This window comes from Streptomyces sp. MJM8645, assembly GCF_001625365.1.
Lineage (GTDB): Bacteria > Actinomycetota > Actinomycetes > Streptomycetales > Streptomycetaceae > Kitasatospora.
Window position 1 is genome coordinate 2,670,172 of the sequence record NZ_LJJF01000001.1, and the last position, 230,686, is coordinate 2,900,857.

At 72.6% G+C, this 230,686-nt stretch carries 183 protein-coding genes, 6 tRNA genes and 1 riboswitch (1 of these 190 cut by a window edge); of the genes, 57 read left to right on the top strand and 132 right to left on the bottom strand.

All coding sequences use genetic code 11. The annotated features are described in order from the left end of the window. Positions 1 to 522 precede the first annotated feature (522 nt). Positions 523 to 1,200, top strand: coding sequence for a bifunctional DNA primase/polymerase (locus A6F73_RS11360; RefSeq protein ID WP_063347686.1), 678 nt, complete (start codon positions 523 to 525; stop codon positions 1,198 to 1,200). A 140-nt stretch (positions 1,201 to 1,340) separates the two neighbouring features. Here A6F73_RS11360 and ftsY read toward each other — a convergent pair whose 3' ends face one another. The 5 genes from ftsY to A6F73_RS11385 form a co-directional block, all read right to left on the bottom strand. After that, on the bottom strand, positions 1,341 to 2,591 hold the full coding sequence (gene ftsY, locus A6F73_RS11365) for a signal recognition particle-docking protein FtsY (protein WP_063347687.1): 1,251 nt from the start codon (positions 2,589 to 2,591) through the stop codon (positions 1,341 to 1,343). 47 nt (positions 2,592 to 2,638) lie between these two features. Beyond that, a complete protein-coding gene (locus A6F73_RS11370; RefSeq protein ID WP_063347688.1) occupies positions 2,639 to 6,346 on the bottom strand; it encodes an AAA family ATPase in 3,708 nt (1,235 codons plus the stop codon). 190 nt (positions 6,347 to 6,536) lie between these two features. Next, entirely contained in the window at positions 6,537 to 6,740 is a 204-nt protein-coding gene (locus tag A6F73_RS11375) for a hypothetical protein (protein WP_063347689.1), read from the bottom strand. A gap of 402 nt (positions 6,741 to 7,142) precedes the next feature. After that, on the bottom strand, positions 7,143 to 7,442 hold the full coding sequence (locus A6F73_RS11380; protein WP_063347690.1) for an acylphosphatase: 300 nt from the start codon (positions 7,440 to 7,442) through the stop codon (positions 7,143 to 7,145). A gap of 119 nt (positions 7,443 to 7,561) precedes the next feature. After that, positions 7,562 to 8,920: a hypothetical protein gene (locus tag A6F73_RS11385; protein WP_063347691.1), complete on the bottom strand. Its 1,359-nt coding sequence runs from the start codon at positions 8,918 to 8,920 to the stop codon at positions 7,562 to 7,564. Positions 8,921 to 9,213: 293 nt separating this feature from the next. On the opposite strand from A6F73_RS11385, the gene A6F73_RS11390 reads away from it, so the two are divergent. Then, positions 9,214 to 10,134: a hypothetical protein gene (locus A6F73_RS11390; RefSeq protein WP_063347692.1), complete on the top strand. Its 921-nt coding sequence runs from the start codon at positions 9,214 to 9,216 to the stop codon at positions 10,132 to 10,134. Positions 10,135 to 10,165: 31 nt separating this feature from the next. Here A6F73_RS11390 and mutM read toward each other — a convergent pair whose 3' ends face one another. The 10 genes from mutM to A6F73_RS11435 form a co-directional block, all read right to left on the bottom strand. Next, positions 10,166 to 11,044, bottom strand: coding sequence for a bifunctional DNA-formamidopyrimidine glycosylase/DNA-(apurinic or apyrimidinic site) lyase (gene mutM / locus A6F73_RS11395; protein ID WP_063347693.1), 879 nt, complete (start codon positions 11,042 to 11,044; stop codon positions 10,166 to 10,168). 51 nt (positions 11,045 to 11,095) lie between these two features. Further along, entirely contained in the window at positions 11,096 to 11,887 is a 792-nt protein-coding gene (gene rnc, locus A6F73_RS11400; RefSeq protein ID WP_079135603.1) for a ribonuclease III, read from the bottom strand. Positions 11,888 to 11,907: 20 nt separating this feature from the next. Further along, positions 11,908 to 12,081 (bottom strand): 50S ribosomal protein L32, encoded by a 174-nt coding sequence (gene rpmF / locus A6F73_RS39260; RefSeq protein ID WP_030056747.1) that lies wholly within the window; start codon positions 12,079 to 12,081, stop codon positions 11,908 to 11,910. A gap of 2 nt (positions 12,082 to 12,083) precedes the next feature. After that, positions 12,084 to 12,728 carry a DUF177 domain-containing protein gene (locus A6F73_RS11405; RefSeq protein ID WP_063347695.1) on the bottom strand — a complete coding sequence of 215 codons (645 nt, stop codon included), beginning with the start codon at positions 12,726 to 12,728 and terminating at the stop codon, positions 12,084 to 12,086. A gap of 172 nt (positions 12,729 to 12,900) precedes the next feature. Beyond that, complete coding sequence (locus A6F73_RS11410) at positions 12,901 to 14,109, bottom strand: ATP synthase F0 subunit B (protein WP_063347696.1); 1,209 nt, start codon at positions 14,107 to 14,109, stop codon at positions 12,901 to 12,903. Positions 14,110 to 14,316: 207 nt separating this feature from the next. Continuing rightward, positions 14,317 to 14,808 carry a pantetheine-phosphate adenylyltransferase gene (gene coaD / locus A6F73_RS11415; RefSeq protein WP_063347697.1) on the bottom strand — a complete coding sequence of 164 codons (492 nt, stop codon included), beginning with the start codon at positions 14,806 to 14,808 and terminating at the stop codon, positions 14,317 to 14,319. Between the two features lie 49 nt (positions 14,809 to 14,857). Beyond that, positions 14,858 to 15,442, bottom strand: coding sequence for a 16S rRNA (guanine(966)-N(2))-methyltransferase RsmD (gene rsmD, locus A6F73_RS11420; RefSeq protein WP_063347698.1), 585 nt, complete (start codon positions 15,440 to 15,442; stop codon positions 14,858 to 14,860). A gap of 100 nt (positions 15,443 to 15,542) precedes the next feature. Beyond that, on the bottom strand, positions 15,543 to 16,076 hold the full coding sequence (locus A6F73_RS11425) for a hypothetical protein (protein ID WP_063347699.1): 534 nt from the start codon (positions 16,074 to 16,076) through the stop codon (positions 15,543 to 15,545). A gap of 105 nt (positions 16,077 to 16,181) precedes the next feature. Next, complete coding sequence (gene recG, locus A6F73_RS11430) at positions 16,182 to 18,398, bottom strand: ATP-dependent DNA helicase RecG (protein WP_063347700.1); 2,217 nt, start codon at positions 18,396 to 18,398, stop codon at positions 16,182 to 16,184. A gap of 51 nt (positions 18,399 to 18,449) precedes the next feature. Further along, the gene (locus tag A6F73_RS11435) at positions 18,450 to 20,081 is read right to left on the bottom strand and encodes a DAK2 domain-containing protein (RefSeq protein ID WP_063347701.1); all 1,632 of its coding nucleotides are present in this window, start codon (positions 20,079 to 20,081) and stop codon (positions 18,450 to 18,452) included. A gap of 299 nt (positions 20,082 to 20,380) precedes the next feature. On the opposite strand from A6F73_RS11435, the gene rpmB reads away from it, so the two are divergent. After that, positions 20,381 to 20,566: a 50S ribosomal protein L28 gene (gene rpmB, locus A6F73_RS39265; protein ID WP_014138233.1), complete on the top strand. Its 186-nt coding sequence runs from the start codon at positions 20,381 to 20,383 to the stop codon at positions 20,564 to 20,566. A 181-nt stretch (positions 20,567 to 20,747) separates the two neighbouring features. Here the strand turns inward: rpmB and thiD are convergent, their stop codons facing one another. The 3 genes from thiD to A6F73_RS11450 form a co-directional block, all read right to left on the bottom strand. After that, positions 20,748 to 21,545, bottom strand: a complete 798-nt coding sequence (gene thiD / locus A6F73_RS11440; RefSeq protein ID WP_063347702.1) for a bifunctional hydroxymethylpyrimidine kinase/phosphomethylpyrimidine kinase — start codon at positions 21,543 to 21,545, stop codon at positions 20,748 to 20,750. 23 nt (positions 21,546 to 21,568) lie between these two features. After that, positions 21,569 to 22,594 (bottom strand): 6-phosphofructokinase, encoded by a 1,026-nt coding sequence (locus A6F73_RS11445; RefSeq protein WP_063347703.1) that lies wholly within the window; start codon positions 22,592 to 22,594, stop codon positions 21,569 to 21,571. Between the two features lie 196 nt (positions 22,595 to 22,790). Beyond that, the gene (locus tag A6F73_RS11450; protein ID WP_063347704.1) at positions 22,791 to 23,756 is read right to left on the bottom strand and encodes a thiamine-phosphate kinase; all 966 of its coding nucleotides are present in this window, start codon (positions 23,754 to 23,756) and stop codon (positions 22,791 to 22,793) included. 206 nt (positions 23,757 to 23,962) lie between these two features. Between A6F73_RS11450 and A6F73_RS11455 the strand changes: the two genes are divergently transcribed. Together A6F73_RS11455 and A6F73_RS11460 are read left to right on the top strand one after the other, a co-directional pair. Beyond that, the gene (locus tag A6F73_RS11455; RefSeq protein WP_063347705.1) at positions 23,963 to 24,196 is read left to right on the top strand and encodes an Lrp/AsnC ligand binding domain-containing protein; all 234 of its coding nucleotides are present in this window, start codon (positions 23,963 to 23,965) and stop codon (positions 24,194 to 24,196) included. 20 nt (positions 24,197 to 24,216) lie between these two features. After that, positions 24,217 to 24,735: a DUF3515 domain-containing protein gene (locus A6F73_RS11460; protein ID WP_159398430.1), complete on the top strand. Its 519-nt coding sequence runs from the start codon at positions 24,217 to 24,219 to the stop codon at positions 24,733 to 24,735. A 66-nt stretch (positions 24,736 to 24,801) separates the two neighbouring features. Here A6F73_RS11460 and A6F73_RS11465 read toward each other — a convergent pair whose 3' ends face one another. From A6F73_RS11465 to A6F73_RS11475, 3 genes are all read right to left on the bottom strand, one after another. Further along, positions 24,802 to 25,947 carry a D-alanine--D-alanine ligase family protein gene (locus A6F73_RS11465; RefSeq protein ID WP_063347706.1) on the bottom strand — a complete coding sequence of 382 codons (1,146 nt, stop codon included), beginning with the start codon at positions 25,945 to 25,947 and terminating at the stop codon, positions 24,802 to 24,804. A gap of 81 nt (positions 25,948 to 26,028) precedes the next feature. Next, on the bottom strand, positions 26,029 to 27,012 hold the full coding sequence (locus A6F73_RS11470) for an NAD(P)H-dependent glycerol-3-phosphate dehydrogenase (RefSeq protein ID WP_079135606.1): 984 nt from the start codon (positions 27,010 to 27,012) through the stop codon (positions 26,029 to 26,031). Between the two features lie 14 nt (positions 27,013 to 27,026). Continuing rightward, the gene (locus tag A6F73_RS11475; protein WP_063347708.1) at positions 27,027 to 27,851 is read right to left on the bottom strand and encodes a lysophospholipid acyltransferase family protein; all 825 of its coding nucleotides are present in this window, start codon (positions 27,849 to 27,851) and stop codon (positions 27,027 to 27,029) included. Between the two features lie 232 nt (positions 27,852 to 28,083). Here A6F73_RS11475 and cofC point away from each other — a divergent pair, with 232 nt between their 5' ends. Both cofC and A6F73_RS42180 read left to right on the top strand, forming a co-directional pair. Further along, positions 28,084 to 28,767 (top strand): 2-phospho-L-lactate guanylyltransferase, encoded by a 684-nt coding sequence (gene cofC, locus A6F73_RS11480; protein WP_063347709.1) that lies wholly within the window; start codon positions 28,084 to 28,086, stop codon positions 28,765 to 28,767. Between the two features lie 56 nt (positions 28,768 to 28,823). Further along, the gene (locus tag A6F73_RS42180; protein WP_063347710.1) at positions 28,824 to 29,045 is read left to right on the top strand and encodes a hypothetical protein; all 222 of its coding nucleotides are present in this window, start codon (positions 28,824 to 28,826) and stop codon (positions 29,043 to 29,045) included. A gap of 207 nt (positions 29,046 to 29,252) precedes the next feature. On the opposite strand, the gene A6F73_RS11490 is transcribed toward A6F73_RS42180, so the two are convergent. The 4 genes from A6F73_RS11490 to leuC all read right to left on the bottom strand — a co-directional run bounded on the left by A6F73_RS11490 (position 29,253) and on the right by leuC (position 32,670). Next, positions 29,253 to 29,969, bottom strand: a complete 717-nt coding sequence (locus A6F73_RS11490) for an HU family DNA-binding protein (RefSeq protein WP_063347711.1) — start codon at positions 29,967 to 29,969, stop codon at positions 29,253 to 29,255. A 133-nt stretch (positions 29,970 to 30,102) separates the two neighbouring features. Beyond that, positions 30,103 to 30,291 carry a hypothetical protein gene (locus A6F73_RS39270; RefSeq protein ID WP_079135607.1) on the bottom strand — a complete coding sequence of 63 codons (189 nt, stop codon included), beginning with the start codon at positions 30,289 to 30,291 and terminating at the stop codon, positions 30,103 to 30,105. A gap of 340 nt (positions 30,292 to 30,631) precedes the next feature. Continuing rightward, a complete protein-coding gene (leuD, locus tag A6F73_RS11495; protein ID WP_063347712.1) occupies positions 30,632 to 31,228 on the bottom strand; it encodes a 3-isopropylmalate dehydratase small subunit in 597 nt (198 codons plus the stop codon). A gap of 5 nt (positions 31,229 to 31,233) precedes the next feature. Then, entirely contained in the window at positions 31,234 to 32,670 is a 1,437-nt protein-coding gene (leuC, locus tag A6F73_RS11500; RefSeq protein WP_063347713.1) for a 3-isopropylmalate dehydratase large subunit, read from the bottom strand. A gap of 232 nt (positions 32,671 to 32,902) precedes the next feature. Between leuC and A6F73_RS11505 the strand changes: the two genes are divergently transcribed. Beyond that, positions 32,903 to 33,616, top strand: coding sequence for an IclR family transcriptional regulator (locus A6F73_RS11505; RefSeq protein ID WP_063347714.1), 714 nt, complete (start codon positions 32,903 to 32,905; stop codon positions 33,614 to 33,616). A gap of 105 nt (positions 33,617 to 33,721) precedes the next feature. Here A6F73_RS11505 and A6F73_RS11510 read toward each other — a convergent pair. The 8 genes from A6F73_RS11510 to A6F73_RS11545 all read right to left on the bottom strand — a co-directional run bounded on the left by A6F73_RS11510 (position 33,722) and on the right by A6F73_RS11545 (position 37,313). After that, a tRNA-Gln gene (locus A6F73_RS11510) sits at positions 33,722 to 33,796 on the bottom strand. A gap of 49 nt (positions 33,797 to 33,845) precedes the next feature. Then, a tRNA-Glu gene (locus A6F73_RS11515) sits at positions 33,846 to 33,918 on the bottom strand. A 26-nt stretch (positions 33,919 to 33,944) separates the two neighbouring features. Beyond that, positions 33,945 to 34,017: transfer RNA gene (locus A6F73_RS11520), tRNA-Glu, on the bottom strand. Between the two features lie 27 nt (positions 34,018 to 34,044). Continuing rightward, positions 34,045 to 34,117, bottom strand: a tRNA-Glu gene (locus tag A6F73_RS11525). Between the two features lie 37 nt (positions 34,118 to 34,154). Continuing rightward, positions 34,155 to 34,226: transfer RNA gene (locus A6F73_RS11530), tRNA-Gln, on the bottom strand. A 252-nt stretch (positions 34,227 to 34,478) separates the two neighbouring features. Further along, positions 34,479 to 36,002 (bottom strand): glutamate--tRNA ligase, encoded by a 1,524-nt coding sequence (gltX, locus tag A6F73_RS11535; RefSeq protein WP_063347715.1) that lies wholly within the window; start codon positions 36,000 to 36,002, stop codon positions 34,479 to 34,481. After that, the gene (locus A6F73_RS11540; RefSeq protein ID WP_063347716.1) at positions 35,995 to 36,795 is read right to left on the bottom strand and encodes a fumarylacetoacetate hydrolase family protein; all 801 of its coding nucleotides are present in this window, start codon (positions 36,793 to 36,795) and stop codon (positions 35,995 to 35,997) included. The genes gltX and A6F73_RS11540 overlap by 8 nt, the downstream gene beginning before the upstream one ends. A gap of 245 nt (positions 36,796 to 37,040) precedes the next feature. Beyond that, positions 37,041 to 37,313, bottom strand: coding sequence for a hypothetical protein (locus A6F73_RS11545; RefSeq protein WP_347878533.1), 273 nt, complete (start codon positions 37,311 to 37,313; stop codon positions 37,041 to 37,043). Positions 37,314 to 37,903: 590 nt separating this feature from the next. Here A6F73_RS11545 and A6F73_RS43975 point away from each other — a divergent pair. From A6F73_RS43975 to A6F73_RS11585, 8 genes are all read left to right on the top strand, one after another. Further along, complete coding sequence (locus A6F73_RS43975; protein WP_063347717.1) at positions 37,904 to 41,767, top strand: nitrate- and nitrite sensing domain-containing protein; 3,864 nt, start codon at positions 37,904 to 37,906, stop codon at positions 41,765 to 41,767. Between the two features lie 10 nt (positions 41,768 to 41,777). Beyond that, positions 41,778 to 42,191: a roadblock/LC7 domain-containing protein gene (locus A6F73_RS11555; protein ID WP_030057391.1), complete on the top strand. Its 414-nt coding sequence runs from the start codon at positions 41,778 to 41,780 to the stop codon at positions 42,189 to 42,191. A gap of 165 nt (positions 42,192 to 42,356) precedes the next feature. Next, positions 42,357 to 42,782 (top strand): DUF742 domain-containing protein, encoded by a 426-nt coding sequence (locus A6F73_RS11560; RefSeq protein WP_063347718.1) that lies wholly within the window; start codon positions 42,357 to 42,359, stop codon positions 42,780 to 42,782. Next, complete coding sequence (locus tag A6F73_RS11565) at positions 42,763 to 43,347, top strand: ATP/GTP-binding protein (protein ID WP_063347719.1); 585 nt, start codon at positions 42,763 to 42,765, stop codon at positions 43,345 to 43,347. The genes A6F73_RS11560 and A6F73_RS11565 overlap by 20 nt, the downstream gene beginning before the upstream one ends. Before the next feature lie 393 nt (positions 43,348 to 43,740). After that, positions 43,741 to 47,094, top strand: coding sequence for a nitrate- and nitrite sensing domain-containing protein (locus tag A6F73_RS43980; protein ID WP_063347720.1), 3,354 nt, complete (start codon positions 43,741 to 43,743; stop codon positions 47,092 to 47,094). 10 nt (positions 47,095 to 47,104) lie between these two features. Beyond that, on the top strand, positions 47,105 to 47,518 hold the full coding sequence (locus A6F73_RS11575; protein WP_030057391.1) for a roadblock/LC7 domain-containing protein: 414 nt from the start codon (positions 47,105 to 47,107) through the stop codon (positions 47,516 to 47,518). Between the two features lie 161 nt (positions 47,519 to 47,679). Next, entirely contained in the window at positions 47,680 to 48,363 is a 684-nt protein-coding gene (locus A6F73_RS39275) for a DUF742 domain-containing protein (RefSeq protein WP_079135609.1), read from the top strand. Continuing rightward, positions 48,344 to 48,928 (top strand): ATP/GTP-binding protein, encoded by a 585-nt coding sequence (locus A6F73_RS11585; protein ID WP_063347719.1) that lies wholly within the window; start codon positions 48,344 to 48,346, stop codon positions 48,926 to 48,928. Before A6F73_RS39275 ends, A6F73_RS11585 begins: the two co-directional genes overlap by 20 nt. A 103-nt stretch (positions 48,929 to 49,031) precedes the next feature. Here A6F73_RS11585 and cimA read toward each other — a convergent pair whose 3' ends face one another. From cimA to A6F73_RS11600, 3 genes are all read right to left on the bottom strand, one after another. Further along, positions 49,032 to 50,636 (bottom strand): citramalate synthase, encoded by a 1,605-nt coding sequence (cimA, locus tag A6F73_RS11590; protein ID WP_063347721.1) that lies wholly within the window; start codon positions 50,634 to 50,636, stop codon positions 49,032 to 49,034. A gap of 378 nt (positions 50,637 to 51,014) precedes the next feature. Continuing rightward, the gene (locus A6F73_RS11595) at positions 51,015 to 52,127 is read right to left on the bottom strand and encodes a branched-chain amino acid aminotransferase (protein WP_063347722.1); all 1,113 of its coding nucleotides are present in this window, start codon (positions 52,125 to 52,127) and stop codon (positions 51,015 to 51,017) included. A 246-nt stretch (positions 52,128 to 52,373) separates the two neighbouring features. Then, positions 52,374 to 53,411: a 3-isopropylmalate dehydrogenase gene (locus A6F73_RS11600; protein ID WP_063347723.1), complete on the bottom strand. Its 1,038-nt coding sequence runs from the start codon at positions 53,409 to 53,411 to the stop codon at positions 52,374 to 52,376. A gap of 271 nt (positions 53,412 to 53,682) precedes the next feature. Here A6F73_RS11600 and A6F73_RS11605 point away from each other — a divergent pair, with 271 nt between their 5' ends. Next, positions 53,683 to 56,166 (top strand): YfhO family protein, encoded by a 2,484-nt coding sequence (locus A6F73_RS11605; RefSeq protein WP_063347724.1) that lies wholly within the window; start codon positions 53,683 to 53,685, stop codon positions 56,164 to 56,166. 139 nt (positions 56,167 to 56,305) lie between these two features. Here the strand turns inward: A6F73_RS11605 and A6F73_RS43985 are convergent, their stop codons facing one another. From A6F73_RS43985 to A6F73_RS11695, 20 genes are all read right to left on the bottom strand, one after another. Further along, positions 56,306 to 59,641 carry a S8 family serine peptidase gene (locus A6F73_RS43985; protein ID WP_063347725.1) on the bottom strand — a complete coding sequence of 1,112 codons (3,336 nt, stop codon included), beginning with the start codon at positions 59,639 to 59,641 and terminating at the stop codon, positions 56,306 to 56,308. A 274-nt stretch (positions 59,642 to 59,915) separates the two neighbouring features. Then, entirely contained in the window at positions 59,916 to 60,077 is a 162-nt protein-coding gene (locus A6F73_RS42185) for a hypothetical protein (RefSeq protein ID WP_167745858.1), read from the bottom strand. Between the two features lie 282 nt (positions 60,078 to 60,359). Next, complete coding sequence (gene serA / locus A6F73_RS11615; RefSeq protein ID WP_063347726.1) at positions 60,360 to 61,949, bottom strand: phosphoglycerate dehydrogenase; 1,590 nt, start codon at positions 61,947 to 61,949, stop codon at positions 60,360 to 60,362. A gap of 237 nt (positions 61,950 to 62,186) precedes the next feature. After that, the gene (ilvC, locus tag A6F73_RS11620; RefSeq protein WP_063347727.1) at positions 62,187 to 63,185 is read right to left on the bottom strand and encodes a ketol-acid reductoisomerase; all 999 of its coding nucleotides are present in this window, start codon (positions 63,183 to 63,185) and stop codon (positions 62,187 to 62,189) included. Between the two features lie 115 nt (positions 63,186 to 63,300). Further along, positions 63,301 to 63,825 carry an acetolactate synthase small subunit gene (ilvN, locus tag A6F73_RS11625; protein ID WP_030302941.1) on the bottom strand — a complete coding sequence of 175 codons (525 nt, stop codon included), beginning with the start codon at positions 63,823 to 63,825 and terminating at the stop codon, positions 63,301 to 63,303. Positions 63,826 to 63,861: 36 nt separating this feature from the next. Further along, positions 63,862 to 65,715, bottom strand: a complete 1,854-nt coding sequence (locus A6F73_RS11630; RefSeq protein WP_063347728.1) for an acetolactate synthase large subunit — start codon at positions 65,713 to 65,715, stop codon at positions 63,862 to 63,864. 333 nt (positions 65,716 to 66,048) lie between these two features. After that, the gene (locus A6F73_RS11635) at positions 66,049 to 68,982 is read right to left on the bottom strand and encodes an EAL domain-containing protein (RefSeq protein WP_063351123.1); all 2,934 of its coding nucleotides are present in this window, start codon (positions 68,980 to 68,982) and stop codon (positions 66,049 to 66,051) included. Positions 68,983 to 69,515: 533 nt separating this feature from the next. Then, a complete protein-coding gene (locus tag A6F73_RS11640; protein WP_244293360.1) occupies positions 69,516 to 72,557 on the bottom strand; it encodes a helix-turn-helix transcriptional regulator in 3,042 nt (1,013 codons plus the stop codon). Positions 72,558 to 72,691: 134 nt separating this feature from the next. Beyond that, on the bottom strand, positions 72,692 to 72,850 hold the full coding sequence (locus tag A6F73_RS41400) for a hypothetical protein (protein WP_159398431.1): 159 nt from the start codon (positions 72,848 to 72,850) through the stop codon (positions 72,692 to 72,694). Between the two features lie 257 nt (positions 72,851 to 73,107). Further along, positions 73,108 to 74,619: an Asp-tRNA(Asn)/Glu-tRNA(Gln) amidotransferase subunit GatB gene (gene gatB, locus A6F73_RS11645; RefSeq protein ID WP_063347730.1), complete on the bottom strand. Its 1,512-nt coding sequence runs from the start codon at positions 74,617 to 74,619 to the stop codon at positions 73,108 to 73,110. Between the two features lie 77 nt (positions 74,620 to 74,696). Continuing rightward, positions 74,697 to 74,972 (bottom strand): hypothetical protein, encoded by a 276-nt coding sequence (locus A6F73_RS11650; RefSeq protein WP_244293361.1) that lies wholly within the window; start codon positions 74,970 to 74,972, stop codon positions 74,697 to 74,699. Next, a complete protein-coding gene (gatA, locus tag A6F73_RS11655) occupies positions 74,969 to 76,462 on the bottom strand; it encodes an Asp-tRNA(Asn)/Glu-tRNA(Gln) amidotransferase subunit GatA (protein ID WP_063347731.1) in 1,494 nt (497 codons plus the stop codon). The genes A6F73_RS11650 and gatA overlap by 4 nt, the downstream gene beginning before the upstream one ends. Before the next feature lie 5 nt (positions 76,463 to 76,467). Beyond that, positions 76,468 to 76,764, bottom strand: a complete 297-nt coding sequence (gene gatC, locus A6F73_RS11660) for an Asp-tRNA(Asn)/Glu-tRNA(Gln) amidotransferase subunit GatC (RefSeq protein ID WP_030057414.1) — start codon at positions 76,762 to 76,764, stop codon at positions 76,468 to 76,470. Positions 76,765 to 76,927: 163 nt separating this feature from the next. Continuing rightward, positions 76,928 to 78,811, bottom strand: coding sequence for a bifunctional diguanylate cyclase/phosphodiesterase (locus A6F73_RS11665; protein WP_079135612.1), 1,884 nt, complete (start codon positions 78,809 to 78,811; stop codon positions 76,928 to 76,930). Between the two features lie 295 nt (positions 78,812 to 79,106). Continuing rightward, complete coding sequence (ligA, locus tag A6F73_RS11670; protein ID WP_063351125.1) at positions 79,107 to 81,401, bottom strand: NAD-dependent DNA ligase LigA; 2,295 nt, start codon at positions 81,399 to 81,401, stop codon at positions 79,107 to 79,109. Between the two features lie 22 nt (positions 81,402 to 81,423). Continuing rightward, positions 81,424 to 82,434, bottom strand: a complete 1,011-nt coding sequence (locus tag A6F73_RS11675) for a methionine synthase (protein ID WP_244293362.1) — start codon at positions 82,432 to 82,434, stop codon at positions 81,424 to 81,426. A gap of 35 nt (positions 82,435 to 82,469) precedes the next feature. Continuing rightward, positions 82,470 to 83,159, bottom strand: a complete 690-nt coding sequence (locus A6F73_RS11680) for an SDR family oxidoreductase (RefSeq protein WP_063347733.1) — start codon at positions 83,157 to 83,159, stop codon at positions 82,470 to 82,472. A 13-nt stretch (positions 83,160 to 83,172) separates the two neighbouring features. Next, on the bottom strand, positions 83,173 to 83,697 hold the full coding sequence (locus tag A6F73_RS11685) for a TIGR00730 family Rossman fold protein (protein WP_063347734.1): 525 nt from the start codon (positions 83,695 to 83,697) through the stop codon (positions 83,173 to 83,175). 47 nt (positions 83,698 to 83,744) lie between these two features. Next, complete coding sequence (gene mnmA, locus A6F73_RS11690) at positions 83,745 to 84,881, bottom strand: tRNA 2-thiouridine(34) synthase MnmA (protein WP_063347735.1); 1,137 nt, start codon at positions 84,879 to 84,881, stop codon at positions 83,745 to 83,747. A gap of 51 nt (positions 84,882 to 84,932) precedes the next feature. Then, on the bottom strand, positions 84,933 to 86,114 hold the full coding sequence (locus tag A6F73_RS11695) for a cysteine desulfurase family protein (protein ID WP_063347736.1): 1,182 nt from the start codon (positions 86,112 to 86,114) through the stop codon (positions 84,933 to 84,935). 258 nt (positions 86,115 to 86,372) lie between these two features. Between A6F73_RS11695 and A6F73_RS11700 the strand changes: the two genes are divergently transcribed. Then, the gene (locus A6F73_RS11700) at positions 86,373 to 87,161 is read left to right on the top strand and encodes an IclR family transcriptional regulator (RefSeq protein WP_063347737.1); all 789 of its coding nucleotides are present in this window, start codon (positions 86,373 to 86,375) and stop codon (positions 87,159 to 87,161) included. Here A6F73_RS11700 and A6F73_RS11705 read toward each other — a convergent pair. After that, the gene (locus tag A6F73_RS11705; RefSeq protein WP_063347738.1) at positions 87,067 to 87,726 is read right to left on the bottom strand and encodes a trimeric intracellular cation channel family protein; all 660 of its coding nucleotides are present in this window, start codon (positions 87,724 to 87,726) and stop codon (positions 87,067 to 87,069) included. The genes A6F73_RS11700 and A6F73_RS11705 overlap by 95 nt on opposite strands. A gap of 601 nt (positions 87,727 to 88,327) precedes the next feature. Here A6F73_RS11705 and A6F73_RS11710 point away from each other — a divergent pair. Together A6F73_RS11710 and A6F73_RS11715 are read left to right on the top strand one after the other, a co-directional pair. Further along, on the top strand, positions 88,328 to 89,533 hold the full coding sequence (locus A6F73_RS11710) for a cytochrome P450 (RefSeq protein WP_063347739.1): 1,206 nt from the start codon (positions 88,328 to 88,330) through the stop codon (positions 89,531 to 89,533). After that, positions 89,530 to 90,801, top strand: a complete 1,272-nt coding sequence (locus tag A6F73_RS11715; protein WP_159398432.1) for an MFS transporter — start codon at positions 89,530 to 89,532, stop codon at positions 90,799 to 90,801. Before A6F73_RS11710 ends, A6F73_RS11715 begins: the two co-directional genes overlap by 4 nt. A gap of 145 nt (positions 90,802 to 90,946) precedes the next feature. Here A6F73_RS11715 and A6F73_RS11720 read toward each other — a convergent pair whose 3' ends face one another. The 7 genes from A6F73_RS11720 to A6F73_RS11750 form a co-directional block, all read right to left on the bottom strand. Then, on the bottom strand, positions 90,947 to 91,993 hold the full coding sequence (locus A6F73_RS11720) for a dipeptide ABC transporter ATP-binding protein (RefSeq protein ID WP_063347740.1): 1,047 nt from the start codon (positions 91,991 to 91,993) through the stop codon (positions 90,947 to 90,949). Positions 91,994 to 92,027: 34 nt separating this feature from the next. Beyond that, on the bottom strand, positions 92,028 to 93,098 hold the full coding sequence (locus A6F73_RS11725) for an ABC transporter ATP-binding protein (protein ID WP_063347741.1): 1,071 nt from the start codon (positions 93,096 to 93,098) through the stop codon (positions 92,028 to 92,030). Continuing rightward, complete coding sequence (locus A6F73_RS11730) at positions 93,095 to 94,105, bottom strand: ABC transporter permease (protein WP_063347742.1); 1,011 nt, start codon at positions 94,103 to 94,105, stop codon at positions 93,095 to 93,097. The genes A6F73_RS11725 and A6F73_RS11730 overlap by 4 nt, the downstream gene beginning before the upstream one ends. A 100-nt stretch (positions 94,106 to 94,205) precedes the next feature. Continuing rightward, positions 94,206 to 95,981: an ABC transporter substrate-binding protein gene (locus A6F73_RS11735; RefSeq protein ID WP_063347743.1), complete on the bottom strand. Its 1,776-nt coding sequence runs from the start codon at positions 95,979 to 95,981 to the stop codon at positions 94,206 to 94,208. Between the two features lie 51 nt (positions 95,982 to 96,032). Further along, on the bottom strand, positions 96,033 to 97,022 hold the full coding sequence (locus A6F73_RS11740; protein WP_063347744.1) for an ABC transporter permease: 990 nt from the start codon (positions 97,020 to 97,022) through the stop codon (positions 96,033 to 96,035). A gap of 442 nt (positions 97,023 to 97,464) precedes the next feature. After that, positions 97,465 to 98,388: an enhanced serine sensitivity protein SseB C-terminal domain-containing protein gene (locus tag A6F73_RS11745; protein ID WP_079135614.1), complete on the bottom strand. Its 924-nt coding sequence runs from the start codon at positions 98,386 to 98,388 to the stop codon at positions 97,465 to 97,467. A gap of 117 nt (positions 98,389 to 98,505) precedes the next feature. Beyond that, positions 98,506 to 99,348, bottom strand: coding sequence for an enhanced serine sensitivity protein SseB C-terminal domain-containing protein (locus A6F73_RS11750; RefSeq protein ID WP_063347745.1), 843 nt, complete (start codon positions 99,346 to 99,348; stop codon positions 98,506 to 98,508). A 348-nt stretch (positions 99,349 to 99,696) separates the two neighbouring features. Next, positions 99,697 to 99,802: riboswitch (glycine riboswitch) on the top strand. Positions 99,803 to 100,033: 231 nt separating this feature from the next. Between A6F73_RS11750 and gcvT the strand changes: the two genes are divergently transcribed. From gcvT to A6F73_RS11770, 4 genes are all read left to right on the top strand, one after another. Next, on the top strand, positions 100,034 to 101,155 hold the full coding sequence (gene gcvT, locus A6F73_RS11755; RefSeq protein ID WP_063347746.1) for a glycine cleavage system aminomethyltransferase GcvT: 1,122 nt from the start codon (positions 100,034 to 100,036) through the stop codon (positions 101,153 to 101,155). A gap of 222 nt (positions 101,156 to 101,377) precedes the next feature. Next, positions 101,378 to 101,752: a glycine cleavage system protein GcvH gene (gene gcvH / locus A6F73_RS11760; RefSeq protein WP_063347747.1), complete on the top strand. Its 375-nt coding sequence runs from the start codon at positions 101,378 to 101,380 to the stop codon at positions 101,750 to 101,752. 93 nt (positions 101,753 to 101,845) lie between these two features. Beyond that, positions 101,846 to 103,114 carry a serine hydroxymethyltransferase gene (gene glyA, locus A6F73_RS11765; protein ID WP_063347748.1) on the top strand — a complete coding sequence of 423 codons (1,269 nt, stop codon included), beginning with the start codon at positions 101,846 to 101,848 and terminating at the stop codon, positions 103,112 to 103,114. 158 nt (positions 103,115 to 103,272) lie between these two features. Then, complete coding sequence (locus A6F73_RS11770; protein ID WP_063347749.1) at positions 103,273 to 104,640, top strand: L-serine ammonia-lyase; 1,368 nt, start codon at positions 103,273 to 103,275, stop codon at positions 104,638 to 104,640. Between the two features lie 182 nt (positions 104,641 to 104,822). On the opposite strand, the gene A6F73_RS11775 is transcribed toward A6F73_RS11770, so the two are convergent. Further along, positions 104,823 to 105,425 carry an NAD(P)H-dependent oxidoreductase gene (locus A6F73_RS11775; RefSeq protein WP_063347750.1) on the bottom strand — a complete coding sequence of 201 codons (603 nt, stop codon included), beginning with the start codon at positions 105,423 to 105,425 and terminating at the stop codon, positions 104,823 to 104,825. 140 nt (positions 105,426 to 105,565) lie between these two features. Here A6F73_RS11775 and A6F73_RS11780 point away from each other — a divergent pair, with 140 nt between their 5' ends. Beyond that, the gene (locus A6F73_RS11780) at positions 105,566 to 106,309 is read left to right on the top strand and encodes a TetR/AcrR family transcriptional regulator C-terminal domain-containing protein (protein WP_063347751.1); all 744 of its coding nucleotides are present in this window, start codon (positions 105,566 to 105,568) and stop codon (positions 106,307 to 106,309) included. A 259-nt stretch (positions 106,310 to 106,568) separates the two neighbouring features. Here A6F73_RS11780 and A6F73_RS11785 read toward each other — a convergent pair whose 3' ends face one another. The 6 genes from A6F73_RS11785 to A6F73_RS11810 all read right to left on the bottom strand — a co-directional run bounded on the left by A6F73_RS11785 (position 106,569) and on the right by A6F73_RS11810 (position 114,217). After that, positions 106,569 to 107,342 (bottom strand): class I SAM-dependent methyltransferase, encoded by a 774-nt coding sequence (locus tag A6F73_RS11785; RefSeq protein WP_063347752.1) that lies wholly within the window; start codon positions 107,340 to 107,342, stop codon positions 106,569 to 106,571. Positions 107,343 to 107,561: 219 nt separating this feature from the next. Continuing rightward, a complete protein-coding gene (locus tag A6F73_RS11790; protein ID WP_063347753.1) occupies positions 107,562 to 108,515 on the bottom strand; it encodes an EamA family transporter in 954 nt (317 codons plus the stop codon). Positions 108,516 to 109,153: 638 nt separating this feature from the next. Beyond that, the gene (locus A6F73_RS11795; RefSeq protein ID WP_244293363.1) at positions 109,154 to 109,651 is read right to left on the bottom strand and encodes an ATP-binding protein; all 498 of its coding nucleotides are present in this window, start codon (positions 109,649 to 109,651) and stop codon (positions 109,154 to 109,156) included. A gap of 278 nt (positions 109,652 to 109,929) precedes the next feature. After that, positions 109,930 to 111,153 (bottom strand): Ig-like domain-containing protein, encoded by a 1,224-nt coding sequence (locus tag A6F73_RS11800; protein ID WP_107452866.1) that lies wholly within the window; start codon positions 111,151 to 111,153, stop codon positions 109,930 to 109,932. A gap of 316 nt (positions 111,154 to 111,469) precedes the next feature. Continuing rightward, on the bottom strand, positions 111,470 to 112,744 hold the full coding sequence (locus tag A6F73_RS11805; RefSeq protein ID WP_244293364.1) for an Ig-like domain-containing protein: 1,275 nt from the start codon (positions 112,742 to 112,744) through the stop codon (positions 111,470 to 111,472). A 174-nt stretch (positions 112,745 to 112,918) separates the two neighbouring features. Then, positions 112,919 to 114,217 (bottom strand): Ig-like domain-containing protein, encoded by a 1,299-nt coding sequence (locus A6F73_RS11810; RefSeq protein ID WP_079135616.1) that lies wholly within the window; start codon positions 114,215 to 114,217, stop codon positions 112,919 to 112,921. Positions 114,218 to 114,546: 329 nt separating this feature from the next. Here A6F73_RS11810 and glgX point away from each other — a divergent pair, with 329 nt between their 5' ends. From glgX to A6F73_RS11825, 3 genes are all read left to right on the top strand, one after another. Further along, entirely contained in the window at positions 114,547 to 116,754 is a 2,208-nt protein-coding gene (gene glgX, locus A6F73_RS11815; RefSeq protein WP_063347757.1) for a glycogen debranching protein GlgX, read from the top strand. 168 nt (positions 116,755 to 116,922) lie between these two features. Then, positions 116,923 to 118,743, top strand: coding sequence for an ABC transporter ATP-binding protein (locus A6F73_RS11820; RefSeq protein WP_063347758.1), 1,821 nt, complete (start codon positions 116,923 to 116,925; stop codon positions 118,741 to 118,743). Then, positions 118,740 to 120,599: an ABC transporter ATP-binding protein gene (locus A6F73_RS11825; RefSeq protein ID WP_063347759.1), complete on the top strand. Its 1,860-nt coding sequence runs from the start codon at positions 118,740 to 118,742 to the stop codon at positions 120,597 to 120,599. Before A6F73_RS11820 ends, A6F73_RS11825 begins: the two co-directional genes overlap by 4 nt. Before the next feature lie 35 nt (positions 120,600 to 120,634). On the opposite strand, the gene glgP is transcribed toward A6F73_RS11825, so the two are convergent. Beyond that, positions 120,635 to 123,316, bottom strand: coding sequence for an alpha-glucan family phosphorylase (gene glgP / locus A6F73_RS11830; protein WP_063351130.1), 2,682 nt, complete (start codon positions 123,314 to 123,316; stop codon positions 120,635 to 120,637). 1,008 nt (positions 123,317 to 124,324) lie between these two features. On the opposite strand from glgP, the gene A6F73_RS11835 reads away from it, so the two are divergent. From A6F73_RS11835 to glgB, 4 genes are all read left to right on the top strand, one after another. Next, positions 124,325 to 126,280, top strand: coding sequence for an alpha-1,4-glucan--maltose-1-phosphate maltosyltransferase (locus tag A6F73_RS11835; RefSeq protein WP_063351131.1), 1,956 nt, complete (start codon positions 124,325 to 124,327; stop codon positions 126,278 to 126,280). Next, entirely contained in the window at positions 126,277 to 128,001 is a 1,725-nt protein-coding gene (gene treS / locus A6F73_RS11840) for a maltose alpha-D-glucosyltransferase (protein ID WP_063347760.1), read from the top strand. The genes A6F73_RS11835 and treS overlap by 4 nt, the downstream gene beginning before the upstream one ends. A 271-nt stretch (positions 128,002 to 128,272) precedes the next feature. Continuing rightward, positions 128,273 to 129,733 carry a phosphotransferase gene (locus A6F73_RS11845; RefSeq protein WP_244293365.1) on the top strand — a complete coding sequence of 487 codons (1,461 nt, stop codon included), beginning with the start codon at positions 128,273 to 128,275 and terminating at the stop codon, positions 129,731 to 129,733. A gap of 112 nt (positions 129,734 to 129,845) precedes the next feature. Next, on the top strand, positions 129,846 to 132,212 hold the full coding sequence (gene glgB, locus A6F73_RS11850; RefSeq protein ID WP_079135617.1) for a 1,4-alpha-glucan branching enzyme: 2,367 nt from the start codon (positions 129,846 to 129,848) through the stop codon (positions 132,210 to 132,212). Positions 132,213 to 132,292: 80 nt separating this feature from the next. On the opposite strand, the gene A6F73_RS11855 is transcribed toward glgB, so the two are convergent. After that, entirely contained in the window at positions 132,293 to 132,697 is a 405-nt protein-coding gene (locus A6F73_RS11855) for a type II toxin-antitoxin system VapC family toxin (protein WP_063347762.1), read from the bottom strand. Then, entirely contained in the window at positions 132,694 to 132,975 is a 282-nt protein-coding gene (locus A6F73_RS11860; protein WP_063347763.1) for a type II toxin-antitoxin system prevent-host-death family antitoxin, read from the bottom strand. Before A6F73_RS11860 ends, A6F73_RS11855 begins: the two co-directional genes overlap by 4 nt. 178 nt (positions 132,976 to 133,153) lie before the next feature. Here A6F73_RS11860 and pta point away from each other — a divergent pair, with 178 nt between their 5' ends. The 3 genes from pta (at position 133,154) to pyk (ending at position 138,040) form a co-directional block, all read left to right on the top strand. Then, positions 133,154 to 135,307, top strand: coding sequence for a phosphate acetyltransferase (gene pta, locus A6F73_RS11865; RefSeq protein ID WP_063347764.1), 2,154 nt, complete (start codon positions 133,154 to 133,156; stop codon positions 135,305 to 135,307). Then, entirely contained in the window at positions 135,304 to 136,518 is a 1,215-nt protein-coding gene (locus A6F73_RS11870; RefSeq protein WP_063347765.1) for an acetate kinase, read from the top strand. The genes pta and A6F73_RS11870 overlap by 4 nt, the downstream gene beginning before the upstream one ends. 94 nt (positions 136,519 to 136,612) lie before the next feature. Further along, a complete protein-coding gene (gene pyk / locus A6F73_RS11875) occupies positions 136,613 to 138,040 on the top strand; it encodes a pyruvate kinase (protein ID WP_063347766.1) in 1,428 nt (475 codons plus the stop codon). Positions 138,041 to 138,164: 124 nt separating this feature from the next. On the opposite strand, the gene A6F73_RS11880 is transcribed toward pyk, so the two are convergent. The 4 genes from A6F73_RS11880 to A6F73_RS11895 all read right to left on the bottom strand — a co-directional run bounded on the left by A6F73_RS11880 (position 138,165) and on the right by A6F73_RS11895 (position 142,758). Further along, on the bottom strand, positions 138,165 to 139,613 hold the full coding sequence (locus tag A6F73_RS11880; RefSeq protein ID WP_063347767.1) for a hypothetical protein: 1,449 nt from the start codon (positions 139,611 to 139,613) through the stop codon (positions 138,165 to 138,167). Continuing rightward, positions 139,610 to 140,251, bottom strand: coding sequence for a DUF6114 domain-containing protein (locus A6F73_RS39280; RefSeq protein ID WP_079135618.1), 642 nt, complete (start codon positions 140,249 to 140,251; stop codon positions 139,610 to 139,612). Before A6F73_RS39280 ends, A6F73_RS11880 begins: the two co-directional genes overlap by 4 nt. 132 nt (positions 140,252 to 140,383) lie before the next feature. Beyond that, positions 140,384 to 141,046 (bottom strand): DUF6230 family protein, encoded by a 663-nt coding sequence (locus A6F73_RS11890; protein ID WP_063347768.1) that lies wholly within the window; start codon positions 141,044 to 141,046, stop codon positions 140,384 to 140,386. 719 nt (positions 141,047 to 141,765) lie between these two features. Further along, entirely contained in the window at positions 141,766 to 142,758 is a 993-nt protein-coding gene (locus A6F73_RS11895; protein WP_063347769.1) for a tetratricopeptide repeat protein, read from the bottom strand. A 365-nt stretch (positions 142,759 to 143,123) separates the two neighbouring features. On the opposite strand from A6F73_RS11895, the gene A6F73_RS11900 reads away from it, so the two are divergent. After that, entirely contained in the window at positions 143,124 to 143,813 is a 690-nt protein-coding gene (locus tag A6F73_RS11900) for a TetR/AcrR family transcriptional regulator (protein WP_079135619.1), read from the top strand. Positions 143,814 to 143,873: 60 nt separating this feature from the next. Here the strand turns inward: A6F73_RS11900 and A6F73_RS11905 are convergent, their stop codons facing one another. The 3 genes from A6F73_RS11905 to A6F73_RS11915 form a co-directional block, all read right to left on the bottom strand. Continuing rightward, complete coding sequence (locus tag A6F73_RS11905; RefSeq protein WP_063347770.1) at positions 143,874 to 145,559, bottom strand: methylmalonyl-CoA mutase family protein; 1,686 nt, start codon at positions 145,557 to 145,559, stop codon at positions 143,874 to 143,876. Between the two features lie 183 nt (positions 145,560 to 145,742). Next, the gene (locus A6F73_RS11910; protein WP_063347771.1) at positions 145,743 to 146,084 is read right to left on the bottom strand and encodes a DUF3817 domain-containing protein; all 342 of its coding nucleotides are present in this window, start codon (positions 146,082 to 146,084) and stop codon (positions 145,743 to 145,745) included. 77 nt (positions 146,085 to 146,161) lie between these two features. Then, positions 146,162 to 146,701 carry a MarR family transcriptional regulator gene (locus A6F73_RS11915; protein ID WP_063347772.1) on the bottom strand — a complete coding sequence of 180 codons (540 nt, stop codon included), beginning with the start codon at positions 146,699 to 146,701 and terminating at the stop codon, positions 146,162 to 146,164. Between the two features lie 493 nt (positions 146,702 to 147,194). Here A6F73_RS11915 and A6F73_RS11920 point away from each other — a divergent pair, with 493 nt between their 5' ends. Further along, the gene (locus tag A6F73_RS11920; protein WP_063347773.1) at positions 147,195 to 148,832 is read left to right on the top strand and encodes a M4 family metallopeptidase; all 1,638 of its coding nucleotides are present in this window, start codon (positions 147,195 to 147,197) and stop codon (positions 148,830 to 148,832) included. Between the two features lie 416 nt (positions 148,833 to 149,248). Continuing rightward, positions 149,249 to 150,877, top strand: a complete 1,629-nt coding sequence (locus A6F73_RS11925) for a M4 family metallopeptidase (protein WP_063347774.1) — start codon at positions 149,249 to 149,251, stop codon at positions 150,875 to 150,877. Positions 150,878 to 150,981: 104 nt separating this feature from the next. On the opposite strand, the gene A6F73_RS11930 is transcribed toward A6F73_RS11925, so the two are convergent. Then, positions 150,982 to 151,362: a DUF3817 domain-containing protein gene (locus tag A6F73_RS11930; protein ID WP_063347775.1), complete on the bottom strand. Its 381-nt coding sequence runs from the start codon at positions 151,360 to 151,362 to the stop codon at positions 150,982 to 150,984. A gap of 242 nt (positions 151,363 to 151,604) precedes the next feature. Here A6F73_RS11930 and A6F73_RS11935 point away from each other — a divergent pair, with 242 nt between their 5' ends. From A6F73_RS11935 to A6F73_RS11955, 5 genes are all read left to right on the top strand, one after another. After that, the gene (locus A6F73_RS11935; protein ID WP_063347776.1) at positions 151,605 to 152,402 is read left to right on the top strand and encodes a DUF2127 domain-containing protein; all 798 of its coding nucleotides are present in this window, start codon (positions 151,605 to 151,607) and stop codon (positions 152,400 to 152,402) included. An 80-nt stretch (positions 152,403 to 152,482) separates the two neighbouring features. Next, positions 152,483 to 153,121, top strand: coding sequence for an AIM24 family protein (locus A6F73_RS11940; protein ID WP_079135621.1), 639 nt, complete (start codon positions 152,483 to 152,485; stop codon positions 153,119 to 153,121). Beyond that, positions 153,121 to 153,771, top strand: coding sequence for an AIM24 family protein (locus tag A6F73_RS11945; RefSeq protein WP_063347778.1), 651 nt, complete (start codon positions 153,121 to 153,123; stop codon positions 153,769 to 153,771). The genes A6F73_RS11940 and A6F73_RS11945 overlap by 1 nt, the downstream gene beginning before the upstream one ends. A 221-nt stretch (positions 153,772 to 153,992) precedes the next feature. After that, positions 153,993 to 154,802 carry an AIM24 family protein gene (locus A6F73_RS11950; RefSeq protein WP_063351133.1) on the top strand — a complete coding sequence of 270 codons (810 nt, stop codon included), beginning with the start codon at positions 153,993 to 153,995 and terminating at the stop codon, positions 154,800 to 154,802. Between the two features lie 39 nt (positions 154,803 to 154,841). Next, the gene (locus A6F73_RS11955) at positions 154,842 to 155,357 is read left to right on the top strand and encodes a MarR family transcriptional regulator (RefSeq protein ID WP_079135623.1); all 516 of its coding nucleotides are present in this window, start codon (positions 154,842 to 154,844) and stop codon (positions 155,355 to 155,357) included. Between the two features lie 61 nt (positions 155,358 to 155,418). Here the strand turns inward: A6F73_RS11955 and meaB are convergent, their stop codons facing one another. Next, positions 155,419 to 156,375, bottom strand: coding sequence for a methylmalonyl Co-A mutase-associated GTPase MeaB (gene meaB, locus A6F73_RS11960; RefSeq protein WP_063347780.1), 957 nt, complete (start codon positions 156,373 to 156,375; stop codon positions 155,419 to 155,421). Positions 156,376 to 156,454: 79 nt separating this feature from the next. Beyond that, positions 156,455 to 157,663, bottom strand: coding sequence for an acetyl-CoA C-acetyltransferase (locus A6F73_RS11965; protein WP_063347781.1), 1,209 nt, complete (start codon positions 157,661 to 157,663; stop codon positions 156,455 to 156,457). A 301-nt stretch (positions 157,664 to 157,964) separates the two neighbouring features. On the opposite strand from A6F73_RS11965, the gene mce reads away from it, so the two are divergent. From mce to A6F73_RS11980, 3 genes are all read left to right on the top strand, one after another. Continuing rightward, the gene (mce, locus tag A6F73_RS11970) at positions 157,965 to 158,408 is read left to right on the top strand and encodes a methylmalonyl-CoA epimerase (RefSeq protein WP_063347782.1); all 444 of its coding nucleotides are present in this window, start codon (positions 157,965 to 157,967) and stop codon (positions 158,406 to 158,408) included. Between the two features lie 498 nt (positions 158,409 to 158,906). Continuing rightward, positions 158,907 to 163,646, top strand: coding sequence for a hypothetical protein (locus A6F73_RS43990; protein WP_063347783.1), 4,740 nt, complete (start codon positions 158,907 to 158,909; stop codon positions 163,644 to 163,646). A gap of 107 nt (positions 163,647 to 163,753) precedes the next feature. Next, a complete protein-coding gene (locus A6F73_RS11980) occupies positions 163,754 to 164,683 on the top strand; it encodes a hypothetical protein (RefSeq protein WP_063347784.1) in 930 nt (309 codons plus the stop codon). A gap of 141 nt (positions 164,684 to 164,824) precedes the next feature. Here A6F73_RS11980 and A6F73_RS11985 read toward each other — a convergent pair whose 3' ends face one another. Next, positions 164,825 to 165,136 carry a hypothetical protein gene (locus A6F73_RS11985; protein WP_063347785.1) on the bottom strand — a complete coding sequence of 104 codons (312 nt, stop codon included), beginning with the start codon at positions 165,134 to 165,136 and terminating at the stop codon, positions 164,825 to 164,827. Next, entirely contained in the window at positions 165,133 to 165,930 is a 798-nt protein-coding gene (locus tag A6F73_RS11990) for an alpha/beta hydrolase (RefSeq protein WP_107452867.1), read from the bottom strand. Before A6F73_RS11990 ends, A6F73_RS11985 begins: the two co-directional genes overlap by 4 nt. A 92-nt stretch (positions 165,931 to 166,022) precedes the next feature. Between A6F73_RS11990 and A6F73_RS11995 the strand changes: the two genes are divergently transcribed. Both A6F73_RS11995 and A6F73_RS12000 read left to right on the top strand, forming a co-directional pair. After that, positions 166,023 to 167,027 (top strand): ABC transporter ATP-binding protein, encoded by a 1,005-nt coding sequence (locus A6F73_RS11995; protein WP_063347787.1) that lies wholly within the window; start codon positions 166,023 to 166,025, stop codon positions 167,025 to 167,027. 1 nt (position 167,028) lies between these two features. Then, positions 167,029 to 167,796 (top strand): ABC transporter permease subunit, encoded by a 768-nt coding sequence (locus A6F73_RS12000; protein ID WP_063347788.1) that lies wholly within the window; start codon positions 167,029 to 167,031, stop codon positions 167,794 to 167,796. Between the two features lie 18 nt (positions 167,797 to 167,814). Here the strand turns inward: A6F73_RS12000 and A6F73_RS12005 are convergent, their stop codons facing one another. Further along, positions 167,815 to 168,138, bottom strand: coding sequence for a hypothetical protein (locus A6F73_RS12005; RefSeq protein WP_063347789.1), 324 nt, complete (start codon positions 168,136 to 168,138; stop codon positions 167,815 to 167,817). Positions 168,139 to 168,529: 391 nt separating this feature from the next. Between A6F73_RS12005 and A6F73_RS12010 the strand changes: the two genes are divergently transcribed. Continuing rightward, positions 168,530 to 169,678: an LLM class flavin-dependent oxidoreductase gene (locus tag A6F73_RS12010; RefSeq protein ID WP_063351134.1), complete on the top strand. Its 1,149-nt coding sequence runs from the start codon at positions 168,530 to 168,532 to the stop codon at positions 169,676 to 169,678. Between the two features lie 137 nt (positions 169,679 to 169,815). On the opposite strand, the gene A6F73_RS12015 is transcribed toward A6F73_RS12010, so the two are convergent. After that, complete coding sequence (locus tag A6F73_RS12015; protein ID WP_063347790.1) at positions 169,816 to 170,208, bottom strand: SCO5389 family protein; 393 nt, start codon at positions 170,206 to 170,208, stop codon at positions 169,816 to 169,818. A gap of 480 nt (positions 170,209 to 170,688) precedes the next feature. On the opposite strand from A6F73_RS12015, the gene nucS reads away from it, so the two are divergent. Then, a complete protein-coding gene (gene nucS, locus A6F73_RS12020) occupies positions 170,689 to 171,348 on the top strand; it encodes an endonuclease NucS (protein WP_063347791.1) in 660 nt (219 codons plus the stop codon). A gap of 4 nt (positions 171,349 to 171,352) precedes the next feature. Here the strand turns inward: nucS and A6F73_RS12025 are convergent, their stop codons facing one another. The 5 genes from A6F73_RS12025 to A6F73_RS12045 all read right to left on the bottom strand — a co-directional run bounded on the left by A6F73_RS12025 (position 171,353) and on the right by A6F73_RS12045 (position 177,706). Beyond that, positions 171,353 to 173,737, bottom strand: coding sequence for a hypothetical protein (locus A6F73_RS12025; protein WP_063347792.1), 2,385 nt, complete (start codon positions 173,735 to 173,737; stop codon positions 171,353 to 171,355). 280 nt (positions 173,738 to 174,017) lie between these two features. Next, on the bottom strand, positions 174,018 to 174,338 hold the full coding sequence (locus A6F73_RS12030; protein WP_063347793.1) for an STAS domain-containing protein: 321 nt from the start codon (positions 174,336 to 174,338) through the stop codon (positions 174,018 to 174,020). 387 nt (positions 174,339 to 174,725) lie between these two features. After that, positions 174,726 to 175,595, bottom strand: coding sequence for a 3-hydroxyacyl-CoA dehydrogenase family protein (locus A6F73_RS12035; RefSeq protein WP_063347794.1), 870 nt, complete (start codon positions 175,593 to 175,595; stop codon positions 174,726 to 174,728). A 261-nt stretch (positions 175,596 to 175,856) separates the two neighbouring features. Next, complete coding sequence (locus tag A6F73_RS12040) at positions 175,857 to 176,507, bottom strand: response regulator transcription factor (RefSeq protein ID WP_063347795.1); 651 nt, start codon at positions 176,505 to 176,507, stop codon at positions 175,857 to 175,859. Further along, positions 176,504 to 177,706: a histidine kinase gene (locus tag A6F73_RS12045; RefSeq protein WP_244293366.1), complete on the bottom strand. Its 1,203-nt coding sequence runs from the start codon at positions 177,704 to 177,706 to the stop codon at positions 176,504 to 176,506. The genes A6F73_RS12040 and A6F73_RS12045 overlap by 4 nt, the downstream gene beginning before the upstream one ends. A 156-nt stretch (positions 177,707 to 177,862) precedes the next feature. On the opposite strand from A6F73_RS12045, the gene A6F73_RS12050 reads away from it, so the two are divergent. Beyond that, positions 177,863 to 178,465 (top strand): hypothetical protein, encoded by a 603-nt coding sequence (locus A6F73_RS12050; RefSeq protein WP_063347796.1) that lies wholly within the window; start codon positions 177,863 to 177,865, stop codon positions 178,463 to 178,465. A gap of 10 nt (positions 178,466 to 178,475) precedes the next feature. On the opposite strand, the gene A6F73_RS12055 is transcribed toward A6F73_RS12050, so the two are convergent. From A6F73_RS12055 to A6F73_RS12180, 26 genes are all read right to left on the bottom strand, one after another. Continuing rightward, positions 178,476 to 179,048, bottom strand: coding sequence for a cob(I)yrinic acid a,c-diamide adenosyltransferase (locus tag A6F73_RS12055; protein ID WP_063347797.1), 573 nt, complete (start codon positions 179,046 to 179,048; stop codon positions 178,476 to 178,478). A gap of 154 nt (positions 179,049 to 179,202) precedes the next feature. Beyond that, positions 179,203 to 179,703 (bottom strand): DUF2550 domain-containing protein, encoded by a 501-nt coding sequence (locus tag A6F73_RS12060; protein WP_063347798.1) that lies wholly within the window; start codon positions 179,701 to 179,703, stop codon positions 179,203 to 179,205. A gap of 149 nt (positions 179,704 to 179,852) precedes the next feature. Further along, positions 179,853 to 180,236, bottom strand: a complete 384-nt coding sequence (locus A6F73_RS12065; RefSeq protein WP_063347799.1) for a F0F1 ATP synthase subunit epsilon — start codon at positions 180,234 to 180,236, stop codon at positions 179,853 to 179,855. A 182-nt stretch (positions 180,237 to 180,418) separates the two neighbouring features. Then, the gene (atpD, locus tag A6F73_RS12070) at positions 180,419 to 181,864 is read right to left on the bottom strand and encodes a F0F1 ATP synthase subunit beta (protein WP_063347800.1); all 1,446 of its coding nucleotides are present in this window, start codon (positions 181,862 to 181,864) and stop codon (positions 180,419 to 180,421) included. A 2-nt stretch (positions 181,865 to 181,866) separates the two neighbouring features. After that, positions 181,867 to 182,781, bottom strand: a complete 915-nt coding sequence (locus A6F73_RS12075) for a F0F1 ATP synthase subunit gamma (RefSeq protein ID WP_063347801.1) — start codon at positions 182,779 to 182,781, stop codon at positions 181,867 to 181,869. Between the two features lie 32 nt (positions 182,782 to 182,813). Further along, entirely contained in the window at positions 182,814 to 184,388 is a 1,575-nt protein-coding gene (gene atpA, locus A6F73_RS12080) for a F0F1 ATP synthase subunit alpha (protein ID WP_063347802.1), read from the bottom strand. Positions 184,389 to 184,547: 159 nt separating this feature from the next. Next, positions 184,548 to 185,363, bottom strand: a complete 816-nt coding sequence (locus A6F73_RS12085; RefSeq protein ID WP_063347803.1) for a F0F1 ATP synthase subunit delta — start codon at positions 185,361 to 185,363, stop codon at positions 184,548 to 184,550. Continuing rightward, a complete protein-coding gene (locus A6F73_RS12090) occupies positions 185,360 to 185,920 on the bottom strand; it encodes a F0F1 ATP synthase subunit B (RefSeq protein ID WP_063347804.1) in 561 nt (186 codons plus the stop codon). Before A6F73_RS12090 ends, A6F73_RS12085 begins: the two co-directional genes overlap by 4 nt. A 34-nt stretch (positions 185,921 to 185,954) precedes the next feature. Continuing rightward, complete coding sequence (gene atpE / locus A6F73_RS12095) at positions 185,955 to 186,197, bottom strand: ATP synthase F0 subunit C (protein ID WP_030302757.1); 243 nt, start codon at positions 186,195 to 186,197, stop codon at positions 185,955 to 185,957. A 90-nt stretch (positions 186,198 to 186,287) separates the two neighbouring features. Beyond that, complete coding sequence (gene atpB / locus A6F73_RS12100; RefSeq protein WP_063347805.1) at positions 186,288 to 187,103, bottom strand: F0F1 ATP synthase subunit A; 816 nt, start codon at positions 187,101 to 187,103, stop codon at positions 186,288 to 186,290. A 285-nt stretch (positions 187,104 to 187,388) separates the two neighbouring features. Beyond that, positions 187,389 to 187,832, bottom strand: coding sequence for a hypothetical protein (locus A6F73_RS12105; RefSeq protein ID WP_063347806.1), 444 nt, complete (start codon positions 187,830 to 187,832; stop codon positions 187,389 to 187,391). Positions 187,833 to 188,134: 302 nt separating this feature from the next. Next, entirely contained in the window at positions 188,135 to 189,412 is a 1,278-nt protein-coding gene (locus A6F73_RS12110) for an MraY family glycosyltransferase (protein WP_063347807.1), read from the bottom strand. Between the two features lie 174 nt (positions 189,413 to 189,586). Continuing rightward, positions 189,587 to 190,867, bottom strand: a complete 1,281-nt coding sequence (locus tag A6F73_RS12115; protein WP_063347808.1) for a serine hydroxymethyltransferase — start codon at positions 190,865 to 190,867, stop codon at positions 189,587 to 189,589. A gap of 193 nt (positions 190,868 to 191,060) precedes the next feature. Continuing rightward, entirely contained in the window at positions 191,061 to 191,702 is a 642-nt protein-coding gene (locus A6F73_RS12120) for a protein-tyrosine-phosphatase (protein WP_063351136.1), read from the bottom strand. 32 nt (positions 191,703 to 191,734) lie between these two features. Further along, positions 191,735 to 192,382 carry an L-threonylcarbamoyladenylate synthase gene (locus A6F73_RS12125; RefSeq protein WP_063347809.1) on the bottom strand — a complete coding sequence of 216 codons (648 nt, stop codon included), beginning with the start codon at positions 192,380 to 192,382 and terminating at the stop codon, positions 191,735 to 191,737. A gap of 94 nt (positions 192,383 to 192,476) precedes the next feature. Further along, complete coding sequence (gene prmC / locus A6F73_RS12130; RefSeq protein WP_063347810.1) at positions 192,477 to 193,343, bottom strand: peptide chain release factor N(5)-glutamine methyltransferase; 867 nt, start codon at positions 193,341 to 193,343, stop codon at positions 192,477 to 192,479. A 63-nt stretch (positions 193,344 to 193,406) separates the two neighbouring features. Next, positions 193,407 to 194,483 carry a peptide chain release factor 1 gene (gene prfA / locus A6F73_RS12135; protein WP_063347811.1) on the bottom strand — a complete coding sequence of 359 codons (1,077 nt, stop codon included), beginning with the start codon at positions 194,481 to 194,483 and terminating at the stop codon, positions 193,407 to 193,409. Between the two features lie 157 nt (positions 194,484 to 194,640). Then, positions 194,641 to 194,862 (bottom strand): 50S ribosomal protein L31, encoded by a 222-nt coding sequence (gene rpmE, locus A6F73_RS12140; protein ID WP_063347812.1) that lies wholly within the window; start codon positions 194,860 to 194,862, stop codon positions 194,641 to 194,643. A 137-nt stretch (positions 194,863 to 194,999) separates the two neighbouring features. Continuing rightward, the gene (locus A6F73_RS12145; protein WP_063347813.1) at positions 195,000 to 196,100 is read right to left on the bottom strand and encodes an LCP family protein; all 1,101 of its coding nucleotides are present in this window, start codon (positions 196,098 to 196,100) and stop codon (positions 195,000 to 195,002) included. A gap of 138 nt (positions 196,101 to 196,238) precedes the next feature. Next, on the bottom strand, positions 196,239 to 198,353 hold the full coding sequence (rho, locus tag A6F73_RS12150) for a transcription termination factor Rho (RefSeq protein ID WP_063347814.1): 2,115 nt from the start codon (positions 198,351 to 198,353) through the stop codon (positions 196,239 to 196,241). Positions 198,354 to 198,950: 597 nt separating this feature from the next. Further along, positions 198,951 to 199,889, bottom strand: a complete 939-nt coding sequence (gene thrB / locus A6F73_RS12155) for a homoserine kinase (protein WP_063347815.1) — start codon at positions 199,887 to 199,889, stop codon at positions 198,951 to 198,953. Positions 199,890 to 200,250: 361 nt separating this feature from the next. After that, positions 200,251 to 201,348 carry a threonine synthase gene (thrC, locus tag A6F73_RS12160; RefSeq protein WP_063347816.1) on the bottom strand — a complete coding sequence of 366 codons (1,098 nt, stop codon included), beginning with the start codon at positions 201,346 to 201,348 and terminating at the stop codon, positions 200,251 to 200,253. 9 nt (positions 201,349 to 201,357) lie between these two features. Next, on the bottom strand, positions 201,358 to 202,650 hold the full coding sequence (locus tag A6F73_RS12165; RefSeq protein ID WP_063347817.1) for a homoserine dehydrogenase: 1,293 nt from the start codon (positions 202,648 to 202,650) through the stop codon (positions 201,358 to 201,360). A 138-nt stretch (positions 202,651 to 202,788) separates the two neighbouring features. Then, positions 202,789 to 204,180 (bottom strand): diaminopimelate decarboxylase, encoded by a 1,392-nt coding sequence (gene lysA, locus A6F73_RS12170; RefSeq protein WP_063347818.1) that lies wholly within the window; start codon positions 204,178 to 204,180, stop codon positions 202,789 to 202,791. An 85-nt stretch (positions 204,181 to 204,265) separates the two neighbouring features. Continuing rightward, positions 204,266 to 205,927 (bottom strand): arginine--tRNA ligase, encoded by a 1,662-nt coding sequence (argS, locus tag A6F73_RS12175; protein ID WP_063347819.1) that lies wholly within the window; start codon positions 205,925 to 205,927, stop codon positions 204,266 to 204,268. 84 nt (positions 205,928 to 206,011) lie between these two features. Beyond that, positions 206,012 to 206,431, bottom strand: coding sequence for a response regulator (locus tag A6F73_RS12180; RefSeq protein WP_063347820.1), 420 nt, complete (start codon positions 206,429 to 206,431; stop codon positions 206,012 to 206,014). A gap of 197 nt (positions 206,432 to 206,628) precedes the next feature. Between A6F73_RS12180 and A6F73_RS12185 the strand changes: the two genes are divergently transcribed. Next, positions 206,629 to 206,700 (top strand) — tRNA-Arg (locus A6F73_RS12185). Between the two features lie 109 nt (positions 206,701 to 206,809). On the opposite strand, the gene A6F73_RS12190 is transcribed toward A6F73_RS12185, so the two are convergent. From A6F73_RS12190 to A6F73_RS12205, 4 genes are all read right to left on the bottom strand, one after another. Then, on the bottom strand, positions 206,810 to 207,850 hold the full coding sequence (locus A6F73_RS12190; RefSeq protein WP_107452868.1) for a serine protease: 1,041 nt from the start codon (positions 207,848 to 207,850) through the stop codon (positions 206,810 to 206,812). Positions 207,851 to 207,966: 116 nt separating this feature from the next. Continuing rightward, on the bottom strand, positions 207,967 to 208,881 hold the full coding sequence (locus A6F73_RS12195; protein WP_063351137.1) for a carbohydrate kinase family protein: 915 nt from the start codon (positions 208,879 to 208,881) through the stop codon (positions 207,967 to 207,969). 84 nt (positions 208,882 to 208,965) lie between these two features. Next, positions 208,966 to 210,492, bottom strand: coding sequence for an MFS transporter (locus A6F73_RS12200; protein ID WP_063347821.1), 1,527 nt, complete (start codon positions 210,490 to 210,492; stop codon positions 208,966 to 208,968). Positions 210,493 to 210,685: 193 nt separating this feature from the next. Next, positions 210,686 to 212,392: a DUF885 domain-containing protein gene (locus A6F73_RS12205; protein ID WP_063347822.1), complete on the bottom strand. Its 1,707-nt coding sequence runs from the start codon at positions 212,390 to 212,392 to the stop codon at positions 210,686 to 210,688. 162 nt (positions 212,393 to 212,554) lie between these two features. Here A6F73_RS12205 and A6F73_RS12210 point away from each other — a divergent pair, with 162 nt between their 5' ends. After that, the gene (locus A6F73_RS12210; RefSeq protein ID WP_079135626.1) at positions 212,555 to 213,310 is read left to right on the top strand and encodes a TetR/AcrR family transcriptional regulator; all 756 of its coding nucleotides are present in this window, start codon (positions 212,555 to 212,557) and stop codon (positions 213,308 to 213,310) included. 73 nt (positions 213,311 to 213,383) lie between these two features. On the opposite strand, the gene A6F73_RS12215 is transcribed toward A6F73_RS12210, so the two are convergent. From A6F73_RS12215 to A6F73_RS12250, 8 genes are all read right to left on the bottom strand, one after another. Beyond that, a complete protein-coding gene (locus A6F73_RS12215; RefSeq protein ID WP_063347823.1) occupies positions 213,384 to 214,235 on the bottom strand; it encodes a fumarylacetoacetate hydrolase family protein in 852 nt (283 codons plus the stop codon). A gap of 207 nt (positions 214,236 to 214,442) precedes the next feature. Further along, positions 214,443 to 215,651 (bottom strand): serine/threonine-protein kinase, encoded by a 1,209-nt coding sequence (locus A6F73_RS12220; RefSeq protein WP_063347824.1) that lies wholly within the window; start codon positions 215,649 to 215,651, stop codon positions 214,443 to 214,445. Positions 215,652 to 215,749: 98 nt separating this feature from the next. After that, a complete protein-coding gene (locus tag A6F73_RS12225; RefSeq protein ID WP_063347825.1) occupies positions 215,750 to 216,733 on the bottom strand; it encodes an ABC transporter substrate-binding protein in 984 nt (327 codons plus the stop codon). 107 nt (positions 216,734 to 216,840) lie between these two features. After that, the gene (locus A6F73_RS12230; RefSeq protein WP_063347826.1) at positions 216,841 to 217,632 is read right to left on the bottom strand and encodes an amino acid ABC transporter ATP-binding protein; all 792 of its coding nucleotides are present in this window, start codon (positions 217,630 to 217,632) and stop codon (positions 216,841 to 216,843) included. Then, positions 217,629 to 218,714, bottom strand: a complete 1,086-nt coding sequence (locus A6F73_RS12235) for an amino acid ABC transporter permease (RefSeq protein WP_079135627.1) — start codon at positions 218,712 to 218,714, stop codon at positions 217,629 to 217,631. The genes A6F73_RS12230 and A6F73_RS12235 overlap by 4 nt, the downstream gene beginning before the upstream one ends. Positions 218,715 to 218,742: 28 nt before the next feature. Beyond that, positions 218,743 to 219,693, bottom strand: a complete 951-nt coding sequence (locus A6F73_RS12240) for an ABC transporter substrate-binding protein (RefSeq protein ID WP_063347827.1) — start codon at positions 219,691 to 219,693, stop codon at positions 218,743 to 218,745. A 10-nt stretch (positions 219,694 to 219,703) separates the two neighbouring features. Continuing rightward, positions 219,704 to 220,216 carry a GNAT family N-acetyltransferase gene (locus A6F73_RS12245; RefSeq protein WP_063347828.1) on the bottom strand — a complete coding sequence of 171 codons (513 nt, stop codon included), beginning with the start codon at positions 220,214 to 220,216 and terminating at the stop codon, positions 219,704 to 219,706. After that, positions 220,213 to 221,373: an LLM class flavin-dependent oxidoreductase gene (locus tag A6F73_RS12250; protein WP_063347829.1), complete on the bottom strand. Its 1,161-nt coding sequence runs from the start codon at positions 221,371 to 221,373 to the stop codon at positions 220,213 to 220,215. Before A6F73_RS12250 ends, A6F73_RS12245 begins: the two co-directional genes overlap by 4 nt. 654 nt (positions 221,374 to 222,027) lie before the next feature. On the opposite strand from A6F73_RS12250, the gene A6F73_RS12255 reads away from it, so the two are divergent. The 3 genes from A6F73_RS12255 to A6F73_RS12265 all read left to right on the top strand — a co-directional run bounded on the left by A6F73_RS12255 (position 222,028) and on the right by A6F73_RS12265 (position 227,609). Beyond that, a complete protein-coding gene (locus A6F73_RS12255) occupies positions 222,028 to 223,011 on the top strand; it encodes an amino acid ABC transporter permease (protein WP_063347830.1) in 984 nt (327 codons plus the stop codon). Between the two features lie 73 nt (positions 223,012 to 223,084). Next, positions 223,085 to 225,136: an FAD/NAD(P)-binding protein gene (locus tag A6F73_RS12260; RefSeq protein WP_063347831.1), complete on the top strand. Its 2,052-nt coding sequence runs from the start codon at positions 223,085 to 223,087 to the stop codon at positions 225,134 to 225,136. A 187-nt stretch (positions 225,137 to 225,323) separates the two neighbouring features. Then, on the top strand, positions 225,324 to 227,609 hold the full coding sequence (locus A6F73_RS12265) for an FdhF/YdeP family oxidoreductase (RefSeq protein ID WP_063347832.1): 2,286 nt from the start codon (positions 225,324 to 225,326) through the stop codon (positions 227,607 to 227,609). Positions 227,610 to 227,697: 88 nt separating this feature from the next. On the opposite strand, the gene A6F73_RS12270 is transcribed toward A6F73_RS12265, so the two are convergent. Next, the gene (locus tag A6F73_RS12270) at positions 227,698 to 229,317 is read right to left on the bottom strand and encodes an NlpC/P60 family protein (RefSeq protein ID WP_063347833.1); all 1,620 of its coding nucleotides are present in this window, start codon (positions 229,315 to 229,317) and stop codon (positions 227,698 to 227,700) included. Between the two features lie 333 nt (positions 229,318 to 229,650). Here A6F73_RS12270 and A6F73_RS12275 point away from each other — a divergent pair, with 333 nt between their 5' ends. Then, positions 229,651 to 230,686: the 5' portion of an inorganic phosphate transporter gene (locus A6F73_RS12275; RefSeq protein WP_063347834.1), read on the top strand. The gene runs 149 nt beyond the window's last position; 1,036 of the gene's 1,185 nt are visible here — the first part of the coding sequence; the start codon lies at positions 229,651 to 229,653; its stop codon lies off the right edge, out of view.

Consider the following 230,686-nt stretch of genomic DNA (forward strand, 5'->3'; position numbering starts at 1 on the left):
CCTGAGGTGTTGCCGTACCACGCTCTCGCACTGGTGTGCCATCGTTACGGACGGACCGTCAGGTTCCCAACTCCCGCGCCCTGTCGGACCGGAGTCGATTCCACGAAGACGTCCGTGTGCTGAACGTAATGCCCCGCGCGGCGCCCACGGGAGCGGCCCTGGCGAAACGCCACCTTTCGCCACCCCCACGAGTGAACCGAAGCCACGGCCCACGCGCTTCACTAGGTAGGTCCGACGGCCCGGCATATGCGGGCCGCCAAGGCCACCGGCGAAACCCGGCAGCCCCGGCAACCCACCGCAGTCACAGGCGAGTTCGCCGCCCACCCTGATCGGCGGCCGCCTCGCCCACCCCACGATCCGGCATCGGTGCCGCCAGCCACAAGGCGGCGCTCGAGGCGCACCACCACGACAGGCGCACACCGGGCGCTGCACGCCGCCACCGCACAACGCACCACGCAACGGACAATCAACACACAGTCACCATCCCGTAACCATCGGCGACGGGAACCTGTTGGGGGAGGCATGGACAACCTGTTCGGCGAACTTCGACTGGGACACCTGCGGTTGACGCCGCTGGGCGCGCGCCGCCGCACCAAGGTCACCGCGTCCCAAGCCGCCGCGGAGTACACCGGCCGCTGGGGCTGGACGGTCGCCACCGGCGCCCCGGCCGGCTCCGCCACCGCCCCGACCCGCTGTCCCTGCGGCTCCGACCGCTGCGCCGCGCCCGGCCTGCATCCCGTACCCGGCGGCGAGGACCGGTCCCGGGAGGCGCGCGCCGGGGGCTCGGTGCTGTTCCCCACCGGCCGCGCCTTCGACGTCCTGGACGTCCCCGAGCAGGCCGGACTGCAGGCGCTGGTCCGGCTGGAGCGGATGGGCACCCAGGTCGGCCCGGTGCTCGCCGCGCCCACCGGCCGGCTGCAGTTCCTGGTCGCCGCCGGCGCCGCCCGCCGGCTGCCCGACCTGCTCTACCGGATGGGCTGGGACGACGCCGCGCTCGACCTCACCTGCCACGGCGAGGGCAGCTACGTCGCCGCCCCGCCCACCGTGCTCGGCGCGCTCGGCCCGGTCCGCTGGCTGCGCCGCCCCACCCGCGACAACGCCGGCTGCCCGCCCGAGGCCCGGCTGCTGCTCGGCACCCTCGCCTACGCCTGCCACCGCGGCCGCGAGCGCACCGCCGAACCCGCCTGGCTCGCCTCGTAGGCCTCAGCGCGCCTCACGCGCCTCGGCGTACGCCCCTCCAGCTCTGCGCGCTCCTCCGCCCCGGCACGCTCCTCCGGTCCCGGGCGGCAACGCGAAAGGGCCCGCCCCTCGCGGAGCGGACCCTTCGTGCGTACGGGGCCTCAGTCCCCGATCAGCGCGTCCACGAACGCGCCCGGCTCGAACGGCGCCAGGTCGTCCGCACCCTCGCCCAGGCCGACCAGCTTGACCGGCACGCCCAGGTCGCGCTGGACCGCGACCACGATGCCGCCCTTGGCGGTGCCGTCCAGCTTGGTCAGCACGATGCCGGTGATGTCGACCACCTCGGCGAACACCCGGGCCTGGATCAGGCCGTTCTGGCCGGTGGTGGCGTCCAGCACCAACAGCACCTCGTCCACCGGGCCGTGCTTCTCGACGACCCGCTTGACCTTGCCCAGCTCGTCCATCAGGCCGGTCTTGGTGTGCAGTCGGCCGGCGGTGTCCACCAGCACGGTGTCGGCGCCCTCGGCGATGCCCTCCTTGACCGCGTCGAACGCGATCGAGGCCGGGTCACCGCCCTCCGGTCCGCGCACGGTGCGCGCACCGACCCGCTCGCCCCAGGTCTGCAGCTGGTCGGCGGCGGCGGCCCGGAAGGTGTCGGCGGCGCCGAGCACCACCTTGCGGCCGTCGGCGACCAGGACGCGGGCGAGCTTGCCGGTGGTGGTGGTCTTGCCGACGCCGTTGACGCCGACCACCAGGACCACGGCCGGCCCCTCCGCGTGCTTGGTGGAGCGGACGGTGCGGTCGGCGTCCTTGCCGATCAGCTCGACGAGCTCCTCGCGCAGCAGGGCGCGCAGTTCGTCGGGCGTCCGGGTGCCGAGCACCTTCACCCGGGTGCGCAGCCGCTCGACCAGCTCCTGGGTGGGGGCCACGCCGACGTCGGCGGTCAGCAGGGTCTCCTCGATCTCCTCCCAGGTGTCCTCGTCCAGGTGCTCGCGGGAGAGCAGCGAGAGCAGGCCCTTGCCGAGCGAGTTCTGCGAGCGGGAGAGCCGGGAGCGCAGCCGGACCAGCCGGCCCGCGGTGGGCTCGGGGACCTCGACGGCGGGTGCCGTCTCGGCCTCGGCGGCCTCGACCTCGACCTCGGTCGGGGCCGTGGCCGGGGCTCCGGTCGAGGCTTCGGTCGGAGCCTCGGTCTCGGGGAGCTGCACCTCCTCGACGGTGCGGCGGGGCTCCTCGGTCGGCGGCGCGGCCTCCTCGCCGACCTGGGGCTCCTGCGGGGTGGTCGGCGGCGCCGTGATGACCGGCGACTGCGACTTCGGGGGCAGTTGCTGGCGTCGTCTGCCGGAAACGACGAGGCCGGCGATCGCGCCGATGGCGACCACGGCGATGACTACGGCAAGGATCACGTATTCCATAACTGCTCCAGTATCCGCGACCGGAGCCCGGATGGACCGCAGCCGCCCTACGCCGATGCGGTACGGACGGCCTCCGGCCGCTCCCGGCGTCCTCCTCCGGACCGGCGGCCGGGAGGTGCCCCCACGCGCAGCCGCTGGCTGATCACCTGTGAGATGCCGTCGCCCTTCATGGTCACGCCGTAGAGGGCGTCCGCGGACTCCATGGTCAGCTTCTGGTGGGTGATCACGATCAGCTGGGAGCTCTCCCGCAGCTCCTCCATGATCCCGACCAGCCGGCGCAGGTTGGTCTCGTCGAGCGCCGCCTCCACCTCGTCCATCACGTAGAACGGGCTGGGCCTGGCCTTGAAGATCGCCACCAGCAGTGCCACCGCGGTCAGCGAGCGCTCGCCGCCGGACAGCAGCGACAGCCGCTTGACCTTCTTGCCCGGCGGGCGGGCCTCCACCTCGACGCCGGTGGTGAGCATGTGGTCGGGGTCGGTCAGCACCAGCCGCCCCTCGCCGCCGGGGAACAGCCGGGCGAAGACGCCCTCGAACTGGGCGGCGGTGTCGTGGTAGGCCGAGGCGAACAGCTGCTCGACCCGCTCGTCCACCTCCCGGACGATGTCCAGCAGGTCGCGCCGGCTGCGCTTGAGGTCGTCCAGTTGCTCCCCGAGGAACTGGTGGCGCTCCTCCAGCGCCGCGAACTCCTCCAGCGCCAGCGGGTTGACCTTGCCCAGTTGCTGGTACGCCTTCTCGGCCGCCCTGAGCCGCTTCTCCTGCTCGGCCCGGTCGTACGGGCGCGGCTCGCCCGGTTCCCCTCCTTCTTCCGGGGTCGACGGCGGGACGGGCTGGTCCGGCCCGTAGGCGGCGAGCAGTTCGCCGCCGTCGATGCCGAACTCCTCCAGCGCCCGGGCCTCCAACTGCTCGATCCGCAGCCGCTTCTCGGCCCGCAGCACCTCGTCCCGGTGGCCGGCGTCGACCAGTTTGTCCAGTTCCTCCTTGAGGCCGCGGCCGTGCTCGCGGTGCGCCCGCAGTTCGGTCTCGCGCTCGGCGCGCGCCTGCTCGACCGCCGCCCGCCCGGCGTCCGCGCGGGACAGCGACACCTCCAGGCAGGCCAGCAGCTGCCGGGCGCCCGCCGCGACGGCGTTCGCCACCCCGGCGTCGTGCTCGGCACGTCGGCGGCGCTCGGCGGCCCGGGCGCGCGTCTCGCGCTCGGCGCGGGCGGCCCGGTCCAGCTGGTCCGCCCGGCCGGCGAGCGCGCGGACCCGCTCCTCGTGGGTGCGCACCGCGAGCCTGGCCTCCAGCTCGGCCTGCCGGGAGCCGGTGGCGGCCTCGGCCAGCCGCTGCTGCTCGGCGGTGTCCGGCTCGGCCTCCCCGGCGTCCTCCGAGTCCTCGGCCGCGGCCAGGCGTTCGGCCAACTCCTCTGCAGTGGCGAGGAGTTCAGCCAGGCCCTGGTCGGCCCGCGCGGCGGCGGCGGACAGCCGCTCGGCCTCGCCGGCGGCGGCCCTGGCCTGCCCGCCGAGGCGGCCGAGCGCGCCCGCGACCTGGGCGCGATCCTTCTCCTGCCGCCGCCGCTGCTCGGCGAGTTGCTCCACGAAGGCGGCCGACTCCCGTCGCTGTTCGGCGAGTTCGGCCAGGTGTACGGCCGACTCGGCGCAACGGAGGGTGAGTTCGGCGATCGCCCGGGCGGCCTCCTCGACCGCCGCCCGGATCTCCAGCAGGCTCGGCACACCGTCCGAGCCGCCCTGCGCGAAGTCGGCGCCGAGCCGGTCCCCGGCGGCGGTGACGGCGGTCAGCCCGGGGTGGTCGGCGACCAGCCGCAGCGCCTCGTCGAGGGTGTCGACGACCGCCACCCGGGCCAGCAGGCCCCGCGCGGCACCGACCAACCCGGCCGGCCCGTCGACGAGTTCGGCGGCCCAGCGGGCTCCGTCCGGCAACTCCCCGACGCCGGCGAGCGGTTCACCGGCACCCTCGATCGGCAGCGCGGCCCGGCCGGCACCCTCGATCAGCAGCGCGGCCCGGCCGGCGTCCTCGATCAGCAGCGCGGCCCGGCCGGCGTCCTCGATCAGCAGCGCGGCCCGGCCGGCGTCCTCGGCGCGCAGCAGCCGCAGCGCCTCGGCGGCGGTGCCGGGCGAGTCGACGGCGACCGCGTCGGCGGCCGCGCCGAGCGCCGCCGCCACCGGCACCTCGTACCCGGGGGCGATCCGCAGCAGCGCGGCCGCGGGGCCGCGCAGTCCGCTCAGCCGCTCCCCCGCGTCGAGCAGGGCGCCGGTGCCGTCCTTGCGGCGCAGTCCGAGGGAGAGCGCCTCGTGCCGCGCGGTGAGCCCGGCCCGTTCGCGCTCGGCGGCGCCGGCCGCCTCCCGGGCGGCGGCGAGGTCGCGTTCGACGGCGGCGAGCCGCTCCCGGGCTTCCTGGTGGGCGGCCTCGGCCTGCTCGTCGTCCCCGGTGGGGCCGCCGACCTGCCGCTGGAGCTCCTCGTACTCGGCCTGGGCGGCCTCGGCCCGCAGCAGCGCCTCGCCGCCGGCCTCGGTCAGCCGGCCGATCTCCGCTTCGGCGGAGGCCGCCTTGGAGCGGGCGGCGGCGGCCTGCCCCTGCAACCGGGCCAGGCCCTCCCGGCGGTCCGCGATGGCCCGGGCGGCGTCCCGCAGGCGACGCTCCTCGGTGGCGAGCCCGCGCTCCAGTTCGCTCCTGCGTTCGACCGCCTCGGCCAGCGCGTACTGCGCCTCCTCCAGCGCCTCGGCCAGCGCGGCCTCGTCCTCGCGGACCCGCGCGGCCTCCCGTTCCAGTTCCTCGGGATCGCGGCCGCGCCGCTCCTCGGCCTGCCCGCCCGCGGCGGCGTGCCGGGCGCGGGCCTCGGCCAACCCGATGGTGCCGCGGGTGCGCTCGGCGAGGGCGGAGAGCCGGTACCAGGTCTGCCGGGCGGCCTCCAGGCTCGGGCCGAGCTGCTGGACCTGCGCCTCCAGCACGGCCTCGCGCTGGACGACACCGGCCAGTTCCTGCTCGACGGTGGTGCGGCGCAGCCGCAGTGCCAGCTCGTCGGCGATCTCGGCCTCGACGGCCTGCCGGAGGGCCAGCAGGTCGTCGGCGAGCAGCCGCAGCCGGGCGTCGCGCAGGTCGGCCTGGATGCCGGCGGCGCGGCGGGCGATCCTGGCCTGCCGGCCGAGCGGTCCGAGCTGGCGGCGCAGTTCTGCCACCAGGTCCTGGACGCGGTTGAGGTTGACCTGCATCGCGTCCAGCTTCCGCAGCGCCTTCTCCTTGCGCTTGCGGTGTTTGAGGACGCCGGCCGCCTCCTCGATGAAGGCGCGGCGGCCCATCGGGTCGGCGTGCAGGACGGAGTCCAGCTGGCCCTGGCCGACGATGACGTGCATCTCGCGGCCGATGCCGGAGTCGGAGAGGAGCTCCTGGATGTCCAGCAGGCGGCAGGTCTCGCCGTTGAGCGCGTACTCGCTGCCGCCGTTGCGGAACATGGTCCGGGTGATGGTCACCTCGGAGTAGTCGATCGGCAGGGCGCCGTCGGCGTTGTCGATGGTGAGGCTGACCTCGGCCCGGCCGAGCGGGGCGCGCCCGCTGGTCCCGGCGAAGATGACGTCCTCCATCTTGCCGCCGCGCAGCGATTTGGCGCCCTGCTCCCCCATCACCCAGGACAGCGCGTCGACGACGTTCGACTTGCCGGAGCCGTTCGGGCCGACCACGCAGGTGATGCCGGGCTCGAAGCGCAGGGTGGTGCTGGAGGCGAAGGACTTGAACCCGCGCAGCGTCAGACTCTTCAGGTGCACGCGGCCGGTCTCCTCGTCGCTCGCCAGGGCCCGGGGCCTGTCGTCAACGGCGACTGTATCCCCGGCGGGCCGTGCGTCCCGGGCCCGGACACGACGAAGGGACGCCACAACCGGGCGTCCCTTGCAAGCTGCGTCCCTTTCGGAGCGGCTCAGTGCACAGCGGCGTCGATCTGCGAGGACCGGGCGGGACTCAGGTGAGAGCCGGCTCCCGCTGATCCAGATCGATGCTGTTGAGCAGCGAGTGCCCGTCAGCGACAGCGGCGAGCGCGTCGTTCTCGGCCTGCATCCGAAGGAGCTCGGATTCAAGGTCCTGGACGCGCTGCTGAAGCCGTCGCATCTCGGAGAGCATTCGCGGGTCGGGGCCGCCGACGTACCCGAGAAGCGCCTTTGCCATGATGAATGGTCCTCCACGCTGAGTGACCGAACCGGAACGGTACAGGTCTAGGGGGAAGGGGGACGCACGCGCGGCGCGTCACCGGTAGTGCTGGCTGGGCACTTACGGCACAACCATCGTGAGCTGGGCTCACGAGGGCAGACGCCTGCCGGGAAAACGCGGTCGTGTGCGCGGGTTTCCAGCGTCTCACCAAAGACGGAAAGGGTCAACACGATCACCGCACGCTACCGCGACCCTGTCACCTGCCTGGCGGTGTCGTCACGCCTGGGGGCCTCGGGCCGGGTCCACCAGCTGCTCGTGGATCATCGTTCGATGCGGAGTCAACCACGAGTCTGCCCGAATGGCAACCGCATGACACCGGCAGTTGCCGATCAGTTCCGGCCCGCGCGGGTGTGGCCGGGCTCAACGGATCTCGAAGCCCTCGTAGCCGGGGCCCACGGCCGTCCAGATCTCGGTGACGCCGCTGACCTCGCCCGGGGTGCCCGGGCCGCGCAGCAGGTCCAGCAGCAGTTCGCAGTCGGCGGCCAGTCCCTCGGCGACCACCTGCACCCGGCCGTCCCCGAGGTTGCTCGCGTAGCCGGTCAGGCCGGTCTCCAGCGCCCGTGCCCTGGTCCACCAGCGGAACCCGACCTGCTGGACCTTCCCCCGGACCCAGGCGGTCACCCGGACCGGTTCCTCACTGTGGGCGTCGCGACCGTGCATGCCCCGAGCCTAAGGCGTGTCCGGCGGTCACAGCTCCACGGGGCCGTCGACCACGCGGAGCGGCCCCGCCGGAGGAAGTCCGGCGGGGCCGCAGGGGTGTCGCGGTGGGGCTCAGCGGGTCACCAGTCGCCGCCGCCGAAGTCGCCGCCGCCACCGAAGTCCCCGCCACCGAAGCCGCCGCCGTCGCCGAAGCCACCGCTGAAGTCGGAGGAGTTGAAGTCGGCGCCGGTGAAGTCGCCGCCCTCGTGCTGGTCCTGGTAGCCCTGGTCCATCATCGGCGCCGCGGCGTAGGCCGGGCTGCTGATCATCGAGCCGAGCATGGTGCCGACCAGCAGGCCCGGCAGCAGGCCGCCGCCGAATCCGCCGAAGTAGCCGCCCGCCCAGGGGGCGTAGGCCGGGCCGGCGTTCCAGTACGGCTGCGGGCCGTGCTCGGTCTCGACGGTGCGGATGGCCGGGTCGAGGCCGGCGGCCAGCCGGTCCGCGTCGGACCGGCAGACCGGGACGGTGCGGGCGGCGCCGTCGGCCGGGGCCCAGTCGACGTCCTTGACCGAGGGGCCGTGGCGCGGGTCGAAGAAGCACGGGGGACGGCGCTCGGGCACCGGGCGCTTCTCCCGCCGGGCGGCCAGGGTGGCCAGCGCGAACCGGCCGTCCTCCAGCGCCTCGGTGACCGGCTTGACGTCGTCCGGCCGCTTGGCCTCGTCCATCAGCCGCTTGGCCTTCTCGTACGAGTCCAGGGCGTGGGTGTAGTCGGTGCGCTGGGTGTCGTCGGCGTCGGTCGCGGCCGGGTTGAAGTCGAGCCGGTCCAGTTCCTCGCCGAAGGCGGTGATGTCCTCGTCGACCACCCGGCGCAGCTGCTCCAGCTCGGCCCGGGCCTGCTCCTCCTTGCGCGCCTTGGCGCGGCGGAAGAGGAGGAAGACGCCGGCACCGGCCAGCGCGAGCAGCACGACCGGGATGACCGCCCAGGCGATCGAGGTGCTGTGGTTCACCCCGGTGCCCTTGGCCTGCGGGGCGGCGCTGTCGACGAACTCGTTCAGGGTGGCGTCGATGTCGCCGTTGTGGGAGCGGAAGGCGGCGCCGGCGATCCGCTCGGCGCTGCCCTTCGCCATCGCGCCGAGGTCGGCCTTGGCCGCGAACTGGTCACCGCGCCAGACCGCGTAGGCGCCGTCGATGCCGACCTTGGTGCGCAGGTCGTTGAAGACGGTCCGCTCGCCGTAGGGGGCGCTGGCCGGGACGACCGCGACGAAGATCGGCTTGTCGGCCTTCTTGATCTTCTCGGTCAGGGCGTCGGCCTGGCTCTGGCTGAATCGGCTGGTCATCGCCGGGTCGACGTAGACCCGACCCTGCTTCAGGGTGGAGGCCGCGTCGTCCAGCCCGCCCGCGGCCGAGGCCGTTGGTGCGAGCAGGAGCAGCAGCCCCAGCAGCGCCGCCACCAGGGCAAGCGGCCCGGCGCCCCGGGAACGTCGTGCAAGGGTTCTCATGCCCTCGACGCTACCCTGACGGGCGTCAAGGCACGGCATACCCTTCGCATACTGGTAGTGACAAGATTCCCCGCCGACCGCCGGGGCCGCGCCCCTCCTCGGGGATGATGTTTCCCCCACTCGCCCCTGATGCGGGCGGTGCGCGGGAACCGCGGCCGGCGCCCGGACGTACGTCCCGGCGGGCCCAGGGTGTTCCGGGCGGTGCGCCGACCGTACCGCGCGGACGGGCATAGTGGTCCCGGACCACTGGTCCCATTACCTGTTCTTGACCCATCTCCCGATCGGAGCACCCGGTGATCATCGGCCTCGTCACCGCCGTGGCGGCATCCGCCTGCTACGGCACCGGCTCAGTCCTCCAGGCCGTCGGATCCCGCCGCTCCGCGCGCGAGGAGGCCGCCAAGGGCGCCTCCGGCGCCACCACCGAGCACGGCGGGCCGAGCCTGTCCTCCACCGCGAAGGCTGCCGTCACCTGGGAGTTCATCGTCGGCACGGTGCTCGACCTGATCGGCTTCGGGCTGGGCGCGCTGGCCGCGCGGCTGCTGCCGCTGTTCCTCTCGCAGACCATCATCAGCGCCAACCTGGTGATCACCGCGGTGCTGAGCATCAAGCTGCTCGGCATCCGGCTCAAGCAGTTGGAGTGGGCCTCGATCGGCGTGCTCTGCTCGGCGCTGGTGCTGCTGGCCGTCTCGGCGGGCCCGGAGGGCGGCCACCACGCGTCGATGGCCTTCCACTGGGGCCTGCTGCTGGTCACCACCGTGCTGCTGGTCGGCGGCGGCCTGCTGGTGCGGCGGATGGGCTCCAAGGGCGCGATCGTCGCCGGTCTGCTCTCCGGCCTGGGCTTCGGCGCGCTGGGCGTCGGCGTGCGCATCCTGAACGGCATCGACCCGTTCGACCTCGCCAAGCTGCTCTCCGACCCGGCGCTGTACGCGATCCTGGTCGGCGGCATCGGCGGCATGTACGTGCACACCGTGGCGCTGCAGATCGGCTCGGTGAACGGCGCGACGGCAGCGCTGGTGGTCGGAGAGACGGTGCTGCCCGGCGCGATCGGCGTGCTCTGGCTCGGCGACTCCTCCAAGTCCGGCCTGGGCTGGCTCGGCGTGGTCGGCTTCCTGCTCGCGGTGGTGTCCGCGGTCGGGGTCGCCTACTTCGGCCAGGACACCCACGGCTCCCCCGGCGAGGCGGCGGCCGACCAGCCGGAACTCGCCAAGCACTGAGCTCCCCGGCCCCCGCTCCCTGCCCCTGCTGTCAGCCCCCGCTGCGGACCCGCGGCACCCGCTGGCAGCGGGGGCAGAAGTAGCTGGAGCGGTTCATCCAGGCGGCCCGCCGGATCGGGGTGCCGCAGCGGCGGCAGGGCTCGTGCTCGCGGCCGTACGCATCGAGGTCGCGGGAGAAGTAGCCGCTCTCGCCGTTCACGTTGACGTACAGGCTGTCGAAGCTGGTGCCGCCGACGGCGAGCGCCGCCGTCATCACCTCGCGGGCGTTCGCCAGCAGTTCGGCGGCCTGCGGGCGGGTGAGCGTCGCGGTCGGGCGGTCGTAGTGCAGCCGGGAGCGCCAGAGCGCCTCGTCGGCGTAGATGTTGCCGACCCCGCTGATCAGCGTCTGGTCGAGCAGCGCCCGCTTCACGGTGGTGCGCTTGGCCCGCAGCGCGGCCGCGAAGGCGACGTCGTCGAAGCGCGGGTCGAGCGGGTCGCGGGCGATGTGCGCGATGGAGAGCGGCGTGCCCTCCGGGTCGCCGTCCTCGGCCTCCTCGACCGCGAGGCCGCCGAAGGTCCGCTGGTCGACGAAGCGCAGTTCGCGCCCGCCGTCGGCGAACCGCAGCCGCACCCGCAGGTGCGTCTCGTCGGGTACGGACGGGTCCTGGACGAGGAGTTGGCCGCTCATGCCGAGGTGGCCGATCAGCGAGAAGCCCGCGCCGGACCCCGCCAGCGGCACCCACAGGTACTTGCCGCGTCGCTGCGCGGTGCCGAGGGTGGTGCCGGTCAGCCGGGCGGTGAAGTCGGCGGCGCCGGCGGGCTGGCGGCGCACCGCGCGCGGGTGCAGCACCTGGACGTCGGCGACGGTCCGCCCGGCGACCCAGTTCGCCAGACCGCGGCGGACGACCTCGACCTCGGGAAGTTCGGGCACGGGAACAGGCCTCCTGCGGAAGGGATCAGCAGGAGGAAGGCTACTGCTCCCTCACGCCCCGGCGGGCAGCCGGTCGGCGTACTTCTCCTTGATCGCCCGCCAGGCGCTCTCGGCGGCCTTCTGCTCGGCCTCCTTCTTCGAACGGCCGACGCCGCTGCCGAAGTCCTCGCCGGCCACCCGGGCCGCCGCGGTGAAGGTCTTCTCGTGGTCCGGACCGGACTCCATGACCACGTACTCGGGCACCCCGATGCCCACCGAGGCGGTGAGCTCCTGGAGGCTGGTCTTCCAGTCCAGGCCTGCGCCCAGCTGGGAGGACTCCTCGATCAGCGGGTCGAACAGCCGGTGGACGAACTCGGTGGCCGCGTCCAGACCCTGGTCCAGGTAGACGGCTCCGATCACGGCCTCGACCGTGTCGGCGAGGATCGACGACTTGTCGCGGCCGCCGGTGCCCTCCTCGCCCTTGCCGAGCCGGATGAACGTGCCGAGTTCCAGGCCCCGGCCGACGTCCGCGAGCGCGCGGGAGTTCACCACCGCGGCGCGCAGCTTGGCGAGCGTGCCCTCCGGCACGTCCGGGTGGACGCGGTAGAGGGTGTCGGTCACCACGAGGCCCAGCACCGAGTCGCCGAGGAACTCCAGGCGCTCGTTGGTGGGCAGGCCCCCGTTCTCGTACGCGTACGAGCGGTGGGTCAGGGCACGCACCAGAAGGGCGCGCTCGAGTGTGTACCCGAGGCGCCCTTCCAGGACGTCGTATTCGGTCGAAGCCGGCCCACCGGCCCTGCCACCGCCCAAAGAGGAACCCTTCGGGGCGGAGGACGCCTTGCGGGTGGAGTTACCGTCCGACATCGATCCGTGCACCCCGCCGATCAGACCGAGAGGACCTGGCGACGGTTGTACGTGCCGCAGCTCGGGCACGCGATGTGACCCAGCTTCGGCTCGTGGCAGCGGTCGCACGCCACGAGGGCCGGAACAACGGCCTTCCAGTTGGACCGACGGTGGCGCGTGTTGCTGCGCGACATCTTCCGCTTCGGAACAGCCACGGCTACTTCTCCTGGTTCTCGGCGAGACCCTCACGGGTGTCGCTGTTCTTGATCCCGTCACCCTCGTCGCCGGGGGCGGCGGAGAGTCCCTGCAGAGCCGCCCACCGGGGGTCGGCGGCGTCGTGGTGGTGCGTCGGGTCGTCGCTCAGGCGCGCTCCGCATTCGGAGCACAGGCCCAGGCAGTCTTCCTGGCACACCGGCTGCAGCGGCAGTGCGAGCACCACCGCGTCACGCAGCACCGGCTGGAGGTCGAAGAAGTCGCCCTCCAGACGGTAAGTATCTTCTTCCGAGTCCTCGTCGAGGTCCTCGGCCCCGGCGGTCCGGGCGCGGTGACGCTCGTCGGACTCCGGGTAGTAGTACAGCTCCTGGAAGTCGACGTCGAGGTCGTCCTCGACGGGCTCCAGGCACCGGGCGCACTCGCCCTCGACCTGGGCCTCGGCGGTGCCGGTGACCAGCACGCCCTCGACCACGGACTCCAGGCGGAGCTCCAGCCGGAGCTCGCTCTTCTCGGGGACGCCGATCACGTCGATGATCCCCAGGCCCGCGGGGGCCTCCAGAGTGCGGGACACCTTGCGCAGCGAGCCCGGGCGACGTCCCAGCTCGTGCGTGTCGAACACGAGGGGGTCGCGGTGGTCGAGGCGGTTCAAGGTGTCCTGACTTCCATGGGGAATCTTCGATCGCGGTGCCTCCGCACCAGCGGTGCGCGGGCAAGCCGACAGTCCGACACGAAAAGGCCGGAGTGGTCAGCCTACCGGAGTCTCCCGCCAGGCCCAACTTCGCTCCCGTCAGGAGCTCGCGCCGGGCCCGAGCGGAGCCGGCTCAGCGGCCGCCCAGCTCCCGGAGCCGGGTCATGTCGATCATGCTGGTGTCGAAGAAGCTGGTCTCGTCCAGGCCCGGCTGCTGCTGCTGTTGCGGCACGGCAGGCGGGGCGGCGGGCTGCTGCGGGTAGGTGTAGGCGTCGTACTGCTGCGCGCCGTAACCCGGCTGCTGCTGGTGCGGATAGCCGTAGTCCCCGTGCTGCTGCTGGGCCGCGTAGTCCGGCTGCTGCTGCGGGTAGCCGTCCGCGGTGCCCTGCTGCTGGTGCCCCCACTGGGCACCGTACGGGTCGCCCTGGCCGGCCGGGTCGTAGCCGCCGGCGTACACCTCGGCGTACTGCCCCTGCTGCTGCCCGCCCTGCTGCTGGGCGGCCGCGTACTGGTCGACGCCGGGGGCCTGCCAGCCCGCCGCGGCCGGGGTCTGCTCCGGCCAGGTCTGCTGCTGCGGGACGTCCTCGCGGTACCAGGCGATGTCGTCGCCGTTGGCGTCGCCGTCGGTGGCGAAGCCGGCGGCCACCGCCTCGGCCCGCTCCTTGGCCTGCTGCGCCTCGTCGGCGGCGGCCAGGTAGGCGCCCAGCTCGTCGATCGGCCGCTTGCCGAGCAGCTTGTCGCGGCCCTTGCCGACGGCCTCCAGGGTGGCGCTGAGGACGTTCTCCAGCGTGGCGAGCTTCACATCGACGTACTCGTCGACCTCGGGGCTGGGGGTGATCCGCTGCGGCTGGAACTCCTCGCCGTCCGTCTCGCCGTCGAAGTCGGTCTCGAAGACGCTGGAGTCACCGCGCAGCTTGGTCCGGCCACGGCCGACGGCGCCGAGCGTCTTGGTCAGCACGACCTCGAAGTTGGCGAGCTTGCTGTCCACGTAGTCGTCGGCCTCGGCGCGCTTGGCCTCGACCTCGCCACGGGCCTCGGCGAGGATCCGGTCGGCCTCGGCCTGGGCCCGGCGGACCACCTCGGTGTCCGAGATCAGCGAGCCGCGCTCGGCGTGTGCACCCTGGATGATCCGGTCGGCCTCGGCCTGGGCCCCGGCCACCACCTGCTCGTGGTCGGCCATCATCGACTGGGCCTGGGCGAGTTCGGCGGGCAGCTCCGCCTTGAGGGCGTTGAGCAGGCCGACCAGCTCGGCCCGGTTCACCACGCAGGAGGCCGACATCGGCATCGAGCGGGCGTTCTCGACCGCCGCGACGATCTCGTCGACCTTGTTCTGCACGTCCACGGGGCTTCGTCTTTCCGTGTGCCGCCGACGGTCCGGCGGAGGCAGGCCCGACGCGGTGAACCTCACCGCAGGGGCAGGAATACAGACTGTACGGCCACCGCGCGGCGAGGTCACAACGCCCGAGCCGAACCGGTCGACCGGGCACCGGACAAGTCATGACGAACCGGCAGAAACGGACGGCCGCCCCGCAGCCACCGCCGCTCCCGCCTACTGCTGGGCCTTGCGCTCCGCGATCCGCTCGACCAGCCGCCGGTGCACCGTCTCCGGCAGCAGGTGGGAGACGTCCCCGCCGTACGAGGCGACCTCCTTGACCAGCGTCGAGGAGAGGAAGCTGTACGTCGGGGAGGTCGGCACGAACAGCGTCTCCACCCCGGACAGGCCGTGGTTCATCTGGGCCATCTGCAACTCGTAGTCGAAGTCGCTGACCGCGCGCAGGCCCTTGATGATCGCGGGGATCCCGCGCTCCCGGCAGAAGTCCACCAGCAGGCCGTGGTACGACTCGACCACCACGTTCCCGAAGTCCGCGGTGACCTCCTCGATCAGGCCGATCCGCTCCTCGACGCTGAACATGCCCTGCTTGTTGCGGTTGATCAGGACCGTGATGTGCACGACGTCGTACAGCTTCGAGGCCCGCCCGATGATGTCGAGATGACCGTTGGTGATCGGGTCGAACGAACCGGGACAGACGGCGCGGCGCATGGCGTGGGTGCTCCCTCGGGGGGTGACGGCTGCTGCGGGCCTCGGCCCGCTACTCGTGCTGGCTGGTCTCGGCGGCGGCGCGACCGTACCAGAGCGTGCCCTCGCCGTAGCGGCGCGAGCGCAGCACCTCGAAGCCCTCGGGCCAGCCGAACTCGCCGCCACGGGTGCTGCGCTCCACGGTGACGAGTGCGTCCTCCGCGAGCCAGCCCCCGGCCAGGAGTGTGATCAGCATCTCGCGCAGCTCGTCGTCCGTCACGGCGTACGGCGGGTCGAGGAAGACCAGGTCGTACGGGGTCTGCGGGGGCGGGCCCGCGAGCACCTGCTCGGCCCTGGTGGCCTTCACCTCCACGCCGGGCAGGCCGATCGTGCGGACGTTCTCCCGGATCACCCGGGCCGCCTGGCCGTCCGCCTCGACCAGCAGGACGTGCTCGGCGCCGCGCGACAGCGCCTCCAGGCCGACCGCGCCCGATCCGCCGAACAGGTCGAGCATCCGGGCCCCGTGCAGGGTGCCGCGCAGCGCCTCCAGGGTGGAGAACATCGCCTCACGGGCCTTGTCGGAGGTCGGGCGGGTGCCCCGGCCTGGCGGTACGGCCAGCCGGCGGCCGCCGGCCAGCCCGGCGATCACGCGGGTCATGGTGGGGAAAGGTCCTTTCGTCGCTGCCCGACCACGCTATACGGGTCGAGGCCCCACCGACGGATCGGTGGGGCCTCGGGGTCACGGCTCAGCTCGCCTTTCAGCTCGCCTCGGAGCCCGCCGGCGGGACCGGGGCGGCCGCGCCGAGCAGCGCCGGCGAGGCGTAGCGGGACCAGGACAGGCAGCCGTCGGGCGGGCAGAACTCGGGGCGGCGCGGGTCGTGCCCGAGCTCGCGCAGCTTGGTGCGGACGGAGTCGGGGGTGCGGCCGAAGCGGGCGGCGATCCGGGCGATGGTCTCGCCGTCGTGGAAGCGCCGGACCAGCTCCTCCTCGTGCTGCGGGACCCAGGGGGCGCCGTGGCCGGGGTACAGCTCGCGCAGCACGTCGCGGTCGGGGATGGGCTCGGAGACGTCGGCGACGATCGCCAGCGCCCGCAGCGCGCGGTTGAGCGCGATCCGCAGCGAGGCGACGTCCTCGACCGGCAGGCGGAGCTTGCCCGAGGCGAGCGGCTGGGCGGCCGCCCCCTCGCGCCAGCCGGTCAGGGTGAGGGTGACCTCGCGGTCGTCGTCGCTGGCGAGTTCGATCCGAAAGACCTTGTCGCCCAGCGGGAGCTCGTTGAGATGACGGAATGCCATGGCAGGACCCCCAAATGTCGTGCCAGGTACGCACCTTGGGGGTGCGCCCTGAACACCTTCATTCTCTCGCGGGGGTCTGACAATTCCGGGGCCGGCGGCGGCCGCTCAGCCCTTCTCCATGTAGGCCGCGCGGTCCTCGTCGAGCAGGCTCTCCAGCGCGGTGCGCAGCTCCGGGTGGGCGGCCAGCTCGCGGTCCTCGGCGACCAGCCGGGTGGCCTCCGTCCGGGCGGTGAGGATGACCTCCTCGTCCTCCAGCACCGAGAGCACCTTGAGCGAGGACTTCACCCCGGACTGCGCCTGGCCCAGCACGTCGCCCTCGCGGCGCTGTTCGAGGTCGATCCGGGACAGCTCGAAGCCGTCCAGGGTGCCGGCCACCGCGTCCAGCCGGGCCCGGGCGGCGCTGCCCGCGGGCATGTCGCTGACCAGCAGGCACAGGCCCGCGGCGCTGCCGCGGCCGACCCGGCCGCGCAACTGGTGGAGCTGGGAGACGCCGAAGCGGTCGGCGTCCATGATGACCATCGCGGTCGAGTTGGGGACGTTGACGCCGACCTCGATGACGGTGGTGGCGACCAGCACGTCCACCTCGCCGGCCGTGAACCGGCGCATCACCTCGTCCTTGGCCTCCGGGGCCAGCCGGCCGTGCAGGATCTCCACCCGCAGGCCCTGCAACGGCCCCCCGACCAGCTTCCCGGCGGTCTCCACCACCGAGAGCGGGGGCCGCCGTTCGTCGCTCCCGGCACCGGCGTCGGCGACGTCCTCCAGGTCCTCCTCGGCCGCCTTCCGCTTCTTCTTCGGCTCGGCGGCGGGCTCCTCGTCCCCGATCCGGGGGCAGACCACGTACGCCTGGTGGCCCTTGGCGACCTCCTCGCGCACGCGCTCCCAGGCCCGGGTGAGGAAGTTGGGCTTCTCCAGCGCGGGGACGACGTGGGTGGAGATCGGCGAGCGGCCGGCCGGCAGCTGGTCGAGGACGGAGGTCTCCAAGTCCCCGAAGACGGTCATCGCGACGGTGCGCGGGATCGGGGTGGCGGTCATCACCAGCAGGTGCGGCGGCTGTTCGCCCTTGGCGCGCAGGGCGTCCCGCTGTTCGACGCCGAAGCGGTGCTGCTCGTCGACCACGACCAGGCCGAGGTCCTGGAACTGGACCTTGTCCTCGATCAGCGCGTGGGTGCCGATGGCGATGCCCGCGTCGCCGCAGGCCATGTCGAGCAGCGCCTGGCGGCGGGCCGGGACGCCCATGGAGCCGGTCAGCAGCACCACCCGGGTGCCGAGGTCGGAGCCGCCGAGCATGCCGCCCTCCGCCAGGTCGCCCATCATCTCGACGATCGAGCGGTGGTGCTGCTGGGCCAGCACCTCGGTGGGCGCGAGCAGCACCGCCTGGCCGTCCGCGTCGACCACGGCGAGCATGGCGCGCAGCGCGACCAGGGTCTTGCCGGAGCCGACCTCGCCCTGGAGCAGCCGGTGCATCGGGTGCTCGCTCGCGAGGTCGGCGGCGATCTCGGCGGACACCTTCTGCTGGCCCTCGGTGAGGGTGAACGGCAGCCGGGCGTCGAAGGCGTCCAGCAGGCCGCCCGCGCGGGCCCGGCGCGGGACGGCGGGCAGTGCGGACTCGGCGGCCCGGCGCTGGGCCAGGGCGACCTGGAGGACGAAGGCCTCGTCCCAGCGCAGCCGGCTCTGGGCGAGCTCGCGGTCGGCCTGGCCGCGCGGGCGGTGGATCAGCTCCAGCGCCTCGGGCAGCGGGATCAGCCCGTGCCGCTCGCGCAGTTCGGCGGGCAGTGGCTCGCCGACGTCGCCCAGGTGCTTGGTGAGGGCCGTCTCGATGCAGATCGACAGCTTCCAGCTGGGCATCTGCGCGCTGGCGCCGTAGACCGGGATGAGCCGGCCGGCGAACTGCCGGGCGGCGTCCGACCCGGCCTCCTCGTCGAGCAGCTGGTAGTCCGGCGAGACCAGCTGACGGCTGCGGTTGAAGACGCCGACCTTGCCCGCGAACAGGCCCTGGGCGCCGGACTTGAGCTCCTTCTGCCGCCAGCCCTGGTTGAAGAAGACCAGCGAGAGCCGGCTGCGGCCGTCGGTGACGACGACCTCCAGCCGGTCGCCCTTGCGGCCGCGGAACGGGATCAGGGTGACCTTCTCGATCCGGGCCAGCACGGTGACGTGCTCGTCGATCTCCAGCTCGTCCAGGCTGGTGAGCTGGCCGCGTTCGACGTAGCGGCGCGGATAGTGGTGCAGCAGGTCCCCGACCGTGCGCAGCTTGAGGCTGTCGGCGAGCACCTTCGCGGTGCGGTCGCCGACGAGTTTGGTCAGTGGTTCATCGAGAGCGCCCATCAGGCCCCTGTCTACACCACGGGGCCGACATTCCGGGCCCCACGGCGTGCCCTACTCCACCCCGATGAGCAGCGGCGCGGACTCCTGGCCGCCGTGGAAGACCACCGCGTCGACCTCGGGCCGCCGGTGCCGGGCGTGCGCCACCAGGCAGTCGGCGAGCGCCTCGTCGGCGCCCTCGCCGAGGACCAGGGTGACGAGTTCGCCGCCCGCGCCGAGCATCCGGTCCAGCACGCTCGCCCCGACCTCGGCCAGCCCGGTGCCGATCACCGCGACGTCGCCGTCGATCAGGCCGAGCACGTCCCCGGCCTGGCAGACCCCGGCCATCGTCCAGGACTCCCCCTCGGCCACGGCGAGTTCGGCGTACCGGGTGGCGCCGGCCGCGGAGGTCATGGCGACCACGTCCTCGTCGAAGCGGCGGCCGCCCTCGTGCACCGCGAGCGCCGCCAGGCCCTGCACCGGCGAGCGGGTCGGCAGCACGGCGATCCGCACGCCCTCCTCGCGCAGCTGGTCGGCGGCGGCCCCGGCCGCGGCGCGCAGTTCGGGGTCGTTGAGCAGCAGGACGACCTCGCGGGCGGCCGAGCGGCGCACGGCGGCGGCGAGTTCGGCACTGGCCGGCGGGCGGTCCGGGTCGGCGTGCAGGGCGACGGCGCCGGCCTGCTCGCACAGCTCGGCCAGCCCCCCGCCGGACACCACGCAGAGCACCGCGCGGGCCCGTTCCCGGCGTTCGCCGCGCTCGGCGGCGCTGCCGGCCCGGGCGGCGGCCTCGGCGAAGTGCGTGATCCGGATCTGGTGCGGCCGTCCGGCCTCGACCCCGGCCTCGACGGCGGCGCCCGCGTCGTCCACGTGGACGTGCACGTTCCACAGGCCGTCGCCGCCGCCGACCACCAGGGAGTCGCCGAGCGCGCCGAGCCGCTCGCGCAGCGCGGGCAGGGCCTCGTCGGGCGCGTCGAGCAGGTAGATCACCTCGAACGCGGGGTGGCCGGGGCCCGGCGGCCTCAGGTGCACCGCACAGCTCTCGACCGCCCGGACGTCCCCGCGCAGTGCGACCGGGCCCATCGGCTGCTGCCCGGCGACGGCGTCGGCGAGCGCGCCGAGCACGGCGACCAGGCCGCGCCCGCCGGCGTCCACGACCCCGTTCTCGGCCAGCACGGCGAGCTGTTCGGGGGTGTGCCGCAGTGCGTCCCGGGCGGCCCGGTAGGCGGTGTCGGCGACCTGCGCGAGCCCGTCCCCGGCCCGGACGGCCTCCCGGGCCGCGACCCGGGCGACGGTCAGCAGGGTGCCCTCGACGGGCTCCGCGACGGCCTGGTAGGCGGAGTCGGCGGCCCGTTGCAGGGCGGCCCGCAGCTGGTCGGCGCCGCCGCCCTCGGCGAGCGTCTCGGCGGTGCCGCGCAGCCACTGGGCGAGGATCACCCCGGAGTTGCCGCGGGCGCCGACCAGCGCGCCGCGGGCCATCGCCCGTGCGGTGTCGGCCAGGCCGGGGGCCGGGTCGGCGGCGGGGTCGGCGAAGCGGCTCTCCACCTCGGCGGCGGCGGACTCGACGGTCAGGTAGAGGTTGGTGCCGGTGTCGCCGTCCGGGACGGGATAGACGTTGAGCGCGTCGATCTCCTCGCGGGCCTGGCCGAGCGCACGCAGGGCGAGCTGGCACCAGGTGCGCACGGCCGGGGCGTCGAGCGTGTGCAGCACCAGGTCTCCTCCGGGTGGGACGCCGCGACGGCCTGCGGGGCAGCAGCACGGCCAAGGCCGCGGCGAGGGGTGATACCGGCAGGTTATCGGGGGCCGGGGAGGGTCGCCCGGACCGGCGACCGGAGCGATCACCCTGCCGGACATGGTAGTTTCGTTGAACCGGAACAGGCGTTGTATGCTCTTCCGGTTGCCTGGAACAATCCAGGCTCACCCCTCGGTCCGGTCAGGTTCACGCGAGTGCTCCGCTGGTCCAGCGGGGTTGTCGAACGTAAATGATCTGAAGTCTTGGAGTGACTCCTGTGGCTGCCAACTGCGACGTCTGCGGCAAGGGGCCGGGCTTCGGCAACAGCATCTCCCACTCGCACCGCCGTACCCCCCGTCGTTGGAACCCCAACATTCAGACGGTGCGCGCTGTGATTGGGCGGACGCCGAAGCGGCTCAACGTCTGCACCTCGTGCATCAAGGCCGGTAAGGTCTCGCGCTGACGCGCAGACCGGCATGCCGGTCCTCCAGTGAAGCCGGTTCATCCTCGGATGAACCGGCTTCACTGTTTTTCCTGCCGCGCTTTCCGGCCGCCGTTTTCCCGCCGCTGTTGTCCCACCGCACCCGTGTTTCCCGCCACACCCGTGGTGGTGGGCGGGCCCGGGGGCCCGCCCACCGGCCGGGTCAGCGCCAGCGCCAGGCGTGGTCGACCGGGCCGATCCCGGCGCCGAGCGCGAAGCCGCCGGCGATCGCGCCGGTGATGTACGCCTTGGCCGAGCCGACCGCCTCCGGCAGCGACTCGCCCTTGGCCAGCCCGGCCGCGATCGCGCTGGCCAGGGTGCACCCGGTGCCGTGGGTGTGCCGGTTGTCGTAGCGCGGCGCCCGGTACCAGTGCACCTCGCCGGGCCCGCCGTAGAGCAGGTCCGCGGCCTCGCCCTCCAGGTGGCCGCCCTTGACCAGCGCCCAGCGCGGCCCGAGGTCGAGCAACGCCTTGGCGGCGTCCAGCATCTGCCCCTCGCCCTCGACGGTCCGGCCGGTGAGCTGGGTCACTTCGTGCAGGTTGGGGGTGGCCAGGGTGGCGACCGGCAGCAGCCGCTCGCGGACGGTGGCGACGGCCTCGGCGGCCAGCAGGGCGTCCCCGTGCTTGGAGACGCCGACCGGGTCGACGACCACCGGGGCGTCCACCCCGGCCAGCAGTTCGGAGACGGTCTCGACCAGTTCGATCGAGGCGAGCATGCCGGTCTTCACGGCCTGCACCCCGATGTCGTCGACCACACTGCGGAACTGCGCCCGGACGGCCTCGGCGGGCAGCTCCCAGTAGCCCTGGACGCCGAGCGAGTTCTGCGCGGTGACGGCGGTGATCACGCTCATGCCGTGGACGCCGAGGGCGAGCATCGCCTTGAGGTCGGCCTGGATGCCGGCGCCACCGCCGGAGTCGGAGCCGGCGACGGTGAGCACGCGGGGAGGGGCAGTCGAAACCATGAGGTCAACCTACCTGCGCGCGTTCAGAGCACGGCCTCGGACTCCACCCAGCGGTCCTCCGGCACCGTCTTCAGCCGGGTCACCGCGTCGGCGATCGGCACCAGCTCGATCCCGGTCCGGCGCAGCGCGGTGAAGTGGCCGAACGCGCCCTGGTGGACGGCCTCGACGGCGTGCCAGCCGAAGCGGGTGGCGAGCACGCGGTCCCGGGCGGTCGGGGTGCCGCCGCGCTGGGTGTGCCCGAGGATGACCGGGCGGGCCTCCTTGCCGAGCAGGTTCTCCAGTTCGTGGGCGAGCCGGTTGCCGATCCCGCCGAAGGTCCGGTGGCCGTACTGGTCGACCTCGCCGTGGTCGAAGCGCATGGTGCCGGGCATCGGGGCGGCGCCCTCCGCGACGGCGATGATGGCGAACTTCTTGCCGCGGTCGAAGCGGTCGTCGACCATCCGGGCCACCGCCTCGATGTCGAAGGGCTTCTCCGGGATGAGGATGCCGTGCGCGCCGCCGGCCATGCCCGCGGTGAGGGTGATCCAGCCGGTGTGACGACCCATCAACTCGACGACCATGACGCGCTGGTGGGATTCCGCGGTGGTCTTGAGCCGGTCGATCGCCTCGGTCGCGACGTGCACCGCGGTGTCGAAGCCGAAGGTGGCGTCGGTGGCGTTGATGTCGTTGTCGATGGTCTTGGGCACCCCGACGACCGGCAGTCCGGCGTCGCTGAACAGCCTGGCGGCGGTCAGCGTGCCCTCGCCGCCGATCGCGATGAGCGCGTCGATGCCGATGTCCCGGGCCAGCGTCTTCGCGTTCTCCACCGCCCAGGAGATCCGCTCGCGCTGCACCCGGGCGGAGCCCAGGACGGTGCCGCCGAGGGTGAGCAGGCCGGTGACGTCGTCGTGCGAGACCGGCCGGGTGCGGCCTTCGATCAGGCCGAGGAAGCCGTCCAGGATGCCGACGATCTCGTCGCCGTGCACGTCCGTGCCCCGGTGCACGACGGAGCGGATCACCGCGTTGAGGCCGGGGCAGTCGCCGCCGCTGGTCAGTACACCGATACGCATGACTGGGTGCGCTCCCGCTCGCAGTGGTTCAGACCACCCACACCAGACGGCGGGCGGGCTCGGTTGTCGCCAGCCTACGCAAAACGGACCCGCGAAGCCCGTGCGCCGCGAGTGCGGGGGTCACGCGCCGCCCGCCGCGCGCCGGTGTCCGGGGGTCACCCGCCGTGTGCCGTACGACAATCGGCGCGGCCGCCCGTCACTCGGCGAAGTGGTCCCAGCCGCCGACCCGGTCCCAGGGCGCGCCGTCCACCGTCACCCGGCCGCTGCGGCTGCCCCGGGGGCGGCCGGTCACCTCGCCCACCACCCGCCAGCGGGCCGGGAGTTGGACCCCGCGCGGGAAGGTCGCCACGATCGCGTGGTCCTCGCCGCCGGACAGCACCCAGACCAACGGGTCCACCCCGACCGCCTGTCCGATGTCGGCCATCTGCGCCGGGACGTCGAAGTCGGCGGCCTTCAGGTCGATGTCCACCGCGCTGGCCCGGGCCACGTGGCCGAGGTCGGCGACCAGTCCGTCGCTCACGTCGATCATCGAGGTCGCGCCCAACTCGGCGCCGGCCGGGCCCGCGTGGTACGGCGGCTCGGGCCGGCGGTGCGCCTCGACGAAGGCGCGGGGGGAGCGGAAGCCGCGTTGCAGCACGGTGAGTCCGGCGGCCGACCAGCCGAGCCAGCCGGTCACCGCGACCACGTCGCCGACCTGCGCACCGGCGCGCGTCACCGGGGCGCGCCCCTGGAGGTCGCCGAGCGCCGTGATGGCCAGCGTGACGGTGTCGCCGCGCACCACGTCGCCGCCGACCACCGTCGCCCCGGCCACCTGGCACTCGTCGCGCAGCCCGTCCATCAGCTCGGTGGCCCAGGTGGTGGGCAGGTCGGCGGGGGCGACCAGGCCGAGCAGTATCGCGGTGGGCACCGCTCCCATGGCGGCCACGTCGGCGAGGTTCTGGGCGGCGGCCTTGCGGCCCACGTCGTAGGCGGTGGACCAGTCCCGGCGGAAGTGCCGGTTCTCGATCAGGACGTCCGTGGTGGCCACCACCCGGCCGTCCGGGGCCTTCACCACCGCGGCGTCGTCACCGGGGCCGAGGTCGACCGCGTCGGTGAGCGGCACCCGGGCGGTCAGCTCCCTGATGAGACCGAACTCGCCGAGCTCGCCCACGGTCCCCTGCATCTGCCGTCCTCTCGCATGTCCATACTGAACTCGTCCCCGTCGCGCCCCCGCGCGCAGCGTACGCCCTTCCGGGGTGTCGGGGTCTCCCCTCCCCGGCCCACCGCGCGGTAGCGTGGTGATCAGACTGCCGGTGAGCCCGTTCCCACCCCGACGACCGTCCGGGCGCTCACGGCGGCGATCCCCGTAACCGGCCGCCGGAGGTCCCCGTGGTACAGGCATACATCCTGATCCAGACCGAGGTCGGCAAGGCCACCGCCGTGGCCCAGTCGATCTCCGAGATTCCCGGCGTCCTCCAGGCCGAGGACGTCACCGGCCCGTACGACGTCATCGTCCGGGCCGAGGCCGACACCGTGGACGACCTGGGCCGCCTCGTGGTGGCCAAGATCCAGCAGGTGGAGGGCATCACCCGCACCCTCACCTGTCCGGTGGTGCACCTGTAAGGCCCGGCTACCATCGGCGGGTGGCCAGAGAACTCCGAATCCCCCGGGCCCTGACGGTACTGCCGGCGCCCGTCCGCTGGCTGGCCCTGCCGCTCGCCCTGACCTGCACGGTCGTCGTGCTGCTCGGCAGTTGGGGCTCCGCCGACGAATCGGTGGCGGCCCCCCGGCCGGGCGGCAAGGCGGCCGGGTACTGCCGCGCGCTGGCCGCGGCCCTGCCGCAGGAGCTGCTCGGCCACGCCCGCAAGAACCCGTCGCCCGCCTCTCCGTACGTGGCCGCGTGGGACACCACACCCCGGACGGTGCTGCGCTGCGGGATCGACCGCCCGGACGAGCTGAACGGCCCGCACGCCGCGGACATGTCGCCGACGGTCGACGACCTCACGTGGTGGTCGCAGAAGCTGGACGACGGCGGCTACCGCTTCGTCGCGACCATGCGTGCGGCATACGTCGAGGTGACCTCCCCGGCCGGCGTCTACGCCAGCCCGCTGGACCCGGCCGCCGCCCTCACCGGCGCGGTGAAGGCCACCATCCCGGGCTGAGCCCGCGAGGGCGCCGAGAGGGCGGGCCGGGAGCTTCCCGGCCCGCCCTCCGTCGTCCGCGCGCGGCTACCGCAGGCCGGTCGAGCGGCGCAGCGCCGCCTGGAGCAGCCGGTCGATCAGCTCCGGGTAGGACAGCCCGGTGGCCTCCCACATCTTCGGGTAGGCCGAGATCGGGGTGAAGCCGGGCATGGTGTTGATCTCGTTGACCATCCAGGTGCCGTCCTCCAGCAGGAAGAAGTCCACCCGGGCCAGGCCCTCGCAGCCGAGCGCGTCGAACGCGGCCACCGCCTGGCGGCGGATCTCGGCGGTCTGCCCGTCGTCGAGCTTCGCCGGGATCTGCACCTCGGACGAGTCGATGTACTTGGCCTCGAAGTCGTAGAAGTCGAAGCCGTCGCCGACCAGCACCTCGGCCGGGAGGCTGGCCTTCGGGCCGTCCTCGGTCTCCAGCACGCCGCACTCGATCTCGCGGCCGCTCACGCCGGCCTCGATGATCAGCTTGGGGTCGTGCCGGCGGGCCTCCTCGATCGCGGCGTCGAGGTCGGTGAGGTCCTTGACCTTGGTGATGCCCATGCTGGAACCGGCCCGGCAGGGCTTCACGAACAGCGGCAGGCCGAGTTCGGCGGCCCGCTCGCGCACCGCGGCGCGGCCGGCCTCGCTCTCCCAGTCGCGCGGCCGCACGATGGTGTACCGGCCGACGCCCAGGCCGTGCGAGGCCAGGATCCGCTTGGTGAACTCCTTGTCCATGCCGACCGCGCTGGAGAGCACGCCGTTGCCGACGTAGGGCACGCCGGACAGCTCCAGCAGGCCTTGCAGGGTGCCGTCCTCGCCCCAGGGGCCGTGCAGCAGCGGGAACACCACGTCGACCTCGCCGAGGGCCTTGGGGGTGCTGCCCGGCTCGCTCAGGACGACCTCCCGGTCGCCCGGGGCGATCGGCAGCGCGACCTGCCCGTCCACGGACTCGGCGACGCCCGTGACGTCCGGCATCCGGCCGTCGGTGATGGCCATCCGGGCGGGCTCGTCGCTGACCAGCGCCCAGCGGCCCTCGGGGGTGATCCCGATCGGGAGCACCTCGTACTTCTCGCGGTCGATCGCCTTGAGCACGCTGCCGGCGGTGACCACCGAGACGCCGTGCTCGGAGCTGCGTCCGCCGAAGACCAGCGCGACGCGCGGCTTCGCAGCGGACGGGTTCGGGGAGGACTGTTCGATGCTCATATCGGGTTTGAGACTACCGTGCGAAGGGTTTCCGGGGCGTCAGCCGCCCCCGGCCACCGCCCCGGACCACCGCCGCGCCGCTCAGCGCCGCTCGGCCTTCGCCGAACGGGACATCAGGGCCTGCAGCGCCTCCTGGGTGGGCCGCCCGTTGTGCACGACGTCCACCACCGCCTCGACGATCGGCATGTCGACGCCGTTGCGCCGGGCCAGGTCGAGCACCGACTCGCAGGACTTGACGCCCTCCGCGGTCTGCCGGGTCGCCGCGATGGTCTCCGCGAGCGACATGCCCCGGCCCAGGTTCATGCCGAAGGTGTTGTTGCGCGACAGCGGCGAGGAGCAGGTGGCGACCAGGTCGCCCATCCCGGCGAGCCCGGCGAAGGTGTGCGGGTCGGCGCCGAGCACCTCGCCGAGCCGGGTGGTCTCGGCCAGCCCGCGGGTGATCAGCGTCGCCTTGGTGTTGTCGCCGAGCCCCATGCCGGCCGCCATGCCGACCGCCAGGCCGATCACGTTCTTGACCGCGCCGCCGAGCTCGCAGCCCAGCACGTCGGTGTTGGTGTACGGGCGGAAGTACGGCGTGTGGCAGGCCGCCTGGAGCCGCTTGGCGACCGCCTCGTCCGCACAGGCGACGACGCTGGCGGCGGGCTGCCGGTTGGCGATCTCCCGGGCCAGGTTGGGCCCGCTGACCACTGCGACGCGCTCCGGGCCGACCTTGGTGACCTCGTCGATCACCTCGCTCATCCGCTTGGCGGTGCCGAGTTCGATGCCCTTCATCAGGCTCACCAGCACGGTCTGCGGCTCGATCAGCGGCGTCCAGGCGGCCAGGTTGTCGCGCAGCGTCTGCGAGGGCACCACCAGGACGGCGAAGTCGGCGCCGGCCAGCGCCTCGGCGGCGTCGGTGGTGGCCCGGACGGAGCCCGGCAGCGGCACGCCCGGCAGGTAGTCCGGGTTCTCGTGCGTGGTGTTGATGGCGTCGACGAGTTCCTGGCGGCGGGCCCACAGGACGACGTCACTGCCCGCGTCGGCCAGCACCATCGCGAAGGCGGTGCCCCACGAGCCCGTCCCCATCACTGCGCAGCGGGTCACCGGCCGCCCTCCTCGTCGTCGTTTCCGCCCTTGGCGCGCCGGCGTTCGGCGGCGGCCGCGGCGGCGCGGTTCCGGGCGGCCTTGCGCATGTCGTAGCGCTCGGCCGGCGGCTCCTCGCCGCGGACGTCGGCCAGCACGGCGGTGATCGCCGTCATGATGTCCTCGGTGGCGTCGCCCAGCACCTGGGCGGTGAGCTCCTGGCCCCGGTACTTGCTCAGGTCCACCGCAGGTCCCGCCGCCACGGTGACCCGGTGGCGCGGGAAGAGGTTGAACTTGCCCTTCCCGAAGCCCGGCCGGCCGTACGGCGGGATGATCTCGTGCGCTCCCCAGTGCGCGACCGGGATGACCGGCGCGCCGGTCATCAGCGCGACCCGGGCGACGCCGCTCTTGCCGGTCATCGGCCACAGGTCCGGGTCCCGGGTGAGCGTGCCCTCCGGGTAGAACTGCACGCACTGGCCGCCGTTGACGGCGTCGATAGCGGCCCGGAAAGCCTGCGCGGCATCGGTGGACTCGCGGAACACCGGAATCTGGCCGGTCTTGCGCAGCATGAATCCGATGAAGGGAATCGAGAACAGCGAGGACTTGCCGAGAATGCGCGGCGGACGGCCGCTGTTGTACTGCCAGTGCGCGTAGATCACCGGGTCGATGATCGAATTGTGGTTCACCGCGGCGATGAAGCCGCCTTCCTTCGGAAGGTGCTCCCAGCCCCGCCAGTCGGGCTTCACCAGCGCGGTCGTCACCGGCTTCACCAGCACGGCCGCGAAGCGGTACCAGATGCCGTAGTCGGCGTTGCCGAACTTGGCGTACGAGCGGCGGGCCACCCCAGGTCCTCCTCATCCGAAGCGGCACGTGGGGTGCCGCGGTCATAACCTCCCGGTGCCGCGCACCGGTACGGGACCGGTGCCCGGATCACGGGTGCGGAACAGTCTCGCCCGGCTGCTCACCGGCTGTCGAGCGACCGCACCAACCCGCCCGGCAGGCGTGATCAAACGCACGTCCGCACAGATCGGACGGCCTGGCGAGGGCTCCGGGACCGGCGTCACAATGACGCCGATGACCCAGGACACCGTACGCCCCAACGGGCCCGTCGCGCCCCCCGCACCCACCACCGACTGGTCGCTGGTGCTGCCGCTCAAGCCGCTCGCCCTCGCGAAGAGCCGACTGGCCCCGTACGCCGGGCCGCACCGGGCGGACCTCGCGCTGTCCTTCGCGCTCGACACCGCCACCGCCGCACTGGCCACCCCGGGCGTCGCCCGGGTCCTGGTGGTCACCCGGGACGCGGCGGCCGGCGCCCGGCTGGCGGCGCTGGGCGCGGTGGTGGTCGCCGACGAACCCGGCGAGGGCCTCAACGAGGCGCTGGTGCACGGCGCGGCGGCCGCCCTGGCACTCGCCCCGCGCTCGCCGCTGGCCGCCCTCTCGGCGGACCTGCCGGCCCTGCGCCCGGTCGAACTGGCCCGGGTGCTGGGCGCGGTGCCACCGGACGGCCGGGCCTTCCTGCCGGACTCCCCCGGCCTCGGCACCACGCTGCTCGCCTGCACCCCCGGCCGCCCGCTCTCCCCCGCCTTCGGGGACGGCTCACGGGCCCGGCACGCGGCCGGCGGAGCACTCGAACTGCGCCTGGCGGACGTGGAGTCGGTGCGCCGGGACGTCGACACCGGCGCGGACCTCGGCGAGGCCGCGGTGCTCGGCCTCGGCCCGTACACCAGCAGTCTGTTCGCCCGGCTGGCACGGGCCTGACCGGCGTCCCGCGGGACGCCGCCCGGCCGGTCGGGGCCGCTCGCTATGCTGCTGCCATGCAGGCCACCGCGTTCACCTTCGACCCCGCCACCCGGGCCGGCTCCGTGCTGCTCGACGACGGGACCCCGGTGCCGTTCGACGCGGCCGCCTTCGACGCCGGCGGTCTGCGGCTGCTGCGGCCGGGCCAGCGGGTGCGGATCCGCACCGAGGGCGCCGGCGAGGCCCGCCGGGTGGTCTTCGTGACGCTGCAGACCTTCCCCGACCCCGCCGCGGGCTGACCGCCCTCCGCTGGCCGTCCCCCCGCTGCTCCTCCCCCGCCGTCCGGCACGTCCGCCTTCGCGTTCCGTGCCTGGTCACCGTCGGTCGGAGAATCCTGACTAAGCGCCCGGAAATCGAAAGAGCCGCGGCGACCCGGTCTCCGTAATTCACGGAGGGGGGGTGCCGCGGCTCTCTGCCGAAGGCCGTCCGAGGACCGCTGCGCGGGACTACTTGGCAGAGGTCTTGCGCGCGGTGGTCTTGCGGGTGGCGGTCTTCTTCGCCGGAGCCGTCTTCTTGGCCGTCGCGGTCGCCTTCTTGGCGGTCGCGGTGGTCTTCTTGGCGGCGGCGGTGGTGGTCGCCTTCTTGGCGGCGGCGGCCGTCTTCTTGGTCGCGGTCGCGGTGGTCTTCTTCGCGGCGGCGGTGGTGGTCGCCTTCTTGGCGGCGGCGGCCGTCTTCTTGGTCGCGGTCGCGGTGGTCTTCTTGGCCGCGGCCGTGGTGGTCGCCTTCTTGGCGGCGGCCTTCTTGGCCGGAGCAGCGGCGGCGGCGGCCGTGGCGGCACGCTTGGTCGCGGCGCGCTTGGCGGCCGGGGTGGCGGCGACGCCGCTCTTGCCCGGGGTGAGGGAGCCCTTGGGGGCCTTCTTCACCGAGGGGCCTTCCTTCGGCAGCTTCTTGCTGCCGCTGACCAGGTCCTTGAAGCCCTGGCCGGGACGGAAGCGGGGCACCGAGGTCTTCTTGACCTTGACCTTCTCGCCGGTCTGCGGGTTGCGGGCGAAGCGCGCGGAGCGCTCCACCTTCTCGAAGGTGCCGAAACCAGTGACCGAAACCCGGTCACCGGCCACAACGGCACGGACCATGGTGTCGAGCACTGCGTCGACGGCCTCTGCGGCAGCCTTGCGACCGCCCAGCTGCTCGGCCACCGCTTCGACAAGCTGAGCCTTGTTCACGTCTTCCCCTTCGGAAACGGGCGCCGGATGATTCCATCCGTTCTTTTCGCACGTTAGGTATGTATCTGCGGACTTTCAATTACCAAACGCGCGAATCACCCTAGTGTCGCAATGGATTTGCGCGTCGGCGACCTCAGGCGACGGGCGGGCGCCCCTCGTCGAGGTCATGTACAAAGCGACTCAACCGCCTTGCCGCCTCCGGAAGATCGCGCTTGGCGGTCTCGGTGACGATGAGGAGTTGACGGGAGAGAGCGGTCTTTGCATCGGCAGACACGTTCAGCGCATGCACGCGGGCGTGAGCTTGCTTCAACCGCTCGGCCACAAGCGCGTAGAGCGCTGCGACTTCCTGGTCGTCCGGCCCCTCAGCTGGTGCGGAGGCGACGTCCGGCCGATCGTCAATTCGGCGTTCGGATCCCCGGCCCACGGACTCCGGAGCCGCGGGTTCGCCGCCCGCGTACGGAGGTTCATGGTGCCGGTGCATGTACTGATTGTGCCATCTACCCGCAGTTGTACTTGCGCGGGGCCCTCTCCGGCAAAGCCAAATGGGCAATCCGGGGTGGGCCGCGGCGCTAACTCGTGCTCCGGAACGGCGGATGGCCCGCCCCCCCGAAGGGGAGGCGGGCCATCCGGTGGATCGCCAGAATGCTTGTTCTGAGGGGATCTCAGGCAACCGGCAGAGTACGGGGCTTGAAGGCCGGACGGGTCGCTTCGAAGGTCGCGATGTCGGCCTCGTTCCGCAGGGTGATGCTGATGTCGTCCAGCCCGTTGAGCAGCCGCCACCGGACGTTGTCGTCCAGTTCGAAAGACGCGGTGACGCCCTCGGCCCGGACTTCGCGGGCTTCCAGATCAACGGTGATCTCGGCCGAAGGGTTACTCTCGGTGAGCGCCCAGAGCCGTTCCACGGTCTCTTGCGGCAGGACGACCGTCAGCAGTCCGTTCTTCAGGGAATTCCCACGGAAGATGTCCGCGAAGCGCGACGAGATGACCGCGTGGAAGCCGTAGTTCTGCAGCGCCCAGACGGCGTGCTCGCGGGAGGAGCCGGTGCCGAACTCCGGGCCGGCCACCAGGACCGTGGCGCCCTGTCGCTCGGGCCGGTTGAGGATGAACGACTCGTCCTTGCGCCAGGCCTCGAAAAGGCCGCCCTCGAAACCGGAACGGGTGACCTTCTTGAGCCAGTGGGCCGGGATGATCTGGTCGGTGTCCACGTTCGAGCGCCGCAGCGGAACGGCCCGGCCGGTGTGGGTGGTGAACTTCTCCATGGTTCTCAGGCCTCCACAGCCACGTTGGTGTCCGCCAGGTCGGAGGGCAGATCGGACGGTGCGGCCAGACGGCCCAGGACGGCGGTCGCGGCGGCGACCTGCGGGGACACCAGGTGGGTCCGGCCGCCCTTGCCCTGCCGGCCCTCGAAGTTGCGGTTCGAGGTGGAGGCGCAACGCTCGCCGGGGGCGAGCTGGTCGGGGTTCATGCCCAGGCACATCGAGCAGCCCGCGTGGCGCCACTCGGCGCCGGCCGCGGTGAACACCTTGTCCAGGCCCTCCTCCACGGCTTGCAGGGCGACCCGGACGGAGCCCGGGACGACCAGCATCCGTACGCCGTCGGCGATCCGGCGGCCCTCCACGACGGCGGCGGCGGCGCGCAGGTCCTCGATCCGGCCGTTGGTGCAGGAGCCGACGAAGACGGCGTCGACGGTGACCTCGCGCAGCGGGGTGCCGGCCTCCAGCCCCATGTAGGCGAGGGCGTTCTCGGCGGCCGCGCGCTCCTGCGGGTCGGTGAAGGAGGCCGGGTCCGGCACGTCGGAGCCCAGCGGGGCGCCCTGGCCGGGGTTGGTGCCCCAGGTGACGAACGGGGTCAGCGCGGCCGCGTCGATGAAGATCTCGTGGTCGAAGACCGCGTCCTCGTCGGTGCCCAGGGTCGACCAGTACGCGACGGCGGCGTCCCAGTCCTCGCCCTGCGGGGCGTGCGGACGGCCCTTGAGGTAGTCGAAGGTGGTCTCGTCCGGGGCGATCATGCCCGCCCGGGCGCCGGCCTCGATGGACATGTTGCAGATGGTCATCCGGGCTTCCATGGACAGGCCCCGGATCGCCGAACCGCGGTACTCCAGGACGTATCCCTGGCCGCCGCCGGTGCCGATCTTGGTGATCACGGCCAGGATCAGGTCCTTGGCGGTGACGCCCTCGGGCAGTTCGCCCTCGACCGTGACGGCCATGGTCCGGAAGGGCGCCAGCGGCAGCGTCTGGGTGGCCAGCACGTGCTCGACCTGGCTGGTGCCGATGCCGAACGCCAGTGCGCCGAAGGCGCCGTGGGTCGAGGTGTGGGAGTCGCCGCAGACCACGGTCATGCCGGGCTGGGTCAGGCCCAGCTGCGGGCCGACCACGTGCACGACGCCCTGCTCGATGTCGCCGAGCGAGTGGATCCGGACGCCGAACTCGGCGGCGTTGCGGCGCAGCGTCTCCAACTGCACCTTGGACACCGGGTCGGCGATCGGCTTGTCGATGTCGACGGTGGGGGTGTTGTGGTCCTCGGTGGCGATCGTCAGATCGGTGCGGCGGACCGTCCGGCCGGCCAGCCGCAGCCCGTCGAAGGCCTGCGGGCTGGTCACCTCGTGGAGCAGGTGGAGATCGATGAAGAGCAGGTCGGGCTCTCCCTCCGCGCGCCGCACGACGTGGTCGTCCCAGACCTTCTCTGCGAGTGTCCGTCCCATCGGATTCCCTCCAGCCGGCCGCGTTGCCGGCCTTCTCGTGTCGTCGAGGTCGGAGCTCCCGCCGCCCTGTGGCGGGCGCGTTCTCGCGACCTGCACGCCGGATCGCTGTCCACGATGCGGACACTCTGGCGAGGTCGCATCCTGGATGCCTCCCGGGCTGCTGCATCCAGAGTGGCGCTTTTCCCGGAAGATTGAACTTGCGTCTCGCGGAATGAGACTGCAGTCTTAGGGCATGGACAACTCTAGCGGCGTCGGCGTTCTCGACAAGGCCGCTCTGGTGCTGAGCGCACTGGAGTCGGGCCCCGCCACGTTGGCGGGGCTGGTCGCCGCCACCGGTCTGGCGCGCCCCACGGCCCACCGGCTCGCCGTCGCACTCGAACACCACCGTCTGGTCACCAGGGACATGCAGGGGCGATTCATCCTCGGCCCCCGTCTCTCCGAACTCTCCGCCGCGGCGGGCGAGGACCGGCTGCTCGCCACCGCGGGCCCGGTCCTGACCCACCTGCGCGACGTCACCGGCGAGAGCGCACAGCTCTACCGCCGCCAGGGCGAGATGCGGATCTGCGTAGCCGCCGCCGAGCGGCTCTCCGGCCTGCGGGACACCGTCCCGGTCGGCAGCACCCTGCCGATGAAGGCCGGCTCGGCCGCCCAGGTCCTGCTGGCCTGGGAGGAGCCCGAGCGGCTCCACCGCGGCCTCCAGGGCGCCCGTTTCACCGCCACCGCGCTCAGCGGCGTCCGCCGGCGCGGCTGGGCCCAGTCGATCGGCGAGCGTGAGCCGGGCGTCGCGTCCGTCTCCGCTCCCGTGCGCGGCCCCTCCAACCGCGTGGTGGCCTCCGTCTCCGTCTCCGGCCCGATCGAGCGGCTGACCCGTCACCCGGGCCGCCTGCACGCCCAGGCCATCATCGAGGCCGCGAACCGGCTCACCGAGGCGCTCCGCCGCGGCTGACCGCCGCCATCCGGAAAGGGCCCCGCGCAGCACCACCGCGCGGGGCCCTTCGGAATGCTCCGGGAAATACAAAAAAAGACCCCGGAAACCGGGGCCTTGAATTTCTGGCTGGGGTACCAGGACTCGAACCTAGACTAAATGAACCAGAATCACTCGTGCTGCCAATTACACCATACCCCAACGCAAAGCAAGGGCCGATGGGATAACCCACCGGCTTCATGCTCTGAAGTACCCCCGACCGGATTCGAACCGGCGCTACTGCCGTGAGAGGGCAGCGTGCTAGGCCGCTACACAACGGGGGCTTCCTGGCGATCCCTTGCGGGATCAGTACCCCCGACCGGATTCGAACCGGCGCTACTGCCGTGAGAGGGCAGCGTGCTAGGCCGCTACACAACGGGGGCTTTCCAGGTGATCCCTTGCGGGATCAGTACCCCCGACCGGATTCGAACCGGCGCTACTGCCGTGAGAGGGCAGCGTGCTAGGCCGCTACACAACGGGGGCTTGTTCTTCACTTGTACTGCTGGACTTGCGTACTGCGCTGGGGTACCAGGACTCGAACCTAGACTAAATGAACCAGAATCACTCGTGCTGCCAATTACACCATACCCCACCAGAGTTGAACCCCTGTCGGGGCCTTCTCAGGCGTTGCGCCTCTCGTTCGGGGCCGGGTGGAGGGTTTCGCTCCCTCGTCCGTTCCCTCCCGGGCGGCGCAGAAAGAACATTACCCGACGCCGGCCCCGGCTCCAAAATCGATAACCCCAGGCAGCGGCCGGGCGACCTGGCGGTGACGTCCCGGCGGTGACGTCCGGGCAGGCAGCGGGCCCGGCACGAGGCCGGGCCCGCAGCCTGCTCAGCGGCCCGCTCAGGCGGCCGGCAGGGCCTCCAGGGCGGAGTTCAGCCGGCGCAGCGTCTCGGGGCGCCCGAGCAGCTCCATCGACTCGAACAGCGGCGGCGAGACCCGGCGGCCGGTGACGGCGACCCGCAGCGGCGTGAACGCGAACTTGGGCTTGATGCCCAGCCCGTCCACCAGCGCCTCGCGCAGCGCGGCCTGGATCGGCTCCGGGCTGAAGTCCGCGAGCGCCTCCAGCGCCTTGACGCTGGCCTCCAGCACCGGGCGGGCGTCGGCGGTCAGCGCCTTGGCGGCGTCGTCCGGGTCGACGGTGAAGTCGGCCGGGTCGACGAACAGGAAGCCGGCCATGTTCACGATCTCGCTCAGCACGACCATCCGCTCCTGGGTGAGCGGCGCGATCTTCGCGAGCAGGTCCAGCTGCTCGGCGGTCGGCTCGGCCGGCAGCAGCCCGGGGGCCTGGAGGTACGGCACCAGGCGGCGGACGAAGTCCTCCGGGGCCAGCTTGCGGACGTGCTCGGCGTTGATCGCCTCGCACTTCTTCAGGTCGAAGCGGGCCGGGTTGGCGTTCACCTTGGCGATGTCGAAGGCGGCGACCATCTCGTCGATGCCGAACAGGTCGCGGTCGTCGGCCAGCGACCAGCCCAGCAGGGACAGGTAGTTGAGCAGGCCCTCGGGGATGAAGCCGCGCTCGCGGTACAGGTTGAGCGAGGCCTGCGGGTCGCGCTTGGAGAGCTTCTTGTTGCCCTCGCCCATCACGTACGGCAGGTGGCCGAAGCGCGGGGTGGTGCCGTCGCCGACGCCGATCTCGGCGAGCGCGGCGTACAGCGCGATCTGCCGCGGGGTGGAGGAGAGCAGGTCCTCGCCGCGCAGCACGTGGGTGATGCCCATCAGGGCGTCGTCCACCGGGTTGACCAGGGTGTACAGCGGGGCGCCGTTGGCCCGGACGATGCCGTAGTCCGGCACGTTCTCCGGCTCGAAGGTGAGCGTGCCGCGCACCAGGTCGTCGAAGCTGAGGGTGCGGTCGGGCATCCGGAAGCGCAGGATCGGCTCGCGCTTCTCCAGCTTGTAGACGGCGACCTGCTCGTCCGTCAGCTCGCGGCAGTGGCCGTCGTAGCCGGAGGGCTTGCCGGCCGCGCGGGCGGCCTCGCGGCGGGCGTCCAGCTCCTCGGTGCTGCAGTAGCAGTGGTAGGCGTGGCCGGCCTCGTGCAGGCGGCGGGCGACGTCGGCGTAGATGTCCATCCGCTGGGACTGGCGGTACGGCTCGTGCGGGCCGCCGACCTCCGGGCCCTCGTCCCAGTCGAAGCCGAGCCAGCGCATCGCGTCGAGCAGCTGGTCGTACGACTCCTCGGAGTCGCGGGCCGAGTCGGTGTCCTCGATCCGGAAGACCAGCGTGCCGCCGTTGTGGCGGGCGTAGGCCCAGTTGAAGAGGGCCGTGCGGACCAGGCCCACGTGCGGGTTCCCGGTCGGGGACGGACAGAAACGAACCCGGACGACCGGGTTGCCCGCGGCGGAGCCGCTGAGCTTTTCACTAGCCACGCTTGATCACCTTGTTGGTGAGAGTGCCGATGCCTTCGATGGAGACGGCGACCTCGTCGCCGACGTTGAGCGGGCCCACCCCTGCGGGCGTGCCGGTGAGGATGACGTCGCCGGGCAGCAGCGTCATGGCCTCGGAGATGTGGACGATCAGCTCGGCGACCGAGCGGACCATCTGGGAGGTGCGGCCGGCCTGCCGGAGCTCGCCGTTGACCGTGCAGGTGACGGCGAGGTCGGCCGGGTCCAGGTCGGTCTCGATCCACGGGCCCAGCGGGCAGGAGGTGTCGAAGCCCTTGGCCCGGGCCCACTGGCCCTCGCGCTTCTGCACGTCCCGGGCGGTGACGTCGTTGGCGCAGGTGTAGCCGAGGATCACCTCGGGCACCCGGTCCAGCGGCACCTCGCGGCACATCCGGCCGATCACCACGGCGAGTTCGGCCTCGTGCTGGACGTCCGAGGAGAACGGCGGGTACGCGATGTTCTCGGTCGGGCCGATCACCGAGGTGGACGGCTTGAAGAAGGTGAGCGGCACGTCCGGGACGTCGTTGCCCAGTTCGGCGGCGTGCGCCGCGAAGTTGCGGCCGACCGCCACGATCTTGTTGGGGAGCATCGGGCTGAGCAGCCGGACGTCCTGGAAGCGGTAACTCTCGCCGGTCGGCTGGGGCTGGCCGAACGGGTGGCCGGCCAGCGCGTGGACGACCAGCGAGTCGGGCTGGGAAGGGTCGCCCTCCACCACGCCGAAGGAGACGCTGCCGGCGGCAGGGCTCCCTTCCCGGACGGAAAACCTGGCAATGCGCACGGCTGGGATACCCCTCGCTTCGTCGACCGCCCGGGGCGCGCCCGGGCGCTGGTGGGCGCCTCGCCCACAGTGGGCGCGGCCCCGTCAATCGTCGTCCAGGCTATCGCGTGGGGCCCCGGCTGACCGCTTTGCCCCTGTTCAGCGCGGTCGGGCCGCGAGCCCCGGCGACCGCCCGGGAACGCCGCAGGGCGCCGCGGCCGCCCTCGGTGGCGCGGCCGCGACGCCCTGTCGGAGCGGGGGTCGGGTCAGTCCTGCACGACGACGGGCGCCGGGGCGACCATCAGCTGGGTGCGGCGCGGATTGGCGGTGCTGGCCGGCAGTTCGGTGCCGTAGGTGACGGCGTCCTCGGGCTTGCGGGCACCCGGGATCGTGCTGAAGTCCGCGACCGAGGCCAGCGTCGTCCGGCGCGGGTTCGCCGTGGAGCGGCAGGGCAGCGTGGACTTGGTGGCGGCCTTCTTCGCCTGGGACATCGAGAGCACCTCGTGGTCGCGGCCGGTCGGATCGCGGCGGATCGTCACCGGCCTGATTGATTCCGAATGATTCGGAGGGGTTCTGGGCAGGCTGATCGGGGCCGTGCTCCGGAGACAGCCAGGTTACGAGATCTCATTCCACAGGGACCGTGACCAAAGCTACACATTAGACTGTGATTTTGATCACAAATTCATGAGCGAATTGCAGATATCCGACATATCGCCGCAACGGTATTTTCCGGCATATCTCCGATAACGGTCATTCCGGAAGGTCTGTGACTCTTTTCGATCTCGGGCCGGGTTGGCATGTATCCGGCGAGTGTCCGAAAAATGCGGTATTCCGGTCCTGTTACGACACAGTCAGTGAAGTCACGCACGCGTTCGGTAGCGCCGCGCGGCGTGTCCTGGCGGCCCTTGTTGGGATTCCCCGGCTGTGCTGGAATGCCACGGACCGTGGGTAGGGAGAAGTCCACCCCGGCGACGCGCTCACCCGGACCAGCCGGGGAGCGGAAGGAAACTCGACACCGTCCGGTCCGCGGCGACGCGGCGGGACGCCCGGTCCAGAGGTTGCGACGCCAGTGCAGGGACGTTTCAAAAGGGGTAGCGGCGGCGCGGGTAACCCGGAGTCGCACGAGCCCGTGGCAGCCCCCCAGCAGGCGGCGGCTCCCGGCAGCCCGGCCGAGCCGGTGGTCCCCGAGGCCCCCGGCCACCCGGAGGACGACGGCCAGGAACGGAAGTCCGCCCGGGACAAGCTCCGGACCACCCTGACCCGGCGACGGGCCACCGGTCTGAGCCGGCTCGCGATGCGCAACTGGCGCATCCGGACCCGACTGATCGCCCTGCTCGCCCTGCCCGTCCTGGTCTCCCTGGTCCTCGGTGGCCTGCGGATCCAGGCCTCGATGCAGAACTCGCAGCAGCTCTCCCAGATGGCCAACCTGTCCGACCTGGCCAAGAAGGCGACCAACCTCGCGGACGCCCTGCAGACCGAGCGCGACATCAGCGCCGGCTACATCACCGCGCGCCCCAACGACCCGCTCGACGACGACATCGTCACCGCCCGCAGGGCCACCGACGACCTGAGCCGCACCTTCACCGCGTCCTCGGACAAGTTCGAGAACCTCGAACTCTCGGGCGGGAAGGCGCTGCTGTTCCAGATCCGCAGGGACCTGAACTCGATCTCGGACGCGCGCAACACGCCGTACCAGAACAACCAGAACATCCAGTCGACGATCACCGCCTACGACGTGATCATCCGCGACCTGCTGGCCATCACCCAGGACATCGCGCTCGCGTCGAACAACACGGACCTGCTCGTCGCGACCCGCTCGCTGCAGCAGTTCTCGCTGGCCAAGAACGCCACCTCGCAGCAGCGCGCCCTGATCGGCGCCGCACTCGCCAACCCCAAGGGCCCCGACCTCAGCCCCAGCGACGAGTCCTTCGGCATCCGCCTGCGCACCTCGTACGACAACTCGCTCACCAGCTTCAACAACATCTACACCGCGCACGACCTGGACAACCTGCGCGGCCAGCTCAGCTACAACTCGGTGATCGCCGACGCCGACCGGTACGCGCGCTCGATCCTCCAGCCGAGCGGTATCCACCAGACCGACCCGGTGACCTACAAGGACTGGTACGAGAAGGCCAGCGCCAAGATCACCGCCGAGCGCCGGATCGAGTCCAAGCTCATCGAGGACCTCGACGGCAAGGCCCAGGACCTCCAGTCCCAGGCCGACACCGAGGCCATCATCATCGGTGCCGCCATCGCCCTGGTGCTGCTCGTCGCCCTCGGTGGCGCCGGTCTGATCGCCCGCTCGATGGTGCGCTCGCTGACCCGGCTGCAGGCCGCGGCCGAGGACGTCGCCGAGCGCCGCCTGCCCGAGCTGGTCAAGACCCTCTCCGAGAGCGACCCGCACGACGTCGACACGACGGTCGAACCGGTGGCCGTCGACTCCACCGACGAGATCGGCCACGTGGCGCACGCCTTCGACATGGTGCACAGCGAGGCCGTCCGCCTCGCCGCCGAGCAGGCCCTCCTGCGCGGCAACATCAACGCGATGTTCACCAACCTCTCGCGCCGCAGCCAGGGCCTCATCCAGCGCCAGCTGTCGCTCATCTCCGAACTGGAGAGCCGCGAGGCCGACCCGGACCAGCTGGCCAACCTCTTCAAGCTGGACCACCTCGCGACCCGCATGCGCCGCAACGGCGAGAACCTCCTCGTCCTCGCCGGTGAGGACCCGGGCCGCCGCTGGACCAGGCCCGTCCCGCTGGTCGACGTGCTCCGCGCCGCCGCCTCCGAGGTGGAGCAGTACGAGCGCATCGAACTCGCCGCCGTACCGTCGGCCGAGGTCGCCGGCCGCGTCGTCAACGACCTCGTCCACCTGCTCGCCGAGCTGCTGGAGAACGCCACCTCGTTCTCCAGCCCGCAGACCCGCGTCCGGGTCACCGGCCACGCGCTGCCCGACGGCCGCGTCCTGGTCGAGATCCACGACACCGGCATCGGCCTGAGCCCCGACGACCTCGCCGAGATCAACGAGCGCCTCGCCAACCCGCCGACGGTGGACGTCTCGGTCTCCCGCCGCATGGGCCTCTTCGTGGTCGGCCGCCTGTCCCTGCGACACGGCATCCGCATCCAGCTGCGCCCCAGCGACTCCGGCGGCACCACCGCGCTGGTCATGCTCCCGGTCGACGTCACCAACTCCGCCGACCGCCGCGGCCCCGCCCGGCCCGGCCCCGCCCAGGCCAAGCAGCAGCGCGGGGTCGCCCCGACGCCGCGCCAGCAGCGCCAGGTGCCGCCCGGCCAGGGCGGCCCGGCCGCGCTCGGCCAGGGCCCGGCCGGCGGCGCCCCGCAGGGCGGCCGCCCGCAGCTCGGCCAGGGCGGCCCGACCGCTCCGACCGGCCCGACCGGCCCGACCGGCCCCGGTACTCCGACCGGACCGAACGCTCCGGGTGCTCCGGGTGCTCCGACCGGACCGGGTGCGCCTGCCGCGCCCGGCGGCCGGGCCGGCGGCCTGCCGACCCGCCAGGTCGGCAAGTCGCTGCGCGAGAACCCCGTCCAGCCGGGCCAGCAGGGCCCGGGCCAGCAGCCCCAGGGACCCCAGGGCCCGGGCCGACAGGCCCCCCAGCCCCAGGGCCAGAAGCCGACCCAGCAGTCCCCGCAGCCCCAGCAGTCCCCGCAGCCCCAGCAGTCCCCGCAGGGCGGCCTGCCGCAGCGCGGCCCGAACCGGCCGGGCCCGGCGCAGGGCGGCCCCGGCGGCCTGCCCCGCCGCGGCCAGCAGCAGCCCACCCAGGGCCAACCCGGTCAGCAGCAGCCCACCCAGGGCCGCCCCGGCCAGGAACGGCCGCGCCCGGGTGGCGAGTTCGACGGCGGTCCGGGCCCCCGGACCGGCGAGCAGCCGCAGCACGGCCGGCCGGGTCGGCCGGGCGGCGCTCCGCAGCAGCAGGGCGCCCGCCCGGGCAACCGCCCGCAGGAGGGCCTGCCGCAGCGCCGGCCGGCCCCGCAGGGCCAGGGCGGCCCCGGTCAGGGCGGCCCGCAGGGCCAGCCCGGTCCGCAGGGCCAGCGCCGCCCGCAGCGCCCCGGCCCGGACGCGCCGCAGCGCGACCGCCAGCCGCAGCTGCCGCCGCAGCAGCAGGCCCAGCCGCTGCCGTCGGCCGAGCCGGCGTCGATGGAGAGCACCCAGCAGTTCGCCCGGCCGCGCTTCGAGGCCAGCCAGATCGACCCGCGTGACCCGCTGGGCCTCGGCCTGGTGGAGCCGGTGCTGCCGAACCCGGCGCGTCCGGAGCCGGTCCGTCAGGAGCAGGCCCGGCCCGAGCCGGTGCGCCAGGAGCAGGCCCGGCCGGAGCCGATGGCCCTGCCGACCGGCCCGTCCGGGGGTGCGGCCGAGCAGCCGTGGTACCCGCAGGAGGGCGGGCAGGAGGCGCGGCCTCGGACGTACCAGCCGCGCCGGCCCGGCACCTCGGCGCCGGAGTTCCAGCCGTCCGACCCGCAGCGCCGACAGGGCCGGCCGGCCCAGGCCCAGCAGCCCCAGGCTCCACAGCAGGCCGCGCAGGCCCAGGCCCCCCAGGCCCCGCAGCCCCAGGCCCCTCAGCAGGGCCAGCAGCCGCAGGGCCAGCAGCAGCCGCAGCAGGGCCAGCAGCCGCAGCCCGGCACCGGGGACGCCCCCTGGCGCCCGTCCGCGAACGACGAGCGCTGGCGCCGCGCCGAGCAGGTCCGCGAGCCCTCGACCAGCGGCGTCACGATGTCCGGTCTCCCCCGGCGGACCCCGCAGGCCAACCTGGTCTCCGGCACCGCCGAGGCCTCGCCGCTGACCGGTCCGCAGGTCTCCCGGGCCCCCGAAGAGGTCCGCGGCCGGCTGACCAACCTGCGCCGCGGCATCCAGCAGGGCCGCCGGGCCGGGGCCGAACAGGCCAACCAGCCGGGCTCCCAGCATGGTGCCCAGCAGCCCGGATTCGATAGTTTCGGTGGCCGGACCGACGGCAACGGCGCAGATCACCAGGAGCGTTGAGTTGAATCAGATGAGCCAGGCCGCACAGAACCTGAACTGGCTGATCACCAATTTCGTGGACAACACCCCCGGGGTGTCCCACACCGTGGTGGTCTCCGCCGACGGCCTCCTGCTGTGCATGTCCGAGGGCTTCCCCCGCGACCGCGCCGACCAGCTCGCAGCCGTCGCCTCCGGCCTCACCTCCCTCACCTCCGGCGCCAGCCGGATCTTCGAAGGAGGCGAGGTCAACCAGACCGTCGTCGAGATGGAACGAGGCTTCCTCTTCCTCATGGCCGTCAGCGACGGCTCCGCCCTCGCCGTACTCGCCTCCCCCGACTCCGACATCGGCCTCGTCGGCTACGAGATGGCCCTCCTCGTCGACCGCGCCGGCGCCGTCCTCACCCCCGCACTCCGCGCGGAACTCCAGGGCAGTCTCCTGCACTGACCGGAGTCCGAGCGGGATCCGTCCACCGTCCCACCTCCCCCGCCGGGTCCGACCCGACCGGCCCCGGCGTCTCACCCTCAGCTACCCTCAGGCAGCTGATCCCGCCTCAGCTGGCACCGCCCCAGCTGGAACCGGCTGCCCAAGGCTGCAGCACAAGGAGGACCCATGACCCCGCCCTCGACACCCGCCGGCTCGTACGGCAACGGGTACGGCAGCGGCTACGGCGGGCAGCAGTCCGACGGCTACGAGCAGCAGCCGCTGGTCCGCCCGTACGCGATGACCGGTGGCCGCACCCGGCCCCGGTACCAGCTCGCCATCGAGGCCCTGATCTCGACCACCGGCAACGCCGAACGGACCGGCGGCCTGCTGCCCGAGCACGCCCGGATCGTGAACCTCTGCCGTGAGGTCAAGTCCATCGCGGAGATCTCCGCACTGGCCGGTGTCCCGCTCGGTGTGGCCCGCATCCTCGTGGCCGACCTGGCCGAGGCCGGCCTCGTCGCCATCCACCAGCCCGCCGCCGCGGGCGAGTCGGGCGGAACGCCCGATGTCACGCTGCTCGAAAGGGTCCTCAGTGGACTTCGCAAGCTCTAACGCGGCCGCCCCCACCCGCGCCACCACCTCCGCGAAGATCGTCGTCGCGGGCGGCTTCGGCGTCGGCAAGACCACGCTCGTCGGCGCCGTCTCCGAGATCAACCCCCTGCGCACCGAAGCCGTCATGACCTCGGCCTCCGCCGGCATCGACGACCTCAGCCACGTCTCCGGCAAGACCACCACCACCGTCGCCATGGACTTCGGCCGCATCACCCTCGACGAAGACCTCATCCTCTACCTCTTCGGCACCCCCGGACAGGACCGCTTCTGGTTCATGTGGGACGACCTCGTCCGCGGCGCCATCGGCGCCGTCGTCCTCGTCGACACCCGCCGCCTCGCCGACTGCTTCCCCGCCCTCGACTACTTCGAGAACAGCGGACTCCCCTTCGTCGTCGCCCTCAACGGCTTCGACGGACACCAGCCCCACACCGCCGACGAGGTCCGCGAAGCACTCCAACTCAGCGCCGAAACCCCCGTCGTCACCCTCGACGCCCGCCGCCGCGACAGCGCCAAAAGCGCCCTCATCACCCTCGTCGAACACGCCCTCCTCGCCCGACTCCGATGACGGGCCGGACATCCGGACCCCGGGGGCCGTCGGCGTGACGGCCCCCGGGGCGGAGCCGCTACCGGCCGATGTCCTCCAGGGGCATCGCGCAAGACCCGCTGTATAAGCAGCGGATAACAGTTCGGTAGGCATTTTGTGATCAACAGTGACTCTGCGTGGTGAACTAGCGCCACTCAGCGCCAGAAGACCACGGTTTTACTCCGTCATGTCGGTGAATGTCCCTATTGCGCCGACGCGGGGGCCATCCTGCGGCTGTTTGTCCCCCATCCCTGCACGTGCTGAAATTCCAGCTACCCCTGAAACCCTCGCGCCGGCCCACCGGTGACGGGCCAGGGCCCGGGGGTAGCGCTGGATTGATCCATGGCCGACAGTCGGCCGAGAGGTAGTTGTCGAGTGAGGCGTAAGCAGCAACCCGCCCCGCAGCGGCGCTCCGAGCCCCGCCGGAGCGAGCCGAACGGTACCGCAGCGGACCCGGCCGGATTCTCCGCTTTCACCCCCACCGAGGAGCGCTCCCAGGCCTCCCCGGCCCCGCAGCCCCCGGCCGCGTCCACGGAACCCCGCAGCGGCGGTCCGGACGGCGAGGCCTCCAGGCGGTACGACTTCCTCCGCCCGCGCAACTGGCGCGTGCCGACCCGTCTGATCGCGATCCTGCTGATCCCCGTGATCATCAGCCTCGTCTTCGGCGGCCTCCGCGTGAACACCTCGGTCGACGGCTACATCAAGGCCTCCCGCGCCGAGAAGACCGCCGAGCTCGCCAAGGCGGCCACCGAGCTCGCCGAAGCGCTGGAGATCGAGCGCGACACCACGCTGATACCCCTGCTCACCAAGCAGGACCCGGACGGCAAGGTCGCCAAGATCCGCGCCAACACGGACGCCGCGCTGAAGGCGTACGAGGCGGCCTACGCGGCCTCCGACAAGTCCGGCGAACTGCCGCGCCGCCACGAGGGCTTCCAGGCCCTGGTGGTCGACCTGCCGCACCTGCGGTCCAGCGCGTACGGATCCGAGCTGTTCGCCGGCGCCACCGTCAACGCCTACTCGGTGATGTTCGCCCCGCTGCTGTCCTACGACAACTCGGTCGGCATCGGCTCCAGCAACGCCGCCAGCAAGGGCCGCGCGATCTACGCGATGTCCCTCGCCAAGGCCTCCGCCTCGACCCAGCGCGCGCTCATGCTGCACCTGCTGGTCGGCATCTCCCAGAACGCCACCACCCGGTTCGAGAACGCCGACGTGATCCAGCAAATCCTGGTCGCGGAGCGGCTGGAGCAGGTCTCGCTGACCGAGTTCAACACCGGCAGCGCCCCCGAGGACGCCCGCAAGTACGCCAACGCGCAGGTCGTCCAGGCCGCCGCGCAGGAGCGCTCGGCCTACAAGATGCCGAACGGCACCGCGCCGTCCATGCAGACCCTGCTCTCCCTCGGCGCCGCCTACAGCCAGGCCGCCGCCGAGGGCCAGAGCAAGGGCAAGGCCGCCGCCGACCAGGCCTACAAGGAGGCCAAGGACTCCGGTCTCACCCCGGAGAACTGGAACCAGGCCGCCAACACCCACATCCAGGCCCTGCGCGACACCGAGGTCCAGCTGCTGGACGACGTCCTCACGGACTCCCGCGGCCTCAAGGACAACGCGCTCTACGACGCCATCCTCAACACGATCATCGTCGTCGCGGCGCTCATCCTGGCCGGCCTGCTCACCGGCTACGTCGCCCGCTCGATGATCCTCGGCATGCGCACCCTGCGCAGCGCCGCCCTGGAGATCGCCGACCACCGCCTGCCGGATCTGGTCGAGAAGCTCTCCAAGACCGACCCCGACCGGGTCGACACCTCCGTCACCCCGATCCCGCTGCACGGCAAGGACGAGATCGGCGAGGTCGCCCGGGCGTTCGACCAGGTCCACCAGCAGGCCGTGGCGCTCGCCGCCGAGCAGGCCCTGCTGCGAGGGAACGTCAACGCGATCTTCACCAACCTGTCGCGTCGCAGCCAGGGCCTGATCCAGCGCCAGCTGGCGCTGATCACCGACCTGGAGAACAACGAGGCCGACCCGGACCAGCTGGAGAACCTCTTCAAACTGGACCACCTCGCCACCCGCATGCGCCGCAACGGTGAGAACCTGCTCGTCCTCGCGGGCGAGGAGGCCGGCCGCCGCTGGAACACCCCGGTCCCGCTGGTCGACGTGCTCCGCGCCGCCTCCTCCGAGGTGGAGCAGTACGAGCGCGTCGAGCTGTCCGGCATCCCGGAGGTCGAGGTCGTCGGCGCCGCCGTGACCGACCTCGTCCACCTGCTCGCCGAGCTGCTGGAGAACGCCACCTCGTTCTCCAGCCCGCAGACCCGGGTCCTGGTCAACGCGACCCGCCTGCCGGACGGCCGGGTGCTGGTCGAGATCCACGACAAGGGCATCGGCCTCACCGCCGACGACTTCGCCGAGATCAACGAGAAGCTGGCCGAGCCGCCCACCGTCGACGCCACCATCTCCCGCCGCATGGGCCTGTTCGTGGTCGGCCGGCTGTCCCAGCGGCACGACGTCCGCGTCCAGCTCCGCCCGTCCGGCGAATCCGCCGGCACCACCTCGCTGGTCATGATCCCGCCGTTCATCACCCGGTCGGGCGCCGCGCCGGAGCCCGAGGAGCAGTTCACCGTCTCCCGGATCTTCGCCGAGCAGGAGCCGACCTCCCAGTGGGCGCCCAACGGCCAGCCGCGCAGCGCCGCCGAGCTGGGCTTCGACGACCACCTCACCGGCACCGGCAACGCCGGATCCAGCGGCTTCAGCCCGGCCCTGGAGGCCGTCCAGCGCTCGCAGCGCCTCGACCAGGTCCGCCGCGCGGCCCTGGAGAGCGGCCCGCACGACGGCGAGCCGCCGGTGCTGGACGCCGAGGTCGAGGAGGAGTACCAGCAGGGCTACGACCAGTACGCCCCCCAGGGCTACGAGCAGCAGTCCGGCTACGCCGACGACCAGTACGGCTACGCCCAGGACGGCTACCAGCAGGACGAGTACGGCCAGGACCAGTACGGCCAGTACCCGCAGCAGGGCTACGACCAGTCCGGCTACGCCGACGACCAGTACGGCCGCCAGGACTACCAGGGCGACGGCTACCAGGGCTACCAGGACGGCTACGCCGACCAGTACGGCCAGCAGGCCGAGGAGGCCCCGGCCGGCCACCCGTACGCCCCGGAGCCGCCCGCACTGCCCGCCGCCGAGCCCACCCCCACCCTGCCGTCCGGGCTGCCGCAGCGCCGCCCCGGCCAGCAGCTGGCGGGTGGCGGCTTCGGTGCCCCGACCGCTCCGGCGGGCGGCGGCTCCGGCGGCGAGACCCCGAACTGGTTCGCCGGCGCCAAGGACACCTCGGCGGTCGACGAGCCGCGCGGCCACGACGTGTCGGCGCTGGGCGGCTACGGCCCGACCGGCCCGACCAACTCGCCCTGGCAGTCGCCCAACGACGGCGCCTGGCAGCAGGCCGAGCAGACCCGCGAGCCCGCCTCCGGCGGCACCACCGGGGCAGGCCTGCCGCGGCGCGTGCCCAAGCAGAACCTGGTGGCCGGAAACGCCAAGCCCACTCCGCAGGAAGGGCCGCAGGTCTCCCGCAGCCCCGAGGAGGTCCGCGGTCGGCTCACCAACCTGCGCCGCGGCGTGGAGCAGGGCCGCAGTGCCGGTAACACCGGAAGCTTCCGGATCGACCCCGATCAGGTAGACCCGTCCGGCAACGGACAGAACCGAAGCACCGATCTCTTCGGCGGCTCGAACCACCAGGAGCGTTGAGTTGACTCAGATGAGCCAGGCCGCACAGAACCTGAACTGGCTGATCACCAATTTCGTGGACAACACCCCCGGGGTGTCCCACACCGTGGTGGTCTCCGCCGACGGCCTCCTGCTGTGCATGTCCGAGGGCTTCCCCCGCGACCGCGCCGACCAGCTCGCAGCCGTCGCCTCCGGCCTCACCTCCCTCACCTCCGGCGCCAGCCGGATCTTCGAAGGAGGCGAGGTCAACCAGACCGTCGTCGAGATGGAACGAGGCTTCCTCTTCCTCATGGCCGTCAGCGACGGCTCCGCCCTCGCCGTACTCGCCTCCCCCGACTCCGACATCGGCCTCGTCGGCTACGAGATGGCCCTCCTCGTCGACCGCGCCGGCGCCGTCCTCACCCCCGCACTCCGCGCGGAACTCCAGGGCAGTCTCCTGCACTGACGGTCCGTCGGATACCGTCCAGGTATTCGAAGTACCTCCGCGTCCTTCCCGGGCCCGCTTCGGCGGGCTCGGGTTCGGACGTTGTACGGCCTTCGCACCACCGGCTCCGGACCTGCGCCGAAGCTCGCACCGCACCGCCGCACCCTGTGAGGAGAGGAACCGTGACACCGCCCGACGACCGCAGCGGCCAGTACGGCGTTCCGTACCCTGGCACAGGCCATGACGCCTTCGGAGCACCCGGCGTCGGCCACGGTCAGCAGTACGGCCAGCCTCAGCACGGCCAGCAGCACGGACAGCAGTACGGCCAGCACCAGTACGGGCAGCCCCAGCACCCGTACGGGCAGCCGCAGCAGGAGCAGTACGACCGGCAGGGCCCGCCCGGCCAGTACCGACAGCCGCAGCCCGCCTTCGACACGCCGCCGCCCGGCTACCCGGCGCCCGCCCCCGACCACCGGCCGGCCCACGAGCCCGGGCACGTCGAGGAGTTCGAGGACGAGCCCGACTCCGGCCCGCTGATCCGGCCGTTCGCGATGACCGGTGGACGCACCCGGCCGCGCTACGAACTCGCGCTGGAGGCCCTCGTCTCCGCCGACGTCGACCCGCAGCGCCTGGCCACCCTGCTCCCCGAGCACCAGCGGATCTGCACCCTGTGCAGGGAGGTCAAATCCGTCGCGGAGGTGTCGGCGCTGCTCTCCCTTCCCCTGGGAGTGGCCCGCATCCTCGTGGCCGACCTGGCCGAGGCCGGCCTCGTCGCCATCCACCAGCCCGCTTCCGGCGGCGAATCCGGAAACCAGCCCGACGTCACGCTGCTCGAAAGGGTCCTCAGTGGACTTCGCAAGCTCTAACGCGGCCGCCCCCACCCGCGCCACCACCTCCGCGAAGATCGTCGTCGCGGGCGGCTTCGGCGTCGGCAAGACCACGCTCGTCGGCGCCGTCTCCGAGATCAACCCCCTGCGCACCGAAGCCGTCATGACCTCGGCCTCCGCCGGCATCGACGACCTCAGCCACGTCTCCGGCAAGACCACCACCACCGTCGCCATGGACTTCGGCCGCATCACCCTCGACGAAGACCTCATCCTCTACCTCTTCGGCACCCCCGGACAGGACCGCTTCTGGTTCATGTGGGACGACCTCGTCCGCGGCGCCATCGGCGCCGTCGTCCTCGTCGACACCCGCCGCCTCGCCGACTGCTTCCCCGCCCTCGACTACTTCGAGAACAGCGGACTCCCCTTCGTCGTCGCCCTCAACGGCTTCGACGGACACCAGCCCCACACCGCCGACGAGGTCCGCGAAGCACTCCAGCTCAGCGCCGAAACCCCCGTCGTCACCCTCGACGCCCGCCGCCGCGACAGCGCCAAAAGCGCCCTCATCACCCTCGTCGAACACGCCCTCCTCGCCCGACTCCGATGACGGACACGGCCGCGGCCGCGGCCCACGGACCTTCGTTCGGAGGTCTGCGGGCCGCGGCCGCGGCGGGTCGCCCGGCGGGCTGCCCGGTGAGCTACTCGGCGGTCTAGTCGGTGGGCTCCAGGCCGGCCCGGATCAGCCCGTAGGTGTAGGCGTCCTCCAACGCCAGCCAGGAGGCGGCCACCACGTTGTCGGCCACCCCGACGGTCGACCAGGTGGACGTGCCGTCGGTGGACTCGATCAGCACCCGGGTCTTGGAGCCGGTGCCGTGCTGGCCCTCCAGGATGCGGACCTTGTAGTCCACCAGCTCGAACCGGGCCAGCGGCGGGTAGATCCCCTCCAGCGCGGTGCGCAGCGCCTGGTCCAGCGCGTTCACCGGGCCGTTGCCCTCGCCGGTGGCGACCCGGCGCTCCCCCTTCGCCCACAGCTTCACCGTCGCCTCGTTGCCGGTGAAGCCGTTCGGGCCCTGCTCGCTGATGGTCCGCCAGGACTCCAGGGTGTAGAAGCGCTCCCGGCCGCCGCGCACCTCGTCGCGCAGCAGCAGCTCGAAGGAGGCGTCGGCGGACTCATAGGTGTAGCCGAGGTTCTCCTGCTCCTTCACCTTGGCCACCACCCGGCCGGCCAGGTCCCGGTCGCTGGACAGGTCGTAGCCGAGCTCCTTGCCCTTGAGCTCGACCGAGGCGCGGCCCGCCATGTCGGAGACCAGCATCCGCATGGTGTTGCCGACCCGCTCCGGGTCGATGTGCTGGTACAGGTCAGGGTCGACCTTGATCGCGGAGGCGTGCAGGCCCGCCTTGTGCGCGAAGGCCGAGTAGCCGACGTACGGCTGGTGGGTGGAGGGGGTCAGGTTGACCACCTCGGCGATCGCGTGCGACAGCCTGGTCATCTCGGCGAGCCGCCCCTCGGGGAGCACCCGCCGGTCGTACTTGATCTCCAGCGCGCCGACCACCGGGAACAGGTTGGCGTTGCCGACCCGCTCGCCGTAGCCGTTGGCGGTGCACTGGACGTGGGTGGCGCCGGCGTCCACCGCGGCCAGCGTGTTGGCCACCGCGCAGCCGGTGTCGTCCTGGGCGTGGATGCCCAGCCGGGCACCGGTGACGGCGAGGACGTCGGCGACGGTCTCCCGCACGCCGGCCGGCAGCATCCCGCCGTTGGTGTCGCACAGCACCACCACGTCCGCGCCCGCCTGGTGCGCGGTGCGGACCACGGCCAGCGCGTACTCGCGGTTCGCCCGGTAGCCGTCGAAGAAGTGCTCGCAGTCGATGAACACCCGCCGTCCCTGCGCGCGCAGGAACTCGACGCTGTCCCGGACCATCTCCAGGTTCTCGTCGAGGGTGGTGCGCAGCGCCAGCTCCACGTGCCGGTCGTGCGCCTTGGCGACGAGGGTGACGACCGGGGCGCCCGAGGCGACCAGCGCGGCCAGCTGCGGGTCCTCCGCGGCCTTGCCGCCGGCCCGGCGGGTGGCGCCGAAGGCGACCAGCCGGGCGTGCCGGAGGTCCAGTTCGGCGGCGGCCCGGGCGAAGAACTCGGTGTCGCGCGGGTTGGCCCCCGGCCAGCCGCCCTCGATGAAGCCCACCCCGAACTCGTCCAGGTACCGCGCGATGGCCAGCTTGTCCGCCACCGTCAGGTTGATGCCCTCCCGCTGCGCACCGTCGCGCAGGGTGGTGTCGAACACGTGGAAACTGTCGTCGGTACGGCTGACCTCGGTCATGACCCCTGGTTCTCCGTTCGGGGAGGTTCGTACTGCTCTGCCGGATTGCGAGTCCCGGCTCCACTGTCCAGCATCCCGCGCGCGGCTCCGGTGTCCCCGAGCCCCTTGTGGGGGCTCTCGGCCGGTCCGGAGGCTGTGTTCATCGGGGCGGTGCCCGAAAAACGAAAAAACCCCTCGCGGGTGCGAGAGGTCTGCGCGCGGGTCTGGACGCTGGTGGTCGCTCCGCATCGGGTCCTGCGGGAGCGGTCACTGCGGACCGGCGCGCCTGCTGCTAATCATCAGCGACAGCGAGGACACGCTCGCAGTCTGGCACACGTCCCGGCATCCGGCCCGCCCGTCTCGCGATGCGGAACAGGGCAGGCCGGAGCGGGTGCCGCCTCAGACGATCTTGTGCAGCCAGCCGTGGGTGTCGGGGGTCTGGCCGCCCTGGATGGCCAGCAGGGCCCGGCGCAGCTCCATGGTGGTCGGGCCGGGCTCGCCGGCGCCGACCGTCCAGTCGGCGGCGGCCGACTTGACCGAGCCGACCGGGGTGATGACCGCGGCGGTGCCGCAGGCGAACACCTCGGTGAGGGTGCCGTCCGCGTTGGCCTGCTGCCACTCGTCGGTGGAGATCTTCCGCTCCTCGACGGCGTAGCCGAGGTCGGCGGCGAGCTGGAGCAGCGAGTCGCGGGTGATGCCGGGCAGCAGGGCGCCGGACAGCTCGGGGGTGACGATCTTCGCGTCCTTGCCCTCGCCGAAGACGAAGTACAGGTTCATGCCGCCCATCTCCTCGATCCACCGGTGCTCGGCGGCGTCGAGCCAGACGACCTGGTCGCAACCCTTCTCGGCGGCCTGGGCCTGGGCGATCAGCGAAGCGGCGTAGTTGCCGGCGCACTTGGCGGCGCCGGTGCCGCCGGGAGCGGCCCGGACGTACTCCTTGGACAGCCACACCGAGACCGGCTTGACGCCGCCCGGGAAGTAGGCGCCGGCCGGCGAGGCGATGATCATGAACAGATAGGAGTTGGCCGGGCGGACACCCAGACCGACCTCGGTGGCGAACATGAACGGACGCAGGTACAGGCTCTGCTCGGGCTCGTTCGGCACCCACCCCTGGTCCTGCTGGACCAGCAGCTCGACGGCCTCGACGAAGGTCTCCACCGGCAGCTCCGGCATCGCCAGCCGACGGGCCGAGGCCTGGAAGCGGGCCGCGTTGGCCTCCGGACGGAAGGTCGCGATGGATCCGTCGGCCTGGCGGTAGGCCTTGAGGCCCTCGAAGATCGACTGGCCGTAGTGCAGGGTCATGTTCGCCGGGTCGACCTCCAGCGGCGCGTACGGCGCCAGCTGGGCGTCGTGCCAGCCCACGCCCTCGGTCCAACGGATGGTGACCATGTGGTCGGTGAAGACCCGGCCGAAGCCGGGGTTGATCAGCCGGGCCTCGCGCTCCGCGGTGGGCAGCGGGTGGGCGGAAGGCTTGAGGTCGAACGTGATGGGCGCCTGGGTGGGCGTGCTCATGGCTGTTTCCTTCACCGTGGGGTAGGTCCGGGCCGCCACCGCCGGGTGCCCGCCGCGGCCAACCAGCACCGGAACGAACGCACAACGGCACGACCCACTGTCGATACTCGCATCCAGAGGGCCGTGCCGAACAGCTGCCCGCTCCTTGGGGAGCTGCAAGCTGCGGTTATGTGGTGCGGCCCGCCGGGCCGCGACCGTTGTCGGCCCCGGCCCGTGGGCCGGAGTCCGTCAAGCGGATCCGGCCCGTCAGCCGGCTACTCGGGTGACCAGCGCGTCGCCGACCGCGGAGGTGCTGCGGGTGCCGGTGCGCTCGGCCAGGTCCGCCGCGACGGCGGCCTCCACCCGGGCGGCCTCGGCGGCGAAGCCCAGGTGCTCCAGCAGCATGGCGACCGACAGCACGGTGGCCGTCGGGTCGGCCTTGCCCTGGCCCGCGATGTCCGGCGCCGAACCGTGCACCGGCTCGAACATCGACGGGAACTCGCCGCCCGGGTTGATGTTGCCGCTCGCGGCCAGGCCGATCCCGCCAGTGACGGCGGCGGCCAGGTCGGTCAGGATGTCGCCGAACAGGTTGTCGGTGACGATGACGTCGAAGCGCTCCGGCTGGGTGACGAAGAAGATCGTCGCCGCGTCGACGTGCAGGTAGTCGGTGGTCACCTCCGGGAACTCCCGGCCGACCTCCGCGAAGATCCGCGACCACAGGTGCCCGGCGTGCACCAGCACGTTGTTCTTGTGCACCAGCGTCAGCTTCTTGCGCGGACGCGCCTGGGCCCGGCGGTAGGCGTCGCGCACCACGCGCTCGATGCCGAACGCGGTGTTCAGGCTGACCTCGGTGGCCACCTCCTGCGGCGTCCCGGTGCGCAGCGAGCCGCCGTTGCCGACGTACGGGCCCTCGGTGCCCTCGCGGACCACCACGAAGTCGATGGTCGGCTCACCGGCCAGCGGGGACTTCACCCCGGGGAACAGGCGGCCCGGACGCAGGTTGATGTGGTGGTCGAAGGCGAACCGCAGCTTCAGCAGCAGCCCCCGCTCCAGCACGCCCGACGGCACGCTCGGGTCGCCGATGGCGCCCAGCAGGATCGCGTCGTGCGACTTCAGCTCGGCCAGCACGCTGTCCGGCAGGGTCTCCCCGGTCCGGTGGTAGCGCCGGGCGCCGAGGTCGTACTCGGTGGTCTCCAGCTTCACCTCGGCGGGAAGCACGGCACCCAGGACCTTGAGACCTTCGGCCACCACTTCCTGGCCGATGCCGTCACCCGGGACAACTGCGAGACGAATCGTGCGAGACATGCTCGGACCCTACTCCGGTGTCCCAGGGGTTGACACCCGGCGTCCACCATCCGGACGGGGTCAGGTCAGGTCGATCTCGACGGGGCGTGCGCCCGGGTCGCCCTCGTACTGGACGTACTTGGGCGATTCGGGCGTGCGTCCAGGTGGGATGCCTGGGGGTACCTCCCGGCCGCCAGGCTGGGGGCGTGTCGCGGGCCCGGCAAGATCGGCCGGACAGGACCTAGGGTGGCGGGGTCCGGCAATCCCTCGCGGAAACGGGGTCGAGCAGCAGATGGGCGTGCGGCGGCGGGAGGTGCTGGTCTGCGGGAGTGCGGCCGGGCTGGCGGTGGGCGGGTACGCGCTCGCGGTGGGGCTGCGCGGGGTGTGGCCGACGGGGGCGGGCGAGGCCGCCCTGCCGTACCACGCCCACCTGTGGGACCTGCTGCACGGGCGGGCCGCCGGGGACCTCCTGTTCAACTGGAACAGCGGCTACGGCGTCCCGTTCCTCGCCGACTTCTTCGCCTACCTGATGAACCCGTTCTCCTGGCCGACCGCCCTCCTCCCCCGCGACCAGGGCCGGCTCGCGCTGCTCCTGGTCACCCTCGCCACCATCGGCCTCGGCACCGCCCTGATGGCCCACCTGCTCGGCCGGCTGCACGCCGGCCCGCACTGGCTGCGGGCGCTCGCCGCCGTCGGGTACGGGCTCTGCGCCTGGGTGCTCGACGTCGGCGGGGCGGCGCCGATGTGGCTCTGGGGCCTGGTCTCGCTGCCGCTGCTCGGCCTGGCCGCCGACTGGTGCCTGCGCGAGCGGCGCTGGGTGGCCGGCTCGCTGTGCGTCACCCTCGCCTGGGCCGGCAACCTGTACACCGCCGCGCTGGCCACCCTGATGGCCGGGCTGCTGCTGGCCGTCCGCCTGTTCGCCACCCCGCGGCCGGTGCGCCACCGGGTCCGGGTCACCGGGCGGGCCTTCACCATGGCCACCACCGGTGTCCTGCTCGCCTCGCCCGTGCTGTTCGTCGCCGTCCGGGCCGCGCACGGCGCCCAGCCGGAGTCCCCGGTGCAGCCGCTCGGCCCGTCCGGGTTCGGCGGGCACCTCGCGCAGTTGCTGCCCGCCACCCATGGCGGGCGGCCGCTGCCGGACGTCGCGATCGGCCTGCTGGGGCTGCTGCTGGTGTGCGGGCTGCCGTTCAACCGGCGGGTGCGGGTACGGGAGCGGGCGGTCTGGTGCGGGGCGCTGGTGCTGGTGGTGCTCAGCTTCGTCTGGACCCCGACCGTGCTGGTCTGGCACGGTCTGGCGATCCCGGCCGGCGGGCCGTACCGGGTCGCGTTCGTGCTCAGCGGCCTGCTGGTGCTGGCGGGCTGGGTGTCGCTGGCGCACCGGCCGGACCGGCTGACCCTGCTGGGCGGCGCCGCCGTGGTCGCGGTGATCGCCGCGCTGGCGGCGGGCCGGCACTCGGTCCGCGCCTCCACCTGGACGCTGTTGGCCGTCGGCGGGGTCGTCCTGCTCGCCGCGCTCTGGACCCTCGACCACCGGCACACCGACCGCCGGGCCACCGCCCTGGCGACCTGGGTGCTGGCCGGTGTGGTGCTCGGCAACGCCGTCTGGTCCGGGTACGCGGCGCTCGCCGCCGCCCCGGCCGACCCCGCCTCCCCCGCCGCCGTCCGGGCCGGGTACGCGGCGGTGCGCGACGGCGCCGACTGGCCCCGGGGCCGCAGCGACCCCGGCCCGCACGCCTTCACCACCAACGATCCGCTGCTGCTCGACGGCCAGGGCGGCGGCTACTTCAGCGGCTACCTGCCGACCGTCGCCGCCCTGCTGCTGCACGACCTCGGCGCGGGCTGGACGGCGGGCGGGCGGCAGACCGCCAGCGTCACCGACCCGGTCGGGCAGGCCCTGTTCGCCGTCCGCGCCCACCTCGACGACGGGCCGCCCCCGGCCGGCTTCACCCCCGGACGGGCCGCCGCACCGCCGCTGGTCACCGTGCTGCCGCCCGGCGCCCGGCCGGACACCTCCTCGGTCTGGTCCCGGCAGGAGTCACTGCTCGGCAGCCGGGTGTACGAGGCCCCGCTGCCCGTCCCGGCCGGCGGCCCGGCGCCCACCCTGCACGGCACCAGCGGCTGGTCGCTGCCCGGCGGCGCCGAGGGCACCGTCCTCACCGCGGCCTGCACCCCCGGCGGCACGGCCTACTTCCACGGCGTCTGGTACCGGGGCACGGTCAGCGGCCTCGGCACCACCTACCGCAGCGACGGCGAACAGCCCACCACGGCCGTCGCGATCCACCGGCTGGGGCCGGTCCCCGCCGACGGGACGGTCCGGGTGATCCTGCGCTCCGACACGGTCGGCCAGGTCCCGGCCCGTCCGATCGGCTGTCTGCGGCCCGGCGCCCTGGACGCCGCCGTCGCCCGTCTCACCGCCACCGGCGCGACCGGCGTGACGGCCGGCGGGCACACCCTCGCCGCGACCCTCCCGGTCGGCTCCACCGGCACCGCGCTGCTGTCCGTCCCGGCCGCCGAGGGCTGGACCTGCGCGGCGGGCGGCGGCCGGTACGTCCCGCCGACGCCCGTCCTGGGCATGATCGGCGTACCGCTCGGCGCCGGCGCCGACCGCATCGCCTGCTCCTTCCGCCCGCCCGGTCTCACCGAGGGCCTCACCGTCAGCTCCGCCACCGCCGCCGCCCTCGCCCTGGTCGCCGTCTTCACCCGCTTCTCCCGCCGCCCGACCCGCGCCCCCCGCCGCACCCGCCGGCTCGCCGCCCAGGCCGCCGACCGAGGCTGAGGCGGCCGGGCCTGAGGCGGCCGAGCCGGGCACGGCCGACCGCCGGTGGCACCGCAAGTGGGCCCCCGCCACCGAGGCGCGGCACGACGCGCGAGGGGCGGCCCGCCAGGTCGGCGGGCCGCCCCTCGGGCGGGTGCGGTCAGGGGAGGCTGATCACCTGGCTCCGGTGGGCGGCGGGGTTGAGGTGGTGGAGCAGGAGCAGGCGGGAGGTGTCGCCGGGGGTGCGGCGGATGTCGAGGACGGTGCCGGGCCGGACCGGGGTGGCGAGGGCCGCGGGGCCGCCGAGGCCGGCGCGGATGTCGACGGCGGGGTGCAGGACGTCGAGGGCCAGGACGGGGCGGGTGCCGCGCAGGCCGATGGCGGAGTAGGACTCGGCCGGGTCGGGTGTGCCGGGGGCGACGGTGCTGGTCCAGACGCCGTAGTGGATGGTGCTGTGGCCTTCCCGGACGCCCGGGAGGGCACTCAGCCGGACGGGGAGGACGACGGCGTCGCCGTCCAGCAGGGCGGTGTCGGTGTCGCCCCAGTGGCCGTTGAGCGGCTGGACGTCGAGTTCGGCGCCGGTTCGGGCGTCCAGGGCGCGGGAGACGAGGACGTCGCTGTTGCGCAGCCGGTCGGCTTCGAGGATGACGTCGGTGGTGCCGTCGCCGTCGGTGTCCAGGGAGACCCGGACGCCGTAGAGCCCGACCGGGGTGGCGGCCGGGGCCCAGAGCTGGGCGCCCACGTAGAGCAGGTCGGAGCTGGTGGCGGCACCGACGACCCGCAGGTTGGCGGCCCGGTCGCCGGGGTGCTGGACGCAGACGTCCTGCGGGGGGTCGGCCGGCGCGGCGTCGTCGTCGGGCCGGATGCCGGCCCCGGGCCCGACGGCGGCTTCGCTGTCGGGCGGGCAGTCGGCCCAGCGGGTGCCTTCGCCGCCGAGGGTGAGGGCGGTGACGAGTCCGGGCCGGTTGCCGGGGGCGGCGCTGCCGCCGAGCATCAGGACGGTGCCGTCCCGGGTGGTGCGGGCGGCGGCGGTGGCGGTGAGGTCGGTGGCCGGGCGCGGGGCGGCGAGGACGGGGACGCGCAGTTGGGGCAGGGCCGGGTCGGTGACGGGGGTGAGCAGGACGCGGCCGGAGAGTTCGGCGCGGTAGCTGCGGGCCTTGCCGTTCTGCAGGGTGTCGATGGTGGGGTCGGGGGCGCGGCCCAGTTCCCCGGGGACGGCGAGGGTGACGTGCACCCGCGCGGTGCCGCCGGCCGGGACGTCGACCTGGTCCGGCGTCACCTCGAAGGTGGCGCCGGGCAGTTCGGTGGCGGCCGCGTAGCCGGTGCGGTAGCTCAGCGGCCGGTCCGCGTGGTTGCGCACCTCGATGTCGCGGCCGAGGGCGGTCGGCCCGGCGATCTCGACCGGCCCGTAGGAGACGCCGACGCTGCCTTCGGCCGCTCCGTCGCCGGCCGCGTAGGCGACGACGGGGGTGTGGACGGCCCGGTCGACCTGGGCGCGGCCGCCGCCGGTGCGCTCGGGGCCGTAGACCGGTCCGCCGTGGTCGTCGCCGAGCCAGGTGTCGACGGCGGTGTTCATGAGCGCGGCCTTGAGCTGTTCGACCGGCCAGTCGGGGTGGGCGGCGCGGACGAGGGCGGCGAGGCCGGTGATGTGCGGGGTGGCCATCGAGGTGCCGTCCTCGCGCTGGCCGCCGCTGCCGCTGCCGACGAGGGCGGACCAGATGGTCTCGCCGGGGGCGGCGAGGTCGGGTTTGACGATGCCGGGGACGCCGATGCCGCGGGAGGAGAAGTCGGTGAGGGTGTCGGTGCGGGCGGGCTGGTCCTGGGAGACGGAGCCGTGCAGCGGGTTGCCGGGGGCGGCGAGGCGGATCTCGACCGGCCCGGCCGCGGCGGCCTGCCGGAGCCGTTCGCCGTCGGCGTGGGCGAGCAGGGCGGCCGGGATGCGGTCGTTGCCGGAGATCTCGGCGAGGTGGTCGGTGTCGGCGGCGTAGAGGGCGCCGATCGCACCGGCGTCGGCGGCGTGGTCGGCGCGGGGGCCGGAGTTGCAGGCCCGTTCGGTGTCGCGGGTGCGCCAGGTGAGGACGGCGATCTTTCCGGCGAGCCGCTGCCGGTCGGCTTCGCTGTAGGCGGCGCAGCCGTCGGACTGGTCGGCGGGCAGGGCGAGTTGGCCGCTGACGTCGGCGCTGGACCAGCCCTGGTAGCGCTCGCTCCAGTGGGCCGGGACGACGCCGGCCAGGTCGGCGGGGGCGAGCACGGTGAGGCCGTCGGTGTCGCTGTGCGGGTCGACGGAGGCGGCGACGGCGATGGCCCGGGCGGCGGTGCCGGGGCTGCCGCCGATGCCGTAGACGTCGCCGTCGTTGCCGGCGGCGGCGACCACGACGGTGCCGAGGGCGGCGAGCCGGTCGACGGCGAGGGCATCGGTGTCGTCGGGGTTGCCGAAGCGGCTGCCGAGGGAGAGGTTGACGACGTCGAGGCGGTCGCCGAGGTCTCCGTCGCCGTTGGGGTCGGCGGCGAGGTCGAGGGCCTGGGCGAGCCGGTCGGTGGAGCCGTCGCAGCCGAAGACCCGGATCGCGTACAGCTGGGCGCCGGGGGCGGCGCCGGGGCCGACCTTGAACCCGGCGGGGTCGAGTCCGGGCCGGTAGGGGCCGGTGTACGGGTGGCCGTCGGCGGTGACGCCGTAGCCGGCGGCGGTGCCGGCGACGTGGGTGCCGTGCCCGTTGCGGTCGCAGTCGATCGGGTTGTCGCTGGGGTGCGGGACGGGCTGGTGGTGGGGGGAGGACGGGTCGGGGTTGTAGTCGTCGCCGACCAGGTCCTTGCCGCCGATCACCTTGGCGTTGGGGAACAGCTCGGGCGGGGCCGGCTTGCCGCGTTCGACGGAGCGGAAGGCGGCCTCGGTGCCGGGGCCGCCGAAGTCGGCGTGGGTGTAGTCGATGCCGCTGTCGATGATGCCGATCCGCACCCCCTGGCCGGTGTTGCCATCGCCGGTCGCGCCGGCCCAGACCTGCGGGGCGCCGATCAGCGGGACGGAGTAGGCGTTGTCCCGCTGTTTGCGGACGATCGGGTGGACGGCCCGGACGCCGGGCAGCGCGCGCAGGGCGGGCAGCCGGTCGGCGGGCGCGTTGACGGCGAGGCCGGTGAGCAGGGTGCGGGTGCGGTAGAGCTCGCCGGCGGTGGGCGCCGCCCGGTGGACGGCCGCGGCGAGCCGGTCGAGGGCTTCGCCGGCCTTGGCGCGCTGGGCGGCGCCGGCATCGGCGGCCTCCCGGCGGGCGGCCTCCGGGGAGCGCTGGGCCCGCCGGGCCCCGTCGGCGGCGCGCCGCCAGGCGGGGCCGGCCGGCTCGGTGCCGAGTTCGAGCAGGACGGTGGCCGTTCGGCCGGCCCTCGACGGCTCCGTCGGGGGCCCGCCGGAGGCCGGGGTGGCGGCGAGCGCCGCGCTCCCGGCCAGCACGGCCAGGGTGAGGCCGATCCGGGTGATGGGTCGGCGGACGGATGGCAGGCGCACTGGGCCCTCTCCCCCGGCAGGGGGACTGATCCGCACACCGTGTCGCTGACGCCCGCCCGCGCGAACGTCGATCACCCTTCCGGGGGCCCCAAATTAGGATGATCGCGCCGGCGAGCGCGAGCAACTTCCCTCGGACGGACGCCGGTTGCACTCGACCGGGTGACCTGACGGCAGCCCGAGCGGCCTATTCGGCAGATGAACGGCCGGGTCGGAGAAGCCCCCCGAGGAGGGCCGTCCGACGACCCTTGACAGACAGGCCCGCCAGGGGTTCCCGTCAGAGGTGCCCGGTCGAGCCGCCGTTGTCGCGGCGGTCCAGCGCCCGCTGCAGCGCGGCGGCGGCGAAGGGGTTCCGCTCGGCGGCCCGGCGCCGGCGCGGGGCGCGGACGGGGGTGGCGGCGGGGGCGGCAGTGGCGTGGCGGTCGGCGGTGAGGGGCATACCGGGCTCCTTGGAAGCGGCGCCCCGAAGAGGGCGCGGGAGGGGAGGGGTACGCGCGGGGGCAGGGATCGCCTGCCCGTGAAGGCGCACGCGGACACGGGCCGAACGCCCTGTCTACAGGGTCGGCACGCCGTATCGCCCTTCCACGGTACGACCGGGCCCGGGCCGTGTCTGCACGAATACTTGGATTTCCTAGTATCTGAGACGGGCACCCCCCCGGGGGAACGCAGCGGGGCCCGGACCGCCGGCGAACGGCGGTCCGGGCCCCGGGGGGCGTCGGGCTCAGGCGCCCAGGTCGACCGAGCGGGCGAAGCGGGCGCCGATCTCGGCGGCGATCGCCGACAGCACGTCCTGCGGGATCTGGCTGTCCACGGTGATGGAGGCGAGCGCGCCGCCGCCGTCGCGGGCGACCTGCATGCCGGCGATGTTGATGCCGGCGTCGCCGAGGTGGCGGCCGAGCACGCCGACCACGCCGGGGCGGTCCTCGTACTTGAAGAAGGCCATGTGGTCGGTGAGCGCGACGTCCACGTCGAAGGCGTCCACGCCGACGATCTTCTGGGTCTGCTTCGGGCCGGCCAGGGTGCCGGAGATGGCGATCTCCTCGCCGTTCGCGAGCGTGCCGCGGACGGTGATCACGTTGCGGTGCTCGGCGCTCTCGCTGGAGGTGGTCAGGCGGACCTCGACGCCGCGCTCCTGGGCGAACAGCGGGGCGTTGACGTAGGACACCGTCTCCGCCACCACGTCCTCGAACACGCCCTTCAGCGCGGACAGTTCGAGCACCTTCACGTCGTGCTGGGTGATCTCGCCGCGGACCTCGACGTCGAGCCGGACGGCGACCTCGCCGGCCAGCGCGGTGAAGATCCGGCCGAGCTTCTCGGCCAGCGGCAGGCCCGGGCGCACGTCCTCGGCGATCACGCCGCCCTGGACGTTGACGGCGTCCGGCACCAGCTCGCCGGCCAGCGCCAGGCGCACCGACTTGGCGACGGCGATGCCGGCCTTCTCCTGCGCCTCGTCGGTGGAGGCGCCCAGGTGCGGGGTGGCGACCACGTTGTCGAAGCCGAACAGCGGGGAGTCGGTGCACGGCTCCTTGGTGTACACGTCCAGGCCGGCGCCGGCCACCCGGCCGTCGCGCAGGGCGTTGGCGAGCGCCTCCTCGTCCACGATGCCGCCGCGGGCGGCGTTGACGATGCGCACGGTCGGCTTGACCTTGTGCAGCGCCTCGTCGCCGATCAGGCCGATGGTCTCGGGGGTCTTGGGGAGGTGGACGGTGATGAAGTCCGAGACCTCCAGCAGCTCCTCCAGGGTGACCAGCTTGACGCCCATCTGGGCGGCGCGGGCGGCCTGGATGTAGGGGTCGTACGCGACGATCTTCATGCCGAACGCGGACATCCGCTGGGCGACCAGGACGCCGATCCGGCCGAGGCCGACGACGCCGAGGGTCTTCTCGCTCAGCTCGACGCCGGTGTACTTGTTGCGCTTCCACTCGCCCTGCTTGAGCGCGGCGTTGGCCGGCGCGATGTTGCGGGCGACGGAGATCAGCAGGCCGCAGGCGAGTTCGGCGGCGGTGACGATGTTGGAGGTCGGCGCGTTCACGACCATCACGCCGGCCTTGGTGGCGGCGGCGACGTCCACGTTGTCCAGGCCGACCCCGGCCCGGGCGACCACCTTGAGCTTGCGGGCGACGGCCAGCGCCTCCGCGTCGACCTTGGTGGCGGAGCGGATCAGGATCGCGTCGACGTCGGCGATCGCGCCGAGCAGCTCGGTGCGGTCGGCGCCGTTGCAGTGGCGGATCTCGAAGTCGGGGCCGAGGGCGTCGACGGTGGCGGGCGACAGCTCTTCGGCGATCAGGACGACGGCGGTTTTGGATGTCACAGTGCTCACGACAGTGTGTCCTTAACTCTGCGGTTCTCCCCGGCACGTGGGTGGCGTGGACGGCGGGGGGAAGGTGGCATGCCGCGTAGGTAGACGCACGACGCTGTGGGCCTGACGCGCACTCGGAGTGTATCGACGGGCTGGGTACCAGGCTGCTCCCGTCCGGCGAAATCACCCGGACGGGAGCAGCCTACTTGTACAAGGAAGTTACAAAATCGGGCAGAGCCCGAGGCCGGTTCAGGCCTTGTCGTCGACCCAGCTCATCAGCGAGCGCAGCTTCTTGCCGGTGGTCTCCAGCAGGTGGTCCTCGTCGGCCTTCTTGTACTCGTTGTACTTGGGCAGACCGGCCTTGTACTCGGCGATCCAGGTGTTGGCGAAGGTGCCGTCCTGGATCTCGGCGAGGACCTTGCGCATCTCGGCCTTGGTGGCGTCGGTGATGATCCGCGGGCCGGTGACGTAGTCGCCCCACTCGGCGGTCTCGGAGACCGACCAGCGCATCTTCTCCAGGCCGCCCTCGTACATCAGGTCGACGATGAGCTTCAGCTCGTGCAGGCACTCGAAGTAGGCGATCTCCGGCTGGTAGCCGGCCTCGACCAGGGTCTCGAAACCGGCCTTCACCAGGGCGGCGGTGCCACCGCACAGGACGGCCTGCTCACCGAACAGGTCGGTCTCGGTCTCCTCGGTGAAGGTGGTCTTGATGACGCCGGCCTTGGTGGCGCCCAGGCCCTTGGCGTAGGACAGCGCCAGGTCGAAGGCCTTGCCGGAGGCGTCCTGCTCGACGGCGACGATCGCGGGGACGCCGCGGCCCTCCTCGTACTGGCGGCGGACCAGGTGGCCCGGGCCCTTCGGGGCGACCATGCAGACGTCGACGTCCGCCGGGGGCTTGATGAAGCCGAAGCGGATGTTCAGGCCGTGGCCGAAGAACAGGGCGTCGCCGGCCTTCAGGTGCGGGGCGATGTCGGCCTCGTAGACGTCGGCCTGGATCGGGTCCGGCACCAGGATCATGATGACGTCGGCCTCGGCCGCGGCCTCGGCCGGGGTGACGACGCGCAGGCCGGCCTCCTCCGCCTTGGCACGGGACTTGGACTCCGGCTTCAGGCCGACCCGGACGTCGGCGCCGGAGTCGCGCAGGGACAGCGCGTGGGCGTGGCCCTGGCTGCCGTAGCCGATGACCGCGACCTTGCGGCCCTGGATGATGGACAGGTCGGCGTCGTCTTCGTAGAACAGCTCGGCCACGGGGGCACATCTCCTTGCGTGATGGTTGCCGGGTACGCGTTCTCTACGGTAGGCGTACCGGCGGGGGCGTGGGGCGGTGCTTCAGGGTGTGAGACGGCCTGCGTCTCGGGGGTGCTCAGGCGCTGCGGTCGAGGGCGCGCAACGAGCGGTCCGTGATCGAACGGGCGCCGCGCCCGATGGCGACCAGGCCGGACTGGACCAACTCCTTGATGCCGTAAGGCTCCAGCATCCGGAGCATGGCCTCCAGCTTGTCCGAGCTTCCGGTGGCCTCGATGGTCACCGCGTCCGGGGACACGTCGACCGTCTTGGCACGGAACAGCTGGACGATCTCGACGATCTGCGACCGGGTCTCGTTGTCGGCGCGGACCTTCACCAGGACCAGTTCCCGCTGGATCGCAGCGGACTGGTCGAGTTCGACGATCTTTATCACGTTCACGAGCTTGTTGAGCTGCTTGGTGACCTGTTCCAGCGGGAGGTCCTCGACGTTGACCACGATGGTCATCCGGGACACGTCCGGATGCTCGGTCGGGCCGACGGCGAGGGAGTCGATGTTGAAGCCCCGACGGGAGAACAGGGCGGCGATGCGGGCGAGCACGCCGGGCTTGTTCTCGACCAGGACGGAGAGGGTGTGCTTGGACATGGGGTTCCTCAGGCGCTCTGGAGTTGAAGGGGGGCGTTAGTCGAGGTCGTCGCCGAAGTCGGGGCGGACGCCCTTGGCGAACTGGATCTCGTCGTTGCTGGTGCCGGCCGCGACCATCGGCCAGACCATGGCGTCCTGGTGGACGATGAAGTCGATGACGACCGGGCGGTCGTTGATCTCCATGGCCTGCTTGATGACGGCGTCCAGGTCCTCGGGGCGCTCGCAGCGCAGGCCGACGCAGCCCATCGCCTCGGACAGCAGGACGAAGTCGGGGATCCGGGTGCCCTGGGCCGGCGGCGCGATGCCGTCGTGGTCGGGGCCGGCGTGCAGCACGGTGTTGGAGTAGCGCTGGTTGTAGAACAGCGTCTGCCACTGGCGGACCATGCCGAGCGAGCCGTTGTTGATGACCGCGACCTTGATCGGGATGTCGTTCAGGGCGCAGGTGGCCAGTTCCTGGTTGGTCATCTGGAAGCAGCCGTCGCCGTCGATCGCCCAGACCGCGGTGTCCGGCCGGCCGGCCTTGGCGCCCATCGCGGCCGGGACGGCGTAGCCCATGGTGCCCGCGCCGCCCGAGTTGAGCCAGGTGCCCGGCTTCTCGAACCGGATGAACTGCGAGCTCCACATCTGGTGCTGGCCGACGCCCGCGGCGTAGATCGCCTCCGGGCCGACCAGCCGGCCGATCCGCTCGATGACCTGCTGCGGGGAGAGCCGGCCGCCCGGGGCGGGCTCGTAGCCCAGCGGGTAGGTCTTCTTCCACTCGTCGAGCTTCTCCCACCACTGCGAGTAGTCGCCCTTGTGGCCGGCGTCGAACTCGGCCTGGACGGCGACGATCAGATCGGCCAGCACCTCGCGGGCGTCGCCGACGATCGGCACGTCGGCGGGGCGGTTCTTGCCGATCTCGGCCGGGTCGATGTCCGCGTGGACGACCTTGGCGTGCGGGGCGAAGCCGTCCAGCTTGCCGGTGACGCGGTCGTCGAAGCGGGCGCCGAGGGTGAACAGCAGGTCGGCCTTCTGCAGCGCGGTGACGGCCGGGACGGAGCCGTGCATGCCGGGCATGCCCAGGTGCTGCGGGTGGCTGTCGGGGAAGGCGCCGAGCGCCATCAGGGTGGTGACCACGGGGGCGCCGGTCAGCTCGGCGAGGATCCGCAGCTCGGCGGTGGCCTGCGCCTTGATCACGCCGCCGCCGACGTACAGCACCGGGCGCTTGGCGCCCACCAGCATCTTCGCGGCCTCGCGGATCTGCTTGGCGTGCGGCTTGGTGACCGGGCGGTAGCCGGGCAGCAAGAGCTCGACCGGCCAGCGGAAGGTGGTGGTGGCCTGGAGCGCGTCCTTGGCGATGTCGACCAGGACGGGGCCGGGGCGGCCGGTGGCGGCGATGTGGAACGCCTCGGCGATCACCCGGGGGATCTCGGCGGGGTCGGTGACCAGGTAGTTGTGCTTGGTGATCGGCATGGTGATGCCGCAGATGTCCGCCTCCTGGAAGGCGTCGGTGCCGATCGCCTTGGAGGAGACCTGGCCGGTGATCGCGACGATCGGCACGGAGTCCATGTAGGCGTCGGCGATCGGGGTCACCAGGTTGGTCGCGCCCGGGCCGGAGGTGGCCATGCAGACCCCGACCCGGCCGGTGGCCTGGGCGTATCCGGTGGCGGCGTGGCCGGCGCCCTGCTCGTGGCGGACCAGGATGTGGCGCACCTTGGCCGAGTCCATCAGCGGGTCGTACGCGGGAAGGATGGCCCCGCCCGGGATGCCGAAGACGGTGTCGGCGCCCACGGCCTCCAGCGAGCGGATGAGCGACTGGGCGCCGGTCATGGTTTCGACGACGTGCTGGGGAGCGGGAGCGTGGGCGGCCGTGGTGTCCCCGCGGCGGGGGGATGCGGCGTGCTCAGTCATCTGCCTGTCTCTTCTCGGAATGTGCCGGCCCGGTGGTTTCGGGCCCCGGTGGTGCGAGGGTGGGGTCCCGGTTTCGGGCCGATCGCCGGCTCTGCCTCAATCGTCCCGCTTCCTCCCCGCGAATCGGGGCGGATCGGACGGTCGGGGCCAGGGGTCTTGCGGTGGTGGAACAGCGTCAGTGCAACAAAAAACCCCTCGTGCCAAGGGCATGCGAGGGGTGGCGCGTCGGTCTGTCACAAGCGGGGGGTGTGAACCCGCTCAGCCGACGCGCCCGCCAAGTACGAGAATTCGGGTGCGCATGGCAACGACCCTCCTCCTGTCCGGGGGCACGTGTCAAGCAGGTGGGATGACCGTCTCGCCATGCGGACCTGGCCCTGGACCGGTCACCGCGCGGCGTTCGGGCAGGTCGGGGGCACCGTGGTGATGCACGACACGCCCCCCGCCGCCCTCCCCGCGGCCACCCGTCCGGGCCTCCGCGGCCAGGTACGCGCGCCGGGCCGAGACCGAGCCGAGCGGTCTGGGCAGCGGGTAGCCGCGGCGCACCAGCGCCCGGCGCAGCCGGGTCTCGTCCAGCGGCGGCGCGAAGGCCGAACCCTGGCCCTGCCGGCAGCCCAGCTCCTGGAGCGCGGCGACCTGGCGGGGCAGGTCCACCCCCTCGGCGCCGGTGACCAGGCCGAGGTCGTGGCCGAGCCGCAGGGCGTGCCCGGCGAGCGTGCGGCTGAGCGCGGACTCCCCGAGGTCCTGCACCAGCGTGCGGTCCAGCTTGAGGCCGTCCAGGGGCAGCCGGGCCAGCTCGCCGAGCGAGCCGCTGCCGGCGCCGTAGCCGGCCAGCACGGTGGTGACCCCGAGCCGGCGCAACGCGGCCAGCCGGCGGCCGAGTTCGTCGGCGAGCGAGTCCGGGCCCATCCGGGCCACCTCGATCACCAGCTCGCCGGCCGGCAGCCGGCTGTCGCGCAGCGCCGCGGCCACCGTCTCGTACAGGCCGGGCGAGCACAGCCGCTCGGTGGAGAGCCGGACGGCGACCGGGACGGGCGCGGGGCCGCTGCGGCTGCGGCCGGACTGGCCGCGCCGGTTGGCCGCGGCCGTCACCGCCTCCTGGACCAGCCAGCGGGAGAACCGGGTGGCCGCGTCGCCGTGGTCGGCCGAGCGCAGGAACTCGGCCGGGGTGAGCAGCAGGCCGCCCGCCGAACGCCAGCGGGCCTGCGCCTCGACGCCGGTCACCGCGCCGCTGCCGAGGTCCACCACGGGCTGGTGGAGCAGGGTGAAGCCGCCCTCCCGGACGGCGGCCCGCAGCCGCTCCTCCAGTTCGGTGCGGCGCTCCAGATCGGCCCGCATCGCGGGGTTGTAGAGCACCACCCGGCCCTTGCCCTCGGACTTGGCCCGGTACATCGCGAGGTCGGCGTTGCGCATCAGCTCGTCGGTGGCCGCCCTCGGGTCGGCGGCCGGGCCGCGTTCGGGGGTGCCGAAGGCGATGCCGATGCTGGCGGCGACACCGAGTTCGGCGCCGCCGATCCAGTACGGCTCGGAGAGCGCGATCCGCAGCCGCTCGGCGAGCTCCTGGACCTGGAGCCGGCCGAGCGGGCCGCAGACCAGCGCGGCGAACTCGTCGCCGCCGAACCGGGCGACGGTGTCCCCGCAGCGGACGGCCCCCTGGAGCCGGCGGGCCGCCTGCACCAGCAGTTCGTCGCCCACCTGGTGGCCGGCCGTGTCGTTGACCGCCTTGAAGCCGTCCAGGTCGAGGAAGAGCACCGCGACCCCGACGCCGCCCTCGCCCTGCTGGCCGCGGGCGCCGAGGGCGGCCCGCAGCCGCTGGGCGAACAGCGCCCGGTTGGGCAGGTCGGTGAGCGGGTCGTGGAAGGCGTTGTGCTGCAACTGGGCCTGGAGTATCACGCGTTCGGTCACGTCCCGGCTGTTGAGGATCAGGCCGTCACGGTGCCGGCTGACCGTCGACTCGACGTGCAGCCACTCGCCGCCGCCGGAACTGATCCGGCACTCCACCCGGGCGGACGGCTCGGCGGTGCCCGGGGAGCGGTGGGCGGTGAGCCGGACCCTCGCCAGGTAGCGGCGGACCTCGGCGAGCACCCGGTCCACGTCCTCCGGGTGGACCAGGTCCAGCAGGTTGCCGCCGACCAGTTCCTCCGGGTCCCGCCCGTAGACGCCGAGCGCGGCCGGGGAGACGTAGGAGAGCACGCCGTTGGCGCCGGCGATCATGATGACGTCGCTGGAGCCCTGCACCAGGGAGCGGAAGTGCGCCTCCTTGTGGGCGAGTTCCTGGGCGAGCGAGAGGTTGTCGAGCAGCATCACGCCCTGGCGCAGGATGAGCGCCAGGCCGACGGTGCAGGCCGCCGCGGCCACCACCCGGTCCAATTCCCGCCCGCCGAGGGCGTTGTAGAGGATCCCGGCGGTGCACACCGCGGCGGCCGCGTACGGGGTGAGCGCGCTGAAGGTGGTGGCCACCCGGCGGCGCGGCAGGCCTCCGGCCGAAGGGTGCTCGCGCAGCGGGCGGCGCCAGCGCGGCGACCACGGCGCCCAGGCCAGCAGCAGGCTGCCGGAGAACCAGCCGGCGTCCAGCAGTTCGCCCGAGCGGTAGCTGCTGCGCAGCTCCGGGGAGGTGAACAGGGCGTCGCACAGGACGGTGACGGCCAGCGCCACCATCGCGGTGTGCACGGCCGCCCGGTTGCCGTCCCGGCCGCCGAAGCGCAGCCCGACGACCAGGCTGACCAGCAGGATGTCCAGCACCGGGTAGGCCAGGTTGAGGGCCAACCGCAGTGGCGAGCCGACCTCGCCGGCGGCGATCCGGCCGAGCGCCAGGCTCCAGCTGAGGGTGAACAGCGAGCCGGCGATCAGCCAGCCGTCGAGCAGCAGGCAGAGCCAGCCGGCGGCCGAGCGCGGGCGCTGGGCGAGCACCAGGACACCGGTGATGGCGAGCGGGGAGAACAGCAGGAAGGCGTACTCGGCGAGCGAGTCCTGCGGCAGCGGGCTGCGGGCGACCAGTTCGTACCAGCCCCAGGTGCCGTTGCCGCAGGCCACCATGAGCGAGGAGAGGCCGAACAGCAGCCAGGCCGGGCGGGCGCGCCCGCCGGCTGTGCAGCCGTACACCAGGCAGGACAGCGCGGCCGCGAGCGCCGCCGCGGCCAGGCCGAAGTCGCCCATGAAGATGGAGAGTTGGAAGGATCCCCAGCCAGTGGCGGCGCCCAGGGCGTAGGCCAGGCAGAGCGCGCCGAGGACGAGGCCGGGCAGCGTCCGGCTCTCCCGGAGCCGGCTCAGCGGGCCGCGCCGGCCGGGGGCGGGCGGGCCGGCTGCGGCTGCGCCGGGCGCGGACGTGTCGGGCTCGGACGCGTCGGCGGGTGGCACGCCCGGCCGTCCGGCCCCGGGCAGCACCGTATCGGTGGAGCTCACTCGGCCTCTCCCCCTCCGGCCCGGGGCCTGGCGCCCCGGCCACGGGCCACCGGCCGCGCGCCTCTCGGTCGTACGCGGTGGCCTGGCGCCCCGTCAGGACGGAGGCCCAGGGGGTGGGCGGCCTTCCGGTCACCACACCGCACCGATGTTCCCGATCGGGACCCTACACCAAATCCGTCACTCAATGACACATGCACTCAACTTAGAGTAATGGCGAGGGGGTGGGGAAATGCACCCGATTCCGGCGGATCGGCCCGGTTGGCGGCGGCGCGCGACCAGGGGCTCACGCGGCGCGCACGGGAGCACGCGACGGCGCCCGGCCCCGGGCCGCCCGGACCGGAGACGGTCAGGAGGCCCGGCGCCGGGCGCTCGGGTCAGCGGGAGGCCCGGGGGGACAGGGCCTACGCCGGATCGTCCGGGAACAGCCGCAGCCGGTGCGCCAGCGCTGCCGCCTCACCCCGGCCGGTGACCGCGAGCTTGCCCAGGATGTTGGAAACGTGCACGCTCGCGGTCTTCGGAGAGATGTACAGCTCCTCCGCGATCTGCCGGTTGCTCCAGCCCCGCGCCAGCAACCGGAGCACGTCCCGCTCACGGGGGGTGAGGCCGAAGGACTCCCCGGCGGGCGGGGTCGCGGCCGGCCCGGCGGCCGGGCGCGCGGCCGCCACCGGGGTCAGCGTCAGCCCGGCCCGGTCGGCCAGGCCCGCGACCTCCGCCAGCAGCGGACGGTCGCCCCGGACGGTGGCCAGTTCCCGCGCCTCGCGCAGCAGTTCGGCCCCGGCCTCGCGCCGCCCGGCCAGCACCTCGGCCTCGCCGGCCCGCAGCAGGGCGACCGCCAGCGGGTACGGCAGCCCCGTCGGCCGCAGCGCGGCGACCACGGCGGCCCACTGCTCCGGGGTGTCGGCGGCCTCGGCGCGGGCCAGTTCGCCCTCCAGCAGCCGGGCCCAGCCGTGGTGCATCGGCGCCCGCGGCCGCAGCCGGGCCGCCCGCGCGGCGATCGCGGCCAGTGCCTCGGCCCGGCCCGCCGCGGCCTCCGGCAGGCCCCGGCTGTCCGCCTCCACCGTGGCGGCCTCGACCAGCAGCGGGTACACGTCGGACTCGTGGCCGAGCCGCCCCTCCTCCGCCAGCGCGGTGAGCAGTTCCTCCCGGGCCTCCAGCGGCCGACCGGCGAGCGCGGCGATCCGCACCGCCAGCCGGCTGATCGGCACGCTGTGCTGGAGCTGGCCGACCCGGTTGGCCGACCGGGCCTGCGCCAGCATGGTCGCCGCGCCGGCCAGGTCCCCGCGCAGCAGCGCGAGGTCGCCGCGCATCCGGTCCAGGAACTCGGCGTGGGTGCCGGTCAGGCTGGTCAGCTCGCAGGCGTCGAGCACCTCGGCGGCCTCCCGGATCCGCCCCAGGTCGGTCAGCGCCTCGGCCAGGTTGCCGGTCAGGATGGTGCCGATGTTGCGCAGCAGGCCGTTGCCGTCCGCGTAGACCAGGCCCTCACGGGCCAGCACCACCGCCTCCTCGGCCCGGCCCACCCCGCGCTGCATGCTGGCCAGGTTGTTGACGCCGCGCAGCAGCAGGTCGGGCACGCCCAGCCGGCGGGCCGCCTCGACCGCCCCGGCCAGTTCGGCCAGCCCGCCGTCGGCATCGCCGTGCACGTCGTAGCGCAGGCCGCCGAGCGTCATCCGGGCGTGCACCTCGACGGAGTGCGCGCCGACCTCCTGGGCGATCCGGATCGCCCGCTCGGCCAGCTCGATGTGCTCGGGGCCGGGCTTCTTGAGCATCGCCACCCCGGCGCCGAGCGCGAACACCTCGGCCTGGACGGCGGACGGCGGCAGGTGGTCGACCAGCCGGTGCGCGTGCAGGATCTCCTCGTCGTCGCCGGAGCGGCGCAGATTGCCCAGCATCCGGGCCCGGTTGATCCGGAACCAGGCCGCGCGCACCGGGTGCACGGCCTCGTCGACCAGCCGCAGCCCCCGCCTGGCGAGGCTCAGGCCGCGCTCGCGGTCGCCGCAGCGCCGGGCCGCGACCACCGCCTCGGCCAGCACGTCGACCAGTTGGATCCGGTCGCAGTCCCCGTCGGCGGTGCTGTGGTCGCAGGAGCCCGGCGGGTAGGTCTCGGCCCAGTCGTACGGGCGCAGGGTGTGCGCCAGCACCTCCTCGGAGACCATGTCCCACAGTTCCAGGGCCCGTTCCAGCATGCCCAGTTGCTCGGCGAAGGCGTTGCGGCGGCGGGCCGCCCGGGCGGCGTCCAGGGCGGTCGGCAGGGCGCGGGCCGGGTCGTGCGCGTGGTACCAGTAGTTGGCCAGCCGGGCGGGTAGGGCGTCGCAGGAGACCAGCTGCGGCTGCGCCTCCACGGCGAGCGCGAACTTGCGGTTGATCCGGTGCCGTTCACCGGGCAGCAGGTCGTCCGAGACCGCTTCGCGGACCAGCGCGTGCCGGAAGCGGTAGCCCTCGCCCTCGCCGTCCGGGCGCAGGATGTTGGCGCCGACGGCCGCCCGCAGCGCCTCGATCAGCGCCTCCTCGTCGTCGTCCAGGACGGCCGCCAGCAGGGCGTGCTCGACGTGCGAGCCGCCCTCGGCGGCGATCCGCACCACCCGCTGGGCCTCCTCGACCAGGCTCTCCACCCGGACCAGCAGGATGTCGCGCAGCGAGTCGGTGAGCCCTGCGCCGCAGCCGTCCTCGAAGGCGGTGGCCAGCTCCTCGACGAAGAACGGGTTCCCCTCGGAGCGGCGGTGGATGCGGTCCACCAGCTTCCGGTCGGGGTCGGCGGTGCCGAGGATGCCGGCCAGCTGGGCGGCGACCTCGCCGCGGCCGAACCGTTCCAGCTCCAGCCGCTGGACGGTGCGCAGCCGTTCGAGCTCGGCCAGGAAGGGGCGCAGCGGGTGGCGGCGGTGCAGGTCGTCGGAGCGGTAGGTGGCGACCAGCAGCACCCGGGACCGGTGCAGGGTGCGGACCAGGAAGGCGAGCAGTTCGCGGGTGGAGCGGTCGGACCAGTGCAGGTCCTCGACGGCGAACACGAGGGTACGCTCCGCGCCGAGCCGCTCGAACAGCCTCGCGGTGTGCTCGAACAGCCGGGCCCGGCCGTACTCGTCGTTGGGTTCACCGTCGGCCTCGCCGAACTCGGGCAGCAGCCGGGCCAGGTGCCCCTCGCTGCCGACCGCAGCGGCCTCCAGCTCGGCGCCCAGCGAGCGGTGCAGCCGGCGCAGCGCGGCGGCCAGCGGGGCGTACGGCAGGCCCTCGGCGCCGATCTCCAGGCAGCCGCCGAGCGTGGTGACCGCTCCCCCGGCGGCGGCCCGCTCCAGGAACTCCTCCAGCAGCCGGGTCTTGCCGACGCCCGCCTCGCCGCCGATCAGCACGGCCTGCGGGCTGCCGGAGCCGGCCCGGCGCAGTGCGTCGGTCAGTTCGGTGATCTCGCTGCCGCGGCCGACGAAGACGGGACTCACCGATATCTGCTGCATGGAGGCGAGCATGCCATAGCCGGAGGTGGCGGGCCGAGGGGTTATCTCCCCTGGCGAACGCCCGGAGGGGGAGGCGCTCCCCTGCTGCGCCTCCCCCTCCGAAACTCCCTCGGCACCGTCGTGGTGCCGGTCCGTCAGCATTCGCGCTGGCGCGCGGGGCGCCGCTGGAAGCGGGCGGCCACCGGACGCTGCCGCAGGCGGCGCCCCTCCTTGGCCTCCCGGACCAGGCGCTCGTGCTCGGCGCGGACGGCCAGCTCGTGGGCGTGCTGCTGGATGAGCTCGTACTCGATCACTTCGGTTCCCCCTGTGGGTTTCACTGCGTTTCGCTGTCGAGTAAGACTTTCCTCTCCCAGCGGGGGGTGCCGCATCGGAAGCCCTACCGATCTTCCGGACCCCAGGTGCCTTAGATCGGGGCCCCGGGAACGACAAAGGCCCGGTCTTACCTCGATTTAGAGGTGAGACCGGGCCTTAGGCCTTACTTAGAGGGCCTTAGATGCCTTAGGCGCCTTAGGAAGCTCAGGCGGAGACGCCCAGCTTCCCCGGGCTGCGCCTACTGCCCCTCGACGGCGAGCCGCTCCAGGATCAGGTCCTTGACGCGGGCCGCGTCGGCCTGGCCGCGGGTGGCCTTCATGACCGCACCGACCAGCGCGCCGACCGCCGCGACCTTGCCGTCGCGGATCTTGGCGGCGATCGCCTCGTTCTCGGCGATGGCCTGGTCGACGGCCGCACCGAGCGCGGAGTCGTCCGAGACGACGGCCAGGCCGCGCTTCTCGACGACCTCGTCCGGCTCGCCCTCGCCGGCCAGCACGGCCTCGATGACCTGGCGGGCCAGCTTGTCGTTCAGCTTGCCCTCGGCGACCAGCGCGGTGACCCGGGCGACCTGCGCCGGGGTGATCGGCTGCTCGCTCAGCTCGGTGCCGGTCTCGTTGGCCCGGCGGGCCAGCTCGCCCATCCACCACTTGCGGGCCTGGTCGGCCGGGGCGCCGGCGGCGATGGTCTCCTGGATCGGCTCGACGGCGCCGGCGTTCAGCACCGACTGCATGTCCTTGTCGGACAGGCCCCACTCGGCCTGCAGCCGGGCCCGGCGCACCCGCGGCAGCTCGGGCAGGCCTGCGCGCAGCTCCTCGACCCAGGCGCGGGCGGGGGCGATCGGCACCAGGTCCGGCTCGGGGAAGTAGCGGTAGTCCTCGGCGTTGTCCTTGATCCGGCCCGAGGTGGTGCTGCCGTCCTCCTCGTGGAAGTGCCGGGTCTCCTGGATGATCGTGCCGCCGTCGGTCAGCACGGTGGCGTGCCGCTGGATCTCGAACCGGGCGGCCCGCTCCACGCTGCGCAGCGAGTTGACGTTCTTGGTCTCCGAACGGGTACCGAAGGTCTCGGTGCCGTTGGGGCGCAGCGACAGGTTGACGTCGCAGCGCATCTGGCCCTTGTCCATCCGCGCCTCGGAGACGCCCAGCGCCTTGATCAGCTCGCGCAGCTCGGCGACGTACGCCTTGGCGACCTCGGGGGCGCGCTCGCCGGCGCCGACGATCGGCTTGGTGACGATCTCGATCAGCGGGATGCCGGCCCGGTTGTAGTCGAGCAGCGAGTGGGTGGCGCCGTGGATGCGGCCGGTCGCGCCACCGACGTGGCTGGACTTGCCGGTGTCCTCCTCCATGTGGGCGCGCTCGATCTCCACGCGGAAGGTCGAGCCGTCCTCCAGCTGCACGTCGAGGTAGCCGTTGAAGGCGATCGGCTCGTCGTACTGCGAGGTCTGGAAGTTCTTGGGCATGTCCGGGTAGAAGTAGTTCTTCCGCGCGAACCGGCACCACTCGGCGATCTCGCAGTTCAGCGCCAGGCCGATCTTGACGGCCGACTCCACGCCGATCGCGTTGACCACCGGCAGCGAGCCGGGCAGGCCCAGGCAGGTCGGGCAGGTCTGGCTGTTCGGCTCGGCACCCAGCTCGGTCGAGCAACCGCAGAACATCTTGGTCTTGGTGCCCAGCTCGACGTGGACCTCAAGGCCCATCACCGGGTCGTACGACGCGAGAGCGTCCTCGTAGGAGACCAGGTTCATGACGCTCACAGCGTCCCCTTCACTAAAAGACTTGGGAGGTACGGGCCCGGCCGCCGCTCGCGCGGGGCCGGGCCGGGGCGCTCAGCTCAGCCCAGCAGGACGTCGTCGGAGCCGAGCTGGCGCAGCTCGCGCACCAGCAGGGCGGTACCGGTGATCAGCGCGGCGGCGCCGACCAGGGCGTTGACCAGCTTGAGGGTGTCGCTCTCCTCGCGGGCCTTGCGGACGTCCTTGACGACCGATAGCGCGCCGAAGGCGCTGGTGCCGATGGACAGCCAGAGGCCCGGCTTGCTGTGCTTGAAGCCCTTCAGGGACGACGGTGCCTTGAGGGACGACGGGGCCTTGGCCTTCTCGATCTTGCTCACAGTGCCGGTGCCTCCTCCAGCAGGGTGTGCCCCCACTTGTCGTTGAGTGCGGCCTCGACGGCGCCGCCCACCCGGTACAGGCGGTCGTCCGCCATCGCGGGTGCGATGATCTGCAGGCCGACCGGGAGATTGTCCTCCGGGGCCAGACCGCAGGGCAGCGACATGGCCGCGTTGCCCGCGAGGTTCGACGGAATCGTGCAGAGGTCGGCCAGGTACATCGCCATCGGGTCGTCGGCGCGCTCGCCGATCGGGAAGGCGGTGGTCGGCGTGGTCGGCGAGACCAGCACGTCCACGCCCGCGAAGGCGGCGTCGAAGTCGCGCGAGATGAGCGTGCGGACCTTCTGGGCCGAGCCGTAGTAGGCGTCGTAGTAGCCCGAGGAGAGGGCGTAGGTGCCGAGGATGATGCGGCGCTTGACCTCGGGGCCGAAGCCGGCCTCGCGGGTCAGGGCGGTGACGTCCTCGGCCGAGCGGGAGCCGTCGTCGCCGACCCGCAGGCCGTAGCGCATCGCGTCGAAACGGGCCAGGTTGGACGAGGCCTCGCTGGGCGCGATCAGGTAGTACGCCGGCAGCGCCAGGGTGAAGGACGGGCAGGAGACCTCGACGACCTCGGCGCCCAGCTCGCGCAGCAGCTCCACCGACTCGTTGAAGCGCTCCATCACGCCGGCCTGGTAGCCCTCGCCGGCGAACTCCTTGACCACGCCGATCCGCATGCCGCGCACGTCGCGCAGCTTGGCGGCCTCGACCACGGCCGGGACGGGCGCGTCGATCGAGGTGGAGTCCAGCGGGTCGTACCCGGCGATGGCCTCGTGCAGCAGCGCCGCGTCCAGCACGGTGCGGGCGCACGGGCCGCCCTGGTCCAGCGAGGACGAGAAGGCGACCAGGCCGTAGCGGGAGACCGAGCCGTAGGTCGGCTTGACGCCGACGGTGCCGGTGACGGCACCGGGCTGGCGGATCGAGCCGCCGGTGTCGGTGCCGATCGCCAGCGGGGCCTCGAAGGCGGCCAGCGCGGCGGCCGAGCCGCCGCCGGAGCCGCCGGGGATGCGGGAGAGGTCCCACGGGTTGCCGGTCGTGCCGTAGGCGGAGTTCTCGGTGGAGGAGCCCATCGCGAACTCGTCCATGTTGGTCTTGCCGAGGATGACCACGCCGGCGTCCTTGAGACGGGTGGTCAGCGTGGCGTCGTACGGCGGGATCCAGCCTTCGAGGATCTTGGAGCCGCAGGTGGTCGGCACGCCCTTGGTGGTGAAGACGTCCTTCAGCGCGAGCGGGACGCCGGCCAGCGGGCCCAGCTCCTCGCCCTTGGCGCGCTTCTCGTCGACGGCCTTGGCGGCGTTCAGCGCGCCCTCGGTGTCGACGTGCAGGAAGGCGTTGACCTTCTTGTCGACGGCGCCGATGCGGTCCAGGTGCGCCTGCGCCACCTCGACGGCGGACACCTCGCCCTTGGCGATGGCGGAAGCCGTCTCAGCGGCGGTGTACTTGATCAACTCGGTCATCTCGGTCAGTCCTCCCCGAGGATCTGGGGCACGCGGAAACGCTGCTCCTCGGCGGCGGGGGCGCCGGACAGCGCCTGCTCCGGGGTGAGCGACGGCCGCACCTCGTCCGCGCGCATCACGTTGGTCAGCGGGAGCGGGTGGGAGGTCGGCGGGACGTCCTGTCCGGCGACCTCGGAAACGCGGGCGACCGCGCCGATGATCACGTCGAGCTGCTCGGCGAAGTGGTCCAGCTCTTCGGGCTTCAGCTCAAGACGCGACAGCCGGGCGAGGTGGGCGACCTCCTCGCGCGTGATGCCAGGCATGCAGCGATCCTCAGGGTGAGTTCTGGTGAGGCCCGGCGCCGCGCGCAGGCGGTGCCGGGCCCGGGCAGGAGCAACCGGTCCGGTGCTCCGTCCTCGTGGTCTTTGGACCCCATCCTATGGGGCCCGGCCCGGCCACCGGCCAACGAGTAAGCGTGTGCGCCCGTCACTGCGGCCTGGTGCGGGCCCAACTCTGCGTGCCCGGCGCCTTGATCTCGATCTGCGCGGCCGACACGGGCTGGGGCGCGGGCGCGGCCTGGACCGTCTGAACGGCCTGCACGGCCTGCGGGAGCGTCGGGGGCAGCACGGGGGGCAGCACCGGCGGGAGGGTCGACGGCAGCACCGGCGCGATGGCCTGCTGGACCACCGGCTGGGCGGCCGGCGGCAGCACCGGCTGGACCGGCAGGCCCTGGCCCCCCTGCACCGCGTGGAGCGCCGACGGCAGCCGGCCCGGCGGGGGGACCAGCCGCTCCACCGGCGGGGCGCCGGTGCGGTGCACCCGCAGCCAGGCGGTGGCCTGCTCGGCCGGCAGCGCGGCCGACACCAGCCAGCCCTGGACGGCGTCCACGCCCATGCAGTGCAGCCGCTCCCAGGTCTCGTCGTCCTCGACGCCCTCGGCGACCACGGTCAGGCCCAGCGAGTGGGCGAGCTCCACCGAGCAGCGCACCACCGCCGCGTCGTGGTCGTCGATGACCATCCGGGAGACGAAGGAGCGGTCGATCTTCAGCTCGCCGACCGGCAGGCTGCGCAGCCGCACCAGCGAGGAGTGGCCGGTCCCGAAGTCGTCCAGGGACATCCCGACGCCGTAACCGCGCAGTTCGGCGAGGGTGTCGGCGGCCCGGCGGGAGTCGTCCAGCAGCAGCCGTTCGGTGATCTCCAGCTGGAGCGCGTGGGCCGGCACCTGGTGGCGGACGAGGTGGCCGGCGACGCGCTGGGCGAAGCCGGGGTTGAGCACGTCGCGCGGGGAGACGTTGACCGCGACCTGCACCTGGAGGCCCTGGTCCCGCCAGTAGGCGAGCTGCCCGACGGCGGCCTCCAGCACGTAGTCGGTGAGCCGGGGCATCAGGCCGCTGGACTCGGCGAGCCCGACGAACTCGTCCGGCGAGACCCGGCCCTGGCCGGGGCGCTCCCAGCGCAGCAGCGCCTCCAGGCCGACCACCCGGCCGTCGAAGGCCACCTTGGGCTGGTAGTGCAGCTGCACCTCGCCGGTCTCCAGGGCCCGCCGCAGGTCGCCGAGCAGCCCTATCCGGTACGGCGTGTCGGCGTCCTGGGTCTCGTCGTACTGCGCGACGCCGCTGCAACCGCGCTGGGCGTGGCCCATCGCCACGTCGGCGCGGCGCAGCAGCGCCTCGGCGTCCTGGGCGTGCTGCGGGTAGACGCAGACGCCGGCGCTGGCCTCCAGCACGAGCAGCAGCCCGTCCAGCCGGATCGGCGCGGCGAGTTCGGCGATCAGCGCCTTGGCGACCCGCTCCAGGCTGTCCGGGCAGTTGATGCCGGGCAGCAGCACGGCGAACTCGTCGCCGCCCATCCGGGCCACCATCGGGCGGCCGCGCCGGTAGTTCCGGGGCAGGCCGGCGAAGACGTCGTCGATGGACTCCCGGGTGGCGCTGCCGGCCGGGCCTCCGGAGCGCAGCGCGCGGTGCAGCCGGCGGGCGATGTGCACCAGCAGCCGGTCGCCGGCGGTGTGACCGAGGGTGTCGTTGAGCGATCGGAAGCGATCGAGATCGAGCAGGATGAGACCGACGCTGTAGCCTTCCGCACGCTCCGCGATCGCCTCCTGGGCGGCCATCAACAGGGCCTGACGGTTGGGCAGATCCGTCAGCGGGTCGGTCAGCTGGTCACGGGCGCGGTCGCGGGCGATCCGCCAGGCGGCGACCAGCACCGCCAGCGGCACCGCGAACAGCGGCAGCAGTTCGGGCTCGTACCGGTAGACCAGGACGGCCAGCGGGATGAGCGGCGCGGCACCGGCCAGCAGCACGCCGAGCAGCAGGACCGCACCTGCTACCCCCTGCGGCGGGCGTGTGGGCGCACCGCCGGTCGTACGATCCATAAGCCCTGTCCTCCGTCGGGCCCGCCCCGTCAGGCCGCCTTACGGTGAGGCACCGTGCCGGTACCGACAGCTGCCGGGCATGGAGCGACCCCGCGGAGCACCGGCTCAGCCGGTGCCCCCACCCCTGCTGACACTCTGTTGCGCTCCAGGGTATGCCGGGGTCCACCCGGTGGGCAGACTTTCGGACAACCGGAAACGCGCCACCGCGCCCGGGTGTCGCACAGTGACACAATGCCCGCTTTCACGGTGCGACACCCGGTGACGTTGCATCAGGACGATAACAAGACGGGTTCGGTCACGCTCCGCTCGGGTCGGCCTCCGGGGCGGCCTCGGCGGGGGCCTTCCCGACCTCGGGCAGGCCGAGGTGGGCGCGGGCCGCGGCCGCTCCGTCGGCGAGCAGCACGGCGAAGCCGGCGTCGTCCAGGACCGGCAGTCCGAGCTGAACGGCCTTGTCGTACTTGGACCCGGGGTTGTCACCGGCCACGACAAAATCTGTCTTCTTCGATACCGAACCGGTCACCTTCGCGCCGCGCGAGGTCAGTGCCTCCTTGGCCCCGTCCCGGGTGTGCCCGGCCAGGGTGCCGGTGACCACGACGGTCAGGCCCTCCAGCGGGCGCTCCGCCTCCTCCTCGTCGGCGGGCTCCTCGGTGAAGCGGACGCCGGCCGCGCGCCACTTCTCCAGGATCCCCCGGTGCCACTCCTCCTGGTACCACTCGACGACGGAACGGGCGATGATCGGCCCGACCCCCTCGACGGCGGCCAGCTCCTCCTCGGTGGCCGAGAAGATCCGGTCGAGGTCCCGGAACTCCCGCGCCAGCTCCTGCGCCGCGACCGGCCCGACGTGCCGGATCGAGAGGCCGTTGAGGAACCGCCACAGCGGACGTTCCTTCACCCTCTCCAGATTCTCCAGCAGCACGCCCGCCGTCTTCTTGGGCTCGCCCTTCTGGTTCGCGAAGAAGGTGGCCTTCTTCTCCTTGCCGGTGCGGTCGTCCAGCTTGGGCATGCCCGTCTTCTGGTCGCGGACCAGCACCTCGATCGGCAGCAACTGCTCCATCGTCAGGCCGAAGATGTCGCCCTCGTCCCGCACCGGCGCCTCGGCCGGCTCCAGCGGCTGGGTCAGCGCGGTCGCCGCGACATAGCCCAGGCCCTCGATGTCCAGCGAGGAACGGCCGCCCAGGAAGGCGATCCGCTCGCGGATCTGCGCCGGGCAGAACTGCGCGTTGGGGCAGCGCAGATCGATGTCCCCCTCGGACATCGGGCGCAGCTCGGCCCCGCACTCGTGGCAGTGCGAGGGCATCACGAACTCCTGCTCGGTGCCGTCCCGCAGGCTCTCCACCGGGCCGAGGATCTCCGGGATGACGTCGCCGGCCTTGCGCAGCACGATGGTGTCGCCGAGCAGCACGCCCTTGGCCTTGACGACCTGCTGGTTGTGCAGCGTCGCGTACTGCACCATCGAGCCGGCCACCTTCACCGGCTCGGCCAGCACCGCGTACGGGGTGGCCCGGCCGGTGCGGCCGATGCCGACCTTGATCGCGGCCAGCCTGCCGGTGACCTCCTCCGGCGGGTACTTCCAGGCGATCGCCCAGCGCGGCGACTTGGAGGTGGAACCGAGCCGCCCTTGCAGGGCGATCTCGTCCACCTTGACCACGACGCCGTCGATCTCGTGCTCGACCGAGTGCCGCTGCTCGCCGAAGTGCCCGATGAACGCCCGCACCTCGTCGAGCGTCCCGACCACCTTGTTGTGCCGGGCCGTCGGCAGGCCCCACGCGCGCAGCAGGTCGTAGGCGTGCGACTGGCAGTCGATGTCGAAGCCGACCCGGGCGCCGATGCCGTGCACCACCATGTGCAGCGGACGGGACGCGGTGACCAGCGGGTCCTTCTGGCGCAGCGAACCGGCGGCGGCGTTGCGCGGGTTGGCGAACAGGTGGAGCAGCGCCTGCGGACGCCTGCCCTCCTTGGCGCGCTCCTCGTTCTCCGCCCGGCGGCGCTCGTTCTCCGCCGCCAGCGAGGCGTTCAGTTCCTCGAAGGCCTCGGTGGGCAGGTAGACCTCGCCGCGGATCTCGACCAGCTCGGGCAGGTCGTCGCCGGTGAGCTGCTGCGGGATCTCCTTGATGGTGCGGACGTTGGCGGTGATGTCCTCGCCGACCCGGCCGGTGCCCCGGGTCGCGGCCAGGACCAACTGGCCGCGCTCGTAGGTGAGGTTGACGGCCAGGCCGTCCACCTTGAGCTCGCACAGGTAGTGGTAGTCGATGCCGTCCAGCTCGCGGGCGACCCGGTCCGCCCAGGCCGCCAGCTCCTCGTCGTCCATGGCGTTGTCGAGGCTGAGCAGCCGCTCGCGGTGCTCGACCTTGGTGAAGCCCTCCGCGACGTCGCCGCCGACCTCCTGCGTCGGCGAGTCCGGCGTCACCAGGGCCGGGTGCGCGGCCTCGACCGCCTCCAGCTCGCGCATCAGGACGTCGAACTCGGCGTCGCTGACGACCGGGGCGTCCTGCACGTAGTACCGGGCGCGGTGCTCGGTGATCTCCACGACCAGCTCGGCGTGCCGCCTGCGCACCTCCGCAGGGACGTCCTCCCAGCCCTCGACAGCCACCACCGCAAGCCCTCCTACGTTCTCATTCCGGGTTGTCCACCAGGCTCTGCGCCGCCCGCGCCGCAAGCGACAGCGCCTTGCGCGCGTACGCCGGGGACGCCCCGGCCAGCCCGCAGGTCGGCGTCACCAGCACGCGGCGGCCCAGCAGCTCCGGGGCGAACCCGAGCCTGCGCCACAAGGTCCTGACACCCTGGACACTACCGGCCGGGTCGGACACCTCCTGGTCAGTGGAGGGCACGACACCAGCGAGGATCGCCGTGCCCGCCTCGACCGCCTCGCCGAGGTCGTCGTCCTCCCGCTCGGTGAGGAGGGAGAAGTCGAGGGAGACCCCGGCCACCCCGGCCCGGCGCAGCAGCGGGAGCGGGACCTGCGGGGCGCAGCAGTGCACCACGACCGGCACGTCCAGGCCGCGGATCGTCTCGCGCAGCACCTCCTCGGCGACCTGCCGGTCCACCGAGCGCAACCGCTGGAAGCCGCTGGCGGTCTTCACCGAACCGGCCAGCACCGCGGGCAGCGAGGGCTCGTCGAGCTGGAGGACCAGCTGCGCGCCGGGCACCCGCCGGCGGACGTCCGCCAGGTGGCGGCGCAGGCCTTCGGTGAGCGAGCCGGCGATGTCCCGGCAGGCGCCGTGGTCGGAGAGCGCCTTCTCGCCGTGCCTGAGCTCGATGCTCGCCGCCAGCGTCCACGGGCCCACGGCCTGGAGTTTGAGCGCGCCCTGGTAGCCCTGGGTGAACTCCTCCAGCGCGTCCAGGTCCTCGCCCAGCCAGGAGTGCGCGCGCCGGGTGTCCCGGCCGGGGCGGTCGGCGAACCGCCAGCCGGACGGTTCGGTCTGTGCGAACAGCTCGACCAGCAGGCCGGCGCCGCGGCCGATCATGTCGGCGCCCGGCCCGCGGGCGGGGAGTTCGGGCAGGAACGGCAGCTGCTCCAGCGCGCCGGTGGAGGTCTTGGCGGCCTCCCGCGCGTCGGTGCCGGGCAGCGAACCGACGCCGGTGGCGGCGCCGCGCAGGTCGGGGAAGGTGTCTCCGGTGCTCACCCGCCCGAGCCTAGTGCGCCGCCGCCCCGGCGAGGTCAGCGCCCGGGGCGGACGGTGATGTCGGTGAGCTCCGCGTCGCGGGAGGCGTCCAGGGCGGCGAGGATCGCCTTCACCACCGACTCCGGGGCGATGAAGCGGTCCTCGTCGTAGGCCTTGCCCTCCTGCTGGTGCACCTTGGCCTGCATCGCGGTGGCGGTGCGGCCCGGGTAGACCGAGGTGACCCGGACGCCGTTCGCGTGCTCCTCCTGGCGCAGCGCGTCGGCGAGCGCCTTGAGGCCGTGCTTGCTCGCCGCGTAGGCCGACCACTCGGCGGAGGCGCTCAGGCCCGCACCGGAGTTGACGAACACCACGTGCCCCTTGACCAGGCGCAGCGAGGGCAGCAGGAGCCGGGTCAGCTCGGCGGGGGCGACCAGGTTGACGGCCAGGGTGCTCTGCCAGGCCTTGACCGGCAGCTCGCCGACCGCACCCAGCTCCACCATGCCCGCGACGTGCAGGAGGGAGTCGAGCTCGACGGGCAGCGCCTGGTGGCCGAGGGCCCAGGAGAGCTTGGCCGGGTCGCCGAGGTCGCCGACCAGGGTCTGCGCCCCGGGGAAGCGCTCGCGCAGTTCGGCGGCGCGGCGGGCGTCGCGGGCCAACAGCCAGAGGTCGTCGCCGCGCTCGGCGAGACGCTCGGCCAGGACGGCGCCGATGCCGGAGCCGGCGCCGGTGATCAGATGTGCAGCCATGGTGCTGATCTAATCAGGCCTTGAGCTGCTCAAACACCTGAGCCGGGGTGTCGGCGAAGCTGATCAGCTCGGCGAGCGGGCGCGGCAGGAAGCCCTCGGTGTCCATCCGCTCCATCTGCGTGCGCAGGCCCGCGTAGAAGCCCTCGGTATCCAGGACGATCACCGGCTTGTCGAACATGCCGTGCTTCTTGAGCTCCAGCACCTCGGTCACCTCGTCGAGGGTGCCCAGCCCGCCGACCAGCACGACGATCGCGTCCGCCCGGGCGGCCAGCTCCGCCTTCCGCTCGGCGAGGTCCTCGGTCATCACCAACTCGTCGGCGCCGACGTACCCCTTGTGCCTCAGCATCTCGACGAGCACCCCGACCAGCCTGCCGCCCGCCGCCTTCACCTCATCGGCCAGCAGCCCCATCAGCCCGGCGTTCGAGCCGCCCCACACCAGGGTGTGTCCGCCCTCGCCGAGGAGCCGCGCGAACTCGGCGGCGGGAGCGGAGTAGCGGTCGTCGAGCGAGTACGCGGAGCAGAAGACGCAGATATTCATAGTGCTACCTGGTCTATCACGCGGGCCTGGCCTCGCTCACCCCGGTTTCAGGCGCGGACGGCCGGGCGCTCGGTGGCGGCGATGGTGGCGGAGCCGACGACGCGGGTGCCGTCGTACAGGACGACGGCCTGGCCGGGGGCGATGCCGCGGACGGGGGTGTCCAACTGCACCCGCAGCTCGCCGTCCACGACCGACGCGCTCACCGGCACCTCCTCGCCGTGGGCGCGCAGTTGGGCGGTGTACCGGCCGTCGGCGAGCGGCTCGGTGCCGCACCAGCGCGGCCGGATCGCGGTGAGCCCGGTGACGTCCAGGCCCTCCAGCGGGCCGACGGTCACGGTGTTGTCGACCGGCGAGATGTCGAGGACGTAGCGGGGCTTGCCGTCCGCGGCGGGCCGGCCGATCCGCAGGCCCTTGCGCTGGCCGATGGTGAAGCCGTACGCCCCGTCGTGCTCGCCGAGCTTGGTGCCGTCGGCGTCGAGGATGTCGCCGGTGGCGGTGCCGAGGTGCTTGGCCAGGAAGCCCTGGGTGTCGCCGTCGGCGATGAAGCAGATGTCGTGGCTGTCCGGCTTCTTGGCGACGGCCAGGCCGCGGCGCTCGGCCTCCTCGCGGATGGCGTCCTTGGTGGTGTCGCCGAGCGGGAAGAGGGAGTGGGCGAGCTGGTCCGCGTCCAGCACACCGAGCACGTAGGACTGGTCCTTGGCGGCGTCGACGGCGCGGTGCAGCTGGCGCTCCCCGGACGGCAGGTCGACGATCCGGGCGTAGTGGCCGGTGCAGACCGCGTCGAAGCCGAGCGCGATCGCCTTGTCGAGCAGCGCGGCGAACTTGATCTTCTCGTTGCAGCGCAGGCAGGGATTGGGGGTGCGGCCGGCCGCGTACTCGGCGACGAAGTCGTCGATGACGTCCTCGCGGAAGCGCTCGGCGAGGTCCCAGACGTAGAACGGGATGCCGATCACGTCGGCCGCGCGCCACGCGTCCCGGGAGTCCTCGATGGTGCAGCAGCCGCGGGCCCCGGTGCGGAAGGACTGCGGGTTGGCGGACAGCGCCAGGTGGACGCCCGTCACCTCGTGCCCCGCCTCGGCGGCACGGGCGGCGGCGACGGCGGAGTCGACGCCGCCGGACATCGCCGCGAGCACGCGCAGACGGCCGGTGGACGGAGCGGTCGGGGCACCCGGGAAGTCAGTCATGGTGACTACAAGAGTACGGGGCCGCCGTACATGCCCGACCGCCCGGAGGAACTACCGCCGCACCGCCGCCAGACCCGCGTTGCGGGCCCGCTGGACGGCCGGGGCGATGGCCGCGACCAGCGCCGTCACGTCCTCGCGCACCGAGGTGTGCCCGAGCGAGAACCGCAGCGAGGCCCGGGCCAGCGCCGGGTCGACGCCCATCGCGAGCAGCACGTGGCTGGGCTGCGGCACCCCGGCCGAGCAGGCCGAGCCGGTGGAGCACTCGATGCCCTGGGCGTCGAGCAGCATCAGCAGCGCGTCGCCCTCGCAGCCGGGGAAGGAGAAGTGCGCGTTGGCGGGCAGCCGCCCCTCGGCGGCCGGGTCGCCGTTGAGCACCGCGGCGGGGACGGCGGCCAGCACGGCGGCGATCAGCTCGTCGCGCAGCGCGCCGAGCACGACCGCGTGCTCCGGCTGGCGCTCGACCGCGAGGGCCGCGGCGGTGGCGAAGCCGGCGGCGGCGGGCGCGTCCAGGGTGCCGGAGCGGACGTCGCGCTCCTGGCCGCCGCCGTGCAGCAGCGGGACGGGCGCGGCGCCGCGCGAGAGCAGCAGCGCGCCGATGCCGAACGGGCCGCCGATCTTGTGCCCGGTGACGGTGAGCGCGGTGAGCCCCGACCCGGCGAAGGAGACCGGGACCTGCCCGAGCGCCTGCACCGCGTCGGCGTGCATCGGGATGCCGTACTCGGCCGCGACGGCGGCGAGTTCGCGCACCGGCTGGACGGTGCCGACCTCGTTGTTGGCCCACATCACGGTGACCAGCGCGACCGAGTGCGGGTCCCGCTCGATCGCCTCGCGCAGCGCCTGCGGGTGCACCCGGCCGAGCGGGTCGACCGGCAGGTACTCGACGTCGGCGCCCTCGTGCTCGGAGAGCCAGTGCACCGCGTCCAGCACCGCGTGGTGCTCGACCGGGCTGCACAGCACCCGGGTGCGGGCCGGGTCGGCGCCCCGGCGGGCCCAGTACAGGCCCTTGACGGCGAGGTTGTCGGACTCGGTGCCCCCGCCGGTGAGCACGATCTCGCTCGGGCGGGCGCCCAGCGAGTCGGCCAGCGACTCGCGGGCCTCCTCGACCACCCGGCGGGCCCGGCGGCCGGCCGCGTGCAGGGACGAGGCGTTGCCGACCACCCCCAGGTGCGCCGACATCGCGGCGATCGCCTCGGGCAGCATCGGCGTGGTCGCCGCATGGTCCAGGTATGGCATAACCATCCGATTGTAGAGGGCGCTTCCCGGGCCCCGTCCCGGTGTGCGCACCGATCCGGCCACCGGACGACTCCCGGACGTTACCCGGACCACGCGCCCACCGGACACCGGTGTCCGGCACCCGTTTGACCCGTCGCGCGGCCGAGCGGTTAGCCTGACGGACGCTTCCCGCGGACGGGCCCCGGCCCGGCCCGCGGGCACGGCCCGGGATCACGTCCCACTCTCACTTCCCATCGGCGTGGACAGGAGCGGTGCGCCATGTCGCAGTCGGTCGACCGCGCCCTGACCCTGCTCGGGTCGCTCGGCGACGGGCCGGTCACCCTGGAGCAGGCCGCGACCAGCATCGGGGTGCACAAGTCCACCGCGCTGCGGCTGCTGCGCACCCTGGAGGAGCACGGCTTCGCGCAGCGCCAGCCCGATCTGCGCTACCGCCTCGGCGGCCGGGTGCTCTCCCTGGCCCACCGGGCGCTGGAGGAGATCGACGTCCGGCAGGTCGCCGCGCCGTACCTGGCGGCGCTCAACGCGCGCTGCGGCTACACCGTCCAGCTGGCCGTGCTCCAGGACGGCGAGGTGCTGTACCTGGACGAGGTGGCCGGCAGCTGGGCCGGGCCGGGCGCCGCCCGGGCGTCCCGGATCGGGCGGCGGGCGCCGGCCGGCGGGACGGCGATCGGCCGGGTGCTGCTGGCCGGGCTTCCCGAGGACGGCACCCCCGACGAGGAGTTGCCGGCCGAACTGGCGGCGGTGCGGCTGCGGGGCTGGGCGGTGGAGTCGGCCGAGCACCGGGAGCCGGTGACGTGCGTGGCCGCGCCGGTGGCGGGCAGCGGCGGCCGGACGGTCGCGGCCTGCGCGCTGAGCGCCCCGGCGAGCCAGGTGCCGCTGGCCGAACTCGCCCGGATGGTGCCGGAACTGCTCTGCACGGCGGAGGCGATCTCGCTCGCGTACGGCGGCTCGCCTACTCCTCGCTGGTGCGAGAACCGTTGCGGCGCCAGGCCCGCGGGGCGCGCCAGCCGTACTTCAACGCGAGCATCCGCAGCCCGAAGGCGGTGAGCGCGGCGGCGGTGCCGGTGGCGCCGGTCAGCCGGTCGACGCCGATCAGCACCGCCACCAGGGCGGCGCCGACCAGGGCCGGGACGGCGTAGATCTCCCGGTCCCAGCGCAGCAGCGAGGGGATCTCGCCGGCCAGCACGTCACGGATCACCCCGCCGCCGGCCGCGGTGACCATGCCGAGGGCGACGGCCGACACCGCGCCGAGCCCGTAGTCGTGCGCCTTGGCGGTGCCGGTGACGCAGAACAGGCCGAGGCCGAGGGCGTCCAGGGTCTGCACCGCCCGGTTGATCCGCTCGACCTCGGGGTGCAGGAAGAACACCACCAGCGCGGCGACCAGCGGGGTGATGAAGTACCCGAGGTTGCTGAACGCCGCGACGGGCGTCGCCCCGATCACCAGGTCCCGGATCACACCGCCGCCGAGCGCGGTGACCTCGGCCAGCACCGCGATGCCGAAGATGTCCATGTTCTTGCGGACGGCGAGCAGCCCTCCGGAGAGGGCGAAGACGAAGATGCCGACGAGGTCCAGCGACTGCTGCACGTCGGAGGGGAAGATCTGCGAGGTCACCGAACAACTATGACCCGTACGGACCCCTCCCCCCCTCCGCGTACGGCCGCGGGCCCGGGCGACAACCACCACCGGTCCGGACACTCTGCGCAGAGTTGACGTGAACACCAAATTTCGACATATTCGCGAAATAATGCAGGTCGTGCGGTATGGGGAATACAATTCGCATTTCCCTCCCGAATTCGATGCACGCTTTGCCCGGGTTGGCTGGTTTGGGAAATTGATCCCGGAATTAACTCATGGACGGAGCCGAATGGCGGTGGTAGTTTCATTTCCATCGAGAGAAGCACCAGGGCTTCGAACATGAACAACCGGAGAGGAGACTCCCGTGCGCTACAACGACTGAAATCCCTGATGCCGATTGCACCGGCATCCCCGATGTCCGAACGTCGACAGTCCGCGCCAATGGCCGGGCGATTAAGCTCGGGTAGGTGAATTTCCATGCGTTACAACGACTAATTATATTGCCCGAACCGCGGCAGAGCCCGGTATCGTCGGCGAGAATTGGCGCCGGACCCGGATACGTCCGGGTCCGGCGCACGCTCTTGGCCCAGCGAGAACATGGGCCTCATAGGCCGTTCAAGAATCCTAGGAATTGTCCATGAAACTCCCGGTCCGCTATGACCCCCTCGACAGCTCGACTCTCGCCGATCCCTATGCGGTCTACGCGGAGCTGCGCGCGTCGGAGCCTGTGCACTGGCACGAGAAGATGCAGAGCTGGGTGCTGACCCGGTACCGCGACTGCCAGATGGTGCTGCAGGACCCCGCGGTGTTCGCGACGGACTGGCGGCGGGCCGGCGAGTCGGTCTCCGAACCGTGGCTGAGCCTGCAGACCCTCGACCCGCCGGACCACGGCCCGCTCCGCAGCCTCTTCATGAACGCCCTGCGCGCCCAGGACCTGGAGGCCGTCGGCGAGCAGGGCGAGGCTCTCGTCGGGTCGCTGCTCGACGGACTGGAGGGCAGGGCGGAGTTCGACCTCATGTCGGAGGTCGTCGAGCCGCTCGCCCTGGCGACCATCTCGGAGCTCATGGGCATCGAGCAGCCGGACGTCAGGACCTTCGCCGCGATATCGGATGCCATCGTGCGGAGCATGGACGCCGGATTGGCGCCCGAGACCGGCGGGGACGGAATCGAGACCGGTGCGGAACTCAGGAAACTCGGCATCGAGGCGCGCGGCCGACTGAGCGAAATGGTCGAGTCCTGGTTCACCACCAATCCGCGCCCCGGCCTGCTGGCCCATGTCGCCGGCAACCGCGCCGAGGTGGATGTCGCCGACGCCTTTGTCCGGAACACGGTGCGGGTCGTCTTCCAGTCCGGCTACAGCTCGATCGTCGCCGGTGCCGGAAATGCCATGCTGGCCCTGCTGGAGAACCCCGACAAATTCGAGGCGATGCGCGACCCGGCACTGCTGTCGAGCGGTTTCGACGAACTCATGCGCTATGACGCCTCGGTTCAGGGAACCAGCCGCATCGTCACCGAGCCCGTCACCATCGGATCCGTCCAGCTCAAGCGCGGAGACGTCGTCGTGGTGCTTTTCGGCGCCGCAAACCGCGATCCCGAAAAATTCACCAGCCCCGACGAAATCATTCTGGACCGGACACCGAATCAGCACATGGCATTCGGCCGGGGCCCGCACACCTGCGTCGGGAACCTGTTCACCCAGGTCACGCTGCAGGCGCTGATCAAGGCCATTCTGCGGCGCCCCACACGCCTGCGGATGGCCGGGGAGCCGCTGCGCCAGCGCACCGCGACCATGCGCTACCTGGCGACGCTGCCGGTCACCTTCCAGGCGGCTGCCGCCACGTGACGAAAACGGATACGACGGCTCGCCCGACCCGGACGAGCGCTGCCCGGCTGGCCCTCGCCAGGGCGGTCCCGCCGGCCGGGCCGGTGCGCGGACTGACGCTGTCCACGTTCCTGACCACCCTCGGGGACGGGCTGTTCGCCACCGTCAGCGTGCTGTTCTTTACCCGCGTGGTGGGTCTGCGGATGGTGGACGTGGGCATCGGGCTCACGGTTGCCAGCCTGGCCGGCCTGCTGGCGGCCCTGCCGATCGGACACCTCTCCGACCGCATCGGGCCGCGGCGGGTCCTGCTCGTCCTCACCGTCGCCGCGGGGCCGGCGGTGCTGTGCTACCTGGTCGTCGGCTCCTTCTGGCCGTTCGCCGCCACGGCATGCGCGGTGGGCGTCGTGCAGCGGGGCTGCCGCACGGTCCTGCCCGCCCTGGTCTCCCTGATCGCCTCGGCCGAGGAGCGGGTGACCGCACGCGCACACCAGCAGGTCGTGAGCAACATCGGGATCTCACTCGGTGCGGGAGCCGCCGGCCTGGCCCTGTACCTGGACACCCGGGCCGCGTACGAGGCGATGGTGGTCGTCGCGGCGCTGGCCTACGCGGGGTCGGCCCTCGTGCTGAACCGGATGCCCGTGCGGCATCCGCCTCCCGCGCACAGCGAGAAGCAGCCGCTGGGGGCCGCGCTCAAGGACCTCCGGTACCTGCGGTTCACCGGGCTGAACGCCGTGCTGTCGCTGAACGGCGCCCTCATGGAGATCGCCATTCCGCTGTGGCTGGTCACCCACACCAAGGCGCCCGCCTGGCTGTTCAGCGCCCTGATCGTCCTGAACACGATCCTGGTGGTGGTCTTCCAGGTCCAGGTGAGCTCCAAGGGCAACGACACCACCCCGGGGCTGTGGGGGCGGATCTCCCGCCTCGGCGGGTTCTTCCTCGGCTGCGCCTGCCTGCTGTACGGCGCCGCCGGCTGGGGGAACACCCTGGTCGCGACCGCCGTCCTCGGCCTGGGGATGATCGCCCACACGTGGGGCGAGATGTACCAGGTCTCCGGCGAATGGGGGCTCAGCTTCCAGCTCGCGCCCGAACACGCCACCGGCCAGTACCAGGGCGTCCTGGCCATCGGCCGTGGAGCCGCCAACGTGGCCGCGCCCGTCGCCCTGGTCGCGGTCGTCGGGGCCGGTCAGTACGGGTGGGTGGCACTGGCGGCCGTCTTCCTCGCGGCCGGGCTCGCGATGCCCGCGGCGACCCGGCTGCCCGCCGGCAAGGGCCCCGCCTCTGACGCATGACCAGCACGGGGCCGCCCCAACCGGGTTGTAAGCCCTGACACCACGATGCGCCGCACCGAACGACCGAGAGGCCGTTCGGTGCGGCGCATCGCTTCGCTGTGAGGAACGCGGCGCCGGCCAGTACCAGCGCGTCCTGAAACACGCCCTAGCCGTTCCCCTCGCCCAGCTCGGGGAAGTGGCACGCCACCTCGTGCCCGGTCTTCAGCGCGGCCAGCGGCGGCTCCTGGCTGGCGCAGACGTCCTGGGCCTTCCAGCAGCGGGTGCGGAAGCGGCAGCCGCTGGGCGGGTTGATCGGCGAGGGGACGTCGCCCTTGAGCAGGATCCGCTCGCGGCCGGCCCGCTGGCGCCGGCGCGGGTCGGGCACCGGCACCGCGGACATCAGCGCGTTGGTGTACGGGTGCAGCGGGCTCGCGTAGAGGGAGTCGCGGTCGGCGATCTCGACGATCTTGCCGAGGTACATCACCGCGACCCGGTCCGAGACGTGCCGGACCACCGAGAGGTCGTGCGCGATGATCAGGTAGGTCAGGCCGAGTTCGCGCTGGAGGTCGTCCAGCAGGTTGACCACCTGGGCCTGGATGGAGACGTCCAGGGCGGAGACCGGCTCGTCCGCGATGATCATCTTCGGCCGGAGGGCGAGCGCCCGGGCGATGCCGATGCGCTGGCGCTGGCCGCCGGAGAACTCGTGCGGGTAGCGGTTGTAGTGCTCGGGGCTGAGCCCGCACAGTTCCAGCAGTTCCTGGACGGCCTTCTTGGTGCCGCCCTCGGGCTCCACCTTCTGCAACCGGAACGGCGCGCCGACGATGGTGCCGACGGTGTGCCGCGGGTTGAGCGAGGAGTACGGGTCCTGGAAGATCATCTGGATGTCGCGGCGCAGCGGCCGCATCGCGCCGACGCCCAGGTGGGTGATGTCGGTGCCCTCGAACTCGACCTTCCCGCCGGTCGGTTCGTCGAGCCGGGTGACCAGTCGGCCCATCGTCGACTTGCCGCAGCCGGACTCGCCGACGACCCCGAGCGTCTCACCGGCGTTGACGGTGAAGTCGATGCCGTCGACGGCCCGCACCGCACCGGTCTGGCGGCGCAGCAGTCCGCCGCGGATCGGGAAGTGCCGGGTCAGGCCGGTCACCCGGAGCAGCGGCTCGCGGTCGGGGGCGGGCGCGGGCGCGGGGGCCGTTGCCGCCTGAGTGTCCGTCATCGGTTCTCTCCAGAAAGGTGGTACGAGGCCGGGCTCACAGCCGGGGCGCGATCTCTTCGGCGAAGATGCGGTGCCGTTCGGCGGCCGGGAGGTGGCAGGCCGCGTAGTGGCCGGGCGAGGCTTCGGCCAGCACCGGGAGCTCGCTCGTGGAGCGCCCGCCGGTCCGGTCGGCGTACGGGCAGCGCGGGTGGAAGGCGCAGCCGGACGGCACGTTGATCAGGCTGGGCGGGGTGCCCTTGACCGGGACGAGGCGGTCCTGGAGTTCGCGGTCCAGGCGCGGCATGGAGCCCAGCAGGCCCCAGGTGTAGGGGTGTTCGGGCGCGTCGAAGAGGGTCTCGGCGGGGCCGCGCTCGATGCACTTGCCGCCGTACATGACCAGGATGTCGTCGGCCAGTTCGGCGACCACCCCGAGGTCGTGGGTGATGATGATGACGGCCGAGCCGAACTCGTCCTGGAGGTCGCGGATGAGGTCCAGGATCTGCGCCTGGACGGTGACGTCCAGGGCGGTGGTGGGCTCGTCGGCGATCAGCAGCGAGGGGTCGTTGACCAGCGCCATGGCGATCATGGCGCGCTGGCGCATGCCGCCGGAGAACTGGTGCGGGTAGTCGTCCACCCGGCGGTCGGGCTGCGGGATGCCGACCCGGTCGAGCATCTCGACCGCGCGGGCCCGGGCCTGCTTCTTGGACGCCTGGGGGTGGTGCACCCGGTACGCCTCGACGATCTGCGCGCCGACGGTGTAGTAGGGGTGCATCGCGGTCAGCGGGTCCTGGAAGATCATCGCCATCTCGCGGCCGCGCAGTTGGCGCACCCGTTCGGGGCCGGCCGCGATCAGGTCCTCGCCGTCCAGCCGGATCTCGCCGGTGATCCGGGCCCGCTTGGTGCGGTGCAGGCCCATGATGCCGAGCGAGGTGACGGACTTGCCGGAGCCGGACTCGCCGACGATGCCGAGGGTGCGGCCCTTGTGCAGGTCGAAGCTGACCCCGTCCACCGAGCGGACCAGGCCGTCGTCGGTGTCGAAGTGGATCCGCAGGTCGCGGACGGAGAGGAAGGGGTCGCCGGACGGGGCCTGGGCGGCGACCGCCTCGGTCTTCTGGAGCTCGGTCACGAGAGCCTCACCCGGGGGTCGACGAGTGCGTACAGGAGGTCGACCACGAGGTTGCAGGCGACGATGAAGAAGGCGGCGAGCAGGGTGACGCCGAGGATCTTGGGCAGGTCGTTGTCGGCGATCGCCTGGACGGCGAAGGCGCCGACGCCCTGGAGCGAGAAGACCTGCTCGGTGATGAGGGCGCCGCCGAGGAGCAGGCCGAGGTCCATGCCGAAGATGGTGATGACGGGTGTCAGCGCGGCGCGCAGTCCGTGCCGGGCGACGACCTTGCGCTCGACCAGGCCCTTGGCCCGGGCGGTGCGGATGTAGTCCTCGCTCATGGTCTCCAGCATTCCGGCGCGGGTGAGCCGGGCGTAGAGCGCGGAGTAGAGGAAGGCCAGCGAGATCCACGGGAGGATCAGGTTGCGGGCCCACATCAGCGGGTCGTCGGCGAAGTCGACGTACTGGAGGTTGTCCAGGATCGGCCACTCGTAGCTGAACAGCGTGAGCAGCAGCGCGCCGGTGAAGAAGACCGGCAGCGAGACGCCGGCGAGGGAGATGCCCATGGCGATCCGGTCGAAGACCGAGCGCGGCTTGAGCGCGGAGACGACGCCTGTGGCGACGCCCGAGACCAGCCAGAGCACGGCCGCGCCGACGGCGAGCGAGAGGGTGATCGGGACGCGCTTGATCAGCTCGGGCCAGACCTCCAGGTGGTTCTTGAAGGAGTAGCCGAAGCACGGTACGTGGCAGGTGACCGGGTCCGGGCCGAACTTGTACTCGGCGCCGCTGACCAGGGCCTTGAGGAAGTGCCAGTACTGGGTGTACAGCGGCTGGTCGAACCCGAGGTTCTTCTTGACCGCGGCGATCGCCTCGGGGGAGGGGTTCTTCCCGACGTACTGCGTGGCCAGCTGGTCGGCGGTCTCGCCGGCGATGCGCGGGAGCAGGAAGAAGATCGCGAAGGTGACCGCACTGACCACCAGCAGCAGTACGACGGCCGCGAAGATCCTGCGGATGATGTAGGCAAACACAGTTGGGCGGCTCCGGCGGCCCGCCGCCGTCCGGGATCTTCCGGACGGCGGCGGGCGGCCGCTGCCTTCACCTGCCTTCAGGGATGCGGAGCCAGGCTCTTTACTTGGTGGTGCCGATGTTCAGGTAGTCGTACTCACCCGAGAAGCCCGAGGTGGACACCAGGTTGGTGGCGCTGTCCGGGCGGTACAGGAAGACCTTGAAGTAGGTCAGCGGGACGTAGACCGCCTGGTCCATGATCTTCTTGTCGATCTGGCCGTAGATCTTCTCGCGCGCCGACTGGTCGGTGTTGGTGATGGCGTCGTCGAGCAGCTTGTTGACCTCGGGGTCGTTCAGCTGGGCCAGGTTGCTGTTGCCGGAGGCCTTGATGGCGCGGCCGTCGGAGATCTGCTGCAGGAAGCCGTAGCCGGTCGGCCAGTCGGCGCTCCACTGCATCATCATCAGACCGATGTTGTGGTCCTGGGTGAACTGCGGGACACCGGCGGCGTCCGAGAAGTACTTGCCCTGCGCGTACTTCTGGATCTCGACGTTGATGTTGATCTTCTTCAGCGCGGCCTGGATCGCGGTCGCGGCCTGGATCTCCGGGTCGCGCTCGGTACGGGCGGTGATCACCGTGCTGAAGCCGTCGGCCTTGCCGCAGGCCTTGAGGGCGTCCTTGGCCTTGGCCTCGTCACCCTTGTTGCCGTTGGTCGCCCAGGTGTTGAAGTCCTGGTGGCCCGGGACGTCCGGCGGGATCACCGTGTTGGCGACCTGGCCGCGGATCGGGCCGCCGAGCGTGGTCTGCACGGAGACCTTGTCGATCGCGTACTGGACGGCCTTGCGGCACTCCAGGTTGTCGAACGGCGCGACCTTGGTGTTGATCGCGACGTACGCCAGGCGGCCGCCGTAGGCGTTGTCGGTGTTCGCCTTGAGCTTCTGGTTCTGCAGGATCTGCGCCTGGGTCTGCGGGTCGACGCCGCTGCCGACCAGGTCCACCTGGGCGTTGCCGGCGATCAGGTCCTTGTCGATGGTGGACTGCTCCATGCCCATCCGGACCACGATCTTGTCCGCGAGCTGCTTGCGGATCGGGTCGGTGCTCGGGTCCCAGTTGGTGTTCGGCACCAGGGTGAGCTGCTTGCCGTCCTCGTAGGACTCGAACTTGTAGGCACCGGAGGCGACCACGTGCTTCACGTAGCCGGCGCCGTCGTCCTTGGCCTGCGGGACCGGGACGGTCTGCGGGGAGCCGACCAGGTAGTCGAAGTCCGCGAACGGCTGCTTCAGGTGGAAGACGATGGTCAGGTCGTCCGGCGTCTCGATCGAGTTCAGGCCACCGGTCTTGTCCTTGTACGGGCCCTGGTACGGCGTCTCGTTGTCGACCAGCAGCTCCTGGAAGTACGTCGGGCCGTTGGAGTTGACGTCCCGCGCGAAGTTGGAGCGCTCGACGGCGTACTTGACGTCCTTCGAGGTGATCGCGGTGCCATCGTCGAACTTCAGGCCCGCGCGCAGCTTGTACGTCCAGGTCAGGCCGTCCGCGCTGGCCTTGCCCAGGCTCTCGGCGAGGTCCGGGACCAGCTTCTCGCCGTCCGTGCCGGCGCCCGGGGCGAAGGTGGTCAGCGGACGCCCGTACAGGCGCGAGAAGTTGTAGATGTAGGCGTAGTACGTGTTGCCCGGGTCGAAGGAGTCCGGGGAGCCCTTCATCTCGTAGGTGACCGTCCCGCCCTTCTTGTCCGAGGCGTTGACGATGCCCTTGGTGGCGGCGTCGGCACCGCCGCCACCGGCGCTGCTGCCGCTGGCGGAGGAGGACGAGCCGGAGCCCTTGCTGCCGGAGGTGCAGCCGGTCACGATCAGGACCGCGGCGGCTGCCGCCGCGGTCAGGGCGACGGTACGGGACCTGCGCATGGGTGAGATCAACCCCTTGAGGATGGGAAGGAGGGAGGGCCTGACGTTGCGTCAGTTGCTCTTGGGATCGAGGGCGTCACGCAGCCCGTCGCCGAGCAGGTTGAAGGCGAGCACGGTGAGGAAGATCGCCAGACCGGGGACCACCATGTACTGGGGGTCCACCTGGTAGTACTTGATCGCGTCCTGGAGGATCCCGCCCCAGGAGGCCTGCGGCGGCTGGATGCCGACGCCGAGGAAGCTGAGGCCGGCCTCGAAGAGGATGTTGGTCGGGATCAGCAGGGTCGAGTAGACCAGGATCGGACCGACCAGGTTCGGCAGCAGTTCCTTGAACAGGATGAACGGGCCTCGGGCGCCCAGGCTGCGGGCCGCGTGGACGAACTCCCGCTCGCGCAGCGACAGCGTCTGTCCGCGCACGATCCGGCCCATGTAGGGCCAGTTGAAGAAGCCGATCACGAAGATCAGCACCAAGATGTGCAGCGGGAGGCCGTGCAGGCCGAACGCGCCGCCCTGCAGCGAGGTCGAGATCGCGATGGCGAAGAGCAGCAGCGGGAAGGCGAGGAAGACGTCCATGATGCGGCTGATCACGGTGTCCACCCAGCCGCCGTAGTAGCCGGCCATGACGCCGAGCACGGTGCCGATCGTGTTCGACAGCAGGGTCGCGCCGAAGGCGACCAGCAGCGAGACCCAGGAGCCCTCGATCACGCGGGAGAGCAGGTCACGGCCCTGGAGCGGGTCGACGCCGAGCGGGTGGTCCCAGCTCATCCCGCCCCAGTCACCGAGCGGGATGCCGCCCAGGTTGGCGTCGAGCAGGTCCTGGTTCAGGGCGTCGGGGTCGAGGCCGAACAGGGCCTCGATGGGCTTGGCCAGTACGGCCAGCAGGATCAGCAGGATCACCACGACGCCGCCGGCGACGGCGAGTTTGTCGCGCTTGAAGCGGGTCCAGGCGATCTGGCCGAGGGAGCGGCCCTCGATCTTCTTGGCCGGGCTCGCGGGGGCGGGTGCCTCCGGTTCGTTCCCGGTGGTTGCGATGGGTGCGGTCATGGTCAGTTGGTCCCCTCGCCGACGGTGGCCGGCCCACGGGCGCCGGTCACCGGTTCGGCGGTACGGCTGCGGACGTGCGGAGGTGCTTGGAACGGGTGTTCGCGGCAGTACGTCGTGCACGGGTACTGCCCCAACGCGGGATGGGCTTCGCGTGGTTCTGGCGGTCGGCGTGCGCGTTCACCTTCGTGGGGTTCCCAGTACGCGCGGTGCGTTGCGCAGAACTCTCTGCCATCCGAACTCGCTTGCGCCAGCCCTGACAACCGACAGATGCCCAACTGTGATCTGTGCGCATGCACCTCCTACGCCTTCGGCATATCCCTCTTCACACGGCTGTATCAGGCATGTCAAGGTGATCGACGGTAACGGCCGGAAGTTCGTCCGGAAAGCACCGAAGCCGACCTGATGCAAGATCAAGTCGGCTTCTGGAAAAAGGTTTTGGTTGTCAGCGCCCCGGGTATCCGGGCCACGGCTGCTGCGGCTGCCCGGTCCAGCCCTGCGCGGGCTGCTGCGTGCCGTAGCCGTAACCCGGCCCCTGCTGCGCAGGGTACGGCGGAGGCGGCACCGGCGGGTACGGGCCGGTCGGCGGGCGTCCCGCCTCCCGGTCGAAGAACGGGCGCGCGTGCGCCCGCATCCACAGCGCCACCGGGTCGTACTCGTCCGCCATCGCCACCGTGGACACCGCCAGCCCCTCCGGGGCCACCGCGATCGCCCGCTGCATCAGCGCCCGCACCGCCTCCACCGCCGGCGGCGAACTCTCGTACAGCTCCAGTCCGATCGCCAGGTACGGCTCCCCCACGGCCGGCTGCACCCAGGCCCGGCGCAGCGCCCGCACCGCACGCACCTCACCGGCCTGCCGCTCCAGCAGCGCGAAGAACGGCTGGGCGTTCAGCTGCGGCTCACTCAGCTTCAACGGCCCGGCCGGCAGCCGCTCCAGGCCCGCGGCGATCCGCCGCAGGTCCGCCCAGGGCACCCCGACCCCGCCGCCGGGCGCATGCGGGTTGAGCCACAGCCCCCAGCGGGTCCGGTACAGCGAAGCGGCGATCTCCCGCCCGGAGATGACCTCGTGGGCCCGCGCCCAGCCGGACGACGCCAGCTGCTCGGACGAGGTGACGGCCGGCGCGTAGCCGTGGCCGCTGATCTCCATGTTCCCGTACTGGGCGTCCGCGCTGCCCGGCGTGCCGTGCCACAGCAGCATCCAGACCTGGCCGTCGGCCAGTGCGTGCAGCAGTTGCTCGTACGCCTCGTAGCGCTCCGGCGCGACCTCGCGCAGGGTGCGCTCCAGCGCGCCCGGATCCGCTCCGGGGCGCCCGGCGGGCGCCTGGCCCCAGGGCCCCGGTGCACCGCCCGCTACCGCTCCCGCACTCATGCGCCCACCTCGCCGCGCCTCTTTCCTCAAGCCTGCCGGCCCGTCGGCCGTCTGCACGCACCCTATGGCGCGGCACCGGCCACCGCCACGGCGACGTGCCTCCGATACGAACCCCGCTCAACCCCGCGCGTAGAAAGGGAGTACCCGGGTGAGCAGCCACTCGACCACCGGGTCATCGGCGAGATCGAGCAGTACGAGGTGGACGCCCCCCGGCAGCGGCGCGGTTCCCAACGCGCGGCCGAGCGCCTCGTTCACCGCGCCCGGGTCGGCCGGGGCCGCCTGGTCCAGCTGGACGCCCACGAACATCACGGTCGGCTCGCCCTCGATGCTGGCGAGCGCCCGCCGCGCGGACAACACTCCGGGCAGGGCGGAAAGTTCGGCCCGGCAGGCGGCCAGGAAGTGCTCCGGGTCCTCCCCCGGCACCGGCTCGCGCAGCGCCACCCGGCCACCGGTCGGCGCCTCCGGCCCCTGGCCCTGACTCTGGTTCTGCTCCTGGATCCGGCCCTGCTCCTGGTCGGCCAGGCGCTCCTCGCGCGGGCCGCGCCGAAGCTCCGCCACACCCTGCGGCGGCACCGGGATGCCCACCGCCGCCTCCGGGTTGACCGCGATGCCCACGCCCAGCGGCAGCCCGCGGGCGAACTCCCAGACCGGCGCCACCGCGAAGGCCATCCCCGGCGCCTGCCGCAGGAACACCTCCTGCGAGGAGAACACCGGCACGTACGGCTCGCCGGCCAGCTCGATGGTCGGCAGGTCCAGCGCGGGCCCCTGCGGGTCGCCGCCGGCCGGCAGCGGGATCCACACCTGGCTGCGGGCCAGCACCTCGACCACCCGCGGCGTCGCACCCGGGTCGCCCAGCGCGGCGGTCAGCACCTGCTCCAGCTCGTTGGCCGGCCACCCGCCGCCCGGCGGCGCCGACTCCGGCCCGCCCCACCCCTGCTGCTGCTCCACCGGGTACCCCATGCGCGCCTGATCCGCCCTCTGCCGGTCGGCCGCCCTCTGCTGCGCCGACGCGCAGCAGTCTAGGGCGTGCCTTGTGGACCAGGTCGGACCGGACCGCGGCGTCAGGGTGCGTGCATCGCAAGGCGGAGGAGGGAGTCCATGCGGAGTATCGGCGACCGACGACAACGCCGCGAGGCGCGTGCCCTGGCGTCGCGGACCCGGCCCGGTCCACAAGGCGCGCCCCCGGGCTGTGCCCGAGGTGGCGGGGTGTGACCGGGTCCCCTCTCCCGTCGTCGGCGCGGACGTGCCATGATGTGCGCGTTCGACGGCGCGGCGCGCCGGCGGACCGACAACTCCATACCGGCCGCTCGAACCCGCGCGGGAGAGCCCGGAGTGCCCCGTCAGGCGGCACAGCCGGCGCCGAAGGAGCAACTCCTCCCCGGAATCTCTCAGGCCCCCCTACCGCACGGGTTAGGCACATCTGGAAAGTGGCGCACGGCCCTGTCGCGCGCCCACCCACGGTGCAAGCCACCATGCTGTCCTGGATGCTGGAAACAGCTGCGGGCAGGTGGGCGGTGAAGCTCTCAGGTTCGACGACAGATGGGGAGACCCACGCCGCCGCATGCCCGCGCGCAGGGTCGGCCCCCCAGCGGGTCCGGTTCCGGCGCGTGCACCCATGAGTGCCCAGACCGAGGAGTTCCAGGCCATGTCGTCCCTCCGCCTCACCGCGCTCGACGCGCTGCACCGCGCCCTCGGCGCGACCATGACCGACTTCGCCGGCTGGGACATGCCGCTGCGCTACGGCAGCGAGCGCGAGGAACACCTCGCCGTCCGCACCCGGGCCGGGCTGTTCGACCTCTCCCACATGGGCGAGATCACCGTCACCGGCCCGCAGGCCGGCGAGATGCTGGACCACGCGCTGGTCGGCTTCGTCTCCGCGCTGGGCGTGCTGCGCGCCCGCTACACCATGATCTGCGCCGAGGACGGCGGCATCCTGGACGACCTGATCGTCTACCGCCTGCGCGAGGACGCCTTCCTGGTCGTCGCCAACGCCTCCAACGCCCAGCTGGTGCTGGACGAGCTGATCGCCCGCGCCAAGGGCTTCGACGCCGTCGTCACGGACGACCGCGACACCTACGCGCTGATCGCCGTCCAGGGCCCGGAGGCCACCGCGATCCTGGCCGGGACCACCGACGCCGACCTGCCCGGCCTGAAGTACTACGCGATCCTCCCGGCCCAGGTCGCCGGCCGCGACGTGCTGCTCGCCCGGACCGGCTACACCGGCGAGGACGGCTTCGAGATCTTCTGCAACCCGGGCGACGCCGAGGGTGTCTGGCAGGCGCTGACCGCCGCCGGCGAGGGCCGCGGCCTGGTCCCGTGCGGCCTGTCCTGCCGCGACACGCTGCGCCTGGAGGCCGGCATGCCGCTGTACGGGCACGAGCTCTCCACCGACCTGACCCCGTTCGACGCGGGCCTGGGCCGGGTCGTGCGCTTCGACAAGACCACCAACGAGGGCACCTTCGTCGGCCGCAAGGCGCTGGAGAGGGCCGCCGCCGAGGCCGAGGCCAACCCGCCGCGGGTGCTGGTCGGCCTGGTCTCCGAGGGCAAGCGCGTCCCGCGCGCCGAGTACACCGTGGTCTCCGCCGACGGCGCCCCGATCGGCCGGATCACCTCGGGCGCCCCGTCGCCGACCCTGGGCCGGCCGATCGCGATCGCCTACGTGGACGCGGCGCACGCCGCCCCCGGCACCGCCGTCGCGGTGGACGTGCGCGGCAAGCACGAGCCGGTCGAGGTCGTGGCGCTGCCGTTCTACAAGCGCGCTCGCTGAGGCCGGGGGCCTCGCTCGCCGAGGCCCCGCCTTCCCCGTAGACCCGGGCCTGAACCACGCCCGACCCAGGCTTGAGCCACGCCTGATCCAGGTCCGACCCAGGTCCGACCCAGGTCCGATCCCATGCCTGAACCATGCCTGAACCACGCCTGATCCGCGTCGAAGCCGTCCGTGCGGCGGCCCGCTTCGTCGTACCCGCTTCCCATCCTGGAGAATGACGCCATGAGCAACCCCCAGCACCTGCAGTACACCAAGGAGCACGAGTGGCTGACCGCCATCGAGGGCGGTGTCTCCACGGTCGGCATCACCGCCCACGCGGCCGACGCGCTCGGTGACATCGTCTACGTGCAGCTGCCCGAGGTCGGCGCCGACGTGACCGCGGGCGAGTCCTGTGGCGAGCTGGAGTCGACCAAGTCGGTCAGCGACCTGTTCTCCCCGGTGACCGGGAAGATCGTCGAGATCAACCAGGACGTCCTGGACGACAACAGCCTGGTCAACAGCGCCCCGTTCGAGGGCGGCTGGCTGTTCAAGGTCCAGGTGGAGTCCACCGACGAGCTGCTCAGCGCGGACGAGTACACCGCCTTCATCGGCGGCTGACCCGCTCGTGACGGGGCGGCCGCAGCGCGGCGGCCGCCCTGCCAGGCTCCCCCCTCTCTGCTCCCGTCTCTCTCCTCCCGGGAAGACCACACCATGACGGTTCTGAACCAGTCCCTGCACTCCCTCGACCCGGAGATCGCCGCCGCGGTCGACGCCGAGCTGCACCGCCAGCAGACCACCCTGGAGATGATCGCCTCCGAGAACTTCGCCCCGGTGGCGGTCATGGAGGCCCAGGGCTCGGTACTCACCAACAAGTACGCCGAGGGCTACCCCGGCCGCCGCTACTACGGCGGCTGCGAGCACGTCGACGTGGTCGAGCAGATCGCGATCGACCGCATCAAGGCCCTGTTCGGCGCCGAGCACGCCAACGTCCAGCCGCACTCGGGCGCGCAGGCCAACGCCGCCGCGATGTTCGCGCTGATCAAGCCGGGCGACACCATCCTGGGCCTGAACCTGGCCCACGGCGGTCACCTGACCCACGGCATGAAGATCAACTTCTCCGGCAAGCTCTACAACGTGGTCGCGTACCACGTGGACGAGAAGACCGGCCAGGTCGACATGGCCGAGGTCGAGCGCCTGGCCAAGGAGCACCAGCCGAAGCTGATCATCGCCGGCTGGTCCGCCTACCCGCGCCAGCTGGACTTCGCCGCGTTCCGCCGGGTCGCCGACGAGGTCGGCGCGCTGCTGATGGTGGACATGGCGCACTTCGCCGGCCTGGTCGCCGCCGGCCTGCACCCCAACCCGGTGCCGTACGCGGACGTGGTCACCACCACCACCCACAAGACCCTGGGCGGCCCGCGCGGCGGTGTCATCCTGTCCAAGGCCGAGTACGCCAAGAAGATCAACTCCGCGGTGTTCCCCGGCCAGCAGGGCGGCCCGCTGGAGCACGTGATCGCCGGCAAGGCCGTTGCCTTCAAGGTCGCCGCGTCCGAGGAGTTCAAGGAGCGCCAGCAGCGCACCCTGGAGGGCGCCAAGATCCTCGCCGAGCGCCTGCTCCAGGCCGACGTCGCCGAGGCCGGCGCCTCGGTGCTGTCCGGCGGCACCGACGTGCACCTGGTCCTGGTCGACCTGCGCAACAGCCAGCTCGACGGCCAGCAGGCCGAGGACCGCCTGCACGAGGTCGGCATCACGGTCAACCGCAACGCCGTCCCGAACGACCCTCGGCCGCCGATGGTCACCTCCGGCCTGCGCATCGGCACCCCCGCGCTCGCCACCCGCGGCTTCCAGGCCGAGGACTTCCGCGAGGTCGCCGACATCATCGCCGAGGCGCTCAAGCCCGCCTTCGACGAGGACGCCGCCACCGCGCTCAAGGCCCGCGTCACCGCGCTGGCCGAGAAGTACCCGCTCTACCCGAACCTCTGATCACTGCGGTGATCGTTCGGGCGGGGTGACCGGCCTCACCCCGCCGCGGCACCTGGGATCCCGGGGCACCGCGCACACTGGACAGTGCGCGCGGTGCCCCGACCCGTGTCGTCCCCCGCCCGCCAGTCCTTCCACGAGACCAGACAAGGACGTCCCCCGTGGCCATCAGCGTCTTCGACCTCTTCTCCATCGGCATCGGCCCGTCGAGTTCCCACACCGTCGGCCCGATGCGCGCCGCCCGGATGTTCGCCCGACGCCTGCGGTCCGAGGACCTGCTCGCCCAGGTGGCGAGCGTGCGCGCCGAGCTGTACGGCTCGCTGGGCGCCACCGGCCACGGCCACGGCACCCCGAAGGCCGTCCTGCTCGGCCTGGAGGACAACTCCCCCCGCACGGTCGACGTCGACCAGGCGGACAAGGACGTCGAGCGGATCACCACCGAGAAGCGGCTCAACCTCCTCGGCACCCACCCCATCGACTTCGACCTGAGCACCCAGCTGGTCCTGCACCGCCGCCGCTCGCTGCCGTACCACGCCAACGGCATGACCATCTGGGCGTACGCGGCGGACGGCTCCACGCTGCTGGAGAAGACCTACTACTCGGTCGGCGGCGGCTTCGTCGTCGACGAGGACGCCATCGGCGCGGACCGGGTCAAGCCCGACGACACCTCGCTGCGCTACCCCTTCCGCACCGGCGAGGAGCTGCTGCGGCTCACCCGGGAGACCGGGCTGTCGATCTCCGGCCTGATGCTGGAGAACGAGAAGGCCTGGCGCTCCGAGGAGGAGATCCGGACCGGGCTGCTGGAGATCTGGCAGGTCATGCAGGAGTGCGTGCGGGCCGGCATGTCCCGCGAGGGCATCCTGCCCGGTGGCCTCAAGGTCCGCCGCCGCGCCGCCGCGGCCGCCCGCGCGATGCGCGCCGAGGGCATCGGCCCGGCCAACGCGATGGAGTGGGTGACCCTCTACGCGATGGCGGTCAACGAGGAGAACGCCTCCGGCCGCCGGGTGGTCACCGCTCCGACCAACGGCGCGGCCGGGATCATCCCCGCCGTCCTGCACTACTACCTGAACTTCATCCCGGGCGCCGACGAGGACGGCATCGTCCGCTTCCTCCTCGCGGCCGGCGCCATCGGCATGCTCTTCAAGGAGAACGCCTCCATCTCCGGCGCCGAGGTCGGCTGCCAGGGGGAGGTCGGATCCGCCTGCTCGATGGCCGCCGGCGGCCTCGCCGAGGTCCTCGGCGGCACCCCCGAACAGGTCGAGAACGCCGCCGAGATCGGCATCGAGCACAACCTCGGCCTCACCTGCGACCCGGTCGGCGGGCTCGTCCAGATCCCCTGCATCGAGCGCAACGGCATGGCCTCCGTCAAGGCCGTCACCGCCGCCCGGATGGCCCTGCGCGGCGACGGCCGGCACCACGTCTCGCTCGACAAGGCGATCAAGACGATGAAGGAGACCGGCGCCGACATGAAGATCAAGTACAAGGAGACCTCGCGCGGCGGCCTCGCCGTCAACGTCATCGAGTGCTGATCACACCCGCTGTCGCCTGAGCCCCCGGACCCGTCCGGGGGCTCTCGGCGTTCCGGGGCGTCCCGGGCGGCGGGGCCACCGCTGGCCCCACCCCGGCCCCGCTTCCCGGCGCCACCCGACGCGCCCGCTCAGGCCGCTCAGGCCGCTCAGGCCGCTCAGGCCACTCAGGCCACTCAGGCCACTCAGGCCGCGAACGGGCGGACTCGCCGGGCGTCGCGCAACGCCTCAGCCCACCAGGCGAGTTGGTCGAGCATGGTCTTGGCGGCGACGTCGGCGGCCGGGTCGAGCGGCTGGCCGTCGGCGCCGAAGCACTGGGCGGCGCCGTGGAAGCTGACCGTGTTGCGAATCGTCATGGCGTTCAACTCGGCTAGCACCACTCGCAGTTGCTCGACGGCGCGCAGACCGCCGGAGAGGCCGCCGTAGGAGACGAAGCCGACCGGCTTGCCGTGCCACTGGCTGTTGTGCCAGTCGATGGCGTTCTTCAGCGGGGCCGGGAAGCTGTGGTTGTACTCGGGCGTGACGACCACGAAGGCGTCGGCGGCCTCCAGGCGGGGCGTGACGGCGGCGAGCAACTCAGCGGCGCCCGGCTCCAGTTCACCACCGAAGGACGGGAAGGTGGTCGGCAGCGGGGTCTCGACCAGATCGATCAGGTCGGCGGTCATGTCGCCGCGCGCGCCGAGGTGGCCGAGCAGCCAGTCCGCGACGACGGGCGCGAACCGGCCGCTCCGGGTGCTGCCGACGACGACCGCGACCTTCAGGCCCTTCTCCGAAACGTCCTTGGCCATGGATATCCCCCTCCGGGACGATGTGTACAACGTATCTGCCAGATACAACGTACACATCGGCGCGTACGCCGTCTACTTCCGATACGCCGTACACTCCGGTGGTACGGTGAGAGGACCCCAGCCGGAAGGAACCCGCCGTCATGCCCGCCCAGCAGGCCCCCGCCGGGGACGACGACCAGACCAAGCCCCAGGCCTCACTCTGGGAGCGCCTCGCCCGCCCGGCCCCCGCGCCGCGCACCACCCTCACCCCGCACCGGATCGCCGAGGCCGCGATCGCGATCGCCGACGCCGAAGGCCTCGACGCCGTCACCATGCGCCGGCTCGCCACCACGCTCGGCGTCGCCCCGATGGCCGCCTACCGATACGTCTCCGGCAAGGACGAACTCATCGACCTGATGGTCGACTTCGTCTACGGCGAACTCCCCCGGGGCACCCCCGCCACCGGCTGGCGCGACACCATGCGCACCCTGGCGCTCCACCTGCGCGCCATGAACCTGGCCCACCCGTGGATCGTCCGCGCCGGCGCCGTCCCCCTCACCCCCAACCAGCTCGCCATCCCCGAACGCGCCTTCGCCGCCCTCGCCGACCACGGCCTGGACGCCGACACCACCATGGCGGTCTTCCGCACCGTCACCGGCTACGTCCACGGGTCCGTCGCCGCCGAGCTCGCCCTGCGCACCCTCCAGCGCGAGCACGGCTGGTCCGACGGCGACGAGACCCGCGCCGGCCTCGCCCCCCGGATGTCCTTCCTGATGGACACCGGCCGCTACCCCACCTACCAGCGCTACCTCCACGAGGCCACCCGCAAGGACGACCCCACCTGGCAGTTCGAAACCGGCCTCGACTGCGTCCTCACCGGCATCGCCACCCACCTCGACATCTGAGCGCGACCTGGCCCCAAGTGAGTGGGGAGGGAAAATTATGTAGACCGGTCTACCTTCCATGCCCGGAATATGCAGACCGGTCTACCTTTTCAGCGCTCCCCCACCCACCTCCCGCGCAGGAAGTCGGCCCCGCCGACTTCCTATGCGCCCCAGCCCTCCACTAACGCGCCCTATGTAGACCGGTCGATATATTTCCCCCGGGCCCCGCTCGGACACTCGATCCCGGCCCCGCGCACAGGAAGTCGGCCCGTCCGACTTCCTACTCCGCGGAGAGCTCCCCCGCGACGAGCAGCCGGTACCCATAGTCCATCTGCTCCTGGTCGAGGAGTTCGGCATGGCGGCGGTGCCAGGCGCCGGATTCGAGATCGGCACGCAAGCGGGCGATCGCCGGCTGCACCACCGCGGGCGGCAACTGGGCGAAGGTCGAGCTGGCCAGCCGGACGACCGGGTCGAGGTAGAACTCGGGCCGCCGCCAGTAGGCGATCTGGTAACCGTCCGTGAAATCGTGCGGGACGGGGAAGGGCAGCACGGTGTGCGCGTCCAGCGCGTCGACGACCTGGGCCAGCGGTGTGAAGCGGCTCTCCTCCAGCTCCCGGATCTCGGGCAGGTACTCCTCCAGCAGCCACAGTTGCGGACGGTGGGCCGGATCCCAGGTGAAGACGACCTGCCGCCGGGCGACCCGCCGCAGCTCCGCGAGGCCCCGTTCGGGATCCGACCAGTGGTGGACGGTCATGACGGCCATCGCCGCATCGAAGGAGCCGTCCGGGAAGGGCAGTTGCTCGGCTCCGGCCTTGACCTTCCGGTTCCCCGGGTGCTGGTCGAGCATGACCTGGGAGGGGTCGACGGCGGTGACGGCGGCGCCCTCGGGCTCGTAGGATCCGGCGCCCGCACCGACGTTCACCACCGACCGGGCCCCCTGGAGGGCGGCACCGATCAGGGCGTGCAGTCGGGGATCGGGCCGGCGGATGGCGCGGTAGCCGACCCCGATCCGGTCGTACGTCGCCTGCGGTCGGCTGTCAGTGGTCTCTTCCATGCGGTCAAGCCCACCAAGCGGGGTGCCTGGCGGCAAGCGGTTCGGCGCAAGAGCGGGGAAAGCACGGCGCGTTGGCCCACCGTCCACCGTCCACCGACCGCCGGGCGGCATCGGCGATCGGAAGGCAGGGCCGGGCGGCCGGTCACGAGGCACCGCCAACCAGCGGCACCGCACAGGAAGTCGGCCCGTCCGACTTCCTGTGCAGGTGCCGCCCGCAGGTCAGCGACGGCGGGTGCCCACGGGCACGGTGAGGACGGCGAGGCCCGCGGCCAGGATGGCGAGGCCGCACCAGGAGACGGCGGGGAGGCGTTCGCCGAGGACGGCGACGCCGAGGAGCGCGGCGACGGCGGGTTCGGCGAGGGTGAGGGTGGTGGCGGTCTGGGCGGAGGTGCGGCGCAGGCCGTGGCCGAAGAGGCGGTAGGCGAGGAAGGTGGTGATCACGGCGAGGTGGAGCACCACCGCCGCACCGCGCGGCGAGGCGAGCCACCGCAGGTCGCCGAGGAACAGCACCGGCAGGACGAGCAGCGCGGCCGCGCCGAACATCGCCCCCATCACCCCGGCGGACGGGTGCCCGCGCGAGATGAGCTTCCCGCCGATGAGCGAGTACACGGCGTACGAGAGGCCGGAGAGCGCGGCCAGCGCCACCCCCACGGCGTCCACCGCCGCGCCGCCGCCGGTGAGTTCGGGGCCCAGCACCAGGACGGCACAGCCGACGACCGCCGTCACCGTGGCGCAGGCCCACCGGCCGCTCGGCCGCCCCTGCCGGGTGAGCCAGCCGAGCAGGCCGGCGAAGACGGGGGCACTGCCCAGTGCGATCACGGTGGCCACCGCCACCCCGGCGCGGGTCACCGCCGGATAGAAGGTGACCGGGTAGCCGACCACCGCGACGGCGCCGACGGCGAGTTGCCACCGCTCCCGGCGGCCGCAGGCCCGGGGCAGCGCGCGGGCGCTGCGGGTGGAGAGGAAGAGGAGGAGGCCGCCGAGGACCAGCGCGGCGGCGCCGATGCCCGCCGAAGGGGCGCCGTCGGGTGCGAGGGAGCTGGCTGTCCCGGTGGTGCCCCACAGCAGTGCGGCGACCAGGATCGGGACCGGCCCGCCGAGCGGGCTGGTGCGGCGGGCGGCGGGAGTGGTGGTGGCCCGGGTGGGCGCGGGCGTGGAGGTGCGGTTCGGCACAGTCGTGAACTTCCGTCGTCGAAGACCGTCAGGGGAGCTGGTTTCGCAACGGGCACACACGGCAGCCTCCTGGCGGCCGGAGAGGGCCGCAGCAGGGAGCGCAGGGATCAAGCCACCGGCGTGTGTGCCCGATCAGGCGCAGAGCGGTGGCAGCACGACGTGCCAGTACAGGTTCACGGGCCTGATGCTACCCGGCAGTTCCGGCGGGGTGGGGTTCACGGAGGAATTGGCGGCCTGGCGACGAAGCACCGGAGGCTCGACGGCGAGGATGGTGAATATTCACAGGCGACAGCGTGAACCTATGCAAAATCCAAAGGTGAACTAGGTTACAAACCTTTCAATCCAAGTCGCCTGGTTTGCCCACATGCTGAGATCCGTGCGATAGTCGAAGCAGCCCAACGGCGGGCGGCACAGCACGCCGGCCTGGGCGTGGAGACTTCGGCTGGCCCGACCTGGCACGGCCGACGCCCATCGCGCGGCACGCACCCCCTTGGCCGGCGCGATGACTTGCAGGGGCCCCCATCCGCCGGACCACGGCGACTTCGGGGGCCCTGCGCGTTTTCCCGGGAACACCCGGAACACCCGGACGGCCGCAAAAGACCCGGACGGCCGCGAAAGACCCGGAACACCCGGAAGGGTCAGTGCCGCTCGCGGACCTTCAGTTCGAACCAGACGCCCTTGCCGCGCGGCAGCAGGTCGGCGCCCCAGCGGTCGGCCAGGTCGTCGATGACCCGCAGACCCCGCCCCCGCTCGGTCACCGGCTTCGGCTCCGCGAGGATCATGCAGGGCAGCGCCCGGGAGGAGTCGCGGACCTCGACACGGAGCCAGCCCGGCTTGCGGATCACCTGGAGCCCGATAGTGCGTCCGGCGGCATGCCGGACGGCGTTGGAGACCAGTTCGCTGGTGAGTAACTCACCGGCCTCCAGGTGCTGATGGAGGTCCCAGGACTCCAGGACCGACAGCACCAGTCGGCGGGCCACCGGGCCGGTCTCCGGCCGGGACGGCAGTCGTACCTCGTTCGGCACGGACTGATCGCTCAGCCTGCCGCAATACATCTCCTCCAGTTCCTCCGAGCTGAGCCGCTCCAGCGCCGCCAGCGCGCCCTGGACATCGATCCACGACGCCTCGGCGACCAATCCGGCCCCGGGAACTGATGACTGATCTGTTTCGCCCCAACCCGCCATGCGGTCCATCATTGCGGAACGCAAGCGGCCGCGTACGGACAATGAGCAAACGATCTCCTCCGAGTCGGCATATGCCGCGTGCAAGGAGACCCCGCGGAGAGTGCCAGGCGGGGGCCTGGAGGGGGCCCGGAAGGAGCCGGAAGAGGGTGGGGAGCAGGCAACCCGGGCCGCGTCCGCGTCAATCCCGGGTTGCCGTGGAACCGCCCCGACCAGGGCGGCTACCGGTCGGCCTACCAGGCGCTCCAGGGCACGTTCCAGCCACTCAGGCCGTTCGCCGGGTCGAGGGTCTCCTTCTTGGTGGAGTTCTTCACGACCACCACGTCGCCGACGATCGAGCCGGCGTAGAACTTACCCATCGAGGTGGATTCGCCGCCGCCCTCGACGTCCTTGAGGGCGACACAGCCGTGGCTGACGTTGTCCTCGCCGATGAGCTTGCTCCAGTAATTGCCGTGCAGGTAGGTGCCGCTGTCGGTGAGCCGCATCGAGTGCGGCACCTGGAGGTCGTACGGGGAGCCGCTCATGCCGGGGAGGGTGCTGGACTGCATCCGCACCACGCCCTCCTTGGACATGACGACCATCGTGCCGTTCCAGGTCGGGTGCTCGGGCGAGCCGGAGGTGATGTCGATGTCCGACGGTTTGCCGTCCAGTTCGACGGTCATCCTGTGCGCGGCGGCGTCAACCGTCGAAATCTGAGACCGCCCGATCGTGAAGGGCTCGTCCCGGTCGGTGCCGTACACCCCAGGGGCGATCTCGACGCTCTTGAGGCGGTAGTGCACCGTCACCTTGGTGCCGGACTTCCAGTACTGCTCGGGGCGGAAGTCCAGTCGGCGGTTGCCGAACCAGTGGCCCTTGACCACGGTGCCGTTGTCGGTCTCGAAGGTGATGCCCTTGGCGACGACGTCCTTGTTCTTGACGTCCTTGCTGAAGTTCACCGAGACGATCATGCCGACGCCGTACGTCGCGTCGTTGTCCACGTTGTCGGCGGCCTTGGCGAGGGCCGTCGGCGTCAGCGTGGTGAAGTTGCTGTCCGCGCTGGCGACCACGCCGTTGGCGTCCGCGGCCATCGCGCTGACCTGGTAGGCGCTGCCCACGGCGAGGCCGGCCGACGGGGTCCAGCTGGAGCCGTCGGCGGCGATGGTGCCGGGCACCTCCGCGCCCGTCTTGTCGCTGACCTTGACGGTGGTGAGCTTGCCGCCGGTCGCGCCGACCTTGAGCGCGTCGGGCGCGACGTCCACCGTGCCGGGCTTGGGCTCGATGTTCACCACGGCCTGCGACACCTTCGGCGCCGCGCTGCTCGCCGCCGCGGCGCCCGGGGAGGCCGTCCCGGCGGCCGCGCCGGCCCCCAGGTCCGCCTTGGCCGCGCTCCCGCCCCCGCTACCGCCGCCGCACGCGGCCGTCAGCGCCATCGCGCCGCCCACCAGACCGACGGCCACCACTCTGCGTATCGACCTCAACGTCGATCCCTCCCTCAGAAACCCCACGAACCGAACCCCACGAACCGCAACCCGCAACCCGCAACCCGCAACCCGCAACCCGCAACCCGCGAACCGAAGCCCGCGGGCCGAAACCCCACGACCCGAAACCCCGCACAACTCCCGTGCACACGACGGACCCGACCACTACACGCGCCGGCCCCCGGAAAGGTTGCGCCATTCGGGGCCGGGTGCGCTGCGAAAACGCGAACGGCCCGACCCCAACGGGTGAGGATCGGGCCGCTCTTCTGCACCGCGCCGACGAACCGGGACTAACCGGTCAATCAGCGGGCAGGATCTACCAGTTCGCCCAGGCGACGTTCCAGCCGCCCAGCCCGTTGGAGGGCGCGACGGTCTTCTCCTTGCTGTTCACGACCTTGACCACGTCGCCGACCATCGTGTCGTTGAAGAACTTGCCCGCGACGGAGGTGTCGCTGCCGCCCTTCTCGTCCATCATCGCGACGCAGCCGTGGCTGGCGTTGGTCCTGCCGAACGGGTTGGTCGCGTTGGACCAGTAGTTGCCGTGCACGAAGGTGCCGGAGGTGGTCAGCCGCATCGCGTGTGGCACGTCCTGGATGTCGTACTCGCCGCCGAGGCCGACGGTCTGCGAGTTCATCCGGGTGACCTTCTCCTTGGACATGATCACCATGGTCCCGCTCCAGGACGGCGTCGCCTCCGCGCCCATGGTGACCGGCACGGTGGTGCTCTTGCCGCCCCGCTCGATCGTCATCTGGTGCGCCTTGGCGTCGGCGGTGGCGATCTGGGAGCGGCCGATGGTGAACGGCTCGTCCTTGTCCACGTCGCCGTAGATGCCCGGGGCGACCTCGACGCTCTTCAGCCGGTACTTGATGGTGACCTTGGTGTCCGGCTTCCAGTACTCGGCCGGGCGGAAGTCCAGCCGGTTGTCGCCGAACCAGTGGCCCTTCACCTCGGTGCCGTTGTTCGTCTCGAAGGTGATGCCCTTGAGGACGGCGTCCTTGTTCTTGACGGTCTTGCTGAAGTTCACCGAGACGATCATGCCGACGCCGTAGGTGGCGCCGTCGCTGATGTTGTCGTTGGTGGAGACCTTCTTGTCCGGCGTCAGCGTGGTGAACGTCGTGGTGGACGCGGCCACCAGGCCGTCGGCGTCCTTGGCCTGCGCGTTCACCTTGTACGCCATGCCGACGGTGAGCGCGGCGGCGGGCTTCCAGCCGATGCCGTCCGGGGTGATCGCCCCGTCGACCGGCTTGCCGTTCTTGTCGGTCACCTCGACCGTGGTGAGCTTGCCGTTCGAGACGGACACCTGCAACGCGTTGCTCGGTGCGACGTCCTGAGCGCCGTCCTTCGGCTCGACGGCCAGCACCGCGGCGGAGGTCTTCGGCTCGGCCGACGCGCCCGCCGGGGCCGCCGTCCCGCCCGCACCCGCCGTCGCCGCGGGCGCCGCGTTGTCGCCCCCGCCGCCCGTTCCGCCCTTGTCGTCGCCGCAGGCCGCAGTGAGCAGCAGCACCCCGCCCATGACCAACGCCATCGCACCCCTGCGCCCGTAACGGCTGGTGGTACGTATCGCGGCGTCGGCCGTCTTCCCCGTCTTCACGGTTTCTCCCCTCCCGGTATCCACTCTCTTGACGCGTTGAGTGCCCCCATGAGTTGCACCGGGCGCCGATCTTTCGCGCCGGACCAGGGCGCGCCGGAGCAGGATAGCCGGGCCGTCCGAGCGGCTCCCGGGGGGAGGTGGGTGGATCGGGGGTGAATCGGCGGTGAAGATCGACTACTGCGCGACGGGGCTTGAGGTGGGCCCGACGGCGGGCCCGACGGCGGGACCGGCCGACGGCCCGGCAACCGACCCGAGGGCGCTGCCCGCCACCCACTGCTCCCACGGCACGTTCCAGCCGTTGAGGCCGTTCTGCGGCGGCACGAAGTCCCCCGCGGAGGCCTTCACCTCCAGCACGTCCCCCGGGATGGTGTGCTCGAACAGCCAGCCCGCCGGGGAGTCCTTGCTCGCACCGCCCTTGGCGTCGGCCAGGCCGATGCAGCCGTGGCTGGTGTTGGCCGCGCCGAACACCCCGGGGTCCGCCCAGTAGTTGCCGTGCACGAAGGTGCCGGAGTTGGTCAGCCGCATCGCGTGCGGCACGTCCTTGATGTCGTACTCGTCGCCCATCCCGACGGTCTGCGAGTTCATCCGGGTCACCTTGTACTTCTCCGACACCACCATGACGCCCCGGTAGGTGGAGTGGTCACGGCTGCCGCCGGACACCTTGAGCACCCGCACCACCTTGCCGCCCTGCCCGGCCCGGACGGTCAGGGTGTGCGCGTCCAGGTCGACGGTGGAGACCTGGGCCCGGCCGACGGTGAAGTGCAGGTCCTTGGTCTGGGTGCCGAACTCGCCCGGCGCGCCCTGCACGTCCTTCAGCCGCAGCGCCACCGTCACCTTGGTGCCGGCCGCCCAGTACTGCTGCGGGCGGACGTCCAGCCGCTGGTTGCCGAACCAGTGCGCGGCCACCGGGACGGGCGGGTCGGCGCTCACCTGGACGGCCTTCTCCACCGCCGCCCGGTCGGTGATCGGCCGGCTGAAGCGCAGCGACACCGGCATGCCGACACCGACGGTGGAGCCGTCCTCCGGGGTGAAGAAGGCGACGAAGGTATGCGCCCGGGCCATCGTGGAGAACGCCGAGTGCTGGGCCGCCCGTTGGCCCTGGTCGTCCTCGGCGACGGCGTCCAGGGTGTACGCGGTGCCCAGCGGCAGCGGGCCGTCGGGTGTCCAGGCGGCGCCGTCCGGGGCGATCGTGCCGGGGACCTCGGTGCCCTTGGCGTCGGCCAGCCGGACGGTGACCAGCCGGCCCTGCGCCGCCGTCACCCGGACCGGGCCCTCCGGCAGCACGTCCTGGGCGCCGTCGGCGGGCAGCGCCGTGACGACCGCCCGGGACGGCGGCGGGGGCGGGGTGTGCGCCCCGGGCCCGGCGGCGTCCTGCGCGGGGGCCGCCGGGGGGCCGCCGCACCCCGTCAGGACGGCGAGGCCCCAGGCCACCGCCGCCGCCCGCCGCGCCCACACCCGTCCTCGGCGCCGCATTCCGGGGCCTCCCACTGTCCACGTCCGGTACCGGGAAGATCCGGTACCGGGAGCCTCCGCCACCGGGGACGCCCGACGCCGGGAACTCCCGATGTCAGGAACTCCCGATGTCAGAAACTCCCGGTGCCAGGAACGTCCGGCAGCGGGAACGCCCGATACCGGGAACAACGAGGGCAATCGCGGCGGGGACACGCGCAGCCGCGCGAAATCCCCCCATCCATCGGCCGCCATCCGCCGGTAAGCCCCCGTTCAGCCGCTTCCGATCTGCGCAATCCGGGAAAGAGGAAGTGAACGGGGTCCGGGACACCCCGTCCAGGGAGGGTGCGGCCATGGCGTCAGGGCAGGAGCTGGAAGCCGGAGTGCGGCCGCCCGGCGGGGACACCGCCGAGCCACCGTGGCCCGGCAGCTGGCAGCCGCTCGGCGCCCGCTTCCGGACCGACCAACAGGGCCGCCAGGGCACCAACTTCGCACTCTGGGCGGCCGGCGCCGAGGCGGTCGACCTCTGCCTGTTCGACGAGGACGGCCGGGAGGGCCGGCACCGCCTCACCGAGCAGGACTTCCAGACCTGGCACGGCTTCCTGCCCGGCGTCCGCCCCGGCACCCGGTACGGCTTCCGCGTGCACGGCCGGTGGGATCCGTGGACCGGCGCCCGCTGGAACCCGGCGAAGCTGCTGCTCGACCCGTACGCCCGTGCCGTGGACGGCTGTTACACCAGCCACGACGCGGTCTGCGCGGCCGTCCGCAACTGGCCGGAGGCGGACGTCGCCGACACCGTCCGGGACAACCGCGACTCGGCCCGCTACGTGCCCAGATCCGTGGTCGTCCACGATGACGACGACTGGTACGACGACCACCGCCCGAAGACCCCGTGGGCCGAGACGGTGCTCTACGAACTGCACGTGCGCGGCTTCACCATGCGCCACCCCGACATCCCGCCGGAGCTCCGCGGCACTTACGCGGGCCTGGCCCACCCGGCCGCCGTCGCCCACCTGACCCGCCTCGGCGTGACCGCCGTCGAGCTGCTGCCGGTGCACCAGTACGCCAGCGAGGACCACCTCCAGTCGCGCGGCCTGGTCAACTACTGGGGCTACAACACGATCGGCTACTTCGCCCCGCACGCCGGCTACTCGGCGGCCGGCTCGCGCGGCGGCCAGGTCGGCGAGTTCAAGCGGATGGTCCGCGCCCTGCACGCCGCCGGGATCGAGGTGATCCTCGACGTGGTGTTCAACCACACCGCGGAGGGCGCCGAACTCGGCCCGATGCTCTCGCTGCGCGGCATCGACAACACCGCCTACTACCGCCCGGCCCCGCACCGCCCGCGCGGCTACGCCGACTTCACCGGCTGCGGCAACACCCTGGACACCCGCCGCCCGCAGGTGGTCCGGCTGGTCACCGACTCGCTGCGGTACTGGGTCACCGAGATGGGCGTGGACGGCTTCCGCTTCGACCTCGCCGCCGCCCTCGCCCGCGGCACCGACGGGGTGGACATGGACCACCCCTTCCTCGCCGCCGTCTCCCAGGATCCGCTGCTCAGCCGGGTGAAGCTGATCGCCGAGCCCTGGGACGTCGGCCCGGGCGGCTACCAGGTCGGCGGCTTCCCGCCGCTGTGGGCCGAGTGGAACGACAAGTACCGGGACACCGTGCGGGACTTCTGGCGCGGCGCCCGCCCGGACGTGCGGGAGCTGGGCTACCGGCTGTCCGGCTCCTCCGACCTCTACCAGCGCGGCGGCCGCCGCCCGTACGCCTCCGTCAACTACGTGACAGCGCACGACGGTTTCACGCTGCGCGACCTGGTCAGCTACGACCGCAAGCACAACGAGGCCAACGGCGAGGCCAACCGGGACGGAACCGACGACAACCGGTCCTGGAACCACGGCGTCGAGGGCGAGACCACCGACCCGGAGGTGAACGCCCTGCGGCTGCGCCAACTGCGCAACCTGCTGGCCACGCTGCTGCTCTCCACCGGCGTCCCGATGCTCACCGCCGGGGACGAGCTGGGCCGCACCCAGGGCGGCAACAACAACGCCTACTGCCAGGACAACGAACTCGGCTGGCTGGACTGGTCGCTCCTGGCGGATCCCCGCTGGCGCGGGCTGTGCGAGCTGACCGCCCGGCTGATCCGGCTGCGCCGGGCCCACCCGGTGCTGCGGCAGCGGGCGTTCTTCTCCGGCCGGGCCGCCGCCCCGGGCGGCCAGCCGGACCTCGCCTGGTTCACGCCGCTGGGCAAGGAGATGACCGAGGCCGACTGGTTCGCCCCGACCGCCTGCCTGGGCATGCTGCTGTCCGGCACCGCGATGTCCGAACGGGACGAGGCCGGGCGGCCGACGCTGGACGACAGCTTCCTGCTGCTGCTCAACGCCGGCCACGAACCCGTGCTGTTCACCCTCCCCGGCGAGCCCTGGGCCGCGCCGGAGGAGGCGTACGAGACGGTGGTCGACACCGCCGTCGAGGGCGGCGGCGAGCCCTGTCCGCAGGGCGCGACGCTGCTGGCCGGGCGCTCGCTGCGGCTGCTGCGCGCGCCCGCCGCCACGACCTGAGCGGTGTCGGCCGCACGTGCGGCGCACTCCGGCCCCTGCGGCCGGCCCCACGCGCCCCGCTTTTCACCCGCGCCCCACCCGTACAGGTGGCCGGTTCTCGCCGAAGCGTTCTGTCAGGGGTGAAAAACCTGATGAGAAATGACGCGACCTCGTCCTACCCTCACGACGATGGCCGAGAACCGACAAGACGACGACACCGCGACCGGGCACCGCTCCACGGTCCGCTCCCTCCTGCGCCTGTGGCCCTACGCCCGAGCCGTCCGCCGCCGGTTGGCCACCTCGGTGGCCGCCGCCCTGGTCGCCATGCTGAGCGTCCTCGGCGTCCCGCTGGTCCTCGGCCGGATCGTCGACGGCCCGCTCGCCGAACACGACCTGAGCGGGCTCTGGCCGCTGATCGGCCTGCTGCTGGTCCTCGGACTGGTCGAGGCCGCGCTGTTCTACACCCGCCGGGTGGTCCTGGCCCGCCCGCTGGCCGGGCTGGAGACGGCCATGCGCGGCGACCTCTTCGCCAAGCTCCAGCGGCTGCCGATCTCCTTCCACGAGCGCTGGGGATCCGGCCAGCTGCTCTCCCGGGCCACCGCCGACATGTACACCATGCGGCTGTTTCTGGCCTTCCCGCTGGTCTTCCTGATCGTCAACTCGGTGATGTTCCTCGCCGGCACGGCGGTGATGTTCACCCAGGACTGGCGGCTCGCCCTGATCATCCTGCTGCCCGCCGTCCCGCTGTTCGTGCTCACCCGGCGGTTCGAGGCGGGCTACTCCGGCGCCTCCCGCCGCGCCCAGGACCAGAACGGCGACCTCGCCACCGTCATCGAGGAGTCCGTCCTCGGCATCCGCATCCTCAAGGCCTTCGGCCGCCACCGCTCGATGGCCGAGCGCTTCCGCGCCCAGGCCCACGACCTGCGCCGCACCGAACTGCGCAAGGCCGGGCTGCTCGCCAACCTCTGGGCGGTCATCGTCGGCCTGCCCGAGATCGCCCTCGGCTGCGCCCTCGCCGCCGGCGCCTACCTGGTCGCCCACGACGAGCTGAGCGCCGGCACCCTGGTCGCCTTCCTCTCCACCGCGCTGGCGCTGCGCTGGCCGGTCGAGTCCCTGGGCTGGCTGCTCGCCTACGCCAACGAGGCCGCCACCGCCGCCGACCGCTTCTTCGAGGTGCTGGACGAGCCCGAGACCGCCGACCCGGGCACCGCCGACGGCCTGGGCGCCACCCCCGACGGCATCCGCTTCACCGGCGTCCGCTTCCGCTACCCCGACGCCCCCGACGACACCCCCGACCTGCTGGCCGGCATCGACCTGCACATCCGCAGCGGCGAGACGATGGCCCTGGTCGGCGCCACCGGCAGCGGCAAGACCACGCTCACCGCACTGCTCCCCCGCCTGTACGAGGCCACGGCCGGCACCATCACCCTGGACGGCCGGGACATCCGCGACCTCCCCCGGGAACGGCTGCGCGAGCTGGTCGCGGTCGCCTTCGAGGAGCCCACCCTGTTCTCCGCCACCGTCCGGGAGAACGTCCTGATGGGCGCCCCGGGCGCGGACGACCGGCAGCTGCGCGCCGCCCTGGCCACCGCCCAGGCCTCCTTCGTGGAGAAGCTCCCGGACGGCGTGGACACCGAGGTCGGCGAACAGGGCCTGAGCCTGTCCGGCGGCCAGCGCCAGCGCCTCGCCCTGGCCCGTGCGGTGGTCGGCGACCCGGCCTTCCTGGTGCTGGACGACCCGCTCTCCGCCCTCGACGTGCACACCGAGGCCCTGGTCGAACGGGCGCTGCGCCAGGTCCTCGGCGCCACCACCGCCCTGGTGGTCGCCCACCGCCCGAGCACCGTGCTGCTCGCCGACCGGGTCGCGGTGCTCTCCGACGGCCGGATCGAGGCCGTCGGCACCCACCAGGACCTGCTGCGCGACTGCGCGCACTACCGCGAACTGATGTCGGGCGAGTCCGCCCCGATGCCCGAGGCCGCACTGGTCTCCGAGGGGGGCACCACCCGATGACCACCACCATCTCGCCCGCCGGCCCCGCCGAACGGGAGACCGCCGAACCGGTCGAGGAACAGCTTCCGCCGCCGCCCCCGGCCGACGAGGAGGACATCCCCGTCCCGCCCGGCGCGCCCCGGGCGCTGCTGCGCTCGCTGCTCGGCCCGCACCGGGCCCGGATCGGCGTCGCGATGCTGGTGATCCTCGTCCAGCAGGCGGCCCTGCAGTCCGGCCCGCTGCTGGTCGCCATCGCGATGGACCGCGGCATCCCGGCACTGCGCGAGAGCGACAGCGGCCCGCTGATCGCGGTGGTCTGCGCCTACCTGGGCTGCGCGCTGCTCAGCCTGCTGCTGCAGTGGGCGTTCATCAAGATCAGCGCCCGGGTCAACCAGGACATCCTGCTGGAGCTGCGCGGCCGGATCTTCCGGCACGCCCAGCGGCTGAGCCTGGACTTCCACGAGCGCTACACCTCGGGCCGGATCATCTCCCGCGCCACCAGCGACGTGGACGCGCTGCGCGAGCTGCTCTCCGAGGGCCTCCAGGAGCTGCTGACCGTCCTCCTGTCGGTCTGCTACATCTCGGTGCTGCTGCTGGTGCTGGACTGGCGGCTCGGCCTGGTCTCGCTGGCGTCGATCCTGCCGCTGGCGCTGATCGCCCGCTCCTTCCGCAGCCGCTCGCGCCGGGTCTACCGCCGCTCCCGCACCTCGGCCGCCTCGCTGATCGTCCGCTTCACCGAGACCATGAACGGCATCCGCCCGGTGCAGGCCTTCCGCCGGGAGAAGGCCAACGACGAGGCCTTCGGCCTGGTCAACCGGCAGTCCGCCACCGCGACGGCGGACGGCCTGCTGGAGATCGCCCGCTACGTCGGCCTCTCCCGCGTCACCGCCAACCTGTGGACCACCGGCGTGGTGCTGCTCGGCGCCTACCTGGTCGCCGACGGCACGGTCGAACTGGGCGTGCTCACCGCCTTCGTGCTCTACCTGCGCCGGCTCTACGACCCGATCGACCAGCTGGCGATGTTCCTGAACAGCTACCAGTCGGCCGCCGCCGCGCTGGAGAAGATCGCCGGCCTGCTCGCCCACGAGCCGACCGTCGCCGAACCCGCCGCGCCCGCCGAACTGCCGCAGGCCGTCGGCAAGGGGCGCGAGGTCCGCTTCGAGGAGACCCGTTTCGCCTACCGCACCGGCAAGCAGGTGCTGCCGCCGTTCGACCTGGTGATCCCGGCCGGGCAGACGGTGGCGGTGGTCGGCGCGACCGGCGCCGGCAAATCGACGGTCGCCAAGCTGCTGGCCCGCTTCTACGACCCGACCGACGGCCGGATCCGGCTGGACGGCGTGGACCTGCGCGACCTCGCCACCCCCGAGCTGCGGCGCGGCGTGGTGATGGTGACCCAGGAGTCCTTCCTGTTCTCCGGCACCGTCGCCGAGAACATCGCGATCGGCCGCCCCGGCGCCGGCCGCGAGGAGGTCGAGCAGGCCGCCCGGGACATCGGCGCGTACGAGTTCATCGCCGCGCTCCCGGACGGCTTCGACACCGACGTGCGCAAGCGCGGCGGCCGGATCTCCGCCGGGCAGCGCCAGTTGGTCGCCTTCGCCCGCGCCCTGCTCGCCGACCCGGCGGTGCTGATCCTCGACGAGGCGACCAGCTCGCTGGACGTCCCCGGCGAGCAGGCCGTCCAGCGGGCCATGCGCACGGTGCTGGCCGGCCGGACGGCGGTGATCATCGCGCACCGGCTCTCCACCGTGGAGATCGCCGACCGCGTCCTGGTGATGGACCAGGGCCGGATCGTCGAGGACGGCTCCCCGCAGGAGCTGATCGACGGATCCGGCCGCTTCGCCGCACTCCACCAGGCCTGGCGGGACAGCCTGGTCTAGGTCCTCCTAGGTCCGGCGCTCCCCGCGGCGGGGCCTCACCGCAGCACCCCCGCGTCCATCCCCGACGACTCGGCGGGCAGGGCCACCAGCCCCAGCTCCGCCGGGGAGGCCAGCCGGGGGTGGGCCGGCAGCACCCGGACGGTGTAGCCGAACGGGCCGGTCCGGCCCAGCTCCAGCGAGCCCTCGTAGCGGGTCCGGCCGTCCAGGTCGGACCCGCCGACCGGCTTGAGGGCGAGCACGCAGCCGTCCGAGATGCCGTCCGTCTCGTCCACCCGGCCGGACACCGCCTGCACCTCGACGTCGCCCGGCTCCAGCGCCCCGAGCGCGACCTGCACCCGCAGCGCCAGCGAGCTGCCCAGTTCCTGCGCCTCGTCCGGACAGTCCGCCTCGACGTGCTCGACCCGGACGGCCGGCCAGGCCTCCCGGACCTTCGCCTTCCAGGCCGCCAGCTCCAGGGCACCGTGGTGTTCCGCCGCCGCCAGCTCCCGCTGGGCCAGCGCCGCCGGGGTGTACAGCCGTTCGACGTACTCGCGGACCATCCGCCCGGCCAGCACCTTGGGGCCGAGGGTGACGAGGGTGTGCCGGACCATGGCGATCCAGCGGTGCGGCAGCCCGTCCGTGCCCCGGTCGTAGAACCGGCCGGCGACCTGGTCCTCGATCAGGTCGTACAGCGCGGCGGCCTCGATGTCGTCGCGGCGCTCGGCCTCGCTGCTCTCCGGGTCGAGCACGCCGCCGGTCTCGTCGGCGGTGGGGATCGCCCAGCCGTTCTGGCCGTCGTACCACTCGTCCCACCAGCCGTCCAGGACGGACAGGTTGAGGCAGCCGTTGAGCGCGGCCTTCATCCCGGAGGTGCCGCAGGCCTCCAGCGGGCGCAGCGGGTTGTTCAGCCAGACGTCGCAGCCCGGGTAGAGGTGCCGGGCCATCGCCATGTCGTAGTCCGGCAGGAAGACGATCCGGTGCCGGACGGCCGGGTCGTCGGCGAAGGCGACCATCTGCTGGATCAGCCGCTTGCCGCCGTCGTCGGCCGGGTGGGCCTTGCCGGCGACCACGATCTGCACCGGCCGGACGGGGTGCAGCAGCAGGGCGCGCAGCCGGTCCGGGTCGCGCAGCATCAGGGTGAGCCGCTTGTACGAGGGCACCCGGCGGGCGAAGCCGATGGTGAGCACGTCGGGGTCGAGCACCGAGGAGACCCAGCCGAGTTCGGCCTCGCCGGCGCCGCGCTGGCGCCAGGAGTCGCGCAGTCGGCGGCGGGCCTCGTCGACCAGCTGGGCGCGCAGGCTGCGGCGCAGGTCCCAGATCTCGGTGTTGCCGATCCGTTCCAGGCCGGTCCAGCGCTTGGCGTCGCCGGTGGTCATGGCGTCCTCGGCGCGGTCGGCGCCGATCTCGGCGGCGCCGAGCCGCACGACCGCCGGGTCGATCCAGGTGGCGGCGTGGACGCCGTTGGTGACGGAGGTGATCGGCACCTCGGTGGCGTCGAAGCCGGGCCAGAGCCCGTTGAACATGGAGCGGCTGACCTCGCCGTGCAGGGTGGAGACCCCGTTGGCGCGCTGGGCGAGCCGCAGGCCCATGGCGGCCATGTTGAAGAGCTTCGGGTCCCCGCCGGGCCAGGTCTCGGCGCCGAGCGCGAGCACCGGTTCGACCGGGACGCCCGGCAGGGCGGCGTCGCCGCTGAAGTGGCGGGCGACCAGCTCACGGTCGAAGCGGTCGATGCCGGCCGGGACGGGCGTGTGGGTGGTGAACAGGGTGCCGGCCCGGACGGACTCCAGGGCGGCGGCGAAGTCCAGGCCGACGCTGTCGGGGCCGGGTGAGCCGGTGGCGACCAGCTCGCGGATCCGTTCGACGCCGAGGAAGCCCGCGTGGCCCTCGTTGGTGTGGAACACCTCGGGGGCGGGGTGCCCGGTGAGCCGGCAGTAGGCGCGGACGGCGCGGACGCCGCCGATGCCGAGCAGCATCTCCTGGAGCAGCCGGTGCTCGCTGCCGCCGCCGTAGAGCCGGTCGGTGACGTCGCGCTCGGCGGGCGAGTTGGCCTCGATGTCGGAGTCGAGGAGCAGCAGCGGGACCCGTCCGACCTGGGCCTTCCAGATGTGCGCGGCCAGGGTGCGGCCGCCTGGCAGGGCGAGGTCGACCCGGCCGGGGGTGCCGTCGTCCTCCCGGAGCAGGCTGACCGCGAGTTCGTCCGGGTCGAGCAGCGGGTAGCGCTCCTGCTGCCAGCCGTCCCGGTTGAGGGACTGCCGGAAGTAGCCGTGCCGGTAGAACAGGCCGACGCCGATGATCGGGACGCCGAGGTCGCTGGCGGCCTTGAGGTGGTCGCCGGCCAGGATGCCGAGCCCGCCGGAGTACTGCGGCAGCGCGGCGGCGATGCCGTACTCGGGGGAGAAGTAGGCGATGGCGGCGGGCGGCGGGGTGGTGCCGGCCTCCTGCTGGGCCTGGTACCAGCGCGGGCCGCTGAGGTACTCGCGCAGGTCGTCGGCGAGGTCGCCGAGTCTGCGCAGGAACCGCCGGTCGGCGGCGAGGGCGGCGAGCCGGGCGGCCGGGACCTCCCCGAGCAGCCGCACCGGGTCCTCGCCGGTCGCGGCCCAGACCTCCGGGTCCACGGACCGGAAGAGGTCCCTGGTCTCGGGGTGCCAGGACCAGCGCAGGTTGAGGGCCAGCTCGTGCAGCGGCTGGAGTTGTTCGGGCAGGACGGTGCGGACGGTGAATCTGCGGATTGCCTTCACGGCGTGAAGCGTAGCCGCGATGTCCGTCATGACAGTGCGTCAAGTGGGCTATTGGGCATCCGTTCGGCCTATTGATGAGATCGCATTCGGCGCATTGGTCTGCACGGGGGGCGCGCGCGGCGCACATTTCCGGGGTCCTGCGCTACCAATGCATGAACACTGCGGAACAGGTCCATTTCCGATGACTCATCCGCTCAGGACAAAGCCCGAAACTACTGTCGTACCGCTGCAAAAGTCTTGTCCCCGGTGCGAGGATGACTCAAGGTCGTTGATGCTGCGGGGAGTGCGGCGGCGGGTGGCGTCCGCCTTGAAGCAGCACGTCCGAATCCTTTTCGCGTTGATCGTTCCCCTTCTTCTTAGCCCATTCGGCGCTCACCTCGCACCGACGCGTGTCCTCGTACTCGGCCTGCTCGTTCACGGGTCGACCGGGTCGCCCAGGGGCGTGCCCCTGGAGGCGCGCGCCGGGACGCGCGCGGCTCCAGGGCTCCCGTCGAGGGCTCGGCGGGCGCCGGGCAGGTTGCCGGGGACGGCGGCGCGGGCAGGCTTCCGGTCGCACGTCCTCCCCACCCAGCAGTCCTCCCGGTACTCCCCTGGCCCATTCCCCGGCCCGCGGGAGCTGCCGCCGATCTCGGGCAGGAGTTTGACATGCACGGCGACACGCGGGACCAGTCCACACCGGTGGCCGACAGCCACGACGCAGCGGTCGCGGAATCCGCCGGACGGATGGATTCTGACACTCGGACGGATCCGGCGATGCCGGCGCCGCGGGCCGCCGGGGCGGTCCGCACCGAGCCGGCCGAAGCGGCCCGACAACCCGGGGCCGAGGAGGGCCGGACCGCGGCACCGCGCAGGCGCACCACCACCACGCGCCGCGCCGCCGCCACCGCGAAGGCCACCGCCGACGCCGCCGGGACCGCCGGGACCACCGCCGAGGGCACCTCCGGCGCCGCGCCGCGCAAGGCCTCCGCCCGCAAGCCCGCCGCCCGCAAGACGACAGAGAGCGACACCGTGATCGGCCGCATCCCCGTCCTGGACGTCAGCCCCCTCGTCGACTCCGGCCGCCGCCCGGCCAAGGCCGTCGTCGGCGAGACCTTCCTGGTCACCGCGACCGTGTTCCGCGAGGGCCACGACGCCGTCAACGCCAACGTGGTGCTGCGCGACCCGCGCGGCCGCGGCGGCCCGTGGACGCCGATGCGCGAGCTGGCCGAGGGCACCGACCGCTGGGGCGCGCACGTCACCCCGACCGCGTCCGGCCGCTGGTCGTACCTGGTCGAGGCGTGGAGCGACCCGGTCGCCACCTGGCGCCGGACCGCCGCCGTGAAGCTGCCGGCCGGGATCGACACCGCGCTGGTCCTGGAGGACGGCGCCCGGCTGCTGGAGCAGGCCGCGGTCGGCGTGCCGAAGAAGGAGGGCCGCGCGCACGTGCTGGCCGCCGCCGACGCACTGCGCGACCCCGGCCTGCCGCCGCTGTCCCGGCTGGCCGCCGCGCTCGCCCCCGAGGTGCTGGACCTGCTGGCCCGGTACCCGCTGCGCGAACTGCTCAGCGCCTCCCGCCCGCTGCCGCTCCAGGTGGACCGCGAGCGCGCGCTGTACGGCTCCTGGTACGAGTTCTTCCCCCGCTCGGAGGGCGCGGTGGTGGATCCGGGCGGCGTCGAGCCGCCGCGTTCGGGCACCCTGCGCACCGCCGCCGAGCGGCTGCCGGCCGTCGCCGCGATGGGCTTCGACGTGGTCTACCTGCCGCCGGTGCACCCGATCGGACGAGCCTTCCGCAAGGGGCCGGACAACGCCCTGACGGCCGGTCCGCACGACGTCGGCTCGCCCTGGGCGATCGGCTCCCCCGAGGGCGGCCACGACGCCGTCCACCCCGACCTCGGCACGATCGAGGACTTCGACCACTTCGTCGCCGAGGCCGAGGCCCTGCACCTTGAGGTGGCGCTGGACTTCGCCCTCCAGTGCTCCCCCGACCACCCGTGGGTGAACAAGCACCCGGAATGGTTCAGCCACCGCGGGGACGGCACCATCGCGTACGCCGAGAACCCGCCGAAGAAGTACCAGGACATCTATCCGATCAACTTCGACCAGGACATGGAAGGAATCGTCAAGGAAACCATCCGGATCCTCCGGTTCTGGATGTCCCACGGCGTTCGGATCTTCCGGGTCGACAACCCGCACACCAAACCGGTGGCGTTCTGGGAGAAGGTGCTCGCCGACATCGCCCGCACCGACCCGGACGTCGTCTTCCTGGCGGAGGCCTTCACCCGGCCCGCGATGATGCACACCCTGGGGAAGATCGGTTTCCACCAGTCGTACACGTACTTCACCTGGCGCACCACCAAGCCGGAACTCACCGAGTACCTCACCGAACTCACCGGTGACGCCGCCGCCTACATGCGGCCCAACTTCTTCGCCAACACCCCGGACATCCTGCACGACTACCTCCAGCACGGCGGCCGCGCCGCGTTCGCGATCCGCGCCGTGCTCGCCGCCACCCTCGCCCCCAGCTACGGCGTCTACGCCGGCTTCGAGCTGTACGAGGACGAGCCGGCCCACCCCGGCTCCGAGGAGTACCTGCACTCGGAGAAGTACGAGCTGCGCCCCCGCGACTGGACCCGCACCGACTCCCTCGCCCCGCTGCTCACCGTGCTGAACCGGCTGCGCCGGCGCCACCCGGCCCTCCAGCAGCTGCGCAACCTGCGCTTCCACCCCACGGACAACGACCAGGTGCTCGCCTACTCCAAGACCGCGACCACCCCCGAGGGCCTCACCGACCAGGTCGTCACCGTGGTCAACCTCGACCCGCACCACGTCCAGGAGGCCACCGTCACCCTCGACGGCGACGGCCCGTACGCGGTGCACGACGAGCTCACCGGCGCCGTCTACACCTGGGGCCGGCACAACTACGTCCGGCTCGATCCCTCAGCCGAGCCGGCTCACCTCCTCACGGTTCGGAGGAACCCAGCGTGACTGTGAACGAGCCCGTCCCCGACACCTTCCCGGAGACCTCGAAGAAGAACCTGGACCCGGAGTGGTTCAAGCGTGCGGTCTTCTACGAGGTGCTGGTGCGGTCCTTCCAGGACAGCAACGGCGACGGGGTCGGGGACCTGAAGGGGCTCACCACCAAACTCGACTACCTGCAGTGGCTCGGGGTCGACTGCCTCTGGCTCCCGCCGTTCTTCGCCTCGCCGCTGCGCGACGGCGGGTACGACGTGGCCGACTACAAGTCGGTGCTGCCGGAGTTCGGCGACCTCGCCGACTTCATGGAGTTCGTCGACGCCGCGCACGCCCGCGGCATGCGCGTGATCATCGACTTCGTCATGAACCACACCAGCGACCAGCACCCGTGGTTCCAGGCCTCCCGGACGGACCCGGACGGCCCGTACGGCGACTTCTACATGTGGGCCGACGACGACAAGCAGTACCCGGACGCCCGGATCATCTTCGTCGACACCGAGACCTCCAACTGGACCTACGACCCGGTCCGCAAGCAGTACTTCTGGCACCGGTTCTTCTCCCACCAGCCGGACCTCAACTACGACAACCCCCGCGTCCAGCAGGAGATGATCGCCGGACTGCGGTTCTGGCTCGACCTCGGCATCGACGGCTTCCGGCTGGACGCGGTGCCGTACCTGTTCGCCCGCGAGGGCACCAACTGCGAGAACCTGCCGGAGACCCACGAGTTCCTCCAGCGGGTCCGCAAGGAGATCGACGCCGACTACCCCGACACCGTGCTGCTGGCCGAGGCCAACCAGTGGCCGGAGGACGTCGTCGACTACTTCGGCGACTTCACCGCGGGCGGCGACGAGTGCCACATGGCGTTCCACTTCCCGGTGATGCCCCGGATCTTCATGGCCGTGCGGCGGGAGTCCCGCTACCCGGTGTCGGAGATCCTCAGCAAGACCCCGCAGATCCCCGGCGGCTGCCAGTGGGGCATCTTCCTGCGCAACCACGACGAGCTGACCCTGGAGATGGTCACCGACGAGGAGCGCGACTACATGTACGCGGAGTACGCCAAGGACCCCCGGATGCGCGCCAACGTGGGCATCCGCCGCCGGCTCGCCCCGCTGCTGGAGAACGACCGCAACCAGATCGAGCTGTTCACCGCCCTGCTGTTCTCGCTGCCCGGCTCGCCGGTCCTCTACTACGGGGACGAGATCGGCATGGGCGACAACATCTGGCTGGGCGACCGGGACGGCGTGCGCACGCCGATGCAGTGGACCCCGGACCGCAACGCGGGTTTCTCCTCCGCCGACCCGGGCAGGCTCAGTCTGCCGCCCATCATGGACCCGGTGTACGGCTACCAGGTGACCAACGTCGAGGCACAGCAGAGCAGTTCGAGCTCGCTGCTGCACTGGACGCGTCGCATGATCGAGATCCGCAAGCTCAATCCGGCGTTCGGCCTCGGCACGTACACCGAACTGCCCTCCAGCAACCCCGCCGTGCTGGCCTTCGTGCGCGAACACGAGGGGGACCTGGTCATGTGCGTGAACAACTTCTCGCGGTTCGCGCAGCCGACCGAGCTGGACCTGCGGCAGTACGGCGGACGGTACCCGGTCGAGCTGATCGGCGGGGTGCGCTTCCCCTCCATCGGCGAGTGGCCCTACCTGCTCACGCTGGCCGGCCACGGCTTCTACTGGTTCCAGCTCCGGCAGCCGCCGCGGCTGAGCGGGACCAGGCGCTCGAAGTAACGATCCGCCACACCCTGCCACACAGCACCACCAGACCCTCCGGGGGCGCGAGTTGAACCCCTGCGCCCCCGGAGTTCTCTGCACCGCCGCGTACGGAGAACAGCCCAACGGCCACCCACACGAAGGCGTGACACCTGAGCCCCGCTCGCGTGCCGCCGCCGCCGCGCCGCCGAAATCCGGAAGACTGACGGACCCGGCCAGACCCGTCGGGCAGTCCGCCCGCTTCCGGGGAAAGGGAGTCATGTCCGAAACCTCCCGTTCTCAAGCCCATGTGCAGCAGGATGCCCCCGCCGACCCCGCCGCACCGGCGGGCGCGCGGAGCACCGGGGCCCGGAGAGCCGCCCTGGGGGTCAGCGAACTCGTCCAGGCCGCGCTGCCGCTGATCGCCGACTGGCTCCCCACCCAGCGGTGGTACGCCGGAAAGGGACGGCCCATCACCGGCCTCACCCCGATGGTCGGAACCCCGCTCCAGGTCGGCGACCCCGCCCTGCTGCACCTGCTGCTGCGGGTCGAGCACGCCACCACGGTCGGCGCCCCGCACGGCGACATCTACCAACTCCTGCTCGGCATCCGCTCGGACGGGCACGCGGACATCGAGCCCAGCGCCGTGCTCGGCCGGCTCAGCCAGGGCCCGTACGACGGCGCGGCGCTCTACGACGCCGTCCACGACCCCGAACTCACCGGGCGGCTGCTGGAACACCTCGCCACCGGCGACCGGTTCGGCTCGCTGTCCTTCCGTCGCACCCCCGGCTCCGGGCTCCCCGCCAACCTCCCCGGCCGCGCCTCCACCGCCGAGCAGTCCAACAGCTCGGTCATCTACGGCACCTCGTACATCCTCAAGCTGTTCCGCCGCATCCACCCCGGCACCAACCCCGACCTCGAACTCTCCCTTGCCCTCTCCCGGGCCGGCTCCACCCGGATCCCCCGGGTCGCCGCCTGGTTCGAGAGCCGGCTGGAACGCGCCGAACCCGCCACCCTCGGGCTGCTCCAGCGCTACCTGCCGGACGCCGAGGACGGCTGGGAGCTCGCCCTCGACCAGGTCGGCCGACTCAAGGGCGACCCCTCCCCCGGCAACTTCGCCATCGAGGCCCACCGGCTCGGCCGGGCCACCGCCGAAGTCCACCGGGTCCTGGCCCGCTCGATGCCGGTCGCCCGGCTCGACCGCGCCCAGACCAGCCGGCTCGCCACCACCATGGCCGACCGGCTGGACAGCGCCGTCGCCGCCGTCCCCGGCCTGCTGCGCTACCGGGCCGCACTGCGCACCGCCTTCCAGCAACTCGCCGACGCCCACCCCGACGGCCTGCCCGTCCAGCGCATCCACGGCGACCTGCACCTCGGACAGGCCATGCGCACCCCGCACGGCTGGGTGCTGCTGGACTTCGAGGGCGAACCCGCCAAATCCGTCAACGAACGCCGCGAACCGCAGCCCGCGCTGCGCGACGTCGCCGCGATGCTCCGCTCCTTCGACTACGCGGCCGCCCACCTGCTGGCCGGCGGCCCGGTCGACCCGGAACTCGCCCACCTCGCCGCCGCCTGGGCCCAGCGCAACCGCACCGCCTTCTGCGCCGGCTACACCGCCGGCGGCGGCGCCGACCCGGCGGCCTCACCGGAGCTGATGCGGGCCCTGGAGATCGACAAGGCGGTGTACGAGGTCGTGTACGAGGCCCGGCACCGGCCGAGCTGGCTGCCGATCCCGCTCGCCGCGATCAACCGGCTCGCCCTCACCGTCTGACCGCCCCGGCCCCGCCCGCACCCCCTGCCCTGCCCGCATCCCCTGCCCCACCCGCACCCCCGGTTCCGCCGCCCTGGAGTTAGCCCACCCCCCGTCGCAGGAGGACCCAGCCGTGACGCCGCTCGACCCGCCCGGCCGCACCACCCGCCCCGTCCCGGCCACCTTCCTGGCCGGCCCGGACTCGCCCCGGCCCGAGCCCGTCCCGGCCGAGGAGTCCGCGCCGGCCGGCGAGCCCGTGCCGGCCGCGGAGTCCGCACCGGTCACGGCTCCGCCCACGGCCTCGCTGCGCCTGCCCGAGGCGCCGCTGCCGCCGTCCGAGGTGGACCGGCTGGTCGGCGGGCAGCACCACGACCCGCACGCCCTGCTCGGCGCGCACCCGGTGCACGGCGGCACCGCGATCCGGGTGCTGCGCCCGTTCGCCGAGCGGGTGGTCGTCGAGACCACCCAGGGCCCGGCCGAACTCACCCATCAGCAGGGCGGGTTGTTCACCGGGCTGGTGGCCGGCGCCGACACCGTGGACTACCGGCTGCTGGTGACCTACCCCGGCGGCGAGCCGCTGGCCCAGCACGACGGCTACCGCACACCGCCCACCCTCGGCGAACTCGACCTGCACCTGATCTCCGAAGGCCGGCACGAGCAGCTGTGGCGGGCCCTCGGCTCGCACGTGCGCACCGTCGACGGCGTCGCCGGCACCGCCTTCGCGGTCTGGGCGCCGAACGCCGTCGGCGTCCGGCTGATCGGCGACTTCAACCACTGGGACGGCACCGGGCACCCGATGCGCTCGCTCGGCTCGTCCGGCATCTGGGAGCTCTTCGTCCCGGGCCTCGCCGAGGGCGCCGCGTACAAGTACGAGATCCACACCCGGCAGGGCTGGGTGCTCGACAAGGCCGACCCGCTCGCCCGGGCCGCCCAGTGCCCGCCCGCCACCGCCTCGGTGGTCACCTCCTCCGACCACCGCTGGCAGGACGGCGAGTGGATGGCCCGCCGGGCCCGCGCCGCGCACCACCGGGCGCCGATGTCCGTCTACGAGCTGCACCTGGCCTCCTGGCGGCCCGACCTCACCAGCTACCGCGCCATCGCCGAGGAACTGCCGCGCTACCTCAAGGAGTTGAACTTCACCCACGTGGAGTTCATGCCGGTCATGGAGCACCCCTTCGGCGGCTCCTGGGGCTACCAGGTGTCCGGCTACTACGCCCCCACCGCCCGGCTCGGCAGCCCCGACGACTTCCGCCACCTGGTCGACACCCTGCACCGGCACGGCATCGGCGTGATCGTCGACTGGGTGCCCGCCCACTTCCCCAAGGACGCCTTCGCGCTCGCCCGCTTCGACGGCGAGCCGCTGTACGAACCGGCCGACCCGCTGCGCGCCGAGCACCCCGACTGGGGAACCCTGGAGTTCGACTACGGCCGCACGGAGGTGCGCAACTTCCTCGTCGCCAACGCGGTCTACTGGTGCGAGGAGTTCCACATCGACGGCCTGCGGGTGGACGCCGTCGCCTCGATGCTCTACCTCGACTACTCCCGCGAGGGCGGCGCCTGGACGCCCAACCAGCACGGCGGCCGGGAGAACCCGGACGCGGCCGCGTTCCTGCAGGAGATGAACGCCACCGTCTACCGGCGCTGCCCCGGCGTGGTCACCATCGCCGAGGAGTCCACCGCCTGGGACGGCGTCACCCGCCCCACCGACGCCGGCGGCCTCGGCTTCGGGCTCAAGTGGAACATGGGCTGGATGCACGACTCGCTGGTCTACATGTCCAAGGAGCCGGTGCACCGCAAGTTCCACCACAACGAGATCACCTTCTCGATGGTGTACGCCTACTCGGAGAACTACGTCCTGCCGATCTCGCACGACGAGGTGGTGCACGGCAAGCAGGCGCTGGTCTCCAAGATGCCCGGCGACTGGTGGCAGCAGCGCGCCAACCACCGCGCCTACCTGGGCTTCATGTGGTCCCACCCGGGCAAGCAACTACTCTTCATGGGACAGGAGTTCGCCCAGGGCGCGGAATGGGACCACGAGCAGGGCCCGCAGTGGTGGGTGCTCGACGAGCAGTGGCCCGCCCACCAGGACCACCACGGCGTCCGCCGGCTGGTCCGCGACCTCAACCGGCACTACCTGGACACCCCCGCCCTCTGGGAACGGGACACCACCCCGGACGGCTTCCGCTGGCTCGACGGCGGCGCCGCCGAGGACAACCTGCTCTCCTTCGTCCGGTACGCGGCCGACGGCTCGCCGCTGGTCGCGGTCTGCAACTTCTCCCCCGTCGTCCGGCACGGCCACCGGGTCGGCCTGCCCGACCTGGACGGCCGCGACCAGCTGTGGGAGGAACTGCTCAACACCGACGCCGAGGCCTACGGCGGCGGCGGCATCGGCAACTCCCACCCGGTCAAGGCCGAACCGACCCCCTGGCACGACCAGCCCCGCTCCGCCGAACTGGTCCTCCCCCCGCTCGCCACCCTCTGGCTCCGCCCGGCCCGCTGAGGGCCTGAGCACCTGAGTGTCTGAGGGCCTGAGCGTCTAAGGGCCTGAGCAGCTGAGGGCCTGCCCGGCCGGGCAGGCCCTCAGCTCGGTGCCGACACCGGGAAGCCGAGATCCTCCGCGGCCCTGCCCAGCTCGCGGTCGTAGGTGATGAACTCGGTCAGCTCCGTGCGGAACGGGTCCGCGCTGGCCAGGTGCAACGCGTCCAGCGAGCCGAGGCGCGGAGTGCGGTAGGAGAGCGCCCGGGCGAGCACCGCGCTGCTGAGGTCGACCTGGTGGCTGCCCCGGAGCGCCTGGTCCACGTAGTAGGGGACCTGCTGGTGGGCCAGGCCCGCGCGGAGCAGGGTGCGGGTGATCTCCAGCCGGGCCAGCGCGCTGGTGATCAGCTCGGTCCCGGCGGGCAGCGTCTGCCGCCACGCCCGCAGTGCGGCCGTCTCCGGCTCCGGCTTGATGAACTTCAGCAGCGCGCAGGAGTCGAGGTAGATCAACGGTTCCGCTCCCGTTCGCGGTCTTCCACCAGCAGGTCCGAGAGGCTGCCGATGTCCGGCAGCAGGTCGAGGGCCAGCTCGGGCATGCCCTCCTCGGCCGGCGGGGTGACCTCGCCGGCCGCGATCATGCGTTCGAGGGTCGTCGCCGGGGGCTCCTCCGGCACCAGTCTCAGCACGGGCCGCCCGCGGTCGGTGACGACGATCGTCGCGCCGGCCCGGACCCGCGCGACCGCCTTGGACGGGTTCTGGTTGAGCTCACGCAGTCCCATGGTCTCCATGCCTTCCAATGTAACTACATCATGTAGGTACATCAAGGGCGGGCCACGGCGCAAACCCCGAGCCCAGGACGTTCAGCCCTTGCCCCCGCCGGGCCGCTCTGCTCGCGGACGCCCGTTCGTGGTGCGAAGGTATGGTCGATATGGCCATATTCCGAGACGACGGGACGGAGACACCCACGTGGCGCGCAGCGTGTACGTGACCGGTATCGACCGGGGGGACGGCCGGCAGGCGGTCGAACTCGGGGTCATGGAACTGCTCACCCGCCAGGTGGACCGGGTAGGGGTGTTCCGGCCGCTGGTGCACGCGCACGCGGGAGCACCTGCCGGCCGCCGGGCCGGGGGCGAGCCGGGCTCGGACCACGTGGTGGAGCTGCTGCGCGGCCGGTACCGGATCGACCTGCCGAGTTCCGAGCTGTACGGGCTCAGCTACGAGGAGGCCGCCGCGCTGCAGGCCGCCCAGGGGCAGGACGAGCTGGTCTCCACCCTGGTCGACCGCTTCCGCGCGCTGGAGCGGCGCTGCCAGGCGGTGCTGGTGCTCGGCACCGACTTCGCCGACACCAACATCCCGGACGAGCTGGCCTTCAACGCCCGGCTGGCCAACGAGTTCGGCGCCGCCGTGCTGCCGGTGGTCGGCGGGCACGCCGAGGACCCGGAGGCCGTCATCGCCGAGGTCCGCAACGCCCACCGGGCGTTCACCGACCTGGGCTGCGAGACCCTGGCGATGATCGCCAACCGGGTCGCCCCGGGTGCCAAGCAGCGGATCCAGCGCAAGCTCACCGAGAAGCTGCCGATCCCCGCCTACGTCATCCCGGAGGAGCCGGCGCTGGCCGCGCCGACCGTCGCCCAGCTGGTCGAGACGACCGGCGCCGAGGTCCTGCTCGGGGACGCCGCCGGCCTGGCCCGGGACGTCCGCGGCTTCGTCTTCGGCGGCGCCATGCTGCCCACCTTCCTGGACGCCCTGACCGAGGGCGCCCTGGTCGTCACCCCCGGGGACCGCGCCGACCTGGTGATCGGCTCGCTGGCCGCGCACGCCGCCGGCGCCCCGCCGATCGCCGGCGTGCTGCTGACGCTCGGCCAGCACCCCGGCCCGAACGTGATGACGCTGGCCGCCCGGCTCGCCCCCGGCACCCCGGTCGCGGTCGTCCCGGAGGGCAGCTGGCCGACCGCCGCGACCCTCACCCACCTGGAGGGCAAGCTCACCGCGGCCAGTCCGCGGAAGGCCGAGATCGCCCTCGGACTCTTCGAACTGCACGTCGACACGGCCGAGTTGACCAACCTGATCGAGGTCGGCCGGTCCGAACGCGTCACCCCGATGATGTTCGAGCACGAGCTGCTGGAGCGGGCCCGGGCGAGCCGACGGCACGTCGTCCTGCCGGAGGGCACCGAGGAGCGGGTGCTGCGCGCGGCCGAGATCCTGCTGCGCCGCAACATCTGCGACCTCACCCTGCTCGGCGAGGCCGACGCGGTGCGCCGCAAGGCCGCGGGCCTCGGCATCGACCTCCCGCAGGAACAGCCGGGCGGCGACCGCGCCCAGGTCCGGATCGTCGACCCGACCACCAGCCCGCTACGCCGCCAGTTCGCCGAGCTGTACGCCCGGCTGCGCGCCCACAAGGGGATGACCGTCGAGCTGGCGCTGGACGTGGTCACCGACGTCTCGTACTTCGGCACCCTGATGGTCCAGGAGGGCATCGCGGACGGCATGGTCTCCGGCGCGGTGCACTCCACCGCCGCGACCATCCGGCCCGCCTTCGAGGTGATCAAGACCTCGCCGGGCGCGGCCATCGTGTCGAGCGTCTTCTTCATGTGCCTGGCCGACAAGGTGCTGGTGTACGGCGACTGCGCGGTCAACCCCGACCCGGACGCCCAGCAGCTGGCCGACATCGCGATCCAGTCCGCCGCCACCGCCGCCCAGTTCGGGGTGGAGCCGCGGGTCGCGATGCTCTCGTACTCGACCGGCACCTCCGGCTCCGGCGCGGACGTCGACAAGGTCCGCAAGGCCACCGAGCTGGTCCGCGAGCTGCGGCCGGACATCCTGGTCGAGGGCCCGATCCAGTACGACGCGGCGGTGGACGCCCACGTCGCGGCCACCAAGCTGCCGGGCTCCGCGGTGGCGGGCCGGGCGACCGTGCTGATCTTCCCGGACCTCAACACCGGCAACAACACCTACAAGGCGGTCCAGCGCTCGGCGGGCGCGGTGGCGGTCGGCCCCGTCCTCCAGGGCCTGCGCAAGCCCGTCAACGACCTCTCGCGCGGCGCGCTGGTCCAGGACATCGTCAACACCGTCGCGATCACCGCCATCCAGGCCCAGGACGACAAGGAGTCGCAGGCATGAGCGATGGAACGCGCGTTCTCGTGCTGAACGCCGGCTCCTCGTCGGTGAAGTACCAGCTGATCGACATGCTGGACGGCGCCCGGCTGGCCTCCGGCCTGGTGGAGCGGATCGGCGAGCCCGGCGGGCGGCTGGTGCACACCCCGCACGCGGGCGGGTCGCGCGAGCTGCCGCAGCTCTTCCCGGACCACTCCGCCGCCCTGAAGGCCGTCGCCGAGGAGCTGGCCGCCGACGGCCTCGGGCTGGACTCCCCCGAGCTGGCCGCGATCGGCCACCGGGTGGTGCACGGCGGAAAGCGGTTCACCGAGCCGACCGTGGTCACCGACGACGTGCTCAAGGAGATCCGCCGGCTGATCCCGGTCGCGCCGCTGCACAACCCGGCCAACATCACCGGCATCGAGGTGGCCCGCGCGCTGCGCCCGGACCTCCCCCAGGTGGCCGTCTTCGACACCGCCTTCCACGCCTCGATGCCGGAGTTCTCGGCCCGGTACGCGATCGACAAGGCCGTGGCCGACGAGCACCGGGTGCGCCGCTACGGCTTCCACGGCACCTCGCACCAGTACGTCTCGCGGGCCACCGCCCGGCTGCTCGGCAAGGACCCGGCCGAGGTGAACGTGATCGTGCTGCACCTGGGCAACGGCGCCTCCGCCTCGGCGGTCGCCGGCGGTCGCTGCCTGGACACCTCGATGGGCCTGACCCCGCTGGAGGGCCTGGTCATGGGCACCCGTTCGGGCGACATCGACGCCGGTGTGGTGTTCCACCTGCACCGGGTGGGCGGGCTGTCGATCGACGAGATCGACGACCTGCTCAACCGCCGCAGCGGTCTGCGCGGCCTGTGCGGCGACAACGACATGCGCGAGATCATGCGCCGGGCCGAGGCCGGGGACGCCGACGCGAAGCTCGCCTTCGACGCGTACATCCACCGGCTGCGCAAGTACATCGGCGGCTACTACGCCGTGCTCGGCCGGGTGGACGCGATCGCGTTCACCGCGGGCGTCGGGGAGAACGCGGCGCCGGTGCGCGCGGCGGCCACCGCCGGGCTGGACGAACTGGGCATCGCGGTCGACCCCGAGCTGAACTCGGTGCGCTCCGGCGAGGCCCGGATCATCTCGCCCGCGTACGCCCGGGTGGCGGTCGCCGTGGTGCCCACCGACGAGGAACTGGAGATCGCCCGACAGGCCTTCGCCCTGGTCCACAGGCGGTCCGGGGACTGACTGGACGCCGTCTCGCCCCTCGGGATCCTTCGTTGGCGATTCCTCACGATTCGTGCCGAATGCACCTATAACACGAACGGATAGACTGATCCATATGCGCCGAGCGAAAATTGTCTGCACCCTGGGTCCGGCGACGGACTCCTACGAACAGCTGAAGGCCATCGTCGAGGCGGGCATGAACGTCGCCCGACTGAACATGAGCCACGGCAACCACGCGGACCACGAGGAGCGGTACCGCAAGGTCCGCCAGGTCTCGGAGGACACCGGCAAGGCCATCGGCGTCCTGGCCGACCTCCAGGGTCCCAAGATCCGTCTGGCGACCTTCGCCAACGGCCCGGTGACCGTCGACAACGGCGACGAGTTCACCATCACCACCGAGGACGTCCCCGGTGACCAGCACATCTGCGGCACCACCTACAAGGGCCTGCCCGGCGACGTCAAGCCCGGCGACCCGATCCTGATCAACGACGGCGTCATCGCCCTGGAGGTCGTCAGCGTCGACGGCCCGCGGGTGAAGACCGTGGTGATCGAGGGCGGCGTGCTCTCGAACAACAAGGGCATCAACCTGCCCGGCGCGGCCGTGAACGTGCCCGCCCTGTCCGAGAAGGACAAGGACGACCTGCGCTTCTCGCTGCGCCTGGGCGTCGACATGGTCGCCCTGTCCTTCGTCCGCAACGCGGACGACGTCAAGGACGTCCACGAGGTCATGGACGAGGTCGGCATCCGCGTGCCGGTCATCGCCAAGATCGAGAAGCCGCAGGCCGTCGAGGCCATGGAGGAGATCGTCCTCGCCTTCGACGCCATCATGGTCGCCCGCGGCGACCTGGCCGTCGAGTACCCGCTGGAGCGGGTGCCGCTGGTCCAGAAGCAGCTGATCACGCTGGCCCGCCGCAACGCCAAGCCCGTCATCGTCGCCACCCAGATGATGGAGTCGATGATCCACGCCTCGCGCCCCACCCGCGCCGAGGTCTCCGACGTCGCCAACGCCATCCTGGACGGCACCGACGCGGTCATGCTGTCCGCCGAGTCGAGCGTCGGCAAGTACCCGATCGAGACCGTCCGCACCATGAGCCGGATCGCCGAGAGGGCCGAGGAGGAGCTGCTGTCCCAGGGCCTCCAGCCGCTCAACCCGGGCCGCAAGCCGCGCACCCAGGGCGGCTCGATCGCCCGCGCCGCGTGCGAGCTGGGCGACTTCCTGAACGGCCAGGCGCTGGTCGCGTTCACCAAGTCCGGTGACACCGCCCGCCGCCTGTCCCGCTACCGTTCGCCGATCCCGGTGATCGCGTTCACCCCGGACGTCGCCACCCGCAACCAGCTCTCGCTGAGCTGGGGCGTCGAGGCGCACGTCACCGAGCAGGTCGGGTCCACCGACGCGATGGTCGCCCAGGTCGACCGCGAGCTGCTCAGCATGGGCCAGCTCGCCGAGGGCGCGACCGTCATCGTCACCGCCGGCTCGCCCCCCGGCATCCCCGGCAACACCAACATGGTCCAGGTGCACCACCTGGGCACCCGGGGCGAGTAACACCCCGTGGCACCGACGCCCGTGGGGCGGTCCTCCGGTGGAGGGCCGCCCCACGGGCGTTCTCACGACGTCGCCGCCGCCGTGGCGCGGCTGCCGGTCGCCTACTCGTCGCCGTACGGCGCGTCTACTTGTCGCTGTACGGCGCGTCGTCGTTGAACAGGCGCATGCCGGGGATGGTCAGCGTGCCGCCGAACTGGCCGGCCTGCTTGGCGGTGACCCCGGTCAGCTCCAGGTCCAGCGGGATCGGGATCGAGCCGATCAGGTCGTACAGCCAGCGCGGCAGGGTGTCCGGGGTGAGCGTGATCTCGCCCAGGTCGATCGGGATCGGCAGGCCGAGCACCTTGGAGAGGTGGCCGGACAGCCGCTCCACGTACATCGTGACCGGGCCCTTGCGCATGGTCGAGGTCGAGCCGGGGGCGCCCTTCACGTGGAAGGTCTTGCCGTTGCCCTGCAACGTCGACATGTCGAGGTTGTCGATGTCGACGGTGTCCACCACGAACTTCAGCACCCGCTTGGTGCCGGTCGGGGTCCGCACGTCGTAGACGCCGTGGAAGGCCGCGCCGTGCAGCGCCAGCCGGCTGGTCGCCAGCGTCCAGTTCTGCTGCGGGACGACGTCCCCGGTGGCGGGCGCGCCGGCGGTCAGGCCGCTGGTGTCCACCGCGCAGTTGGGGTTGGCGCTCGGCGAGGACGACGGGGTGTCGGTGGCGGCCCCGGACGGGGTGGCGGGGGCCGTCCTCGGGCTCGCCTTGCCGCTCGGCTTCCCCGTGGTGGCGCCGGCCGGGCCACCGGCGGCGGGGGCCGTCGCGGCGGGCGAGGTCTGGTCGCCCGCCGGGGTCTGCTCGCCGCTGCCGGCGGCGGGCGGCGGGGTGCCGGGCTGTGCGTCGGCCGGGGCCCCGGTCGTCGGGGCCTGCGGCTGGGCCGGCGTCCCGGCGCGCGGGGCCGGGGCGGCCGGCGCGGGGGCCTGGGTGGTGGCCGGCGCGGGGGTGCCGGCCGACTTGGCGCTCGGCGTCGGGCTCGGTGAACCACCCGGGTCCAGCAGGTGGTTGACGCCGCCCAGGACGTCGTCGATCAGCCCGGCCCGGTGGACCGTGTCCGAACCGCCGGGGGCGGCGGAGCGGGCGGCCGACGGCGTGGTCGCCGGGGTGGTGACCGCGCCGGTCGGGGCGCCGGTCGGCGTCGCGTCGGCGCTCGGCGTACCGGCCGGCGCGGAGGGCTGCTGGGTGGGCGCGGTGGTCGGCGTCTGGGTGGGGATCGCGCTCGGCCCCGTCGAAGGCGCTGTGGAAGGCACCGTCGAGGGCGCCGTGGACGGACCGGGCGGCGGCTCGGGCAGCTCGCTCTTGGGGACGGGCGTCTCCAGCGGCGCGACGTCCGGCACGGTGGCGGGCGCGGTACCGCAGGGCTTGCCCGCCGTGGACTCGGCGACGGCCGGGTTGGGGGTGTACGCGGCGGCCATCAGCAGCGCCGTCGGCACCGCGGCCATCGCCAGCGCGCGGCCTCTCAGCCGGACCCGGACGGGCGTGCGCGGCGCCGCGTGTCGACCGGCGCGCTGCGGTTGGTCCTCCGACGCGCTCACCGCGCCTCCTTCGGGTCCACGGCGACGGCCTGCTCGTTCGACACGGCCTGTGCGGGCAGCTTCGCGGTGGGCGCTTCGGCGGCCGCGGGCTCGGTGGCGACGCTCCCGGCGACGACCGCGGTCTCGGCGACGGCGGCCTCGGAGGCAGGGGTTTCGGAGGCGAGGGCCTCGGGAGCAGGGGCCTCGGTGGCGACGCTCGCGGCGACGGCGGCCTCGGCCGCCTTCGGCTCCGGCAGCGGCGCCCAGGACGCCATCAGACCGCCGCCGATCAGACCCGGCAGCAGCGCCAGGCCGAACCCGGCCAGGTTGGAGACCGGGATCGAGACCAGCGTCAGCAGGGTGGTGGCGACTCCCGCGAATACCCGCACGGTCGGCTGGAACCACGCGGTCAGCCCGAGCACGATCAGCAGCACGCCGATGATCAGCGATCCGGCGCCCGCCGTGGTGGCCATGGCCACCGTCATGCCGCCCAACGAGAGCTTGGCGTACGGGAAGTACATGATCGGGACGCCGGCGATCATGGCCAGCAGGCCGCCGTAGTACGGCCGCGTCCGACGGAAGGTACGGAACACCCGGCGCAGCCACTGGACGGGGTTCTCGTGCTCGGCGGGCCGGAATGAGGCAAGGGCGCTGGACACGGTGCAGCTCCTCGATGGTGTGAACGAGGGATGGACGAGACACGGGATCCGGCGACGGCACACGCGCCGCCACCGGTCCCTCAGGTGCCGTCGGGGCGGCGGACCGGGCCCGGTCCGCCGCCCGTCAACGGCCTAGTAGCACTCGCCGGTGCCGTCGGTGTGCAGCGCGAGCTTCAGGCCGGGGAGCTTGAAGGTGCCGGCCGAGGTGGCCCAGGCGGTCTGCTGCACGTTGTACAGGTCGGCCTTGTCGGCGGCCTGGGCGAAGCCGGTCGCGCCGGACGGCAGGCCGCCGAGCTTGGACTTCCAGCCCTGGGTGGCCTCGCCCTTGAGGGTCGAGGCGTCCTGGCCGATGTTGATGTTGGTGAACTCGGCGTCCGCGTTCAGCTGGTCGAGGTCGATCAGCAGGTTCTTGGCGTAGACCTGCTTCTTGACGTCGTCGCTGTTGCCCGCCTCCAGGCGAAGGACGATCTTGGGCAGCTTCCACGGCAGGCCGGGGATGACGTTGGGGTCGGTCACCACCGACTGGCAGAGGCCCTTGATGGTGGCCTCGTCGAAGGCCGAGACGGCAACCGGGTGCGGAGTGCCGTTCACCTCGGCGTCGATCGAGCCGAACTGGGCGAAGTTCTTGCCGTGCAGCTCCGGCGTGGTGACCTTGAAGCTCTGGCCGGAGACGCTGAACGAAGCCGCCAGCGCGTTGTTGGCCATGGCGGCGCCGACCATCGCGGTGGCCGCGATGCTCGGCACCATCACCAGGGCGAAGCGCTTCCAGCGGGTCTTGCCGTAGGTCTGGGACATGCGAGTCCTCCTTCTAGGACGTACATCTCCGGCTCCCCGGCGGCGCGCCCGCGCCGGTGGGGGACTGGGATGGGAGAGAGCTACGTCCTCGGTAGCGGAGAGCGCCTTGGGCGTCGTCGGACGCGGGAGCGGCCGGCACACAGCGGCACTCCCGTCCCTCCACCGGCCGTCCTTGCGGGGCGGCGGGCAGGACCGACGACATCGGCGATCACCCCCGAGCGACAACCAGCGACCGCGCAGGGCCGCGCGGCCGGTCGAAGGACAGGAACCGCCGTGGGACCGCGGATACCCCCCTGCCCTCCCTACCGCCGACCGGGGCCGGCGGATCACCCGGTGGGGATCCCGCGCTCCACGTGGCCGACCGGATCGGAGGGTGTGGAGTCAGGGACCGGGCGTCGCCGATCGTGCTCGAATCCCGGGCGAAGCACAAGAGGTTCCTTACTGACGGGTAATGCAACACCCGACGGCGTTGACCACGGAATCGGCGTGGCATGCACCGTGCGTGACGTCATGAAGGAAACGTGACGAAGAAATCCGCCGGAAACACGAATGAAACACCCGTGGACAGTCACCAAGTGTGACTGTCCACGGGTGTTGTCAAGATTTGGTAAACCTCTGTCCGGTTGACCGGATTGTCGCCAAATCACCCGGCGACACCGCAGGTCATCCGCCGTGCCAGGATCCGCCCGGGACCGGCCGGGCCCGGACCGGAGGGGGCGTCAGAACAGCACGCGCGCCAGCGCGGTGCGGGCCGCGGTGACCCGCGGGTCCTCCGGGCCGATCACCTCGAACAACTCCAGCAGGCGCAGCCGGGCGGCGTCCCGGTCCTCACCGGCGGTCCGGCCGACGGTGTCCACCAGCCGGCCGAAGGCGTCCTCGACGTGACCGCCCACCAGGTCCAGGTCGGCCGCCCGCAGCTGGGCCTCGACGTCCTTCGGGTCGGCCGCGGCCGCGGCGCGGACGGCCTGCGGGTCCACGCTCTCGATCCGCTGCAGCAGTTCGGCCTGGGCGAGGCCCAGCCTGGCCTCGGTGTTGCCCGGCTGGTCGGCCAGCACGTTCCGGTAGGCCTGGACGGCGCCGCCCAGGTCGCCGCTGTCCAGCGCGTCGTGCGCGGCGGCCAGGGCCGGGTCCTCCGGCCGCTGCGGGGCGGCGTCCGGCGCCTCGCCCGGAGCCCCGGCGCCGCCGACCACGCCGAAGCGCTGCTCGGCGACCAGGATCAGCTGGTCCAGCACCTTGCGGACGTTGGCCGCGCTCTCGGCGCCCTGGAACAGCGGCACCAACTGGCCGGCCACCACGGCCATCACGGCCGGGATGCCCTGGATGCCGAACTGCTGGGAGATCAGCGGGTTGGCGTCCACGTCGATCTTGGCGAGCACGAACCGGCCGGCGTACTCCTCGGCCAGGCCCTCCAGGATCGGGCTGAGCTGCTTGCAGGGGCCGCACCACTCAGCCCAGAAGTCGATGACGACCGGCACTTCGGTGGAGCGCTGGACGACCTCGGACTCAAAGGTGTCCTCGGTGACGTCGATGACGAGCGCGTAGGCGGACTGCTCGGGGGCGACTCCGGCCGCTTCGTCGGCGGCCGCCTGGCGGGCCCGCTCGACCCGGGCCTGCTCGGCCTTCTGGGCAGCCTCGCCGGCTGCCTTCACTGCGGCGAGGTCGACCGCACCGCGCAGGGCGGAGCTGTTGAGACGCGAATTCCGTGGCTGCATGGCACCATCCTCCCCCGTCCGCGCCGCCTGCGGGCAACCAACCTCGGGAAAGTCGCCCCGCGCGGGCCGCGCGGCGCGGATTCCCGGGCGCGGTGGCCCTCCCCCGGTAGCCTGAACCGTTCGGCGCGGATCCCCACCCGCGCCCGCGCCGCCCCGTCCCACGGGTGCGGCGCCTGGTTGTCACTGCTTTCGCTACGAGTCGTAGCGTAACTGGAGCCGGGGTCCCGGCCGCAAGCCCCACCGGCGGTTCCGCGACGTGACCTGCCCCACTTTCCGGGGCGGCCCGGCTGCCCGAACGGGCGAACAGCCGCTACCGTTACCAGCCCCACCCATGTTACTCACCAGTAGAGCGCAAGGAGGCCCGGTTGCCGGCCCCCCAGCCCCCCGCGAACCCGGACGTCACGGGCCCGGAGACCGCGGACGGCCCCGCCCCCTCGGCGGGTGCCACGACCAGGGCCAAGGGGCGCCCGCGCAGTGCCGCCGCCGACCGCGCCATCCTCGACGCCACCCGCGAGGCCCTCGCCGAACTCGGCTGGGGCGGGCTGACCATGGGCCACGTCGCGACCCGCGCCAAGGTCGCCAAGACCACCCTCTACCGCCGCTGGCCGTCCAAGAACGAACTCGTGGTGGACGCCGTCGCCAGCCTCTTCGACGACCTGGTGATGCCCGACCTCGGCAGCCTGCGGGCCGACATCGAGGCGGTGGTCGCCCAGTTCGCCGACCTGCTGGCCCGCCCCGAGACCCAGGCCGCGCTGCTCGCGCTGTTCGCCGAGGGCACCCGCGACCCGCACCTGCGCCGCCGGATCCGGGAGGCCATCGTCGACCCGCAGAAGCGCCTGGTCCGGCAGGGCCGGGCGGCCGCCCAGACGCGCGGCGAACTCGCCCCGGACGCCGACCCGCGGACGGCCCGCGAGGAGATCGACATCATCTTCGACACCATCGCCGGGACGGTCGAGCACCGCGTCCTGGTCAGCGGCGAGCCGATCACCGCCGACTGGACCCGCCGCTTCACCAACCTGCTGCTCGGCCCCTTCCCCAGCCTGCTGGGCGACTGAGCGCATGGCGAAGCCGCCCCGCACGAAGAAGCTCCGTACGGGGCGGCCCACCGGCACGTCCTAGAAGGACGCGTTCTCCCGGTACGTCCCCCACTCCTCGCGCAGCGCGTTGCAGATCTCGCCCAGGGTCGCCTCGGCGCGCACCGCGTCCAGCATCGGCGGGATCATCGACTCGCCCGAGCGCGCGGCCGCCAGCATGGCGTCCAGCCCGGCCCGCACCGCCGCCTCGTCCCGGGCCTCCTTGCGCTCGCGCAGCACCCGCACCTGCTCGCGTTCGACCTCGTGGCTGACCCGCAGGATCTCCAGTTCGGGGGTGACGCTGCGCGGGTGGCAGTTGACGCCGACCACGCGCTTGTCCCCCTTCTCCACCGACTGCTGGTACTGGAAGGCCGCCTCGGCGATCTCGCCGGTGAACCAGCCCTCCTCGATCCCGCGCAGGATGCCGGAGGTGATCGGGCCGATCCCGTGGTCCTCGCGGCCCTTGTCGAGGATCCGCTGGAAGATCGCCTCGGCCTGCTGCTCGATCCGGTCGGTGAGCGCCTCGACGTACCAGGAACCGCCCAGCGGGTCGGCCACGTTGGCGACGCCGGTCTCCTCCATCAGCACCTGCTGGGTGCGCAGGGCGATCTCGGCTGCCTGCTCGGAGGGCAGCGCCAGGGTCTCGTCCAGGGCGTTGGTGTGCAGCGAGTTGGTGCCGCCGAGCACCGCGGACAGCGCCTCCACGGCGGTGCGGACCACGTTGTTGTACGGCTGCTGCGCGGTCAGCGAGACGCCGGCGGTCTGGGTGTGGAAGCGCAGCCACTGCGCCTTGTCGGTCTTGGCGCCGAAGCGGTCGCGCATCCAGCGGGCCCAGATCCGGCGCGCGGCGCGGAACTTGGCGATCTCCTCGAAGAAGTCCAGGTGCGCGTCGAAGAAGAAGGACAGGCCGGGCGCGAAGACGTCCACGTCCAGGCCCCGGGACAGGCCCAGTTCGACGTAGGCGAAGCCGTCGGCGAGGGTGTACGCGAGCTCCTGCGCGGCCGTCGCCCCGGCCTCGCGGATGTGGTAGCCGGAGACGGACAGCGGCTTGTACGCGGGGATGCCCTGGGCGCAGTACGCCATCAGGTCGCCGATCAGCCGCAGGTGCGGCTCGGGGGCGAAGAGCCACTCCTTCTGGGCGATGTACTCCTTGAAGATGTCCGTCTGCAGGGTGCCGTTGAGCACCGCCGGGTCGACGCCCTGGCGTTCGGCGGCGACCAGGTACATGCAGAAGATCGGGACGGCCGGGCCGCTGATCGTCATCGAGGTGGTGACCTCGCCGAGCGGGATGCCGTTGAACAGCACCTCCATGTCGGCGGCCGAGTCGATGGCGACGCCGCAGTGGCCCACCTCGCCGAGCGACTTGGCGTCGTCGGAGTCGTAGCCCATCAGGGTGGGCATGTCGAAGGCGACCGAGAGGCCGCCGCCGCCCGCCTCCAGGATCATCCGGTAGCGCTCGTTGGTCTGCTGCGCGTTGCCGAAGCCGGCGAACTGGCGGATGGTCCAGGTGCGGCCCCGGTAGCCGGTCGGGTGCAGCCCTCGGGTGAAGGGGTACTCGCCCGGCCAGCCGATCCGCTCGAAGCCCTCGACGGCCTGCCCGGGGGCGGGCCCGTACATCGGCTCGACCTCGTCGCCGGACAGGGTGGTGAAGTCCGCGTCCCGCTTGCGGGCGCTGTCGTACCGCTGCTGCCAGCGCTGCCGTCCGCGCTCGATCTCCTCGGCGTCCATGACCCCGAACTCCGCTCCGTACGGCCGCCACGGCACCGGGGCGGCACAGCTATTAGGACGTCCTACTAATTTACTCGGGCGTCCTAGTAGCTGTCGATGGATGCCGGGGTCGAAACGCCGGGGGCCAAAAACGCGCAGTGCCCCTTCCCCCGCGGGGGAAGGGGCACTCGCCGGGGCGTCGGATCAGACGCCGGCGGGCTGGCGGGCGTCGCCGCCGGCCGGGAGCCGCTCGGCGGCCTCGCGGACCACCTTGCGCTCGAAGACGAAGGAGGCGAACGGGATGCAGCCGGCGGCCAGGGTCAGGATCATCCGGCCGAGCGGCCACTTCAGCTTCTGCCCGAGCAGGAAGGTCACCACGAAGTACCCGATGTACAGGTAGCCGTGCAGCATCGCGACGTACGTGGTCAGGTCCTCGGCCGCGTCGAAGCCGTACTTCGCGACCATGAAGCCGCAGAACACCAGCAGGGCCACACCGGTCGCAATGGCCAGGGCCCGGTACCAGCCCAGCAGGGGGGTCGCCTTCATACTCTTCATCGCCTCGTTCGGCAGGGATCGACCGGTACGCCCGGATCCGCGCACCGCTCCCACGAGGGTAGCCGTCCTCACGGCCGCTCCGGCGCAGCCCCCTCGCCCCGGTCGTCGGTGAAGTCGCCGGCGGCGATCCGCAACGGCCTGAGCAGTTCGAACACCTGCCGACACTGCTCGGTGTCGTACTCCTCCAGCCCGAACTCCATCGCCATGAGTTCCCGGGTGGCCTCCTCGACCGTCTCGCGGCCGCGGCCGGTGATCGCGGCGAGCACGCCGCGGCCGTCCAGCGGGTTGGGGCGGCGGGCGACCAGGCCGGCCCGCTCCAGCCGGTCGACGGTGTTGGTGACGCTGGTCGGGTGGACCATGAGCCGCTCGCCGATCTTGGACAGCGAGAGCTCGCCGGTCCGGCTGAAGGTCAGCAGCACCAGCGCCTCGTACCGGGCGAAGGTCAGCCCGTACGGCTTGAGCACCGCGTCGACCCGGGAGAGCAGGATCTGGTGGGCTCGCATGATCGAGGTGATCGCCGCCATCGAGGGGACCCCGCCCCAGCGGCGGGTCCAGAGCTCGTCGGCGCGGGCGATCGGGTCGAAGTCGAGGGCTAGGGGCTTGGGCACCTCCTTACCGTACCGGCGGACGGGACGGGTGCTACCAGCCGTCCTGATGGTGGACAAGCGCGACGCGTGGCGGGAACCCGCCAAAAGGGCGGCCAGGTCCATACCAGGACATTGCACCGGTGTGAATGCACGGCAACGGGAGCGGGGCGCAGCGGAGTTGACGGCCGATCGGTCCGCAGCCGCACTATCAGGCCTCGGTTCGGATGGTAACCCGCTGAAAGGCAGGGTGATTCGCACCTTTTGTCCGCCCGTTCACAATCCTTCCGGCTGGCGGGACTTGGCCAATTCATGAGCAAGACCTGTCATTTGATTTGCTCGATTGTCATGCTTTCCGCCAACCCCGTCCGGTAGCCACCACCCCCACCCACCGGTGGCTCGCCGCTCGACCGCACGGGGTCCGCACGTCAGCGCCCGTCCCGCCCCTCAGGTGCCGACCCCGGCCCCCGGGACGAGGCGCGACCGCCCACACGCGGTTACCCGGAAGGACTCGTCCGTGAAGCGAAAGCTCGCAGCAGTCGCCGTACTCTCCGCCACCGCCCTGCTCACCGGCGTCGTCCAGGTGAGCACCGCCGCCCAGGCCAGCCCGATCCCCGCGGCGCAGGCGCAGGCCGCCGAGCAGCACGCGGCGGCGCTCGCCCTGGCGGGCGGCCAGTCCGGCCCGCTGGCGAAGGCCCTCGCCCTCGGCGGCCAGGAGCAACTGGTGGCGAAGGACGCCGTGGTGGACCAGGACGGCACCCGGCACCTGCGCTTCGAGCGCACCTACGCCGGCCTGCCGGTGCTCGGCGGCGACCTGGTCGTCCACCAGAACGCCCGCGGCGCGGTGCAGTCGGTCGACAAGGCGGTCTCCGCGCAGCTGAGCCTGTCGAGCCTGGCCCCGCAGATCCCGGCCGACAAGGCCGCCGCGCAGGCCACCGGCGCCGTCCAGGCCACCGTCGGCGTCGCCGCGGACAAGGACGAGTCCCCGCTGGCGGCCGTGCACCAGACCGGCAAGGCCGAGCTGGTGGTCTGGGCGAGCGACGGCAACCCGCGCCTGGCGTACCGGACCACCGTCGAGGGCGTGCGCGCCGACGGCACCCCCAGCAGCCAGCTGCTGGTCACCGACGCCGCCACCGGCCAGGTGCTGTCCACCCACGAGCAGGTGCAGACCGCCTCCGGCACCGGCAAGGGCGTCTTCGTCGGCAGCGTCCCGCTGACCACCACCCAGAGCGGCACCTCGTACCAGCTGAAGGACGCCACCCGCGGCGGCCAGTCGACCGTCAACCTGAAGAACAAGACCTCCGGCACCGGCACGCTGGTCGCCAACTCGACCAACGCCTTCGGCAACGGCCTGGCCTCCAACAGCGAGTCCGCCGCCGTGGACGCCCAGTACGGCGCGGCCGCCACCTGGGACTTCTACAAGAACACCTTCGGCCGCAACGGCATCAAGAACAACGGCGTCGGCGCGACCAGCCGGGTGCACTACGGCTCCAACTACGTGAACGCGTTCTGGAGCGACGCCTGCTTCTGCATGTCCTACGGCGACGGCAGCGGCAACACCCACCCGCTCACCGAGATCGACGTGGCCGGCCACGAGATGAGCCACGGCGTCACCTCCGCCACGGCGAACCTCAACTACTCCGGCGAGTCCGGCGGCCTCAACGAGGCCACCTCCGACATCTTCGGCACCATGGTCGAGTTCTACGCCAACCTGCCCTCCAACCCGCCGAACTACTGGATCGGCGAGCTGATCAACCTGAACGGCGACGGCAGCCCGCTGCGCTACATGGACAAGCCCAGCAAGGACGGCGGCTCGGCGGACTCCTGGTACTCGGGCGTCGGCAACCTCGACGTCCACTACTCCTCGGGCATCGCCAACCACTTCTTCTACCTGCTGTCCGAGGGCAGCGGCGCGAAGAGCATCAACGGCTTCAGCTACAACAGCCCGACCTCCAACGGCTCGGCCGTCACCGGCATCGGCCGGGACAAGGCCGCGCAGATCTGGTACCGCGCGCTGACCGTCTACTTCACCTCCACCACCAACTACGCGAGTGCCCGCACCGGCACCCTGAAGGCCGCCTCCGACCTGTACGGCGCCACCAGCGCCGAGTACAAGGCGGTTGCGGCCGCGTGGAGCGGCGTCAACGTCAACTGACGTACGGCGCACGGTGACAGGGCGTCCGGGGCCTCCGCGGAAGGCGGTCCCGGACGTCCGCACACCCCCTTGCGCGCCTACCCTCCCCCGCATGCCCGCTCCGCTCCCCGGGTGGCGAAGTCCCGCCAGCCGGACGAACCGCCCGTAGCGGGCACTGGGCGGCAGCCGAACCATCCGCACCAGCACTGGCGGATCCCGGCCAATTCCTGTCCGTGGTCTGTCATTTCCTGCCATCGATTGTCATGCTTCTGCCCAAGCCCCGTCCGACATCCGTCACCCCCACCCATCGACGGATCGTCAGGTACCGCACGGGAGCAGCACGTCCGCGCCCTACCGCCCCAACGGCGCCAACCCCGGCGCCCCGGTACGCGGCGCAACCGCGCGCACACGCGGTTTCGTGGAAGGAACCCCCGCACGTGAAGCGAAAGCTGACAGCCGGCGCCGTACTCTCCTCCACCGCCCTGCTCGCCGGCGTGATCCAGATCGCCATCGTCCCCGCCGCCCAGGCCGCAGCCCCGTCGCCGGAGCAGCAGCGCGCGGCGCTGCTCGCGGTGGCCGCCGGGCAGAGCAGCCCGGTCGCCCAGGCCCTGGCCCTCGGCGGCCAGGAGCGGCTGGTGGTCAAGGACGTCGTCGCGGACGCCAACGGCGAACGCCACCTGCGCTACGAGCGGACCTACGCCGGCCTGCCGGTGCTCGGCGGCGACCTGGTCGTCCACCAGCGCGCCGACGGCTCGGTGGACTCGGTCGACCGGGCCTTCGACGGCAGCCTGTCGCTGCCGAGCCTGGCCCCGGGCCTCGCCGCCGGGCAGGCGGCCGAGCGGGCCACCGCCGCGGTGCGGGCGACCGTCGGAACGGCCGCCGACGAGGACGAGGCGGCGCTCAGCCGGGTCGACGGCGCGGGCGCGGCCGAGCTGGTGGTGTGGGCGGCCGACGGCGCGCCGCGGCTGGCCCACCGCACGGTGGTCCGCGGCGAGCGGGCCGACGGCACCCCGAGCAGCCAGCAGGTCGTCACCGACGCCGCCACCGGCGAGGTGCTGTCCACCCGCGAGCAGGTGCAGACCGCGACCGGCACCGGCAAGGGCGTCAACGTCGGCACCGTCACACTGACCACCACCCAGAGCGGCTCGACCTACTCGCTGAAGGACGCCACGCGCGGCGGCCAGTCCACCACCGACCTCAAGGGCGCCACCTCGGGCAACGGCACGCTGTTCGCCAAGACCAGCAACTCCTGGGGCAACGGCCTGGCCTCCAACCGCGAGTCCGCCGCCGTGGACGCCCAGTACGGCGCCGCGGCCACCTGGGACTACTACAAGAACACCTTCGGCCGCAACGGCATCAAGAACAACGGCGTCGGCGCCGCCAGCCGCGTCCACTACGGCTCCAACTACGTCAACGCGTTCTGGGACGACTCCTGCTTCTGCATGACGTACGGGGACGGCTCCGGCAACACCAACCCGCTGACCGCGATCGACGTCTCCGGCCACGAGATGACCCACGGCGTCACCTCCGCCACGGCGAACCTCAACTACTCCGGCGAGTCCGGCGGCCTCAACGAGGCCACCTCCGACATCTTCGGCACCATGGTCGAGTGGTCGGCCAACCTGCCCGCGGACCCGCCGGACTACCTGATCGGCGAGAAGCTCAACATCTTCGGCAACGGCAAGCCGCTGCGCTACATGGACAAGCCCTCCAAGGACGGCAACTCCGCGGACTCCTGGTACTCGGGCGTCGGCAACCTCGACGTCCACTACTCCTCGGGCATCGCCAACCACTTCTTCTACCTGCTGTCCGAGGGCAGCGGCGCCAAGGTGGTCAACGGGGTCAGCTACAACAGCCCGACCTCCAACGGCTCGACGGTCACCGGCATCGGCCGGACCAAGGCGGCCGCGATCTGGTACCGCGCGCTGACCGTCTACATGACCTCCACCACCAACTACAAGGCCGCCCGCACGGCGACCCTGAAGGCCGCGACCGACCTGTATGGCGCCACCAGCACCGAGTACAAGACCGTGGCGGCCGCGTGGAGCGGCGTCAACGTCAACTAGCCACCCCTAGCCACCCCCGGTAAGAAACGGCGACAGGCTGCCGCGGCCCTTTGGGAGAGGAGGCCGCGGCAGCCTGTCGACCGTCGCGCAGTGGGGGTTCGTCCCTACGCGGTGGCCGGCTTCAGCTCGCCGCGCTCCTCCTTGGCGAGCATCCGCTCGGCGAAGAAGCCGCCGGTGGGCAGCACCGAGAGGACGAACAGCAGCACGCCGCGCTTGGCGTCCCACTTCTGCGCCTGCCAGGCCTGGATCCAGAAGACGACGTACAGGATGAACAGGATCCCGTGGACCATGCCCATCACCGGGACGCCGTCGAAGGACGTGGTCCGCTTCAGCACGGAGCAGATCAGCAGCAGGATGAACGAGACCCCTTCGGGGCCGGAGACCAGGCGCAGGCGGTGGACGGCGCTGCTGTTCACGATGGGTACCTCAATACGGGGGTCGGCGGCGGGCCTGCTTGTGAAGCGACTCACAAGCCTTCCGGCCATTATCACCGAGCACCTGTCCGAAGCCCCGGCCGGGGTGGGCACCGTGCCCGACGTCACAGCCGCCGTGTCCGGCCCCGGCGCCACGGCCGTCGCGCCCGACCCCACGGCCGTCGTGTCCGTGTCACAGCTGTGCGCCAGAACCCGGCGGGTCGCGCCGGCCCGTCACCCGCTGCCCCTATCCTGCTGCCCGCGCCCGACGCACCGGGCGCCGTAGACATCGGACGACCGGGGGTAGCGACCACATGTTCAAGCGGGACTGGGACCGAAGGACCTGCGCCAAGCGCGGCCACACCACCTACGCACCGACCGAGCCCGAGCTGGCCGCCCGGCTGCACGCCGCGACCGCCCTCGGCGACGCCTGGCGCTGCCTGCGCTGCGGCGACTTCGCGCTCGGCGCCCCGCACGGCTCCGGCCCGGCGCAGGACGCCCCGCTGGTGCCGCGCGGCAAGGCGCTGCGGGACCTCTTCATCCTGCGCTTCCTCGCCATCGAGCGGGTGCTGCGCGGCCTGCTGATCATCATCGTGGCCTGGGCCGTCTGGAAGTTCTCCAACAGCCAGGACGCCGTGCACCGGGTCTTCGACGAGAACCTGTCGGTCTTCCGGCCGGTCACCGACCACTTCCACTGGGACCTCGAGCACTCCCCGATCGTCGACACCATCCGCAAGACCTTCGACTACAAGAAGAGCACCCTGCTGATCGTCGCGGGCGCGCTGGTGGCCTACGCGCTGATCGAGATCGTCGAGGCGGTCGGCCTCTGGCTGGGCAGGCGCTGGGCCGAGTACCTCACCGTCGTGGCCACCGCCGCCTTCCTGCCGCTGGAGGGCTACGAGCTGAGCGAGCACGTCAGCGCCGTGAAAATCGGCACGCTGGTGCTGAACATCGCCGCGGTGCTCTGGATCATGCTGTCCAAGCGGCTGTTCGGGCTGCGCGGCGGTGTGGTGGCCTTCGAGGCGGAGCGCCACTCGGCCTCGCTGCTGGAGGTCGAGGAGGCGGCCGGCGCCGTCCCGCACGCCGCTCGGGGGGCGCACGCGCGGGCGTGACCGGCGCGTTTGTCGCAGACCGGTACCAGTTCCGCCCCCGCCCCTCCCCCTGCACCGGCCGCGCCCGCTAGATTGCGGCCGTGGCACAGTTCAGACTCCAGGGATCCCGGGTACTCGCCGTCGAGTTGGCCGGCGAGGCCGTCAAGGCCAGACACGGCTCGATGGTCGCCTACACCGGCCAGATGAGCTTCAAGAAGCTGACCGGCGGCGGGGACGGCCTGCGCGGCATGGTCGCCCGCCGGCTCACCGGCGAGCAGATGACCGTCATGGAGGTGAAGGGCCAGGGCACCTGCTACTTCGCCGACAAGGCCACCGAGATCAACCTGGTCCGGCTGAACGGCGAGACGCTGTTCGTCGAGGCGGACAACCTGCTCTGCACGGAGGGCTCGCTGCGCACCGGCACCACCTTCACCGGACTCAACGGCATGTCCTCCGGCAACGGCCTCTTCACCACCAAGGTGGAGGGCCACGGCTGGGCCGCCGTCACCTCGAACGGGCCCGCGATCATCCTGCGGGTCGGCCAGGGCCAGCCGCTGCGGGTGGACCCGGGCGCCTACGTGGCGCACACCGGCAGCCTGCACCGCAGCCTGAAGTCGGGCGCGGGCTGGACCACGGTGATCGGCGAGGGCGGCGGCGAGGCCGTCCAGGTGGAGTTCACCGGAGAGGGCCTGGTGTACGTGCAGCCGTCGGAGAAGGTCACCATCGGGGGCGACGTCTGATGGGCTTCACGAAGATCAACGGCAAGATGGTCGAGGCCGTGGTGCTGCCCGGGCAGCGGCTGTTCAGCCAGCGCGGCGCGATGCTCGCGTACACCGGGGACGTCCGCTTCACGCCGAACATCACCGGCGGGCAGGGCGGTGTGATGTCGATGATCGGCCGCCGGGTGGCCAACGAGGACACCCCGCTGATGACCGTCGAGGGCCAGGGCCGGGTGATGTTCGGCCACGGCGGCCACCACGTGCACGTGATCGACCTGGCCGGCGACACCCTGTACGTCGAGGCGGACCGGCTGCTGGCCTTCGAGGGCACGCTGCGCCAGTCCACCATGTTCATGGGCTCGCAGGGCGGGGTGATGGGCATGGTCCGCGGCCAGGTCACCGGCCAGGGCCTGTTCACCACCCAGCTGGACGGCAAGGGCTCGGTCGCGGTGATGGCGCACGGCGGCGTCTTCGAGCTGCCGATCGTCCCGGGTCAGCCGGTGCACGTCGACCCGCAGGCGTACGTGGCGCACCGCGGCCAGGTGCAGAACAAGCTGTCCACGGCGCTGGGCTGGCGCGACATGATCGGCCGCGGCTCCGGCGAGGCCTTCCAGCTGGAGCTGTCCGGACAGGGCGCGGTGTACGTCCAGGCGAGCGAGGAGAAGCTCTGATGTCCTACCCGCCGCAGCCGCCGTACGGGCAGTCGCCGTACGACCAGCCGACCCAGCCCGGCTTCGCCGCCCCTCCCCCGCCGGGCTACGCGCCGCCGCCCGGCCAGGGCCACCCGCCCGCGCAGGGCTACCCCCAGCAGGGCGGCTACCCGCCGCCGCCTCCCCCGCAGCAGCCCCAACAGGCCTACGCCCAGGAGCAGTTCGGCGGCCCGCAGGCCCCGCTGCCGAACGCGCACGGCGGCTCCGGCCCGGTGGTGCACGACGCGTACAGCCTGCCGGTGAACGACAACGTCAACCCGTACGCCTACTCGGTCGACCTGAACGGCTCGTACTTCCTGCAGAAGGGCAAGATGGTCGCCTACTACGGCGACATCACCTTCAAGGGCGTCGGCGCCGGCATGCTGGACCGGGTGATCGGCCAGCACTTCAACTCGCCGATGCACGCGGCGGACTGGGTCGTCGCCCAGGGCCGCGGCAAGCTGCTGCTGGCCGACCGGGCCTTCGACCTCAACTCCTACGACCTGGACGACGGCAACCTGACCGTCCGCTCGGGCAATCTGCTGGCCTTCGACCCGTCGCTGCGGCTCAAGCAGTCGATCATCCCGGGCTTCCTGACCCTGATCGGCACCGGGAAGTTCGTCGCCGCCTCCAACGGGCCGGTGCACTTCGTCGAGCCGCCGATCCGGGTGGACCCGCAGGCGCTGGTCGGCTGGGCGGACTGCCCGGCGCCGTGCCACCACTACGACCACGACTACATGCACGGGCTGATCGGCGGCATCCGGCGGCTGACCGGGCTGGGCGGGGCCTCCGGCGAGGAGCACCAGTTCGAGTTCATCGGCGCCGGCCAGGTGCTGCTGCAGTCCAGCGAGAAGCTGATGGCCGAGCGGTCGGTGGGCCAGGTGGACGCCGAGGCGGGCGTGCCGGTGGGCGGGGTGCCGTCCCAGCCGGCGGCGTCGGGCCACGGCGGGGGCAACCTCAACGTGCCGGGCCTCGGCAATCTGGGCGATCTGGGGCGACGTTTCGGCCTGTAAACTTGTACAATATTGAACTAAATAGGGTATGCTGAGCCCATGGATACGCACACGATCAACACTGCGGACACCCCTCCGTCGCAGCCCGAGGAGGAGACTCCCTGGCTGACCGCCAGGGAGCAGCGGATGTGGCGCGCCCATCTGGAGGTCGCCAAGCTGCTGGAGTACCAGCTCAGCCGCGAACTCCAGCCGCACAACCTGGCGATCAACGACTACGAGATCCTGGTCGTGCTCTCCGAGGCCCCCGACCGTCGGATGCGGATGACCGACCTCGCCACCGCCACCCTCCAGTCCAAGAGCCGGCTCTCGCACCAGATCACCCGGATGGAGAACGCCGGCCTGGTGCTGCGCCAGGAGTGTCCCGGCGACCGCCGCGGCCTCTACGCCCACCTCACCGAGCACGGCTGGGACACCATGCAGCGGGTCGCCCCCGACCACGTGCGCAGCGTCCGGGCCCACTTCATCGACCGCTTCACCCAGGAGCAGCTCGACGCCATGTACGAGGCACTCGCCCCGGTCGCCGAACACCTGCGCGGCCTCCGCGGCCGCGCCTGACGCACCGCCGCCCCCCAGCACACCAGGGCCGGCCCCACCGGGGGCCGGCCCTGCACCGTCCTCAGGCGCGGGTGAGGCCGGCCACGAGTTCGTCGGCCGCGCCGTACGGGTCCAGTTCGCCCGCCACCACCCGCTCGGCCAGGCCGGCCAGATGGCGGTCCCCGCGCAGGTCGCCGATCCGGGTGCGCAGTTCGGCCAGCGCGATCGCCTCGATCTCGTCGGAGGCCCGGCGGCGGCGGCGCGCCGCCAGTTCGCCGTGCTCCTCCAGCCAGGCGCGGTGCTTCTCCAGCGCCTCGACCAGCTCGTCGACGCCCTCGCCGCGGGCGGCGACGGTCTTGACGATCGGCGGGCGCCAGTCCCCCGCCCCGCGGGCCTCGCCGAGGCCGAGCATGTGGTTGAGCTCGCGCGCGGTGGCGTCGGCGCCGTCCCGGTCGGCCTTGTTGACCACGAAGACGTCGCCGATCTCCAGGATCCCGGCCTTGGCGGCCTGGATGCCGTCGCCCATGCCGGGGGCGAGCAGCACCACGGTGGTGTCGGCCTGGGCGGCGATCTCCACCTCGGACTGGCCCACCCCGACGGTCTCGACCAGGATCACGTCGCAGCCGGCCGCGTCCAGCACCCGCAGGGCCTGCGGGGCCGTCCAGGACAGCCCGCCGAGGTGGCCGCGGGTGGCCATCGAGCGGATGAACACCTCGGGGTCGGTGGCGTGGTCCTGCATCCGGACCCGGTCGCCGAGCAGCGCGCCGCCGGAGAACGGCGAGGACGGGTCGACGGCCAGCACCCCGACCCGCTTGCCGAGCCGCCGGTAGGCGGAGACCAGCGCCGAGGTGGAGGTGGACTTGCCGACCCCGGGCGAGCCGGTCAGGCCCACCGTGTAGGCCTGCCCGGTGTACGGCGCGAGCGCGGCCATCGCCTCGCGCAGTTGCGGGGCGGCGTTCTCGACCAGCGTGATCAGCCGGGCGACCGCCCGCGGCCGGCCCGCCCGGGCCTGTTCGACCAGCGTGGCGACATCGATCATCGGGAGCTCCTAGCGCGGATGCCTTCGGGGCTGCGGCGCCGCGCGTGGCGGTCCGCAGCCCCGAAGGCATGTCAGCTGATCAGGCCTTCGGGCTGGCGTCCTTGGGGACGCGCACGATCAGGGCGTCGCCCTGGCCGCCGCCGCCGCACAGCGCGGCCGCGCCGACCCCGCCGCCGCGCCGCTGGAGCTCCAGCGCCAGGTGCAGCACCACGCGGGCGCCGGACATCCCGATCGGGTGGCCGAGCGCGATCGCGCCGCCGTTGACGTTGACGATGTCCGAGGAGACGCCCAGGTCCTTGGTCGACTGGTGGGCGACGGCCGCGAACGCCTCGTTGATCTCGATCAGGTCGAGGTCGGAGACCTCCAGGCCCTCCTTGGCCAGCGCGTGCCTGATCGCGTTGGACGGCTGCGACTGCAGCGAGTTGTCCGGGCCCGCCACGTTGCCGTGCGCGCCGATCTCGGCGATCCAGCTCAGGCCCAGCTCCTCGGCCTTGGCCTTGCTCATCACGACCACCGCGGCGGCGCCGTCGGAGATCTGCGAGGAGGTGCCGGCCGTGATCGTGCCGTCCTTGGCGAACGCCGGACGCAGCTTGGCCAGGCCCTCGACGGTGGTGTCCGCGCGGATGCCCTCGTCCTGGCCGAACAGCACCGGCTCGCCCTTGCGCTGCGGGATCGCGACCGGGGTGATCTCGGCGTCGAAGACGCCGTCGGCCTGCGCCTTGGCGGCCCGCTGGTGGGAGGCCGCGGCGATCTCGTCCTGCACCTCGCGGGCGATGCCCAGCCGGGTGTTGTGCTTCTCGGTCGACTCGCCCATCGGGATGTTCTCGTAGGCGTCGGTGAGGCCGTCGTGGGCCATCGAGTCGAGCATCCCGATCGCGCCGTACTTGTAGCCCTCGCGGGACTTCGGCAGCAGGTGCGGGGCGTTGGTCATCGACTCCTGGCCGCCGGCCACCACGACGTCGAACTCGCCGGCCCGGATCAGCTGGTCGGCCAGCGCGATGGCGTCCAGGCCGGAGAGGCAGACCTTGTTGATGGTGAGCGCCGGGACGCTCATCGGGATGCCGGCCCGGACGGCGGCCTGGCGGGCCGGGATCTGGCCGGCGCCGGCCTGCAGCACCTGGCCCATGATCACGTACTGGACCTGCTCACCCGTGATGCCGGCCCGCTCCAGCGCGGCCTTGATCGCGAAGCCGCCGAGGTCGGCACCGGAGAAGCCCTTGAGGGAACCGAGCAGGCGACCCATCGGGGTCCGCGCACCGGCAACGATCACAGAGGTGGTGTTGGTCATGGGACGAGCCCCTTCGCACGTCGTGGCCAGGTGAGGATGCGCTCAATGTACTGACCTGTTACCCGCCCGTCACCGGAGCGACGGTGTGATCGAGCGCACTGGCACCTTCCAGTCAACACCGTGTCAACGCGGCCCGGGTGAACCCCGGCGCCCGCCCCGGGTGAGCCCCCGGCGTGCGGCCCGGGGCAACCCCCGGCGTGTGAGCAGACTCGCACGTCCGGCGCTGGCGCCGGTCAGCAGCGATGCGCTGCACTGGTGCCACCTGGTTCCCGAGGTACCCAACCCGCCCCCGGAGGTCGCCGTGCTGACCCGTATCGACCACATCGGCATCGCCTGCCGCGACCTCGACAAGACGGTCGAGTTCTACCGCGCCACCTACGGCTTCGAGGTGTTCCACACCGAGGTCAACGAGGAGCAGGGCGTCCGCGAGGCCATGCTCAAGATCAACGACACCGGCGACGGCGGCGCCTCCTACCTCCAGCTGCTGGAGCCCACCCGGCCCGACTCGACCGTCGCCAAGTGGCTGGAGAAGAACGGCGAGGGCGTGCACCACATCGCCTTCGGCACCGCCGACGTGGACGGCGACGCCGAGGCCGTCCGGGCCAAGGGCGTGCGGGTCCTCTACGACCAGCCCCGGATCGGCTCGATGGGTTCGCGGATCACCTTCCTGCACCCCAAGGACTGCGGCGGCGTCCTGACCGAGCTGGTCACCTCCGCCGAACCGGGCCCCCACGACGCCCACTGACCCCCGCCAGGTGCCGCCCACGACCGGGCGGCACCCCCGAATCACCGGTCATGACCCGTCAGTAACCTCGTCCGACAGCCGGAAAACCACCACGCGGCCATTCCCCCGCAGTGCGCTCCCACTACAATGCCCAGGTGCGCGAAGGCTCCGGGGGACGGAGGCGACGGGCACGGCCGATGACAGGCCCGTCCACCCAGCGGTGGCCGGCCCGTCGCAGGGGAGTCCACAACGCGGGCACGGCTGAACAGTCGCAACACTGATCTGTCACCATTCTCCACAAGGCAAGAGTTCGCCCAGGAGTCCACCCGGACGGGGGAACGCGGCATCACCGCGCTTCCACGCCCAGGGCTCCGACGACCGCGGCGGGCGGCCCCGGCTTGACCGGCGGGCCGTCCACCGGCTGCGGATGCAAGGAGCCAGTCGGACCAGTACCCGGACAACGGGTGCCCTGGACCGGCCGGGTCGAGGACGCGACCAGGAGATGGATGGGACCGCGGAGTGCGGGGCAACGACCGCTACGAGGTTGACGATCACCTCTCCCAGTTCGAGGCCGAGATGGGTCGGACTCGAAAGGAGCGGGACAAGGCAGCCGAGCATGCCGAGGACCTCGCCTACCAGGTGGAGGTGCTCCGGGCCAAGCTGCACGAATCCCGCCGCATGCTCGCCCAACCGCGCGCCTTCGACGCCGTCTCCGGCCAGGCCGAGCAGATGCTCCGCACTGCCGAGATGCAGGCCCAGCAGCTGCGCGCCGACGCCGAGCGCCAGCTGCGCGACTCCCAGGCCGCCACCCAGCGGATCATGGCCGAGGCCGCCGAGCGCACCGCCCGACTGGAGGCCGAGCTCACCGCCCGCCGCCGCCAGCTGGAGGACGAGCTCACCGAGCTGCGCCGCACCGCCGAGCAGCACGTCAACGGCTGGGCCGAGCAGACCAGGACCGGCTCCGAGCAGGAGGCCCAGCGCCTGCTCCAGGACGCCCGCGTCGAGGCCGAGCGCATGGTCGCCGCCGCCCGCGCGGAGGCCGTCGCGCTCTCCGACCAGGCCCGCGCCCAGACCGCCGCCGACGTCGACGCCGCCCGCGGCGAGGCCCAGGCCGCCGCCGAGGCCGCCATCCAGCGGGCCCAGAGCGACGCCGAGCGCCTGCTGCGCGCCGCCTCCGAGCACGCCCAGCAGGCCGGCGCCCAGGCCGCCGCCGACGTGGACGCCGCCCGCGGCGAGGCCCAGCAGCAGCTGGCCGCCGCGCACGCCGCCGCCGAGCAGCAGCTCGCCGTCGCGAAGGGCGAGATCGGCCGGCTCAAGGAGCAGGCCTCCGCCGAGCAGATCCGGGCCGAGCAGCAGCTCGCCCACGCCCAGGCCGAGATAGAGCGGCTGCGTGCCGAGGCGATCGCCGAGGCCGAACGCACCCGCCGCGAGTCCGCCGAGCTGCGGGCCCAGGCCGAACAGGCCGCCGAACAGCTCCAGGCCGACGCCGAGGCCGCCGCCGAACGCAAGGCCGCCGACGGCGAGGCCGCCAACGAGCAGCGCTCGCAGACCGCCCGGGCCGAGGTCGCCCGGATGGTCGCCCACGCCACCAAGGAGGCCGAGGCGATCCGCGCCGAGGCCACCACCAGGCAGGCCGAGGCGGAGGCCGCCAAGGCCGCCGCCGCCGAGGAGAGCGAACGGCTGCGGGCCACCGCCGAATCGGTGGCCGGCGAGCTGCGCGCCGAGGCCGAGGCCGCGATCGCCGAACTGCGCGCCCAGGCCGACCGGGACGTCGCCGAACTGCGCGCCCACGCCGAGGCCGAGGCCCAGCGGCTGCGCCACGCGGCCGAGGAGGAGGGCCGGGCGACCGGCGCCAAGGACGCCACCGTCCAGCTCGCCAAGGCCGCCAAGACCGCCGAGGAGATGCTCGGCCAGGCCAACCAGGACGCCGAGACCGCCCGCACCGAGGCCGCCACCGAGGCCGAGCGGATCCGCACCGAGGCCGCCGCCGAGGCACAGCGCCTGCGCGAGCAGGCCCAGGCCGCCGTCGAGCAGGCCCAGAACGCCGCCCTCGACGACGCCGCCGCGATCCGCGAGCGGATCGAGCAGATGCAGGACGAGGCGGCCCGGCTGCGGGCCGAGGCCGAGGAGCTGCGCGCCCAGGCCGCCGCCGAGGCCGACCGGGTGCGCGGCGAGGCCCGCCGCCAGGCCGTCGTGCAGATCGAGGAGTCGGCGAAGAACGCCGAGGAACTGCTCACCAGGGCCAAGGCCGACTCCGACGAGCTGCGCGCGGGCGCCGCCGGGGAGATCGAGCGGCTGCGCGCGCAGGCCCAGGAACAGGCCGCCGAGACCCAGGGCCGGGCCGAGCAGACCCTCGCCCGGGCCCGTAGCGAGGCCGAGAAGACCACCACCGCCGCCGAGCAGCAGGGCCAGGACGCCCTCGCCGCCGCCAAGGCCGCGGCCGCCGAGAACCGCGCCGCCGCCGAGCGTGAGACCGCCGAACTCCGCCGGGACGCGACCGAGTTCGACCAGCGGGTCCGGGCCGAGGCGAACGCCGCCGCGACCGCCCTCGGCACCGATGCGCAGGCCGAGGCGAACGCCGTCCGGGACGCCGCGGTGGCCGACGCCGAGCGCGTCCGCACCGAGGCCGACGCCGAGGCCGCCCGTACCCGCAGCGAGGCCGAGGCCGCCGCGAACGCGCTGCGCGAGGAGAGCCGGCGCGAGCACGAAGAGGCCGCCGCCGGGCTGCACCGCGAACGCGAGGAGACCGCCGAGCAGCTGGCCGCCGCCCAGGCCGCCCACGAGCAGGCCGAGCAGACCGCGACCGAGCTGCGCACCCTCGCCGAACGCGAGAGCACCGAACTGCGCGCCCTCGCCGAGCGGGAGAGCGCCGAACAGCGCGAGCTCGCCGACCGCGAGACCACCGAACAGCGCACCGCCGCCGAGGCGTACGCCGCCGACGTCCGGGCCAAGGCCGAACAGGCCGCCACCGAACTCACCGAACGCACCACCGCCGAGACCGCCGAACAGCGCGAGGCGACCGAACAGCACGTCACCGAACTGCGCGCCCTCGCCGAACGCGAGACCGCCGAACAGCGCGAGCTCGCCGACCGCGAGACCACCGAACAGCGCACCGCCGCCGAGGCGTACGCCGCCGACGTCCGGGCCAAGGCCGAACAGGCCGCCACCGAACTCACCGAACGCACCACCGCCGAGACGACCGAACAGCGCGAGGCGACCGAACAGCACGTCGCCGAACTGCGCGCCCTCGCCGACCGCGAGACCGCCGAACAGCGCGAGGCGACCGAGCAGCACGTCACCGCCCAGCGGGCCGAAGCCGAGGAACTGCTGGAGGGCGCCCGGAGCGCCGCCGAGCAGCGCCGGGCCGAGGCCGCCCGGGACGCCAAGGCCGTACGGGAGAAGGCCGCCGCCGAGCTGGCGTTCGCCGCCGAGCAGGCCGAGACGGTCCGCGCCGAGGCCGGCCGCGAGCTGTCCGAGGCCCGCGCCACCGCCGACGGCATCCGGGCCGAGGCCACCGCCGTCCTGGAGCAGGCCCGGGTCGACGGCGAGGAGCTGGTCACCGCCGCCGGCGTCGAGGGCGCCGCCCTGGTCGAGGCCGCCGAGGAGGAGGCCGCCGAGGTCCGCCAGTCGGTGGCCGGCATGCACGAGGCCGCCGCCGAGCAGATCGCCGAGCGGAAGGCCGCCGCCGAGCGGGAGGCCACCGAGGTCCGCGACCGGGCCGAGCAGGCCGCCGCCGAACTGCGCGAGCTGGCCGAGCGCGAGACCGCCGAGCAGCGGGCCCTCGCCGACGCCGAGACCACCGCCCTGCGCGAACTCGCCGACGCCGAGACCACCGCCCTGCGCGAGCTGACCGACCGCGAGCTGGCCGCCGAACGCGAGGCCCACGAGGCCGAGTTGGGCCATCAGCGCGCCGAGGCCCAGGCCTACGACGAGCACCTGCGGGCGGAGGCCGACGCCGTGCTGCACGCGGCCCGGGAGGGCGCCGGGCAGCTGCGCGCGGACGCCGAGGCCCAGGCCGTCCGGACGATGGCCGCCGCCGACGAGCGCTCGGCCGGCCTGGTCGCCGACGCCGAGGAGCTGGCCGCCGCCCTGCGCGCCGAGGCCGAGGAGTACGCGCTCGCCACCCGCACCCTCGCCGACGAGTACGACGCAGCCGCCCACAGCCGCGCCGACGCGTACGACGCGGAGACCCGGGAGGCCGCCGAGCAGTTCGACAAGGCCACCCGCGAGCAGGCCAACTCCGTCCTGGAGAAGGCCTTCGCGGATGCCGAGTCACTCGGCGAGGACGCCCAGACCACCGCACTGGCCACCACCGCCGCCGCCGAGGAGCAGGCGGACGCGATGGTCGCCGCCGCCCGCAAGGAGGCCGACCGGCTGGTCGCCGCTGGCGAGGCGGCCGGCCAGGCCGAGGTGGAGAAGGGCCGCTCCGACGCCGACACGCTGCTCGCCGAGGCCCGCCGGGACTCCACCGCGATCCGCGAGCGCGCCGAGGAGTTGCGCGAGCGCACCGACGCCGAGGTGGAGGCGCTGCACGAGCGCGCCCGCAAGGAGAACGCGGCGGCCATGAAGTCGGCCGGCGAGCGGGTCGACGCGCTGGTGACGGCCGCTCAGGAGCAGCTGACCGAGGCCGAGGAGCAGGCGGTGGCCACCGTCGCCGAGGCCGAGGACCGGGCGGCGGCCCTGGTCGCGGCCGCCGAGGACCGCGCGGGCGAGCTCACCTCGGAGGCGTCCGCGGAGGCCAGCAAGGTCCGGATCTCGGCCGTCCGCAAGGCCGAGGGGCTGCTGAAGGAGGCGGAGACCAAGCTCTCCGACTCCACCAGCCGCGCCGAGGCGCTGATCGTCAAGGCCGAGGCCAAGCTCCAGTCGGCCGAGGCCGAGTCCGAGGAGCGGCTGGAGAACGCCGCCACCGAGGCGGAGAAGCGGCTGCAGGACGCCGACCGCAGCGCCGACGAGCAGGTCGAGCTGGCGAAGGCGGAGGCCGAACGGCTGCTCGCCGAGGCGCAGGCCGAGGCGAAGCGGGTCACCGACGAGGGCCGGCGCGAGCTGGACGAGCTGGTGCGGCGGCGCAAGGACATCAACACCGAGATCTCCAGGGTGCAGGACGTGCTGTCCGCACTGGAGGCGTTCGAGGCACCGGCACCGGTCGCCCAGACCAACGGGGGAAGCAGCACCAAGAAGGACGGGGGTGCCAAGGCGGGTGCCGGAATTGGTTCCCCCCGGTCGGGTGGCAATCGCTCCAAGAACGCACCACCCGATTGAGCGGACATTGTCCGCGGGACGACGGCATCTCGCCGTCGACACTCCGGTACCGTGTCAGGATTCCCTCAACCACCTCAGCGGTTTGACGACAGGAAGCCCAGAACCCCATGAGCGACAGTCACTCCCCTCACGGCTTCGACCTGGTGCGCCGTGGGTACGAGCGCGCCCAGGTCGACGAGCGGATCACCAAGCTGGTGGCCGACCGTGACAGTGCCCTGACCCGGATCAGCGCGCTCGAGAAGCGCATCGAGGAGCTCCACCTGGAGACCCAGACCGCGCAGGCGGCGGTCACCGAGGCGGAGCCCTCGTACGCCGGTCTCGGCGCCCGGGTCGAGAAGATCCTGCGACTGGCCGAGGAGGAGGCCAAGGACCTGCGCGACGAGGCGCACCGCGCCTCCGAGCAGCACCGCGAGCTCGCCGAGGCCGCTGCCCAGCAGGTCCGCACCGAGGCCGAGAACTACGCCAAGGACCGCAAGGCCAAGGCGGAGGACGAGGGTCTGCGGATCGTCGACAAGGCCAAGAGCGACAGCGCCCAGCTGCGCGCCGAGGCCAACAAGGACGCCCAGAACAAGCGCGAGGAGGCGGACGCCCTCTTCGAGGAGACCCGCACCAAGGCCGCCCAGGCCGCGCTGGAGTTCGAGACCAACCTGGCCAAGCGCCGCGAGCAGTCCGAGCGTGACCTGGCCGCCCGTCAGGCCAAGGCCGAGAAGCGCCTGGCCGAGATCGAGCACCGGGCCGAGCAGCTGCGCCTGGAGGCCGAGAAGCTGCGCACCGACGCCGAGCGCCGCGCCCGCCAGACCGTCGAGACGGCGCAGCGCCAGTCCGAGGACATCGTGGCGGACGCCAACGCCAAGGCCGACCGGATCCGCAGCGAGTCCGAGCGCGAGCTGGCGGCGCTCACCAACCGCCGCGACAGCATCAACGCCCAGCTGACCAACGTCCGCGAGATGCTGGCGACGCTGACCGGCGCGGCCGTGGCCGCCGCCTCGCTGCCGGGCGACGACACCATGGGCGTGCCCGCCCAGCAGTCGCGCTGACGCCGCCGCCGGGCGCCTGCGCCCGGCGGTACGTGCGCAACGGACGGCACGTGCGGAACAGCAGACAGGCCCTCACCCACCCGGGTGAGGGCCTGCCGTCTTTCCACCGTCATCATCTCGGGTGACCTGGGTGAGCGGGCGTCACCTGGGGTAGGCCCCGTCGGGCCGCTGGTACCCGCTGCTGAGCTGGTTGCCCTCGTCGTCGGAGACGGTGCCGAACCACGAGGTGCACCAGACCGACACCGAGTCCGGCCAGTACTGCACCTCGAACGGGTGGCCGGAGCCGTGGTCGCCGTACGAGGTGACGATGAAGGTCTCGCCGGGGCGCAGCCAGTAGTCCTCGCCGAGCGGTTCCAGGGTCAGTTCGACCAGGCCCTCGCCGCGGTTGGTCACGGGCATCCGGCCGGTCACCTCCAGCGCCGAGAAGTCCCAGCCGGTCGCTTCCTCCCTCATCCGGCCGCCGCCCGGGCCAGCAGGTCGCGGACGGCGGTGTTGAACGCCTCCGGCGCCTCCAGGGCGCTCAGATGGCCCGCCCCGGGGATGACGGTCAGTTCGGCGTCCGGCCGGGCCCGGAGCATCAGTTCGGCCTCCTCCGGCGCCACCAGGCCGTCCTGTGCGCCCGCGACGACGGCGGTGGGCACCCGCAGCCCGGCCAGCACGTCCAGCGCGTCCGGCCGGGCCGCCATGGCCCGCTGGGCCCAGGCGACGGCGGCCGGCGACGCGGCGGCGACCAGCGACCGCACCCGCTCCACCAGGTGCCGCGAGTCCGGCCCGAGCTGCCCGGCGGCGACCTCCTCGTCGAGCAGCAGTTGGACGCTGCCCCGGGCGGTGACGGCGGCCGCGATCCGCTCCCGGTTGGCCCGGACGGCGTCGGTGTCGGCGGTGGCGCGGGTGCCGGCCAGCAGCAGTCCGGCCAGCCGGTCCGGGTGGCGGCGGGCGAAGGCCAGCGCCACGTAGCCGCCCATGGAGAGCCCGCCGACCACCGCGCGTTCGATCCCGGCCGCGTCCAGCAGCAGGGCGAGGTCGTCGGCGACCAGGTCCAACGAGGGTTCGTCGGTCCCCAGCTCGGTGCCGCCGAAGCCGCGCTGGTCCGGGGCGAGCACCCGGGCCTCGTCGCCGGTCAGACCGGGCAGCGCGTCCAGTTGGGCGGACCACATCGAGGCGTTCAACGGAAAGGCGTGCAGCAGTACGAGGGGTGTTCCGGTGCCGCTCTCGCGGACGGACACTGCGGAGGGGGGCTGGGTCATGGGCCCACCGTATTCCGGCACGCCCGGCGGGCCCACTCAGCGGGCCGCGATATCCGCTTTGTCCTAGCCTGACAAGGAGTAAGGGAGCGCGAATGATCGAGTTGCACGACCTGACAAAACGTTACGGCAGGACCCTCGCGGTGGACCGGCTCAGCTTCCAGGTCCCGCAGGGCGTGGTGACCGGCTTCCTCGGCCCCAACGGCGCAGGCAAGTCCACCACCATGCGCATGATCCTCGACCTCGATCGCCCCACCAGCGGCCGGGTCACCATCGACGGCAAGCACTACGGGCAACTCAGCGAACCGCTCAAGTACATCGGCGCGCTGCTGGAGGCCAAGGCCGTCCATCCCGGCCGCACCGCCCGCGACCACCTGCTCTGGCTCGCCCAGAGCAACCGCATCCCGACCCGCCGGGTGGACGAGGTGCTCAACCTGGTGGGCCTCACCCCGGTCGCCCGCAAGCGGGCCCGCGGCTTCTCGCTCGGCATGGGCCAGCGTCTGGGCATCGCCTCCGCCCTGCTCGGCGACCCGGAGATCGTCATGTTCGACGAGCCGGTCAACGGGCTGGACCCGGAGGGCATCCTCTGGATCCGCAACCTGATGAAGCGGCTCGCCACCGAGGGCCGGACCGTCTTCGTCTCCTCCCACCTGATGAGCGAGATGGCCGTCACCGCCGACCACCTGGTGGTCATCGGCAAGGGCCGGCTGCTCGCCGACCTGCCGATGCCGGAGTTCATCCGACGCAACTCCCGCTCCGCCGTCCGGCTGCGCACCCCGCACCCCGAGCGCCTGCTCGACGCCCTGTCCGGCGCCGGCCTCCGGCCCGAGCCCGGGCCCGGCGGCTCCTACGAGGTGGTCGACGGCGACCTCGCCCGGCTCGGCGACCTGGCCGCGGCCCACGGCGTCGTCCTGCACGAACTCAGCCCGCAGCAGGCCTCGTTGGAGGAGGCGTTCATGCAGATGACGGCCGACTCCGTGGAGTACCACGCGGGCGACGGCCCGGGCCGGGACGCGGCCGGCGCACCCGGCGTCTGGGGCGCCGGCTGGAAGGCGGACGGCGCCCCGCAGACCGCGGCGGCCCGGCAGGAGGAGAACTGAGATGACGTCCTTCCCGGCGATCCTGCGCTCCGAGTGGACGAAGATCCGCAGCGTCCGCTCGACGGTCTGGACGCTCGCGCTGACCTTCGTCGTCACCGTCGGCATCGGCGCGCTGCTGTCCCTGCTCACCAACAACAACTTCGGCGAGTTCCGGCGGGGCGACCAGTCCGTCTTCGACGCCACCGGCACGGCCTTCTCCGGCATCATGCTCGGCGAGCTCGCCATCATCGTCTTCGGCGTGCTGGCCATCGGCAACGAGTACAGCACCGGCATGATCCGGGTCACCCTGGCCGCCGTCCCGCAGCGCGGCACCCTGCTCACCGGCAAGGCGGTGGTGCTCGGCGCGATGGCCCTGGCGGTCTCGGTGGTGACGGCCTTCGTCACCTTCTTCACCGGCCAGGCGCTGCTCGGCTCGCACTCCACCAGCCTCGACCAACCGCACGTGCTGCGCGCGGTGTTCGGCGCCGCGCTGTACCTGACGATGCTGTGCCTGTTCTCGGCCGGCGTCACCACGATGCTGCACAGCCAGACGCTGGCGCTGGGCGTACTGGTCCCGTTCTTCTTCCTGCTCTCGCCGATCCTCTCGGCGGTGCCGAAGGTCAAGACCCTGGCCCACTACTTCCCGGACTACGCGGGCTCGCGGATGCTGCTGGTGTACGAGCAGTACGGCCAGCCGTACGGGCCGTGGGCGGGCTTCGTGATCTGCCTGGCCTGGACGCTCGCCGCCCTGCTCGGCGGCGCGCTGGTGCTCAAGAACCGGGACGCCTAGGGGACGCCTGGGAAGTGCTCAGTACCGCGGAGCGCCGCGGCCCCGCAGGACGTTGGAGGCCCGGCGCTCCCGCGCGCCCCAGCAGGCGCGGTGCCAGTGCCGCCGGTCGTCCACGCCCGCGCCGTGCATCGGCCAGGCCACCACGTGGCCCATCCCCGGCGGGATCTCCTGGTCGCAGCCCGGGCACCGGTAGTGCCGCCCGGCCGTCCCGGCGACCGTCTGGACCACCCAGTCGTCGCCTTGGTGGCTCTCGGTGCGGCGCAGCGATCCACCGAGCGGGGAGGCCTGCTCGGCGCTCCCGCTCGGGTCGGCGCTCTTGATCCGGTTGCGGCGCGGCGACACGTCGGACTACCTCTCTTCCGGGGTTTCGGGGCCGTTCCAGCCTACGGCCGGCCACCCCTCCGGCAGGCCACTATCACGGCATCGTCCGAAGCTCCCGCGTTTTTGCCGAGATCCACCCGATCTCCGACGAAATCCGGGTTTCCGCGTGCCGTTGGCACATGACATCGGATACCCACAAGGGGAACAGGCGGGGCCCGCAGACCCTGCGCGCACCCGAGGAGGCCCCACCATGACCAAGACCAGCGCCCGCGCCGAGACCCGTCGGCCCGTAGGAGTCCGGCCGCCCGCCCCCGGCCCGGTGCTGACCTCGCCCGCCCCGGTCACGGCCGCGGCGGGCGAGCCGCTGCCCGTGCCGCAGCGGGCGGGCGCGCTCCCGCCGGACACCGCGCCGGTGCGGGTCGGCGCGTTCCTGCTGTCCGCGCAGTTCCCCGGGCAGAGCCACCGCGAGGCGCTGGACCGCACCGTCCGGGCCGCCGTCGAGGCCGAACGCGCGGGCCTGGACAGCGTCTGGCTGGCCGAGCACCACTTCGTCCCGTACGGGGTCTGCCCCAACGCCGCCACGCTGGCCGCGCTGCTGCTCGGCCGCACCCGCCGGATCGGCGTCGGCACGGCGGTCAGCGTGCTCTCCACCGCCCACCCGGTGGCGCTCGGCGAGCAGGCCGCGCTGCTGCACCTCACCTCGGACGGGCGCTTCACGCTCGGGGTGGGCCGCGGCGGCCCCTGGATCGACCTGGACGTGTTCGGCGGCGGCGTGGACGCCTTCGAGAACGGCTTCCCGGAGCGGCTGGACCTGCTGCTGCGCTGGCTGCGCGGCTCCCGGGTCGGCGCGGACGGCCCGCAGTTCGCCTTCCCCGAGGTGGCGGTGGTGCCGCGCGCCACCGAACCGGTGCGCCGGCCGGGACTGGGCAGCTGGCTCGGTCTCGGCGAGCAGTCCGGCCCGGTGCGCTTCCCGCGCCAGCGCCAGGACGTCGAGGGCGTCGGTGAGGAACTCGACCCGTCCGGGCGGCCGGTGGCCGGCCCGCCGATGGTGGTCGCGTGCACCTCGCCGAGCGGGGTGCGGCTGGCCGCCGAACGCGGCCTGCCGATGCTGCTCGGCATGCACTCCGGCGACGACGACAAGCTGCGCATGCTGGAGCTGTACCGCACCGCCTGGCTGGCCGCCGGGCGCGGCGAGGAGCAGCTGCGCCGGGTGAACCGCCGGCACGTCGCGGCCGGGGTGGCCCAGGTCGACGACCGCACCTCGGCGGCCCGCGCCACCCTGCTGAACGCCATGCCGGGCTGGTTCGAGTACGGGCTCGGCGCCCACCGCACCGTGGACGGCCGGGAGCGCAAGATGCGCGACCCGCGCGAGTACACCGAACTCCTCTGCGACCTGCACGCGGTGGGCACGCCGCGGCAGTGCGCCGACCGGCTGCTGGCCACCGCCGAGCGGACCGGCATCCGCCGCTTCGCGCTGCTCGCGGAGGGCAGCGGCGAGCGCGAGGCGACCCTGCACAACATCGCCCGGCTCGGCTCCGAGGTGCTGCCGCAGCTGGGGTGAGACCGGGGGTGGAGCGGCCGGGCCCGGTCCGGGCCGCCGCCCCTCCCCCCGCACCGGGGGACGGGGGCGGCCCGACGACCTTCAGGACCGCTAGGGCCGATCAGGACCCAGGGCCCGGGATCGGCGGTGCTGCCGGGTCAGCAGTCCCGCAGTTCCTCGGACTGGTTGAGCAGCTGCTCCCGGACCGAGGTGAAGCGTGCGTGCCGCGCCTCGTTGGCGTCCGACGGCAGGAAGACCGCCACCCGGTGACAGTTCTGGAAGGCCAGCCGCACCCCGAAGTGCCGCTGCAGGGCCCCCCGGATGGCGTCGCTGGCGAGGGCCCGCAGGAGCTGGCCGCGGGCCTGCTCGCTGGGCGGCGGTACCTGGTTGTCGGCGAAGTCGGTACCGTCGACCTTCGCCTGGGCGACCAGCGAGCTGATCAGGTCCCAGGCGTACGGCAGCGAGACGCGGACGCAGTCGACGAATTCCCGCTCGTCGACCTCGCCCCGCTCGGCCTTTTCCAGCAGGGCCGGTGAGACGTCGAGCGACATGGATTCTCCTCTCGCGGTCCACCCGCGCGGCGCCCGGGTGGTCGTGCGTAGTCCAAGCTCACAGTGAGGGTGGGCGGATCGCGCGTGGTGTCCGGAACGCCGTGGAACGGGCGTTTTTGACACCCTGCGAAGGCGGCGGCACCACGGGACGTGACGTCCCGGACACCGACCGCGCTCGGAACAGCGTGGCAGTCAACGGCGGGACGGGCCGGTCATTCCTGTGGATTGCTTTGGAAATACGCGGTGGTGCACCACATTGGCCGGATCCCGTCGGATCGTTCATCTGAAGTCTCCGTCCCCGTTGACAGCGATCCCGCACGCGTGCCGTCACGTACGGTAGCGACCCCAGGGGGTGGGCGCCAGACCGCGACGGGCGGTGCGCGGAATTGCCGAACCTCCATGTTCGCGGGGTTCCCGGTTTCTTCACCCGGTCGTCGTGGAATCGCATCAACTGGCCCCGGTGGGCTAGCGTGGTCGACCGTGCGTCTCGTAATTGCCCGCTGCTCAGTCGACTATGCCGGTCGGCTCTCCGCCCATCTGCCCTCCGCCACCAGGCTCATCCTGGTCAAGGCCGACGGCAGCGTCAGCATCCACGCCGACGACCGCGCCTACAAGCCGCTCAACTGGATGTCCCCGCCGTGCGCCCTCAAGGAGGCGGACGGGGTCTGGACGGTGGTGAACAAGGCCGGCGAGAAGCTCATCATCACGCTGGAGGAGGTGCTGCACGACTCCTCCCACGAACTCGGGGTGGACCCGGGCCTGATCAAGGACGGCGTCGAGGCGCACCTCCAGGAGCTGCTCGCGGACCGGATGGAGGTGCTCGGCGCCGGCTGGTCCCTGATCCGCCGCGAGTACCCCACCGCGATCGGCCCGGTCGACATCCTCTGCCGCGACTCGGACGGCACCACGGTGGCCGTCGAGATCAAGCGCCGCGGTGAGATCGACGGCGTCGAGCAACTCACCCGCTACCTCGAACTCCTCAACCGGGACCCGCTGTTGGCCCCGGTCAAGGGCATCTTCGCCGCCCAGGAGATCAAGCCCCAGGCCCGCGTGCTGGCCACCGACCGGGGCATCGGCTGCGTGGTGCTGGACTACGACGAGCTGCGCGGCATCGACGACGACAAGCTCAAGCTGTTCTGACCGGTCAGGTCGCGGGCGGCGAGGACGCCGTCGACGAAGGACTGGGCGTCCCGGTCGCGGGGCCCGTCGTGGCGGGCGGCGGTGTGCTCGCGGTCGCCGAGGGCGACGTGGTCGACGGCTTCGGCGGGGGCGGCGTGCTGGCGCCTCCGCCGGGCTGAGTGCCCCCGGAGTTGCCACCGCCACCGCTGCCACCACCGGCACCACCACTGCCGCCGCTGCCGCCACTGCCACCGCCCGGCGGCGGGCCGGACTGCTGGGCCGGCGGCTGCGACTGTCCCGGTGCGGGCGGCTGCGACTGCTGCGGCTGCTCGGTGGCCGCCGCGGTCTCGCTCGGCCCACGGCTCGGCTTCTTCGACGCACTCGGCGAGCGCGACGCGCCACCGCTCTGCGACGGCTCCGGGCTGGTCCCGTCCGCCGCCGGACCGCCGCCCGCGTCCGTCCCCGGAGTCCCCGTACCGGTGGCACCGGTGGCGGCGGTCGGGCCGCCGGCGTGCGGCGACGGGAGCGGCCCGCCCTGCCCGCCGTCGGGGTCGTCGAGCCGGGTGTGCGGGTCGTTGCCCGGGTGCTGCTCCGGACCGGTGGCGCTCATCGCCACCGCCGTCCCGAGCGCCCCGAGCGCGAGGACGGCCGCCGACGCGGCGATCACCCGGCGCCTGGTCCCGGAGCGCAGGCTGGACGGCACCTTGGCTATCGCGCGGATGACGGGCCGCCGCACGGGCGCCGGCCCGGGGGTCGCGGCGGGCGGCAGCTGCCGCCCGTCGGCGCGCAGCAGGTCCAGCATCCGGCCGGCTGCCGCGACGCCGCGCTGCTCGCCGGCGGCGGACCGCAGGGTGAGCGCCGTCTCCAGCTCGGCCATCGCCCGGGACGGCTCCTGGACGCAGAACGCGTGCACGCCCGCTTCGTGGTGGAACCAGGCCTGGTCGGTGCCGGAGCCCGTCCTGCGGGCCGCCTCCAGTCCCAGGTGCAGGACCCGCTCCCAGGCGCCCCAGCGCAGTGCCAGCGCCAGCGCGGGCGCGGCCGCCCGGGCCAGGCGCACGACCGCGTCGTGCCGGCCGGCCTCCCGGTCCGCGACCAGCACGCCGACCACCACCTCCGCCTCGGCCGCGACCTGCGCCAGCGACACCGAGCTGTGCCCGACCCACCAGGCGAAGTGCTGGGCGGCGCCGTCCAGGCAGCCGCGGGCCGGCCAGTGCGGGGCGAGCAGGTCCAGCACCCCGGCGGTCAGCCGGTGGTGCCCGCCGATGGACACCGCCAGCCCGGCGTCGGCGAGTTCGGCGAGGGCGCTCTCGCCCTGGCCGACGTCGATCAGCGCGGGCAGGTGCGGCGCGGTGGGGCACTCGCCGCCGAGCGCGACGGCGAGCCTCAGGACGGCCTGGGCGGGCTCGCTCAGCCCCTCCGCGAGCCGGACGGCGGGTGAGGCGGTCTCGGCGACGGACGGCAGCGGGACGGTGCGGCGCAGCGCGTTCTCGCGGACGGCCGGGTCGGGGTCGTGGACGGGCTCCTCGACCGCGCCGAAGACCCCCATCCGGTCCTCCTCGGCGGCGACCAGCGCGTCCACCGCGACGTCCCGCTGGCGCAGCAGCGCGGCGGCCTGGACGAAGCGCAGCGGCAGTCCCTCGGACTCGAACCAGAGGTCGACCGCCCAGGCCTTCTCCTCGACGTCCAACGGCCGACCGGCCTGGCGGGCGGCGAGGGCGAGGCAGGCGGAGCGGGAGAGCCCGGCGACCAGGTGGTCCTGCAAGCGGGAGCCGGGCGACAGCGCCGGGCTCCCGGGGGCGACGGAGATCAGGAAGGCGCAGCCGGGGGCGATGGCGAGCAGGCCCTCCAGCTCGGCGCCGGACTGCTCCGCGCCGTCGACGACCACGATCGCGCCGACCTCGGCGAGGTGCACGGCCAGCCGGCCCGGGTCGGGCCGGTAGCCGGGGGCGTGGTGGGTGGCCGCGAAGAGGTCCTGGAGCAGGTCGGCGGTGGTGCGGCGGTGCCCGCAGAGCTGGACGACGCCGCCGGGGGCGAGGTCGGCGGCGGCCTCGGCGACGGCCGACAGCAGCGCGCTGCGGCCCGAACCGGCCTGGCCGACCAGGCGTATCGAGCGGCCCTCGGCGAGCAGGCCGAGGAGTTCGGCGACGTCGGCCTCGCGGTCGAGCAGCGGCAGGTCGGCGGGCCCGGCACCGAGGGCGAGCGGGCCGACCGCGCGGCCGACGCCGCCGACCGGGCCCCGGGCGGGCTCGCTGCGCTCGATCCGGCGCGGGCGGGGCCGCCACTCCTCGGGGCAGGGCCTGACCTCGGAGCCGTCCGGGGCGCCGACGCCGACCAGCAGGGCGCCGGAGACGAGTTCGCCGCCTCGGGTGCGGGCGGCCTCCTGCCGGAACTCCCCGGTTGGCTGTGCCACGTTCTGCTCCGCATCCTGCTCGGCCGCCGGCGCCCCGCGCCGGTCGGCTGACGTCTCGGTCGCGGCCGCGCGCGGGCTGGGGGCAGCTGGCTGAGGCGGCCGTCATCTGACGGGCAGACTCTTGCACATCCGGGCCCGCCCGCGCAGGGGCAGTCCGGTCGGGGGCCGGGCGACGGCCGATCCGGGCCGGGTCGGAGCCGGACGAAGACCGTGCAGGGGACGAACCCGGGCTGGGAACGAGCAAGGGCAGAGGCCGAACGAGGGCAGGGCGGGACAGGCCCTAGAGGGCGATTCCCTGGGCCTCGGTGACGCCGTCGACGGCCAGGATGCGGTGCAGCTTGGTGGCCACCAGCAGCCGTTGGAGCTGGGCCGGGACGGAGCGCAGCACCAGCCGGCGGCCGATCCGGCCGGCCCTGCGGTGGGTGCCCATGATCACGCCGAGGCCGGTGGCGTCCCAGAACTCCAGCCGGGCGAGGTCGAGCACGAGGTCGCCGAGGCCGCCGTCCACGGCCTGGTGCAGCCGGGCACGCGCGTCGGCGGCGGTGCGCACGTCGAGGCGGCCTTCGATGGCCAGCGCCCTGTGGTCGCCGGTGATGCGCATGCTCTCCTCCTTCGCCTGACCGGTCCGGTACGGGGGTGGTCCGACCCGGCCGTGCCGGGGCGGGGGGTGGGGTGTCCATCCGGGCGGGCCGTGGCCCCTCGCCCGGGTCCGGTCGCAGCCTCGTCGTGCTGGGCCGGGTCTCCCTCTTCTGACGGCGAACCAGCAACGCAGGTTGCTGGTTCCGGCCAGATCTGAAGCAACTTCACTCGTCCGAGGGAATATACGCAGTCAGTCTCCACACCTACGCTCGATTACCGCCCAAATCACCCGTCTGCGGCACCTGGCGTGAGGAAACTCACCCGCCCCCGACCGGGAGGGCCGTACGGTGTTCGGCCGCACGGCCCGCCCGGTCTCCGGGCGTCGTCGTTCACCCGTTCCGGCGGGGGCTCACTTGCCCTCGTACGGGTAGAAGCCGCGGCCGCTCTTGCGGCCGAGGTCGCCGGCGGTGACCATGCGCGCCATGATCTCCGGGGCGGCGAACTTCTCGTCCTGGGTCTCCTCGTAGATGTTGCGGGCGGCGTGCAGCAGGATGTCCACGCCGGTCAGGTCGGCGGTCTCCAGCGGGCCCATCGGGTGGCCGAAGCCGAGGCGGCAGGCGGTGTCGATGTCCTCGGCGGTGGCGACGCCCGACTCGTACAGCTTGGCGGCCTCGACGACCAGCGCGGTGATCAGGCGGGTGGTGACGAAGCCGGCCACGTCCCGGTTGACCACCACGACGTCCTTGCCGACGCCCTCGGCGAAGGCGCGGGCGGCGGCCAGGGTCTCGTCGCTGGTCTTGTAGCCGCGGACCAGCTCGACCAGCTTCATCAGCGGCACCGGCGAGAAGAAGTGCACGCCGACGACCGACTCGGGGCGCCGGGTGGCGGCGGCGATCCGGGTGATCGGGATGGCGGAGGTGTTGGAGGCCAGCACCGCGCCGTCCTTGGCGAGCTTGTCGAGCTCCCGGAAGACGGCCTCCTTGACCTCGAACTGCTCGAACACGGCCTCGACCACGATGTCGGCCTCGGCGACGGCGCCCAGGTCGGTGGTGGTGGTGATCCGGCCCAGCGCGGCCTCGGCGTCCTCGGCGCTCAGCCGGCCCTTGGCGACGAACTTCGCGTAGGAGGCGCGGATGCCCGCGAGACCGCGCTGCAGGGCCTCCTCGGTGACGTCCCGCAGCACCACCGGGTGGCCGGCCTGCGCGGACACCTGGGCGATGCCGGCGCCCATCAGGCCGGCACCGATCACGGCGATCTGCTTGCTGGACGCATTGCTCATGGCTGGGTCTCCCGATGCCGTCGCCGCCCTGGGGCGGGCCCTGAAGGCGGCTCAGGGCAGGGGTCACCGCCGGAGAGCCGCGTCGCTCGTTGCCGGGACTCTAATGCCCAATCCGGCCCCGTGGTGTCAATCGGGAGTGTGATCTGCGCCCGACCTGGTCGGGCGACCCAGACCCGCCGTGACCAGCCGATCAGACCAGCCGATCGGGCCATCTGACCGGACCGGATGGCCAGACCATCAGACGGTCAGGCGGTCAGATGGTCAGACACTCAGCCCGAGGTCCTGCGCCAGGATCGCCGCCTGCACCCGGTTGCGCAGCCCCAGCTTCGCCAGGATCCGGCTGACGTGCGTCTTGGTGGTCGCCTCCGCCATCTCCAGCCGGGCCGCGATCTCCCCGTTGGACAGCCCGGCCCCGATGCAGGCCAGCACCTCCCGCTCACGCGGGGTCAGTCCGGCCACCGCCTCCCTGGCTTCCGGCCCGACCGCCCGGTCCGGCCGGGCGAAGGCGCCGATCAGCCGCCTGGTCACCGAGGGCGCCAACATGCCGTCCCCGCGCGCCACCGTCCGGACGCCCTCGACCAGGGTGTCCGCCTCCAGGTCCTTGAGCAGGAACCCGGCCGCGCCGGCCCGCAGCGCGCCGTAGACGTACTCGTCCAGGTCGAAGGTGGTCAGCACGAGCACCTGGCCGGCCCCGGCGGCGACCACCTGCCGGGTCGCCGAGACGCCGTCCAGCCGGGGCATCTGCACGTCCATCAGCACCACGTCGGGCCGCAGCTCCAGCGCCAGCCGGACGGCCTCCTCGCCGTCGGCGGCCTGCCCGACCACCTCGATGTCCGGTTCGGCCCGCAGGATCATCACCAGCGCCGCCCGTACCGCCGCCTGGTCCTCGGCCACCAGCACCCGGATCGTCATGCCCCTGCCCCGCTCTCCCGCCCGCGCGGCAGTACCGCGCGCACGCTCCAGTAGTCGTTCCGTGGCCCCGCCTCGAAGCTGCCGCCGAGCAGCCCGGCCCGCTCCGCCATGCCGACCAGCCCGGCCCGGGCGCCGGGCAGTTCGCGGCCCGGTCCGTGCCGGTACGGGCTGTCGACGGCGATCCGCAGTTCCTCGGGGCCGAACTCCATCCGCACGCTGACCAGTCCGGGCCCGGCGTGCTTGAGCGCGTTGGTCAGCGACTCCTGGACGATCCGGTACGCGGCCAGCCGGACCGGCACCGGGACCTCCCCGCGCTCGCCCTGCTCGGCGAGTTCGAAGTCCAGCCCGACGTCCTGACCGGCCGCCCGGGCCTTGGCCAGCAGGGCGTCCACGGCGGCCAGGTCGGGCGCCGCGTACGACTCGTCCGCCTCTCCCCCGCCGCTGTCGCGCAGCAGTCCGATCATGCGACGCATTTCGGCCAAACCCTGGACGCTGCTCTCCCGGATCACCGCCAGCACCTCCACCAGCGGGTCGTCCCCGGCCAGCCGACGGCGCCGGGCGACGGACTGCGCACCGGTCGCGTGGATCGCGATCGCCGACAGGTGGTTGGCCACCACGTCGTGCAACTCCCGTGCCATCCTCGCGCGTTCGGCGACGACGGCCTCACGCCGGTCCATCTCCGAGAGCAGCGCGGTCTGTTCGGCCCGCAGCCGCTCGCTCACCGCCCGGTCGCGGTGCTTGCGGACCACGTCCCCGGTCCAGACCGGCGCCAGGTAGATCAGCACGGTGAGCACCACCACCGCCACCGCGTTCGAGGCGTCGCTGTAGATCAGCACCAGGGTGGACAGCACCAGCACCGAGCCCGTGCCGGTCAGGTGCAGGATCCGGGACATCCTCGGGGTGCCGTAGAGCACCGCCGCGTAGAGCAGGTCGGTGTACATCAGGCTGGTCGCCAGCAGGGCGCCGGTGAAGATGCTGTACCCGAAGGCGAGCCCGCCCAGCGTCGTGGTGAGCACCGGCCTGGTCCGGCGGAACAGCTCCAGCACCGCCATCACCAGCAGCGACGGCACCACCGCCCAGCGCGGGATCCGCGAGGAGTTGTCGTAGACCTGGAGCGCGATCAGCAGCGCTCCGCCGAACAGACCGAGCAGGGCGATCCCCCGGTCCTCCTGGCGCGGGGTGAGGGTCGGTCTCAGCACACCCCCATCTCACCATCCCCGGGCGCCGGGCGGCTCCCGTCCCCGGAGGAGCAGCCGTACATCGAAAGGTGCAGGCCGGGACGGCACCCGGCGACGACGACGCGGCCACGCCCGCGCGCCAGGCTGGAGGCACCGCCGACCGCCCGGGAGCACAACGTGATCGTCACCCTCATCGTCGCGGCCGAGATCTCCTTCTGGATCCTGCTCGGCCTCGGTCTCGCCGCCCGCTACCTGCTGCGGTGGCGCCGCACCAGCACCGCCCTGCTGGTCGGCCTGCCGGTGGTGGACCTCACCCTGTACGCGCTCACCGTGCTCGACCTGCGCGGCGGCGCCGCCGCGAGCTGGACGCACGCCCTCGCGGCGAGCTACGCGGGCTTCTCCATCGGGTACGGGCCCTCCCTGGTCCGCTGGGCCGACCGGCACTTCATGTACCGCTTCGCCGGCGGCCCCAAGCCGCCGCGCTCACCGAAGTACGGCGCGGAGCGGTCCCGGTACGAGTGGCAGATCTGCCGCCGCACGGTGGTCTCGGCCGTGATCACGCTGAGCCTGATCACCCTGCTGGTGCCGCTGTCGGGAGGCTCCGCGCACTTCGGCACCTTCCTCCAGTGGTACCTCAAGCTGGGCATCGCCGCCGTGGTCAACGTGGTCATCGCCGTCAGCTACACGCTCTGGCCCAAGCAGCCGCCGGCCGACGAGCAGGACGCGCACGCCCCGATCGCCGAGCAGCCCGTCGCCGGCGTCCCGGAGAAGCGGCTCTGAGGGACTCTCCCTAGCGGTTCTCGCCCGGCACCCAGAGCACGTCGCCGCGCTCCTTGTTGGCCGCCCGGGCCAGGATGAACAGCAGGTCGGAGAGCCGGTTGAGGTACTTCGCGGTCAGCGGGTTGACGCTGTCCCCGTGCTCCGCGATCGCCGCCCAGGTGGCCCGCTCGGCCCGCCGCACCACCGTGCAGGCCAGGTGCAGGTAGGCCGCGCCGGGCGTGCCGCCGGGCAGGATGAAGCTGCGCAGCTTCTCCAACTGCTCCAGGTAGTGGTCGCAGTCCCCCTCCAGCCGGTCGATGTACGACGGCAGCACCCGCAGCGGCGGGTACTTCGGGTCCTCGACCACCGGCGTGGACAGGTCCGCGCCGACGTCGAACAGGTCGTTCTGGATCCGGACGAGCACCGTGACGATGTCCTCGGGCAGCGATCCGGCCGCGACGGCCACCCCGATCGCCGCGTTCGCCTCGTTGGTGTCGGCGTACGCCGCCAGGCGGGGATCGGTCTTGGTGGTCCGGCTCATGTCGCCGAGCGCGGTGGTGCCGTCGTCGCCGGTACGGGTGTAGATGCGCGTCAGATTCACCATGCGGCCAGCGTAGCCGGACGGGTTAGGCGGCGTTAACCCCGAGCGGGGATCAGCCCGGCGGCCGGGGGTACCCCCACCCCGAGGGTCCGTCGCTACGCGACGTTGACCTCCCCCAGCCTCCGGCCGGGGGTACCCCCACCCCGAGGGTCCGTCGCTACGCGACGTTGACCCTCTGCCCGGGTGGGGCGGCCTCCAGCCAGGCGAGGAAGCCGGTGAGCGCGTCCTCGCTCATCGCCAGCTCCAGCGGCTCCCCGTTGTGCAGGCAGCGCAGCACCACCGAGCCGGAGAGCAGGGCGAGCTCCTCCTGGCCCTCCGGGTAGCGCCGGCCGAGCACCTCGATCTCCCGGCGCGGCAGCACCCTGCGCGGGCGCGGGGCGTACGAGAAGACCCGGAACCACTCGATCGAGTCACCGCTGTAGCGGCCGATACCAAAAACCCACCCCTTGCCGTCGGTCTGGGGGACCGGGGCCGAGGTGGGTTTGCCGTTCTCGTCGAGGTCGGGCTGCGTCGAGGCGTCGGCGGGCATTTTGAGTCGGTAACTGCAGTCGAACGTGCCGCCGACCCGCTGGATCAGGCGGCGTCGTACCGCGAACGCCACCAGGCCGATCACACCCAGCGCCACGACCGCCGCACACACCACAAGCGCGAGGACCATGCTCACCTACCTCCTCGCTACCCGCGTTCCCCGTATCGGTCGTATCAAGCGACCGCGTTGACCTACCAACTACGACGACAGTCCCGGGGTCACGCTCACGCGTCCCCGGGACCGTCGGTCGACCCCGCTGAACCGGGGTCTTGGCGCACTCAGACGTGGGCCTTGAGGCCGCGCGCCGCGAACAGGCGGACCTCGGCGCGCCGCTCGGCGTGCTCGTCCAGGCCCGACTTGGCCTGCTCCAGCGCGCGCTCGGCGCGGGCGACGTCGATCTCGTCCGCCAGCTCGGCGATCTCCGCGAGCAGAGACAGCTTGTTGTCGGCGAAGGAGATGAAGCCGCCGTGCACCGCGGCGATCACGGTGCCGCCGTCCGTCGTGCGGATGGTGACCGGACCGGTCTCCAGCACACTCAGCACCGGGGTGTGACCCGGCATGATGCCGGTGTCGCCGGAGGCCGTACGGGCGACGACGATGGTGGCCGCACCGGACCACACCTTGCGGTCGGCTGCGACCAGCTCGACGTGCAGCTCAGCCAACGTGGGCTCCTAGGCTCATGCAACCCCCGATTACTCGGGAGTTTCGGTAAGAATAACGGCCGCGCGCCCCCGGCATGAAACCGGCGGCACGGATTTGACCGGAATCACAGCCGATGCGACGCGAGGGGTGGTCCCGGGCTCGGGGCCACCCCTCACGGTCACTCAGCTGCTACCGGCCGCGATTACTTCTTCGCCAGCTCGGCGGCGTTCTTCTCGAGGTCCTCGATGCCACCGCACATGAAGAAGGCCTGCTCCGGGACGGAGTCGTACTTGCCGTCGGCGATCGAGTTGAAGGCCTCGATGGTCTCCGACAGCGGCACGGTCGAACCCTCGACACCGGTGAACTGCTTCGCCACGTAGGTGTTCTGCGAGAGGAAGCGCTCGATGCGACGGGCCCGGTGGACCGTGATCTTGTCCTCCTCCGACAGCTCGTCCATGCCGAGGATGGCGATGATGTCCTGGAGGTCCTTGTACTTCTGCAGGATCCCCTTGATACGGAGGGCCGTGTCGTAGTGGGTCTGCGCGATGTACCGCGGGTCGAGGATGCGGGACGTGGAGTCCAGCGGGTCGACGGCCGGGTAGATGCCCTTCTCCGAGATCGGGCGCGACAGAACGGTCGTCGCGTCCAGGTGGGCGAAGGTGGTGGCCGGGGCCGGGTCGGTCAGGTCGTCCGCGGGGACGTAGATCGCCTGCATCGAGGTGATCGAGTGACCGCGGGTCGAGGTGATGCGCTCCTGGAGGAGGCCCATCTCGTCGGCCAGGTTCGGCTGGTAGCCCACCGCGGAGGGCATGCGGCCGAGCAGGGTCGACACCTCGGAACCGGCCTGGGTGAACCGGAAGATGTTGTCGATGAAGAGGAGCACGTCCTGCTTCTCGACGTCACGGAAGTACTCCGCCATGGTCAGCGCGGAGAGCGCGACGCGCAGACGGGTGCCCGGCGGCTCGTCCATCTGGCCGAAGACCAGCGCGGTCTTGTCCAGAACGCCCGAGTCGACCATCTCGTCGATGAGGTCGTTGCCCTCACGGGTGCGCTCGCCGACGCCGGCGAACACCGACACACCACCGAAGTTCTCGGCGACGCGGTAGATCATCTCCTGGATCAGAACGGTCTTGCCGACACCGGCACCACCGAACAGACCGATCTTGCCACCCTGGACGTACGGGGTGAGGAGGTCGATGACCTTGATGCCGGTCTCGAACATCTCGGTCTTGGACTCGAGGTCCTTGAACTCCGGCGCCTTGCGGTGGATCGGCCAGCGGACCTCGACCTGCTGGTCGAACTCCTTCTGGTCCACGTTCAGCACGTCGCCGAGGGCGTTGAAGACCTTGCCCTTGGTGATCTGGCCGACGGGCACCGAGATGGCGGCACCGGTGTCGGTGACCTGGGTGCCACGGACCAGACCGTCGGTCGGCTGCATCGAGATGCCGCGGACCATGCCGTCGCCCAGGTGCTGGGCGACCTCGAGGGTCAGGGTCTTCTTGCCCGAGCCGTCGGGGTTCTCCACCTCGACGTGCAGGGCGTTGAACATGTTCGGAATGGCGTCGACGGGGAACTCCACGTCGACGACCGGGCCGATGACCCGCGCGACGCGGCCCGTCGCCGTGGTCGGCTCAACAGTGGTGGTCATTCTCATTCGCTCCCGCGGCTAGCGTCGGCGAGGGCGTTGGCACCGCCGACGATCTCGCTGATTTCCTGGGTGATCTCGGCCTGACGGGCCGAGTTGGCAAGCCGCGTGAGCGACTTGATGAGCTCGCCGGCGTTGTCCGTCGCGCTCTTCATCGCGCGGCGGCGGGCGGCGTGCTCGGAGGCGGCCGACTGCAGCAGCGCGTTGTAGATCCGGCTCTCGACGTACCGCGGCAGCAGCGCGTCGAGGACGCCCTCCGCCGACGGCTCGAAGTCGTACAGCGGGAAGATCTCGGCCTTGGCCGACGTCTGGTCGCTGAGCTGGACCTCGTCCAGCTTCAGCGGCAGCAGTCGGGCGTCCACCGCGTCCTGCGTCAGCATCGACACGAACTCGGTCGAGACCACGTGGAGTTCGTCCACGCCGCCGGTCTCGGCCGTGAAGGCCTCGATCAGCTCGCCCGCGACCGTCTTCGCGTCACCGTAGGTCGGCTTGTCCGAGAAGCCCGTCCACGAGTTCCCGACCGCCAGGTCACGGAAGGTGTAGTACGACAGACCCTTCCGACCGACGATGTAGGTCACCACGTCCTTGCCCTCGCCGCGCAGGCGCTCGGTGAGCGCCAGCGCCGCCTTGATGGCGTTGGACGAGTAACCGCCCGCCAGGCCGCGGTCCGCCGTGATCAGCAGGACGGCGGCACGCGTGGCGTTCGGGTTCTCGGTGGTGAGCGGGTGCTTGGCGTTGGACCGGGTGGCCACCGCCGTCACCGCCCGGGTGAGCTCATCGGCGTACGGAGCGGAGGCGGCCACCGCGCGCTGCGCCTTGCCGATGCGCGCCGCGGAGATCATCTCCATCGCCTTGGTGATCTTCTTCGTCGCGGTGACAGAGCGGATCCGGCGCTTGTAGACCCGAAGCTGTGCTCCCATGGGTCGTTACGTCCTTTCCCTCGCTACCGGACTCAGGCCTGCTCGGAGAGCAGCTTGCCGTCGGCGGTCTGGTACCCCTGCTTGAAGGCGTCGATGGCCGTGGTCAGCGCGTCGACGGTGCCCTCGGCGAGCAGACCGGTCTCGACGATGCCCGCGAGCAGGTCCTTGTGCTGGAGGCGCACGTGGTCCAGGAACTCGCGCTCGAAGCGGCGGATCTCGGCGACCGGGACGTCGTCCAGCTTGCCGGTGGTGCCGGCCCAGATGGAGACGACCTGCTCCTCGACCGGGAACGGCTGGTACTGGCCCTGCTTCAGCAGCTCGACCATGCGTGCACCACGCGCCAGCTGGGCCTTGGAGGCCGCGTCCAGGTCGGAACCGAAGCCGGCGAAGGCCTCCAGCTCACGGTACTGGGCGAGGTCCAGACGCAGACGGCCGGCGACCGAGCGCATGGCCTTGATCTGGGCGGAGCCACCGACGCGGGAGACCGAGATGCCGACGTTCACGGCCGGGCGGATGCCGGCGTTGAACAGGTCGGACTCCAGGAAGCACTGGCCGTCGGTGATGGAGATGACGTTGGTCGGGATGTACGCCGAGACGTCGTTGGCCTTGGTCTCGATGATCGGCAGACCGGTCATCGAGCCGCCGCCCAGGGCGTCGTTCAGCTTGGCGCAGCGCTCCAGCAGGCGGGAGTGCAGGTAGAAGACGTCGCCCGGGTAGGCCTCGCGGCCCGGCGGACGGCGCAGCAGCAGCGACACGGAGCGGTAGGCCTCGGCCTGCTTCGACAGGTCGTCAAAGATGATCAGGACGTGCTTGCCGTCGTACATCCACTCCTGGCCGATGGCCGAACCGGTGTACGGGGCGAGGTACTTGAAGCCGGCCGGGTCGGAGGCGGGAGCGGCCACGATGGTGGTGTACTCCAGCGCGCCGGCCTCCTCCAGGGCGCCGCGGACGGACGCGATGGTGGAGCCCTTCTGGCCCACGGCGACGTAGATGCAGCGGACCTGCTTCTCCGGGTCGCCCGAGCGCCAGTTGTCGCGCTGGTTGATGATCGTGTCGACGGCCACCGCGGTCTTGCCGGTCTGGCGGTCACCGATGATCAGCTGACGCTGGCCACGGCCGATCGGGGTCATCGAGTCGATGGCCTTGATGCCGGTCTGCAGCGGCTGCTTGACCGACTTGCGGGCCATGACGCCGGGGGCCTGCAGCTCCAGGGCACGACGGCCGGTGGAGGCGATGTCACCCAGACCGTCGATCGGGTTGCCCAGCGGGTCCACGACGCGGCCGAGGTAGCCGTCGCCGACCGGAACCGAGAGGACCTCGCCGGTGCGGCGCACGGTCTGGCCCTCTTCGATGCCACCGAACTCGCCGAGGATGACGACACCGATCTCGCGGGTGTCGAGGTTCAGCGCGAGGCCGAGCGTGCCGTCCTCGAACCTCAGCAGCTCGTTCGCCATGACCGAGGGCAGGCCCTCGACATGCGCGATGCCGTCCGCCGCGTCAGTGACCGTGCCGACCTCTTCCACAGAAGCGGCGTCCGGCTGGTACGACTGGACAAAGTCGGCCAGCGCGTCCCGGATCTCCTCCGGACGGATCGTAAGCTCCGCCATCAGGCTTCCCTGCTCTCCTAGTTTGCGATCCTCGGCCCGCCATTGAGGGCCGCAAGTATTCGACTCTCGGCCGGGTCTGCCGAACCGGCCGTCCGATGTGCCGGCTCCTTGGGGAGCCGGTTTCCCGACCGAGGGTCGGATGTGCTGCTGCTTCGGTGCTCAGCCTTCGAGCGACTGGCGAGCGCCTTCGAGGCGGCTCGACACGGTGCCGTCGATGATCTCGTCGCCGACCTGCACCCGGACACCGCCGACGACCTCGGGGTCGACGTCGATGTTCAGGTGGACCTGGCGGCCGTACATCCGGGCCAGAGCACCGGACAGGCGCTCCTTCTGGGTGTCCGACAGCGGCACCGCGGTGGTGACCAGGGCCACCACGCGGCCGCGGCGCGCGGCGGCGAGCTTCGAGTAGGACTCCAGGCCCTGCTCCAGGCTACGGCCACGCGGCGCGTTGACGATGGCCGTGACCAGCCGGACGGTGCCCGCGTGGGCGCGGCCGCCGAGCAGCTTGTTGATCAGCGCGGCCTTCGGGGCGATGCCGGCCTTCGGCTCGGTCAGCGCGGCGCGCAGCTCGTGCGAGCCGCTCACCACCCGGCTGAACCGGAACAGCTCGTCCTCGACGTCGTCCAGGGCGCCTGCCCTGTCCGCCGCGATGACCTCGGCGTACGCGGCCAGCTCCTCGGTCCCGTCCACCAGGTCGCGCGAGCCCGACCAGCGGGAGCGGACCAGACCGGAGACGAGGTCGACGGTCTCGCCGGAGACCTGACCGGTCAGCAGCGAGGAGACCAGCTGGGCCTTGTCCTGACCCGACCGGGACGGGTCGGTCAGGACACGGCGCAGCGACACCTCACGGTCCAGCACGGCCGTGACGGCGGTGAGCTCCTCGGCGAGCTTGGCCGCGTCCACCGAGGTGGAGTCGGTCAGGCTCTCCAGGTTCTGCCGGCCGGCGGCGAGGGCCTCGCGGCTGGCGCCGATCACTTGGCCGCACCCTGAGCAACGGCGGCCTTGGCCTCCAGCTCGTCCAGGAAACGGTCGATCACGCCGCTCTGCCGAGCGCTGTCCTCAAGGGACTCACCCACGATGCGGGAAGCCAGCTGGGAGGCCAGCGAACCCACGTCCTGGCGCAGGACGGCGGTCGCCTGCTTCTTGTCGGCCTCGATCTGCGCGTGGCCGGCGGCGACGATGGCCTCGCGCTGACGCTGGCCCTCCTCGCGCATCTCGGTGAGCTGGGCAGCGCCCTGCTCGCGAGCCTGCTCGACGATGCGGGCAGCCTCGTGACGCGCCTCGGCGAGCTCGGCGCGGTACTGCTCAAGCAGGGCCTGGGCCTCGGCCTGGGCGGCCTCGGCGCGCTCCATGCCGCCTTCGATGGCGTCCCGACGCTCCGACAGCACCTTCTCGATGCTGGGGAGGAGCTTCTTGCCGAGCAGGCCGAAGACGATGAAGAAGCAGAGCAGGCCGATGATGATCTCGGGCCACGCGGGCAGGAGAGGATTCATGATCTCCTCCGTCTCCGCAAGCTGAGCCACGACGCTCATATCTGGACCTTCCTCGAAGGGTCTACGCCGGGGATTACTTGGGGCCCTGGCCGAAGACGAACGGCATGACGATGCCGATGAGGGCGAGCGCCTCGGTCAGCGCGAAGCCGATGAACATGTTGGAGCGGATCAGGCCGGCAGCCTCGGGCTGGCGGGCCATCGCCTGCACACCGTTACCGAAGATGAGACCGACACCGATGCCGGGGCCGATCGCGGCGAGGCCGTAACCGATCGAAGCGACGGAACCGTAGACGCCGACCTCAGCGAGCATGCTCATTGCAGTGTGTCCTTTGCGGGGATGGTGTACCGGTGGTGATTGGCCACCGGGCGTTCCGGGAGTGGTTCAGGAGGGCCGGGGCCCCCTGGCTCAGTGCGCCTCTTCGAGGGCACCGGCGATGTAGCTGCTGGCGAGCATCACGAAGATGTAGGCCTGCAGGAACTGGACCAGCAGCTCGAAGGCGGTCAGGCCGACGGCGACGACGAACGAGGCCGAGCCGTAGAGCGCACCCAGGGTCGGGCTGAGCAGGTACCAGGAGGCAACGGAGAACATCACGACCAGCAGGTGGCCCGCGAACATGTTCGCGAAGGCTCGGACCGCGAGCGTGAAGGGGCGCACGAAGATGTTCGAGAAGAACTCGATCGGCACCAGGATGAACATGACCCAGCCGGGGATGCCCGAGGGCCAGCAGAGGTTCTTGAGACCGCCGACGAAGCCGTGCTTCTTGAAGGTCAGCGTCATGTAGGTGATCCACACGACCGCCGCGAGGCCGGCCGGGAACGCGATCGCCGCCGTCACGGGGAACTGTGCGAACGGGATGATCGACATGATGTTCATCAACCAGATGAAGAAGAACATCGAGACGAGCATCGGGACGTACTTCTCGCCCTTCTTGCCGATCGTCTCCAGCACGATGGAGCGCTTGACGAAGTCGTAGCCGATCTCGCCGACCAGCTGCAGCTTGCCGGGGACCAGGCGCGGCTTGGCGAAGGCGGCCCAGAAGAAGACGACGACCAGGAGCGCAACGATGACCGACAGCAGCATCGGCTTGTTGAACTCGATGCTGCCGATCGAGAAGATCGGCTTGAACTGGAACTCGTTCAGACCCGGGGCCGGGAAGCCGCAGCCAGCGTCCCCGAAGTGGCAACTGCCTGAGGCGAGGAACGTGAGCTGATCAGCACTCACCACGGACTCCTTCGTCGTGACGCATGGTTACGGCAACCTCGGTGTGTCGGCGTGGCCTGCGGCCACGGAGCGGCACTGAAACTTGATGGGTTTCTCGCGGATCCCGCGCGCCGGTGCGCCGCACCACAGCGGGATCATCGAAGACTGCGCGGATTCGGGGGGCGATCCGTCCGCTGTTCGGACAGACCTGGCCGCTTCCCGTACTCCGTTGTTGCGACGGACGATAGCAGTCCGTCAGTGCGGCATAAACACCGCCCCCCTCGTTGGGGGGACAGTCGGGCCTCGTCACTGTTGACGCCCCGAGTCGGAAGGCTTGTCACCCTTCTTTTCCGAGGCGTCGGGGTCGACGTAGAAGGTCTTGGCCTTCAGCGCGCCACGCACCTGGAACCCCGTCCAGATCAGCGCGCAGCCGAGCAGCGTGAAGGCGAAGGCCTGCCGGTTGAAGAGCCCGGTGTCCTTGAAGACGGCCAGGACGATGCCGACCAGCAGGATCTGCGTGGTGTACACCAGGAGCGCCGCGGCCATCATGATCTGCGGGTTCGACCTGGTCAGGCGGTCGAGCGCGACCTGGCCGGAACTGAAGAAGGCCATCACCAGCAGCGCGCCGAAGAGGGCGCCGAGCAGCCCCTTCCCGCCGGCGACGGCGAACGAGATCGCCATGGCGATGATCCCGGCGGCCGCAGTGGGAATCGCGGCGCCTCGGAGGATCCGGGCGTCGGTGGACGGCATGTCGGCAGCTCCGGCGGCATGTCGATGAGACGGGGGGACGGGGCACAGAAGGTGGTGGGTGACACCGGACCGAGAGGCCGCCGCCCGGGCCGCCCGCTGGAGCGGCGGGCCCGTCGAGGGAGACCGACCAGGGACGGAAGTCCTCCACCTGTCAGGTCTTTCGGCGTGTTCTCGGTACTCGTGAACGGTATCACAAACTATTTGATGAGAGCTTTACCATGAATGTGTGGCACCTGTCACACCGACGGCGCAACGGTACAGCCGAACGGGTGAGCCCATTTGACGGAACATCAACTGCCTTGCTAGCGGCGTCCGGTGGTCCGGCCGTGGTCGTCGAGCGCGGAGGCTCCCCGGTCGGCTTCACCGAGAAGTTGCTTGTCCTTTGCCGACAGTTCGGCCATGGGGGCGGGCGGACGGCGCCGGTAGCGCGGCGGGACGAAGGCCTGCACCGCCTTCGGCGCGCGCGGCCGGAACTGCGGCGTCAGCAGCACCACCAGGCCGACCAGGCAGAGCCCGGCGAGCGTCAGCACCACCGTGCGGCCGGTGTTGGTGACCGAGAAGGCCACCGTGCCGAAGGCGATCAGCGCGGCCCAGAAGTACATGATCAGGACCGCACGGCTGTGCGAGTGCCCGACCTGGAGCAGCCGGTGGTGCAGGTGGCGCTTGTCCGCGGCGAACGGCGACTGGCCGGCCCAGGTGCGGCGCACCACCGCGAGCAGCAGGTCCGCCAGCGGCAGCGCGATGACCGTCAGCGGCAGCAGCAGCGGGATGTAGATCGGCACCAGGGCGTGCACGGTCGCGGTCTGCGAACCGGTCTCGCTGCTGATCAGGTCCGGGTCGACGCGGCCGGTGATGGAGATCGCGGCCACGGCCAGCATCAGGCCCAGCATCATCGAGCCGGAGTCGCCCATGAAGATCCGCGCGGGGTGCATGTTGTGCGCCAGGAAGCCCAGGCACATGCCGATCAGCAGCACGCTGAACAGCACCGCGGGCGCCGCGTCGGTGATCGTGTAGCCGTACCAGAGCCGGTAGCTGTACAGGAAGAACGCCATCGCGGCGATGCAGACCATGCCGCCCGCCAGGCCGTCCAGGCCGTCGATGAAGTTCACCGCGTTGACCATGACGACGACCAGGGTGACCGAGATGACCATGCCCTGGGTGGGGCTCACCGCGACCGCGCCGACACCGGGCACCGGGAGGGTGATCACCGTGACGCCCTGCCAGACCATCACACCGGCGGCGATCATCTGGCCGCCGAGCTTCACCAGCGCGTCCACGCCCCACTTGTCGTCGAGCACCCCGAGCAGCCACATGATCCCGGCGCCGGACAGCAGCGCGCGGATGTCGGTGCCCTGCGAGAACACCTTGCTCAGGTTGTCCAGTTGCGAGGCGACCAGGATGCCCGCGCACAGCCCGCCGAACATGGCGATCCCGCCGAGCCGCGGCGTCGGCTCGCGGTGCACGTCCCGGGCGCGGACCGGCGGCATGGCGCCGGCCGCGATGGCGAACTTCCGGACCGGGCCGGTCAACAGGTAGGTGACGGCGGCGGTGCAGAACAGCACCAGCAGATACTCACGCACCACCGGCCTCCTGCGTCACTGTCCAACGGGGAGGTACCGAAGGTACTCCCCTGCGTTCCCGGGGTTCGAGGTGCGTCGCCACGCCCCACACCTTATTGAGTCGGACGCTCAAGGCACGCATCGCGGTTCGCTCTCCCGGGTAGGAGATCCGAATATCCGTCGACGACGCCCTCGTCACCGTCGGTCGGCGAAGGACAGGGCCAGCTCCCGGACCCGGTTCGCCACCCGCGCGCCCGTGCCCCCGGCGAGCGCCTGAGCGATCAGCCCGGCGAGCTCGGCGAGTTCCGCCTCGCCCATCCCCTGGCTGGTCACCGTGCCGGTGCCCAGCCGGATCCCGGAGGCCTCGGCCGCCGGAGCCGGGTCGAAGGGCAGCGCGCACTTGCCGAGCAGCAGTCCGGCCACGGCGCAGCGCCGCTCGGCCTCCGCGCCGGTGACGCCCAGCGGGCTCACGTCCGCCGTCACCAGGTGGGTGTCGGTGCCGCCGGTCAGCAGGCGCATCCCGGCCGCCGCGAGCCCTGTCGCCAGCACCCGCGCCCCGTCCACCGTCCGCTGCGCGTACGCCCGGTAGCCGGGCGTCGCCGCCTCGGCCAGTGCCACCGCCTTGCCGGCCACCTCGTTCATCGCCGCCCCGCCCTGGCTGAACGGGAACACCGCCCGGTCGATCCGCTCGGCCAGCTCCGCGGTGGACAGCAGCAGGCCCCCGCGCGGGCCGCGCAGCAGCTTGTGGGTGGCCGCCACGGTGACGTCCGCGTACGGCACCGGGGAGGGCGCCACGCCGGCCGCGACCAGGCCGGCGGTCTGGGCGACCGAGGCGATCAGGTAGGCGTCCACCTCGTCGGCGATCTCCCGGAAGGCGGCCCAGTCCGGGTGCCGGGGGTGCGAGATCGAGCCCGCCACGATCGCCTTCGGGCGGTGCTCGCGGGCCAGGTCGCGCACCTGGTCGAGGTCGATCAGGCCGTCGGCCTCGCGCACCCCGTACCCGGTGAAGGCGAACCAGCGGCCGGAGAAGTTCGCCCGCGAGCCGCAGCTGAGGTGGCCGCCGTGCTCCAGCGACATCGCCAGCACCCCGTCGCCGGGCCGCAGCAGCGCCGCGTACGCCGCCAGCATCGCCGAAGTCGCCGACCGGGGCTGGACGTTGGCGTGCGGGGCGGCGAACAGCTCACGGGCCCGGTCGATCGCCAGCAGCTCGGCGGCGTCCGCGAGGGCGCAGCCGGTGTGGTGCCGGCGGCCCGGGTAGCCCTCGGCGTACTTGTCGATCAGCGGCCCGCTCAGCGCCGCCAGGACGGCCGGGGAGGTCAGGTTCTCCCCCGCCAGCAGCTGGACCGTCTCGGCCCGCCGCTCGGCCTCGGCCGCCAGCAGGTCGGCCACCTGCGGATCGGCCCGGTGCAGTGCCTCGGAGGCCCACGGGCGCCCTCTGGTCGCGGTCGGGCCGGTCGGGGCGTCGGTGACGGTCATGGCGGGGCTCCGGGGCGGCGTGGGGGCGCCTCCCGGCGTGGGGGCCGGGAAGGGTGGGTTCCTCCAGCGTAGGACCGGCCGGGCCGGGCGGCTCGTCGGCGCGGGGCCATTCGGCGCTCGGCCGCCGCGGGCCGTCCCCTGGTCTCCGGGGGGGGCCGCCGGGGGGCCTCCGGGCCGCTCGCGGCGCGGGCGGTCAGCGCAGCGCGGGCACGCCGGTGAGCGCGGTGACCACCGGGTCGACCGCGTGGAATATCTCCTCGCCGCAGTTGCGGAACATGCCGATCGGGGCCCCGTACGGGTCGTCCAGTTCGTCGGACTCTGGGGTGGCGGCGAGCAGCCAGCCGCGCAGCGCGGCGGCCGCCCGGACCAGGGCGCGGGCGCGCTCGGTGACGTCGGCGCCGCGGCGCGGGTCGGGCAGGGTGCCCGGGTCGATCGTCCGCACCAGGCGGGTGAACTCCTTCAGGGTGAAGGTGCGCAGCCCCGCCTCGTGGCCCATCGAGATGACCTGGGCGCGGTGGTCCAGGGTCGCGGTGAGCACCAGGTCGGCCTCGACCACGTGCTCGTCCAGCAGCTCGCGGCCGGTGAAGCCGCCGCTGTCCGCGCCGTACTCGTCCAGGACGGTCACGGCGTGGTCCTCCATCGGCGCGCCCACGTGGCCCCAGGTGCCGGCGCTCTCCACCAGGATCCGACCGGCCACCCGGGGGCTGAGCCGGGTGTCCAGCTCACGCCGGGTGAGCCGCTCGGCGATCGGCGAGCGGCAGATGTTGCCGGTGCAGACGAACAGGATCCGGAAGTGGTCCAGCGGCCTGGGGCCCACACTCAGGTACGGCGCTATGCCGGGCCCGGCATGGAGCGAGGCGATGGGCGTCAACTGCCGGCCTCCAGGTCGGGGACGACCTCCCTCAGCTGCTCGACGCTGATCGCGCCCGCCCGCAGCAGGACCGGGACCTTGCCCGTGACGTCGACGATGGACGAGGCGGTCGCGTGGTCCGCCTGTCCGCCGTCCAGGTAGACCGAGATGGCGTCGCCGAGCTGCGCCTGCGCCTCGTCGCAGGTGGCCGGGGACGGGCCACCGGTCTTGTTGGCGCTGGAGACGGCCAGCGGGCCGGTGGCGTTCAGCAGCTCGATGGCGACCGGGTGCAGCGGCATCCGGACGGCGACGGTGCCGCGGGTCTCGCCCAGGTCCCAGCGCAGCGAGGGCTGGTGCTTGGCGACCAGGGTGAGCCCGCCCGGCCAGAACGCGTCGACCAGCTCCCAGGCCTGCTCGGAGAAGTCGGTGACCAGGCCGTGCAGGGTGGTCGGCGAGCCGACCAGCACGGGCGAGGGCATGTTGCGGCCGCGGCCCTTGGCGGCCAGCAGGTCGCCGACGGCCTCCGGCGAGAAGGCGTCCGCGCCGACCCCGTACAGGGTGTCGGTGGGCAGCACGACGAGTTCGCCCCGGCGAATGGCCGAGGCGGCCTCGCGCAGGCCGGTGGCGCGGTCCCCGGCGTCGGCACAGTCGTAACGGCGGCTCATCGGTGCGGTCCCCTTCCGGAATGGCTCATCACAGCGTTCACAGCACGGTCTTCACGGCGCGGCCGGGCGAGCGGCGCGGCCGCGGCCCGGCTGGTCACAACGACGCCCTGCGGGCTGTCGTGAAGCGCGGTCGGTTGTTCAGGTCGCGGTGGTCGGCGGTGTCCGTCCAGCCGCGTTCCTCGTTGAAGATCCACGGGACCTGCCCGCCCTGCTGGTCGGCGTGCTCGATCACCACCGCGCCGCCGGGGCGCAGCAGCCGGGCGGCCACCCGCTCGATGCCGCGGATGGTGTCCAGGCCGTCCTCGCCGGAGAACAGCGACATCTGCGGGTCGTGGTCGCGGGCCTCCGGGGCGACGTACTCCCACTCGGTGAGCGGGATGTACGGCGGGTTGGAGATCACCAGGTCGAAGCGGCCGTCCCAGGAGCGGTCGTCGGCGAAGGCCCGGGTGGCGTCACCGGCGTGCAGGGTGACCCGGGCGCGGTCGGGGCTGGCCTCGATGTTGCGCCGGGTGTACTGCAGCGCGCCCTCGTCGAGTTCGAAGGCGTGCACGGTCGAGCGCGGCAGCTCCTGGGCCAGGGCGAGCGCGATGGCGCCGGAGCCGGAGCACAGGTCGACGACCAGCGGCTCGGCCACGTCCATGTCGCGGACGGCGTCTATGGCCCACTCGACGACCGTCTCGGTCTCCGGCCGGGGCACGAACACCCCGGGGCCGACCTCCAGTTCGAGGTAGCGGAAGAACGCCCGCCCGGTGATGTGCTGGAGCGGTTCGCGCGCCTCGCGGCGGGAGACGGCCTCCCAGTAGCGGGCGTCGAAGTCGGCGTCCTTCACCGAGTGCAGCTGGCTGCGCTTGACGTTGTGGACGTAGGCGGCGAGTTCCTCCGCGTCGAAGCGCGGCGACGGCACGCCGGCCGCGGCCAACCGCTGGGTGGCCTGGGCCACCTCGGCGAGCAGCAGGTTCATCCGTACGACCTCTTGTTTCTGCGCTCCGGCTCGCGCCGTCGCTCGGGCTGGGGCGCGCCGGTCTCAGTTCTGTTGGGCCGAGGCGAGCTTGGCCGCCGCGTCCGCGTCGACGCAGGACTGGATCACCGCGTTCAGTTCGCCGTCCAGGACCTGGTCCAGGTTGTACGACTTGAACCCCGTGCGGTGGTCCGAGATGCGGTTCTCCGGGTAGTTGTACGTCCGGATCCGCTCGGAGCGGTCCACCGTACGGACCTGGCTGCGACGCGCGTCCGAGGCCTCGCGCTCGGCCTCCTCCTGCGCGGCGGCCAACAGGCGCGACCGCAGGATGCGCATCGCCTGCTCCTTGTTCTGCAGCTGGCTCTTCTCGTTCTGGCAGGACGCCACGATACCGGTCGGCAGGTGGGTGATCCGGACCGCGGAGTCGGTGGTGTTGACCGACTGGCCGCCGGGGCCGGACGAACGGTAGACGTCGATCCGCAGGTCGTTGGCGACGATCTCGACCTCGACCTCCTCCGCCTCGGGGGTGACCAGCACGCCCGCCGCGGAGGTGTGGATGCGGCCCTGGGACTCGGTGGCGGGGACGCGCTGCACGCGGTGCACGCCGCCCTCGTACTTCAGCCGGGCCCAGACGCCCTGCCCGGCCTCGGCGTTGCCCTTGGTCTTCACGGCCACCGAGACGTCCTTGTAGCCGCCGAGGTCGGACTCGTTGGCGTCGATGATCTCGGTCTTCCAGCCGATCCGCTCGGCGAAGCGCAGGTACATCCGGAGCAGGTCGCCGGCGAACAGCGCGGACTCCTCGCCGCCCTCACCCGCCTTGATCTCCAGGATGACGTCCTTGTCGTCGCTCGGGTCGCGCGGCACGAGCAGCAGCCGCAGCTCCTCGGTCAGCCCCTCGCGGCGCTGCTCGCCCTCCTTCACCTCGGCGAGGAACTCCGGTTCCTCGGCGGCGAGTTCGCGCGCGGCCTCGATGTCCTCGCCGGCCTGTCGCCACTGCCGGTAGACCCGGGTGATCGGGGTCAGCTCGGCGTACCGCTTGGCCAGCTTGCGAGCGTTGGCCTGGTCGGCGTGGACGGACGGGTCGGCCAGCCTCTTCTCGAGGTCGGCGTGCTCGACGAGGAGCTCTTCGACTGCCTCGAACATGGAGTGGGCCTTCTTCCCGTGAGAACCGTTGGGAGCCGGTGGGAACCGGCCGGTGGTGCGAACCGCTGGAGGGGGTGCTGGGGGGATGCGAACGGCGCCGGCCCCCAGCGCCCCCGGAACGAGTACGGGGGCACCGGGAACCGGCGCCGTGGGAGCGCTAGGCCTTCGCGCTGTGCTGCTTGCCGAAGCGGGCCTCGAAGCGGGCCACGCGGCCACCGGTGTCGAGGATCTTCTGCTTGCCGGTGTAGAACGGGTGGCACTGCGAGCAGACCTCGGCGCGGATCTCGCCACTGGCCTCGGTCGAGCGGGTCGTGAACTCGGCACCGCAGGTGCAGGTCACACGGGTGACCACGTACTGGGGGTGAACGTTGGGCTTCAAGGGGTTCTCCTAGGTTCGGGAGGGCACCGGGTCGGCGGCGGGAGCGCCGCACGTGAACCGGGACCGACGGACCAGTCTGCCAGGACCGGCCGCATCTTCCCAAACCGGGTCGTGTTCCGGGATATTCCGGGCGCAGCTCAGCGCCGGGCGGGAGCCTTCGCCGGGGCCGTGGGGGCGGCCGTGGGGGCGGCCTGGGCGGGGTTCTCGGGCTGCGCCGAGACGATCGCCTGCGGGACCGGCTGGTCGGCCTTGAGGGCCGCCCAGAGCTGGTCCGCCTGCGGCTGCTGCTCGACCACCCGGTTGGGGTCGCTGGGCGCGGTCACCACCGGCAGGGTCACCATGCCGAGCTGGTCCGGCCCGATCCCCTTGAGCTCCTGGACGAGCCCCACCAGGGCGTTCACCGAGCCCAGCGCGGAGTCGGTGGTGATGCTGCGGGTCATGGTGTCGCCGACCGACCAGAGCTTGACCGGGTTGGAGAACAGCCCGATCCCGCCGGCCTGCTGGAGCAGCGACTTCACCATCTGCTTCTGGAGTTCGATCCGGCCGAGGTCGCTGCCGTCGCCGACGCCGTGCCGGGTGCGGACGAAGGCCAGCGACTGCTGTCCGTCGAGGTGGTGCTCGCCCGGTGCCAGGTCGAGCCCGCTGTCCTTGTCGTGGATGGCCACCGTGGTGCTCACGGTGGCCCCGCCTATCGCGTCCACGACGCGGGCGAAGCCGGCGAAGTCGATCTGCACGTAGTGGTCCATCCGCAGCCCGGTGAGCTGCTCGGTGGTCTTGACCGCGCAGGCCGCGCCGCCGGCCTCGAAGGCGCTGTTGTACATCGCGCGCTTGGCGCCGGCCACCGCCTTGCCGCCGGCGTCGGTGCAGTCGGGCCGGGTGACCAGGGTGTCGCGCGGGATCGAGACGACCTCGGCGTGCGAGTGGTCCTGGTTGACGTGCAGCACCATCGCGGTGTCCGAGCGGGCGGTGTCGCCGGTGTCGCCGCCGGCCAGGTCGCCGTTCTCGCCGTTGCGCGAGTCGGAGCCCAGCACCAGGACGTTGAACGAGCCGTCGGTGGCGGCCGGCGGGCGGGCGTCGCCGAGGCGGGCGTTGATGTCGACGCTCTTGATGTTGCCGTTGAGTTTGACGTACGCGTAGCCGGCCGCTCCGGCGCCGAGGACGACGAGCGCGGCGAACGCGCAGGCGGCCGCCCGCAGGATCTTGCGGCGGCGGGTCAGGACCCTCTTGTGCTCGGCCATACGGTCCAGAGTAAAACGGACAAGATGATCAAAAAGCCTCAAGATGTCCCAACTCTGGAACAAAGCCGGGTGGACGCACCGAACCCCGGACCGCTCGCGCGGTCCGGGGTTCGGTGGGCGACAACCGTCCGGCTACGGTCAGTCGTTGGAGCCGGGGGTGGTCTTGGCGATCTGCATCAGGAACTCGGCGTTGCTCTTGGTCTGCTTCATCTTGTCCAGGAGCAGCTCGATCGCCTGCTGCGAGTCGAGCGCGTGCAGCACCCGGCGCAGCTTCCAGACGATGGCCAACTCCTCGCTGCCGAGCAGGATCTCCTCCTTGCGGGTGCTGGAGGCGTCCACGTCGACGGCCGGGAAGATGCGCTTGTCCGAGAGCTTGCGGTCGAGCTTGAGCTCCATGTTGCCGGTGCCCTTGAACTCCTCGAAGATCACCTCGTCCATGCGCGAGCCGGTCTCGACCAGCGCGGTGGCCAGGATGGTCAGCGAGCCGCCGTTCTCGATGTTGCGCGCGGCGCCGAAGAACTTCTTCGGCGGGTACAGCGCGGTCGAGTCGACACCACCGGACAGGATGCGGCCGGAGGCCGGCGCCGCCAGGTTGTAGGCGCGGCCGAGGCGGGTGATCGAGTCCAGCAGGATGACCACGTCGTGGCCCAGCTCCACCAGGCGCTTGGCGCGCTCGATGGCCAGCTCGGCGACGGTGGTGTGGTCCTCGGCCGGGCGGTCGAAGGTCGAGGAGATGACCTCGCCCTTCACCGACCGCTGCATGTCGGTGACCTCTTCCGGACGCTCGTCGACCAGGACGACCATCAGGTGGCACTCGGGGTTGTTGTGGGTGATCGCGTTGGCGACCGCCTGCAGCACCATCGTCTTGCCGGTCTTCGGCGGCGCGACGATCAGACCGCGCTGGCCCTTGCCGATCGGCGACACCAGGTCGATGATCCGGGTGGTCAGGATGCCCGCCTCGGTCTCCAGGCGCAGCCGGTCCTGCGGGTAGAGCGGGGTGAGCTTGTTGAACTCGGGGCGGCCGCGACCGCTCTCCGGGTCCATGCCGTTGACGGAGTCCAGCCGCACCATGGCGTTGAACTTCTCGCGGCGCTCGCCGTCCTTGGGCTGGCGCACCGCGCCGGTGATGGCATCGCCCTTGCGCAGGCCGTTCTTGCGGACCTGGGCGAGCGAGACGTAGACGTCGTTCTGGCCCGGCAGGTAGCCGGAGGTGCGCACGAACGCGTAGTTGTCGAGGATGTCGAGGATGCCCGCGACCGGGATCAGGACGTCGTCCTCGCCGACCTGCGGCTCGGCGGGGCCGGCCTCGAAGCCCTCGCGGCGGGCGCCACGGCCCCGGCGGTCGCGGTAGCGGCCACGGCGGCCACGGCGGCCGTCACCGAACTCGTCGTCGTCGTAGCCGCCCTGCTGGATCTGCGGCTGCTGGGTCTGCTGGCCGCCCTGGCGGGCCTGCTGGCCGTCGCCCTGAGCGGCCTGCTGCTGGCCGCCGCCCTGCTGGGGCTGGCGGTCGGTGCGCTCGCGGCGGTTGCGGCGGTCGCGGCGCGACTCGCGGGAGTCGCCGTCCTGGGCCTCGCCGCCGTCCTGGCGCTCGGCGCGCTCGGGGCGCTCCGCCCGCTCCGGGCGGTCGCTGCGGTCCCGGCGGTCCCGGCGGTCGCGACGGGTCTCGGTGCGGCCCTCCTCGCGGCCCTCGAAGGCGCGGGTCTCGGCCTGGCGGGTCTCGGCCTGCTTGGGCTCGGCCACGACGACGGCGGCGTCGGCCGTGACGTCGGCGGTCGGGGCGCCGGCGGCCGAGGTGGCGCGGCGGCGGGTGCGCTCGGCACGGGCGGGCGCGGCGGTCTCGGCGGCGGCCTGGACCGGGATCTCGATCTGGGCCTGCGACTCGGCGGCGGCCGGGGCCGCGGCGGCCGCAGCGGCGGCGGCCTTGGTGCGACGGGCCGGCTTCTCGGCCGGCGCCTCGGCGGCGTCCGCCTTGGCGGCGGTGCGCTTGGTGGCGGCGGCCGGAGCACCACCGGCGGCGAGCAGCGGGTCTCCGCCGCTCTTCTCCTTGATGGTCTCGATCAGCTGGCTCTTGCGCATGCGTCCGGTACCGGTGATGCCCAGGTCCCCGGCGAGCTTCTGCAGCTCGGCCAGGACCATGCCGTCCAGGCCAGCGGCGGCGGTACGGCGGCGCCGCGCCGGGGTCGCGGGGGCGGCGGCTGCGTCCGACGCCTCGGCGTCCTGGCGCGCGCCCATCAGATCGGTGGAGTCGCTCACTAAGGGTCCTTCCCTGGAGCGGACGTCGGCCTGTCTGGCTCGGCGACCGGTTGTGCTGTCCTGACCGACGCTCGACTGCGTCGGTCCGAGGCGGTGATCCCCCGAAAGGCGGAAGCCGGTCGAGGGAGAGCTGCGAGGTGCGGTGCGTGAAGCACGGTGGTGCTGAGTGGCGCGGCGGGCCGGTCGGTCGTGTGCCGACCGGGCGTACCCCCACGCTTGCCTGCGAATCCCGGGCCCCCGTCGCGTGACGGTGGACCGCGCTCCGCCCGTCCTGGCCTCAAGGTGGGAGGCCGCGAGTGGGAGTCAGGTGCCGTCACGGCTTCGGGATGCGGCCGCGTGTCGCGCAGGCAGGCTGCGTACGCGCTGCGGTGGGCTCCCGGAGAATCGTCGCCCCGTGCATCGCCGCGACTCCACGGCAGTGGAGTGCTGGGATCGGGACGCGGCGCACCGAGCCCCGGAGGGCACCTGGTGCAGCAATGAGGTTAACACTACCGACCCCCTCAGACATTCCCCAGCCTTGCGCTTGCCAATCGTGTCCGGACGGCCCGGCTCGGCAGGTGGCCGGGCCGGGCCGGACGAGCAGCCCGGACGGGCCGTTCAGCCGTCCAGCGGGAGCACGGTGGCCCCGATCCGGTCGAGCTCCAGGCGGTGCGCGGCGAACGCCGGGTCGCCGCCGTGGCCGTGGTGCCCGGCGAAGGAGAGCACCTTGTCGGCGCCCGCCTCGTCGGTGAGCGCGAGGACGGTCGGGCCGGCCCCGGAGATCACCGCGGGGACGCCCTCCGCGCGCAGCGCGCCCACCAGGGCGGCGCTGTCGGGCATGGCGGAGGAGCGGTAGTCCTGGTGCAGGCGGTCCTCGGTGGCGGCGAGCAGCAGCTCGGGCCGCCTGGTCAGCGCCTCGACCAGCAGCGCGGCGCGGCCGGCGTTGACGGCGGCGTCGGTCAGCGGGACGGTCTTCGGCAGCAGGCCGCGGGCGGTCTCGGTGAGCACCTCGTCGGCGGGGACGAACACCACCGGGACGACCTGGTCGGAGGGCTCCAGGCTGACCGCCTTGGCCGACTCCTCGTCCGTCCAGGCGATGGTGAAGTTGCCGCGCAGGCAGGCCGCGACGTTGTCGGGGTGGCCCTCCAGCTCGGAGGCGAGGGCCAGCAGCGCGTCGTCGTCCAGCGCGGACGGGCCGCCGATGGTGACCGCGCGGGCGGCCACGATGCCGGCGCAGATCGCGGCCGAGGAGGAGCCGAGGCCGCGGCCGTGCGGTATCCGGTTGGCACAGACCACTTCGAGGCCGCGCGGCTGGCCGCCGAGGCGGTCGAAGGCGGCGCGCATCGAGCGGACCAGCAGGTGGCGCTCGTCGCGGGGCAGCGTCTCGGCGCCCTCGCCGGCGATGTCGATGGAGAGCCCGGAGTCGGCGACCCGGACGACCACGTCGTCGTACAGGCCCAGCGCGAGGCCGAAGGCGTCGAAGCCCGGGCCGAGGTTGGCGCTGGTCGCGGGAACCCGGACCCGGACGGCGGCGGCACGGAACGCGGGACCGGCCATGCGGTGGACTCTCCTGGGGAAATCGGGCGGCGCGGATCGCGTCGTCGGTGCGAAGGCGGGGAATGGACCGCAGGCCCCGGCGGGGCGGGCGGTCACGGTCGTTGGCGCGGCCTGGAGAAGGCCGGACCCGGGGCATGTGCCACACGGCCGAACCCAGAGTATCGAAGAGAGGTTCCCCAGTGGTACACCCCGTGGTCCTCCGATCTGGTGTGTTGCCGCTTCTGGCCGGAATGCGTACCGGAATCGGATCGGAATGCGCGGCGTAATTGACACAAAAGTGTCACCGGAGAACATCGACGGGCCGACCCCCGAAAGGGTCGGCCCGTCGAGGCGTCGGGCGCCCGCGGGGCCCGACGGCAGGTCAGTCCAGCAGGCCCAGGCGCTGCGCCGCCGCCTCCGGGTCGATCGGGACGATCTGCGGCTGCGGTGCGCCGGCCACCGCCCAGTCCGGGTCCTTGAGGCCGTTGCCGGTCACGGTGCAGACGATGCGCTGACCCGGGTCGACCAGGCCGGCCTCCGCCTTGGCCAGCAGGCCGGCCACCGAGGCGGCCGAGGCGGGCTCCACGAAGACGCCCTCCTGCGCGGCCAACAGCCGGTAGGCGGAAAGGATCTGACGATCCGTCACCTTGTCGATGAGGCCGCCCGACTCGTCCCGCGCGGCGAGCGCGAAGTCCCAGGAGGCGGGGTTGCCGATCCGGATCGCGGTGGCGATGGTCTGCGGCTTGAGCACCGGCGCGCCGTCCACGATCGGGGCCGAGCCGGAGGCCTGGAAGCCCCACATCCGCGGGGTGCGCGTGGCCAGGCCGTCGGCGGAGTACTCGCGGTAGCCCTTCCAGTACGCGGTGATGTTGCCCGCGTTGCCGACCGGCAGGACGTGGATGTCCGGGGCGTCGCCGAGCATGTCGACGATCTCGAAGGCCGCGGTCTTCTGGCCCTCGATCCGCACCGGGTTCACCGAGTTGACCAGCGCCACCGGGTACTTCTCGGACAGTTCACGCGCGAGGGTGAGGCAGTCGTCGAAGTTCCCGTCCACCTGGAGGATCTTGGCGCCGTGCACCAGCGCCTGGCCCATCTTGCCGAGGGCGATCTTGCCCTGCGGGACGAGCACCGCGCAGACCATCCCGGCCCGCACCGCGTACGCGGCGGCGGAGGCCGAGGTGTTGCCGGTGGAGGCGCAGATGACGGCCTGCGCCCCCTCCTCCTTGGCCTTGGAGATGGCCATCGTCATCCCGCGGTCCTTGAAGGAGCCCGTCGGGTTGGCGCCCTCGACCTTGAGGTAGACCTCGCAGCCGGTGCGCTCGGACAGCACCTGGGCGGGGACCAGCGGCGTGCCGCCCTCCAGCAGGGTGACCACCGGGGTGGCCGCGGTGACCGGCAGGCGGTCCCGGTACTCCTCGATCAGGCCGCGCCACTGGTGGGTGTGCGCGCCTCGGACGACGTTCTCGGCAACGGCGTTCATGGCTGTTCCTTACTCCCCTTCGACCCGCATGATGCTGGCCACGTCCCGCACGCTGTCCAGCGCGCGGAGCTTGTCGACCGTCGCCGACAGCGCGGCGTCGGTGGCACGGTGAGTGACCACGACGAGCGAGGCGTCGCCGTCGCGGCCCTGCTGGCGCACGGTGTCGATGGAGACGCCGTGCTCCGCGAAGACGGACGCGACCTGGGCGAGGACACCCGCACGGTCGTCCACGTCCAGGCTGACGTGGTAGCGGGTGACCACCTCGTCCATCGGCTTGGCGGGCAGCTGCGTGTACACCGAGTCACCGGGACCGGTGGCGCCGGCCAGCTTGTTGCGACAGACCGCGACCAGGTCGCCGAGCACCGCGGAGGCGGTCGGCGAGCCGCCCGCGCCCGGGCCGTAGAACATCAGCCGGCCGGCCGCCTCGGCCTCGACGAACACCGCGTTGTACGCCTCGCGGACGGAGGCCAGCGGGTGCGACAGCGGGATCATCGCCGGGTGGACCCGCGCGGTGACGGACTCGCCGTCCGCCGCCCGCTCGCAGATCGCGAGCAGCTTGACCACGCAGCCCATCTCCTTGGCGGAGGCGATGTCGGCGGCGGTCACCTCGGTGATGCCCTCGCGGTAGACGTCCGCCGCGGTGACCTTGGTGTGGAAGGCGATGCCGGCCAGGATCGCGGCCTTGGCGGCGGCGTCGAAGCCCTCGACGTCGGCCGTCGGGTCGGCCTCGGCGTAGCCCAGCGCGGTGGCCTCCTCCAGCGCCTCCGAGTAGCCGGCGCCGGAGGTGTCCATCTTGTCGAGGATGAAGTTGGTGGTGCCGTTGACGATGCCCAGCACCCGGTTGACCTTGTCCCCCGCGAGGGACTCGCGCAGCGGGCGCAGCAGCGGGATCGCGCCCGCCACCGCGGCCTCGTAGTACAGGTCCACCCCGGCCCCGGCGGCCGCGGCGTGCAGCTCGGTGCCGTCCTTGGCGAGCAGCGCCTTGTTGGCGCTGACCACCGAGGCGCCCCGCTCGAACGCCGACAGGATGAGGTGTTTGGACGGCTCGATGCCGCCGACGACCTCGACCACCACGTCGATGTCGCCCCGGTTGACCAGGGCCTCGGCGTCGGTGGTGATCAGGTGCTCGGGCACGCCCGGACGCACCCGGCCGGCCCGGCGGACCGCGATCCCGGCGAGCTCGACCGGGGCACCGATGCGCGCGGCGAGGTCGTCGGCCGTCGTCGTCATGATGCGCGCCACCTCGGAGCCCACCACACCACAACCCAGCAACGCCACCTTCAGCGGGCGCGTACGCATCATCCGACTCCGCTCTGCATTCTTCGTGCTTCGGTAATTCCGGCGGGATTCTGGGGGCCGCCGGGAACTTCGGTCCGTACCAGTCTCGGGGACTTCCCGCACGGATCTACGGTCGTTCCATGATCTGAGACAAGGATTTCGTCATCCGATATCGAGACGCAGGAGATCCTCCTCCGTCTCGCGCCGGACGATCACCCGCGCGGCACCGTCCTTGACGGCCAGCACGGGAGGCTTCAGGGCGTGGTTGTAATTGCTCGCCATCGAGCGGCAGTACGCGCCGGTGGCAGGCACCGCGATCAGGTCGCCCGGGGCCAGGTCGGCCGGCAGGAAGGCGTCCCGGACCACGATGTCGCCGGACTCGCAGTGCTTGCCGACCACCCGCACCAGCATCGGCTCGGCGTCGCTGCGGCGCGACACCAGGGCCACCGAGTACTCGGCGTCGTACAGCGCGGTCCGGATGTTGTCGGACATCCCGCCGTCCACGCTGACATAGGTGCGCAGGCCCTCCAGCGGCTTGACGGTGCCGACCTCGTACAGCGTGAACGCCGTCGGGCCGACGATCGCCCGGCCCGGCTCCACGCTCAGCCGGGGGGTGTCCAGGTTCGCGGCGGCGCACTCGCGGCGCACGATGTCGGCCAGCGCGGCCGCGATCTCGGCCGGCTCGCGCGGGTCGTCCTCGCTGGTGTACGCGATGCCCAGGCCGCCGCCCAGGTCGATCTCGGGCAGCTCGACGCCGTGCTCGTCGCGGATCTCGGCCAGCAGGCCGACCACCCGGCGGGCGGCCACCTCGAAACCGGCGGTGTCGAAGATCTGCGAGCCGATGTGCGAGTGGATGCCGCGCAGCTCCAGGCCCTCGTGCCCGAGCACCCGGCGCACCGCCTCGGCGGCAGACCCGTTGCCCAGCGACAGCCCGAACTTCTGGTCCTCGTGCGCCGTGGCGATGAACTCGTGGGTGTGCGCCTCGACACCGACGGTGATCCGGATCAGCACCTGCTGGCGGACGCCCTGGCGGGCCGTGATGGCGGCCAGCCGCTCGATCTCCTCGTAGGAGTCGACCACGATGCGCCCGACGCCGGTCTTCACCGCGTGTTCGAGCTCGTCCGCCGTCTTGTTGTTGCCGTGCAGCGCGATCCGCTGCGGCGGCATCCCGGCGGCCAGCGCCACCGTCAGCTCGCCGGAGCTGCACACGTCGAGGTTCAGGCCCTCCTCGTGCAGCCAGCGCACGATCGCCTTGGAGAGGAACGCCTTGCCGGCGTAGAAGACGTCCGCCTCGGTGCCGAAGGCGTCGCGCCAGGCCCGCGCCCGGGCCCGGAAGTCGTCCTCGTCGAGCACGTAGGCCGGCGTGCCGAACTCGGCCGCCAGGGACTTGACGTCGATCCCGCCGACGGTGGCCACGCCCTCGGCGTCGCGGGCGACGGTGCACGACCAGACCTTGGGGTCGAGCGCGTTCAGGTCGGCCGGCGGGGCGGAGTAGTGGCCCTCGGGCAGCACGTCACCGTGACGGGGGCCTGCGGGGTGTGCGGAGCGAGACATGTCCTGCTTCCTTGACCTATGGCGAGGGGCGGCGACGGTCTCCGTTGACCGTCAGCCGCCCCCGCTGCGCACTTGGGGGTGGTGCCTACATCCGCTCGGGCGCCGTGACGCCCAGGAGCGTCAGGCCGTTGGCCATCACCGTTCGCGTGGCCTCGACCAGCCAGAGCCGGGCGCGGTGCGTGTCCGTGAGCTCCTCGTCGCCCTTGGGCAGGAACATGCAGTTCTCGTACAGGCGGTGGTACTTGCCCGCCAGGTCCTCCAGGTAGCGGGCGACCCGGTGCGGCTCGCGCAGCTCGCCGGCCGTGGCCAGGATCCGCGGGAACTCGCCGAGGGCGCCGAGGATGTCGTTCTCCCACACGGTGGCGAGCAGCTCGGGCTTGAAGTCCTGCGCCGCGCCCTTGTCGACGCCGAGCTGCGCGGCCTTGCGGGCCACACCGCACATCCGGGTGTGCGCGTACTGGACGTAGTAGACCGGGTTCTCGTTGGACTGGCTGGTCAGCACGTTGATGTCGAGCGTGATGGTGGAGTCCGTGGGGGACCGCGTCAGGGTGTAGCGGGCGGCGTCCACGCCGATCCACTCGATCACGTCGTCGATCGTGATGATGTTGCCGGCCCGCTTGGACATGCGGACCTCTTCGCCGTCGCGAAGCATCTTCACGAACTGGCCGATCTTGACCTCGATGTTGCGGTCCATGTCGTCGCCCGCGCAGGCCACGATGGCCTTCAGCCGGTTGACGTAGCCGTGGTGGTCGGCGCCCAGCATGTAGACGGAGACCTCGGCACCGCGGTCCCGCTTCGACAGGTAGTACGCGGCGTCGGCGGCGAAGTAGGTGGTCTCGCCGTCGGCCTTGACCAGGACGCGGTCCTTGTCGTCGCCGAAGTCGGTGGTGCGCAGGAAGACCGCGCCGTCCTGCTCGAAGACGTGGCCCTGCTCGCGCAGCCGGTCCATGGCCTTCTCGACCGCGCCGGAGTCGTGCAGCGACTTCTCCGAGAACCAGACGTCGAAGTGGGTGCCGAACTCCTGCATCGAGCGCTGGATCTCGGCCACCATGAGCTTGAGGCCCTCGGTGCGGAAGGCCTCCAGCTGCTCGGCGTCGGGCAGGTCGAGCACGCCCGGGACGCCGTCGGTGATGGCCTTGGCGATGTCGCCGATGTACTCGCCCACGTAGCCGTCGGCGGGGACGGGCTGACCGTTCGCGGCGGCCTTCAGCGAGCCGGCGAACTTGGAGATCTGCACGCCGGCGTCGTTCAGGTAGTACTCGGTGGTGACGTCGGCGCCGCTGGCCCGCAGCACGCGCGCCAGCGAGTCGCCGACGGCGGCCCAGCGGACGCCGCCGATGTGGATCGGGCCGGTCGGGTTGGCGGAGACGAACTCCAGGTTGATCTTCAGGCCCTTGAGCGCCTCGTTGCGTCCGTAGGCCTCGCCCGTCTCGACGATGGTGCGCGCCAGCGCGCCCTGGGTCGCGGCGTCCATGGTGATGTTCAGGAAGCCCGGCCCGGCGATGTCGACCTTGGCGACGCCGGTGATCCCTCGCAGGCGGTCGGCCAGCAGTTCCGCCACGGCTCGCGGCGGGCGGCCGGCCGCCTTGGCGAGCTGGAGGGCCACGTTGATCGCGTAGTCGCCGTGGTCCCTGTTCTTGGGTCGCTCGACCGTCACGTGCTCGGGCACGGCGACGGTCAGCTCGCCCGCCTCGACGGCGGCGCTCACTGCGGCCTGGACTGCCTGGGAAAGCTCTGCGGGTGTCACGACGCCAAGCGTAGGCGAGACGGGGTACCCGCCCGCCACCCGGTTTGCCGGTCGGGACGCCCGCGGGCGCTCCCGTCAGCGGTGTCAGCCTCGATCCGTCCGCTCTGTTCGCTCAGGGCGAAACCCGCTCGGCTGTCCGCCCAGGGTCATCAGCCGCCGCACCAGCGCCACCAGATCGGCCGGGTCGAAGGGCTTGCCGAGGTAGCCGTCCACCCCGACGGCCTCCCCCAGGTCCAGATCGGCCGGGGTGCAGGCGCTCACGATCGCGATCGGCAGCCGGCTGGTCCCCGGGGTCGCGCGCAGCCGGGCCGCCGTCCGCAGGCCGTCCAGGCGCGGCATCATCACGTCCAGCGTCACCACGTCCGGCTTCACCCGGCGGACCACCTCCAGGCACTCGGCGCCGTCGGCGGCGGTCACCACCTCGAAGCCCTCAAGCTCCAGGTTGACCCTGATCAGCTGGCGGATCACCTCGCTGTCGTCCACCACGAGGACCCGCCCGGACACTCCCGACACCTCACCGAGGGTATCGGCGCCCCCGCCGCCCCGTCCGGCCTTTGGGCACTTCCACCGCCCCCGCCGCCCGCCGCCGACGCACCCCGCACCCGCTCCTGCTCCCCCGCCGCAAACCCGTGCACGGACCACGCCCGGAGCCTGGTAGTGTTCTTCACGTCGGAGGCCGAAACGCCGACGACATCGAGCAGGCCCCCGTAGCTCAGGGGATAGAGCACCGCCCTCCGGAGGCGGGTGCGTAGGTTCGAATCCTACCGGGGGCACTTCGCAAGAAGTGCAACTGAGGCCCAGATCAGTGGAGTTGATCCACAGATCTGGGCCTTCGTCATGTCCGGGCCCGGTCGGCGGCGCGCGCTGCGGGCCCGGCCGGGCTCAGGACGAGGTGCCCTCGACCTGGGAGACCAGCCCGGCGATGGTGTGGTCGAAGTAGGCGCTGTAGGACGCGTCGTCGCTGTCGCCGCCCTGCTGGTAGCCGCCGATGGCGCCGACCACGTCGCCGGTGGCGACGTTGATCCAGGGGCCGCCGCTGGTGCCGGACGGGTAGGCGGGGCAGTCGATGACGCGCTGGTAGGTGCTCTGCCGGCCGGTGGTGTTGGTGCACAGGATGGGCTCCTCGGCGTCGCCGGGGTAGCCGTAGAGGCGGACGGTGGCGCCGAAGGGCTCGTCGGCGCCGAGCCGGTTGCCGCCGACCACGTCCTCGACGTTGCGGCCGTTGTTCGGGGCCGTCTCCAGGATGGCGAAGTCCTCGTCCTGGTCGCCCTTCTGGGACCAGCCGGTGGTGGTGTGGACCGCGGTGACCTGCCAGCTGCCGTACGGGGCGGAGCCGTCCCGGTAGCCGGGGACGAAGGTGACGCCGCCGGCGCTGCCGAGGCAGTGCGCGGCGGTCAGCAGCAGGTTGCCGCCGGGGCTGTGCAGCACGCTGGCGGTGCAGAAGTGGTTGCCGGCCGCCGCGGCGCCGCTGAACAGCGCGCCCACGGTGGCCGCTTCGGGGGTGGCGGCGGCGGTGGCGGTGGTGCCGAGGACGACGCCGCGGGTGTCGGGGGTGGCCCGCGCGGAGGGCGTCGGGGTGGCCGCCGGGGTGCTGCCCGGGTCGGCGCTCGCGCCGGCGCCCGCACTGTCGGTCGGGCCGCCCGTCGGGCCGTCCGTCGGGGCGGCGGAGGGGCTGTCGGTCGGAGCGGGGGCGTCGACCGGTGCGGGTGCGGCGGGCGCCTCGGACGCGGGCGCGGTCGCGGCCGGCGCGACGGCGGCCCGGGAGCTGCGGGCCGCCTTCCCGGCGGCCGTCGCGTCGGACAGGCTCAGCCCGTGCGTGCCGGTGACCACGGCGGCCACCACCACCGCCGAGAGCGCGGTGAACAGGGTCGGCCCCAGAAGGCTGCGGCGGCGGCGCGACGTCGGGCGGCTGTGCTGACCCATGTCTGTCTCTCCTGCCAGTGATCGACGGTTTCCCGGGGGCTGCGTGCGATCAACGACTATGCCGTTTCAGCCTGGAAAGGTCGTTACCGGCGGCTGGGATATCCATGAGAAAAAGCTCACCCGTCGGCGCGTAAGCGGTTCAGCGCGCTCCCCAGTTCCTCGGCTCCGATGAAGACGGTGTGCGTCCCGGCGACGGTGCAGGTGAAGGCACCGGCGACCGAGCCGGCCCGGGCGCACTCCAGCGGCGGGCGACCCCGGAACCAGGAGGCGAGGAAGCCCGCGACGAAGGCGTCCCCGGCGCCGTTGGTGTCCACCACCGGGCGGCCCGGGTCGACGGCCGGGAGGTGGTGCACCTCGTCGTCGTCGCGGGTGAGCAGGTAGCAGCCGTCGGCGCCCGCGGTGGCGGTGACGACACCGGCGCGGCCCTCGGCGAGGATCGCGCGCATCACCTGCTCGTGCCGGCCGCGGCAGCCGGCCACCGAGAGGAACACCAGATCCGAGCCGAGCGCGTAGTCGCGGTGGTGCGGGTTGGTGCCGTCCCAGTCGTGCAGGTCGGTGGAGGTGGTGCGGCCGAGCCGGTGGAGGTCGGCGTACATGTCCCGGTTGACGCCGGTGATGGAGAGGTGGACGTGCCGGCTGCGCCGCGCGTACGGCAGGTAGAACTCGGGCGGCAGCCGCAGGTCGGCGGGGTGGCGGCCGTCGAAGAAGGAGAACCGGCGGCCGGCGGCGTCCACCAGGTTGACCCCGCGCGGGGTGCCGTGCGGGCTCACCAGGTGCGCGAAGTGCAGGCCGTGGCGCTCGTAGCAGGCGCGGACCAGGGCGCCCTGCGGGTCGTCGCCGAGGAAGTCCAGGAAGGCGGTGCGCAGGCCGAGGCGGTGGGCGCCGAGGGCGACGCCGTTGCCGGTGTGGCCGACGTAGTCGCGGACGGGTCCGACGAACAGCGAGTCGCCGGGCGGGACCTCCAGCCGGTCCACCCGGACGATGGTGTCGACGCCGGAACCGCCGACGACGAGCAGGTCGAACTCGGGCAGCACGACGGCGCCTCCTTGGCCCCTGGACGGTGGCCAGGAGTCAAGCAGGCGCCGGAGGTTGACTGCAAGGTCTTGCTGAAAATTTCAGGGTTCTCGTCGGGGCTCTGCCGGGACGGCCGGGTGGGCCCCCGCCTGCACCTCGACCGGGGCGACGGTCGTCACGGCGGGCGCCGGCCGGTGGTCGATCACCCGGAAGGCGATCAGCGCGGCCAGCAGCAGGACGCCCGTCGACACCCAGTTCGCGACCACGTAGCCGTGCACCGTGGCCTGGGCCCGCACCACCGGCGACGAGGCGATCCGGGTCGCCAGGAACGACGCGGTGGCACTGGCCGCGACCGTGTTCAGCAGCGCCGTGCCGAACGAACCACCCACCTGCTGGGCCGAGTTGATGGTGGCCGAGGCCGCGCCCGCCTCGCGCGGGGAGACCCCGAGGGTGGCCAGGTTCATCGACGGCATGAAGACCAGGCCCATGCCGGAGCCGAGCAGCAGTTCGGCGGGCAGCACCGTGCCGGCCCACGGGCTGTCCACCGTCATCCGGGTCAACCAGGCCATGCCGGCCGCGGCGAGCAGCAGCCCGGGGCAGACCAGGTTCCGGGTCGGCACCCTGGTCATCAGCCGGGCCGCGAAGCCGGTCGAGCTGAGCACGATGGCGGCCGTCATGGGCAGGAAGGAGACGCCCGACAGCACCGGCGAGAAGTGCTTGATGACCTGGAGGTAGTAGGTGAGGAAGAGGAACAGGCCGAACATGCCGATCATGGCCAGGCCGACCGAGAGGGCGGCGCCGCCGCGGTTGCGGTCGGCGACGATGTGCAGCGGCAGCAGCGGGTGCGCGGTGCGCCTCTCGACCAGGACGAACACCGCGAGCAGCGCCAGGCCGAGGGCCAGCGAGCCGAGCACCAGCCCGTCGCCCCAGGTCCGGGTGACGGCCTCGGAGGTGCCGAAGACGATCGCCAGCAGGCCGCCGCAGCCGAGCAGCGCGCCGGGCAGGTCGAGCCGGACCCGGCGCCCCCTGGCGGCGTGGTCGCGCTCCAGGAGGCCGGTGGCCGCGAGGGCCGCGGCGGCGGCGATCGGGACGTTGACGAACAGGCACCAGCGCCAGTCCAGGTACTCGGTCAGCAGCCCGCCCAGGATCAGGCCGAGCGCGGAGCCGCCGGCGGCGATCGCGCCGAAGACGCCGAAGGCCGTACTGCGCTCCCTGGGGTCCGTGAAGGTGGTGGAGAGCAGTCCCAGGGCCGAGGGGGCGAGCAGGGCGCTGAACCCGCCCTGGAGGGCGCGGGCGCCGAAGAGCATGGCCGGGCCGTCCGCCGAGCCGCCGAGGGCGGAGGCGGCGGCGAAGCCCAGCAGGCCGACGGTGAAGACGCGTTTGCGGCCGAAGAGGTCGCCCAGCCGTCCGCCGAGCAGCAGCAGGCCGCCGAAGGCGAGCGTGTAGGCGGTGATCACCCACTGCCGGTCGGCGTCGGAGATGCCCAGGTCCCGCTGGGCCGACGGCAGCGCGATGTTCACGATGGTGACGTCGAGGACGATCATGAGCTGGGCGACGGCGATGACCGCCAGCGCCCACCAGCGGCGGCTGTCCGCGTTCTCATGACCGGTGGCGGTTCGCGCAGACACTGGTCAGCCTTCCGGAGGGGTACGGAGGGGTCACGCAGTCGGGGAAGTCACGCAGTCGCCTTCAAGCGAAGCTCCCGCACGGACGGATGGCAAGGAAAAACCTCACCAAATCGACCTTTTCGGGCCAAAGGACCAGCGGCCCCGGGACTCGCGGACGAGGCCCGGGGCCGGCGGCCAGCGGCCAGCGGCCGACCTACAGCGCGGACAGCTCCTCGACCAGGTCGTCCAGCCCCAGCGAGCCCTGCGAGAGCGCCGCCATGTGCCAGGCCTTGAGGTCGAACTCCTCGCCGCGCGCCTCGTGCGCCGCCCGCGCCGCCGCCCGGCCGCGCAGCCAGGCGCGCTCGCCCAGCTTGTAGCCGATCGCCTGGCCGGGCATGCCCAGGTAGCGGACCAGCTCGCTGTCCAGGTAGTCGGGGGTCAGGCCGCAGTACCGGCCGAAGAACTCCCGGGCCGCCTCCGGACTGACCGGCTCGCCCGGCAGGTACGGGGAGTCGGCCGGGAAGTCCAGGCCCGCGTGCATGCCGATGTCGACGATCACCCGCAGCGCGCGCATCATCTGCGCGTTGAGGTAGCCGAGGCGGTGGCCCGGGTCGGTGAGGTAGCCGAGCTCGTCCATCAGGCGCTCGGCGTACAGCGCCCAGCCCTCCAGGTTGGCGCTCACCCCGCCCAGGCTGACCTGGTAGGTGGAGAGCCGGTCCGCGACGTAGTTCCACTGCGCGAGCTGCAGGTGGTGGCCCGGGACGCCCTCGTGGTACCAGGTGGAGACCAGGTCCCAGACCGGGAAGCGCTCCCGGCCGAGCGCCGGCAGCCAGGTCCGCCCGGGACGGCTGAAGTCCAGCGAGGGCGCGCTGTAGTACGGCGCGGCCGCACTGCCGGGCGGGGCGATCCTCGACTCGACCCGGGTGATCGGCTCGGCCAGGTCGAAGTGGGTGCCCTGGAGGTCCCGGACCGCCTGGTCCATCAGCTCCTGGAGGTACACCCGGGTGGCCTCGGCGCCCTCCACGGCCGGGCCGTCCGCCTCCAGCCACTTCATCGCCGCCATCGGGCCGGCGCCGGGGCGGACCTTCTCGGCCTCGGCCTCCATCTGCGCGAGCAGGTCGCGGAACTCGCCCCAGGCCCATGCGTAGGCCTCGTCCAGGTCCAGGTCGGAGCCGGTCCAGAAGCGGACGAAGCGGCGGTAGCGCTCGCGGCCGGTGGTGTCGGAGGTGTCGGCGGCGGCCGGGCCGTAGACGTCGCGCAGCCAGTCGCGCAGGGCGGCCAACGCCTCCCCGGCGGCCAGCGCGGGCCCGGACAGCTCGGCGCGCAGGCCCTCCGGCGCGCCCTGGACGAACGCGCCGAACCAGCCGCCGGGCACGTCCCCCTCCAGCCACTCGCCGAGCTGCCCGACCACGGTGGCCACCTGGCGCGGGCCGGACAGCAGGCCGCGCTCGATGCCGGCGGCCAGCGTCTCCCGGTACTGCGCCAGCGCGAGCGGCACGCGGGCCAGCCGGCGGCCGACCACCTGCCACTCGGCCTCGGTGTCCGTCCCCATCAGGGTGAAGACGTCCCGGACCTCGTGCACCGGGGAGCCCAGGTTGCGCACCGCGCGGAAGTTCTCCCCGGCCTCGTGGACGGCGAGGGAGGCGGTCAGCCGCTCGCGCAGCAGGCGGGCGCAGCGGCGCTCCGCCTCGTCCTGCGCGGCGTCGGAGCGTTCGGCCTCGGCGAGGGCCGCCAGGGTGCGGCGGCCGAGGTCGGCGATCGCCTCGGCGCCGGCCGGCGAGAGGTCGGGCAGCCGGTCGTCCTCGGGGCTGAACCCCAGGTAGACCGCGGTCAGCGGGTCGAGTTCGGCCAGGGCCCGGACGTAACCGTCGGCGACGCGGCGCGGGGTGGTGGCGTCGGAGGTGATCAGTTCTTCAACCATTCGGACATCATGGCGTGGCGGGGGCCGATTGCAAGCCTTTACCGGGCGATCGGTGACATGCACCGGCCGACCGCCGCCGGGCGGACCCACGCAAACACACGTTCGGGAAACCGCCGCGCGCGACAGGATCCGATCGGGCCCACGCCCATTACGCTGACCGCCATGGAAGCCCGCCCCGCCACGGCAACCGACCAGGTACCCGCCCCGGCCGCACCCGGCCCCCGCCCGCGCCGCACCGGCTACCGGCGGCTGCCGGTGCAGCAGCGCCGCGAACAGCTGATCGCGGTCGCCCTGGAACTGTTCGCCGCCCGGCCGCCCGAGGAGGTGGGCCTGGACGACGTCGCCGAGGCCGCCGGGGCCTCCCGCCCGCTGGTCTACCGCTACTTCGCGGGCGGCAAGCAGCAGCTGTACGAGGCCGCGCTGCGCAGCGCGGCCGACGAGCTGACCAGCCGCTTCACCGTCCCGCTGGCCGGGACCCCGTCCGAGCAGCTGGCGGCCGTCCTGGACGGCTACTTCGCCTTCGTGGCCGAGCACGACGCCGGCTACTCGGCGTTGCTGCGCGGCGGTTCGGTGGTGGAGACGGCCCGCACCTCGGCGATCGTCGACGACGTCCGGCGGGCGGCGCTCAAGCGGACCCTGCGGCACCTCGGCGTGCGGGAGGCCGGGCCCCGGCTGACGCTGCTGGTGCGCTCGTGGATCGCGGTGGTCGAGGGCGCGTCGCTGACCTGGCTGGACGAGGGGCGCACGCTGCCGGTGGACGAGCTGCGCGACTGGCTGGTGGACCAGTTCACGGCGATGGCGGCGGCGACCGCGCTGCACGACCCGCAGACCGCGCAGGTGCTGGCCGTGCTGCTCGCGCTGGAGGGGCCGCAGGCGTCGCGGGCCGAGCGGCTGCGCGAGGTGCTGGCGGCCCGGTGACCCGACCCCCGTGCCCGGGGTCGGGGCGGCCGGTGCCGCGCCGGCGGGGTTGTCAGGGAGTGTCAGGCACGCCCTACGCCTTGCCGAGGACCTGCCGCTGGCGGCCGAGGCCCTCGATCTCGATCTCGACGATGTCGCCCGGGGCCAGGAACGGCGTGCCGGGGTGGCCCAGGGTGACGCCGGCCGGGGTGCCGGTGACGATCACGTCGCCCGGCTCCAGGACCATGAACTGGCTGACGTAGCGGACCAGTTCGAGCACCGGGAAGATCATCTTGCCGGTGTTGCCGTCCTGCCGCAGCCCGCCGTTGACCCACAGCCACAGCGGCAGCTGCTGCGGGTCGGCCACCTCGTCCGCGGTGACCAGCCAGGGCCCCAGCGGGGTGAAGGTCTCCGCCGACTTGCCCTTGTCCCACTGGCCGCCGCGCTCGAACTGGAAGGCCCGTTCGGTGACGTCGTTGGCGATCGTGTAGCCGGCGATCACCGCCGCGGCCTCCTCGTGCCCGGCCAGGTAGCGGGCGGTGCGGCCGATCACGACGGCCAGCTCGGCCTCGTAGTCGGTCTTCTCGCCGCCACGCGGCACCAGCACCTCGTCGTACGGGCCGACCACGGTGCAGCTCGGCTTGAGGAAGATCACCGGCTCGTCCGGGGGCGCGACCCCGGCCTCGGCGGCGTGGTCGCGGTAGTTGAGCCCGATGCCGACCACCTTGCCCGGGCGCGCGACCGGCGCGCCCACCCGCTGCCCGGCGAGGTCCACCCGGGGCAGCGCCCCGGCGGCCACGTCCCGCGCCAGGGCGGCGGTGTCCAGCCCGGCCAGGAAGGCCCCGTCAATGTCCCGGGCACGCCCGGAGAGGTCGTACCCGATGCCGTCCTGGCCCAGCACGACCGGGCGCTCGGCGCCCGGGGGTCCGACGCGGAGGAGCTTCATCGATCCGTCACCAGCCTTTTCGTCGCAGCTCACCGGGGCGGCCGAAGACACCGCACCCGACTCTGGCAACGAGGTATATCAACGCCACCGGCCGTGAACCAGACCGTCCCGGTGGGCGGATTCCTCTCAATTCCCGCAGTCGCCGCAGACGCCGAATCAGCGGCCCGCACGGTTGACAGCCTCCCGCCCGTACGGCACCGAGGGCCCTCAGCCGCCCTGCGGACCGCCGCCGAGCAGGCCGGCCAGGCTCAGCGCCCGCGGCCGGCCCGGCCCGCTCCGGGCGGCCTCCCGGTGCCAGCGGTCGAGGTCGCGCAGCGCGTCGGCCCGGACGTCCGGTTCGGCGGCCGGCTCCGCGGCCAACTCGCGCAGCAGCGCGACGGCGGCGCCCGGGCTGCCGTCCTGGGCCAGCCACAGGGCCAGGTCGTGGCAGGTGCGCAGGGTGCGCGGGTCGGCCGGGCCGCAGATCCGGGCGAGGTCGGGGATGAGCGCGGTGAGCATCTCGACGGCCTCCCCGGGGGCGCCCTGCGCGCCGCGTAGCCAGGCCTGGTCGGCCCGGCGGCGCAGCTGCTCCGGGCTGGGGTCGTCCGGGCGGAGCACCCCGGGCCGGATCCGGCGCAGCCGTTCCAGCACCTCGGCGGCGGTGGCCGGCCGGTCCGCGGGCCGTTTGGCGAGCAGCCCGGCGACCAGGTCGGCCAGCGCCGGATCGGTGCTGCGCACCCGGGGCGGGGTCTCCTCCAGGTGCTTGTACATGTACTCGGCGGCCGAGGAGGCGCGGAACGGGCGCCGCCCGGTGCAGAGTTCGTACAGCATGACGCCGAGCGCGTAGAGGTCGGCCCGGCCGTCCACGGCGGCGCCGGACCAGCACTCGGGCGCCAGGTACGGGACGGTGCCGACCACGCTGCCGGTGGAGGTGAGCACCGCGGACTGGGTGAGCAGCCGGGCGATGCCGAAGTCCAGCACCTTGGCCTTGCCGCCCGCGTCGACCATCACGTTCTCGGGCTTGATGTCGCGGTGGACGACGCCCGAGCGGTGCGCGGCGTCCAGCGCCTTGCAGACCTGGCGCATCCACTTCAGCGCGGCCTCCTGGTCCGGGACGCCGTCCGTGAGGATGTCGGACAGGGCCCGGCCGCGGACCAGTTCCAGCACCAGGTAGTGGGTCCCCCCGGTGGCGGTCGCGACCAGGCCGTAGTCGTACACGGTCACGATGTGCGGATTGGAGAGGCCGCCGGCCGTGCGGGCCTCGCGGACGAACCGCCCGACGGCCTCCCGGTCGGCGGCGTGCTCCGCCAGCAGCAGCTTGACCGCGACCTCGCGGTCGAGCCGCTGGTCGGTCGCCTTCCAGACCACCCCGAAGCCGCCCCTGCCCAGCCACTCGTCCAGCCGGTACCGGCCGTCGAGCACCTCCCCCTGCTGCATGTCCTCCCCCAAGTCCGCCGTGTCCGGGCGGTGTTCGCCGTCGGATCGGAGGGGTCACCATAGCGGCGGGGGGCGGCGAACGGGTGAACGGACGGGCCCTACGGCTTGGGCAGCCCGGGCGGGTTGACCTCGGAGGTCGGCACCGCCTCGTTGTCCAGGCCCCAGCGCTTGAGCACCTGGCTGTAACTGCCGTTCCTGATCACCTCGTTCAGCGCCCCGTTGAGCGCCTGGACCAGCCCGTTGCCCTTGCGGGTGGTCGCGGCGATCTTGCCGAGGACGTCCGCGCCGCCGCCCGAGTAGGTGCCGACGATCTCGGTCTCGCCGGTCTGCGCGACGTGGAAGGCCAGGTTGGGATTGGGGCCGACGTAGGCGTCGATCCGGCCGGAGGAGAGCGCCAGGTAGAACTCGGCGCCCTGGAAGTACTTGATGTCGATCGGCTTGAGGCCGTTCCTGGTGTTCTCCTCGCTCCAGGAGATCAGCAGCTTCTCCTGGTTGGTGCCGGAGGAGACGCCCACCGACCTGCCCGCCAGGTCCTTGGCGCCGGTGACCTTGAGGCCGCTGCCCTTCCTGGCCTCGAAACCGAGGACGTCCAGCCGGTAGGTGGCGAAGTCGTACTTCTCCTTGCGCGCCTCGGTGACGGTGATGTTGGAGAGGCCGACGTCGTACTTGCCGCTGTCCAGGCCGACGAAGATGTTCTCCCAGGAGACCGGGTTGAACTCGACCTTGAGGCCGAGCACGTTGCCGACCAGGGCGGCGATGTCCGGCTCGACGCCGATGATGGTCCTGTCGTCGTTGGCGTAGAAGTCCAGCGGCGGGGTGGTGCCGAGGGAGTCGACGACGGCCAGGGTCCCTCTCCTCCTGATCTCCTCCGGGACGAGCGCCGCGATCGCGTCGACCTTGGCCGTGGTCACCCGGTTCTGGTCGGCCGTCAGATTCACCACGGCGCCGTTCGGCGCGGTGCTGCCCTTGGCCGGGGCGAGTTCCGCCGTGGCTCCCGAGGACGCGCCGCCGCAGGCGGTCAGGGCGAGGGCGGCGGCGAGCGCGCCGGCGGCGGTCACGAGGGCGCGACGGGGTAGGGGCATGGCGGAACTCCTGCTCGGTGAAGGGGGTTTCGGAGCGGCGGGAAGGACTGGAGGCCCTCGGTTCAGGGCACCTCGGCTCAGGGCACCTCGGCTCAGAGCACCTCGGCTCAGAGCACCTTGGCGAGGAAGGCCCGGGTGCGTTCGTGCCGGGGGCGGTCCAGGACTTCGGCCGGCGGGCCCTGCTCGACCACCACGCCGCCGTCCATGAAGACGACGGTGTCGGCGACCTCGCGGGCGAAGCCGATCTCGTGGGTGACCACGATCATGGTGGTGCCGGTCCGGGCGAGGTCCTTGATGACGTCCAGCACCTCGCCGACCAGCTCCGGGTCGAGCGCCGAGGTGGGCTCGTCGAACAGCAGCACCTTCGGCTCCAGGGCCAGCGCCCGGGCGATCGCCACCCGCTGCTGCTGGCCGCCGGAGAGCTGCCGGGGGTACGCGGCGGCCTTGTCCGCCAGCCCGACCCGCTCCAGCAGCGCCAACGCCGTCGCCCTGGCCTCGGCCCGGGGGCGGCGCAGCGCGGCGATCGGCGCCTCGACCAGGTTCTCCAGCACGGTGAGGTGCGGGAACAGGTTGAAGTTCTGGAACACGAAGCCGATGTGGGTGCGCTGGCGCAGCACCTCGCGCTCCTTGAGCTCGTACAGCCGGTCGCCGGAGCGCCGGTAGCCGATCAGCTCGCCGTCGATGGCGACGTAGCCGCCGTCGAGCTTCTCCAGGTGGTTGATCGCGCGCAGCAGCGTGGACTTGCCGGAGCCGGACGGGCCGAGCACCACGGTGACCGAGCCGGCCGGGACGTCCAGATCGAGGCCGCGCAGCACCTCCAGTGGCCCGAAGCTCTTGTGCAGGCCGCGGACCTGCACCATCGGTGCGGCCGCCGGTTCGGTCTTGGTGAGCGTGGTCATCGACGTCCTCCGGTGGTGCGGGCGGTCGCCGCGCGGGTGGTCGGCGTGCGGGTGGTCGGCGTGCGGGCGGGCAGGCTCCGGACGAAGGCCCGGGCGCGCTGGAGCGGGGTGGGCGGCGGGGTGCGCTGCGCGCCGCGGGCGAAGTAGCGCTCGACGTAGTACTGGCCGATGGACAGCACCGTGGTCAGCAGCACGTACCAGACGGTGGCGACCATCAGCAGCGGCACCACCCGGCCGGTCCGGCCGTAGACCACCTGGGCCTGGTAGAAGAGCTCGCCGATGGCCATCACGTAGACCACCGAGGTGCCCTTGAGCAGCGAGATCACCTCGTTGGCGGCGGCCGGCAGGATGCCGCGCATCGCCTGCGGCAGCACGATCCGCCAGCTCTGGCGCCAGCGCGGGATGCCGAGCGCGGTGGCGGCCTCCCGCTGGCCGACGTCCACCGCGATGACGCCGCCGCGGATGATCTCGGCGGCGAACGCGGCCTGGTGCAGCCCGAGGCCGAGCACGGCGGCGCCGAGCGCGCTCAGCACGCCGACCGTCTCGAAGTCCCCGAAGGTCGGGCCGAACGGGATGCCGATCCCGAACCGCTTGTAGAGGTACGACAGGTTGAACCAGAACACCAGCTGGACGATCAGCGGGATCGAGCGGAACACCCACACGTACGCCCAGGCGATGGACTGGAGGATCGCGCTGCGGGACAACCGCATCGCGGCCACCACGGCGCCCAGCAGGAAGCCCAGCCCGGTGCCGTAGACGGTGAGTTCGAGGGTGCGGCCGACCGCCTGGACGATCGTGTCGGCGGTGAAGTAGAGCCGGAAGGTGGCCCAGTCCCAGCCGGGGTTGGTGGCCAGGCCGTGGGCGAACTGGGCGAGCACGACGAGGGCGGCGACCCCGATCCCCCAGCGCCAGGGGTGCCGGGCGGGGACGGCCCGCAGAGCGGCCAGTTCGTCGAGGTCCAGGCGGGGGCCGGAGCCCGGACCGGGATCGGGTCCGGTCGCCGGTGCCCGCTCGGCCCGAGCCGGGGTCGGGGCCTGGGCCTGGGCTTGGGCTTGGGACGTCGCGGTGGTGCTGGCGGTCATCGGGAGGCTCCTTCGGCAGACCCGGGGATCACTGGTGTTCGGGCGGGCTGATCAGGGACTCCTTGATCGCCGATTCGGCGACCCCCCACTTCCTGAGGATCCGCTCGTACGTCCCGTCCTTGATCAGCTGGTTGACCGCCGCCTGGAAGGCCGGGGTGAGCTTCGAGCCCTTCTTGAACGCGAAGCCGACGTCCAACCGGTGGAACTCGCCGAGGAAGCGCGTCCCGGAGGCCTCCTGCGCGGCCTGGTAGCGCAGGCCGTTGATGGTGGACATCAGGACGTCGACCCGGCCCTGCTGGAGGCCGGTGAGCACGGCCCCGGGGTCGCTGAACGCCTTGACCTCGTACGGCTTCTTCCCGGCGTCGGTGCAGGCGGTGCGCTTCGCGTTCAGCGTGGTCTCGAAGGTGGTGCCGGCGCCGGTGCCGATGGTCAGCCCGCAGAGCTGGAGCAGGTCGGTGACCGGCTGGACGGCCTGGTTGTCCTTGCGGACCGCGAAGCCCTGGCCGTCGTCGATGTAGGTGACGAAGTCGATGGTCTTCAACCGGGCCGTGGTGACCCCGAAGTTGCCGGTGCCGACGTCGAACTTGCCGCTGTCCAGGGCGGGCAGGATGGTCTCGAAGGCGGCCTCCTGGCGCTGCACGGTCAGCCCGAGCAGCCTGGCCACCGCATCGGTGAAGTCCACGTCGATCCCGGCCGGCTTCTTGGTGGCCTGGTCGGCGTAGAAGGCGGTGGGCGGCGAGCCGAAGGACGCGCCGAAGGTCAGCGTGCCGGCCTTGCGGACCTCCTCGGGCAGCAGCGCGGCGGCGGCGTCCGACTTCGCGAGGCCGGAGACGACGTCCTGGGAGACGGCGGTGGCGGCGGGCCCGCTCGCCCCCGCCGGGCCCGCGATCTTCGGGTCCGAGCCGCACGCGGCCAGCGCCAGCACCGGCAGCAGGGCGGTGGCCGCGAGCAGGCGGCGGCGGACGGTGGTGCTTCTCACGGGGGGCCTTTCAGGGGGTCGGAGCCAGCACCGGCAGGTGCTTCTCGAACGGGAGCGGGCCGATCGTCAGGGGGTCGGCGGCGACGTCGAACAGCGGGGTGTAGCCGGACGCCAGGTAGAGGCCCCTGGCCTCGGGCTGGCGCGGACCGGTGGTGAGGTAGATCCGGGCGTAGCCGGCGGCGGCCGCCGTCCGCTCCAACTCGGCCAGCACCCGGCGGGCCAGGCCGCGGCGGCGGTGCGCGGAGTGCGTCCACATCCGCTTCAGCTCGGCGGTGCGCTCGTCGTACCGCTTGTACGCGCCGCCGGCGACGGGCTCGCCGTCCTCCAGCAGGAGCAGCAGGACGCCGTGCGGCTCGGCGAAGGCGTCCCGGGGGTAGCGGGTCATCTCCTGGCGCGCCTCGGGGCCGTAGCGGCTGACGTACTCGTGGGTGAGCTCGCGTAGCAGCGGCTCGACCAGCGGGTCGTCGATGGTGACCCGGCGGAACCCGGCCGCCGGGCCCGCCTCCCGGTCCGGAGCGCTCACGCCTGCACCGCGATCAGCTGGTGCCGGTCCCGCTCGGCGCGCTCGGCCACCGCCGCGGCCTTGGCGGCGTCGCGCTTGGCGACCTCCTCGCGGACGATCGGGATGACGTGGCGGCCGAAGTCGATCGCGTCGTCGAGCAGGTGGTAGCCGCGGGCGGAGAGGATGTCCACGCCGAGGTCGTAGTAGTCGAGCAGCGCCTCGGCGACCGTCTCCGGGGTGCCGACCAGGGCGTTGGAGTTGCCGGCCCCGCCGGTGGCCGCGGCGGTCGGGGTCCACAGCGCGCGGTCGTAGCGCTCGCCGGCCTCGGCGATCTCGATCAGCCGCTGGGAACCAGTGTTTTCAGGCGCTGTGGCGCCGAGCGGGCGGCCCCGGCGGACGAGATCCCCGGACTCCCGGCGGGCCTTGATCGCGGCCACCGTCCGGTGCGCCTTCTCCCAGGCCAGTTCCTCGGTCGGCGCGATGATCGGCCGGAACGCCACCTGGATCCGCGGCACGTCGGTGCGCCCGGCGGCCCGGGCCGCCTCCTTCACCCGCTCGATCTGCTCGGCGGTGCGGGCCAGCGGCTCGCCCCACAGGCAGTAGACGTCCGCCTCGGCGCCGCCGGCCGCGTAGGCGGCGTCCGAGGAGCCGCCGAAGGAGACCCCGGGGCGCGGCTGCTGGACGGGGAAGACGTCGGAGACGAAGTCGTTGAAGCGGTAGTGGGCGCCCTCGTGGTCGAAGGGCTCCCGGCTGGTCCACGCCTTCTTGACGATGCCGATGTACTCGCGGGTGCGCTCGTAGCGCTCGTCCTTGGACAGGAAGTCGCCCTCGCGCTGCTGCTCGTGGTCGCTGCCGCCGGTGATGAAGTGGACGGTCAGCCGCCCGTCGCTGATCTGGTCCAGGGTCGCGAAGGTCTTGGCGGCGAAGGTCGGGTAGGAGACGTTCGGCCGGTGCGCCAGCAGGATCTGCAGCCGGTCCAGGTGCGAGGCGAGGAAGGCCGCCGCGGCCGCGGGTTCCGGGGAGCCTGCGCCGTACGCGAAGAGCACCCGGTCCCAGCCGTGGTCCTCGTGGGCCCGGGCCAGCCTCAGGGTGTAGTCGCGGTCGAAGGCGGCGGTGGAGCGGGGGGTGGTCTCCGAGCCGTCGCCGGTGGCGGCGATACCGAGGAATTCGACGGGCATGGCGGAACCTTTCGGGGTGAGCGGAGTCCGGTGGACTGCGGGTGGGCAGGCCGGAGCCGGCCGGGGCGGGGCGGCCGTGAACACGGGTGCGCGGCGGCCGCGCCGACGGTGGGGTCGGCGCTCGCGCGGCGGGAGGCAGGCGTGGACGAGGGAGTACTGCCGGAGTTCAGTGCGCGGTCGTCGGACGGCAGCGTGCGCCTGGGACGCCGTCAGCTGCGGACGGCTGGTCCCGGCCCGCGGCGGGGCAGACCGAGGGAGGGGTCCCCGCGGGAGATCAGAGGGCCGGACGGGCGGCCCGCTGCCGGGTCAGCCGCGACACGCCGCGGACCACACCCGACCGAAGTCGATGTGGTCGCGGGTGACCAGGGGCTGCTCGGCGTACATGGCCTCAAGTTGAACAGCCTGCCAAGTGGTCCGTCAACCATCCATCATTGCCGCTCTGTTGCGATCTCCTGTCGCCCTGCGACCGGTCCGCGCCGGGCCCCGGCCAGGGCCCGGACCGCCCTTGACAGCCGTCGATCGCGCATGCGTACGATCACGGCGGAGTGCAGTGCACAGCGCCGGCCGTGTTGAGGGACACGGGCCGGTGCGACGGCCGTACGTGACCACACCCGTACCTCCCGCCCGCCCGCACCTCCGCCAGGAGCCGCCGCCATGGCCAGCCCGCAGGACCTCCTCCCCGCCCGCTCCACGCCCACCCCCGCCTCCACCTCAGCCCCCGACCTCCCCGGCCCGCCGCCCGACCCCGGCGCCCGGATCGTCGCCCGCCGCCGACCCGGGCAGTGGGTCTGCGCCGGGATCGCGCTGCTGCTGACCGCGATGGCCGTCAACTCCGTGGTGCGCAACAAGGCCTTCCAGTGGGACGTGGTCGCCGGCTGGTTCACCGCCGGGTCGGTGCTCAACGGCCTCACCCTGACCCTCTGGCTCACCGCCGTCACCCTCGCCCTCGGCTTCGTCCTCGGCACCGGCCTCGCCGTCATGCGGATGTCCGGCAACCCGGTGCTGCGCACCCTGAGTTGGGGCTACATCTGGATCTTCCGCTCCACCCCGCCGCTGGTGCAGCTGCTGTTCTTCTTCAACATCGGCGCGCTCTACCCGACCCTCGGCCTCGGCATCCCGTTCGGCCCCGAGTTCGTCACCGTCAAGACCGTCAACCTGATCGGCCCCACCCTCACCGCCGTCATCGGCCTCACCCTGCTGGAGACCGCGTACGCCGCCGAGGTGATCCGCGGCGGCATCCTGTCCGTCGACCGCGGCCAGCTGGAGGCCGCCTCGGCGCTCGGCCTCGGCCGGTGGCGGGTGCTGCGCCGGATCGTCGTCCCGCAGGCGATGCGCTCGATCGTGCCGACCGCCGGGAACATGCTGATCAGCGCACTCAAGGGCACCAGCATCGTCAGCGTGCTGGCCGTCTCCGACCTGCTCTACTCGGTACAGCTGGTCTACCTGCAGTCGTACCGGGTCATCCCGATGCTGGTGGTCGCCACCATCTGGTACCTGGTGGTCACCACCCTGCTGTCCGTCGGCCAGTACTACGTCGAGCGCCACTACGCCAAGGGCGCCACCCGGGACGGCCTGCCGCCCACCCCGCTCCAGCGGACCCGGGCCGCCCTGCGACGGCTGCGCGAGGTGGCGGCATGAGCGAGCGGAGCGAGCGAATCATCGAGAGGTGCGTGTTGCGCGAAGCGCCTGCCGAGCGAAGCGAGGTGGCCGCATGAGTGTCCTGGTGATCGTCGGCGCGGGCCCGCGGGGCACCGGGCTGCTGGAGCGGATCGCCGCCAACGCGGCCGAACTCCTGCCCGCCGAACGCCCGTTGCACGTCCACCTGGTCGACCCGCACCCGCCCGGCGCGGGCCGGATCTGGCGCCACGAGCAGTCCCCGCTGCTGCGGATGAACTCGATGGCCGAGGACGTCACCATGTTCACCGACGAGCGCTCGACCATCGACGGGCCGGTCCGCCCGGGCCCTTCGCTGGCCCAATGGGCGCTCCGGCGGCGGGAGTTCGCGCCCTACCGGGAGGTCGCCGACCCGGCCGTCCGGGCCGAACTGGACACCCTCGCGCCCACCGACTTCCCCACCCGCCGGGCCCAGAGCGCCTACCTGGACTGGGCGTTCCGCCGCGCCGTCGCCGACCTGCCGCCGCACGTCACGGTCACCGTGCACCGGGACACCGTCCGGCGGATCGACGGCCCGCCCGACGGCCCGCAGACCGTCCACCTCACCGGCCGGACGCTCACCGCCGACCACGTCGCCCTCACCCTCGGCCACCTCGACTCCACCCCGCACCCCCGGTACGCCGCCGACGCCGGCTTCGCCGCCCGGCACGGCCGCTTCCACCTCCCGCCCGCCTACTCCGCCGACGCCGACCTGGACGGCATCGCCCCCGGCGAGCACGTCGTGCTGCGCGGCCTCGGCCTGGCCTCCGTCGACCTGGTCGCCCTGCTCACCGAAGGGCGCGGCGGCCGCTTCGAGCCCACCGGGGACGGGCTGCGCTACCGCCCGTCCGGCCGCGAACCGGTGCTGCACCTCGGCTCCCGGCGCGGCGTCCCGTACCACTCCAAGACCGACTACCGACTCCAGGGGCCGCCCGCCCCGCTCCCCCGGTACTTCGACGCGGCCGCCGTGGACGCCGTCCTCGCGACCGACGGGCCGCTCGAACTCCGGCGCGACTTCTGGCCGTTGATGGCCAAGGAGACCGCCTTCGGGCACTACCACGAGCTGTTCCACGCCCACCCCGAGCGCACCGCGCTGCCCTGGCCGGAGTTCCTGGCCCGGTTCGACCGGCACGACTGGTACTCCCCCGACCTGGCCGCCCTGGTCGCCGAGGCGGTACCCGACCCGGCCGACCGGATCGACTTCGAACGGCTCGACCACCCGCTGGCCGGCCTCGAACTCGGCTCCGCCGAGGAGCTCCAGCAGCACCTGCGCGCCTACGTCACCGCCGACGCCGACCGCCGCGCCGACCCCGCGCACAGCGCCGACCTCGGCGCCTTCCTCGCCCTGCTCTCGCTGTTCGGCCAGCTCCCGCGCATCCTCGCGACCGGCCGGCTCACCGCCCGCTCGGTCGCCGAAGAGGTGGACGGGTGGTTCTTCGGCTACTTCAGCTACCTCGCCTCCGGCCCGCCCGGCTTCCGGCTGCGCCAGCTGCTCGCCCTGTCCGAGGCCGGGATCGTGCGCTTCCTGGGCGCGGGCGTCCGGGTCGAACGGGACGAGGCCACCGGCACCTGGCGGGCCGGCGGCGACACCGTGCCGGGCCACCGCATCGCCGCCACCGCCCTGGTCGAGGCGTACCTGCCCAAGCACCAGCTGACCCGCACCCTCGACCCGGTGCTGCGCGAACTGCACCGCGCCGGGCGGCTCGTGGAGGAGGTGGTCGCCGACGAGGAGTACACCCACCGCTCCGGCCTGGTCACCATCGCCCCCGGCGACAGCCGACTGCTCGACCCGGCCCTGGGCGGCGCCCCGCACCCGCGGCGCACCGCACTCGGCCCGCACACCAGCCTGCGCGCCGCCGCCGCCTTCGCCCGGCCCCGCACCGACTCCCCGGGATTCCGGCAGAACGACGCCGCCGCCCGCGCGCTGCTGCGGGCGCTGGCCGCGCTCCCGGCCGCCGCCCCGGCGCCCGTCGTCGATCCCCCGCCCGCCCGCCGCCGCCAAGGCACCCGCCTCGCCGCGCGGTCGGCGGTCGCCGCCCCTGCTCCGCTGTGCGGTCAGCGCACCCCGCCACCGCCGCGCCCGCCCTCCGGCCGGACGAGGGGGGCCTGACGGCGGGCCCCGGGAGCGGCCCGGTCGCAGGTTCGGGGCCCGAAGACCCGTTCGACCCCCCTCCCCCCGTCCGTACCCGGATGGAAGGATGGGCCCTCAGCCCCCGCGCCGAAGCGGCGGGCCCGGCGGACCCGGTGTCACCCCGGTGTCACGGCCGCCGGACGAGCAGAGCCGAGGAGAAGCGGTCATGGCCAAGCAGGCCCCGCAGAGCGACCCGGCGCAGGACGCCCCCGAGGTGTCCGCGCCCCAGCACGCGGCGGCCGGGCTGCCCGCGGTCGGCCACAGCCTGCGGATGGCCGCCGAGCAGATGGGCCCCCTGCGCACCCTCGCCACGCTGCGCAAGGTCAACCAGCCGGACGGCTTCGACTGCCCCGGCTGCGCCTGGCCGGAGCCGGGCAAGACGCACACGGCGGAGTTCTGCGAGAACGGCGCCAAGGCCGTCGCCGAGGAGGCCACCGAGCGCCGGATCCGCGCCGAGTTCTTCGCCGCCCACCCGGTCGCCGAGCTGGCCGAGCGCTCCGGCTACTGGCTGGGCCAGCAGGGCCGCCTCACCCAGCCGATGCTGCTCGACGAGGGCGCCACCCACTACACGCCGGTCTCCTGGGACGACGCCTTCGCGCTGATCGCCGAGGAGCTGCGCGCCCTGGACACCCCGGACGGCGCCGCCTTCTACACCTCCGGGCGGACCAGCAACGAGGCCGCCTTCGCGTACCAGCTGTTCGCCCGCCGGCTGGGCACCAACAACCTGCCGGACTGCTCCAACATGTGCCACGAGTCGTCCGGTTCGGCGCTCACCGAGACGCTCGGCGTCGGCAAGGGCAGCGTCAGCCTCAAGGACCTCTACCAGGCCGACCTGATCATCGTGGCCGGCCAGAACCCGGGCACCAACCACCCCCGGATGCTCTCCGCGCTGGAGCGCGCCAAGCGGGCCGGCGCCACCATCGTGAGCGTGAACCCGCTGCCGGAGGCCGGCCTGGAGCGCTTCAAGAACCCGCAGCACGCGCGCGGCCTGGTCGGCCACGGCACCAAGCTGACCGACCTGTTCCTGCAGATCCGCCTCGGCGGGGACCTGGCGCTGTTCCGCGCGCTCAACCGGATGATCCTGGAGCAGGACGGCGTCGACCGCGCCTTCGTCACCGAACACTGCCACGGCTTCGAGGAGTTCGAGGCGCAGGCGGGCGCGACCGACCGCGCCGAGGTGCTCGCCGCGACCGGCCTGCCGTGGGAGCAGATCGAGGAGCTCGGCCGGCTGGTGCTGGGCTCCCGGAAGATCATCGTCTGCTGGGCGATGGGCCTCACCCAGCACAAGCACGCCGTCCCGACCATCCGCGAGGTGGTCAACTTCCTGCTGCTGCGCGGCAACGTCGGCCGCCCGGGCGCCGGGGTCTGTCCGGTGCGCGGGCACAGCAACGTCCAGGGCGACCGGACGATGGGCATCTTCGAGCGGCCCTCGACGGCCTTCCTGGACGCGCTCGGCAAGGAGTTCGGCTTCGAGCCGCCGCGCGCGCACGGCCTCGACTCGGTGGACACCATCCGGGCGATGCGCGACGGCCGGGTCGGGGTGTTCTTCGCGATGGGCGGCAACTTCGTCGCGGCCACCCCGGACACCGACGTCACCGAGGCGGCGATGCGCCGCTGCCGGCTGACCGTGCACGTCTCCACCAAGCTCAACCGCTCGCACGTGGTCACCGGCGCCCGCGCACTGATCCTGCCCACCCTGGGCCGCACCGACCGGGACGTCAGCGGCGCCGGTGCCCAGTTCGTCAGCGTCGAGGACTCGATGGGCCAGGTGCACTCCTCGCGCGGCGGCCTGCGCCCGCCCGCCCCGGGCCTGCTCTCCGAGACCGCGATCGTCTGCCGGCTGGCCCGCAGCGTCCTCGGCCCCGGGGACACCGTGCCGTGGGAGGACTTCGCCGCCGACTACGACACCCTGCGGGACCGGATCGCCCGGGTCGTCCCCGGCTTCGAGGACTACAACGAGAAGGTCCGCCGCCCCGGCGGCTTCACCCTGCCGCACGGCCCGCGCGACTCCCGGACCTTCCCCACCGCGACCGGGAAGGCCAACTTCACCGTCAACCCGCTCACCGCCCCCGAGGTCCCGCCGGGCCGCCTGCTGTTGCAGACGCTGCGCTCGCACGACCAGTACAACACCACCATCTACGGCCTGGACGACCGCTACCGGGGCATCAAGGGCGGCCGCCGGGTGGTCCTGGTCAACCCGGCCGACGCCGCCGAACTGGACCTGGCCGAGGGCGCCTTCGTCGACCTGGTGAGCGAGTGGCGGGACGGCGTCGAGCGGCGCGCCCCGCACTTCCGGGTGGTCCACTACCCGGTGGCCCGCGGCGGCGCGGCGGCCTACTACCCGGAGACCAACGTGCTCGTCCCGCTGGACTCCACCGCCGACATCAGCAACACGCCGACCTCCAAGGCCGTGGTCGTCCGCTTCGAGCCGGACACCGGCGCCCCGGCGTGACGCACGCGAAGGCCGCCCGGTGTCCGTGGACGCCGGGCGGCCTTCGTCATGGCTCAGGCCCTGTCCGGCCGATCTTGCCGGACAGGGCCTAGTTGCCGCCGAGCGGCAGTGTCGCGGTGGCGCTGCCCGGGGCTCCGGCGCTCGCCGAGCCGGTGGTGGTGGAGGCCGCGGTGCCGGTGGAACCCGGGGTGCCGGTGCCGGTGCCGGTCGGGGCGGGCGTCGCCGGGCCAGTGCCGGTCGGCGTCGGGGTGCCCGTCCCGGTCGGGGTCGGCGTGCCCGTCCCGGTCGGGGTCGGCGTGGGCGTGGGCGTGCCGGGGGCGGTGGTGCCGGTGCCGGACGGCGTCCCCGGGTCGGCGGGCGTTCCGCTCCCGGTGCCGGACGGCGTACCGGTGCCGGTGTCCGCGGGCGTGCCCGGGGTGGTGGACGGCGTACCCGGGGTGGCCGGCGGGTTGGCGGGCGTGCCGGGGGCCGGGGCGGCCGGGACCTGGTTGGCCGGGCTGGGCGCGATCGGGGTGACGGTGTCCCAGCCGGCGGGCAGGTCGGGCACCTTCCAGCTGCCGCCGGCCTCGTCCGCCGCGCCGGACGGGTCGGGCCGCACCGCCCCGAGGATCGGCATCGAGCCGATCGGCGACACCTTGATGACGGCGCCCGGCCGGGGTGCCTGGACGACCAGCCCGCCGCCGATGTACATCGCGACGTGCGTGGCGCCCTCGAAGTAGATGACCAGGTCGCCGGGGCGGAGCTGGTTCAGCGCGATGTGCGGGAGCTGGGCCCACTGCTCCTGGCTGGTGCGCGGGATCGGCAGCCCGGCGTGCAGCCAGGCCTGCGAGGTGAGGCCCGAGCAGTCGAAGGAGTCCGGCCCCGCGCCGCCCCACAGGTACGGCTTGTTGAGCTGGGCGAGCGCGAAGGCGATGGCGGTGCGGCCGGCCGCCGACGGGGTGCGCTCGCCCTTGCCGAGGACGCCGGAGGCGAGGAAGAGGAGCTGGGCTTCGTCGGCCTTGGCCTTCTCCAGCTTCTCCAGCTCGGTGCGCTGGGCGCCGGTGAGCGAGGAGACCAGCTGCTCGACGGAGGCGAGGTCGGTGGCGACCTTGGCCTTGGCGGCGTCCTGCTGGGTGACCAGCGTCTGGGAGGTCTTGAGCGCGTCCTCGGTCTGCTTCGTCAGGCCTGCGAGGGCCTCGCGGTCGGTCTTCAGCCGGTCCAGGAACTCGGACTGCGAGCGGCTGGCGGCGGTGAGCAGTTCCGCGATGGTGACGGCCTCGTACGGGTCCTTGGAGAGCAGCAGTTCGGCGTAGGCGGAGGCGGCGCCGTTGCGGTACTGGGCGGCGGCGAGCTGGGAGGCGATGTCGGTGCCGGCGTCGACCTGCTTCTGCTGACGGTCCAGCCGGCCCTGGAGGTCGGTGAGCGCGGCCTGCTGCTCGGCGACCTTGGCGACGGCGCCGTTGTACTGCTCGGTGGCGGTCTCGGCGCTCTGGTAGAGCGCGTGCAGCTGGTCGAGCAGCGGGCCGAGGGTGGCCTTGGCGGCGGCGAGCGGGTCGTCGCCCGGACTGGCCGCGGTGATCGAGGCGCCCGGGTCGGGGGTGGCGTACGCGGCCTGCGCGGCGAGCGGGAGGGCGAGCGCGGCGGCCGCGAGGGCGGCTCCGCAGCGCAGTGCCGCCCGCAGCCAGGGCCGTACGACTGCCGTTTCAGTGCGCTGTGCAGCCCCGCCCATGGGTTGGTCCTCCCCGCCCCAGCCTGTCACCGGCGTCCCCGGATCCCGCAGATCCTCCCACGGGTTACTCACCGGAAACAGGGCGCATCCGGACTGGGAGGTTAATTCTGGGTTGATCTGTGAGACAGCTCTCAGCAAACCGGAGCGAACCGGGGCGAACTTCGCTAATGTCCAGCTCAGCGCGACCGCCGACACCCTTCCGAAAGCTTCCGGACACCGCTGGGACACCAGCGGAACCACGATTCCCGGCTCAGTTCACCTTCCGTTTACCAAACAGACCTACGGTCGCGACGACACCAACGTCCGTGCGACAACTACGACGATTGTTTGGGTATGGAACACATCTCGTTCCTGGTAGCCGTTGTGATCATCACGGCGCTCGCCTTCGACTTCACCAACGGGTTCCACGACACCGCCAATGCGATGGCCACCTCCATCGCGACGGGAGCCCTCCGGCCGAAGGTCGCGGTCACCATCGCGGCCGTCCTCAACTTCGCGGGCGCGTTCCTGTCCGTGAAGGTCGCCACCACCATCTCCGGCGGCATCGTCAACGAGAAGAGCGGCATCCACCCCGAGATCATCTTCGCCGCACTGGCGGGCGCGATCCTCTGGAACCTGCTGACCTGGCTGCGCGGCCTGCCGTCCAGTTCCTCGCACGCGCTGTACGGCGGCCTGATCGGCGCCACCGTCGTCGGTGTCGGCATGAACGGCGTCAACTTCGACACCGTCCTCTCCAAGATCCTGATCCCGGCGATCGCCTCCCCGCTGGTCGCCGGCCTGGCCTCCTGGGGCGCCACCAAGCTGGCCTACGCGATCACCCGCAAGGGCAACGAGACCACCGCCACCAAGGGCTTCAAGACCGGCCAGATCTTCTCGTCCTCGCTGATCTCGCTCGCGCACGGCACCAACGACGCCCAGAAGACGATGGGCATCATCACCCTGACCCTGGTGTCGGTCGGCGCCCTGCCGCACGGCGCGCTGCCGCCCACCTGGGTGATCATCTCCGCGGGCGCCGCGATCGCGCTCGGCACCTACATGGGCGGCTGGCGGATCATCCGCTCGATGGGCAAGGGCCTCGCCGACATCAAGGCGCCGCAGGGCTTCGCCTCCGAGTCGGCCGCCGCGACCGTCATCCTGACCTCCTCGCACATGGGCTTCGGCCTCTCCACCACCCAGGTCTGCTCCGGCGGCATCATGGGCGCCGGCCTCGGCGGCCCGAAGGCCGAGCTGCGCTGGAGCCTGGTGCGCCGCATGGTCTACACCTGGGCGCTGACCCTGCCGGCCGCCGCGCTGGTCTCGGGCGGCGCCGCGCTGCTGGTCCGCCAGGGCACCTGGGGCATCGTCCTGGTGGGCGCCGTGCTGGTGGCCG

Coding starts and splice junctions, on each gene's coding strand:
- A6F73_RS11360 (WP_063347686.1), top strand. CDS start 523: ATGGACAACCTGTTCGGCGAACTTCGACTGGGACACCTGCGGTTGACG.
- ftsY (WP_063347687.1), bottom strand. CDS start 2,591: ATGGAATACGTGATCCTTGCCGTAGTCATCGCCGTGGTCGCCATCGGC.
- A6F73_RS11375 (WP_063347689.1), bottom strand. CDS start 6,740: ATGGCAAAGGCGCTTCTCGGGTACGTCGGCGGCCCCGACCCGCGAATG.
- A6F73_RS11380 (WP_063347690.1), bottom strand. CDS start 7,442: ATGCACGGTCGCGACGCCCACAGTGAGGAACCGGTCCGGGTGACCGCC.
- A6F73_RS11385 (WP_063347691.1), bottom strand. CDS start 8,920: ATGAGAACCCTTGCACGACGTTCCCGGGGCGCCGGGCCGCTTGCCCTG.
- rnc (WP_079135603.1), bottom strand. CDS start 11,887: ATGTCGGACGGTAACTCCACCCGCAAGGCGTCCTCCGCCCCGAAGGGT.
- coaD (WP_063347697.1), bottom strand. CDS start 14,808: ATGCGCCGCGCCGTCTGTCCCGGTTCGTTCGACCCGATCACCAACGGT.
- rsmD (WP_063347698.1), bottom strand. CDS start 15,442: ATGACCCGCGTGATCGCCGGGCTGGCCGGCGGCCGCCGGCTGGCCGTA.
- A6F73_RS11425 (WP_063347699.1), bottom strand. CDS start 16,076: ATGGCATTCCGTCATCTCAACGAGCTCCCGCTGGGCGACAAGGTCTTT.
- recG (WP_063347700.1), bottom strand. CDS start 18,398: ATGGGCGCTCTCGATGAACCACTGACCAAACTCGTCGGCGACCGCACC.
- thiD (WP_063347702.1), bottom strand. CDS start 21,545: ATGGTTTCGACTGCCCCTCCCCGCGTGCTCACCGTCGCCGGCTCCGAC.
- A6F73_RS11445 (WP_063347703.1), bottom strand. CDS start 22,594: ATGCGTATCGGTGTACTGACCAGCGGCGGCGACTGCCCCGGCCTCAAC.
- A6F73_RS11450 (WP_063347704.1), bottom strand. CDS start 23,756: ATGCAGGGGACCGTGGGCGAGCTCGGCGAGTTCGGTCTCATCAGGGAG.
- A6F73_RS11465 (WP_063347706.1), bottom strand. CDS start 25,947: ATGAGCATCGAACAGTCCTCCCCGAACCCGTCCGCTGCGAAGCCGCGC.
- A6F73_RS11470 (WP_079135606.1), bottom strand. CDS start 27,012: ATGGGGACGGGCTCGTGGGGCACCGCCTTCGCGATGGTGCTGGCCGAC.
- cofC (WP_063347709.1), top strand. CDS start 28,084: ATGACCCAGGACACCGTACGCCCCAACGGGCCCGTCGCGCCCCCCGCA.
- A6F73_RS42180 (WP_063347710.1), top strand. CDS start 28,824: ATGCAGGCCACCGCGTTCACCTTCGACCCCGCCACCCGGGCCGGCTCC.
- leuD (WP_063347712.1), bottom strand. CDS start 31,228: ATGGAGAAGTTCACCACCCACACCGGCCGGGCCGTTCCGCTGCGGCGC.
- leuC (WP_063347713.1), bottom strand. CDS start 32,670: ATGGGACGGACACTCGCAGAGAAGGTCTGGGACGACCACGTCGTGCGG.
- A6F73_RS11505 (WP_063347714.1), top strand. CDS start 32,903: ATGGACAACTCTAGCGGCGTCGGCGTTCTCGACAAGGCCGCTCTGGTG.
- A6F73_RS11555 (WP_030057391.1), top strand. CDS start 41,778: ATGAGCCAGGCCGCACAGAACCTGAACTGGCTGATCACCAATTTCGTG.
- A6F73_RS11560 (WP_063347718.1), top strand. CDS start 42,357: ATGACCCCGCCCTCGACACCCGCCGGCTCGTACGGCAACGGGTACGGC.
- A6F73_RS11575 (WP_030057391.1), top strand. CDS start 47,105: ATGAGCCAGGCCGCACAGAACCTGAACTGGCTGATCACCAATTTCGTG.
- cimA (WP_063347721.1), bottom strand. CDS start 50,636: ATGACCGAGGTCAGCCGTACCGACGACAGTTTCCACGTGTTCGACACC.
- A6F73_RS11595 (WP_063347722.1), bottom strand. CDS start 52,127: ATGAGCACGCCCACCCAGGCGCCCATCACGTTCGACCTCAAGCCTTCC.
- A6F73_RS11600 (WP_063347723.1), bottom strand. CDS start 53,411: ATGTCTCGCACGATTCGTCTCGCAGTTGTCCCGGGTGACGGCATCGGC.
- A6F73_RS11605 (WP_063347724.1), top strand. CDS start 53,683: ATGGGCGTGCGGCGGCGGGAGGTGCTGGTCTGCGGGAGTGCGGCCGGG.
- A6F73_RS42185 (WP_167745858.1), bottom strand. CDS start 60,077: ATGCCCCTCACCGCCGACCGCCACGCCACTGCCGCCCCCGCCGCCACC.
- ilvN (WP_030302941.1), bottom strand. CDS start 63,825: ATGTCCAAGCACACCCTCTCCGTCCTGGTCGAGAACAAGCCCGGCGTG.
- A6F73_RS11630 (WP_063347728.1), bottom strand. CDS start 65,715: ATGACTGAGCACGCCGCATCCCCCCGCCGCGGGGACACCACGGCCGCC.
- A6F73_RS11640 (WP_244293360.1), bottom strand. CDS start 72,557: ATGCAGCAGATATCGGTGAGTCCCGTCTTCGTCGGCCGCGGCAGCGAG.
- gatA (WP_063347731.1), bottom strand. CDS start 76,462: ATGACCGAGTTGATCAAGTACACCGCCGCTGAGACGGCTTCCGCCATC.
- gatC (WP_030057414.1), bottom strand. CDS start 76,764: ATGCCTGGCATCACGCGCGAGGAGGTCGCCCACCTCGCCCGGCTGTCG.
- A6F73_RS11665 (WP_079135612.1), bottom strand. CDS start 78,811: ATGGATCGTACGACCGGCGGTGCGCCCACACGCCCGCCGCAGGGGGTA.
- A6F73_RS11680 (WP_063347733.1), bottom strand. CDS start 83,159: ATGGCTGCACATCTGATCACCGGCGCCGGCTCCGGCATCGGCGCCGTC.
- A6F73_RS11685 (WP_063347734.1), bottom strand. CDS start 83,697: ATGAATATCTGCGTCTTCTGCTCCGCGTACTCGCTCGACGACCGCTAC.
- mnmA (WP_063347735.1), bottom strand. CDS start 84,881: ATGACTGACTTCCCGGGTGCCCCGACCGCTCCGTCCACCGGCCGTCTG.
- A6F73_RS11695 (WP_063347736.1), bottom strand. CDS start 86,114: ATGCCATACCTGGACCATGCGGCGACCACGCCGATGCTGCCCGAGGCG.
- A6F73_RS11700 (WP_063347737.1), top strand. CDS start 86,373: ATGTCGCAGTCGGTCGACCGCGCCCTGACCCTGCTCGGGTCGCTCGGC.
- A6F73_RS11710 (WP_063347739.1), top strand. CDS start 88,328: ATGAAACTCCCGGTCCGCTATGACCCCCTCGACAGCTCGACTCTCGCC.
- A6F73_RS11720 (WP_063347740.1), bottom strand. CDS start 91,993: ATGACGGACACTCAGGCGGCAACGGCCCCCGCGCCCGCGCCCGCCCCC.
- A6F73_RS11735 (WP_063347743.1), bottom strand. CDS start 95,981: ATGCGCAGGTCCCGTACCGTCGCCCTGACCGCGGCGGCAGCCGCCGCG.
- A6F73_RS11740 (WP_063347744.1), bottom strand. CDS start 97,022: ATGACCGCACCCATCGCAACCACCGGGAACGAACCGGAGGCACCCGCC.
- A6F73_RS11745 (WP_079135614.1), bottom strand. CDS start 98,388: ATGAGTGCGGGAGCGGTAGCGGGCGGTGCACCGGGGCCCTGGGGCCAG.
- A6F73_RS11750 (WP_063347745.1), bottom strand. CDS start 99,348: ATGGGGTACCCGGTGGAGCAGCAGCAGGGGTGGGGCGGGCCGGAGTCG.
- gcvT (WP_063347746.1), top strand. CDS start 100,034: ATGTCGTCCCTCCGCCTCACCGCGCTCGACGCGCTGCACCGCGCCCTC.
- gcvH (WP_063347747.1), top strand. CDS start 101,378: ATGAGCAACCCCCAGCACCTGCAGTACACCAAGGAGCACGAGTGGCTG.
- glyA (WP_063347748.1), top strand. CDS start 101,846: ATGACGGTTCTGAACCAGTCCCTGCACTCCCTCGACCCGGAGATCGCC.
- A6F73_RS11775 (WP_063347750.1), bottom strand. CDS start 105,425: ATGGCCAAGGACGTTTCGGAGAAGGGCCTGAAGGTCGCGGTCGTCGTC.
- A6F73_RS11780 (WP_063347751.1), top strand. CDS start 105,566: ATGCCCGCCCAGCAGGCCCCCGCCGGGGACGACGACCAGACCAAGCCC.
- A6F73_RS11785 (WP_063347752.1), bottom strand. CDS start 107,342: ATGGAAGAGACCACTGACAGCCGACCGCAGGCGACGTACGACCGGATC.
- A6F73_RS11810 (WP_079135616.1), bottom strand. CDS start 114,217: ATGCGGCGCCGAGGACGGGTGTGGGCGCGGCGGGCGGCGGCGGTGGCC.
- glgX (WP_063347757.1), top strand. CDS start 114,547: ATGGCGTCAGGGCAGGAGCTGGAAGCCGGAGTGCGGCCGCCCGGCGGG.
- A6F73_RS11820 (WP_063347758.1), top strand. CDS start 116,923: ATGGCCGAGAACCGACAAGACGACGACACCGCGACCGGGCACCGCTCC.
- A6F73_RS11825 (WP_063347759.1), top strand. CDS start 118,740: ATGACCACCACCATCTCGCCCGCCGGCCCCGCCGAACGGGAGACCGCC.
- A6F73_RS11860 (WP_063347763.1), bottom strand. CDS start 132,975: ATGGAGACCATGGGACTGCGTGAGCTCAACCAGAACCCGTCCAAGGCG.
- A6F73_RS11870 (WP_063347765.1), top strand. CDS start 135,304: ATGAGCGATGGAACGCGCGTTCTCGTGCTGAACGCCGGCTCCTCGTCG.
- pyk (WP_063347766.1), top strand. CDS start 136,613: ATGCGCCGAGCGAAAATTGTCTGCACCCTGGGTCCGGCGACGGACTCC.
- A6F73_RS11890 (WP_063347768.1), bottom strand. CDS start 141,046: ATGTCCCAGACCTACGGCAAGACCCGCTGGAAGCGCTTCGCCCTGGTG.
- A6F73_RS11895 (WP_063347769.1), bottom strand. CDS start 142,758: ATGCAGCCACGGAATTCGCGTCTCAACAGCTCCGCCCTGCGCGGTGCG.
- A6F73_RS11905 (WP_063347770.1), bottom strand. CDS start 145,559: ATGGACGCCGAGGAGATCGAGCGCGGACGGCAGCGCTGGCAGCAGCGG.
- A6F73_RS11910 (WP_063347771.1), bottom strand. CDS start 146,084: ATGAAGGCGACCCCCCTGCTGGGCTGGTACCGGGCCCTGGCCATTGCG.
- A6F73_RS11930 (WP_063347775.1), bottom strand. CDS start 151,362: ATGGCCGGAAGGCTTGTGAGTCGCTTCACAAGCAGGCCCGCCGCCGAC.
- A6F73_RS11935 (WP_063347776.1), top strand. CDS start 151,605: ATGTTCAAGCGGGACTGGGACCGAAGGACCTGCGCCAAGCGCGGCCAC.
- A6F73_RS11945 (WP_063347778.1), top strand. CDS start 153,121: ATGGGCTTCACGAAGATCAACGGCAAGATGGTCGAGGCCGTGGTGCTG.
- A6F73_RS11955 (WP_079135623.1), top strand. CDS start 154,842: ATGGATACGCACACGATCAACACTGCGGACACCCCTCCGTCGCAGCCC.
- meaB (WP_063347780.1), bottom strand. CDS start 156,375: ATGATCGATGTCGCCACGCTGGTCGAACAGGCCCGGGCGGGCCGGCCG.
- A6F73_RS11965 (WP_063347781.1), bottom strand. CDS start 157,663: ATGACCAACACCACCTCTGTGATCGTTGCCGGTGCGCGGACCCCGATG.
- A6F73_RS11980 (WP_063347784.1), top strand. CDS start 163,754: ATGAGCGACAGTCACTCCCCTCACGGCTTCGACCTGGTGCGCCGTGGG.
- A6F73_RS11985 (WP_063347785.1), bottom strand. CDS start 165,136: ATGAGGGAGGAAGCGACCGGCTGGGACTTCTCGGCGCTGGAGGTGACC.
- A6F73_RS11990 (WP_107452867.1), bottom strand. CDS start 165,930: ATGACCCAGCCCCCCTCCGCAGTGTCCGTCCGCGAGAGCGGCACCGGA.
- A6F73_RS11995 (WP_063347787.1), top strand. CDS start 166,023: ATGATCGAGTTGCACGACCTGACAAAACGTTACGGCAGGACCCTCGCG.
- A6F73_RS12000 (WP_063347788.1), top strand. CDS start 167,029: ATGACGTCCTTCCCGGCGATCCTGCGCTCCGAGTGGACGAAGATCCGC.
- A6F73_RS12015 (WP_063347790.1), bottom strand. CDS start 170,208: ATGTCGCTCGACGTCTCACCGGCCCTGCTGGAAAAGGCCGAGCGGGGC.
- A6F73_RS12030 (WP_063347793.1), bottom strand. CDS start 174,338: ATGCGCATCACCGGCGACCACAGGGCGCTGGCCATCGAAGGCCGCCTC.
- A6F73_RS12035 (WP_063347794.1), bottom strand. CDS start 175,595: ATGAGCAATGCGTCCAGCAAGCAGATCGCCGTGATCGGTGCCGGCCTG.
- A6F73_RS12040 (WP_063347795.1), bottom strand. CDS start 176,507: ATGACGATCCGGGTGCTGGTGGCCGAGGACCAGGCGGCGGTACGGGCG.
- A6F73_RS12055 (WP_063347797.1), bottom strand. CDS start 179,048: ATGGTGAATCTGACGCGCATCTACACCCGTACCGGCGACGACGGCACC.
- A6F73_RS12060 (WP_063347798.1), bottom strand. CDS start 179,703: ATGGTCCTCGCGCTTGTGGTGTGTGCGGCGGTCGTGGCGCTGGGTGTG.
- atpD (WP_063347800.1), bottom strand. CDS start 181,864: ATGACCACCACTGTTGAGCCGACCACGGCGACGGGCCGCGTCGCGCGG.
- A6F73_RS12075 (WP_063347801.1), bottom strand. CDS start 182,781: ATGGGAGCACAGCTTCGGGTCTACAAGCGCCGGATCCGCTCTGTCACC.
- atpA (WP_063347802.1), bottom strand. CDS start 184,388: ATGGCGGAGCTTACGATCCGTCCGGAGGAGATCCGGGACGCGCTGGCC.
- A6F73_RS12090 (WP_063347804.1), bottom strand. CDS start 185,920: ATGAGCGTCGTGGCTCAGCTTGCGGAGACGGAGGAGATCATGAATCCT.
- atpE (WP_030302757.1), bottom strand. CDS start 186,197: ATGAGCATGCTCGCTGAGGTCGGCGTCTACGGTTCCGTCGCTTCGATC.
- A6F73_RS12105 (WP_063347806.1), bottom strand. CDS start 187,832: ATGCCGTCCACCGACGCCCGGATCCTCCGAGGCGCCGCGATTCCCACT.
- A6F73_RS12115 (WP_063347808.1), bottom strand. CDS start 190,867: ATGACCGTCACCGACGCCCCGACCGGCCCGACCGCGACCAGAGGGCGC.
- A6F73_RS12125 (WP_063347809.1), bottom strand. CDS start 192,382: ATGAGCCGCCGTTACGACTGTGCCGACGCCGGGGACCGCGCCACCGGC.
- prmC (WP_063347810.1), bottom strand. CDS start 193,343: ATGAACCTGCTGCTCGCCGAGGTGGCCCAGGCCACCCAGCGGTTGGCC.
- prfA (WP_063347811.1), bottom strand. CDS start 194,483: ATGTTCGAGGCAGTCGAAGAGCTCCTCGTCGAGCACGCCGACCTCGAG.
- A6F73_RS12145 (WP_063347813.1), bottom strand. CDS start 196,100: ATGGCCGAGCACAAGAGGGTCCTGACCCGCCGCCGCAAGATCCTGCGG.
- thrB (WP_063347815.1), bottom strand. CDS start 199,889: ATGGCCGGTCCCGCGTTCCGTGCCGCCGCCGTCCGGGTCCGGGTTCCC.
- thrC (WP_063347816.1), bottom strand. CDS start 201,348: ATGAACGCCGTTGCCGAGAACGTCGTCCGAGGCGCGCACACCCACCAG.
- A6F73_RS12165 (WP_063347817.1), bottom strand. CDS start 202,650: ATGATGCGTACGCGCCCGCTGAAGGTGGCGTTGCTGGGTTGTGGTGTG.
- lysA (WP_063347818.1), bottom strand. CDS start 204,180: ATGTCTCGCTCCGCACACCCCGCAGGCCCCCGTCACGGTGACGTGCTG.
- A6F73_RS12190 (WP_107452868.1), bottom strand. CDS start 207,850: ATGGGTCAGCACAGCCGCCCGACGTCGCGCCGCCGCCGCAGCCTTCTG.
- A6F73_RS12205 (WP_063347822.1), bottom strand. CDS start 212,392: ATGGTTGAAGAACTGATCACCTCCGACGCCACCACCCCGCGCCGCGTC.
- A6F73_RS12210 (WP_079135626.1), top strand. CDS start 212,555: ATGGAAGCCCGCCCCGCCACGGCAACCGACCAGGTACCCGCCCCGGCC.
- A6F73_RS12215 (WP_063347823.1), bottom strand. CDS start 214,235: ATGAAGCTCCTCCGCGTCGGACCCCCGGGCGCCGAGCGCCCGGTCGTG.
- A6F73_RS12220 (WP_063347824.1), bottom strand. CDS start 215,651: ATGCAGCAGGGGGAGGTGCTCGACGGCCGGTACCGGCTGGACGAGTGG.
- A6F73_RS12225 (WP_063347825.1), bottom strand. CDS start 216,733: ATGCCCCTACCCCGTCGCGCCCTCGTGACCGCCGCCGGCGCGCTCGCC.
- A6F73_RS12230 (WP_063347826.1), bottom strand. CDS start 217,632: ATGACCACGCTCACCAAGACCGAACCGGCGGCCGCACCGATGGTGCAG.
- A6F73_RS12235 (WP_079135627.1), bottom strand. CDS start 218,714: ATGACCGCCAGCACCACCGCGACGTCCCAAGCCCAAGCCCAGGCCCAG.
- A6F73_RS12250 (WP_063347829.1), bottom strand. CDS start 221,373: ATGCCCGTCGAATTCCTCGGTATCGCCGCCACCGGCGACGGCTCGGAG.
- A6F73_RS12255 (WP_063347830.1), top strand. CDS start 222,028: ATGGCCAGCCCGCAGGACCTCCTCCCCGCCCGCTCCACGCCCACCCCC.
- A6F73_RS12260 (WP_063347831.1), top strand. CDS start 223,085: ATGAGTGTCCTGGTGATCGTCGGCGCGGGCCCGCGGGGCACCGGGCTG.
- A6F73_RS12265 (WP_063347832.1), top strand. CDS start 225,324: ATGGCCAAGCAGGCCCCGCAGAGCGACCCGGCGCAGGACGCCCCCGAG.
- A6F73_RS12270 (WP_063347833.1), bottom strand. CDS start 229,317: ATGGGCGGGGCTGCACAGCGCACTGAAACGGCAGTCGTACGGCCCTGG.